Here is a 175,361-nt window from a genome sequence, read left to right on the forward strand (position 1 = left end):
CCGTTGGTGCCGCCTGGGCCTGCGGCGCGGCCGTGGCGGCGGCCGCCATGGCGGGCCCGGCTGCCAGCCTGGCCAGCAGTTTTTTGCCCAGCCAGAATGCCAGCAGCAGCGATAGCGGCAGCACCAGCATGGCGCCGGCCAGGTCGCCCGCTGTCGGCACGCGCGTGCTGGCGCGCCAGTACCAGATGGCGCCGCCCCAGCACAGGGCAAACACGGCCAGCACCAGCAGGCAGCGCCGCAGCCACGCGCGCATCAGCGCTCTTCCTTGTGCAGGCGCGCGCTCATGCCTGGTCCGTGGTGGTCTGCTGGCTGGCGATCAGCACCGCGCCGCAGCTGGTCTTGTCGCCGTGGCGGGCCACGGGGCGGCCATCGACGACCAGGCTCGGGTCGCCGCTGACGATGGGACAGACGCCGTGGCCGGGCAGGGGGCAGGCCACTTTGTCGCCCACCCGCGCGATGCCGATGCCGCCGCTGTCGCTCACGGCCGATGCTTCGAGCACGGTACCGCCGTGCGAGGTTTTATCGCCCAATCTGATTACCGGACCCGCCATATGCGCTCCTCTCAGTTTTTTTTCATCACACCGGGCAAACGCAGCTCGGTATGCCCGAAATCCATCATTTTCCAGCGTCCGCCCCACGTCATGCCCACCGATTCGGCCACTTCGCCATACAATTGATAGCCGCGCATGGCCCACGGATCCTTTTCCGAAATGACCAGCTTGCCGTCGCGTAAAAACGCGCAGTCGGCGGCCAGGCCGTACTGGTGCCAGCTTTGAAACGCGGCCGCGTTGCTCACGCTCGGTCCCATGGCCGCCAGCGTGTTTTGCCGCTCCGGACTGCGATAGCCTTCCAGCAGCGCCATGTCGTAGCCATGCTTTTCTTTCATTATTTTAAAGATAAGCAATAAACGTTGCGCGTATTCCGTATTCAACAGTGTCCAGTTGCGGCTGGCCGAGACCAGCAGGGGCCGCGCCAGCCGTACTTCTTCCGTGGCAAACACGAGCGGCGGGAGGTCGACGGGCGGCACCAGCTGCTCGCCCTGCAGCAGGTTGGCCACCTGGACATTCATTTCGCGCGTCGACACATCGTAGGCACCCAGCATGCGCTTGCTGTCGGCCATGAGGGCAAGGACCGTCGGCAGGCTGATCACGGCCATGCCCGCCAGGCACAGCAGGTAATGGCGTCGCAGGAAAGCGGCCGTGTGGCCGAGTGCGGCAGTCCCGCCCTGGCACACGCTGGCCAGGCCCGCCTGCCGGCTTCTGGCAAGGCGGCGGTAGTACGCGGCGAGGCGCTGTTCCGCGCCATTCATGGCTTGCACGACAAAATCGCGGCCGGCCGGAAACAGCGCCAGCCAACTGATCAGGCATGCCAGTATGAAATACAGTGCCACCGCGAGTAGGAACACGCGCACCTCAATCAAAAGAATGTTTGGCTGCAGAATTTGTGATATCCCCGGCTAATGCCGTTGCGGGGTCACGGATATTGCTCAGGAGTATATCTTACAAAACTGCTAATTAACGGACTGTGCATTTCAATTGTGCGGGGGTGCACACTGTTGATTTTATGGCACGCGTCATGATTTTGTTGAATAGCGTAATCTCTTGCAAATATTACAGGAGCTCACATTTTGCGACCTCACGACGACAGCCCCAGGGCCTCGGTCCGGCCCAGCTTATTGACGCCAGCGCAGCAGGCCGAGGCCGACCGTAACCGTATCCTGACCACGCTGCAAGGCGGCAAGGCGGGGGCTGTCGCCGGCGGCGCACCGGGCGGCCGGCGTGCGGTACGCTATGGAACAGGGGCGGCTGCCGCCCTGTTGCTGCTGGCGGCCGGCGTCTGGCTGGGACAGCGGGGGGCGGATGGCCAGGCGCTGGCGCCGGCCGTCTTGCCGGCCGCCGCCACTGTCCCGCCCGCGCCGCCCGCAGCGGCCCGCATTCACGATGAAGCGCCAGCCGCCATCGACCCGGCGCCGCGGCAGAGCCTGAATGACATGCTGACTGCCGCGCCAGCCCGTCCCCCTGCCGCCACGCCTCCCGCCGATATGCTGAGCAAGGCCCTGGAAACGCCGTCGGCGCCTGCCGCGCGGCCTGCCAGGACGCCCGCTAAAACGCCAGCCAAAAGCATGCCCAAGGCAGCCCACCCGCCGGCCAAAAAACCGGCCGCCAAGGCCGAGGTGGCGGCGTCCACCAGCCGCGAGGAAGAAAGCGATATCGCCTTGCTGGCGGCACTCGTGGCGCACACGCAAGCCGTTCCCGCCCCGCCCGCCAGCCTGCGGTCGCAGCTGCAGCAATGCGCGAGCTTGAAGCGCGCGGCGGCCGACGCATGCCGCGAACGCGTGTGCAAGGGCCGCGGCGCCGGCAATTCCCTATGCAAGGCGGCCAAGTCCGCCGCAAAGGCCGGCGCATGAGCGCTGCGCGCACGGACCAGGCCACGCAGGTCGGCGCATCGCTGGCCGGTTTCAGCAGCGTGACGCGGCTGTATGAACTGGTTCTGGGCGGCGATGGCGGCGATACTGCGGCCGGATTGCTGGTGGAAGCGTTTGCTTCCGACGAGCAGGTGCAAGGCGTGGGCGCGCGCGACATCATCGTGCTGTCCACCGATGCCAACCTGGCGCTGGCGCCGCTGCTGGGTCAGCCAGCTACCTTGCAGGCCAGCCTGGCAGACGGCAGCCGCGCCGCGTTCAGCGGCTATGTCAGCGCGGCGGCCATGCTGGGCAGCGAAGGGGGCCTGGCCCGTTTCCGGCTGCGCCTGACGCCGTGGCTGTGGCTGCTGAGCCAGGCGCGCAACAGCCGCGTGTGGCAAGACAAGAGCGTGACCGAGATTGTGGAAAGCGTCTTCGCCGCCTACGCGCCGCAGGCCGTCTGGCGCTGGAGCGACGACACGGGCCCGTTCATGCAGCAGGCGTCGCCGCGCAGCTATTGCTGCCAGTACCGCGAATCGGACCTGGCTTTCGTCAGCCGCCTGCTGGCCGAAGAGGGGCTGGCATGGCGTTTCGAAGAACAGGAGGGCGGCCACTGCCTGGTGCTGTTTGCCGACAGCAGCACGCTGAGCGCCGTGCCGGAAGACGCCAGCAGTGCCGCCGGCGGCGGCTTGCGTTTCCACGGCGCACGGGCCATGGAGCAGGCCGATGCGATCCAGGCGCTGCGCCGTGGGCGGGCGCTGAGCACCTCGATAGCGACCGTCCTCAGCTACGACTACAAGGCCAAGAAAGCCGTCAGCGCCAGCGTGCCCACGCGCCTGGCGCCCGGCGGCAAGAACGCCATGGTGCTGGAAAGCTACGATGCGCCGGGCCAGTATTTTTATGCCGATGCGGCCCAGGCGGCCCGCTATGCCTTGCTGCAGATGCAGGCGATCGAAGCGCGCAGCGCACGTTGGGAGGCGCGCTCCACCGTGCGCACCTTGCGTGCCGGCACCCGTTTTACCTTGACGCAAGGTCCCTTGCAACAGGAGGGCGACGAGGCACCCGCCCTGGTCGTATTGCGCGTGTGCAGCGTGGGCGTCAACAACCTGCCGGCGCAGGCCCGGCAGGGGCTGGCCGAACTGTTCGGCCCCATTCCCGAATTGCTGCAGGAAGGCTTGATGGACCAGGCGCTGGCGCCGGGCGATATCGCGCATTTCCAGCAAGTGATCGCGCAGGCGGCCGAGAGCGGCTATGCCAACCATATTGAAGCCATCGCGGCCGATACGCCGTGGCGCCCGGCACAAGACGGCGGCGACCTGCGCCATCACCCGAAACCCACGGCCTTCGGCAGTCAGAGCGCCATCGTGGTGGGGCCCGATGGCGGCGCGCGCGCCAGCGGCGGCAGCGAGATCCATTGCGACAGGCTGGGCCGGGTGCGCATCCGCTTTCACTGGCAGCAGGACGGCAATGCCACCTGCTGGGTGCGCGTGGCGCAGCGTTCGGCCGGCGGCGGCATGGGCAGCCAGTTTCTGCCGCGCATCGGCCAGGAAGTGCTGGTGCAATTCCTGGAAAACGATATCGACCGCCCCATCATCGTCGGCGCCCTGTACAACGGACAGGGCGAGGGCGGTGTCGCACCGACCCCGGGCGGCGTGGCCGATCAGCCGTCCGATGCGGGCGTATTCGATCCCGCGCGCGACCATGTCCCGTCGGCGCAAGGCAATGTGGCGGGCGGCAACAGTCCCTTGTGGCATGGCGCGGCCGGCGGCGCCGCCAGCCACCGCAACGGCGCGGCGCAATGGGGCATCCGCAGCAAGGAATTCGGTGGCGCCGGCGCCGGTGCCGGCTACAACCAGCTGCTGTTCGACGACACGGACCAGCAGGGCCGCATCCAGCTCAAGAGCAGCCATGGCGCCAGCGAACTCAATCTTGGCCACCTGGTGCATGCGGCCGACAATTACCGGGGCAGCCTGCGCGGCACGGGCGCCGAGCTGCGCACCGACGATTACGGCGCCGTGCGGGCCGGGGCCGGACTCCTGATTTCCAGTTATCTCGTCAACCATGACGCGCAGGCGCGCGACCCGGCCGGCGACAATGCGCCCGGCATGGTCTTGCTCAAGCAGGCGGCCAAGCTGGGCGCAACCTTCAGCGCCGCCGCCGTCACGCACGAGACCGTGGCGTATGCGGGCCACCTCGGCGCGGCCAAGGCCGATGCCAGCGTGCTCGACGAGAAGGCGGCGCCCTTGGCCGCGTTCCTGACGACTGCCTCGGGCATGCTGAGCCAGGACGATACGGCCGCCGCCAGGCGCGACGCGGCTGCCAAGCCCACCAGTCCCGGCGACGACAAGCTGCCGCACAGCAGCGACGCCATCATCGCCATCGCCGCCCGCGCGGGGCTGGGCGTGCTGGCCGGCAAGGACATCCAGATGGCGAACGGCGAAACGGTTTCGCTGATGAGCGGACTCGATACGCAATTTGTCGGTGGTGGCCAGCTGCGCGTGCACGCGGGCCAGGCCATCGGCACCCTGGGCGGCGTGGTCAAGGCGGGCGAAGACAATATCGGCCTGCAGCTGATCGCCGCCAAACAGGCCATCGACCTGCAGGCGCAGGCGGACGTGCTCAAGGTGCAGGCGCGCGACGACGTCCATGTGGTCAGCGCCACGGCGCACATCGACTGGGCGGCGGCAAAAAGCATCCGCCTGTCGACGGCGGGCGGGGCGAATATCACGATCGAGGGCGGCAATATCACGATCCAGTGCCCGGGCAAGATCACGGTGCATGCCGGCAAGAAGAGTTTTAGCGGGCCGCAGCGCGAAAGCTATCCACTGCCGGTCATGCCGCGCAGTATTTGCATGGAATGTCTGTTAAATGCGGCCAGGAGCGGCTCGCCCTTTGCCGCGAAGGGAGAGTAGCCATGACCGACAACGCGTGCGGCTTGCAGCTGCTGGCGCTGCTCAATAATCCCCCTTTTGACAAGGACATGGCCCTCTGCAGCTTGATTGACGGCGCCAAGTTCGATGGCTTGGCCCGTATCAGCTTGCCCAGCGATCACAGCGTCGAGCTGTATTTTCTGCTGGGCGAATCGGCCAGGCCGGACGCCATGTACGCTGGTCCGATATTGCTGCGGCATATACGGGGCGGGCAATGTCCCTTGCTCGCCAAATTGCTCTGCACGGCCGGCAGCGCCCATTTCATGTCGCTGATTGTTACGGACCAGCCTCTGCCGCCATTGCTGGCGCGGCTGACCTGGCTGACCGACGTGGTGCACGATGACGGGACCGAGTGGATCATGCGCTACTACGATCCCCTGGTCCTGCCGCACTGGCTGGACGTGCTGGAACCGGCGCAGCGCAAGGCGGCGCTCGCAGACATTACAGGATGGCTGTACCTGGACGCACGTGGGCGGCCGCAAACCGTACCCGGTGATCGGCATATGGCGCCCGCACCCGTGAAAAGCGAACCCATGTCCTTGACAGAACATCAATATGTCGAACTGATGAATAGAACACTGCCGTATATGGTGATGAAGCAAATCGAGAACGATGATGCGCAGGCGCTTGATGTCTTGCCGCCTGACCAGCGCTACGACTTTTTTTTCCAGCAGCTGGGCCAGGCGCAAGCCTATGGATTGAGTTCGGCCACGGACTTGAAAAGCTATTGCATGCTGGCGCTCATGTTCGGCGCCGATTTTCATCTGGCCCCGCCCGCCGCCATCGCCCTGCAGGCCGCAGGAACGGCGCAGTCCTTCAGCGACCGTGTCCTGGCCTGGAGTCCCGGGCAATGGGCTGCACTCGAAGACATTTCCGCTACCCGCGCATGAAGGCGATCCAGACATGAAAAAATTGACCTCTATCGTCTTGTGCATCTTTATTCTGGCTGGCTGCAATTCCAAGGAAAAGGAAGAGCGGCTGCAGCAGGCATTAAGCGAGAAAACCTTCACCACCACCTCATACAACTACACGCCCTACGATATTTATTCCATCGCCTTCAAGGGAATTTCACTTCCCTTCAATATCGATGAAGCGCCCAGCGGCGGTTCCATTTTTTTCCGCGACGCGAGCGAAGCGAACATGGACAATGGCGAAAAAGTCAGTTTCAGTAGCGGGAATTGCTGTTTTATCTGGGACGGTCCCGTGGACAAGCCGCTCAGAGTGCGGGTGGTCTGGAGCGTGGTGTTCGATACCAGCTACCACGATGGCAAATCGAGCGCTGATTATGACGAACGCACTTCCAGGCAGAGTTCTCCTGGAAGCCGCTGGTGCCAGGCGACCGTCGACATCCTGCCCGCCAAAGGGCCCGAGCGCCCAAGCATCGTGCTGTTTCACTTTCTGGCCGATGGCACAGTCCAGGCACATCTGGGCACATTCAAGACGCAATCGCCGCTGACTGCAGAGCAGGTGAAACAGCATGCCACGCGCCTTCCCCATGGCCAGTTCTGCAAGCAGGAAATTGAAAATCCGTTTTTTGGCATACCCCGCACACCTCACAGGGAATAGACCATGAGCAAACCAACGATACGCCGGCTTAGCGACGTCACGAAAAGCGAACGGATTGCCCGAGGAATCTATCGCAAGGGACTGGAAAACAGTGCGAAAGCGTCCGATTGCCGAAAGCCCGTCTGGATCAGCTGTTTTTTTGATGGAACTGGCAATAATTTCAAAAAAGATGGCAATGGTTCCCTGGCTGCGTCGAGTGAAAAGTACAGCAATATCGCGAAACTGGGAAAATTTGCCCATAAGGCCGAAGACGATAAAAGCCAGACCTACGCGATCTATGCGCCAGGGGTCGGCACGCCGTTTCCGGAAATTCAAGACAGCGGCGATGGCATCGACAAGGCACTCGGCATGGCGTCCGCCGCAAAGGGGCAGGCCCGGATCAGCTGGATGCTGAAGGAGCTGAAGATGCGGGTGGATAAACACATGCCGCATGTGAATCAGATCAATGTTGCGGTTTTTGGCTTCAGCCGGGGTGCGGCTCAGGCGCGGGGCTTTGTGCGCCAGCTGGCTGCGCAGTGCTACCAGCAAGGCGATGGCCTGATCTGGACCAGAAGTGGCGGCTTTATCCAGCCGCGCCTGGTGATTTACTTCCTCGGCATTTTCGATACGGTGGCATCGGTGGGCTTTGGCGGCAGCCGCCTCGAATCGAATCTCAAATATTATCTGGGACCTGTCTGGGGGGGCGTCATGTATATGGCCGACGAGGGCGGCCATGCGGAATGGGCCTCCGATCTGCGCATTCCGCCTTACGTGCGCTTTTGCGAGCATTATGTGGCCGCACATGAAGTGCGAGAGAAGTTTCCATCGGATTCAGTCCGCATTGATCAAACCACTGATTCGAACTGCCGGGAAACCCTCTATCCGGGGGCGCACTCCGACGTGGGCGGCGGTTATGACGACATGAATCAGGAAGGGCGGTCAAACGAGCTGTCGCGCATTCCGCTATGCAATATGTATCTGTCGGCATTTGCTGCCGGGGTGCCGTTCAAGTCGCCGGAAGAAGTGCTGCGCGATTACGGCTCGCTGTTTAACATCAGCAGCGAATTGCAGGCCTGCTTCGACACCTACATGAAGCACGTCGGCACAGACAAGCAGCTCGAGAAGCAGGTCATCAGCCACATGAACAATTACTATCACTGGCGCTGGGGGCGCACGGAACGCCAGCGCGCGGCACGCAAGGAACGCGAAGCCATCATCGCCAAGGGACAATCCGTTATGTATGCCACGCCGGACAAGTACATGACCACGACGGACAGCGAATGGGAGCGCGACGTGCAGAATATCGCAGAAAAGAAGACAGGCTTTTTCCGTAGTGCGACGGAACCGCTGGAAGATGCGATCTACGATGCCTGGAAAGGCAAGCTCCGAAAGTCGATGCCGGCGGCGGAGCGGACGTTATTCGACAAATTCTTCGATCGTTATGTGCATGATTCCGTTGCGGGTTTCAAGAATCAGATGAGTGACTCCAGTATCGGCTTTGTCGAAGCCAGCCGCTGGTCTCGAAATCGCCAGTATTTCATGGGGAAGCGAGGCAAGAAGTATCTTTACTGGCGATATGAGGGGTCAAAACCGGAATTGGGCGGTGTAAAAGAGGCGATGCGGGTACCGCCGAAAGAGGCGTCGACGGGTGGAGATACCGCGCTAGCTTAGCAGAAACGGGCCTGGCCGCTATCTGGCGCGGGCCGCCGCCCTGGCTTGCTTGTCGCACTCGCGCACGGCCGCTTTGCATGCGGAAAACGCTTCCAGATAGGTTACGGTGGTCTGCCGCTCTTCGACCAGTTCTGCCACCCGCTGCGTGCGCTGCAACGGTGTCGCCGGGGACAGTTTCTCCAGTTTCTTGTTGATGTCTTTGAGGGCACGTTGCTGATGTGCCAGCTCCGCGGCCAGCACGGCCTTGCGCTCGGCAGCGGGCAGGGCCGGATACAGCCTGCCATTGCCGGCCTGGACGCCGCCATCCTCCGTTATCGACTGCGATTCGTGCGGGTCGCGAAATTCCAGCGCCAGCTTGCCATCGGCTTGCACGATGACCTGCAGCTCCCCGGTGGCATTGCCGGCCGGCAGCGGCAGCGTGCGCGTTTCCGGCTTGCCGTGAGGCAACCAGCGGTACTCGATGTTCAGCTGCACCGGCGTGTGCGGCGTGGCCGGCAGGTAGAAACAGCAATTGGCGGCGCTGCTCATGTAAGGGTTCAGGGGATCGGTATCGACGGCATTGGCAGGATTGCCGGCGTCGCTGACGCCGACCTGGATGGGACGGGCGCTGTAGTTCAGGGTGCTGATCGCTATCTTCGCCTCGTCGGCCCCGGGCCGGTAGTCATGCTGGCTGCGCTCGCCGCGTTCCTGGTGGCTTGCCAGCAGCGGCCGGCGCTGCATGGGCTTGATGCCGATGGCAAAGATATGACTCAGGTAGCCGGTATCCGAGCGGCCGTCGCGCGAATAGCTGTCGCCGGGCGTGCGGTACAGGTAGCCGATGTCTGCAATGGCCAGGGTGCGCACCTTGCTGTCCTGCGGAAATAATGCTTCCTCCAGATAGCGATCCCTGGCGCCCATCACCTTCCCGGAGAGCACGCCAGCCCACGCCCGTTTCCCTGCGAAGCGGGGAAAGACGTTGAATTCGCCGTTGATGAACGGTTCGATTTTCAGCACATCCTGCGTCATGCCCGTGACGGGATCGATGACGGAATAAATCCCCGGAAAGGGCGAGTCGGCGGCTTGCGACAGCGTGGGCATGGCGCAGAGGAGGCAGGCTGCGATCACGGCGGGTCTGTGGCGCATGCTGGCGCCAATCGCATACAGGGTGGCTGACGGTGGAATGCCACCAGGTCGGCGGGATAGAATTTGTCATCGCGGTAGCTGCTGTCGTCGATATTGAGCAGGCAGGTGACGGCCGCCGCTTCCCATGACCAGTAGCCTGAAAAGGACGTGTCGCGCGCATGGCTGTCATGGTAGGGTTCGCGGCGGCTGGCGTCATACCATTGCTTCAGGTAATTCTTCATCAGCGCCGGGCGCTGGTTTTTTGCTGCCGCAAATATCTTGAGCGTCTTGACGTAGGGCATGTGGCGCGTGCATTCCTGCCAGTCGGTATCCCTGCCATCGATGGAAAATGCCAGCAGGCGTTCGACCAGCCCATCTTTTTCATGGTTGTTGAAGTCGATGATAGGCGCCAGGCGGGGCAGCAAACTGCCCCAACCCAGGAGAATACCAAGGCAGATCATGCGGTTGACCTGCTCGTAACCATCACCGGGCAGGGCGAAGTGGGGAAATCCCTGTTCCGCGGCGCTGGCCTGCACGTCAAAAGCCCTGTCATAGTTGGCAAACTCTTCCCAGTAGTCGAGTATCGTGGGGTATAGCGCGCGCAGATCGGCAGTCGCATGGCCGGCGCTGTAAGCCAGGCTGAGCAGGTCTATGCCATCCCAGGCCCGCTCGCGCGTGGCTGTCATGAAGTTTTCTGGCGGGATATTTTGCAGTACTTCGGCAGGTTGTTGCAAGCCGGCGGCCACCATGCCGATGCCTACTTCCATACCGTGCTTGCTTTCAAGGTAAATCGAGTAGGACAGCAGCGGTTCCCTGCGCCTGGCCAAGAAAGAGTGTTCGTCCAGAGTCTGCATCCTTACCCCCGAAAATCCGTGTCACGGCAGGACTGTTTGCCTTCGACATGCCCGACATCGCCCGCATCGTTCCTATCTATGCTGGTATAACGGTTTTCCTCGCGTAGTGTGCGTCCATACGCAACGAGATCTGTCGGATAGGCGAAATGATCGATACCGCTGTCATCGAGGTCAAACACAAAGGCCATCGCGCCCGCTTCAAATGCCCAGTAACCGTAATAGGGAGCGTAGCCCTCGTCGCTAATGCGCAGATGGCCGTTGTACCAGCGTGGATGATCCTTCATGGCAGGGTACCACTGCTTCAAATATTTTTTGATGAGCATTTGTGCCGCATCCTCATCGCTTTCATATACCGTCTGCAGCAACGTGTCGTAGGGCTGGCCCAGTACGCAGGTATCGAGGGTCATCTCATCGTCCACATACGCGCCAGTCAGTTGTTCAAACAGGCCGTCCTGTCCTCGGTGACTGCGAAGTATGCGGATGATGCGCATGACCGAGCGCTGATCGCGCAATAATATGGCGATACTTAGTAATTGCAGCGTATCTTCATAATCGGACAGGTCGCCGAAATTCGGCGCTGCCCTGTATCGGTATGGGCCATATTCGGGATATTGCGACAAGATTTCCTCTTGCCGATACTGATCGGCTTCGTTCCATTCCGAAAACCTGTCCACGATATCTGACAGCCGTGGCGCAAGTTTCTCGATTGGCACGCCAGCGGTGTAATCGAGCATCCAGATCCAGAAATTTTCAAGATATAAGAAATGGTGCGCCAAACTGATGTCGTCAGCGAATTCAGCTGATTCCTTGTTTTTCAGCTGAACTTGTAGCAGGGCGCGTGAATTCTCCAGGGTTTTCTCATATAGTTCCTGACAAAGAAATTGTTGGCGGCGACGATCATCAAATGGTGGATTTTTCATTCTATTCGCCGCGTTCTCGTTCGGCCGATGGTTTCATCTCCAAGGCTGGTGTGGCGGCCTGCTTTCCATAACTGTCGCGCATAATCGACCAGGTCTTTGGGGTAGACGAGATGCTCGATCTGGCTGTCGTCCAGGTCGAGTATAAAGACGGTCGCCCCTGCTTCAAATGCCCAGTAGCCGTAATAGGCGGCATTGCCTTCCTCGTTGATGTTGAGATGCTCGTCGTACCAGCGCGGATGATTTCTCATGGCCGGATACCACTGTTTCAGATACTTCTGGAGCAACTTGAGTGTGGTTTTCTCATCATCTTCATAAAATACTTGCAGCAGGGTGTCGTAGGGCTTGCTGATAATGCAGGTGTCGAGGTCTTGACTGTCCTCGACATATGCGCCAATTAATTGCTCGAACAGTCCATCGTGGCCACGGTGGCTACGCAGTACGTGGATGATGCGTCGCACCGAACGCTGATCGCGTAGCAGGATGGCGATGCTGAGTAGTTGAAGCGTGTCTTCATACTCGGAAAGGATGGAAAACTGTGGCGCTCCCTCGTATTCGTATGGCCCGTATTCTGGAAAGTCAAGCGCCGCTTCCTGCTGATAGAGTTGATCGACTTCATTCCATTCTTCAAATTTATCCACGATACCCGCGATGCGGGGCGCCAGTGTCTCGATCGGTTCGCCAGCCGTATAATCGAGCATCCAGATCCAGAACAGTTCCAAAAATAGAAATTGATGAATGACAGTTTTATTTTGTATTGAGTTGGTTATTTTTTTATTGGAAAGTTGACCTTCAATTAATGAGAGTTGATTTATTCGCGTTTTTTTATATGCTTGCTCATAAAGAAATTTTTGCCGACACCGTTCGTGAAAGACACTATTTTTCATAGCGAAATACCATTTTTCCTGTTTAGTGCAGATTTCTGCAAGATGTAGTCGGACATTGCGTTCAACGTAAATGCCTAACATACCTGGCTGTGTGAGATGACATATTGGCTATTGCTCTTCACTCCAGTGCCAGATGGTTTCACCGTATCCCGCATCGTCAAAAACAGGCATGATTTTGCCTTGCTCAAAATGGCTACGGCTGTGTAGCTTTGCTGGGGTTTCCCAGAAGCCGGTTTGGGGGCAGGGTTGGCCGCCGTCGACACGACCGACTTTATTTATTAAGTCAGTATCCATGCTTGTGTAACGGTGTTCGGCGCGTAACTTGCGGCCATAATTGACCAAGTCTTTAGGGTAGACCAGATGATCGATAGCGCTGTCGTCCAGGTCGAGAATAAAGACTGCGGCTCCGGCTTCAAATGCCCAATAGCCATAATAGCCAGCATAGCCCTCTTCGCTGATCCTGAGATGCTCGTCATGCCAGCGAGGATGATCCTTCATTGCCGGATACCATTGTTGCAGATATTTCTTGAGCAAGGAGAGTGTGGCCGTTTCATCTTCTTCATAAAACACACGTAGCAAGGTGTCATAAGGGGAGCCAAGTACACAGGTATCGCGCTCGACGACGTTGTCGACATAAGCACTGATCAATTGCTCGAACAAGCCATCTTGACCGCGATGGCTACGAAGTATGTGAATGATACGTTGGACCGAACGCTGATCGCGCGCCAAAATGGCAATGCTCAGCAGTTGCAGCGTGTCTTCGTAGTCGGAAAGTGTCGAGAAATCGGGCGCGCCCGAATATTTATACGGACCATATTCAGGCAGCTGCAGCGCACACTCCTGTTGATACTTTTGATCCACTTCGTTCCACTCTTCAAATTTGTCCACGATATCGGCGATTCGAGGCGCCAGTTGATCGAGGTCTATGCCTGCCGTGTAGTCAAGCATCCATATCCAGAGTAATTCCAGATACAGGAAATGATGAACGGAGGAACTTTCGCCTCTCGAATATGCATCCTTTCTGTTTTCTCCTCCTCCCCGTATCAAGGAAAGTTGATTTGTTCGTGTTTTTTTATAAAGTTCTTCATAAAGAAAATTTTGCCGACGCCGTTCGTGAAAGACGCTATTTTTCATGGCGAAATACCATTTTTCTTGTTTAGTGCAGATTTCTGCAAGATGTTGTCGGACATTGCGTTCAACGTAAATGCCTAACATACTTGGCTGTGTGAGACGACATATTGGCTATTGCTCTTCACTCCAATACCAGATGGTTTCACCGTATGCCGCATCGTCAAAAACAGGCATGATTTGGCCTTGCGCGAAGTGGCTGCGGCTGTGTAATTTTGCTGGGGTTTCCCAGAAGCCAGTTCGAGGGCAGGGCTGGCCGCCCTCGACGCGCCCCTTGCGCATTAGCGGTTCTGTGTCCAGGCTGGTGTAGCGGCCATCTTTCCGCAGCTGGCGTGCATAATCGACCAAGTCCTTGGGATAGACCAGATGGTCGATCTGGCTGTCGTCCAGGTCAAGTAAAAAAACCGTCGCACCAGCTTCAAATGCCCAGTAACCGTAATAGGGAGCGTAGCCTTCGTCCCTGATTCTCAGATGCCCGTCGTACCAGCGGGGATGATCTTTCATGGCTGGATACCACTGTTTCAGGTATTTCTGGAGCAGTTTGAGTGTGTCTTTTTCATTATTTTCGTAGAAAACCTGGAGTAAAGTATCATAGGGCTTTTCAAGAATGCACGAATCAAGATCTTGCTTATCCTCGACATAAGCGCCAATTAATTGCTCAAATAATCCATCCTGGCCACGGTGACTGCGTAGCACGTAGATGATGCGTAATATCGAATGTTGATCTCGCAGTAATATCGCAATGCCGAGTAGCTGTAGTGTGTTTTCATAATTTGCAAGCGTGGAAAAGTCTGGTGCTCCGTTGTATTCGTACGGCCCATAATCCGGAAACTCAAGCGCAGCTTCCTGTTGACAGAATTGATCGACCTCATTCCATTCTTCAAACTTATCCACGATGCCGGCGATACGTGGTGCCAGTGCATCGATCGGTTCACCCGCTGTGTAGTCCAGCATCCATATCCAGAACGCTTCCAAATACAAAAACTGATGCACTACGGAGTTTTCCAGCGTTGATTCTACTATTTTTTTATTTGCAAGTCGGACTTCAATTAATGCTAATAGATTTTCCCTTGTTTTATTGTAGAGCTCTTCGTAGAGAAATTGCTGGCGGCGACGCTCATGAAATGGTTTATTTTTCATCGCTATTTGTTCCCTGGTTTACTTTTGGACGCTGATTTGCTTGGGTTATTTTTTTTCTCTTGCGATTTTTGTTGGCCGGTCCCTTTTTTTGAAGATATTTTTTTCGCACCTATACGGCTCTTTTCTATGCGATCGATTTCAGTATGGTCGAACGTATCGCTTATGCCATGAGTTTTTTTATGCTTGTCATGTATTTTTATATTGTAATGATCACCTGAAGCGAGTAATTCCAATGTTGCTTCAAGGTGGTCAACAATGCCAGGCGCTGCTGTTAACTTGAGCTTGCCATTTGGCTGGCGCTCTGTCACGAATGGATTGGAAAGCGCGGTGGTACCCAGCATCAAATATATCCAGCGGTTTTTCAAGTTGCCGGGGGCTAGCATTGAGGGGCTATCGACACTGTTGCCTAGCCATTCTCTGCCCATCTGCGTCCCTTTTTTGGGTTCCCCAAGCAAGGTCCATAACATTAGCTGCCTGTCGTTGGACGATGCGGGTGGCGGCGGAATGGTACCTTTTGCCGTATTTTTTTTCAGGCGCGCATGCAGGCTGTACACGCTCTCGCTGAATTTCGCTTCGATGAAGTGGAAAGTAGGGCCATCCGTTTGCCAGATCGTATCGACCCCAGACAGCGTCACCTTGGCGAGGTCTTCCGGCACTAACTCCGTGGGGCGCTTGTGTTTGCTATCGGGGCCGACAATGCGTGGATATTCGCTGCGCCATTTGCCATGGATGTTGCCGTGCGGCCAAGCGCCTGCCTTCTTGAGCACATGATCCATATGGTAGTAGTCGGCCATATGCTCACCGACCAGTCCCCGCGGCCCAAATTTGATTTCAGACAGCAATTCGCGAATCGGCCGCGACGTATTCTTCACCGGCGCGGTGCCGCCGTCGCTGCTCTGGCGGTGCGAGTCGTCCACGGGTTTGTGTTCCTTGCCCTTGCCCGGCGAGTCCCGTTCTTTGTTTTTTGCTTTGGCATCCACGCCTTTGGTTTTTTTATCGGTGTTGATCGTGGGCGATTTGAACTGGGCGTTGGCGCTGTGCGGATGTGTGTTGCCGGGCTTGTGATTGTGCCTGGCTGCCGTATTGGCGCCGGTGCCGGCGGCGACGGCGATTTTTTTTGCCGCCCATAACGCGTCTTCGCCCAGCATGTCCTCGATCAAGTCCTGCAGCGCCTTGGCGCCTTGCGCAATGCCGGCCTTGAGGGGGCCGCGCACCGCTTCGACTTGCGGCTTCATGTCGCGTGCCAAATGCTGCAAGTCCGACGGCAGCCACCAATGGCTGGTCGACAGGTAGCCGAGCAACTCCACGCAGTTATCGAGCGCGCTCATGGCCGTGCTGATCGCCAGCTGGGTGTTTTGCGCCCACTGGAAGGTTTTCAGGAATTTGATCGCGGCGCCCTTGCTCTTGCCCAGCATGGCTTCGATCATGACATTGCCGCCCGCGACCGCAGCGCCGGCTTCCTTGCGGTACTTGCGCAAGGGCTTGATGATGGTCTTGAACAGGCTGCCAACTTCCGGAATGCAGCCGAACGCTGCCAGCGCCATATCGACCCAGTCGTCGCGGGTCGCGCGCGACACGCCTTTCCTGCCGACCCGGTAGATCATGCCCGAGACATCGCGCACGTCCATCACCTGGTCCACCACGGGGATCAGGGAAATGGCGCCGCCGACGATCATGGCGGCCTTGCCCTGGTCATCCTCGAAGTCGCCCAGGATCAGGTCCTTGAAAAACTCTACAATCTCATCGACAAAGTTCTGGCTCATGGTTGGGCATCCGGTTTACTGGTTTTCCTGGCCGCTTCCAGCAATGCGGATGCCTGTTTCAGCTGCTGCCTCGCTTGCTGCAGACGGGGCTCCGCTACCAATGGGGGCGCCACCCAGTCGCGCTGGTCCTCGCCATATTCAATGTGATACGCGCCGGGAGGAATGTTTTCGAGGCGGGCATGGCCCTTGTCGTTGAGCAATCCACTGAGTGACGTGCCATTGGCGAACGTGATTTTGTAGGGGGAGTTAATGACGGGCTCGAGATCGCCATAATGCAGGTTCAGTTCGACTGCCCGGCCCAGGTCGGCCGCATTCGGCATCGCCGGCAAGGTGGGCTGGCTGCTCGCCGGCCCCGTCAATTCCTTCATGCTGGCCTTGAAATCGACCTTGCCGGGACAGTGCAGCATGATATTGCCGCCTTCGAGGCGGATGTAGGCGCCCTGGACCGTCATCAGCACGTGCTGTTTGGCCGCCACGGCCACGCTCTTGGCCGTGCTGGTGACGGTGACGGCCTTGTCCGCCGTGAGCCGCGTTTCATCGGACTGGCTCTGGCTGCTGACCTTGCCGCTGGCCGCATGCAGGCGGATGCCCGTTTCCTGGTTCGGCTTGTCCTTGTTGCTGGCCTTGCCGTAGGTAAACAGGCTGATGCCTTTCCCCAGCGCATACATGCTGTTGCCCTGCGCAGCAAAGTTGATGTCGGCGCCAGCCGTCACGCTGGCGCTGCCGCCCGCCGTGAGCACGGCATTGGCGGGCGTCGTGGCGGCAATGCCTGATGGGCTGGACAATTGCAGATGCGGTTCCGCGTAGGCGCTGACCTGGCCCTGGCCGCCCGATGGCTGCTGGCCCTGTCCCGCATCCGCGGCCTGACCATCGGCCGTGGCGCCCAGGACGGTGGCGCTGTGTTCCATCTGCGCGATGGCGGGCAAGATGGCCGCCTCGGGCGCGGCGTCCGGCTGCGTTGCCGCTGCCGGCTGCCCCACCCCCTCCGGAATGGCCAGCTTGAGCGCCTGATGCTTGTGTGCCGTTTCGGCCAGCGACGTTTGCAATTGCAGGCTTTGCCGGATTTGCTCCAGCGCTTCCTTTGCATCCATCTGGCTGCCCGCGCCGCCATCGCGGCCATGCGCCGACAGCAGCAGGCCCGCGCCCGCGCGCAGGGCAGCGCTGTGTTCCGTTTTCAGCTCGGCGCCGAAACCGGCCGGCGCCAGCCGCTGATTGTCGCTCTGGTGGCGCAGATGGCCCAGGTTCAGCTCGGCCGTGCCCTGGTGCGCGCCCGCATGGCGCTGCAGGGCGACGCGGGCCTGGCCCGGACTGTCGTCGAACACCAGCTGGCTGTAGGCGCCGGCGCCGCTCTGGCTTGCCTGCATGGCTTGGGTCTTGATGCCCGACAGCGCGGCAGGATGGGCGTGGGCGCCCGCCTGGCCGGGAAACCAGGCGGGCGCATTGCCCGTTGCCGCGCCCGCGCCCCGGTTGACCTGGTTGCTTTGCGCATCGGCCTGGCCGCGGCCGTTATACAGGGTGCCGATCACGACGGGGCGGTCGATATTGCCCTCAAGGAAGTCGACGAGCACTTCCTGGCCCACGCGGGGCAGGGCATTGCTGCCCCAGTTGGCCCCGGCGACGGGCGCCAGCGGCGTTGCCACGCGCACCCAGGTGCCGGCGCTGTCGTCGCCGGGCGCGCCCGTGTGGCCGTCGGCGGCCGGATGGGCCAGCCGGCTGTGGCTTTGCGCGCCCCGCTGCCAGTGGAATTGCACCTTGATGCGGTGGTCGCGGTCCGTGTGCAGTTGCGCGCCGGCCGGGCCCACGACGATGGCCGTCTGCTGGCCGAAGACGGTGGGACGCGGATGCAGCAAGTGGCCGTGGCTGTCGGCGCGGCTGCTGCGGTACGGTATCTTGCTGCGGATGGCGTCGATGCGGTTGCGGTAGGGCGCGCGCTCGGCGATCGACTTGCCGGCCGCATGCAGGCTGTCCGTCTGTTCTTCGCCGGTCAGCATGTCCAGCAAGCCCTGGCCAAAGCGCTGCAGCAGTCCGCTTCCCAGTTCCGCGTCCAGGTTGTTGTGCATCAGGTGCACGGTGCGCACCACGAGGAAGCTGCGCTCGTCGTCATTGGCGGCCGCATCGGTTTGCGCCTGGCCCGTGAGCGTGAACGTGGTGCCCGGCGCCAGGGTGCGCACGGTGCCCGCGCCGACGAAGACTTCCTTGCTGGCCGTGAACGCCTGCAGCTGCTGCTCGGCGATGCGCTGGCCCTGTTCGCGCGAGGCATAGGCATAGGCGCCGGGCGCGTCGCGGCTGACCAGCGGCATGCCGTCGCCGGCGGCGCTGCCCACGCTGACGGCGCGCTCGCCGCGCGTGCGGTAATCCCAGCTGGACAGCTCGATGCCGTTGGTTTGCTGGCGCAGATGCATGCGCCAGCGGTCGATACTGTCCTGCGGCATGACGGCGCCCGGCTGGGTAAAGGCGATGCTGGCCTGGGCATTCGGCTTGAAGCTGCCGTTGTGGTCGGCAATCACGAGGGTATGGCTGCCCAGGCTGGCGCTGCCCGCGTCGCCGGCGTGCTCGACATGGTAAAACATGCCTTCCTCGCTCATCAGCCGCTCCGCAAACGCCCAGTCGCTTTCCTGGTACTGGGTGCAGATGCTGCGCTTCGGATAGCGCGCGCGGTCGAGCAGCTCGAAGCGCCAGGCCGGCACCAGCATGCCCTGGCCCTGGTAGCGCTGGAACAGCACTTCGAGGATGTCGGGCACCGCCATGTCCTGGAAGATGCGGCTGTCGCGGCCGTGCGCGAGAAAGGCGCTCCACGGCTGCAGGGTCAGCTTGTAGCGGGCAAAGCCGCCGTTCGCACCGGCCCGTTCGACGGCGGTGATGTGGCCGTGGAACGGGCGCCAGCCGCCATCGGCCATGAGCAATTCCAGCAGGACGGGCTGGCCGATCAGCGACTTGAGCGGAATGGCCGCGTCGAGCGAAAGGGCGGCGATGTGGAACACGCATCCCTGGCTCAAGCCTTCCTCGCCGCGCACGGATTCGGCCAGCAGCTTGTCCGGGCCCAGCGGCGTGCTCAGCTTCAGCAGGCGCGTGGCCTGGCTGTAGCCGTTGGCGGCGGGTGCCGCGCCGGGGGAGGCACGGGATGGCGACGACGCGCTTGCATGAACCAGGTCGGACATTGAGGGGTACTCCGTGTGGCGAAATGAGCGTACTTGCAATTAATTCAATGATTTGCTTATAAGATTACACCTTAGAAATAGTGATTTAACAAGCGCGATTCAATTGAATCGTGCGCCAGCGGCCGTTCTGCGCTGGCCGTGCGGGGCATTTTTTCCCTATCGGGTACAGTGCCCGTCTTGCCAAATCCACCATCAGAAAAAAATAGTGCAAGATTTTATATAAAAGCAACATGATGGCGCGCCGGGCGTGTTTTTCGGCCGCCATCGCCATCCCACGCGAACCGGAGCAAGAATGAATACGATGAAATGCGCGGCCGCGGCCGCCCTGTGCGCCAGCCTGGCGTCCGCCATGGCGGCGGCCCCCGCCGAACCACCGTTCCTCGATGTGCTGGCCTATCAGTACGCCCAGTGCGTCCAGCCTGGCTACCACCAGGCGGACCTGCTGATGCAGGACGGGGCGGGGCGCTACCAGATCGACGTCAAGGGCGAGGCATACACGGTCGAACTGCAGGAGCGCATGGGCTTTTCGCTGCAGGCGGGGAGAGGCGGGCCCGTGGCGGCTGTCGTCAAGCTGGACCGGCCGCCAACGGGGCAGTTCGGCGAGCAGGCGCGCTGGCGCGAACGCTGGCTGCGCGATGTGGCCGAGCGCAGCGGCGTCGCGCTGGAAGAGCGGGCGCTGGCCGGCGGCGCGCGCCTGCTGACCGTAAACAAGGGCGAGATCAAGGGGAAATATGTCGGCCAGTCCCTGCTGATCGATCCGGCGCGGCTGCTGTTCATCGATATGGCGTGGCCGAATACCCTGGACATCTATCGGGGGCCGGACGGCTTGCGGCAGGTGCGGCAAGTGCAGGACGACGTCTGGCGGCGCATGTTGTCCTGCCCGCCCGCCGCCTGATGCGGCCAACCTTGGCATACCCCTACTGCGCACGCGCGCTTACACAAATAATAATGATTCTCATTTATAATCCGGGTCTATGGGGTAGCGATGGGCTGGCGCCATGGCGCCAAGGGTAGTGAAGGAGGGCATGATGGGCAGTATGTATGGCAATGAGGACCCGATCGCGCGCGAGCATCGCGTGCTGATGGGCGAGTATGGACGGGCGCAGGCCCGCTGCAGTGCGCAGCTGGCCGCGCAGGCGGCCCGCATCGCGCAGCTGGAGTCGGAATTGATGCGCGCGCGGGCGCAGGTCGTGATCCGCGATACGAAGCTGGCGCTGGCGCGCGAGGAACTGGCCGAATTGACTGCGGCCGCGCCGGGCTTGCCGACGCGGGCGCGGCTGGCGCGCAAGGTCGAATGGCTCAGCGAGCGGGTACAGGATTTGATGCGCGAATTGCTGCGCCTGCAATGGGTGCCCGCGCCATCGGCCGTGCCCCGCTCCGCGCTGCAAGCGGACTTGCTCGCTGGCGTGCGCGAAAAAGCCGTGCTGTATGTCGGCAACTATTTAAACGAGGAAGCGGGCCAGGATGCGCACGGCGCCAACGTGGCGCAGCAAGCCATCGAGCAGGCGGGCGGGCGCTTCCTGCACCACGCGGGCGGCGATGCCGGTGCCGACGATGCGGCCGCGCTGGAAGCGGGCCTGGTGGCGGCCGACCTGGTGATTTGCCAGACGGGCTGCGTCAGCCACGATGCCTACTGGCGCGTGCACGACCACTGCAAGCGCACGGGCAAGCAGTGCGTGCTGGTGGACCAGCCGCAAGCCATGCATTTCGTGCGCAAGGAAGCGCTGGCCACCTGAGACGGGCGCCGCTTAACGCCGGCTTAATCCGCCTGGGGCACAATGTCCGTCCCTTCGACGTGATAGAGAGCGCCAATGCTGTCCCTGCAAATCGGCCCCCTGGCCCTGCCTACGGGCCTCGTCCTGCTGTTCGTTTCCCTGTGCGTGGCCTACGGCGTCGCGTACTGGCTGCGGCGCTACCGCCAGTTGCCCGATACCGGCCCCCTCGTTTCCGACCTGCTGGTCGCCGGCCTGCTGGCGGCGCGCCTCGCGTTCGTGCTGCGCTGGCACGAACAGTACCTGGCCGCGCCCTGGTCCATCCTGAATATCCGCGACGGCGGCTTTATGGCGCCGGCCGGCATCGCCGCCGCGCTGGCCATCGCCGCGTGGCGCTGCCGGCGTCCCGCCATGGCGGCCATGCGCCGTCCCCTGGCCATCAGCGTGGCGTCCGGCGCGCTGGCCTGGGGCATGCTGAGCGCGGGCCTGTTTCTGGCGTACGGCAAGCCGGCGGCCTTGCCCACCGTGGCGCTGCAGACGGTCAACGGCGCGCCGGCGACCTTGGCGGCGCTGGCCGGAGGCAAGCCGCTGGTGGTCAATTTATGGGCCAGCTGGTGCCCGCCATGCCGGCGCGAGATGCCCGTGCTGGCCGCCGCGCAGCAGGCGCGCGCCGATATCGTCTTCGTTTACGCGAACCAGCGCGAGGATGCGGCGGCCGCCAGCGCTTTCCTGGCGCGAAGCGGCGCGACCCTGCGCAATGTGGTGCTCGACAGCGAGGCGGCGCTGGGCAAGGCGGCCGGCTCCTCGGCCCTGCCGACGACGCTGTTCTATGACGCGCAGGGGCGCCTGGTCGACACCCACCTGGGCGAACTGTCCGATGCCTCGCTGGCCAGCAAGCTGCAGAAGATCGCGCCGGCGCCCTAGCGCATAGTCATCATTTGGCGAGCCGCCCATCCGCGAGGATGCGCGGCTTTTTTTGCGGCTGGCCGCCGCAGGAGGATTTTCCTGATAGTATACCCCCCTATAGTATTTATCAGGATGAAACCATGGGACACACGGCACACAACAAGACCAAGCTGCTCAATCGCGTGAAGCGCATCCGCGGGCAGGTGGAAGGCCTGGAGCGAGGCCTGGAAGAGGGCCGCGACTGCGGCGAAGTGCTGCAGCTGATCGCCGCCGTGCGCGGCGCCGTGAATGGCCTGATGGCCGAAGTGATCGAGGAGCACTTGCGCGAGCACGTGGCCAGTCCCGATCTGGCCGGCGACGAGCGGAGCAAGGGCGCCGACGACATCGCCGCCATCCTGCGCACCTACCTCAAATAATCGGCCGGAGAGACCAGCATGACACCACAACACATCGGGGAAGACCTGTCCGCCTGGCAGCACGATCACGTCTTTGGCGCCGCCAGCGACAAGGCGGAACACCGCGCGCGCATCGTCATGTGGATCACCCTGGCCACCATGGCGCTGGAAATCGTCGCCGGCTGGTGGTACAACTCCATGGCCCTGCTGGCCGATGGCTGGCATATGAGTTCGCACGCGCTGGCCATCGGCCTGGCCGCCTTTGCGTATGCGGCGGCGCGCCGCTATGCGCGCGATCCCCGCTTTGCCTTCGGCACGTGGAAGATTGAAGTATTGGCCGGCTACACGAGCGCCATCCTGCTGCTGGGCGTGGCCGTGCTGATGGTGGCCGCTTCCATCGAACGCCTGTTTTCGCCGCAGCCCATCCATTATCCGCAGGCCATGGCGGTGGCGGCTTTCGGCCTGCTGGTGAACCTGGTGTGCGCGCTGATCCTCGGCGGCCACCACGACCACGGGCATGACCATGGCCACGACCATCACGACCATGATGACCACCACGGCCATCCAGATCACCACGGCCACGGCGAAGACCTGAACATGAAGGCCGCATACGTCCACGTGCTGGCCGATGCCGCCACCTCCGTGCTGGCCATCGTCGCGCTGGCCGGTGCCTGGTTGTACGGCTGGAGCTGGCTCGATCCCGTGATGGGCATCGCGGGCGCCGTGCTGGTGGCGCTGTGGGCGAAAAAGCTGATGCAGGAGACGGGCAAGGTCTTGCTGGACCGCGAGATGGACCACCCCGTGGTGGCTGAAATCCGCGAGGCCGTGGAAGTGGAAACGGGCGGCGACACGCCGCGCATCGTCGACCTGCACGTCTGGCGGGTGGGCAAGCAGTTGTATTCGTGCGCTTTGTCCGTGGTCAGCCGCGACCCCGCGCTGACAGCGGCCCAGCTGCGCGCGCGCATCGGCATCCACGAGGAAATCGTCCACAGCACCATCGAGATTGTGCGCCGGCCTTGATAATGATGGTGAAAAAAGCAAGCTGATACGGGGCGTAGGCAGTATAATGTCGGCTTTTACAGCCAGGCGCTGTTCACCAGACAGAGAGAAGTATGAGCACATTACCACCATGCCCGCAATGCAAATCCGAATTCACGTACGAAGACGGCAGCCAGTTGATCTGCCCTGAATGCGCGCATGAATGGTCGGCCACGGCTGGCGATGCGGCGGAAGAGGGTGCCCGTGTGTACCGCGATGCGGCCGGCAACATCCTGCAGGACGGCGACACGGTCAGCGTCATCAAGGACTTGAAATTGAAGGGCGGCGGCGGTGTCGTCAAGATGGGCACCAAGGTCAAGAACATCCGCCTGGTCGACAGCGACCATGATATCGATTGCAAGATCGACGGCTTCGGTTCCATGAGCCTGAAAACCGAGTTCGTGAAAAAAGTCTAAGCTGTATATTGCCATCCGCGGCGCGCCTCGCATTTTTGCCGGCGCGCCGTTCTTTATCCGGACGCCATGCAAATCGACCATCTCCGCCAGCGCCTGCGCGCGCTGGGCGCCAAGCCCCTGCACGAACAGCGCGTGCTGCGCGACTGGATACAGGCGCAGCCGCACGACCAGGGCCGGCGCCGCGCCGAGGATTTCCTGCCGCTGCCCGTGCGCGAGGTCTTGCCCGCGCTGGACGCCGAATTGCAGGGCATGCTGAAACTGCTCAGCAGCCATCCGGGCGCCGACGGTTCCGCGCGCCTGCTGGTGGGGCTGCACGACGGCCAGACGGTGGAAAGCGTGCTGCTGCCGCGCGACGGCCTGTGCGTGTCCAGCCAGGTGGGCTGCGCCGTGGGCTGCCAGTTCTGCATGACGGGCCGCGACGGCTTGATACGGCAAGTGACCAGCGGCGAGATCGTGGCCCAGGTGGTGCTGGCGCGTACCCTGCGTCCCGTGAAAAAAGTCGTCTTCATGGGCATGGGCGAACCGGCGCATAACCTGAACAATGTGATGGAAGCGATCGACCTGCTGGGCACCGAGGGCAATATCGGCCACAAGAATCTCGTGTTTTCCACCGTGGGCGACCCGCGCGCGTTCGAGCGCCTGCCGCAGGGAAGAGTCAAGCCGGCGCTGGCCCTGTCCCTGCACACGACAAAGCGGGAGCTGCGCGAGCAGCTGCTGCCGCGCGCGCCCAGGCTCACGCCGCGCGAGCTGGTGGACTTCGGCGAGTCGTATGCGCGCCTGACCGGCTACCCGGTGCAGTACCAATGGACCCTGATGGAAGGCGTCAACGATGGCGCGGACGAGATGGATGGCATCGTCGACCTGCTGAAGGGGAAATATGCGGTGCTCAACATGATCCCGTATAACACCATCGACGACTTGCCGTTCCGGCGCCCCAGCTGGGAAAAGGCGCGGGCCATCGCCGCTGCCCTGCACGAACGGGGCGTACTGACCAAGCTGCGCGATTCGGCCGGGCAGGACGTGGAAGGGGGCTGCGGGCAGCTGCGCGCACGCGCAGCGAAGGGCAAGGTCATTGCCATCCGCGCGGCGTAACGGCACCCAGCGTAGAGCCGGGGTCAGACCCCCGGATACGTTGGCACTGAGCTTGACGCTAACGGCGTTGAGGGTCTGTCCTCAGCCCTGGCTTATGCTCCGCCCAGCAAATCGTTTTCATTCAATATCGCAAACGCGATCTCGGGATGCGCGGCCAGGCAGCGCCGCACGGCGGCCGGGATGGCCGCGCGCGTCTTGCGGCACAGGCCCGGCTGTTCCTGCAGGCGGATCTGGAAGCCGCGCACGGTGCGCACTTCGCCGCTGCCCGGCGCGATCTGCAATGCCACGCCCAGGTTGCTCTTCAAGCGCTCTTGCAGTTTCTTTAACTGCGCATAGCTGTCGATCTGCTCGATATGCGCGAGCAGGCGCTTTTCTTCCGTCAGGTTCAGGCGCAGGATGGAAACGTCCGCCTGCGGATCGTGCAGCAGCCGCTCGCGCTCGCAGTCGCACAGCTGCGGCGGGCACTCCTTGCGGACTTCAAAATCGACGATGCGCATGCTGGCGTTCCAGTGGCGGCTGCGGAAAAATCAAGTATCGGCCGGCGCCCGGCGCCTGTCAATCTGCGCCGCAGCATCGCCCCGCGTCATGCGGCATCAGCGCGGGCTGACGATCAGGCGCCAGCGGATCGGGCCCTGCTCGCTGCTGTGCTGATGGTGGTTTTGCGGCGGCATGACGTGGCCTTCCGTCGACACGATCTCGTGCGCGCAGCCATCGCAGCGGTAGATGCCCGAGTACGGCACGGCTTCGCCCGGCGACGTCAGCTCATCGAAGCGCGGGTGCATGGAGCGGGCCACGTAGCTGGGGTTCTTGTAGTCGGCCATGGATTCCTCGGGAAGTGGGCAATGGCCCATTCTGGCACACAATCGCGCACGGCCTTGACCGCGTGTCTTGGCGCGCGCGCCGCCCTGTGTTGTAATGTTGATCATCCCGACTGAACATGCAAGGCCATGAGAACCCGCATCAAGATCTGCTGCATCGCTTCCATCGACGAAGCGCAACTGGCGATTGCCGCCGGCGCCGACGCGCTGGGCCTGGTGGCGGCCATGCCGTCCGGCCCCGGCCCGATCCCCGACGCGCGCATTGCGCAGATCGCCGCCTGGACGCCGCCGCCCGTGGCCACGTTTCTGCTCACTTCAGAGACGACGGCGCAGGCCATCGCCGGGCACGTGCGCGCCACGCAGCCATCGACCGTGCAGATCGTCGGCCATGTCGACCCGGGCGAGGTGGCCGAACTGGCGCGCCTGCTGCCGCACGTGCGGCGCGTGCAGGTGATCCATGTGGAAGGGCCGCAGGCGCTGGACCTGATTCCCGCCTACGCGCCCCACGTCCATGCATTTTTGCTCGACTCTGGCCGCCCCGGCGCGGCCGTGCCTGAACTGGGCGGCACGGGCCGCACGCACGACTGGTCCGTCAGCGCGCGCTTCGTGCGCGCCAGCCCCCGTCCCGTCTTCCTGGCCGGCGGGCTGGATGCGGCCAACGTGATGGAGGCGCTGCGCCAGGTGCGCCCCTACGGCATCGACCTGTGCTCGCGCGTGCGCACGGACGGCAAGCTCGATGTCATGAAGCTGGCCCTGCTGATGGCGGCCGTGCGCGACGCGGATGCGGCGCTGTACGCGGAAGGTTAATCGTCCGGCGGCAGGGCGTTCATCTCGCGCACGAAAGCTTCCGTGAACGCGGCCACCATGCCGCTGGCCGCGCGCGGCGAGATCAGGCCCACGATGGAATGCGATTCCTCGTCCGGCAGCGCGATGAAGCGCACGCCCGGCGGCGCCACCAGGCGCATGCTGTCCGGGACGATGGCGATGCCCATGTTCGCCTCGATCAGGTTCAGCTGCGACGTCTTGCGCGACAGGGCGCGCGCCGCCTTCGGAAAGAAACCCTGCGCCAGGCACAGGCCCGCCACCAGGTAGCTGAGGCCTCCCCGGTCCTTGTGCGGGATCGAGACGAACGCTTCGTTGCGTAGGGCGGCAATCGTCGTGCTGCCCAGTGCCGCCAGCGGCGAGGCCGACGACACGGCCACCACCAGCTTTTCCGCAAACAGTTCGCGCACGACGATGTTGGCGTGCTTGCGCAGGGTGGGCAGGCGCACCAGGCCCAGGTCGGCGCGGCCTTCCTCGATGTCGGCCGCCTGGTTTTCCGATGAGCCTTTTGATATGTCGAGCGAGACGCCGGGGAACTGCGCCAGCAGCCGGTTCAGCACGGCGCCGATGGCGGGCGTGAGGGTCACGGAACTCGAATGCAGCAGGCGGATGATGCCTTGCTCGCCCTGTCCCACGTGGCGCGTCTGGCGCACGGTTTCCTCGATGTCGTCGAGGATGCGCCTGGCCCGCTCATAGAAGACCTGTCCCGCGGGCGTGAGCTCTATATGGCGCGCGTCGCGCGTCAGCAGCAGCGCCTGCACTTCGCCTTCCAACTCCTTGATCTGCCGGCTCAGGGCCGACTGCGCGATGTACAGCTTCTCGGCCGCGCGCGAGTAGCTGCCCGCATCGACAATCTCGACAAAGTACTTGAACTGTTTGAGAGAAATCAATCGTATGCCTTTTCGAGATCGGTGACTGCCGGATTTGATATTAGCCTGGATGCCGCAAGCACGCTACAGTGGACTGGTCTGCTGTCACTGCAAAGGAAAGGCCATGCTGGAATTGATCGGGGTGCTGGGGCTGCTCGTCAGTATTATCGCAAAACTGATTTTCGTCCAGATCGGCGGCGGCCGTACCGGGACCCAGAGTGAGGATTAAAGAGTGTTTCGCATAAACCCAACGGCGAAGATGCCGGGGTCGGACCCTCAGGGTCCGACCCCAGTTGTTTTCCGTGGGATTGCCAGCATCGCGACAAATCCGTCCTCCAAGGCGATGTGCAGTACATTGCAATTCAATGCTATCCCATCCCACTCCATCAATGGCAAACCTGCGCACTTGAGCGCCGCCTCGCGCGCCGTCCACGCCTGGGCCAGGGCCAAAGGACGTTGAGCATCGGGCAACGAAGCCAGCTCCTGCGTCACCTGCGGTCCCAGGTAATCGCGCGCCACTTGCCGCCAGTCGGGAATGTCCTGCACGCGCATCACGTCGATGCCGACGGTCCCATGCAGGTGGACGGCGGCCACCGACCAGCCGTCGTCATGGCTGAACGACAGGCCCGCCGGGCGGCCTGCCAGCAGCAGGCGGGGAGGGGCGCCCGGCGTAGACTCCAGCGAAATCGCATCGATGTCCATCTTCAGCCAGCGCGCCGCCACCTCGCGCACGGCGGCGCGGATGCGCAATCGGGCTTCGGCGCGCGGCATGGCGGCGGCGATGCCGATCGCCAGCACGCCGTCCGCCGACCACAGCACCGTTATATCCATCAGCTGCGCAGCGGCGCCGCCGGGCAGCCGGCCCAGTTGCTGCCGGCAGGGATATGTTCACCCTTCATCACCAGGGTCAAGGGGCCCAGGCGTGCATTGTCGCCCACCTTGGCGCTGTACAGCACGGAGCTGCGCGGGCCCATGTAGACGCGCTGGCCGATTTCCACGTGGTCGATCTTCATCACGCGATCTTCGAACAGATGCGTTTGCGGGCAGGTGAGGGCATTGAGTTCGCTGTAGTCGCCGATGTGCACGCAGTCGAATTCCGTGATGTCCGTCGTGTCCATGTAGACGCCGCGGCCGATCTTGCAGCCGAACAGGCGGAAGGCCAGCGGCAGCCACGGCGTGCCGCGCAGGTAGCGCATGAAATTGGGCACGGCGATGCCTTCGTACAGATTCGTCACGCCTTCCGAGATCCACACGAACGGCGTCCACATGGGCGCCGCGTGCTTGCGGTAGCGTCCCAGCAGCAGCCACTTGAACAGCACGACGACGAGGAAATTGCCGATGCCGTAGGCGATGCCGGCAATCGCCAGGTCGCCCACGACTTCGCCCCAGCGTCCCGCGCCCGCGATGGGCATCACGTCGAGCACCAGGGTGTAGCCGACGGCGATCACCACCGCGTGCGGCGCGACGATGCGGAACGCCTCGATCAGGCTGCGGCCCAGGCGGCGCAGCACGGACGGCTTGAACGTCAGGTGCTCCGCATAGCCGCTGACCTGCTCGCGCGCGGGCAGGTGCATGGGCGGGGAGCCCAGCCACGTGTCGCCGCTGTGCATCTGTTCATTGCGCGGTGCATGCGTGTGCACGCCGATCAGCACGTGCTCGGGCAGCACGGTGCCATCCGGGATATAGCTGCCGTTGCCGACAAAGCTGCGGTGCGAGATGACGGTGGGGCGCATGGTCATCCAGCCGCCGTCGATCTGCTCGTCGCCCAGCATGACGGCGTCGGCGATGAAGGTGTCGTCGCCCAGGGTCAGCATGTCGGGCACCACGCCCAGCGCCGTGGAAATCTCGGCGCCCTTGCCCACCTTGGCGCCCAGCAGGCGGTACCAGTAGGGCGCGTAGACGGTGGCATAGATGCCGTGCAGGACGTTCAGGCTCGATTCCTGGATATGGCTGACCAGCCACTTGGCGCAATAGATATTGCTGTGCACGGGCGAACTGCCCGGCTTCAGGCGGGGCAGCGCGCCCCAGCGGATGGCGGCCGACAGCAGGGCGGTGAGCACGATCAGCACGGCGCTGGCGGGGAAGGCCAGCAGGAAGTAGCGGGCCAGCTGGGTCGTCACGTCGCGGCCCTGCAGCCACGGCATCATTTCGCGCTCGTCGAACCAGTCGATCAGCACGAAGCTGGGGAAGACGGGCATGAAAAACAGCACGGCGATCAGGATCATGCCGAAGCAGAAGAACAGGGTTTCGCCCGTCAGGCGCAGGCGCGAGACGGCGGGGCGCGGCGGCTGGCTGGCCCGGTCGTAGGGGCCGATGTCGCGCGCGGGCGAACCCGTGTACACGCGCCCGGCTGGCACGGCGGCGCCATCGGCCAGCGCTGATTGCCCCTCCAGGTGGCCGAAGGCGCCCACTTGCGTGTTGCCTTCCAAAATCGCGTAGGAGCTGATGCAGGCATCGTCGCCGATGAGGATCTGGCCCAGCAGCAAACGGCCCCGTTCCACCCGCGCGTTTTCAAAGTTGACGGCATTGCCCACGCTGACGTTGTCGCCGATGGCCAGCAAGTCGGGTGCGCGCAGGGTCATCGAGCCGATGACCACTTCCTTGCCTACCTTGGCGCCCAGCGCGCGCAGCCACCAGCTGTTCAGCGACGAGCCGCTGAGCAGGTAGGCGGGCGCCGACTCGACCAGGCGGTCGGCCAGCCACCAGCGGTAATACGTGACGCCCCAGAGCGGATAGCTGCCCGGCTTCAGACGCCCGGCGATCAGCCACTTGCCGCCGATGGCGATGGCAAATTCGGCCAGGGTCGCCAGCAGGAACACGCCGATCGAGGCGGCGATGGCGCGCGGCACCGTGTCGCCCGTATCGCCCGTGAAGAAGTGATAGGTGAAGAACGGCGCCATCCACTGCGCCATGCGCAGGGTGACGAGGCCCGGCACGGCCGCCGCCTGGGCCGCGCCGCAGGTCCAGCGCTTCCAGGCCGATGGCGGCGTCCATTCCGCTTCCGGCGTGGCCAGCGCGGGCGCTTCATTGAGCACGGCGGCGATCTTGCCGATCTGCCGGTTCTGGTAAATGTCGCGCACCGTCATGTGGGCGTAGGCCGGATTGGCGCGCAGGCTCGATGCCAGGCGCGCGGCCAGGAAGGAGTGGCCACCGAGGTCGCTGAAAAAATCCAGCTGGCGCAGGATCGCCTGGCCGGGGAACAGTGCCGCCAGCGCCGCGAACAGGGCTGCTTCGGCCGGCGTTTCCGGCACGTCCGATTCGCCCGCCTCGCCGGCCGGCGGCGCCGACAGGGGCATGGCTTTCAAGGCCTTGCGGTCGATCTTGCCGGAAGTGAGGCGCGGCATCAGCGGCAGCAGCTCGAAGCGGCCCGGCACCATATACGGCGGCAAATGCAGGTTCAGGGCCGCGCGCAGGGTTTTCGCCGCCAGCGCATCGTCGGGCGCATCGTCGCTGCCCACGATGTAGGCCACCAGCTGGTCGATGCCGTCATCCTTGCGCAGCAGGACGGCCACCGTGCCCACGCCGGGCTGTTGCGCCAGCACGGCTTCGATCTCGCCCAGCTCCACGCGGAAGCCGCGGATTTTCACCTGGTCGTCGGCGCGGCCCAGGCACAGCACCTGGCCATCCGCATCGATGCGGGCCAGGTCGCCCGTGCGGTATAGGCGCGCATCGTCGTCGCTGGTCGCCCAGGGATTGGGCAGGAATTTTTCCACCGTCAGGTCGGGCCGGCCCAGGTAGCCCTCGGCCAGGCCGGGGCCGATGATGCACAATTCGCCCGTCTCGCCCCGTGGCAGCAGGGTCAATGGACGGTTTTCTCCCGCTTCGGCCACTTGCAGCACCAGCAAGCCATAGTTGGGCAGCGGCGTGCCGATGGTGACGGGTTCGCCGGGCCGCAATCGCGCCAGGCTGCACGAGACGGTCGCCTCCGTGGGGCCGTAGGTGTTGAACATGGCGCGGCCCGGGCGCGACCAGCGCTCGACCAGCGATTCCGGGCACATCTCGCCGCCCAGGTTGATCAGGCGTAGGCTGGGCACTTCCTCGGCGAACAGGGCCAGCAAGGTCGGCACCGCGTGCAGAACGGTGACCTTGTTTGCGGCCAGGGCGCGGGGCAAGGCTTCCGGGTCGCCCGAAATGTCCTTGGGGCCCAGCCACAGGGTGGCGCCCACCAGGTAGGCGATCCAGATTTCCTCGAACGACATGTCGAAGGCGACGGAAAAGCCCTGGTAGACGGTGTCGTCTTGCGTCACTTCCAGCACGGCGTTTTCGCTGCGCAGGAAGTGGCAGATGCTGCGCTGGGAAATCAATATGCCCTTCGGTTTGCCCGTGGAGCCGGACGTGTAGATCACGTATGCCGGGTGTTCTGGCAGCACGGCGCCGCGCGCGGGCAGCGCTTCGTCCGGCGCGGCGGGGGCCAGCAGGCTTTCCGCCGTCCATACGGGGCGGCCCACGCCGGCCTGCGCCAGGCGCGGCGCGAACTGCGCGCAGCTGACGACGCCCGCGCCGCTGGCGTCATCGAGGCACACCTGCAGGCGCTCGACGGGCGTGTCTTCATCGACGGGCAGCCAGGCGGCACCCGCCTTGGCAATGGCCGCCTGCATCAGCAGCAGGTGGGCGCCGCGCGGCAGCCACAGGCCCACGATGTCGCCAGGCTGGACGCCGGCGGCCACCAGGCGCGACGCGGCCAGGCTTGCCTGCGCATCGAGTTCCGCATACGTGATGCGGCGCTCGCCGTCGATCAGGGCGATCTGCTGCGGGCAGCGGCGGGCGGTCGCCTCGAGCAGGTCGGCCAGCACTTCCTCGCGCAGCAGATCCGGTCGCGGCGGGCCGTACAGGATGTCGGCGTGGGTGGAAGGAATGCCTGGGCTGACTGCGGTGAAATCGTTCATGGATGACGCTTATCTGTAATGCTGTGTGAGGAATCTGACGGGCTGCGCGTGTTGCGCAGCACAGTTGATACATTACAGCACGCAAGACATTTCAGCGTTGCAGAACGGGGAATTTTGCGGGGCTTTCCGAAATTATGTGGCCGCCGGCTTCATTGCCATGGTTACGGAATGTAAAACGGGGAAACATGGCGCCGATTTGCGCCAGGGTCTGCGGTGCCGGATAGCCGTGCAGGGGGCGGCCGGCCAGCGCCGCATCCTGGCAGCCTTCGGCCCGGAACTGCTGCAGCACGTAGTTGCTGACGCCTTTCGCCGCCAGGGTGCTGGCCAGGGCCAGCAACTGTGCGTCGGGCAGCAGGTCCGGGTGGGTAGTGGTGCGGCATTCATGGGCCACGCCGCTGGCGAGGATGGCGTCCAGGCAGGCGCGCGCCGGCTCGCCGCTGCCCGCCACGCGGGTCACAAGACGATAGTCGCTGAACGGCGCCTTGATGTCGAACCCCACCCAATCGACGAGGGGCAGCACTTCCTGCAGGCGCTGCGGATAGATGCAGGCCGTGTGCAGGCCGATGCCGAAGCCCAGCGCCCTGACGTCCTGCATGGCGCGCGCCAGGCCCGGGTCCATGCACGCCTCGCCGCCGCTGAAGACGACGGCGTCGACCAGGCCCACGCGGCGGCGCAGCCAGGTCAGGACGTCGCGCCAGGGCATGGCGCCGTCCGGCGTGCGCGGCTGCAGATGGGGGTTGTGGCAATAGCCGCAACGCCAGGGGCAGCCCTGCACGAAGACGACGGCCGCCAGCTTGCCCGGATAGTCGGTGGCGGAAAAGGGCGTCAGGCCGCCCACCTTCAGTTCAGCCGCCATGGCAGGCGGGCTGGCCGACCCGGGCGCTCGCTTCCGTAAAATACTGGCGCTCGTGGAATTCGCCCTGCTTGCCGATGTTGAACGAGGCGACGGGGCGGTGGTAGCCCATCACGCGGGTCCAGATTTCGCAGCGCTGGCGTTCCGTATCGAGCAGGGTGATGGCGGGAGTGAAGTCGGGACGTGCATTCATGGCGTTTCCTCAAGTGATGGAGCAGGTTGGGCTTGCTTGCGGGCAATGAGCTCCGCGTCGCAGGTGGGGCAGAATTCATGCTTGCCGGCCAGGTAGCCGTGGCGCGGGCAGATGGAAAACGTGGGCGTGACCGTGATGTAGGGCAGCGAAAAGCGGCTCAGCGCGCGTTTCACCAGTTCGCGGCAGGCGTTGGCGTCCGACAGCGCTTCCGTCATGTACAGGTGCAGCACCGTGCCGCCCGTGTATTTGCGCTGCAGCGCGTCCTGCAATTCCAGCGCCTCGAACGGGTCGTCCGTGTGGCCCACGGGCAGCTGCGACGAGTTCGTGTAGTACGGGTTGTCGACGGTGCCTGCCTGCAGGATGGCGGGATAGCGCTTGCGGTCTTCGCGGGCAAAGCGGTAGGTCGTGCCTTCGGCCGGCGTCGCTTCCAGGTTGTACATATGGCCCGTCTCTTCCTGGAATTGCACCATGCGGGCGCGCACGTGGTCGAGCAGGCGCACGGCCAGCGCATGGCCTTCGGGCGCCGTGATGTCGTAGGCGTCGCCGCTGAAATTGCGGATCATCTCGTTGATGCCGTTCACGCCCAGGGTGGAAAAGTGGTTGCGCAGGGTGCCCAGGTAGCGCTTCGTGTAGGGGAACAGGCCTTGCTGCATCAGCTCCTCGATGGTGCGGCGCTTGATTTCCAGGCTGGCCTTGCCCAGCTCCAGCAGGCGGTCCAGGTCGGCCATCAAGGCTGGCTCGTCGCCGCGCCACAGGTGGCCCAGGCGCGCGCAGTTGATCGTCACCACGCCCAGGGAACCCGTCTGCTCGGCGGAACCGAACAGGCCATTGCCCCGTTTCAGCAGTTCGCGCAAGTCCAGCTGCAACCGGCAGCACATGGAGCGGATCATGTTCGGCTTGAGTTCCGAATTGATGAAGTTCTGGAAGTAGGGCAGGCCGTAGCGGGCAGTCATCTCGAACAGGCGTTCGGCATTCTCGCTGTGCCAGTCGAAATCCTCGGTGATGTTATAGGTGGGGATGGGGAAGGTGAAGACGCGGCCCTTGGCGTCGCCCGCCATCATGATCTCGATGTAGGCACGGTTGATCATGTCCATTTCCGCCTGCAGCTCGCCATAGCTGAAGTCCATCTCGCGGCCCGCGATGACGGGAATCTGCTCGCGCAGGTCGTCCGGGCAGACCCAGTCGAAGGTGAGGTTGGTGAACGGCGTCTGCGTGCCCCAGCGCGATGGCACGTTGAGGTTGAAGATCAGTTCCTGCATGTATTGGCGCACGTCTTCGTAGCGCAGGCTGTCCTTGCGGATGTAGGGCGCCATATAGGTGTCGAAGGAGCTGAACGCCTGCGCGCCGGCCCATTCGTTTTGCAGGGTGCCGAGGAAGTTGACGATCTGGCCGATGGCGCTCGACATGTGCTTGGGCGGGCCCGATTCGATCTTGCCCGGCACGCCATTCAAGCCTTCATGCAGCAGGGTGCGCAGCGACCAGCCCGCGCAATAGCCGGCCAGCATGTCGAGGTCGTGGATGTGCAGCGCCGCTTCGCGGTGCGCCGCGCCCACTTCCGGCGGATACACCTGGTCCAGCCAGTAGTTGGCGATGACCTTGCCCGATACATTGAGGATCAGGCCGCCCAGGGAGTAACCCTGGTTGGCGTTGGCGTTGACACGCCAGTCGCGCCGCTCCAGGTATTCGTTGATGGACGCGGCGACATCGACCTGGCCGCGCGGGGTGGAAACTGCATTCGTCGTCATGAAACCTCCAATAAACACAACATGCGGTGTTTTTATGGAGATTAATGACTAAATGTAGTGACGTCAAAGGGCGCGTGCAGTGGCGTGACGAATCCTTGATGCAGGTGAAAAAAGCGCCGCTGTTTACTTTTTCGCGCGCCACTGGCGCAGGATGACGCAGCCCAGGCCGAACCAGGCGGCGCCGCAGACGGCGATGCTGATGACGGAGGCGGGCAGCACGTGCATCCAGATTTCCAGCGGCGAGAAGGTGCTCCAGCTGGCCACGCGCGCGTCGAAGGTGACGTAGTTCGCCAGCAGCCAGTAGGCGGCCAGCAAGCCCGTACAGATGGCGGCCTGGCGCGGGACGGACATGGCGCGGCGCGCGAAGACGGCCAGCAGGAACAGCAGCAATACGCCCGGATACGCGCCCAGCACCTCGGGCGACAGGATGGAGAGCGTCTCGGCGTCATAGCCGTCGGCGGGTGCGGCCCACTGCACCTGCAGCACGGTGAGGAACAGGGTCAGCAGGAAGATCAGCAGCGGTTTGCGGGGCATGGCGGTCAGCGGAATCGGGTAAGGGGACGGGCATTTTACAGCCAGGTCAAGCAAGTCGAACGAGCGCCAGCCATGCATGCATTCCTTCACCTGCGTCAAGGACTGGGCGGCATGGGCGGGGCTATAGTCTGCACCCTGAGCCGATACAGGACTGTGAACATCATGATGCTTGAATCAACCCCCGCCACCCGCGTGGCCGGACCGCTGGAACTGGTCTGTCCCGCCGGCAGCCTGCCTGCCCTGAAAGCGGCCATCGACAATGGCGCCGACACCGTCTATCTGGGCTTTCGCGACGCCACCAATGCGCGCAATTTCGCCGGCCTCAATTTCGATGAAAAGGCCATCGCCGAGGGCGTGCGCTACGCCCACCAGTACGGACGCAAGGTGCTGCTGGCGCTGAACACCTATCCGCAGCCGCACAACTGGGCCGTGTGGCGCAGCGCCATCGACCGCGCCGCCGATGCCGGCATCGACGCCATGATCGTCGCCGATCCGGGCCTGATGGCCTACGCGGCCCAGCACCAGCCGCAGCTGCGCCTGCACCTGTCCGTGCAGGGCTCGGCCACCAACTACGAGGCCATCAATTTTTACCATGAACACTTCGGCATCGCCCGCGCCGTGCTGCCGCGCGTGCTGTCGATGGCGCAGGTGGAGCAGCTGATAGCCAAGACGGAAGTCGAGATCGAGGTGTTCGGCTTCGGCAGCCTGTGCGTGATGGTCGAAGGGCGCTGCGCATTGTCGTCGTATGCGACGGGCGAGGCGCCGAACACCCATGGCGTCTGCTCGCCAGCGAAATCCGTGCGCTGGCTGGAAACGCCGAATGGCCTGGAATCGCGCCTGAACGGCGTGCTGATCGACCGCTACGCGCCCGGCGAAAACGCCAGCTATCCCACCCTGTGCAAGGGGCGTTTCGAAGTCAACGACGAAGAGTATTACGCGATCGAGGAACCGGCCAGCCTGAATACCCTGGCGCTGCTGCCGCAACTGATCGCCATGGGCGTGCGCGCCGTGAAAATCGAGGGGCGCCAGCGCAGTCCCGCCTACGTGGCGCAGGTCACGCGCGTGTGGCGCGAAGCGATCGACGCCTGCCGCGAAGGCAATCCCCGCTATGCCGTCAAGCCGGGCTGGATGGCGGCCATGGACAAGCTGGCCGAGGGCCAGCAGCACACACTGGGCGCTTACCACAGATCTTGGAAATAGAGGATGAACATGCTGAAGCTTTCACTGGGTCCTTTGCTGTATTACTGGCCGCGCGCCACGGTCTTCGAGTTTTACCAGCAGATCGCCGGCACCGCCGTCGATATCGTCTACCTGGGCGAAACCGTCTGCTCGCGCCGGCATGAAGTGCGCCTGGCCGACTGGCTCGATATCGCCGACATGCTGGCCGCTGCCGGCAAGGAAGTGGTGCTGTCGACGCAGGCGCTGATCGAGGCGGGCGCGGAACTGGCGACTTTGCGCCGCATCACGGGTAATGGCCGCTATGGCGTCGAGGCCAACGACATGGGCGCCGTGCACTGCATGGAAAAGGGCGTCGCCTTCGTCGCCGGTCCCCACCTGAACCTGTTCAATGGCCCCAGCCTGCAATTGCTGGCGCGCCTCGGCGCGCGGCGCTGGGTGATGCCGCTGGAAATGGGGCAGGCGGCGCTGGCTGAAATGCAGCGCCAGAAACCGGACGGCCTGGAGACGGAGGTATTCGCCTACGGCCGCATGCCGCTGGCGTTTTCCGCGCGCTGCTTCACGGCGCGCAACCGCAACCTGCCGAAGGACGATTGCGGCTACAGCTGCCTGGAAGAGCCGGACGGCCTGCTGCTGCGCACGCGCGACGAAGTGCCGTTCCTCGTGCTCAATGGCACGCAGACGCAGTCGGCGCTCGTCTACAACCTGGTACGCGAACTCGACGCCATGCGCGACATGGGCGTGGCGGTGGCGCGCATCAGCCCGCAGGCCATGCATACGGAACAAGTCATCGCCATCTTTGACCGCGCCCGCCGCGGCCAGGTCAGCGGCATCGGCGCCCAGGCGCAGCTGGCGGCCTGCCAGCCGGCCGGCGCCTGCGACGGTTACTGGCACGGCCAGCCTGGCATGGAACAGCACGCCGCTCATTGAACGCATCGAAAGGACACACCATGCAAGATCAACTGGAAAGACTGCCTGTCCCGGCCCGGCCCGGCATGAGCAAGCCCGCAGCGTCGTACCGGCTGCCCGAACCGCTGGCCGAATTGCTGTCGAAGCTGCCGCCGTATCCCGCTTCGTGGCTGTTCGTGCAAGGCTTGAACCGTTTGCTGGCGCCGCAGTTGCCCGACGACGTGCGGCGCAGCCTGGAAGGACGCAGTTTGCGCCTGCGCCTGCTCGATGCGGGCATCGCCTTCGATTTCGAGTGGCAGGGCACGGTGTTCGTGGCCGAGCGCTATGCCGACGTGCCGGACCTGTGCATCGCCGCCAGCGTGCATGATTTGATGCTGCTGGCGCGGCGCCAGGAGGATCCGGACACCCTGTTCTTCAGCCGCCGTCTGAGCCTGGAAGGCGATACGGAACTGGGCCTGCTGTTCAAGAATACGCTCGATGCCATCGAGCTGCCGCCGTTCGACCTGCAGGCGCTGGGACCGCGCCGCGTGCTTGCGCATCTGCGCGACCGGGGCGCGCGGGAAGGGTAGGCGGAGCGGGGCAGCGGAGCAGGGCGGCGGCAGACGTTCAGTGGCGGCAGTGGCCGCAGGCGCCGCTGCAGGAGGGCAGTTGTTCCTCGTCGGAGGCTTCGCCCATGAAGCCGGCGTCGTTGACGGCCGCCAGCAGGCGCTCCTGCGTGGCCAGTCGCTCGTCGAATTGCACCGTGGCGCCGTGGCGCGCCAGCGAGACGCATACGGTGGACACGCCCGTGACGGCTTCGAGCGCTCCCGTCAGCCTGTCGGCGCAGCCTTCGTGATCCATACCGATGATATTCAAGCGTGCTGTTTGCATGTATCCCTCTTGTTTTTCAAATAAAAAAACAGCGTAGGCGAGGGCTGCGCATGCCGTCCAGAGCAGCACGCAAGATTTATTTTGTATTTGCGGTTTTATTGATCTGGATTAACTCCCATCTCTCCTGGACGGCCTGAAAGCGATGTTGTTTTATACACAGTTGCCCTATTCCAGTCGACAAGCGCAGCATGCTGCGCGATACTGTCATTCTGATAAGAACGCTGATGAAAGCGCTGGAAAGGAGGGGCCATGCAGCGCCGCCCCCTGCTCATGCTTGCCGGCCTGTGGCCGTTGCGCGCGGCGGCCGCGGGTCTGTCGTCGCCGCAGCTGCTCGTGTATCCGCGCCACCAGGCGCTCAGCGATCCGCAGCAGGCGTATGTGACGGCCCTGCTGCAGCGGGCGCTGGCCCGTTCGGGCCACGCGTATGCCTTGCGCCGTTCCGAACTGCGCATGGTGCAGACGCGCGCCATGCAGGAAATCGCCACGGCGTCGGGCAGCGTCGACGTCGTCTGGGCCATGACGAGCCGCGCGCGCGAGACGCACTTGCTGCCGGTGCGCATCCCCATCGACCGTGGCCTGATCGGCTGGCGCGTGGCCTTGATCCAGGCACGCCAGCCGCAGTTGCTGCGCGACGTGCGCAGCATCGCCGCCCTGGCGCGGCTGTCGGCGGGCCAGATGCGCGACTGGCCCGATTGCGCCATCCTGCAGGCAAACGGCTTGCGCCTCGATACCTCGAGCACCTACGAGGGCCTGTTCCAGCAACTGGCGGCAGGGCGCATCGACTACTTTCCCCGTTCCGTGATCGAAGCGCAAAGCGAGCTGGCCAGCCATGCGCAGCTGCCGCTGGCGCTGGACGCCCACCTGGTCATCCGCTACCCGGCCGCGCTGTACTTTTTTGTCGGCAAGCACCGGCCGGAACTGGCACGCCATATTGAAATCGGACTGGAAACCATGCTGGCCGATGGCAGCTTCGCGCAGCTGTTCCAGCAGCATTTCGGCCGCCTGGCGGATAGCTTGCAGCTGCCCCGGCGCCACGTGCTGGAGCTGGTCAATCCGGACTTGCCGGAGGCCACGCCGCTGACGCGCAAGGCACTGTGGTATCGCCCAAAACATCACTAATGGTTTTGTTGATTTGTGTCAAACAACCGTTTCAATCGTGCGTTCGATGTTTGATAAAACGCAAGGCGTGTTCAACAGAACACCTGTTGACACTTATAAATTTTTCACCGAATATGATTCCTCGTAACAACATTTCCCCAGCACGGGCCGCCATGGCCCATGCTGCGCGGGACCCCGTACGCCCGTTCAACCGCCAGCGTCTGCCAGCCCGGGAACGGGTCACCATCCGTCTCTTTTCGAAGGTTTGTCCATGCTCGATTCGATCGCGTCGGTATTGCACCAGGTTCCGGAATTGGCCTTGTTCCTGGCGCTGGCCCTCGGTTACGCGGTCGGGCAGATACGCTTCGGTCCCATCCAGCTGGGCGGGGTGTGCGGCACCCTGATCGCCGCGCTGCTGATCGGCCAGGTGGGCATCACCCTGGACGCCAGCGTCAAGAATGTCTTCTTCATGCTGTTCATCTTTGCTCTCGGCTATGCGGGCGGTCCCCAGTTCTTTGCCAACCTGAATGCCAAGGGCTTGCGCCTGGGGCTGCTGTGCCTGATCGAAGTGGTGGTGGTGCTGGCGCTGGTGCTGCTGGCCACGCGCTTCCTGGGCCTGGACCAGGGCACGGCGGCCGGCATGATGGCTGGCGCAGCGACGGAATCGGCCGTCGTCGGCACGGCCACGGACGCCATTTCCAAGCTGGCGCTGCCGGCGGCGCGCATCGCCGAGCTGCAGGCCAACGTGGTCACCGCCTATTCCATCACGTACATCTTCGGCCTGATTGCCATCGTCATCGTCACCAGCCAGATCTTTCCGCTGCTGCTGCGTGTCAACCTGCGCGAGGAAGCGGACAAGCTGTGGGAAAAGATGGGCGGCGCGCAGACCGATGGCGACGGGGTGCAGGCGACGCCGGAAATGGTGGGCCGCGCCTACCGCATCAGCCGGGGCGCGGGACGCCGCCTCGATGCCTTGCAGCATATCTTCGCGGGCCGCGCCAGCATCACGCGCGTGCGCCGCCATGGCAAGGTGCTGGCCCTGGAACCGGCACTGCGCCTGCGCAACAATGACGAGGTGCTGGTGATCGGCCACCGTCCCGCGCTGGTGGCGGCCGAAGCCATCCTGGGCGAAGAATTTGCCGACACGACGGGCTTGAACATGGCCGTTTCCGCCGTGGAAGTGGTGCTGCAGCAGGCGGCCCTCGTGGGCCAGCCCTTGCGCCAGCTGGCCTTGCCGGCCGGCGTGCATGTGGCGGCCGTCATCCGCGGCGAGCACAGCATGCCGCCGCTGCCCGATCTTTCCCTGCAGCGCGACGACGTGCTGCGCCTGTACGGCACGACGGAAGGGCGCGAGCTGAACACGGCGCTGGCCGCCATCGGCAAGCGCGTGCCCACGGGCGAGCGCAGCAATATCGTGTATGCCAGCATCGGCATCGTGCTGGGCGTGTATATCGGCGGCTTTACCGCCAAGCTGGGCGGCATTCCCTTTTCGCTGGGTACGGGCGGCGGCGCCTTGCTGACGGGCCTCGTGTTCGGCTGGTACCAGGCGCGAAAACCGGGCATGCCGGGCATTCCCCCCAGCGCGCTGGACATGATGAAAGATATCGGCCTGGCCACCTTCATCGCCTGCGTGGGCCTGGCATCGGGGCCGCAGGCAATCGACCTGATCCGCCAGTACGGCCTGTCGCTCCCCTTGATGGGCATCTTGATCGCCGTCATCCCCGCCTCGCTGTCGCTGCTGGTCGGCCACTTTTTCCTCAAGCTGGAAGCGCCCGTGCTGCTGGGCGCCATTGCTGGTCAGCAATGCAGCACGCCGGCCCTGTCGGCCGTGCAGAACGCGGCCGGCAATTCCACGCCCTTGCTGGGCTACACGATTACGTATGCCATCTCGAACGTGGTGCTGCCTTTGCTGGGGCCCCTCATCGTGGCCCTGGCCGGTTCGGTGCACGCGTAAGCCGTCCGCCACGGCGGACGTAACAAGAATTCCTTCAACATGAAAGGCGGTCAGCATGGAATGGTTGCACGAGTTATTCAAGAAGTCGCCTGAAATTGCCTTGTTTCTCTCCCTGGCAGCGGGTTACTACATCGGCAAGATCAAGTTCGGCTCGTTTCAGCTGGGCGGGGTCGCCGGTTCACTCCTGGTGGCGGTGCTCGTCAGCCAGGTGGGCGTCGCCATCGATCCCGGCGTCAAATCGGTGCTGTTTGCGCTGTTCATCTATGCGGTCGGCTATGAAAGCGGACCGCAGTTCTTCAATTCCCTGGGCCGCCAGTCCGTGCGCGAAATCATCCTGGCCGTCGTGCTGGCCGTGACGGCGTTGCTGACGGTGGTCATCATGGCCAAGATCTTCGGCCTGGACAAGGGCCTGGCGGCAGGCGTGGCGGCGGGCGGCTTGACGCAGTCGGCCATCATCGGCACGGCCGGCGACGCCATCACCAAGCTGGGCCTGGCGGCCGACGAGGTGGCGCGCCTGCAGGGCAACGTGGCCGTCGGCTATGCCGTGACGTATGTGTTCGGTTCGTTTGGCGCCATCATCGTCTGCGTCAACATCTTGCCCAAGCTCATGGGGCGCACTATCCGCGAAGATGCGATCAAGGCGGAAACGGCGCTGCAGGCGGGCGTGCAGGTGCTGGGACCGGGCCAGACGCCGGCCGCGCCCGACCTGATCGGCCGTATCTACGACGTGGGCCCGGGCGCCGGCCGCTCCGTGGCGGACATCGAGAGCGCCCATCCGAACACGGCCATCACCATCGAGCGCGTCAAACGCAATGGCCAGATCATCGACGTCAGCCCCGACCTGGTGCTGGCGGCCGACGACATCGTGCTGCTGGTGGGCCGGCGCGAAGCGATGCTCAGCGTGTCTTCCCAGCTGGGCAAGGAATTGCATGCCGTGGAAGGCATGGAACTGGTCATGCAGCGCCGCGACATGGTGCTGACCAACAAGATTTACCACAACAAGACGGTGGGCGAAATCCGCAGCGCCACGGCGCCGGGCGTGCGTCACGGCATCTTTGTCGTGCAGCTGAGCCGCATGGGCAAGATCCTGCCCATGCAATCGGAAACCGTGGTGCAGACGGGCGACGTGGTGACCATCTATGGCGCCGAGCAGGACGTCAAGCGCGTGGCGGCCGAAGTGGGCTATATGATCGTGCCGAGCGCCAAGACGGACTTCGTCTACATGGGCGCCGGCCTCGTCGTCGGCCTGCTCGTGGGCTTGCTGGTGGCGCGCATCGGCTCGATTCCGCTGACCCTGGGCAGCGGCGGCGGCGTGCTGCTGTCGGGCCTGGTCTTCGGCTGGTTCCGCGCCAAGCGCCAGACGTTCGGCTACATGCCCAGCGGTGCCGTGCAAATCCTCAAAGACCTGGGCCTGGCCGGCTTTGTCGCCGTCGTCGGCCTGACGTCGGGCCTGCAAGCGGTGGAAACCGTGCGCGAACACGGCCTGACCCTGTTTGGCGTGGGCGTCGTCGTGACCATCCTGCCCATGATCCTGACCATGCTGATCGGCCGCTACATCTTGCGCTATGACAACGTTGCCGTGTTTGCCGGCGCCTTGTCCGGTTCGCGCAGCGCCAATCCCGCGTTTGGCGAAGTGCTGAATGCGGCGCAAAACTCGATTCCCACCGTGCCATTTGCCATCACGTATGCGCTGGCCAACGTTTTCCTGACCTTGCTGGGCCCCCTGGTGGTGGCCTTCGTCTGAGTCGGGCGTATCTGCAGGACCCGAGCCGCCTGTGCGGGGCTTTCCCCAAATTGTTAGTTGATAAGGAGTAGCAGAAATGGATTTCAGTAACCCAGCAAAACTCGCGCTGTTGAGCCCATTCGAATTGAAGGATGCGCTGATCCAGACGGCCAAGCAAAGCAACCGCCTGATGCTGAACGCGGGCCGCGGCAACCCGAATTTCCTGGCGACCACGCCACGCCACGGTTTCTTCCAGTTCGGCCAGTTTGCCATGACGGAAGCGGAACGCTCCTATGTCTACATGGAAGACGTGGGCGGCTTCCCCACGCGCGAGGGCATCGAGGCCCGCTTTGAAATCTTCGTGCGCAAGCATGCCGATACGCCCGGCGTGCACTTCATCGAGGCGGCTGTGTCGTATGTGCGCGACCAGCTGGGCCTGAGCGCCGGCGACTTCATCTATGAAATGTGCGAGGCCATCCTCGGCTGCAACTATCCCGTGCCGGACCGCATGCTGCGCCTGTCAGAGAAGATCGTGGGCCAGTATATTCACCGTGAAATGGTGGGCGACCATCCTTTCGTCGGCAACTTCGACATGTACGCCGTCGAAGGCGGCACGGCGGCCATGACGTATCTGTTTTCCAGCCTGAAATCGAACCACATCATCCAGGAAGGCGACACCATCGCCCTGGGCATGCCGATCTTCACGCCGTACATCGAGATTCCCCAGCTGAACGACTACAAGCTGAACACTGTGCACATCGATGCGCCGCAATCGAATAATTGGCAATTCACCAAGAAAGAGCTGGACAAGCTGCTCGATCCGAAAGTGAAGGCCTTCTTCCTCGTCAACCCCAGCAATCCGCCATCCGTCAAGATCGACGACGAGACCCTGGAATACATCGCCAGGATCATCAAGAAGCGTCCGGACCTGATCATCCTCACCGATGACGTGTATGGCACGTTTGCCGACAATTTCGTCTCGCTGTTCGCCATGTGCCCGTACAACACCATCCTCGTGTATTCGTTCTCGAAATACTTCGGCGCGACGGGCTGGCGCATGGGCGTGGTGGCCACGCACGAGAAAAACGTACTGGACGACAAGATTGCCAAGTTGCCGGAAACCATCAAGAAGCAGCTGGACGCGCGCTACCATTCCATCACGACGGAGCCCCGCCAGCTCAAATTCATCGACCGCCTGGTGGCCGACAGCCGCACCGTGGCGCTGAACCACACGGCCGGCCTGTCCACCCCCGTGCAGGCGCAGATGACCTTGTTCTCGCTGTTCTCGCTGATGGATGAAGAGCAGAAGTACAAGCAGTCGATGAAGCGCATCGTGCTGCGCCGCAAGGAAGCGCTGTACCGCGAACTGGGCTTGCCGATGGTGCACGACGCCAATTCCGTGCGTTACTACCACCTGCTGGACATGGAATCGCTGGCCGCGCAGATGCATGGCGAGGAATTCTCGCAGTGGCTGCTGAAAAAGCTGAAACCGAACGAGGCGCTGTTCCGCCTGGCCGAGGAAACGGGCGTCATCCTGTTGCCGGGCCGCGGCTTCGGCACCACGCATCCGTCGGGCCGCGTGTCGCTGGCCAACCTGAACGAATACGACTATGCGAATATCGGCCGCGCCATCCGTGGCATGGCGTCCGAGTTCTTTGCCGTGTTTGAAAAGGAAAAGGCGGGCAAGGGCGCCAAGAAGCCGAAGAAATAAACGGCAAGCGGACGTGCATTGACTGACGCCAACGGGCGCCCCGCAAGAGGCGCCCGTTTTGACGTGTCAGCGGCAGTAAGCAATAGTGCAGGCTGAAATAGACATCCTTGCATATAATTGCTATTGTGAAAGTATAAACATGGCAATCCCGTGCTTTCCCCTCATTCATTGACTGGACGCTACATGGGCAGATTGCAAGCACACATTTCATTATTACTGGCCACCGCCGTGGGCGCGGCCATGCCGGCCCTGGCGCAGCAGCCGGCCGGCGCGCCGCTGAGCTTTAACGAAGCGCTGCAGCAAGCGGCTGCAGCTTCAGGCGCCGTGCAGGGCGCCGCGCTCGACGTGCGCGCGAAGACACTCAAGGCCGAGGCACTGTCGAATATCGACGGGCCGTCCGTGGACTTGACGGCGTTCCGCGGCCGCCTGTCGACGGATTTGAACATCGATACCAGCGGCCTGTCCGGCGTGGTGGGCGGCATCGAATCCGTGCTGCCGCCCATTCCCGGCTTGCCCACGCCGCACATTCCCAATTCCCTGAACCGCGAAGTGGTGACGGACCTGACTTCGTTCGGCTTGCTGGGCATGTGGCCCATCTACACGGGCGGACGCCTGGATGCCGTCAAGGGACTCGCTTCCAGCCTGACCCAGGCCGCGCAGGCCGAGCGCACGGAAGCGGAAGAGCAGCTGGCCACCCTGGTGGCGCAGCGCTATTTTCAATTGCTGCTGGCCAAGCGGGTGGTGGCCGTGCGGGCCGAAGTGACGGCCGGCGTGACGGAACACCAGCGCGACGCGGCCAAGCTGGAAAAGGGCGGCCTGATTTCGCGCGCGGAACGCCTGCGTGCCGACGTGGCCCTGGACGGCGCCCGCAGCGACGAGGCGCAGGCGCGCAGCGATGAGGAAATCGCGCAAGTGGCGCTCGACCGTTTGCTCGCCGTCAATACGCAAGTGCGCCCCAGCACACCCCTGTTCGTCAACAGCTTGCCGGTCGGTACCTTGCAATCGTTTATCAGCACGGGCATGCGAGAAAACGCGAACTGGAAGAAGATCGACAGCAAGCGCGTGCAGGCCGAACAGGCGTTGAAGCTGCACGGCAAGGAATATGCGCCCACTGTGTTTGCCATCGGTAATTACAACTTGAACCGCGGTAACGAAAAGCTCGTACGTTCGAACTGGGCCATCGGCCTCGTCGTGTCCGTGCCGCTCGTGCACCGCATCAATACGGGCAAGATGATCGCCGCCGCCAAGCTGGACCAGGAACGGGTGGAAGTGGTGGCCCGCCAGGCCGAGCGCGACATTCCCACCCTGATCGAAAAGAACTGGCGCGCGCTGGAAAACGCCCGCATCCAGTACCTGTCCACGGCCTCGTCGGTGGAGCTGGCGCGCGAAAATATCCGCCTGCAAACCGTGGCTTTCCAACAAGGGCAAGTGACGTCGCTGGAAGTGGTCGACGCGCGCCTGAACCTGGCCAAGGTGGAAACGCAGCGCGCGCAGACAGCCTATAACTATGTGATGGGGCTGGCGCAATTGCTGGAAGCGACGGGCGAGACGCAGCGCCTGGGCAGCCTGGCGGCAGCGGCCGACATCCAATTACCTGTGGACACCAAATAATGAGCACCTCCAAAAAACCGTTGGCCATAGTCGGCGCCGTCATAGTCCTGGCCTTCGTGGGCTGGGGCCTGTACCAGGCGTTTCAGCCGCAGCGCCTGCCCTTGCAGGGGCAGATGGATGCGCAGGAAGTCAATGTGTCGTCGAAAGTGCCGGGCAGGGTGGGCGAGCTGTATGTCAAGCTGGGCCAGACGGTGCCGAAGGGCCAGGTGCTGTTCCAGCTGACGAGTCCGGAAGTGGACGCAAAGATCGCGCAAGCGACGGCCGCCACGCAGGCGGCCGATGCCGTGGCGAAGAAGGCGGAAGCGGGGGCGCGGCCCGAGGAAATCATGGCCGCGAAAGCCAACTGGGAGCGGGCGCAGACGGGCGCCACCATCGCCCGCACTACCTTTACCCGCGTCAACAATATGTTCGAGCAAGGCGTGATTGCGCGCCAGAAACGTGACGAAGCGGAAGCGCAATGGCGCGCCGCCGACCAGCTGGCGCAAGCTGCCCGCGCGCAATATGACATGGCGCAAAAGGGTGCCCGTCCGGAAGACAAGACGGCCGCGGCCGCCCAGGCGCGCCAGGTGGGCGCCGTGCTGACGGAAGCGCAGATCGCGCTGGCGGAAACGAAGATCGCCGCGCCAGTGGCAGGCCAGGTCAGCAAGATCCAGATACAGCCCGGTGAACTGGCGCCGCAAGGTTTCCCCGTGATTACCCTGGTGAACCTCGACGACGCCTGGGCCGTGCTGCAGGTGCGCGAAGATGAAATGGCCGCGTTTGCCATGGGCAGCACGCATACGGCCAATGTGCCGGCCCTGAAACAGCAGCTCAGTTTCAAGGTCAGCTCCGTGGCCGTGCTGCCCGACTTCGCCACGTGGCGCGCGGCCCGTCCGGGCGGCACGGACTTGCGCACGTTTGAAATCCGCTTGCGTCCCGCCATCAAGGTCGAGGGCTTGCGTCCGGGCATGTCGGTCGTGTTCCCGCCGCTCTGATCGCCGATGAGCGAAGCGGATAAAGAGCCGGTTTCGGCGCTGGCACGCGAGTGGCGGCGGCTGCGCGGCGACTTCTGGGATTTCGGCATGCTCAGCTGGATTCCGGTCGTGCTGTGCGGCATATTGTGGCTGGTGTTTTCCGCCGGTATCGCGCGCGACTTGCCCATCGTCGTCATCGATAACGATAACTCGACCCTGTCGCGCCAGTTGACGCGCTGGCTCGACGCTTCGCCCGGCATCGAGGTCGCGGCCAAGGTGGCCTCCAGCGACGCAGCGCTCCACCAATTGCGCGAGCGTAAGGCTTTCGGCTATCTGCTGATCCCGAACGATTTCGAACAGAAACTGCTGGGCGGGCGCCAAGCCACCGTGCAATGGCTGTATAACGCGCAGTTTTCCTCGCATGCGGGCGCCTTGCTGCGCGACGTGCGCACGGTCAGTACGACCTTGTCGGCCGGCATCGAGATGAGGGCGCGCATGAAAAAAGGCATGTCGGGCGTGCAGGCGGCGGCCCAGTTCGAGCCTATCCGCACCACCTTGAACAGCCTGTACAACGACAACATCAGCTATGAAGCGTTTTTGACCTTGGCCCTGATGCCGGCCATGCTGCAGATTTTCATCGTCGTCGCCGTCGTCACGTCCATCGGACGCGAGTTGCGCGACGGCACCGTACCGCAATGGCTGGCCTCGGCCCGTGGCAGCTGGCTGCGCGCCGTCGGCGCCAAGCTGCTGTTTCCCCTCGTCGCCTACTGCGCGCTGGCGCTGCTGTATCTGCTCTTCTTCAGCCTGGCGCGGGATTGGGCCGTGGCGGGCAGCTTGCCGGCGCTGCTGCTGAGCATGCTGCTGCTGGTGCTCGCGTATTGCGGCCTGGCCACCTTGCTGATCGCCGCCACCCTGTCCCTGCGTTTGGCCCTGTCGGGCGCCGCCTTCATCACGGCGCCGGCCTTCGCGTTTGCGGGCCAGGCCTTTCCCTTGATGGCCATGCCGGCGCCGGCCCGCGCCTGGGCGGAAGCCTTGCCGCTCACGCATTATCTGCAGCTGCAAACGAAATACTGGCTGGCCGGTGCGCCCTGGCGCTATGGCGTGCAGGAAATGCTGATACTGGTCGGCATCGCCATCGGCTGCGGCGCCGTGGGCGTACTGCTGCTGGCGCGCCGCGCGAATGCGCCTGCGGCCTGGGGGCGCACATGATCTGGCCCGCCTTTGTCGCCACCTGGCGCGCCATGCTGACGGACAAGGGAGCGCTGACCTTGCTGTTTATCGGCGGCATCATTTATTCGTTTTTTTATCCGCTGCCGTACTCGACGGAAATCGTCCAGCGCGTGCCCGTGGCCGTCGTCGACCAGGACCGCAGCGCCATGTCGCGCCAGCTGACGCGCTTTGCCATGGCCCATCCGTCGCTGCACGTGGTCGCCGTCACGCCGGACTTGCCCGTCGCACAGGATTTATTGTGGCGCGACCAGGTCATGGGCGTATTGATCATTCCCGACGGCTTGCAGACGGACGTGCTGGCCGGCCGCGCCGCCCATGCGCAGGTGGCGGGCAATGGCTTGTACCTGATGCTGAACAAGGTGGCCTTGAACGGGCTGGCCGAAGTGGTGGGCACGGTGTCGGCGGGCATTGAGCTCAAGCGTTTGGGCGCGGGCACGCCTTCGGCCGTGCAGGCCAACCAGCAGCGCTCGCCCATCGCCTTCGACGCCGTGCCCCTGTTTAACGTCAAGGAAGGCTATGGCGCCTATGTCGTGCCGGGCGTGGCCACCCTGATCGTGCAGCAGACCTTGCTGATCGGCATGACCATGCTGTTCGGCACCTGGTACCAGCGCAAGGCATTCCCCGTGGCGGGCAAGCGCACGGCGGGCGGCTATGCGGGCATGCTGCTGGCGTTTGCCTGCGTGGCCTTCCTCAACTGCTGCTATTTCTTCGGTTTCGTCTTCTGGTTCCAGGATTACCCCCGTGGCGGCAACTTTGGCGGCATGCTCTTGCTGCTGGTGCTGTTCTCGCTGGCGGAAGCGGCGTTCGGCATGTTGCTGGGCATGCTGTTCCGCACGCGCGAGCGGGGCACGCAACTGATGATCGCCACGTCGATGCCCGTGCTGTTCCTGGCGGGCCTGACCTGGCCCGTGTCGTCCATGCCCGTCGTGCTGCAATGGCTGCGCTGGCTGCTGCCATCGACGGCCGGCATCCAGGGCTTTGTCGCGCTCAATCAGATGGGTGCCTCGCTGTATGAAATCCGCCATGAAGTGGCGGGGCTGCTGGCCTTGCTGCTTGCCTGCGTGGCGCTGGGCTGGTGGCGCTGGCGCACGATGGAAGAAGTTGCTGTTGATTTGAACAAGGCGTAACTGGGCCGATATGCAATAATTTCACTTCCGCCACGTTGCCTGTCCATCATGTCAGCCTTTAATCTGTTCCAGCGCCTGTCCCAAGCTCCCACCAAGCCCAAGGCGGCGCCTGCCGCGCGGCAGTTCGACGTGGCGGACCTGTACCAGGGGCCTATCGCGCTGGGAACAGAAGGCGAGGCACAAGCGCGGCCTTTCGATGAAAAGCTGCGCCAGGCATATTTCTGGATCGTCAACCACGCCATCATCAGTCCCCATTACGACATCGAGTACAACGATGGCCCGTCGCAGACGTATGCCGTGGGCGACAGCCGCCGCACCCTGAACCTGCCGTCGGCGCAAAGCTATTCCAGTTTTATTTTGCTGCCCCTGCTGACGTTTGCCACGCGGCGCAAATGCCTGTTCGTGGGCGGACCGGGGCGGGGCAAGACGGCCAGCGCCTTGCTGATGGGCGTGCTGGCCGGTTCCACCGTCAAGGAAGTCAAGCGCGCCATGCAGCATGGCCATCCGCAGATGACGGTGGCCGACTTGCTGGGCAATCCGCTGCCGGCCGACCTCGTGAACGCGCAAAGCATGGACGATATCCGCATCGCCTGGCGCGCCTGGCTGGGCATGCGCGTGAAAATCGTCGATGAATACAACCGCATCCCCACGCGAACGCAAAGCGCGCTGCTCACCGTGATGGGCGACAATTACGCGGAAGTGCTGAACCACATCTACGAATGCCCGGAAGCGGCCTGGTATCTGACGGCCAACGACGACCAGGGCGGCGGAACCTACCAGGTGATCGAAGCGCTGCGCGACCGGGTCGACGTGACGGTGCAGGCGCTGGCCTTCAACCCCCGCTTCCTGAACGAACTGCTGCTGCGCGTGGAAGAAAACGTGCGGCCCGAAGAGCTGGTGCCGCCCGATATCATCTTCACGGAAGCAGAAGTGGATCAGATTGGCAACGATATCCGCCAGGTTGTGGTGCCCGAGGCCGTGCGCCGTCGCCTGGAGTTTTTCGCCAGCCAGTTCGAGCTGTTCGAGACGGCGGGCGGCCAGTTCGAATACATGACCAAGGATACGGCCCGCCTGTCGGGCGCCGACCGTGGCGCCGCGCAGGCGGCCGACAATGGGCGCGACCGCCTGAAGGACCTGGGCTGCCAGACCTTGAATGGCATTTCCGTGCGCACCCTGATGGCACTGCTGATCTACGCCAAGGCCATGAGCTACTTCCGCGGCAATGGCGAGGTGGAACTGGAAGACTTGCGCCAGGTACTGCCGTTCGTCCTGCATAACAAGCTGCAGCCGGACCCGGACGCGCCATTTTTCGCGCTGCCGGAAAACGCGGCCTACCGCAGCGACAGGCTGGGCTGGCTGCGCCGCCTGTTTGACCTGTCGAACGATGAATTCAACCGCCTGGACCTGGACCGCGACGATCCCGTCGGCGTGCTGTCGGCCGAATTCGACCTGGGCCTTGACGGCGTCAGCGAACGCGAAACCCTGGCGCGCCTGAACCGCATCGAAAAGCTGATCGGCGAGCGTACCAAAGGAAGAAAACTGTACGGTCCCCTGTATGACGATCTGCTGAAGCTCAAATATCTGCACCAGCGCTATACGAATTACCGCAGCTGGCTGCGTTCGCAATGAACGACGCACTGAACATCGACCATTGCCGCGGTTTTCTCGACGCGCTGGCCATGTTGAACAGCGAGGCCAGCGACCTGTGCGCGACCTACGAGCTGCAACGGCTGCCCGATGCGCCCGACCTGCTCACGGCGCTGGGCTTGCGCGTGGAAGAGTACGCCCTGCATGTGAGCTCCCCGGCACGCGCGCTGCCTGCGCCCGTGTGGCAGATCACGGTGGCGCCGTGCGGGCGCGCGCACCTGGAGCAGATGTGCCAGCGCTGGTTCTTCTCGTCGGAGCACATGCGGACGGCGCCGCCGGACCGTTTCCGCGCCTGCCTCGTCAACGCCTTCCTCGACGCGCTGGACATGTCGCTGGCCGGATTCACTGCGCACGCGGTGACGATGACCTTGCCGCCTGGCGCCTGGTATGCGATCCACTGGAACGAGATCGCGTTCGAATCGGGGAGCGAACGCTATCTGCTGCATTTTTCGCACAGCGATTGAGGGATGGCGATGATTTCTCCTGCCTTTGCTGCCATCCTTGCCAGCGGCCGCGCCCAGTTCAACGGCCGCGCGGCGGAAGCGCGCCGGCGTTTTCCCTCGCTCGACATGGCTGCCTTCAGCATTTTTTTGCACGACGGCGTCGATCCGCTGGTGGCCGCCGTAGCCGCTGCCGCGCCCGAGCGCGCGGGCAGCGTGACCCTGGCCGCCTACGACATGGCGCTGGAGCTGGTGGGCCACGGCCTGGCGGGGCCGGCCGCGAAGAATCCCTTCCTCAATACCGTCTGGCACGAACTGGCGCCGGCGTTGGCGCCGCTGCTGGCGACGGCCCCCATCGAGGTGCTGGGCATGCTGAGCAACGCCGCCATTCACGTGGGCGGCGTGGCGGGCGCGCGTCCCGCGCAATGGCAGCGCGAGCTGGCCGTCCTGGCGCCGCAGGTCGAGACCTTGGCGCAATTGCGCGCCGTGGGCCAGGTGCTGGCCTGGCGCGCCGGCGTCGCGCATTTCCGCCAGGGCGCGCTGGCCGCCGCCGACACCTTGCCAGCCGCCCTGGCGCTGGCCGCCTTTGGCGAACCGGGTGCGCACTGGCCGCAGGTCCACGCGCAGTTGCTGGACTATCCGTGGCGCGGCAATGCCGAGGGTAGGGAGTTCGGCAGCTTCAGCGGCCTCGGTGGCGACTTCGGCACGCCGCCGCAAGTGCGCGCGACAAAGGATGGCTTTGTCGTGCGCAGCGCGGAGCGCCATTATCTGCTGGTGGCCGACGCCTACGGCGCCGTGCTGCATGGCGCCACGGCGGAAGAATACGCGCTGGCGCAAACCGGCGTGCCAGCATCCGTGCGCGTGGACGGCGCCAGCGTGCATATCGGCGCGCGCAGCATCGCGCTCGACCTGCCTGCCGGCGACATCGCCCTGGCCGCCAATGCGCATACGCTGGCCATCACCTCGCCCTGGACGCACGCGATCCGCCTGCTGCCACTCGCATGAAGAACGATGCCGATACCGCGCTGATCGACGCCTGGCGCGCCGCCTGGCCCGCAGCCCTTGCCGTGTGGAGCAAGTTTACGCGGCTGCGCGATCCCAGCCTGTGCGCCAGCCGCGTCCAGGCCAGCGAGCAGGGCCTGTCCGGCAGTTTCGCCATGATCCGCTTGCTGGACCAGAGCGTGGTGGTGGACCTGGCGCTGGTGGCGGAACTGGGACTGGACGACTATGCGCTGGAAGTGCTCGCGCATGAAATCGGCCACCACATCCTCGCGCCGGGCAGCGCCGGCGACCAGTTCCGCCTGCTGGCGCGCATGCGCCGCGCCTTGCCCACCCTGGAGCAGCACGCGCCCATGGTGGCCAACCTGTACACGGACCTGTTCATCAACGACCGCCTGCAGCGCCAGGCGAACCTGCGCATGGCCGACATCTACCGCAAGCTGCAGCAGGGCAGGGAGGCGGCGGCGGATGGCAAGGCCAAGGCCAGCGGCGGCGTGTGGACCTTGTACATGCGCATCTATGAAAACCTGTGGCAGCTGGAAAAGGGCGAGCTGGCTGGCGACAATCTGGACGAGCGCCTGGACACGGATGCCTGGCTGGGCGCGCGCCTGATACGCGTGTATGCGAACGACTGGATGCTGGCGGCGGGGCGCTTCGCCACCCTGCTGCTGCCTTACCTGGTCGAGGATACGGACGCCCTCGGTGGCAGTCTTGACCCCAGCCGCTATCTGCAGGACACGCGCGACGCGGCGCGCGGCTGCCAGACGTACGGCGCGCAGCAGATCGAGGATGACGAGGAGGACGGCGCCATCCATCCCGTGCACGACAAGCGCATCTCGGGCCTCGATGGCGAAGCGCCACAGGGCGATGCGTCGGCCAGGGCGGCGGGCGGCCAGCTGCGCGAACCGTTCGAACTGGGCGACATCCTGAAGGCCTCGGGCGTGGACCTGAGCGACCATGAAATCGCCATCCGCTACTACCGCGAGCGGGCCTTGCCGCACCTGGTGGCGTTTCCCCGCCGCCCCGTGCCCGAGTCGCAGGAACCGCAGATGGAAGGGCTGGAGCCGTGGGAAACCGGCGATCCCCTGGAAGACATCGACTGGCTGCAATCCGTGATGCAGTCGCCGCGCCCCGTGCCGGGCGTGACCACCGTGCGCCGCGTGTATGGCCGCGAACCGGCGCGCGCCGTCGACGCCATGCCCGTCGACCTGGACATGTACGTGGACAGTTCCGGCTCCATGCCAAACCCGCAGGCGCATACCTCGTTCCTGACCCTGGCGGGCGCCGTCATCGCGCTGTCCGCCCTGCGCGCGGGCGCGAAAGTGCAGGTGACCCTGTGGAGCGGCAAGAACGAGGTGATGCAGACGCCAGGTTTCGTGCGCGATGAAGACATGATCCTGGGCGTGCTGACGGGATTTTTTGGCGGCGGCACCTGTTTCCCCATCCACTGCCTGCGCAAGACCTATGCGGGCAAGCGCGAACGGCCTGCGCACATCCTGATGATTTCGGACGATGGCATCACCACCATGTTCGACGATGATGAACTGGGCAACAGCGGCTGGGAGATTGCGGCGAAAGCGCTGGCCCAGGGCGGCGCGGGCGGCACCATGGCCCTGAACCTCGAGCGCGGCTGGGATGGCGCGGCCAGCCACACGTGGCTGCAGCAGACCTACGACGACCTGAAACGCGCGCGCCGGGAACAGGGCTGGGATATCCATGCCGTCGAGCGCTACGAGGATTTGCTGGACTTTGCGCGGGCGTTCAGCCGCAGGCACTATGTGAAGAGCTAAACAAGATGAATATGCGCAGCAAAATTCCGGGGTCAGACCCGGCGGGTCTGACCCCAGTATTTGCCGTTGGGTTGAGGTAAAGACATCATGATGCAAATCGGACCCCACCTCGAAACCCTGACCCACCGGCTGGCCGACACGCCCGCCGAATTCCTCGCCGAGCCGCACATCTCCGGCGTCGCCAACGCGCAGGCGGTGGCGGTTGCCGCGCTGGTCAACGACATCCTGCTGCTGCATGGCGCCCGCGCGCCGGCCGCGTCCCTGCAGGGCTTTCTCGGCGCGCAGGTGAAGGCGGACCGCAACCGGCTGGCCCTGGCCATGATCGCGTGCTGGCTGCTGGCCGACGCGTGGTTCATCGGCCAGCAGTTGCCGCAGCAGTACCTGCTGCAGGTGCTGGGCGAGGCGGTGCGCGAACTGGCCGCGGCCACGCCCGCGCACCAGTTCACGCAAGACCCCGAGCGGCGCGAGGAGCTGGCGCGCATCGTGCTGGCCCGCCTGGGTTTCCGTCCCGCGGAGGAAAGCGTGGCGCAGGCCACGGACCGCCTGTCCGCCATCAGCGGCACGGAGCGCCGCCGCCTGCTCGAAGCGAGCCGGCTGGCCGAACAGCGCGCGCGGGAAATCCGCGAGGCGCTGGCGAAAAAGGCAGCCGAGGAATCGGCCGACAAGTGGTCGCGCGAATGAGCGTGGATGCCAATCTGCCGGGTGGCGCCTGGGAATCGGACCGCGATTACTGTCCCACCCTGACGCGGGAGGGCGCGCGCATGCTGGAAAAACTGCGCAGCCATCCCGCCGCGCCCCGCTACCGCAACCGCAGCGGCAACAAGCTGCAGGCGGCGGAAGTGGCGGCCCTGCGCGCCTACGAGCAGGAAGTCATGGACGCGGCGATAGACTGGAGCGCGGCCGCGCCGCCGGCCTGGCTGCCCGGTTTTCTCAAGACGGCCTACGCCACGGTGCCGCATTACCGCGCCTGCGGTTCGCCGCCCGCGCGCCTTGCCGACGTGGCGCCCATCAGCCGTGCCGAGCTGGCGCACGATATCGCCGCCTTCGTGCCCGACGATGCGGACTTGGCGCGCATGATCAATTTCCAGACGACGGGCACCACGGGCCACCCGCTGCTGATCGCCTCGCACCCGCTGGTGGCGGGGCGCTACCTGGCTTTCCACAAGCGCGCGCTGCGCCGCTTCGGCGTGACCCTGCGCCATGGCGCGGGCCAGGTGGGCGTGATGCTGCTGGGGCACCAGCGCCGCTGCTTCACCTATGTCTCCGTCACGCCGACGATGCACGAATCGGGCCTGGCGAAGATCAACCTGCACGTGGACGACTGGCGCGACCCGGACGACCGCGCGCGCTACCTAGACGCCATGGCGCCCGAGCTGATCGCGGGCGACCCCATCTCGTTTGCCGAACTGCTGACCTTGCCGATGACGCACAAGCCTGCCGCGCTGCTGTCCGTCTCGATGATGCTGTTGCCGGGCATGCGCGCGCGTCTCGAAGCGAGGTTCGGCTGTCCTGTGCTCGACATCTATTCGCTCAATGAAGTGGGCCCCGTGGCCGTCTACGACGAACAGGCGGGCGGCCACGTGCTGCTGCAGCACCGGCTGTACGTGGAAATCCTCGACGCCGGCGGCCAGCCCGTGCCGACCGGCGCGCGCGGCGAAATCACCGTGACGGGCGGTTTCAATTTCTGCCTGCCCCTGCTGCGCTACCGCACGGGCGACTATGCGTCGCTGGCGCATGGCCCGCATGGTCCCGTGCTGGTGGGACTGGCGGGCCGCAGCCCCTTGCGCTACCGGACGGCCAGCGGCGAGTGGATCAATAATATCGACATCACGCATGCACTAAAGCCGCTGGCCATCGCGGTGTTTGGCATCCACCAGCATGGCGATGGCAGCGTCGTGCTGCGCCTGGCGCCGAACGCCATGCCGCAGGCGGACCGGGCGCGCGCCTTGCTCGCACCGTTTTTCGGCGCCATCACGGTCGAGACTTTGCTGGCGGAAGACAAGATCATTCAATACACCTCGGATTTACGGGAAGCGGCGGCATGACAGGATTGGCATCAAAATACAAGCGCGGCCTCGTGGTCGGCAAATTCTGCCCGCTGCACAAGGGCCACGAACTATTGATCAATCGCGCGCGGGAAGCCAGCGAAGAACTGCTGGTGGTCAGCTACACGAAACCCGAATTTCCCGGGCTGGACCCGGCGCGCAGGGAAGGGTGGCTGCGCGCGCAATTTCCGCAGGCGCACGTCGTGGTGCTCGACGATGCTCGCCTGGGCGTCCTGTGCGCGGCGCGCGGCGTGCCTGCGCGCACGCTGCCGCACAACGACGACGATGGCGACGACCATCGCCACTTCATGGGCTGGCTGTGCTGGACGGTGCTGGACTTGCCCGTCGACGCCGTGTTCAGCAGCGAAGACTATGGCCCCGGCTTTGCGCGCGTGCTGGAGCGGTATTATGCACGCGCGCCGGTGGCGCATGTCAGCGTGGACCAGGCGAGAACGCTGGTGCCCGTGTCCGGCACCCTGGTGCGGCAAGATCCGCAGGCCCACGCCGCCTTCCTGTCGCCCCTGGTGCGCGCCAGTCTCGTCACGCGCGTGTTCGTGCTCGGTGGCGAGTCGAGCGGCAAGACGACTCTGTCGGCCGCGCTGTCGGCCCATTTCGGCTGCCCCTGGGTGGCCGAGTACGGCCGCGAGCTATGGGAAAGCCAGGACGGCATCCTGGTCTACGACGATCTGCTGAAGATCGGCAGGGAACAGCTGCGCCGCGAAGCGCAAGCCGCAATGCAGGCGCAGCGCTGGCTATTTTGCGATACCTCGCCCCTGACCACGTATTTTTACTGCGTCGAGATGTTCGGCAAGGCGGAGGCGGAACTGCTGGACCTGGCTGGCCATGCGTATGACCTGGTCGTGCTGTGCGCGCCCGACTTCCCCTTCATCCAGGATGGCACGCGCCGCGACGACAGCTTCAGGCTGCGCCAGCATGCGTGGTACCAGGCGGAGCTGGCGCGGCGGGGGATCGCCTTTGTCAATGTGTCAGGTTCGGTTGACGAGAGGATCAGGCAGGTGGCGCAGGTGCTGACGGCGTGACCAGCGTGGGTCGGATTACGCGGCTTGCGCCGCTAATCCGACCTACTCTGTAAATGCGGTGCTGACCGCCGCCAGTATCTCGTCCGAAAACGCGGCATCATCGACGGTGCGCGCCAGCGCCACGGCGCCCACCATGGCCGACAGCATGACGATGGCTTCTCGCCGTGGGTTGCGTTTTTTCTGCCATGGAAAATGCGTGGCCAGCTTGCCGATGATGGATTTCAGGTGGAAGGTGAAGGCGGGCAGCACTGCCGGTTGCTTGCGCGCGTCGCCGGCCAGCGCCGCCAGCAGGCAGCCGTTGCCCGGCGCATCGCGGTGGGCCGCGCTCACATAATCGCGCACATACTGGCGCATGGCTTCCGGACTGATGGTTGCCGCATCGAGCGCCGCGCGCGAGTGCTCCGAGCCGTGCAGGGTGCTTTCCGCCATCAGCGCTTCCTTCGAGGCGAAGTGGTTGTAGAAGGGGCCGTGCGTGAGTCCCGTCGCCTTCATGATCTGCCCCACGCTGACGCCGTCAAAACCCTGTTCACGGAACAGCCGCGCCGCTTCCTGCAGGATGCGCTGGTGTTTTTCTGCCGTTTCGGCCGCTGGGTATCGCATGGTGTTCTCCCGGTCATTAAATAATTTCTGTTGACATCATACATTACGTACGTCATGCTTGCGACATTAAGCATGATGATCGTCATGTTTAATGTCGCATTAAAGCATGATGAGTATCATGTTTGGTCCGTCGTGCTGAAAGCCATTCATTCGAATTTACCAACTGCAAAGGAATCATCATGAGTACAGTCAATACACCAGGCACGGCCCTCGTCACTGGCGCATCGTCGGGCCTGGGCGCCGTGTATGCGGACCGCCTGGCCAGCCGCGGCTTCGATCTGATCCTGGTGGCGCGCCGGGTCGAACGCCTGGGCGTGCTGGCCAAGTCGCTGGCGGAAAAGTATGGCGTGTCCGTGCGCGCCATGGCGGCGGACCTGTCCGCAGCGGCCGACCTGCAGCGCGTGGCCGAAGAACTGGCCAGAAATCCGGCCATCACCATGCTGGTGAATAATGCGGGCGCCTCGACCCTGGCGCCCGTCGCCGATACGCCGAAAGCGGGCGTCGCCGCCATGGACAAGGTCAACGTGACGGCCGTGGCCGAGCTCAGCTACGCCGTGCTGCCGCGGTTCAAGCAGCGCAACAGCGGCACCATCATCAATATCGGTTCCGTGCTGTCCTTCCACATCCTGCCCGTCAGCACGATCTACAGCGCCACCAAGGGCTATGTGATGAATTTGACGCGCGGCTTGCAGCAGGAGCTGGCCGGCACGGGCATCGTGGTGCAGCTGGTGCTGCCCGCATCGACGGCGACGGAAATCTGGGAATTGAGCGGCGTGCCGCTGGCGCAGCTGGACCAGGCCACCATCATGCGCGCCGAAGACTGTGTCGATGCGGCGCTGGCTGGCCTGGACCAGGGCGAACTGGTGACCTTGCCCTCCGTGGAAGACACGGAACTGTGGGAGCGTTTTGACGCGGCCCGCCTGGCCCTGTTCGCAGGCGCGATGCGCGGCAAGCCGGCATCGCGCTATGGCATCGCGGGCTGATACACGCTAGAGAGGAAGCTACAGGGGGCGCACGGGGATGCAGATGTTTCGCCCATCCAGGAGGGGAGTTCATGCCGCCGATGATGGCATGAAGTCCCCTCCGGACGGCGTGGAAAAGAGGCTTACGCCGCGTTCAAGGCCTGCTCCAGGTCTTCGCGCAAGTCGTCGATATGCTCTATGCCTACGGACAGGCGCAGCATGTCTTCGGACACGCCCGCCTTGGCCAGTTCCTCGGCATTGAGCTGGCGGTGCGTGGTGGAGGCCGGGTGCGTGGCCAGCGACTTGGCGTCGCCGATGTTGACCAGGCGCGTAAACAGCTGCAGGGCGTCGAGCACGCGGGCGCCGGCCGCGCGGGGATCTTCGCCGCTGGCCAGCTTCAGGCCGAACGACAGAATGCCCGAGGCGCGGCCGCGCATGTATTTTTTCACCAGCGCGTGGTCCGGATGGTCTTCCAGGCCCGCGTAATTGACCCACGCGACCTTCGGATGCTGCTTCAGGTGTTTGGCCAGGGCCAGCGTGTTGTCGCAGATGCGGTCCATGCGCAGGGCCAGGGTCTCGATGCCCTGGATCAGCTGGAAGGCGCTCAAGGGCGAGATGGCCGCGCCCATGTTGCGCAGCGGGACGACGCGTGCGCGGCCGATGAAGGCGGCGGGGCCGAACGCTTCCGTGTAGACGACGCCGTGGTACGACACGTCCGGTTCGTTCAGGCGCTTGAAGCGCTCCTTGTGATCAAACCATGGGAACTTGCCGCTGTCGACGATGGCGCCGCCCACGGTGGTGCCGTGGCCGCCCAGGTATTTGGTCAGCGAATGGACGACGATGTCGGCGCCATGCTCGATGGGACGGAACAGGTAGGGACTCGGTACCGTGTTATCGACGATCAGCGGGATGCCGTGCGCGTGCGCGATCTCGGCCAGCTTCGCCACGTCCGTGACATTGCCCAGCGGGTTGCCGATCGATTCGCAGAAGATGGCCTTGGTGCGCGCGTCGATCAGCGCGGCGAAGGTCTCGGGCTGGCGCGCATCGGCAAAGCGCACTTCGATGCCGATCTGCGGCAGGGTGTGGGCAAACAGGTTGTAGGTGCCGCCATACAGCTGGCTGGCGGAGATGAAATTGTCGCCCGCTTCCGCGATGGTCTGGATCGCGTAGGTGATCGCCGCCATGCCCGACGCGACGGCCAGCGCGGCCACGCCGCCTTCCAGCGCCGCAACCCTTTTTTCCAGCACGTCCTGCGTGGGATTCATGATGCGCGTGTAGATATTGCCGGCCACCTTGAGGTCGAACAGGTCGGCGCCATGCTGGGCATTGTCGAAGGCGTAGGCCACCGTCTGGTAGATGGGGACGGCGGCGGCCTTGGTGGTCGGGTCGGGGGTGTAGCCGGCGTGCACGGCCAGGGTTTCGATTCTCATGTGGTCTCCGGTGTCGATGGTATGCGGTGGTGAAATCCGCAGCCATTGTGCCATGCACCCGTTACCAAGTTATCACGCTTGATAGAATTTTAAGTCATAAGCTAGTGCTGTCTTGATATAAGTCATCGAGCTCCACCCGGCCGATGAAGCGTTCGTGCGTGCCATGCTGGGCGCAGGCAAACGCGCCGCCGATGGCGCCGCGGCGCATGGCCGCGTCGATGCCCGCACCAGCCAGCCAGGCGTGCAGGAAGGCGGCGACGAACGAGTCGCCCGCGCCATTCGTGTCCACCACGGGCAAGTTCAAGCCTGCCGCCGGAGTGTGGCGCACTGTCTCGCTGCCCCGTTCCAGCACGTACGCGCCATCCGCGCCCGCCATGGCGATCACGGCTTGCGCGCGCCCTTCAGCCACGATGGCCCGCATGACGGACTGCGTGCGCTCGCCCAGCGCGGCCGTGCTGAGGAAGACCAGGTCGGCGCGCAGGGCAAAGACCTTGTGGTGCGGATTGACGCCATCCCAGTCGTGCAAATCGGTCGACACGCTGGTGCCGCACACGAGCGCGTCGTCAAACAGCTCGGCCACCCAGCCCATGATGGAAAAGTGCGAATGGCGGGCCGGCCCCAGGTAGGGAAGATAAAAAGCGGCGGGCATGCGCACGTCTTCCGGATGGCGGCCGTCGTACAGCGACAGCCGGCGCCCTTGCGGGTCGACCAGGTTGACGCTGCGCCGCGTGCCCGATGGTTCGACGAGATGGGAAAAATCGAGTTTGGCATCCTTGTAGCGCTGCAGGATGGCCGCGCCCTGCGCATCGTCGCCGATGAAATCGATGAACTTGCAGCGCAGGCCCAGCGCATGGCAGCCCAGCGCCACGCCGTTGCCCGTGTGCGCCACGTAATCGTGGATGGGCGGCACGTGCAGCGAATCGGCCACGGGCAATTGCAGGCCGGGGACGCGCACGATGGTGTCGATGCCGGCGCCGCCGACCACTAAAATGTCATAGCTGCTCATGGTGCTGCCTTTTCTAACAGGACGGTGCCGGCCGCGTTCACCGCGACGGCGCCGTCTTTGACGGTATAGGTTTGATCCGCATAGGCGTCGCGCAGCCGGGTGCCATCGGCGAACACGCCGTGCACTTTCAGCTCGAGCGCGCCTTGCGCTTCGGGCACGGCGATGACGGCATCGCCATCGATCACGCGGGCGAACGCGTACGGCTTGTCGTTGATGAAGCGGTGTTCGCCGCGCGCCAAGGCGGGGTGGCGCAAACGGAACTGGCCCAGCTTGCGCGCATGCGCGAGGGTGGCGCCGTCGATCGAGTTCCAGTTCATGTCGGAGCGGGTGGCTTGCTGCTCGTCGCCGACGGGCGCCGCGCCAGGCGCGCGCGCGCTTTCATCGCCATAGAACAGCTGCACGCCGCCCGGCGCCAGCAGCAGGGCGGACAAGCCATGCCGCAATTGCCCGCGGGGGAACAGGCTCGTGTCGTGCGACGAGATGTACGACAGGATGTCGTAGCGGGGTTCATTGCCCATGCGTTTGCCCAGCAACGTCGCATACTGGCAGTACACGCCGTCGATGCTTTTCCAGTCCGCGCCGGCGCGGCTTTGAAAGTCGAAATTGATCATCGAGTCGAAGCCCGCGTCGTGCCAGCTGCTGCGCTCGGGGCCATGGCCCCACGCTTCGCCCGTCATCCAGAACGCAGAGTCGTCGATTTTCTGCTGCGGGTGACGGGTTTTCCAATCCTTGAGGGCATCGGTGGCGGCCGCGCGCAGGGCCAGCCAGCTGGCCGGCTCCACGTGCTTGACGGTGTCGGCCCTGAAACCGTCGACGCCGAACTCGCGCACCCAGTCGGCCAGCCAGTTGACAAGGTAAGTGCGGACAGTCGCATCGGGCAGGGCCACGGCGCGCGTGTCGCTTTTACGTTGCAGGATGGGCGGCAGGCCCACGGCCTTGCCGCTCTCGGTGCGGAAGTCGGGCAGATAGGCCAGCTGCATGGTGAAATCGTCCTTGCCGCCGTCGAGGTAGCCGGGCAAGCCCGCGCGCACCCAGTCCGGGCCCCACCATTGCTTGAATTCGAAGTTGTTGTAGTCGATGAAGCTGTGATAATCGCGCAAGGTGGCTGTTTCGTGGCCGGGCCACAGCACGGGCACCTTGTATTGCGCCAGGGTGCGCAAGTCCGCGTAACCCGGGTGGTTCAGCACCACGTCGAACAACACGCGGATACCTTGCGCGTGGGCCGTGTCGACCATCTCGCGCAGTTCCTCGCGCGTGCCCATGTTGGCATCCATGGTGGTGTAGTCGAGCGCCCAGTAGCCGTGGTAGGCGTAGTGCCGGAATTGCTGCTTGCCGCCCACCACCCAGCCGTGGATCTGCTCGTACGGCGCCGTGATCCACAGGGCGTTGACGCCCAGGTCGCGGAAATAGCCGGCCTTGAGCTGCTGCGTGATGCCGGCGATGTCGCCGCCGTGGAAGCTGCCGACATCGCCGCCTTGCGGGTCGGCCGCGCGGCCATAACTGTGGTCGTTGCCGGGATTGCCGTTGGCGAAACGGTCCGTCACGGCGAAGTAGACGATGGGGTTGTCTGCGAAGCTGACGCTCCCTGCCTGCGCCGAAGCGCTGAGTAACAGGGCGGCCAGCGTAGTCAGGGCGCTGCGCATGGTCAGCCTTTCACGCCGCCAGCCGTCAGGCCGGAGATCATCCACTTCTGCGCCAGCAGGAACACGGCCGTGATGGGCAGGCCGGACAGGATGGCTGCCGCGGCAAAGTCGCCCCACAGGTATTTTTGCTCGTACAGGAACAGTTTCGAGCCGACGGCCAGGGTCAGGTTGTTCTGCTCATGCAGCAGCACGGAAGCGATCGGGTATTCGATGATGGCGCCGATGAACGACAGCAGGAACACCACCATCAGGATGGGCACCGTCATCGGCAGCAGCACGTAGACAAACGCCTGCCACTGCGTGGCGCCGTCGACCTTGGCCGCTTCCTCGATTTCCACGGGGATGGTTTGATAGTAGCCCTTGATGGTCCAGATATGCAGGGCGATGCCGCCCGTGTAGGCCAGCACCAGGCTGCCGTGGTGGTCGATGCCCAGCCACGGCACATAGCTGCCCAGCACATCGAAGATGGCGTAGATGGCCACCAGGGCCAGCACGGCGGGGAACATCTGCAGCAGCATCAGCGCGGACAGGGTCTGCGACTTGAAGCGGAACTGCATGCGCGCGAACGCATATGCGCAGGTGGTCGACAGCAGCACGGTGACGGTGGCGCTCATGCTGGCCACCTTGATGGAATTCCACAGCCACAGCAGCACTGGGAAGTCCGGTTCGACCAGGGTGCCGTTGGGCGCCTGGTAGGACATGCCCAGCGCCAGGCGCCAGTGCTCGAAGCTGATCTCGGGCGGGATCAGGCTGCCCGAGGCGAAGTTGCCGGGCCGCAGGGAGATCGACAAGATCATCAGGAAGGGAAACATCACCAGCGCGATCAGCGCGATCACGGCGACGTGGGCCGCCAGGATGCGCCAGCGGTTGGAACGGTCGACAACGATAGCCATGGTCGGTCCTTTATGCTTTGTTCATGCGCGTCAGGCGCATGTTGACCAGCGAAATCGCGGCCACGAGGAAGAAGATCAGGGTCGAGATGGCGGCAGCCAGGCCAAAGTTCTGGCCGGAATCCTCGAACGCGATGCGGTAGGTGTAGGACACGAGCAAGTCCGTCGTGCCGGCCGGTAAGGTCGTGTCGAGGAAATCGGGACGCCCGCCCGTCAGCAAGCTGATCAGCACGAAATTATTGAAATTGAAGCCCAGGCTGGCCACCATCAGCGGCGTGAGCGGCTTGATGATCAGGGGCAGGGTGATCTTGAAGAAATTCGTCAGCGGTCCCGCACCGGCCAGGGCCGACGCTTCGTACAGGTCGGACGGAATCGCCTTGATCAAGCCCATGCACACCACCATCATGTAGGGATAGCCCAGCCAGGTGTTGACGATCAAAATCATGGCCTTGGCCAGGGTGGTATCGGAGAACCAGGCAGGCTTGATGCCGAACAGGGCGTCGAGCACGAGGTTGATTTCGCCAAAGTTATTGTTAAACAAGCCTTTGAAGACCAGGATGGAGATAAAACCGGGCACGGCATACGGCAGGAACAGCAGGGTGCGGTACAGGCCGCGGAAGCGCAGCGCATCCCAGTTCAGCAGCACGGCCAGCACCATGCCCAGGCCCGTCGTCGTGGCCACGCTGATCAGGGCGAAAACGATGGTCCAGACGAAAATGCGCAGGAACGGGCCGCGGAACGCTTCATCGGAGAAAATCTTCACGAAGTTGGCGAAACCCACGTTGACCTTGAAGCCCGGCTCCAGTTTCGTGCCGTCCGGCATTTCATAAAAACCCGTCTTGAAGTTCGGTGTCACGAGTTCGCCCGTGGCGATCTTCTTCAGGGTTTTGTCCGGCAACTGCTTGTAGACGTGCGCGACGGGGCCGAATTCGCGCAAGCCCACCATGCGCAGCTCGATCTTGTTCGGCATGACCAGGGTGAGCAGCTTCAAATCCTTTTGCAGGCCGATGATGTCCTTGATGGGCAGCGGCGGGGTCAGCACGGGCGCCTGCACGGGATCGATGGGCGCCACCTCCACGGTCAGGGGTACGGCGCGCTTGAGGGCCAGCGGCTGCGTCAGCAGCACTTCGCCCGTGTCCGGGCTTTCCAGGCGCAAGCGGTATTCCTTGTTGTCGGCATGCACAGTCATCGCATAGCCGGCGCTTTCCACGCGCTGCGTTTCATCCAGCAGGTATTGCGTGGCCCGTTCGTAGGTGAGCAGGTTGCGGGAGCTGAAATTGGTAAAGCCGATCGACACCGTGTACACCATCGGCAGCAGCACGAAGACGATGACCGCCGTGATGCCGGGAAACAGGTAACGGTAGGCATAGGCGCGCGGCGACGTGAAGACAAACGTCGTCAGGGTCAGCAAGCCGAGGAAGACGGCAGCCAGCATGGTCTGGCCGGAAATGTACAACATGAAGAGCAGATACAGACCCAGCGCCATGCTGATGGTCAATACCGTAGGGCCGATAAACTTGCGCACGATGGATACCTGTGAAGATGGAATGATACGAGATGGCGTAGGTCGGATTAGCGGCTATGCCGCGTAATCCGACAACATTGTTGGCTGCTGGTGTCGGATTACGGCCCTTCGGGCCTAATCCGACCTACGCCTTGACCTGCTTAATTGGCGGTCGTAATCCGCTTCGCCGCCGCATCGAGGCCATCCTTGGTGGTCTGGCGGCCTTGCGTGATGTTTTCCAGCGCCGATTGCATCGACGACCAGAAGCGGCCCATTTCCGGATTGTTCGGCATCGGGCGGCCCGCTTGCGCGCTTTCCATCGTGGCCTGGATGTTCGGGTTGGCTTTCAATTCCGCGAACAGCACCTTGTTTGCCGGCGTGCCCAGCGGGACGTCGGCGTTGATGGTTTTCAGGCCGTTGATCTGCAGCATCTGGTTTTCCAGGAATTCCGTCGCCAGGTCCTTGTTCGGGCTGGCCTTGGAAATCATGGCGCCCAGCACACCCACGAATGGCGTGGCCGTCTTGCCTGCCACGGTAGGGATCGTTGCCACGCCGAAATTGATCTTCGATTTGCGCGCATTGTCCCACGACCATGGGCCGTTGATCATCATGGCGATCTTGCCCTGGTTGAAGCCCGCTTCCATCTCGGCGTAGCCGGCGCCCTTCGGCATGGCGCCGCTGTTGATCAGGGTCATCAGCGCATTCACGCCCGCTTGCGAACCGGCATTGTTCACGCCCGTTTTCGCTGCGTCGTAGCGGCCATCGGCCTTGACTTCAAACGGGAAACCGCCGCCCGCGCCCAGCAGCGGCCATGTGAAATAGGTATTCGTGTAATCCCACAGGATGGCTTTCTTGCCCTGGCCAGACAGTTTCTTGTCCAGCGCGGCGATTTCCTCGAAGGTCTTGGGCGGGGTCGGCACCAGGTCCTTGTTGTAGACGAGGGCGACGGCTTCGATGGAGATCGGGTAGCCCCAGGTCTTGCCGCTCACGGTGAAGGCGTTCCACGCCAGCGGCAGGATGGCGGCGCGCGCTTCCTTGCTTGGCGTCAATGGTTGCAGCAAGCCGGCATCGATCCAGGTGCCGATGCGGTCATGCGGCCAGATCCAGATGTCCGGGCCCTTGCCGGCGGCGGCCGCTTGCTGGAATTTGTTCGGCGCATCTTCCGGATGCTCGACGACGACCTTGACGCCCGTCTTCTTGGTGAATTCCTCGCCGACCTTGGCCAAGCCCTTGTAGCCCTTGTCGCCATTGATCCAGATCAAGAGGGTGCCTGCTTCGGCCGCGTTCGCCATGCTGACGGCGGCCAGGTTGCCGATGCCGGCCAGGGCGGCGGCGATCAGCGTGGTTTTGATGAAGTTGCGTTTCGGGTTAGTGAAGGACATGTCAATCTCCAGTGTCTTTTTTTATGCTAAGTTTATGTTGAATATCAAGGCTGAAACGATGCAACCAGGCCAGGCGGCGCCTGTAGCGCCTGGCCCCTAAAGGGGGTAGGTCAGGTACGGGTCTGGCCGTGCTCGTCGAACACGTGGACGCGGGCGGGCGCCACCTGCAGCGCCACGGATTGGCCAATGGCCCAGTCCGTATCGGCATCGGCGCGCACGACCAGCGGCTCGTCGCCGCCTGGCACCTGCACATACAGATAGCTGATGTCGCCCAGTTTTTCCACCGCTTGCACGGTGGCCGTGATGGCGGCCGCGGCACCGGGCGCGCACGCTTGCACGTGCTCGGGGCGCGCGCCGATGGTGACGGGGGTGCCGTTGGCCAGCGGCTGCGTCAGCGCTGCCTGCAGCAGGCCGCCCGCATTGGTGGCGATGGTGGCCACGCCATCCGTGTAGCCGTGGATCTTGCCTTTGAGGAAGTTCATGCGGGGCGAACCGAGGAAGCCGGCCACAAACAGGTTGGCGGGATGGTGGTACAGGGCCAAAGGCGCGCCCACCTGTTCGATGCGGCCCGCGTTGAGCACGACGATGCGGTCGGCCAGGGTCATCGCTTCGACCTGGTCATGCGTGACGTAAATCATGGTCGAGCGCAATTCGCGGTGCAGATTCGCCAGTTCGATGCGCATCTGCACGCGCAGCGAGGCGTCCAGGTTGGACAGCGGTTCGTCGAACAGGAAGACGTCGGGTTTGCGCACGATGGCGCGGCCGATGGCCACGCGCTGGCGCTGGCCGCCCGACAAGTCCTTGGGTTTGCGTTCGAGCAAGGGTTCAATGCGCAGGATCTGCGCGGCGCGCTGCACGGCGTCGGCGATCTGCACCTTGCTCATGCCGGCCAGTTTCAGGCCGAAGGCCATGTTTTGCGCCACGCTCATGTGCGGATACAGGGCGTAGCTCTGGAATACCATGGCGATGCCGCGCTTGGCGGGCGGCACGTCGTTCATGCGGGTCTTGCCGATGAATAAATCGCCGCCGCTGATCTCTTCCAGGCCGCAGATGCTGCGCAGCAAGGTCGATTTGCCGCAACCCGATGGGCCTACGAAGACCATGAATTCGCCGTCGGCAATCTCCAGGTCGATGCCGTGCAGGGTTTGCACGTCGCCATACGCCTTCTTCAGGCCTGTTAACTTCAGTCCAGCCATGTCTGTCGTCCTCATTCTCACTGAATGTGCCTGGCCAAATCTACTGCGCGTCGAACTTGCGGCTGGCGATGCTCACTGTGCTTTCGCACAGCTGCGCTTCTCAGCCACAACTTTCATCCGCTCGCTACGATTTTTCCAAGCACCGATACTCTGTTGTTCGGCCCCGCTGATGCGCGGGGCTCGTTATTGTAATTGGCGGCATGGCCGCCAAAGCCGACGATTTACGCCAGGGTGCCGAACCAGCCGCCATGCGGGGGCAGGCTGATCTGTTGGCCATCCTTGCTGCCCGGCAAACCGTGACCGGCCAGGTCCGTCGCTGGTGCCGCCTCAGGCCAGGCGAACGTGACGGCTTGCGTGCCCAGGTTGAAGGCGGCCAGCACGGATGGCTGTCCGGGCAAGTCGCGGCGCAGGGCCAGCACGGGTTCCGGCGCGTCGAAGAAGACGATGTCGCCGCGCAGCAATTGCGGCAGGGTGCGGCGCCAGGCGAGGATGTTCTGCGCAAACTGCAGCGGCGAGGCGCTATCGCGCTTTTCCACGTCGACGGCGCGCGCCAAATGCTCGGGCGGCACGGGCAACCAGGGTTTGGCAGTGCTGAAGCCGCCGTGCGGCGCATCGGCCACCCATGGCATCGGCGTGCGGCAGCCGTCGCGGCCCTTGAACTGGGGCCAGAACGGGATGCCGTACGGGTCTTGCAATGCCTCGAAAGGAATGTCCGCTTCCGTCAGGGCCAGCTCGTCGCCCTGGTACAGGCACGGCGTGCCTTTCAGCGCCGCCTGCACGGCCAGCACCACCTTGGCCAGCGACGGCGACGGGTTCTCGCCGCCCCAGCGCGTCATGACGCGCACGCTGTCGTGGTTGCCCACGGACCAGGAAGCCCAGCCGTCCGTCACTTTGGCTTCGAATTCTTCCACCTGCGTGCGGATGTGGGCGGCCGAAAACTCCGCCGTCAGCAAGTTGAAGCTGTAAGCCATGTGCAGCTTGTCGCCGCCCGTCGTGTAGGCGGCCATGGTGGCCAGCGCATTGTCGTCGCCCACTTCACCGATGGAAATGGCTTGATATTCGTCAAGTACGGCGCGCACGCGCTGCAGGTAGGCGATGTTTTCCGGCTGCGTCTTGTCGTACACGTGCGCTTGCATGCCGTAGGGATTGATGGCCGACACGCTGCTGGCGTCGCGCTGCGCGGCTGGCGGATTGTCGCGCAGCAACTGGTCGTGGTAGGGGAAGTTGCAGGAATCGAAGCGGAAGCCATCGACGCCCCGTTCCAGCCAGAAACGCAGGTTGTCGAGCTGCGCCTGCTGCACGGCCGGGTTATGGAAATTCAGGTCGGGCTGGCTGGCGAGGAAATCGTGCAGATAGTACTGGCTGCGGCGCGGTTCCCATTGCCAGGCGGAACCGCCAAACACGGACAGCCAATTGTTGGGCGCCGTGCCATCGGGTTTCTGGTCGGCCCACACATACCAGTCGGCCTTGGCATTGTCGCGGCTGGAGCGGCTTTCCACGAACCACGGGTGGTTGTCGGACGAGTGCGACAGTACCTGGTCGATCATCACTTTCAAGCCCAGTTCATGGGCGCGCGCCACCAGGCGGTCGAAATCGGCCAAAGTACCAAACATGGGGTCGACGTCGCAGAAGTCGGCCACGTCGTAGCCGAAGTCTTTCATCGGCGACGTAAAGAAGGGCGAGATCCACACGATGTCGGCGCCCAGGGCGGCGATGTAATCGAGCTTGGAGGTAATGCCAGGCAAGTCACCGATACCGTCGCCATTGCTGTCGAGGAAGCTGCGTGGATAGACCTGGTAGATGACGGCGCTGCGCCACCAGTCGGCGGGCAGGTGGGCGAGATTGTTCTGGATGGTCGGCATGAATGATTTCTTAAAAGTTGCCTGTAGCCTTGGCTATCAGGGCAGCGTTGCTGGTTGGTAGGCTAACGTCTTATTTTAAAATTCAAAGCGCTTTGGGTATGAAATGAGTATAGTTCAAAGCGCTTTGAAAAGTAAAGCGATACACGCTCAGACATACGATTTTTTTATGGGGGTGATTCAGGAGGGCAATACGGCACCGCCGGCCAGGCGGCCGGCGGGGCAGGGGAGGCGGGAAACGCCTAGTTCAGCACCGGTCCGGCCGATTCGCCCGGCAGCAGTTCGCACGGCCACAATTCCTGCAGCTCCGTGACGGGCGTGCCGTCCATCAGGGCCAGCAGCATGCGGATCATCTTTGCGCCGGCGCCGCGCGGGTCGGGCTGGACGACGGTGGTGACGTTGTGGCCGGCCAGGGAATCTTCCATCACGCCCCAGACGATCAGCGACATCTCGCTGCCGATGGCGATGCCCGCGTCGAGCAGGGCGCGCACGGCGCCCACGCCCGACATGTGGTTGTCGACGATGACGGCCGTGGGGCGGGGCGAGCGGGCCAGCAGGCGCTGCATGGCCTGGTAGCCGGCGCGGCGGTCGTGCGCATTGTCGACCAGGTTGTCCGGATCGACGGCCAGGCCGCCCGCCTGCATGGCGTGCTGGAAGCTGTCGACGCGCTGGCGCACGAAGTTCAGGTCCGGCGTGGCGCTGATCAGGCCGATGCGCTGGTGGCCCAGCTGCGCCAGGCGTTCGACGGCCAGGCGCATGCCCGCCTCGTTGTCGTAGTCGAACCAGGCGTGCGGCTGGTTCAGCTGCGTGCGGCCATGGGCGACAAACGGCATGCCCTGTTGCGCCAGGTAGGCGATGCGCTCGTCGAAGGGCTTGGTGCGCCCGACAACGAGGCCATCGATGCGGCGGCCCTTGACCATGCGTTCATAGGTGTGGAATTCGTTGCCGGCCGACGCGGGCGCGATCATCATGTCCATCTGCTGCGCTTCCAGCGCTTCCGACATGCCGCCCACGATCTCGATGAACATGGGGTCGGCCAGGTCGTTCGGCATCAGCGGGTAGATGATGCCGACGATATTCGTGCGTCCCACGGCCAGGCTGCGCGCCATGGGATTGGGGCGGTAGCCGGCTGCCTGCGCGGCGGCCAGCACCCGTTCACGTGTGCGTTCGCTCACTTCCGGATAGCCATTCAAGGCGCGGCTGACGGTGGTTTCGGATATTCCTAGCGTTTTGGCGAGATTTTTGAGGTTCATGGATGCTGCAGTTGGGGTCTATCCTGGGTGGATCTTGCCGCTGCCGGCGTCCTGCCGGTGGGCGGGAGCGGTGCGGTGCAATGCAATGCGATTAAGGGTAGTTTATCTGATAAATGCCGGATTGATCAGGGTAGTGACCAGCGGCGGCGGCGCCCAAAAAAATACGCGGGCAAACCCAGGGGCGCCCGCGCTAAAAGAGGATACTGCTGAAGCACTACAGTGTAGCTGCCGGCCATCGCGTGCAGCGGCGAAATGGTGGGTCCGGATATTACTTGCCCCTGAAAAAGCGAGCGGTGTTGCTGCCACCGGCAAGCGTCCGGGGACGCTTGCCAACGTTTTAAGTAACCCCCAATAAATTATTGTGATTTCTGACTTCCATAACCGGCGCTCTGCGGTGTTGCTCGCTGCTAGCAGTGCTCGCACTGCGTCGCAGTGAGCGCCTTGCATCGCATCCGGTTCTGTTTGTCATAAATTCACACTAATTTCCCGAGGGTTACTTAGATACCGGCGATTACCACCACGACTCGACCTGGAAACCCATCGAGCTGCCATTGGTCTTGCCGCCGAACACGCCCGTTGACGACAGTGCCGTTTCCGCCGCGGCGGCCGACTGGGCTGCCTTGTTCCATTTGGCGTAGGTGTAGAAGGCGCGCAGTACGGGACGCGACCAGAAGCTGTTGCCGGCGGACAATTGCGGGGCAAACGTCAGCTTGGTCAGGTTGCGGCTCTCGCCGCCTTCCGGCTTGACGATGTCGTGGCCCAGTTCCACGGCCAGGCTGTAGTTGTCCGTGAAGTGGTAGACGGGACGCGCGCCGATCGAGGTCCACTTGCTGCTCACGCCTGCCGTCTGCTTGTCTTCGTAGACGAAGGTGCCCATGCCCGACCAGGCGCCTTTGGGCTGGATCATGATCTGTTCCGTCAGGCGCGTGACCTTGTCGTCCTTGTCGGCGCCCAGGCTGAAGCCGCCCGTGTTGGCGGCGCTGCCTTTGCCGAACTGCAAGGCTACCTTGTTGAAGCCGCCCAGCAGGTTGCCTTGCGTATGCATGATGGTCAGCAAGTGGCCGCTGGCGACAGGGGCCGCGCCTTGCGCGTTGCGTTTCTGGTTGAATTGCAGGCCCAGGGTCAGTTCGCCGTCCGGGTTGACCTTGATGCCGGAAAAGCGCAGGTCGTGGGACAGGCCCATGCGCTTGCTGTCGCCGTCGTCGGCCGTGCGCACGATGGCGTAGGCCAGCTTGGCGGCGCCCAGGTCGATGTTTTCCAGGCCGGCGCCGGGGCCGCTGTTATTCCAGAAGTAGTAATCGGTGATGTGCACGTCCTGGCGGTCGTAGTAGCGCTTGCCCACCCAGGCGCGCGCGTCGGCGAAGGCGCCCGAACCGATCTTGTCGGCCACCACGTTCATTTCACGCCACGACGGGTCCGATTGTTCCCAGTCCTGGTTCTGGTTGACGGAAAACGCCACCAGGGTATTGATGCGGAAGGTGGTGCCGTTGGCTGCCTTGAATGCTTCGCCGCCGAATTTCAGCTCGCCGTAGGTTTCGCACTCATTGCCCAGACGATACTTGGACGAGGCGCCGGCCAGGCCGAAACAGGCTTCCTTGCCGCCTTCGCCGCTGGTGCCGAAGCCCGAACGGATGTAGCCGCCGAAGTCGATCGGCAGGGCGGCCTGGGCCGACGCGCTCAAGGCCATCAGCACTGCCGCTGGCAAAGCTTTCAAGAAAAATTTGTTCATTGTGTCTCCAGTGTTTTTATAGGTGTGGGATCGGCGCGCATCACTTTGCGCATCCAAAGCGCTTTAACTATGTTTCAAAGCGCTTTGAGTATAGTTCAAAGCGCTTTGATAAGTAAACTCGTTTTGTTCCCTGAATTCTTCCCGAGCTGGTGAGGTGTTGCAGAGAAACATCAAAGGCGGGCGGCGGCGCGTGGGCGCCGCCCGGGATGGCGGGAAGGACGGCGGAAAAATCGTGCGGCTCAGTTTTGCGTCTTGCAGGCGGGCAGGGCGGCCGCGTCCGTTGCCGCATGGGCCGGGTGGCGCAGGAAGGCCAGGATCAGCAGGGCCGAGACGGTGGTGATGCTGGCCAGCACATACAGCAAGTGGTGAAACGCCGTGCCATACGCCTGCGCCAGCTCGGCGCCTGACGCGTGCGGCAGCAAGGCGCCCGCCTGCTGCAGTTCGCCCAGCGCCAGGAAGGGGCCGGCCAGCGCCGCCTGTTCCACGCCGATGCCGGCAAGGCCGGCGCCGCCCAGCGCCGCGACGGTAAGCGAACCGAGCAGGGCGCTGACGATGGCCAGCGCCAGGCCTTCGCCCGCCACGCGTGTCGTATTGAAGATGCCGGCCGCCATGCCGGCCCGCTCGACGGGCACGACGCTGACGGCCAGGCCATCCATCAAGCCCCAGGGCAGGCTGATGCCGCAGCCGATCAGCAGCAGCGGTCCTATGAAAGCAGCGGGCGCCTGGCCCGGCGCGCACGTGGATAGCCACAGCAAGCCGCCCGCCGCCAGCAGCAGGCCGCTGGCGCAGATGTGCGCGGCGGCAAAGCGCTGCGCCGCCATGCCTGCCAGGATGGGCAGCACCAGCATGGGCGCGGACAGGGCGATCATCATGCGGCCCGCGTCGAAGGCGCCATACCCTTCGACGCCGATGAAGCGGGCCGGCAGCAGCACCAGCAGCACGACGAAGGAAAACGCGGGCGCGGCGGCCAGCAGTTGCACACCGGCAAAGGCGGGCAGGCGGAACAGGGTCAAGTCCAGCATGGGCCGCGCGGCGCGCCGCTCCACGCGGATGAAGACGGCCAGCAGCAAGGCTGCGCCACCGAGCAGCCCCAGGCTGGCGGCGCTGCCCCAGCCGCTGTGCGGCGCCTGCAGCAAACCATATGTAAACAGGGACAGGGCGCCCGTAAACGTCAGGGCGCCGGGCCAGTCCACACCGTGCGCCTGCGGGTCGCGCGATTCGCGCATGGCGCGCGCGGCACCCAGCAGGGCCGCCAGGCCGGCCGCGGCCGTGGCGGCAAAAATGGCGCGCCAGCCCGTATGCGTAATCAAGATGCCGGCCATGAAGGGGCCGAACGCCAGTCCCACGCCGAAGGCGGCGCCGATCAGGCTGAAGGCGCGCGCGCGGGCGGGGCCATCGAATTCCTGCGCCAGCGCCGCCAGTCCGCTGGACAGGGCCATGGCGCAGCCCAGGCCCTGGACGGCGCGCAGCACGTCGAGCCACAGGATGCCGGGCGCGGCCGCCAGGGCCAGTGCGGCGGCGGAAAACACGCCCATGCCCAGCAAGAACACGCGCTTGCGGCCATAGCGGTCGGCCAGGGCGCCGGCCACCATCAGGCAGCCGCCAAAGCTGAGCATGAAGGCATTCGTGATCCATGCCAGCGCCAGCGGCGTGCCGTGCAGGTCGGCGGCGATGGCGGGGATGGCGATGGCCGGCCCCGTAAAACTGAGCGGCATGCACAGCGCGGCCAGGCAGACGGCGGCCAGCACGAAGGCGCGCCGGGCCGGGGAGGCAGGCTTCATACGGTGATTCGTATCCATGGGAATGATTCCAGAAAGAGGGAATTCGATGATAATATGGACGGAATGGATGAAAAAGTGGCTGAAAATCCACTCATAACGGACAAATATTCCCTAATCGACATGGCATGGATAATCTGAACGGCATTGCCGCCTTCGTGCGCGCGGCGGAAACGCGCAGCTATGTGGCGGCCGGGCGCCTGCTCGGCGTGTCGGCGTCGGCCGTGGGCAAGAGCGTGGCAAGGCTGGAAGAAAAGCTGGGCGTGCGCTTGCTCAACCGCAGCACGCGGCGCATCAGCCTGAGCAACGAGGGTGCGCTGTTTTACGAGCGCTGCCAGCGCATCCTGGCCGACCTCGGCGATGCCGAGGCGGAACTGTCGCACCTGGCCGTGGCGCCGCGCGGCAAGCTCAAGGTCAGCCTGCCCGTGATCGGCTACCGCATCATCCTGCCCCTGCTGGCGGACTTTACGCGCCTGTACCCGGAGATCGAGCTCGACCTCGATTTCAACGACCGCCTGGTCGACGTGGTGGCCGAAGGCGTCGACGTGGCCGTGCGCAGCGGCACCTTGACCGATTCGCGGCTGATGGCGCGCGAACTGGGGCCGTTTGCCTTTGCCATCGTGGGCTCTCCCGCGTATTTCGCCCGCCACGGCGTGCCGGCCACGCCGCGCGCGCTGGAAGGGCACGCCTGCGTGCGCTATAAATTTCCTACCACAGGAAAATTGCAGGAGTGGGCGCTGCAGCGGACCGAGGGCGACAGCGGCAGCGAACTGCGCTTGCCGACCGCCTTGACTTGCAACAATATCGAAGCCTTGATCGGCGCCGCCACGCAGGGCGTGGGCCTCGCTTACCTGCCCGACTTTATCGTGCGCGACGCCATCGGACGGGGAGAGCTGCAGGCCGTGCTGGCCGAGCACTTGCTGTACTCAAGCAAGTTCTGGGTGCTGTGGCCGTCGAGCCGCCACCTGTCGCCCAAAATTCGCGTCTTTGTTGACCATTTGTGTACCCACCTGCATTTTTCCCCGCCCCATCCCGACCCCGCATTACTGCGTTGAAGCGCCTGGCCGCCGCACTGGTGGCTGGTTGCGGAATATTCCTACCCCAAAGAGACTATTCCTAACGCCGCCGGATATATATTTGCTGCGCCGCATCACGCTACGCCGCGCCGCATCAGCTTATGCCCTTCCTGAATACCGGTTATGCGTTATCGAAATTGCCATATGGCATTTATTTATGTTAATTTCATATCTGTTTCTGCAACATTGCATCGTTTCGGCGCTTGCGGGGACATGCGCAGGATTAGGCGCACTAAGCGTGTAGTAACCAACAATTAAGGGGTGGTAACCCCGTTCCGTTCAGGGAGTGTGCATGAAGACAGTGATGACGACGCCGCCGAATCCGGTGCCAGCTGCGACAGCGAAACCGGCCCGCAAAACGGGTTTGCTGCTTGGTGGCGGCGCACCAAATTCCACCTTGATCGCTGGCGCCCTGGCCGCTTTCCTCGACGAGGGCATCGAGTTCGACGTCATTTCCGCCTCCGGCGCGGGTGTGTTGATGGGCTTGCTTTACACGACGCCGCACGAGGCCACGCCGCGCCAGGCCTTGCAAAGCTGGGCCGACACGGGCGTGGCCGACAGCATCTACAAGATGATTCCGATCAACTACAAGGTGTTCCAGAAGCCGGGCATGCACGCGAGCACCTTCCGCGACGCCTTCCAGCCGCCGGCCAACAATCCTTTTTTCCAGGCATTCAAGCAAACGTTTGCGGGCGTGCCCACGGCCTGGTCGGACTGGGGCAAGCTGATGGTGTCGTCGCTGTCGCCGTCTGACCTGTCGGCAAAAAGCCTGGGCCTGTGCGCGCACTTGCCTTTCCTGGAAAAGGCCGTGGATTTTTCGGGCGTGGCCCGCATGCGCCCCGATTTCTACATCAATGCCTACAACCTCAGCGAGCATCGCATGCAAATCTGGGGCAAGCACGAGATCGAACCCATCCACGTGCGCGCGGCCCTGTCGTTTCCCTTCCTGTATGCGCCCACGACCATCGCCGGCGACGACTACATCGAAGGCGCGGCCCTCGATACGCTCAATTTCGAGCCATTTATCGAAGGCAAGGGCGAACACCATGACGCCGATACCCTGGTCATCCTCGACATCCTGGGCGACGAGCGCTTGCTGCGCAAGCCGCGCAACCTGTACGACGCCTGGGTGCGTTCCATCATCACGCCGCTGGTAAAGATTTCCAAGAGCGAGCTGCGCCTGTTTGAACTCGAGCACAACACGGACGCGCGCACGGGCCAGCCCAAGCGGCGTCTGTTGAAACTCGATTTGATGGACGGCATTCCGGAGCAGCACTGGCCCGATACCCTGGACTGGTCCAGCTCGAACATGCAGCTGCTGTTCGACGTGGGCCACAAGGCGGGCCTGGCGTTTTGCCGCCAGCATGGCGACTTGCTGCGCCGCACGCCCGATGCTTCCCCGCTGGCGGCCTAGCAACCGATCCCGGCCACCTGATCGGCAGCTATTTATCCTGCCTGGCCTTGCCAGGCCACCTTTTTACTGTGAAACACCATGAATATCACCAAGCAATTAATTTTGACTCTGACCATCGCCTTGCTGGCCCTGCTATTGCTGGGCGCGGGCGGCGCCATCCAGCTGCAGCGGGCGCAGGAGCGTTTTGACACCGTGCAAAACCGCATCATTCCCAGCATCCAGGGTTTGAATGCGGCCAAGGGCTTCCTGGCCGATTCGCGCCTGGCCGGCTACCGCCTGTCCGTATTCTCGAACCTGGCCGACAAGACGGCGCTGGACAAGGCCGTGGCCGACGCCAACACGAATTTCGACAAGGTCATCGCCACCTACCGCGCCGAGCGCCTGTACGACGCCACGGACAGCAAGATGCTGGACGCCGACCAGGCCGCCATGGAAGCGTACCGCCGCGCGCTGGCGCCATTCTTTGCCGCCGCCTACGCGGGCGACATGGACGGCGTGCGCGCCACCTTGCTGGCCGGCACGCCCCTGGCCATCACGGCTGCCGCCGCGAAAAAGAGCATGGATGACCATATCGCCTACAACAACAAGCTGGTCGATGACGTGAAGGCGGAAAGCCTGGCCGCCTACGACACGGCGTTCAACACCATGCTGGCCGTGCTGGGCGTGGCCGTGCTGCTGACGGGTGCGCTGGCCTGGCATATCTACCGCACCATCAGCGGCGGCCTGGGCAATATCGAACACACCCTGGAAAGGGTCAGCGCCTCGCTGGACCTGTCCGCCGCCATGCCCGTCGAGCGCATGGATGAAGTAGGCCGCACGGCCACCGCCTTCAATAAATTCCTCGAGCGCATCGTCGGCGTGATCGCCACCGTGCGCGCCTCGGCCGATACGGTCAGCGTGGCGGCCGCGCAGATTTCCGCCGGCAACGCGGACCTGTCCGTGCGCACGGAGCAGCAGGCGTCGTCGCTGGAAGAAACGGCGTCCAGCCTGGAAGAACTGACCTCGGCCGTGCGCCAGAATACGGACAATGCGCGCCAGGCGAATTCGCTGGCCGTGTCTGCCTCGGACGTGGCCCGCAAGGGCGGCGCCGTGGTGGCGCAAGTGGTGGGCACGATGGGTTCCATCAACGAATCGGCGAAGAAGATCGCCGACATCATCGGTGTGATCGACGGCATTGCTTTCCAAACCAATATTCTGGCGCTGAATGCGGCCGTGGAAGCGGCACGCGCGGGCGAGCAGGGCCGCGGCTTTGCCGTGGTGGCCACCGAAGTGCGCAACCTGGCGCAGCGTTCGGCAGCAGCGGCCAAGGAAATCAAGGGCTTGATCGAAGATTCCGTGGATAAAGTCAACACGGGCAGCGCGCTGGTCGACCAGGCGGGCGCTACGATGGAAGAAATCGTTGCCAGCATCCGCCGCGTGACGGACATCATGGGCGACATCGCCAACGCCAGCCACGAGCAGAGCGCCGGCATCGAACAGGTAAACCAGGCCATTTCGCAAATGGACCAGGTCACCCAGCAAAACGCAGCCCTCGTGGAAGAAGCGGCGGCCGCCGCCTCCTCGCTGCAAGACCGCGCTGTCGAGCTGGTCGACGTGGTGGCCGTGTTCCGCCTGCGCGGCGACGCCCAGGCAAAACCGTTGAAAGTGGCGGGCGGCTTGCCAGCCCCCGCTTCCGCCTCAGCCAGCCGGCGCCTGGCGTTGCCCGCCCGCAGCGCCCGCGGCTAAGCTTAGAAATTACCCCGGTACGCCGGGGTTTTTCTTTGGTGGTGGCGCTGTCGCATGGGGGAGCGTTGATGTTCTGTAGCTGTTGCGGGTATCAGCCAAGTTGTTCGGGCGGGCAGACGGCGGCGGTGCCTGGTGCCGTGGCAGTCAGGGAATCTGCCTGCCTTTCACGCGTGTGAGTCCGCTTTCGCCCCGAAGCGGACGGTGCATGTGGAGCTAATTATCCTCTTGACTGTCCTGACAGATAAGACCGCGGGGATTGGGAAAACGCCGCCGCACGGGACGTGGCCAGAGCAGAAGCTAATGTCGTGCGGTCGGGTTGCAGCAGTGTCCGCGTGGCTGGATCGAAGAGTCGACCATTTAGCTCGCCTACAAAGGAGCAGACAGCATTAAGTTCTCGTTCAGTTGCTGATGCGTCTAAGCGAATGAGAATTTCTACTTTGTCTGAGTCAAAGAGAAGATCAACGCGGGTGCCGACTTCATTCCCGAATACTATCCAGCCTTCCATCATCAGCCATGGATTACCCATCGAGGCAACCAAAGTTCGTTGTGCGTTTAGTGTTGATGCGGCAAGTAGTTGAGGAAGCTCCCAACCGTCATCCTTGGGAAGCGGCAGTGTATTTTCTTCGCCAACTAAGAACATATCAAATTGCCAAATTGCCATTGTAAGGTGATCTCAGTATTTTTCGTATGCGCGCTTTTGGCCAAACTCGGTCGACAGCGCTCGGCATAGCAGCTTGTCCAACTGTAAAAATCACAGACTCTCACTCTCGCCTGAAACCGCCCAAAAGCCGCCTGCCGCGTATCCTTCGAAGCTGACACTGTCCCGCGTGTCAAAATGATCGCAACGCCACATTTTAAGGCCGAACCTGACGGCGCCAATGCACAAGGGCGGCGGCCCTATAACTTCCTTAAAGTGGCAGCTTGAAGACGCCATTCGCTGATGTCACCAGCAAGGCACCGTTGGCGTCGAATGCCAGTCCCATCGGCCGATTCAGGGCACCAGCGAAGGCGCCGAGCGTGTTGCCGGTCAATCCACGCGTGCCAGCCACCGTGGTGACCTCGCCGCTGGTACTAATTCTCCGTACAAGGTTGTTCTCCGTATCGGCGACATATACATTGCCAGCCTTATCAAGTGCGATGCCATGCGGCCCGTTGAAGCTTGCAGCGCTGCCTCTGCCGTCCGCGTCGCCGGCGACGCCAGTTGTTCCGGCCAGCGTGGTCACGACACCGGCTGGCGTGATCTTGCGCACATTGTGATTGAGCGAATCCGTCAGGTACAAATTGCCGCTGGCGTCAAAGGCTATCGCCCTCAGGTAGCCGAAGCGCGCCTGTGCCAAGCTGCCGTCGGCAGTGCCTCCGCTCCCGCCCCCCAGAGTGCCTGTCAGCGTAGTGACGTTGCCGTTGGCATCGACCTTGCGGACGGCTTGATAGTCTGCGACGTATAAAGTAGCGTTGCCATCAATCGCAATCCCGTTGGTGCTGGAGAATCCTGCTTTGGCGCCCTGGCCATCAGTGGGCCGGCTCCTGTTTTCGTAACTACCGGCCAAAGTGGTCACGACTCCGTCATTGCCGACCCTGCGGATGGTGTTACGAAAGGCGTCGGCTATGTAGGCGACGCCATCACTGCCTACAACGATACCGGCGGGCTGTGCAAATGTCGCCTGCGCGCCGGTGCCATCGCCCGAACTCAGGAAGGAGCCATGGCCCGGGTTGCCTGCCAAGGTGCTAGTGACCCCGACAGCGCTGACCCTGCGTATCAACTGATTGCCGGTATCAGCGACAAAGAGGGTGCCGTCGCTGTGCAAAGCGATCGCTTGTGGCCCGGCGAAGCGGGCCTCGCTGGCCAAGCCGTCTGTGACTCCAATGCCAGCGTTGTTGCCGGTGATGGTGGTGACTTCCCCCGCTGGGGTAATCTTACGCACGCCATTGAGCTGCAGGCCGGGATTGGAATCTGACACGTATACATTGCCAGCGCCGTCCACGGCCAGCCCGTATGGCAAGTTGAATCGCGCAGCCGCACCTATGCCATCAGCCACGGCAGGACGCAGTTGTGAGGCGGTGCCTGCCAGCGTCGATACGACGCCTGCCGGGGTGATTTTTCGGATCGTATGATTTCCCTCGTCAGCGACAAACAGATTGCCCTGCTTATCGATGGTTAAGCCGTTCAGGGAGCTGAAGGTGGCCACCGCACCCGCGCCATCGGCGGAGCCGTAGGCGCTGCCGCCAGCCAGCGTAGATACGATCCCGGCGGGGGTCAACTTGCGGATCCGGCTGCCAACGATGCCATTGATATTGCTGCCGGCATCGGCGACATAAATCGCTCCGGCGGTATCCACCGCGATGCCACTGATCCCGCCGAAACGCGCGGACTTGGCATCGCCGTCGGACGTACCATATGTCCGCGAGATGCCAGCCAAGGTGGTGACAGTGCCGTCAGGAGTGATTTTGCGGATGGAGGCCCCTCCGCCCACATAGACACTGCCGCTGGCATCCACAGTAATCGCCAGCATGGAGTCAAAGCTGGCGGCTGTTCCTTTGCCATCTGCCGCGCCGCAGCTGGAACTGCCGGCCAGCGTAGTCAACAGACCTGCGGGGCTGATCTTGTGTATCACGCAGCCTTGGTCGGTCGCGTACATGTTTCCCATGGCATCACGTGTCAGCGAGACCACCTGCGACAGCTGCGCAGTGGCATCACCGGCGGCGGCTGTCAATGTCAGCATGTGTGACACGCCTTGTTGTGTCACCACCCGCAAATGACTGTCGTCTGCTCGGTTGGATAAGTAGATGGCACCATTGTCATCCACAGCGATACCTTTGATGTCGACGTGGCCATTGAAGCTGTTACCTGCTATGGCGCCCGCCAGCAATGACTTGCTTGCCACGGTCAGTTTGGCGGCGGAGCTGGTGATGCTTCCCGCGCTGTTTCGCACGATAACCGTCCACAGGGTGCCATTATCACTCACCTGCACTTGCAGCATGTATTGCGCGGAGGTGGCGCCAACCACGTCGCTACCGTTACGCTGCCATTGGTAACTAAGGGGCGCTGTGCCGGTGGCAGTCACGGAAAAAGTAACACTGCCGCCTTCAGGGGCAGAAATGCTCAATGGCTGGGCAGAAATAGATGGCGCGTTTGACGCCGCGGGGGTATTGGTGGGAGCGGAACCACCGCCGCCGCAGCTGGCAACGGCGGCCAAAAGCAGGAGGGGTATCAGCTTGATGCAGGCCATAGGCAAATTTATTTTTCGCATTTCTGTTTTGAATGTTGGATTGAAGCGGATTGAGGCATCTAGTGGGCCTACTACCACCTTCTTGTAGCTTGGCCCAACGTCAAAAGCCCAGTCACAAGCGTATGAGTGTATTTCTCCATCACGTAACGTCTGGTATTGGCCGATTCCACACCTACGATTTCATCGCCGTTCCGTTGAGCTGGACCATCAATGCATCGAGCTTACGCTCAAGCTTCAAATTAGACGCCCCAATGAAATACCAGATGCAAGCGAAGTTCACGATTGGAATCAACGATAGAACTGTCCAAAGCAGTGCATTCCGTCCTTTATCCTTTGCTAGAAGATAAGCAGAAACTGCCATCATTAGCGACATAAATACTAGCGGAAGAAATGAGACAAGAAAGTTTGGGGCGTTGTTTTCCATTAGTTTTATCTAGGTTGGATGGTTTAAATACGTTGGGAAGTCGACTTAGCGATACGTCCGAGCAACCTACTTTAATGCTCCTGAACGGTTGCTTCTGGACGATAGAGGCACCAGAGCATAACGGATTGCCAAGCAGAAAAACTCACAAATTGTCACGCTACCGCGAATGACCGCTTTTGGCCAATTGTGTTGAAAAAACTCCAGAGCAGAGCAGGGCTCGCAGTCAGTATTTATTTCTAATCGGCTTGAACTATGGTTTTTTGCCAGATCCGTTTGTTATCTTGTTTTAATTTTCCTGGTCATTGCTATCATTGCTTTCTCATGGCCGCTCTTGGCCGAACTCAGTTTTTAATCAAAGACAAGCCGCTGTCCCAGCTCGAATTCATTTTCATGGCAATAAAACAGGATAAACGGCGTGTCGTTCGAATAGATCATCGCATCGTCACGTGAGGGAACAAAAATATCCCGCCAATTCTCGACCAGGAATACGCTGCTGCACAAGAAGCATTCGTCCTCTCCAAACACCACGACGACCTGCTGATTTCCCGGCACACGGGCACGCAGCCAGTTGGTGCCACTGGCCGAGTCATTCCCGAATGCGAGCCGTTCGATTGCGCTGACGGTATTGGCGTCCAGGCCGAGATGTGTCTTCGAATCATGAAGGCCCGCCAAATCATATGCGCGGCGGGCACCCTCGGCGTTAAGCCAGGCGATATCCGCTGAGTAATGGATGAGCTCCTGAACCCTCCAATGTGTTGCGTTCATAATCTCTCAAAATTCAATAGGATCATGGCTATGTCTCTCGAGCCAGGCTGTCATCGTGCCCCTTTTCTGTCGGCGACAAATGCAAGCGTAATCCGCTTATGTTGATATGGCAGACAAATTACAGTGTATCCTGCATCCCCAGCAAGTATTTTTTCTATCGAGAAAAAAAGAATGGCGACGGTGTTTTTTTTTGCCGGAAGAAGATGTTTTGATCGGCGCAATTATCATGGCGATACGGCATGATGAATGCTATTCGTTGGCCAATATCCTGGCACCGCGCGGCGCCGGATGGAAGGTCCCCGTTACTTTCATTGAAATGATATGGAGATTCCCCAATTGATGCATATCGAAGAAAACATCCGCATTGCCGTCCCGCCCGCGGTCATCGACCAGATCTGGAGCGAGGTTGATCGATGGCATTTGTGGGATCCGGATACGAAGCAAGCCCGGCTCAACGGGCCATTCGCCGTGGGAACACATGGCCGGATCGTTCCCAGCAAGGGAATGGGGATTCCGCTGCTGGTCACCGAGCGTACCGCAGGGCGTTCATTCACCGTCGAGGGTTACATCCCCTTGTTCCGCATTCACTTCGAGCACAAGGTCGCTGCCGTCGAGGGCGGGTCGGAAGTCGCGCACCGCGTGTGGTTTACGGGCGCGCTGGCCTTTCTGTTCGGGCCGGGAGTTGCCAGGCAAGTCAGGGAAGGGTTGCCCAGAACGATGTTGTCGCTCAAGGCATATGCGGAGAAACGCAACGAAGCCGTCAATCATGCTGCCTGACAAGCCATCGAGGCGCAGAAGTAAAGCTGCATCGCCTGCAAGATGCAGAGGAGCGACTCGCGGCGGCGTTTCTGCCGCCGCGCTCGTCGTCCATGCCGCGCAAGGCCCATGTCTGCTGCTTCTTTGGGCAGCACTTTGTACTTAGTTTCCCCTCGTCAATTCCTTGCAAAGCACCGTAGCAAATTAACGTGCCGTTCCTGTCATGATGGAATACAATTCCTGCGTGGCAGCCAGCTTGCCTGGCAAGGCCGGGCACGGCGTCACGCTTTGACCTTGGAAAGATGTTTGCTTATGACTCTGCAGTTCCCCCTGCCACAGGTGCCCCGCGCACCTTCCCGTCTGTCCAAGCCATTCGGCTCGCTGTTTGCCCTGACCCTGTTGTTCCTGATTCATGCAGCACCCGTCACGGCGGCCACGCCAGCTAGCAGCAGCGTCATGCTGGAAGAACTGACCAGCACCGAGTTGCGCAGCCGCATAGACCACGGCGCGACCACCGTGCTGGTGCCGATTGGCGGCGTGGAGCAGAGTGGGCCGTATATCGCGCTGGGCAAGCACAATGTGCGCGCCGGGATGCTGGCGCGGCAGATTGCGCAAAAGCTGGGCAATACCATCGTCGCGCCCATCGTTTCCTACGTGCCGGAAGGCAGTATTACCCCGCCGGCCGGCCACATGCGCTTTGCCGGCACGATCTCGATACCGCCAGCCGCCTTCGAAGCCGTGCTGGAAGGGGCAGCCGCCAGCTTGCGCCAGCATGGTTTCCGCGACATCATTTTTCTTGGCGACCATGGCGGCTATCAAAAAAACGAGCAGAATGTGGCCAATAAACTGAATCGCGCCTGGGGCAAGGCTTCCACGGGCAAGGAAGCGCGCGCCTATGCCTTGCTCGATTACTATGACATCACGCAATCGCAATATATTGCCGAACTACAGAAACGCGGCTACAGCAGCGCCGAGATAGGCCTGCACGCAGGCTTGGCGGACGCGGCGCTGATGCTGGCGACGGACCCGTCGCTGGTGCGCAGCGAGGCCATGGCCCGCGGACCCAAGCCCGGCGTGGCGGACGGCGTGCGCGGCGACGCCACGCGTGCCACGGCCGAGCTGGGCCAGATCGGCATCAAGCTGCAGGTGGATACCTCGGTGGCTGCCATTAAGCAGTTGCTGCAACGCAAGTAATTAGCAAGACGAGCATTCGTACGACTGAATTCATAGACCGATTTGATATTCCGCTGGAAGTGTTGAACTTCCGGCTTTTGCAACGAAAAGACGCGAAATCACATGAAAAAATCTCAACGACGCACCATCGTCACCTTGTCTGCTCTGGCTGCCGCACTGGCTGGCCTGGGCGTGGCCAGCCAGGTCATCGGCGCCAGCACGCCGGCACCTGCCGCCGCTGCTCCGGCGGCCGCGTATTCTCCGTTGCCGGGCATGCCGCCGCTGGTCGATCCGAAAAACGTGTATGGCAGCATTGCCAGCAGCAATATGAGTCCCGTCGTCAAGGATCACTTGCGCAGGGTCTACGTGCCCAACCTGCGCTCGAACGATGTCTACGTGATCGACCAGGACAGCCTGAAAGTGGTGGACAAGTTCAAGGTCGGCAGCGGCCCGCAGCACGTGGTGCCGTCGTGGGACTTGCGCACCCTGTGGGTGGCGAACAATGCGGAACGCACGGACAAGGGCAGTCTGACGCCGATCGACCCCTTGAGCGGCAAGCCGGGCAAGGAAGTGCCCGTGGACGACCCTTACAATATGTATTACACGCCGGACGGCAAGTCGGCCATCGTCGTGGCCGAAGCGCGCCACCGCCTCGATTTCCGCGATCCGAAGACCATGGCCGTGCAGTATTCGATCGACACGCCCCAGTGCGGCGGCATCAACCATGCCGATTTCTCGAACGATGGCCGCTACGCCATGTTCACCTGCGAGTTCGACGGCACCATTGCCAAGATCGACCTGGTGGGCCGCAAGGTCGACGGCTATCTGAAATTGCAGATGCCGGCCAAGCGCTTTGCCGAGTCCGGCCCCGTGGGCGGTCCCGCAAATGAGATCTGCAGCGTCAAGAAGGGCATGCCGCAAGACATACGCATCTCGCCGGATGGCAAGAAATTCTTTATCGCCGACATGGACGCCGACGGCGTGCACATCGTCGATGGCGCCACCCTGAAGGAAATCGGCTTCATCCAGACGGGCGTGGGCGCGCATGGCTTGTACCCTAGCCGTGACGGCAAGAAATTGTACGTGGCCAACCGGGGCACGCACCGCATCCATGGCAAGCCGAAGGGCAAGGGCAGCGTCAGCGTGATCGATTTCGCCACCGAAAAAGTGGTGGCGAACTGGCCGATCCCCGGTGGCGGCAGCCCCGACATGGGCAATGTGAGTGCAGATGGCAAGTATCTGTGGCTGTCCGGCCGCTTCGACGATGTGGTGTACCGCATCGATACGAACAGTGGCGACGTTTCCAAAGTGAAAGTCGGCCAGGAGCCGCACGGCCTGACCGTGTGGCCGCAGCCGGGCCGCTATTCGCTGGGCCATACGGGCAACCTGCGCTAGGCAAGGCAGGCGCGTGGCCATCACCCTGGAGCAACTGCGCGCGCATTATCCGCCCGTGCAGGGGCGGGCGCTGAGCAAACAGCTCGACCGCCTCGACCCGCATTGCATCGCCTTCATCGGGCTGTCGCCGTTCGCCGTGCTGGCCACGGGCGGCGCTGGCGGCCAGCTCGACGCCTCGCCGCGCGGCGGGGCGCCCGGTTTCGTGCAGGTGCTCGATCCCCAGACCTTGCTGTTGCCCGATGCCAAGGGCAATAACCGCCTCGACAGCTTCAGCAATATTGCCGAGACGGGCAGGGCGGGGCTGCTGTTCATGATCCCCGGCGTCGATGAAACCTTGCGCGTGAATGGCGAAGCCAGCCTCAGCGACCATCCTGCGCTGCTGGCGCACTTCGCCGGCGAACGCAACCCGCCGCGCCTGGTCATGCGCCTGCGCGTGGCCGAGGCGTATCTGCATTGCGCCAAGGCCCTCATGCGTTCGCGCCTGTGGGACAGCGCGGCCCAGGTGGAACGCAGCGTCCTGCCGACGATGGGTCAGATGATTCAGGACCAGACAGGCGGCAGCGGGCCGCGGGAAACGCAGGAACAGATGGTTGCCCGCTATGCGCCGGACCTGTAGTTTTGCTTGCTGAAAAGGCAATGTTGGCGCATACTGTGCGGCCTGTTCTATCACTTCCAAAGGAGCGCCAGCATGATTCTTGATCACATCGGTTTGAATGTCAGCGATGCACAGGCCAGCAAGGCCTTTTTTTCAGCCGCCCTGGCGCCCTTGGGCGTGTCGGTGGTGATGGAAGTGCAGGGCTGGGTCGGCCTTGGCAAGGATAGCAAGCCTGATTTCTGGTTCGGCGAGGGCGCCGCGCCGCATGCCGGCATGCATCTCGCCTTCACGGCAGACAACCGTGCCCAGGTGGATGCCTTTTACCAGGCCGCGCTGGAAGCGGGCGGCAAGGATAACGGCGCGCCCGGTATCCGCGCCATCTATCACCCGAATTACTACGGAGCTTTCGTGCTGGGGCCCGATGGTCACAATGTCGAAGCCGTCTGCCACCACCCCGAGTCCTGACATCATTTATTCCTTGACGAGAGCAGCATGAAGCACAGCGCCACCCTGTTTGCCGACGATGCGGGCCGCTATGCCTATGTGAAAGCGGGATTCTCCTGGCCGGCGCTGTTGCTGGGCTCGTTCTGGGCCGTGGCCAAGCGCCGCTGGTGGCTGTTGCTGCTGATGCTGGCCATGGATGCCTGCCTGTGGTTTGGCAGCCATCTGGCCAGCGAACTGCGCATCGGCCCGATGATGCTGCTGATGGCCGGCGCGGAACTCAGTTACCTGCTGGCGCGCGGCTGGTACGGCAACCGCTGGCTGGAAGCGTCGCTGCGCAGCCATGGCTACAAGCCCGTCGTGCCGGGCACGGGCGCCACTCGCTGAGCCCGTCTGGCACAAATTTGCTTCTCCGTCACTGACGTTTGCCAAGGGCAAGCCGTCCAGCCAAAACTTTCTACGCAGCCTAGCGTACATTTGATCCAGATCATCCCTCACCTGCGGAGCTCACGTAGCCTTGGGACTCGCGTTGCAAAGCATCTCTCCACCAATCGGATATGTTTTTTCGCGCTTCGTGGCGTAGCCCGGCCGTCTGCCTAGCGGTTCGACAGCTGATCGCGTCGCCACCTGTTTCTGTCCACCCAACCGCTATTTAATGAGGAACTCCATGTATCCATATTCCCGTAGTGTTACCCCCGCCGCCAAAAACCACCTGGAAGCGCAACTGGCTTTTTTCAATGGCCTGTCGAAGTCCCTGTTCCAGTCGGTGCAGCACTTTAACGACCTGAACATGCAACTGGCGCAAGGCTTGCTGGAAGAAAGCACGGTCACCAGCCAGAACCTGCTGACGGTCGAGCGCGCCGAAGATGTGTTCCAGGTGGCTGCCGCAGCGGGCCAGCCAGCCGCCGAGCAACTGCGCAAGTACCAGCAGCAGGTATCGCGCCTGGCCGCCGATACGCAGGTCGAACTGGCCAATGTGGCAGAGCGGCATGTGAATGAAACGAGCCGTACCGCCAAGGCGCTGGCCGAGGAAGTGGCCCGTACGGCTTCGGAAGAAACGGAGAAAAACGTGCGCAAGCAACAGGAAGCCATGCAGCGCATTGCCGAACCGTTCCAGGCCTACCATCAAAACGGCGCCAACCGCGACCAGCAGCGTGGCGCGAGCCGTGACGGCCAAAGCCTGCAAAGCGCCGGCCAGCAGGGCAGCCAGCAGTCGGCCGGCAGCGAAAGCTCGGTCAGCGGCAGCGTATCGCAAGCCGGCTCCGCACAAAGCAAAAGCAGCAGCGCCAGCCGTAAAGAGTAAGCGGGCCGTTGCTGGCGGCTGATCCGCATCCTGGGCGCTGAGCCCCTGGTTAGAGCCTCGCGGTAGAGCCCCGGGTGATAGCCCTGCGATGCGGCTGGCCGTCACGCAGCGTGGTGCTGCTGGTGGCGCCATTCATGCAGCCATCCGTGCTGCCATTCATTGCGTTATTGGTCCGGGCAGAGCGCCCGTCCTTCAGGGGACGGGCGTTTTGTCGTGGGGCGCCTTGTACACCGCCGCAGCCTGGGGGGCGGTGCCTTGCTTCGACGCAGGACTGTGTGCCGTTGCAGGACCTTGTTCCGTTGCAGAAGCATGTTCCGTTGCAGAGCCTTGTACCGTTGCAGGACTTTACTCCGTGACAGCGCTTTGCGGCGTGGCGGGGCTTTTCGGCAAGACCATGGCTTGCGGCGTCAGCGCGGTCTCCACCTTGCTGTTGGCATCGATAAAAGCGCTCACAGCGTCGAGCGTGGGGGCCAGCATGCGCAAGGGGCTGGCCAGCGAGGCGACCAGGGTGGTATGGCTGACCTTGTCGAAATATGTTTCTGTCACGGGCCGTTGCTGCGCCCGCAAAGCCTGGGCCAGGCCACCTGTGTTGCGTTGTGGATTGACCAGCTTGTCCCGGCCAGGCAGGGGCGCGATCAGCAGGGCGGGCGGGGCCTCGGCAGTCACGTGATGGATGGGCTGCGAAGAGGCGGGCGTGTCCGGGTAAAAGAAGACGGGCCGGGTGGTGGTGTTTTCGATGGGCAGGAAATCATAGGGGCCGGCCAGGCCTATCCAGCCGCGCAAGTCGTGCGGGTGCATGCCGTGGCGCGCCAGCAGGCTGGCGTCGAGCGCCACCATCGCCGCATTGTAGGCGCCCGCGCTATGGCCCATCACGAACAGGCGCGCGGGATCGCCGCCATGGCGGCTGGACTCCATCGCGGCCCAGGCCACGGCGCGGGCCGCATCCTGCAAGATTTCGGGGTAGTGCACCTCCGGATACAGCCGGTAGTCGGCGATCACGGCCAGGTAGCCGCGCGCGGCGAGCGCGTGGCCCACGAAGGCGTAGTCGGCGCGTTCACCCGTCGTCCAGTTGCCGCCATAAAAGAACACCACCACGGGCACGGGCCCCGTACGGATCTTGGGGGCGTAGACATCGAGTTTTTGCCGTGGCAAGGGACCGTAGGCCAGGTCCCGCGTCACTTGCGAGGCGCTGCCGGACGACAAGGCATTGATGGCCGTCAAGGGCGAGCAGGCGGCCAGGCCGGCAGCCAGCGGGATGGCTGCCAGCAAGCCGAGCAAGGTGGTGCGCAGGATCGTCATGCCAGCTCCTGATTCTGATGAATGATGTTTGCAGTGTAGGCCAGGCAGGGCAGGGCGCGCACGGGGAAGTTGCAATTTGGCATAGATAACGGTTGCATGCGTCAATTAATCCTGTAACAGCCACTTGCGTGCCGTGGCGATGACGGCATCGGACAAGGTGCGCGTGAGGGGTGTCTGGATATCCCAGGCGTGCCAGGTCAGGGGCACATCGAGTGCCTGTCCGGCCGCCACGTCGACCAGCCTGCCGGCCGCCAGCGCCGTTTCCGCCTGCAGCAGGGGCACCATGCCATAGGCATAGCCCGCTTCGATGAAGCGCACGAAGTCGCGCGCGGAACCGAGCACATGGTGCGGATAGCGGCCCGTGTAGCCGAGGCGGTGCTGCAGGTAGCGCTCGTGCAGCGCATCCTTGCTGCCAAACGTGATGGCGGGCGCCTGGCTGACGGCCTCTACCGTAAAACCCTGGGGAAACCATTGCTGCGCGAACGCGGGCGACGCCACGCACAGGTAGCGCATGCCGCCCAGCGGCGTGGCCGTGGTGCCGGCCACCAGGTCGTTGGCGCTGGTGACGCAGGCAAATACGCGTCCTTCGCGCAGCTGGCTCAGGGTGTGGTCCTGGTCGTCGAGGCGGATATCGAGCAGGCATGACGGCGGCGTCAGCAGCGGCCCCAGCGCTTCCGGAATCCAGGTGGCGGCGCTGTCCGCGTTGACGGCAATGGCCAGCTCCGGCAATTGCGTGGTGGGGCCGGGCTGGGCGTCGAGCGCCGCTTCGAGCAGCTTGACTTGCCGGTAATGGGCGATCAGGCGCTGGCCCGCTTCCGTGGGCAGGGGCGGGTGGCTGCGGATGATCAGCAGGGTGCCTTCCAGGTTTTCCAGGGTGCGGATGCGCTGCGACACGGCCGGCTGGCTGATCGCCAGCGCCTGCGCGGCCTTTTCAAAGCTGCCCAGGCCGATCACGGCGTCGAGGGCGGCCAATCCACGGTAATCGACGACGCGCATAAGAAACTCTTATATATGGTTAGAATCATTCATTATACTTATATTTACTTTTTCTTTACACTGTTGAAATAGGGTAACAACTCCACTCTGCCGCGCGGTCCTGCTGGTACCGCCTCACCCTCCACCTACCTTTTGATGCCTTTGCCGCTAGCGGCAGAGCGTGGGCGGCCGTGCGCGTGATGGAAAGCAATAGAAAGGAATGATGATGGATAGCGCAATTTTCTTGAAAGGCATGGGGCTCGGAGCGAGCCTGATCGTGGCCATCGGCACGCAAAACGCATTCTTGCTCAAACAGGGCTTGAAGCGCCACTACGTGCTCACCTGCATCCTGGTTTGCCTGGTGTGCGACGCCATCCTGATCACGGCCGGCGTGGCCGGCATGGGCACTTTCATTGCCGACAACCCTAATTTCCTGCTGTGGGCCAAGGCCGGCGGTGCCACCTTCCTGATCGCCTATGGCTTGCGTGCGGCCAAGTCCGCCTGGCGCCCCACGGCCATGACGGTGTCGGCGGCCAAGTCGCCCGAAGGCTACTGGGCCGTGATCGGCGCGGCGCTGGCGTTCAGCCTGCTGAACCCGCACGCCTTCCTCGATACGGTCATCCTGCTCGGTTCGATCGGCGGCCAACATGAAGGCGTGGGACGCTTCTACTTTGCCGGCGGCGCCATCATGGCGTCGGCCCTGTGGTTCTTCCTGCTGGGCTTTGGCGCCCGCTACCTGGCGCCCGTGTTTGCCAAGCCCATGGCCTGGCGCGTGCTCGACGGCATCATCGCCCTCGTGATGTGGGCCATCGCCGCCTCGCTGTTCCTGTAAAGCATCAACGCGTGAGGAAGGCCAGCACGCGGCTGGCCAGCTTGCCGTACGGCGGCCACAGCAGTTTTAGCGTGCTGAAGCGGGCCTGGTAGAACACGGGCCGCAGCTTGCTGAAGGTGTGAAAACCTTCGACGCCGTGGTAGTGGCCCATGCCGGACTCGCCCACGCCGCCGAACGGCAAGTCGTGCTGGCCCACGTGGAACAGGGCGTCGTTGACGGACACGCCGCCCGACATCACGCGGTCGATCAGCAACTGCACCGTGCGGGCCTGCTTGCTGAACGGATAAATGGCCAGCGGGCGCGGTCCCGCATTGATGCTGTCGATCACGGTATCCAGGTTCGCATAGCCGCGCAGCGGCAGGATGGGACCGAAGATTTCGCGCGTGAGCAGCAGGCAGTCCTCGGGAGCGTCGAGCACGATGTGCGGCGCGATCTTGCGCGTGGCCCGGTCGTGGCTTGGGCCCGGCAACAGCGAAATCACTTGCGCGCCCCGTGCGCGCGCTTCGTCGAGCGCCTGCAGCAGGCGTTCAAAGGCGGCCTCGTCGATGATGGAAGTGTAGTCGGGCGTGTCCAGCCGCGGGTAGCGCGTGGGCACGATCTGGCGCGCATGCTCGACGAAAGCGGCGATGCCCGCTTCGGGCAGCCAGGCATGGTCGACGCTGGTGCAGATTTGCCCCGCGTTCAGGAACTTGACGAACAAGATGCGTTCGGCAGCCGTGCGCAAGTCGAAATCGGCGCAGACGATGGCCGGCGCCTTGCCGCCCAGTTCCAGGGTGACGGGGCACAGATTGTGCGCGGCGGCCGCCATGACGGCCCGGCCCGTCTGGCCGGACCCTGTAAACAACAGGTGGTCGAACGGCAGTTGCGAAAAAGCGATGCCCACGCCGCCCGTTTCATCAAAAAACTGCAATTTTTCCCGCGGAAAATAAGCGGGCATCCTGTCGATCAGCAGCCGGGCCAGGTGGCGCGAGTTTTCGCTCATCTTGACCATGGCGCGGTTGCCGGCGGCGAAGATGTAGGTCAGAGGCACCAGGCTCAGGTTGACGGGGAAATTCCACGGCACGATGACGCCCACCACGCCCAGCGGCTGCGGAATCACGCGGTTGCGGGCGCCAAGGAAATTGCGCCAGTCCACGCCACGGCGCTGTGGCCGCATCCATTTTTTCAAATGTTTCAGGACGTGGTCGATGCCGTCGATGGCGGGAAAGATCTCTGCCAGCAAGGTTTCGTGCCGGGAACGGTTGCCGTAATCGGCGCTGATCGCCTCGCACAGCGCTTCCTTGTGGTCGCGGATGAAGCGCTGCAAGGTTTGCAGGTCGCGCCTGCGCTCGGCAAGCGTGGGCACGGGATGGGCCAGGTAGGCGGCGCGCTGGCGTGCCAAGGTGGCGTCGAGCGCAGCGTGCGCCGGGGGAGCGGTCATGTGCATGGGTTTCCTTGCGTGGGCTGGCAGTGTCGTCCCGGGCAGGGGACGGCAATCCGATAATGATGCATATTACGCAGTATTTATGGCCAGGCAACAATTATCCGCTGTCAATCGTGCGCGGCGGCCCTGAGGGCACACGAATCGCCGTAGAATGCCTGTTTGCCGACTCAACCTGCTTGCATTCAGGAATGCCATGACCTCGACCACGCCCGATTCCCTGCACATCGTTTGCCCCCATTGCGACGCCGTCAACCGCTTGCCCCATGCCCGGCTGGGCGAGCAGCCCACCTGCGGCAAGTGCCAGAAGGAGCTATTCATGGGGCAGCCCGTGGACCTGGCCAGCGCCCGTTTCCTCAAGCATATCGAACGCAGCGACATTCCCGTGCTGGTGGACTTCTGGGCGCCGTGGTGCGGTCCCTGCCGCAGTATGGCGCCATTCTATGTGCAGGCCGCCAAGATCCTGGAACCGGCGTTTCGCGTCGTGAAGGTGAATACGGAGGCGTCGCCGGACCTGGGCAGCCGTTTCAATATCCGCAGCATTCCCACCCTGGCCCTGTTTCGCAAGGGCGTGGAAGTGGCGCGCCAGCCGGGCGCCATCGATGCGCAAGCCATCGTCGCGTGGGCGAGGGACAAGGCGCGGTTCTAGGCGCATGGGAAAGCCGTTCAGGTTTTCCATTTGACATTCAATATGGTGCCATATTATATTGCGCCATATGATAAAACTCGAACAGAAATACACGGCCCTGCTGGGCGACGTGCAGCGCCGCGCCATCGGCGGGGGCGTGCCCGCAGCCATGGGGCAGTTGCGCCTGTGCTTTGAATTGCTGGGCCTTGCATCCGCCATCGATGGCGATTGCGCCACGCGCCTGGGCCGGCACGGCTTGTCGGAGGGCAAGTTTGTCTTGCTGTTCCTGCTGCGCGACGCGCCCAAGGGACTCTCGCCGCACGAACTGGCCGAGCGGGCCGGCGTGACGCGCGGCACCATCACGGGCTTGCTCGACGGCCTGGAGCGCGACGGCTTCCTGGCCCGCCACGCGGACCAGCTCGACCGGCGCAAGCTGCTGGTACGCCTGAGCGCCAAAGGTGAAGCGGCGGCCGCGACCCTGGTTGATGAACATGCGCAATGGATCGCCAGCCTGTTTGCCGATTTCACGCAGCAAGAAATGCAGTTGCTGAGTTCGCTGCTGGAAAAAGCCTGGCGCAAGACGGACAGCGGCGACACGCAGGGCGCGCCATGAGCGGCGGCATCGCCGACATCGCTCCCGCGCGCCTGGCCCTGCTGAACGGGGGGAGCGTGGCCAGCGCCACCCTGACGGAAGGGCTGGCCATCGATTTCGCCGTGCTGCTGGCCGCCGCGGTGCCCGGTATCGGCGCCGGCCGGCTGGAGCGCATGCATGCGCACGCGGCGGCCGGCATCACGAGGCGCATGGCGCTGGCGGCGCAATTGCTGCTGGAAGCCAACGCCGACCTGGCGCCGCTGCAAACGCACCCGTCCGACACGGTGCGGGGCTGGGTCTGCTTTGCCATCGCAGCCCAAACCGGCTTGACCTTGCCGCAACTGCTGGCGGCCATGCGGCCACTGGCCGACGACGGGCACTTCGGCGTGCGCGAGTGGGCGTGGCTGGCGCTGCGGCCCCGGCTCGCTGCCGAGCTCGCGGATGCCATCGCGCTGCTGGTCCCATGGACGGCGGACCCGTCGGAACGAGTGCGCCGCTTTGCCTGCGAAGCGCTGCGCCCGCGCGGCGTGTGGTGCGCGCATATTGCCCAGCTAAAAGCGCAGCCGCAGCTGGCCTTGCCCCTGTTGCAAGCATTGCGGGTGGACCCGGCCGTTTACGTGCAGGATTCCGTGGCCAACTGGCTCAACGATGCAGCCAAAAGCCAGCCGGACTGGGTGCGTGCCCTGTGCGCGCACTGGCTGCAGGACAGTGCCAGTGCGGCCACGCAGCGCATCTGCAAGCGGGCCCAGCGCTCGCTGGCCTGACGATTGATTACCCAAGGAGCAACCATGCATTATCTGTTGGAACTGTACAGCCCGAAACCCGCCTGGCTGGCCCTCGACGCCGCTGCGCGTCAGGCGTATTTCGATGCGGTGGGCGCCGGCATGGCGGCCTTGTCCGGCATGGGCGCCGAAGCGCTGGCCATGGGCGCGCTCGACGGCGGCAAGCTGCACGGAGCGCCGCAGCAATTCTATGCCGTCTGGCGCTTCCCGGACGAGGCGGCACTGGATGCCTTGCTGGCCGGCATCGCCGCCACGGGCTGGCACGATTACTTCGACACCGTCAATGCGGCGGGACCGGCCGTGGATTTCCCTGCCCACCTGGGCCAGCTGGCAGCGCTCTAGACAAACGGCGCATTTTCGTCGCATCAGGTACAGTTTGCCGTATTGCCATAACGCATCGCTACAATAGCCTGACTGCCATGCCATCCAGACTGCTCTCCACCCTGTTATTCGTCCTGTTGCCGCTGGCGCTGCATGCCGCGCCGGCACCCACCCCGCAAGCCCTCGTCGCCGCGGCCCGCAGCCAGGTGGGCGTGACCCTGCAGTACGACCCGCGCTATGAACGCCTCGCGTATCCGGGCGGCGACGTGCCGCTCGAGCGGGGCGTGTGCACGGACGTGGTCGTGCGCGCCTACCGCCAGCTGGGGCAGGACTTGCAGGTGCTGGTGCACGAGGATATGCGCAAGGCGTGGCAGGTGTACCAGCAACAGGGGCGCTGGCAGATGAAGGCGCCGGACCGCAATATCGACCACCGCCGCGTGCCGAACCTGGGCACCTACTTTGCCCGCCATGGCACCAGCTTGCCGCCAAGCAAGGAAGCGCACGCTTACCGCGCAGGGGACATCGTCACCTGGCGTTTGCCGCGCAACCTCACGCATATCGGCATCGTCAGCGACAAGCAGTCGTGGGGCGGCGTGCCGCTCATCATCCACAACATCGGCGAGGGCGCGCGCGAGGAAAATATCCTGTTCAGCTATCCGATTACGGGACACTATCGCTGGCAGCCCCGCTGAGGGGCAGGGGCGCCATGTCTTGCAGGATCGCCAGCACCTTGGCCAGCGCCGTGTCGATATCGAGCCTGTCGATGGCGCCATAGCCGAGGAACAGGCCTTCATGGCGGGCGGGGCCATGGTAAAAGCTGGACAGCGCATACAGGCTGATGTCGGCCAGGCGGGCGCGGCGCAGCAATTCGGCGATATCGAGCGGCGCCTGCGCCAGGGCCGCCACGTGGAAGCCGGCGCTGGCCGGCACCAGGCGGAACCACGGCGCCAGCGGACCGTTGAACCAGTACTGCAGCCGCTCGCGCCGTCCCGCGTAGATATCGTGGCAGCGGCGTATGTGGCGCAGCAGGTGGCCATCGTGGATGAACTTGGCCAGCGCATGCTGCCCCAGGCTGGCCGTGTGGCAATCGCTCAGGTATTTCACCGTCTGCATGGCGGCCACGATGGCCAGCGGCAGCACCACATAGCCCAGCCGCAGTTCCGGCACCATGATCTTGGAAAAGCTGCCCACGTGGGCCACGACGCCGTAGCGGTCCATGCTTTGCAGGGAATCCTCGGGCCGGCCCTCGTAGCGGAAGGCGCTGTCGTAATCGTCTTCGATGACGATGGCGCCCAGCTGGTGCGCCCGCTCCAGCAAGGCATGGCGGCGCGCCATGCTCATCGGCATGCCGAGCGGGAATTGATGCGCGGGCGTCACATAGATCAGGCGCGTGCCGTCGGGGATCTGCTCCACCATGAGGCCATCCTCGTCCACCTCGACACCCACCACGCGCGCGCCCTGGCTGGCGAACACGGCGCGCGCCACGGGGTAGCCGGGTTCTTCCACGGCAACCGTGTCGCCCGGTTCCAGCAGGGTTTGCGCCAGCAGATGCAAAGCCTGCTGCGCGCCGCTGGTGACGAGTACCTGTTCGTCGGTGCAATGGATGCCGCGGCTGAAGGCGGCATGGCCGGCAATCGCCGCGCGCAAGGCGGGCAAGCCTTCCACGGGGCCGTAGCGGCCGCGCGCCTGGCCGCCCTGGCGCAGCGCATGCAGCATGCAGGCGCGCCATTCATCCTGGGGAAAGTGCGATGGCGTGGCGCGTCCGCCGATGAAGGCGTAGCGCGCGGGCGTTTCCTGGCTGGCCCGGCGCAAGGGCGTGGGCGCCGCTTCCCAGCGGGCGATGCGCTGGGCGCTGGCCAGCGGCGTGCTGGCGTGGCGCCGCTGCGGCGAGGCGTGCGGCGTCTGCACGAAGCTGCCCACGCCGACCTTTCCTACCAGCAGCTTTTCATAGCCGAGCCTGTCATACACGTCGGACACCGTCTTGCGCGACAGGCCCAGCTGGCTGGCCAGCAGGCGCGAGGGGGGCAATTGCTGGCCGTCGGCCAGGCGGCCCGAGCGGATGGCTTCGCTGAGCTGGCGATACAGCTGGCCGCCCAGGTCGCGCGTGCCGTCGATCAGGATATGTAATTCCATGGGGTATCTGTTGGTGGTCTGCCGTTTTTCGGCAGGATTGGCCTGCCGCGCGCGTTGCCCGCGCTTCTACAATAGTGCATCTTTACTTGATCAAGGAATGCATCATGACACAGCAACGACTCGATTTCACACAAGCTTCGCCGGACGCCGTCAAGGCCATGTATGCGCTGGAAGCGGCCATCGCCAAACTGGGCGTGGAACACTCGCTGCTCGAGCTGATCCGCCTGCGCGCCTCTCAGATCAATGGCTGCGCTTTCTGCGTGGACATGCACACGAGCGATGCGCGCAAGGCGGGCGAAACGGAACGCCGTTTGTACGCCGTGTCCGTCTGGCGCGAAACGCCGTTCTTCACGCCGCGCGAGCGGGCCGTGCTGGCCTGGACGGAAGCGCTGACCCTGCTGCCGCAGAACCATGCGTCCGACGCAGACTACGCGGCGCTGGCGGAACAGTTGACGCCGGCCGAGATGGTCAACGTCACCCTGGCCATCGGCTCCATCAATACGTGGAACCGTCTGGCCGTGGGTTTCCGCAAGATGCCCGAGTAAATCCTGTGTTCGTTCGCGAACAGACGCCTGGCTGGTCCCTGCGTAGGCTGCAAGATAATTGATCAGCCAGGGAGCAGCCATGCAAGTACATATCGGGGAAGGCGCCGAAAAGACGCCGGAACAGCTGGAAGAAGCGCGCCGCGCATTCATCGCGGAACTGTGGCGGCGCTTTGAAACCTTGCAGGAATGGGCCGTCAGCCACTGGCCCGACCAGCACAACCCCCTCAGTTCCGCCGACTTCGTGGAGGCGCGCAAGGAGATATTGAGCTTGCGTTCGCCGGCCGGTTCCCTGAACCAGCCAGCCCCGCGCGACGGCGCGGAACCGGAGCAGGGCGGGGCGCAGTATGTCGATGTGACCCCTGCCCCCTGGCCTTGAGGAGCGCCTGAGAAAACGTCCATGACTGCGTTGCCGTGCCTTGCCGTACTAGCGTACTGCCTGCGGCACGGCGCCTTGTCCTGAACGTTTTTCAGGCGCTCCCGACCTGAAAAATCCGCTGTAAAAAGCTACTGCTTGACCGCTTCCGCTTTCCCGCCCTGCGCAAACACCCAGCACAACAAACTCACCAGCAGCCCCGCCATCACCCCATACGCCAGATTCAAGGCGCTGTCGAACAGTAGCGGCGCCACCAGGCCCGACACCAGCGCGAACAGCAGCATCTGGATGAACGACTGCATCGACGACGCCAGGCCGCTGTTGTTGGGGAAGTGGTTGAGCGCCATCAGGGTCATCGGCGGCATGGCGATCGACAGGGCGAACGAGTAGAAGAACAATGGCAGCACGGCCCATGGCACTTCGGCAGCAAAGAAGTAGTTGTAGCCGATGTTGGCCAGCGCGGCCACCAGCATCAGGATGAAACCGGCCCAGATCATCTGGCGCTGGCTGTAGCGGTGGGCGATCTTCGCCGACAGGGCCGAGCCGAACACCATGCCGCTAATCAGGGGAATGAACAGCCAGGCAAATGCCGTTTCCGGCAGGTGCAGGATGTTGATGATGAAGTAGGCGGCCGAACCGATGTACAGGGCGAAGCCGCCAAAGGCGGCGCCGATGGCCGTCGACAGCAGCAGGAACTGGCGGTGGCACAGCACTTTCCAGTAATTGACGGCGATGCCGCCCAAGTGGAAGGCGTGGCGCTGTTCCTTCGGCAAGCTTTCCGGCAGCGCGCGCCAGACGACGACGAACATCAGCACGCCGAAGGCCGTCAGGAACCAGAAGATCCAGCGCCAGCCCAGGCTCACCTGCATCCAGCCGCCCAGTACGGGGGCGATGGCAGGCGCCAGCGCGAACACCATCATGATGTGCGAGAGGATTTTTTGCGCGGCGGCGCCCGAATAGCGGTCTTGCACGATGGCGCGGCCGATCACGGAGCCAGCGCCCGCCGACAGCCCCTGCAGCACGCGCCAGGCCAGCAGCCAGCCCAGCGACGGCGCCAGCGCGGCGCCCACGGAGGCGATCACATACAGCACCAGCGAGACGAGAATCACGGGACGGCGGCCGAACGAGTCGGACAAGGTGCCGTAGAACAGCATCATGAAAGCAAACGTGAACAGGAAAAAGCTCAGGGTTTGCTGCACCAGCAGGGGGCTGGCATTGAAGTCGTGCGCGATGGCAGGGAAAGACGGCAGATAGGTGTCAATTGCAAGCGGTCCGACCATCGCCAGGCCCGCCAAAATCCATGTTAATAATTTAGTCATGTTGAACAGTGTTTTTGTTAGTCCGTCATTTTACGCTAGTGCCCGGAATCGGGTTTGGCGCGGGCGCGGTTTGCCGTTCATATGCGTTTTTCGCATATCAAACCTTGGAATCCTTCGTTTGCTTTGCCTGCCGCCGCCGTTAAGCTGGGGCGACCCGGCTTGTTTGCCGTTTTCTGGAAGTGATACGCCATGCACAGCATTTATCCCGCAGCGCCCGCCGACGACACGGCCCAGTGGAACCTGGGGCCCGTGATCCAGGCCTTGCGCAGCTCGCGCGAAGACAAGCACAAGATCCGCCATAACGGCAGGGTGCGCGAACTGCCGTCGCGCGAGGCGCTCACCACCATCGTCAACGGTTTGTCGGCCGCCCTGTTTCCCACGCATTACGGGCGGCCCAACCTGACGGACGAAAGCATCGATTATTTTGTCGGCGACACGCTCAACACCACCTTGAACCGCCTCAGCGAGCAGGTGCGGCGGGGCCTGCTGTTTTCCGTTCCGGCCGGCGATGAGCACGATGCCGCCAGCGACGATGCGGCGCTGGCGGCAAAGGCGCGCGACATCACGCGCGCGTTCGCCGCCAGCCTGCCTGACATCCGCGCCCTGCTGGTGTCGGACGTGCAGGCAGCCTATGCGGGCGACCCGGCCGCCACCTCGGTGGCCGAGATCATGCTGTGCTATCCGGGCACCATCGCCATCCTGTACCACCGCCTGGCGCACCAGCTGCACGCGCTGGGCGCGCCGTTCCTCGCGCGCCTGGTCGCCGATATCGCGCACACCTTGACGGGCATCGACATCCACCCGGGCGCGCACATCGGCGCGTCCTTCTTCATCGACCACGGCACGGGCGTGGTGATCGGCGAGACGGCCATCATCGGCCAGCGCGTGCGCCTGTACCAGGCCGTCACTCTGGGGGCCAAGCGCTTTCCTGCCGATGCCAGCGGCGCCCTGATCAAGGGTACGCCGCGCCACCCCATCGTCGAGGACGACGTGGTGATTTACGCGGGCGCGACCGTGCTGGGGCGCATCACCATCGGCGCGGGATCGACCATCGGGGGGAATGTGTGGCTGACGCAGAGCGTGCCGCCAGAAAGCAATGTATCGCAGGCGCAGATGCGCAACGACTGAAGAGTGGCCGAGAAAACGTCCATGACGGCGTTGCAGCGCCTTGCCCTGAACGTTTTTCGGGCACTCTTCACATGCGGGAGTGCGGGTTTTACTTCACCGTCAGCGCTTCATAGCGCGCCACGGGCACGCCATCCTTCAGCAGCAGCAATTCCTGGTCGGCGTAGCGGTAGCCGTTGACTTCGCCCAGGGTGGTCAGCAGCAGGCGTTCCAGGTCCATGTCCTGCGGCTGGCACATCATCATGGTGCCGGCCATCTGCCCGAAGGCGAGGGTGCTGACGCCATCGCTGGTGTAGCCGCCCATCATCTGGTTGCAGCCGCTGTGGCCACTGGCGCGGCCTTCGGCCAGCAGCAGGGTCACTTCGCGCTGCTCGGGCGCCTTGCGCACCACTGGCTTGCCCTTCAATTCCTTCAGTTTCCACTGCGTTTCCGTCAGTTTCGGCGCCGGCCTGGCGGGCGAGGTGGCGCCGGGCGCGGCGGCGGCAGCGTCGCTGCGCACGGGCGTTTGCGCGCAGCCGGCGGTGATGGCGACGATGGCGGCGAGGGGGATCAGTCTGGCGAGTGTGAACATGGCATTTCCTTCTTCAAATGAATGGCGCCAGCGTAGCAGATCGGCGCCACGCCAGCGTGCACGGTTGACAAGCGCATTGGCAAGCTTACTGCTGTTTTTCCTGTTCCAGTCGGGAGTCGAGCAGGGTGCGCGCCGCCGCCACGTAGGCGCGGCACGCTTGCGGGTCGACAAAGGCGTCGCTGTCGGCCGTGGCGCTCGCTTCCAGCCGCTCCCATAATTGCGACGCTTCCGGGTGGGCCGAGATCAGCACGTCGCAGGGCAGTTTTTCCAGCGTCTCGAAGCTGTGGCGCAGATCCGCCAGCGCGTTCGGATATTCGCTGCTGGCGCTGAACTTGAAGCCGGGACGCGAGACGGCGTTGATGCTGTCCGCGTACACCATGTTCAGGCAGCGGGGGCCGTCGCACGATTGCCAGGTCCAGCTCAGGCCTCCGGGCGTGTGGCCCGGCGTGGCATGCGCCGTCAGCGTAATGGGGCCCACATTGAAATGGCTGCCGTCGCGCGCCAGGCGCATGTCCTTCACGGGCGGGTACGCGGGCAGCGCGTGGTATTGCGGGTCGTCCGGCCCCACTTCGCCCGACGCCAGGTCCAGCGCGGCCGACGGGCTGGCGGCGACCAGCGCATTGCTGCGCCGCTGCAGTTCGGCCAGTCCGCCCGCATGGTCGATATGGCCATGCGAATTGAGGATCAGCTTGACGTCTTCGATGCGCAGGCCCAGCGCGGCGATATTGGCGATGATCTTCGGCGCCGATTCCGGCAAGCCGCCGTCGATCAGCACATGGCCTTGCGGCGAGGTGATGAGCACGGAACTGAGGCCCTTCACGCCCACATAATAGGTATTGCCGAAGATGCGGAACGGCGGCTGGTCCGCATTCCAGACGGCGCAGACGTCGCAGCCCGGCGTCGGCGGCGTGGCCGGCGCCTGCGCCAATGCCAGGGTGCCGTGGCCTGCCAGCAGCGCCAGTGCCAGCGCGCGTGTAAGAGTGGGGGGCATTGCGATCCTTATCCGTGTTGCCAAGGTGGCGTATGCTGACATGGAACGGGGCCGGACGCAAACGCCTATGGAGCGGCGGGCGGCGTGCCGGCGGCATCCGGCTGGTAGACCAGTTCGATCAGGGTATCGTCCCCGTAGCGGGTGTCGCCGATGGGGGACAGGAAGGCGTGGCCTTCCTTTTCCACCTTCAGGGCGATGCGGCGCTCGCCATCGAGCAAGGTGGCGCTGGCGATGGCCTGGTCGCTGCGGGTGTGCATCTTGAGCTGCTCGGAAGCGCACCAGTCGGTGGTGCGCAGCAGGGTGCCGACCAGGGTGCGTATCCAGAACGGTATCTCTTTCTTGGCGATGGCAACCGTCACCTGGCATTGCAGGCGCAGGTCACCCAGGCGGCGCATGCCGGCCGGCACGCCGTCGCTGTGTATGGACGGCTGCCAGCGGTAATTGCCCTTTTTCTTGTTGGTGACCAGGTCCGCGTCCTCGCTGTCCGCTTGCGCGCTGCGCGGCAGCGTGAAACTGCCGTCGGCGGCCAGGGGCAGCGCAATCGAGGTTTCGTTGCCGGCGATGCGCAAGGCCAGGTCCTGCATGGCGTCCGCCGGCGCGCGGCTGCCCGCGACCAGCTTGAAGCGCACTTCGCGCGCCCCGGGCGCCAGCGCATGGTAGTCATCGAAGGCGTCGAGGCCGGCCGCCATCACGCGGTACGATTTCAGTTCCGGATTGCGGATGCTGTTGATGTGGATGGACTGGCCGGTTTCCGCCGGCGCCTCGGCAGGCGCGTCAGCCTGCGTGGCGGCTTGCGCCGCGGCTTGGCTGCCGCACAGCAGGCCGGCGGCCAGGGCTGCGCAGGAGAACAGGAATACCGGTTTGCATGGAGAGAAAAAGGAATGCACGCGCTTGCCCATGTGTTTTCAACATGGCAAGCTAACATGAATGGCAAGGCTTGTCACTGGCCCGCTGTCAGGCGCTCATGCCGCGGCCAGGGTGGCGCTGCCGGATTCGATGCTGACCTGCCGGCCCGCATGGCTGGCGGGCAGGCGCGGGCCCTGGCCGAAGACCTTGTGGCGCAGGGTGCCTTCCTCGTAGCGGGTGCGGTAGCGGCCGCGCCGCTGCAGTTCCGGCACGATGTAGTGCACGACGTCGGCCATGCTGTCGTGGGCCACGGCGAAGGCGAGATTGAAACCGTCGATGCCCGTTTCATCGAGCCAGCTTTCCAGCTGGTCGGCCACCTGGCGCGCGTCGCCGACGATGACGGGGCCGCGTCCGCCCAGGCCGATGTATTCGGCTGCCTCGCGCACCGTCCATGTGCGGTCCGGGTCGGCCTGGCTGAACGAGGCCAGCGCCGAGCGGCCGGCCGGGGAATCGATGTATTCGATGGTGGCGTCGAGCGGGTAGCGGCTGAAATCGACGCCCGTCCAGCCGGACAGCAGCACCAGCGCCGCCTCGATATTCACGTGGCGCAGGTAGCCGGCGTGTTTGGCGCGCGCTTCTTCTTCCGTGGCGCCCGTGATGACCAGCGCCTGCGCGTAGATCAGCAGCGCGTCGCCATCGCGCCCGCTTTGCCGCACGGCGGTGCGCAAGTCGTCGGCGTAGCATTTCACCACCGTCTTGCTGGGGCCGCTGACAAAGGTGGCTTCCGCATGGCGCGCCGCAAAGCGCGTGCCGCGCGGCGAGGTACCCGCCTGGTACAGCAGGGGCGTGCGCTGCGGCGACGGTTCGCACAAATGGATGCCGGGCACCTGGTAGTGGCGCCCGGCATGGTTGATCGGATGGACGCGGGCCGGATCGGCGTAGATGCCGCGCGCCTTGTCGTTGACGACGGCGTCGTCGTCCCAGCTCTTTTCCCACAGCTTGTAGACGACGTCCAGGTATTCATCGGCCAGGTCGTAGCGTTCGTCGTGGCCCAGCTGCTGGTTCAAGCCCAGGTTGCGCGCCGCGCTATCGAGGTAGCCGGTAACGATATTCCAGCCGATGCGCCCGCCCGTCAGGTGATCGAGCGTGGAGATGCGCCGCGCGAACGTGTACGGGTGCTCATAGGTGAGGGCGCAGGTGACGCCGAAACCCAGGTGCGTGGTGGCCTGCGCCATGATGGGCACGAGGGCAAGCGGGTCGTTCAGCGGCACCTGCACGCCGTGTTCCAGGGCCGCATCGAGGCTGCCCCGGTACACGTCATACACGCCCAGCACGTCGGCCAGGAATACGGCGTCGAACAGGCCCGCTTCCAGCAGCCGCGCCAGTTCCGTCCAGTGGGCGGGATCGGTATAGCGGTGGCTGCGGTCGCGCGCATGCGTCCACAGGCCCGGCGACTGGTGGCCCACGGTATTCATCTGGAAGGCGTTGAAGCGTATCGTCTTGGCCATGGCTTATTTGGCTGCCGTCTGCAAGGCCAGCTGGTAATCGGGTTTCGAGTAGCCGGCAAAGTGTTTATTGGTGATGTCGAGGAATTCGCGCGAGCGGTAGGCGGCCGCCAGGTCCCTGGCGAACTGCTTGTCCTTGTCGGCCGTGCGCACGGCCACCAGATTGATGTAGTTGGGCGAGATCTTCTCGGCCACCAGCGCATCCGTCAGTTTCAGCCCGGACGCCAGCGCGTAATTGCCGTTGATGAAGGAGTAATCGGTGTCGCCCAGCGAGCGTGGCAGCTGCGCCGCTTCCAGCGGCAGCAGCTTGATTTTCTTCGTGTTGACGGCGATATCCTTTTCCGAGGCGCGCACGGGGTCGAAGCTGGGGCGCAGCTTGATCCAGCCGAGCTGGTCGAGCAGCACCAGCGCGCGCGCCTGGTTGGTCGGATCGTTCGGCAAACCCACCGTCGTGCCTTCCTTCACGTCGTCCAGCGTCTTGTGCTTCTTGCTGTAGATGGCGATCGGCGCCGTGGGTATCGTGATCAGGTCCGTCAGCGCCAGCTTGTGCTCCTGCGCGAACTTCTTCAGGTAGACGATGTGCTGGAAGACGTTGGCGTCCAGCGAGCCTTCGGCCAGCGCGAAGTTGGGCTGGATGTAGTCGTTGAATTCCACCAGCTTGACCTTGTAGCCCTGTTTTTCCAGGATAGGCTTGATGCCCAGCTTGATCTGGTCCGCGTACGGCCCGGCGCTGGTGCCGATGGTGATGTCCTTGGGGTCCTTGGCGAGGGCGAAACCGCTGGACAGGGCGAGGGTCAGGGCGGTGAGCAGTACGGTGCGGCGGGCGATGGTCATGGTGGCTCCTTGGTGGGTGGATCAGGAATACGCCGTCGGCTCGGGCACGGTGCCGTTCAGGGCAAAGCGTCCCAGGTCGCGCAGCTTGTAGTCGATGGGGTCGTGCAGGGTGTGCACGCGCACGTTGCGCCAGTAGCGGTCGAAGCCATACTGGGCCGAGGTGGAACGGGCGCCCGTCAGTTCGAACATCTGGCTGCTGATTTCCAGGCCCGCCTTGTGCGCCAGGCACTTGGCTTCGGCCACGGAAACGGCCAGCAAGCCCCGTTCGCGCGCCGTCACCAGCGAGCCTTTGCGGAAAACCTTTTCCAGGTCCTGCGCCGCGCCGTCGGCCAGCACTTGCGCGGGACGCAGCAGCAGCCAGAGCTGGCCGTAGCGGTGCTGCAGCAAGGGGTCGTCCGTTGCCTTGGCCACGCCCGAGGCAAACCAGGCCTTCGCCTGCTCGTCCGTGTAGCGGCGCGCCGCCTCGAACGCGCCTTCGGCGATGCCAAGGTACAGGTTCGCCATGATCAGCTGCGCGATCTGCGAGCGCACGGTGGCTTGCGGCGTGGCGGCTTGCGCAGGCTGCTGCAGCACCAGCTCGCGCGGCAGGGCGACGGCCTGGAAATGCACATTGCCGCTGTCCGTCTGGCGCTGGCCGAAGGCGTCCCAGTCCGCCTGCACGGTCACGCCGTCCTGGCGCGTGGGCAGGGCGGCGATCAGCGCCGTCTGCGTGGGCGCGTGCCAGGCCGAGACGGTCAGCCAGTCCGACCCCACGGAGCCGGAAGAAAAGCTCTTGATGCCGTCGAGGATAAAACCGTCGTCGCTGTCGGCCGCGATGACCCGCTTGTCGAGGGGATTCAGGGCATTGCCCCAGAACAGGCGCTCGTCGACGGTGAGTGTCAGCAGGCGGCGCTGCTGCTGCGCGCTGCCATACAGCTGCAGGCCGGCCAGCTGCAAATGGTGGAAGCCGAAGACGTGCGCGAGCGCGCTGTCGGCCCGCGCCAGGATGCGGATCACCTGGTACACGAGGGGCCACGACGCGCCCTGGCCGCCGAACTCCACGGGAATCGACAAGGTCAGCAGGCCTGACTCGCGCAGCCATTCGCGCTCCTGGGCCGCATGGCCGCCGGCCTGGTCTCGGGCATTGGCCGTTTCGGCCAGGCGCGCGGCCAGCGTGGTGGCAATGCGGATGGCGTCCTGCAGGGGTTCCGGCGCGGGTGCGGCGGGGCGGGTGGCATGGAGAAAAGCGCTAGACATGGGACAGTTCCAGAAAGACGATGCAGCCGATATTGCACCGCCGGGCGCGCGCCGTACACGAAGAAAACCGCACATGGATATGCGAAAAAAGCCAGGCTGCCGCCTGCGCCATGGCGTGCGGGGCGTCAGTGCCGGATAGTCGGAAAACGCATATCGAAGCGCGAAAGCATTCGTTTTGCCGGGCCCCTGATGGCGATAGGCTGCAAGCATCTTGAGTAGTCAAATCAATCGATCACGCACAGGGACGGACATCACATGAGCATCTTGTTATTGGGCGGCAGCCCGCAACTCCCATCGAGTTCCAGCCGTTTGCTCGCGCATATCGGCGAACAGCTGGCGCTGCAAGGCCATCACTACGCCAGGCTGCACGTGCGCGACCTGCCGGCGCGCGCCCTGCTGCTGGCCGACTACGACGACGCGGCGATTGCCCGCGCCGTGCGCGCCGTGGCCGACGCCGACGCCATCGTGATCGCCACGCCCATCTACAAGGCGTCGTATACGGGCTTGCTGAAGGCCTTCCTCGACCTGCTGCCGCAGGATGGCCTGGCGGGCAAGCTGGTGCTGCCGCTGGCCACGGGCGGCGGCCATGCCCACACCCTGGCGCTCGACTATGCGCTGCGCCCCGTGCTGCACGCGCTGGGCGCCAAGCAGGTATTCACCAGCATTTATGCCAATGCGCAGCAGCTGGAGTGGCACGAAGAGCATGGCCTGAGCCTGGATGCGCCGATCGCCGCGCGCGTGCAGGCCGGCATCGAGGAACTGTCCACCGGCCTGTTCGTGCTGCAGGGACAGCGCCCGCCCGTTCCGGCGCCAGCGCATGCTGCGGCCGCGGATGCTTCCGTGCCCGGCCGTTCGCTGCAGGACCAGCCGTACGCGCCCCGATTTCAAGCCGCCTGATTACTCACCGACCAAGGAACTGCCATGACACACCGCCACGCACAACGACTCTCGCGCCGTACCACTTTGGGCTTGCTGTTTGCCGCCGCCGCTGGCGTGATGACGGCCGGCATGCCCGCCGCGGCGCAGGCGCAGGCCAAGGGGGAAGTGCAGGTGCGTATTGGTTATCAGAAGTACGGCACCCTGACCCTGCTCAAGGGGCGCGGCACCCTGGAAAAACGCCTGGCCGAGCAGGGCGTGGGCGTGAAATGGACGGAATTCCCGGCCGGCCCCGTGCTGCTGGAAGGCCTCAACGTGGGCAGCATCGATTTCGGCACCGTGGGCGAGGCGCCCCCCATCTTTGCGCAGGCGGCCGGCGCCAACCTGGTGTATGTCGGCAATGAGCCGGCGTCGCCGGCCAGCGAAGCCATCGTCGTGCCCAAGGGTTCCGGCCTGCGCACCCTGGCCGACTTGAAGGGCAAGAAAATCGCCCTGAACAAGGGCTCGAACGTGCACTACCTGCTGTTGAAGGCGCTGGAAAAGGCGGGTGTCGCGTATGCCGACATCCAGCCCGTGTTCCTGCCGCCGGCCGATGCACGCGCCGCCTTCGAGCGGGGCAGCGTGGATGCCTGGGCCATCTGGGACCCGTTCCTGGCGGCCGCGGAAAAGCAGCTGGGCGCCCGCGTGCTGGCCGATGGCAAGGGCCTGGTGGCGAACTACCAGTTTTATCTCGCTTCGCGCACGTATGCGGAAAAAAATCCCGAGATCCTGCGCATCGTGCTCGACGAGGTGGCCAAGGTCGATGACTGGGGCCGCAACAACCCGGACGAAGTGGCGACGATTCTCGCCGCGCAGACGGGCTTGGGCAAGGATGTCGTGGCGCTGGCCGCCTCGCGCTATGCGTATGGCGTCAAACCCGTGTCGGTCGACGTGATCGCCTCGCAGCAAAGGGTGGCCGATGCGTTTTCCAGCCTGAAGCTGATACCGAAACCGATCGTCGTCAAGGACGCCCTGTTGCCGGCACGCCAGCTGGCCACCAGCACAAAATAAACAGAAAAAGGAAAGCGCACCATGTCATTGAATGTCTTCTGGTTCATCCCTACCCACGGCGACAGCCGCTACCTGGGCACGTCGCAGGGCGCACGCCCCGTCGATGCCGATTACCTGCGCCAGGTGGCCGTGGCCGCCGATACCCTGGGCTACGACGGCGTGCTGCTGCCGACGGGCCGCTCCTGCGAAGATGCGTGGGTGGTGGCCTCGTCCCTGATCAGCGTGACGCAAAAGCTGAAATTCCTCGTGGCCATCCGCCCCGGCCTGTCCACGCCGGGCCTGGCCGTGCGCATGGCCTCCACCTTCGACCGCCTGTCGAACGGGCGCCTGCTGATCAACGTCGTCACGGGCGGCGACCAGGGCGAGCTGGAAGCGGACGGCCTGTTTGCCGACCACGCCAAGCGCTATGAAATCTCCGATGAATTCATCAAGGTGTGGCGTGCCACCCTGGCGGGCGAGGGCGGCGCTGCCGGCTACGATTTCGAGGGCAAGCATATCCAGGTGAAGGGCGCGAAAACCCTGTATCCGCCCGTGCAGAAGCCATACCCGCCCCTGTATTTCGGCGGTTCGTCCGAGCCCGCGCATGAACTGGCGGCCGAGCAGATGGACGTGTACCTGACGTGGGGCGAGCCGCCCGCCGCCGTGGCGGAAAAGATCGCCGACATCCGCGCGCGCGCCGCCAAGCGGGGCCGCACGGTGCGCTTCGGCATCCGCCTGCACGTGATCGTGCGCGAAACGAACGAGGCGGCCTGGCGCGCGGCCGATGAACTGATCAGCCACCTGGACGACGACATCATCGCCAAGGCGCAGGCGGCCTTCGGCAAGATGGATTCCGTGGGCCAGCAGCGCATGGCGGCCCTGCATGGCGGGCGGCGCGACAAGCTCGAAGTGTCGCCCAACCTGTGGGCCGGCGTGGGCCTGGTGCGCGGCGGTGCGGGCACGGCCCTGGTGGGCGACGGCCCGACGGTGGTGGCGCGCATGCAGGAATACGCGGACCTGGGCATCGATACCTTCATCTTCTCCGGCTATCCGCACCTGGAAGAGTCGTACCGCTTTGCCGAACTGGTGTTCCCGCTGCTGGGCAAGGGCAAGGCCGTGGGTGAGCAATCGTTGAGCGGCCCTTTCGGCGAGGTCATGGCCAGCAATATCGTGCCGGCCGCGCCGCAGAAAAAGGCGGCCTGAGATGGCGGCCAGCTCCATACAACGGGCCGGCGCCGCGTCCTGGCGCAATGGGCTGGCGCCGTGGGCCTTGCCCGTGGCGCTGCTGCTGGCCTGGCAGCTGGCGGCGCAGTGGGGCTGGCTGTCGAGCCGCATCCTGCCCGAGCCGTGGGCCGTGGCGAAGGCCTTCTGGCACCTGGCCGCGTCGGGCGAATTGTGGCTGCACCTGAAAACGAGCTTGTGGCGCGCCACCGTCGGTTTCGTCGTCGGCGCGGGACTGGGCTTGCTGCTGGGCCTGCTGACGGGCAGCTTCCGCCATGCGGAAACCCTGCTCGACACGACCTTGCAAATGGTGCGCAACATCCCCGCGCTGGCCCTGATCCCGCTGGTGATCCTGTGGTTCGGCATCGACGAGACGGCCAAATTGTTCCTGCTGGCCGTCGGCGTGTTCTTTCCCGTCTACCTGAACACCTTCCACGGCATCCGTTCGGCCGACCAGGGCTTGATCGAAATGGCGAAAAGCTACGGCCTGTCCGGCTGGCCCCTGTACCGCGACGTGATCCTGCCGGCCGCCATGCCCTCCATTCTGGTGGGCGTGCGCTTCTCGCTGGGTCTCGTGTGGGTACTGCTGATCGTCGCCGAGACCATCTCGGCGCAGGCCGGCATCGGCTACATGACCATGAATGCACGCGAATTCCTGCAAACGGACGTGGTACTGGTGGGGATTTTGCTGTACGCCTTGCTGGGCAAGCTGGCCGATCTGTTCTCGCGGGGGCTGGAGCGCCATTGCCTGCGCTGGAATCCCGCCTACCGATAATGATTGAAGAGGACACCATGCTGCTCGCCCCCATCCAGATCGAAACGGACTTCTTGTCCCACTTCGTGCAGTACGATCCCGCCGGCGCGCCGCCGCAGGCGAAGACGGCGCCCGCTGCTCCCCTGCAGCGCCGCGGCGTGCCGCTGGCCTTGACAAAGCTGAGCAAGTCCTACACCAGCCGCCCCGTGCTGAAAGACGTCGACCTGCAGCTGGAAGCGGGCGAGTTCGTCGCCATCGTGGGGCGCAGCGGCTGCGGCAAGAGCACCTTGCTGCGCTCGATCGCGGGCCTGGAAAGCATCGACGGCGGCAAGATCGCCATCGGCAGCGGCGTGGGCGCGCCCGATATCCGCATCATGTTCCAGGAATCGCGGCTGCTGCCGTGGAAGACGGTGCTCGACAACGTGGCCCTGGGCTTGCCCCGTTCCGTGGGCGCGGCAGCCGCTTCGCTGTGGACGGTAGGGCTGGCCGAACGGGCCGACGACTGGCCGGCGGCCCTGTCGGGCGGACAGAAGCAGCGCGTGGCGCTGGCGCGCGCCCTCGTGCACGAGCCGCAACTGCTGCTGCTCGACGAACCGCTTGGCGCGCTCGACGCCCTCACGCGCATCGAGATGCAGCAGCTGATCGAGTCGCTGTGGCTGGCGCGCGGTTTTACGGCCGTGCTGGTGACGCACGACGTGGCCGAGGCCGTGGCCCTGGCCGACCGGGTGCTGCTGATCGAGGAGGGGCAGATCACGCTGGACCTGCAGGTGGATTTGCCGCGCCCCCGCCAGCGCGGCAGTGCGGCTTTCGCCGCGCTGGAACAGGCTATCTTGTCGCGGGTGCTGCAACCGACTCCGACAGCACGATGAAGCCGTCGCCATCGGCCGTTGCGACGATGCTGTCGTAGCTGTCGATGACGGGGTGGCGCGTGGCCAGCGGGTGCGCATGGGTGGCGGTGACGACGATGACTTTCGCGCCGGCCGCTTCGCCCGCCTCGATGCCGACGGAGGCATCTTCGAACACCAGGCAATCGGCGGGCGCCACGCCCAGTTTTTCCGCCGCCAGCAAATAGCAATCGGGGCGGGGCTTGCCCGCCTTGACGTCTTCCGCCGTCACCATGATGGCCGGTATCGGCATGCCGGCCGCTTTCAGGCGGGCCGTGGCCAGCGCGCGCGGCGCCGACGTGACGATGGCCCATTGCGCGGGCGGCAGCGACTGCAGGAAGCGCAGCGCGCCCGCGATTTCAATGATCCCCTCTACATCGATGATCTCGGCATCCGTGATGCCCTGCGACTCGCGCTGCGCGTCGACGCCGGGCAGGCGCAGCCTGGCGATGGTGTCGACGGAGCGCGCGCCGTGGATGGTGGGTAAAAAGGCCGCCACGTCGAGGCCCTGGCGCTGCGCCCACGTGCCCCAGATGCGTTCGGCGGCGGCGATGGAATTGATGACGGTGCCGTCCATATCGAACAGAAAAGCCCGGTAGCGGCCGGCGGCCGATGGCGGGGGGACTGCGGACGGCGAGGGCAGGGCGGACATGGCTTCCTTCCAAATGATGGGCTGGAAGCCATTGTAACGGCAGTCGATTTTTATTTCACAGGTAGACCGATTCGTACTTGGCCACGGGCTGGCCATCCTTGAGCAGGATCAGGTATTCGCCGTCGAAACGGTAGCCCGTCACGCTGTTCAGATTGGCCAGCACGGCGCTTTCCAGCTGCATCAACGGCGGCGGGCAGGCCATGCGCGTGCCCGCCAGCTGCGTGAAGCGCAGGGCCGTGCCGGCCTGCGTGTAGCCGCCCATGACCTGGTTGCAGCCCGTGAAACCGTGCACCTTGCCATCATCGGTGAGCGTGATGCGCACTTCGCGTTCCTGCTCCGGCGCCATGACGACCGGGGCGCCGTCGAGTTCCGTCAGCTTCCAGTAGGTATTCGTCAGGCTGTAGCTTGGCGTCAGGCCGGTATCCGGCCCGGCGCTGTCGGGCGTGGTGGCGCAGCCGCCAGCCATGGCGATGGCGGCGGCGAGGGACAGGTATTTCAGGCGATGCAGCATGGGGCGCTCCTGTGAGGGGAAATGCCTGCACACTAGCAGATTTTTCGCGCCGGCCGGCGTACGGCAGCGGTGAATGTTTCCATTTTGCCAGTGCTGGCATTACACTCATGCTTTCCGCTGTTTCAACCTTGATCGGGAGCCGGGCCGATGCTGCAAGCGCAAGCGCTGGATAATCGACTGGTCGCCACCAGTGACGACGACGTGCTGGTCGACCGCATCGTGCCGGGCGCACCGCTGGTGATCGCCTTTGGCTTCGTCTCGTGGACGACGCGGCCCGCCTTCGACTTTTACGGGCGCCTGAGAAAGCTGGAACAGGCCAGCGGCCAGCACCTGAACAAGATCCTCGTGCGCGATTCGGGCAATGCCTGGTACCACCGCCGCATCGCTGGCCTGGGCAATCACGTGGATGAAACGGCGCAGACCCTGCGCGAGCTGGTACGCAGCATCGCGCCCAGCCAGGTCAGCACCGTCGGCCAGTCCATGGGCGCGTATGCGGCCGTCATGTTTGGCTTGCTGCTCGAAGCGCGGCAGATCGTCGCCTTCGGGCCGCTCTCCTTCCTCGATGTGCAGCAGGCGCGCCTGTACCACGAGCTGCGCTGGCTGCCCGTGATGGAGTCGCTGGCGCAGGACCCGCCGCCTTCGGGCTATTACGACCTGGCGGCCCTGTGCCGCGCCAGGGCGACGGACGATACGCAGCTGCACCTGGTGTTCGGCACGCGGCCTGACGCGGCCAATGCGGGCGCCAGCGCCAGCGAATCGGTGAACCTCGACGCCATGCATGCGCAGCGCCTGGCCGCCTACGGCCGCTGCACCCTGCACCCGTTTCCCCATTCCGGCCACGCGGTGGTGCAGCACCTGATCGACACGAAGCGCATCAACGGCTTGCTGGCCGCATGCATACTCGGTCTCACGCTGGCGCCCGAGCCGATGCCGGAGATCGGCGCGGCATGGCAGAACTGGGTGGCGGAAAACCTGCGCCTGGGCTGTGCGGACGAGCAGCTGGTGGCGGTGCTGCAGCAGCATGGCTTTTCCCCGGCCAGCAGCATGGCTGCCGTGGCTGCCGCCCGCGCCGCACCGAAAGCGACATGACGCCGCAGTTCGAACTCGACATCCTGAAGATCCGCCTCGCCGCCCCCGCACTGGCGGCGCTCGACCTGCGCGTGCGGGTACAGCGCGCGCTGCGCCAGCTGATACTCGATGGCGTGCTGGCGCCCGGCCTGCGCCTGCCGGCCACGCGCGCGCTGGCGCAGTCGCTGGGCGTGTCGCGCGATACGGTGGAACAGGCGTATGCGCAGCTGCGCCTGGACGGGTATCTCCGGCGGCAGGCGGGATCGGGCAGTTTCGTGTCGCAGACGATAGGCGCCAGCTTGCTGGGCAAGCCGCCGCCGGCATCGCTGCCAGGGTCCGTGCAGCCGGTGGCGCTCAGCGCGCGCGGTGCGCAGATCCTCGCCAGCGGCGGCGTGGCCGACCAGCAGAGCGTGAAGGCATTCGCCACGGGCTTGCCGGAAACGCGCGCGTTTCCCGTCGACGTGTGGGAGCGCCTGCGGCGCCAGGCCGCCGGCGAGCACCGTGCCGGCGTGCTGCTGCACGGCGACCCGCAAGGCGCCGAACCTCTGCGCCAGGCCATCGCCGACTATGTGAACCTGGAGCGGGGCGCGCGCGCCACGGCCGGCCAGGTGCTGGTGCTGAGCAGCACGCGCCAGGCCCTGTACCTGTGCGCGCAGGTGCTGGCCGACGCGCACGGCCCCATCCTGATGGAGGACCCCGGCTATTTCGGCGCGCGCAAGGCGTTCGAAATGGCGCAGCTGCGCGTAGTGCCCGTGCCCGTCGATGCGCAGGGCCTGTCCATCGAGCACCTGCGCGCGGACCGCAGCGGGGCCAATACGGTGTACGTGACGCCGTCGCATCAATACCCGACGGGCGCCACCCTGGCGCTCGAGCGCCGCCTGGCCCTGACTGCCTGGGCTGCCGAGCGCCAGGGCTGGATCATCGAGGACGATTACGACAGCCAGTTCCACTACGCGGGCTTGCCGACGGCTTGCGTGCAGGGGCTCGACACGCAGCAGCGCACGATTTACCTGGGCACCTTCGCCAAGTCGCTGTACCCGGGCCTGCGCATCGGCTACATGGTGCTGCCGCCCGCGCTGGTCAAGCCGATGACGCATGCGCGCAGCATCCTCGATGGCCATACGCCGCAGCTGGACCAGCTGACGCTGGCCCGTTTCATCGCCGACGGCCATTTCGCGGCCCATGTGCGCGCCATGCGCAAGGTCTACGCCGTGCGCCGCGATGCGATGGCGCAGGCCGTGCAGCGGCATCTGCCGCACGTGGTCGCGGCGCAGCTGCCGCCGGGCGGCTTGCAGATGCCGTGTCTGCTGCACGGGGGCAGGGACGAGCTGGACACGATACGCCTGGCGGCGCAGGCGGGCATCGTGCTGCCGGGCCTGAGCCGGCTGTATGCGACGCCGCCGGAGCGGGGCGGCTGGCTGCTGGGCTTTGCCGCGCTCACGCCGCACGAGATCGACAGCGGCATCGTCCGCCTGGCCCGCGCGCTGGGCTGAACGCCAAAGTGGTCTGTTGAGTGCGTAGTAATTGGCCTGCTTCGGCAGTCCATCTGAAGATTAAGATGCCCCCTTTCGACTCTCAGGGAAGGGCATACGCATGCAGACCAGCTCCACATCCTCGGCGGTAAACGGCGACAGGCGCCAGGCGCGCTGGCGCGACCTGGCCGCCCCCATCACGGCGGCTTTCATTTCCGTCCTCGTCAACTATGGCGGCACTTTCGTGCTGGTGTTCCAGGCGGCCCAGCTGGCCCAGCTCAGCGCGGCGCAGACGGCGTCCTGGGTCTGGTCGCTGAGCATCGGCGTGGGCGTGACGGGCATCTGGCTCAGCTACCGCTACCGCGCACCCGTCATCACGGCCTGGTCCACGCCGGGCGTGGCCTTCCTGGCCACCGTGATGCCGCATACGCCGTATGCCGAGGTGATCGGCGCCTATATCGTGTCCGCCATCGCCTTCATCTTGCTGGGCATGTCCGGCGCCTTCGAGCGCCTGGTGCGGCTGATACCGGGCGGCATCGCCGCCGGCTTGCTGGCCGGTATCCTGCTGCAGTTTGGCGTGAATGCGTTTGGCGGCGCCAGCGCCGATCCGCTGCTGGTGGCGGTCCTGCTGCTGTCGTACGCCGTGCTGCGCCGCTTCACCGCGCGCTTTGCCGTGGTGGGCATCATGCTGATCGGCCTGGCCCTGCTGCTGGCGCAGGGGCGCATCGATGGGCAAGGCATAGCGCTGGCCCTGGCCGCGCCCGTGTTCGAGATGCCGCGCTTTTCCGTAGCGTCCCTGCTGGGCGTGGCGCTGCCCCTGTTCCTGATCACCCTGACGGGGCAATACATGCCCGGCATGCTGGTGCTGCGCAACGACGGCTACCAGGTCAGCGCCAATCCCATCCTGACGGTGACGGGGCTCGGTTCGCTGCTCATGGCGCCGTTCGGCGCGCATGCGTTCAACGTCGCCGCCATTACGGCTGCCATCTGCACGGGCAAGGATGCGCATGCGGACCCGTCGAAACGCTATGTCGCGGGGCTGGCCTGCGGCGTGCTGTACATTCTGGTGGGCATCTTCGGCGTCACCCTGGCCAGCCTGTTCATGGTCTTGCCGCGCCCCTTCATCACGGCGCTGGCGGGCCTGGCCCTGCTGGGCGCCATCGGCAACAGCCTGGCGCAGGCGATGGCGGACGTGCGCATGCGCGAAACGGCGCTGATCACTTTCCTGGCGACGGCCGCGAACGTGACCCTGCTGGGCGTGGGCGGCGCGCTGTGGGGGCTGGCGGCCGGGCTGGCGACGCATGGGCTGATGCATGGCTGGCGCAAGCCGGTGGCGCCCTGAGCGGAGAAATCGGCGATTTTTTGCCCATTTTGCCGGCCGCCGCATACAATTGCTGCCGCCCGTGCCCGTTGGCACCTTTTACCGGACGATCGGAACGATGGCCGAGCTCACTTCCCTGGCGCAGTATCTGCTGGCGATCACGCCCGCCTTCCTCGTCTGTGCTGCCTTGCTGCTGGCCGTTCCCCGGACGGTGCCGCTGCTGCGCGTGCTCGTGCATATCCTGTTTTTCGTGCTGGCGCGCGATGCGATGACGGCGCACGGCTACTGGCAGGTGGCGGCGGGCGGCTTGCGCTTCACGGCGCCGCCGCCGGTCTTGCTGGCGCTGGGCGCCATGTCGCTGGCCCTGATGGCAAGCACGTGCTGGCTGGAAAGCGAGGCGCGCCGCCAGATCCGCTGGTTCGGCACGCGGCCGCTCCTGTCCGTGCTGCTGGGCGTGGCGGGCGCCGTGCTGGTCGTCGCGCTGGCCACGGGCTTGAAAGCCCTGTCCGGCTTGCCGTCGCTGGCGCCCGTCGCGCCCTCGATGCTGCCCTTGCTGCTGGGTTTTGCGCTGGCGGCCAACTGTTATGAAGAATTGCTGTTCCGGGGTTTGCTGCAGCAGCAATTGCGCGCCTGGCTGCCGGCCTGGCGCGCGGCGCTGGTGTCGGGCCTGCTGTTTGGCCTGTGCCATGCTTTTCTCGCCACCACCGTCACGCAGGTGGGCGCGCCCATCCTCGTGTTTACCGTGATCGAGGGCGTGGTGGCGGGGCTGGTATATTGCCGTGCCGGTTTGCTGGGCGCGTCCCTGGCCCATGGCCTGGCGATTTTTGCGCTGGCCGCCGGCTGGGTATGATGCCTGTGGATTAATTTGATGAAGTGAAAGTGAAAATACCATGCCTGTCAGTTCCTACCTGAATACCCGTCCCGTGCTGGGCGAGCGCGTCTACCTGCATGACACGGCGCAAGTGATTGGCGATGTGCAGATCGGCGACGACTGTTCCATCTGGTGCAACAGCGTGCTGCGCGGCGACGTCAACCGCATCGTCATCGGCGAGGGCAGCAATATCCAGGACTTTTCCATGGGCCATGTGTCGCACAAGAATGCGGCCAAGCCCGACGGTTCGCCCTTGACCATCGGCAAGTACGTGACCATCGGCCATTCCGTGATCTTGCACGGCTGCACCATCGGCGACGAATGCCTGATCGGCATGGGCAGCATCGTCATGGATGACGTGGTGGTGGAAAAACACGTGATGCTGGGCGCGGGCAGCCTGGTGTCGCCGGGCAAGGTGCTGGAAAGCGGCCATCTGTACGTGGGCCGCCCGGCCGCCAAGGTGCGCGCGCTGACGCAGGCCGAGATCGCCTACCTGCGCTATTCGGCCGAGCACTATGTGCGCGTGAAGAACAATTACCTGGCGGGCCGCGACGACGCCTGATCGGGGGAGACGTCGAGCCGGCGCAGTTCCGGCCGCGGCGCCAGGTCGTGCGGCAGGCGCAGGCCGGAGACGAGGCCCAGGCGCCGCAACAGCAGCAGCACCCACCAGCCCGGGTCCCATTCGCCCGGCAGCAGGCCCAGCCTGGCCGAGCCCGGATAGGCGTGATGGTTGTTGTGCCAGCATTCGCCCATGGTCAGTAGCGAGGCCAGGCGGATATTGCGGCCCTGCACGGCGGCGCCATCGACGTGAAAGTGCATTTGCCCATGGTTGTGGGCGAAGTAGCCGATCAGCCAATGACCGAGCACGCCGGCGCTGACGCGCGCGCAGACGCCCCAGCACACCAGGCCCCAGCCGCCCCAGGCAAAGCACAGCACGGCCCACGGCAGTTGCTGCAGCATCCACGTGGCTTCCAGAAAACGGTAAAAGCCGTCGTGCGCGATGCGCGGCTCGATGGCGATGTGTGGCGGATGGGCGAGGTGCAGGCGGCAGTGGAGTTGCCACCAGGCATCACGCCAGAAGCCGGCGCCGTGGCGCAGATAGGGATGGCAGTCGGGCAGGCGCTGCGCATAGTCGCGCAGTTCGTGCTGGCGCAGCAGGCCCAGCGGACCGTTGAGGCCCACCAGCACGCCCAGGTAGACGAGCAGGTATGCCAGCCACTGCGGGCATTGAAAGCTGTCGTGGATCAGCTTGCGGTGGCTGCCCAGCGAATGGCCGAACAGCAGGACGATGGCCGTGCTGACGAGAAACAGCGCCACGCCCGTCCAGCTGAAGGCGAACAGGGCGCCGGCAAGGGCGCCGGCCAGCATGGCCGCCAGCCACAGCGATGGCAACGGCGCGTAGCGCACCGTGCCGTCCAGCACCGCGCCGGCGTGGCGGGCGCGGACGCGGTGGCTGTCCAGGCTGGCCGTCGGCATCAGCCCTTGGGGGCTGACGACGGTTGCGTGTACTTGTCGAAGTTGGTGATGTAATCGTTGAAGTTGTCGGTCAGCATGCGCTTGTACTGTTCCGTGAAGAACGCCACGGCGCCTTCCTTCTCTGCCTGCATCTTGGCCACGTCGTTGCTCTTGCTGGCGACGAGGAAGGCGTTGAAGCGGGCGGCCGCGTACAGCAGCGAGGTGGCCACTTCATTGCCGCCGCTGTGCATGCATTGCTCATTGGCCAGGGCGATGACCTGGTCGGCCCGTTCCCAGAATTCCGGGCCCGGTGCTGGTTTTGTCGTTGGTGTGCTCATAAAAATCCCTCATGAAAGTGCGCGCCAGTCTACACAGGGGGCCGCGGGCTGTCCAGCCGCGCGCCGCCCGTCAGGGCGCCTGCAGGATCTGTTCCAGCAAAACGGCCATCGGCTGGCGGATATCGAGCACGATGCCGGCCTCGTCTGCCTGCAGCGGCTGCAGGGTGCGCAGCTGGCTGTCCAGCAGGCTGGGCGGCATGAAATGGCCGGGCCGCTGCATGCGGCGTTCCAGCACCTCGCGGGGACCGTCCAGGTGGACAAAGCGCAGGGCCGGGTCGCCATCGCGCAGCACGTCGCGGTAGGCGCGTTTCAGGGCGGAACAGGACACCACGAGGCCGCCGCCTTGCGCGCGGGCCGTGGCGATGCGCTGGCGCAGGGCAGCCAGCCAGCCGGCCCGGTCGGCATCGTCGAGCGCCATGCCGGCCGCCATCTTGGCCACGTTTTCCGGGGAGTGCACGTCGTCGCCCTCCACGTAGGGCACGCCCAGCGCGGCGGCCAGCAGGGTGCCGACGGCGCTCTTGCCGCAGCCGGACACGCCCATCACGACCCAGCGCACGGCGGGCGCGCCCACGCTCATGGCGCCGAGACGATGACGGTGACGCGGCGGTTTTCCGCCTTGCCCGTCTTGCTGGCGTTCGAGGCCACGGGCTTGCTCATGCCCAGGCCCTTGACGATGATGTTGTCGCGTGGAATGCCCGAGGCGCTCATGGCGTCGGCCACCACGTTGGCGCGCGCCAGCGACAGCTTGTTGTTGTACGCTTCCGTGCCTTCGTTATCCGTATGGCCTTCCACGCGCATGTGGGTAATGCCCACTTTCAGCAGGGCCGCGCTGATTTTCTGGATGGCGGTGCGGCTGGGCGGCGTCAGCTTGGCCGCGTCGAATTCAAACAGCAGCTTGTCGGTAAAGCTCAGTTCCCAGCCTTCGTCCGTCTGGTTGAAGCCCTGTTCCTTCAAGGTGGCGACTTGCTCGGCGTTGAACAGCGGTTTTTTCTCGGGCGTGCTCTGGCAGGCGGCCAGCAGGCCCAGCATGAACAGACCGAGGAAGCCGAGGCGTAATTGCTTGTAGAGGAATTGCATGGTGTTGCTCCTTGGGGGTCAGGGGTGAGTGTGGGGTTGCGGCAGGCGCGCCACCTGGCGCGTGCCGCGCTGCGCCTGCTTGGCGCGGTACATGGCTTCGTCCGCCGCGCCCACCAGCGAGGCGGCGTCGACGGCGTGATCGGGGAAGACGGCCACGCCGATCGTGAGCGAGCTGACGATGCTGTTGCCGGTAGGCAGTTCAATGGCTTGCGCCATGGCGGCGATGATGTTGTCGGCGATGTGCATGGCGTCGCTGCTGTTGCGCAGCGGCTTGAGCAGGATGGCGAATTCGTCGCCGCCCAGGCGCGCCACCAGGTCGCCTTCGCGCAATTGCTGCTTGATGCGCGCCGCGATCGTCACCAGCACGCGGTCGCCCGAGGCATGGCCGAAGGTATCGTTGATGTACTTGAAGCGGTCGCTGTCGAGGAACAGCACGGCCACCTTGCCATTGCCGATGCGCGCTTCGAGGATGGCGCGCTCCAGCTCTGCTTCCATGAAGGCGCGGTTCGACAAGCCCGTCAGGCTGTCGTGGTTGGCGCGGTGCGACAGCGAGGCGTTTTCCTTCTGCAGATGGCTTTGCCACGCTTCCAGTTCGTCGAGCAGGGCGTTGAAGTCGTCATTGAGCTGGTTCAGTTCGGCGATATTGGCCGGCGGCACGCGCAATTCGAACGAGCGGTCGCGCCGCACGCGGTGGGCCGTTTCCGCCAGGTGGCGCAGGGGCGAGGTGATTTCCGTTTCCATGCGGCGCGACAGGCGCACGGCCACGGCTAGGCTCAGCAGCAGGCAAGCCAGCAGGCAGGTCAGCCCGCTGAGCAGGAAGGGCAGCAGGCTGCGGCTGTGCGGCACCAGCTTGATGCTGCCGATGACCTGTTCGTCGTGGGCAATGGGGAAGGTCAGCGACTCGGGCAGCATCCAGCCCGTCAGCGCGCGTTCGATGTAGTAGCGGGTGCCGTGTTCGCCCCGCTCCCAGCGGGCCAGCACCTTGCCGGCCTTGTCGCTGACCTGCGCCCGGTCGATGTCTTCATTGACGCCGATCAGGGCCAGCGCTTCGCGGGCGGCCTGGGAGTCGCCAAAGACGACGGCCGCTTCCACCGTGTAGCTCATCGAACGGGCCACCAGGCGCAGGTTCTGGTCCGAATACACGCGCAGGGCCAGCAGCGCCACGGCCGTCAGGGTCAGGCCGGCCGCCAGCACGGCGATCAGCGATACGCTCAGGTGGGCGCGCCGCAGCACGCTGTCGAGCGTGGGGCGGGGCTTGCGCGCCAGCTGGCGGGGCAGGCTGGCGCTCATGGCGGCGGTCCCTTGCGACGTGCAATTTGCAAGGCGTTCGGATGCACGCGCAGGCCGCTGCGGGCGATGGCGTCGAGGTTGACGTCAAAGCCGATCTGCGCCTCGGACAGGCGCAGGCAGAACATGGTGCCCACGGTGCAGGACGTGCCCGGTTCGGCAACCGATAAAATCGGCTTGCCGATGACTTGCGCCAGCAGGTGCTCGCGTTCGCCCTCGGGCAGGCTGCCCAGGTAGACGACGTCGCATTCGCCGGCCGCGGCCGTTGCCGCCGGGATCTTCACGCGGATGCGCTGGCCCAGGCTGGACGCGGGCGTATCGACGATGGCCGCCCCGTAGCGGGGCGTGCCGAGCATGCAGACGCGCACTTCGGGGCGCGCCACGGGCCAGCGCACATAGCTGATGATGCCGAACAGGACCTGGGCCACCTCGGCCGGCCGCCGGGCGTCGGCCGCCGCGCCCGCCTGCGCCCCTGCCTGCGCCCATGCGGCGGCCGGCGCCAGTGCCGTACCGGCGAGCAGCGCGGCCAGCAGCACAGGGGCGAGCAGGACTGGCAGCGCGGTGCGCTGCCGGTGGCGGGGGGAGGAGGGCACGGCGTCGGGTGTCTTTATTCGGGTCGGGTGGCTAGTCAAATTGTTACTCTTCAGTACAGACTCTACGGAAGTCCATGCTGAAAGTAAATCACGGCGCTACGCCATACAACCTTGCATTATAAACACGAATGTTAAAACTTGCATTCCTTACCATGAGAATTACTTATCAACACTGCCGCGGCGGGCCAGAGTGTTGCTATTCTTCCAGTGTCGCCTCCAGCAAATCGATTTCGCGCAGCAGGCGCAAATGGATGGTGTCGTCCAGTTCGCCCGAGATGCGGCGGCGGAACAGTTCATCGCGCTCCGCATTGAGCGCTTCCAGGCGCAGCGCCCGCTCGGTGCGGGCCAGTTCCTGCAGCCGCATCGCCTCGTCGTTGCTGCTTTCGCCATACGCGAGGCGGCGCCGGTAGGCTTCGATCAGGCGGTTGGCCGCCTCGGTGACGACTTGCTGCTTGTCATTCTTGTCGATGCCCTCGCAGACTTTTTCCAGCCGCGCGATGGCCGCCTCGGCCGCAGAGGCGCGGGCATTGCGCTCTTCCGTCGAGCGGCGCGCGGGCGGCGAGAACACCAGGCCCTTGGTCAGCAGGGGCAGGGTGACGCTGGCCAGTATCAGCGACAGCAGAATCACGCCCATGGCCAGGAAGATGACGAGGTCGCGCGCGGGGAAACGATTGCCGTCAGGCAAAAACAAGGGCAGGGTCAGGATGCCGGCCAGGGTCAGCGCGCCGCGCACGCCCGCAAACGAGGCCACCAGCAGCAACCGCAGGCTGGGGCGCGCCAGCAGGGCCGCATCCTTCGGTTCGCCCGCCATTTTCTTGTGGTGCTTGAACAGGGTGAGCTTCATGGAGATGAAGACCCAGATGAAGCGCATGAAGGTCAGGCCCACCGTGATGGCGACGACGAACAGGGGCAGTTTCCAGGCGCTGCCGGCGCCCACTTCCATCGAGGCGGCGGGCAAGCCGGCAACGGTGGCGGGCAGCTGCGCGCCCAGCATGACGAAGATCACGCCGTTCAGGACCAGTTGCACGGTATCCCAGACGGCCTTGCGCTGGGTGCGCGTGGCGGCCAGCGGCCGGCCGATCAGGTCGGCGTAATGCATGGACACGCCCGCCGTGGCGGCGGCCAGGATGCCCGAGCCGTGGATTTGCTCGGCGCCCAGGTAGGCGGCAAACGGAATCAGGATGCTGATCAGGATCTGCAGGCCCGGCTCTTCGCCGACCTTGCTCACCAGCCATTTATTCGCCAGGCCCACGCCCCACGAGATGGCCAGGCCGATGACGATGCCGCCGCCCGCTTCCTGCAGGAAACTCAGCGAGGCGGCGCCGATGGAAAAGCCGCCCGTCATCATGGCGCCCACGGCAAACGTGAAGCAGACGAGGCCCGAAGCGTCGTTGAGCAGCGATTCGCCTTCGAGGATGTGCATCAGGCGCGGCGGGATCGGGTTGCCGGCCGCAATCGCCGACACGGCCACGGGGTCCGTGGGCGACAGGATGGCGCCCAGCGCGAAGGCGACGGCCAGCGGCACGCTGGGAATCAGCCAGTCGATGAAGAAACCCATGCCCAGCACGGTAAACAGCACGAGGCCGATGGCCAGCATCAGGATCGAGCGCGCATCGGAAAAGAAGGCGCCCTTGGGAATGCGCCAGCCATCGAGAAACAGCAGCGGCGGAATGAAGAGCAGGAAGAAGATGTCGGGATCGAGCGGCACTTGCACGCCAAACACGGCCAACCCCGTGCCGCCGGCGATCTGGATCAGGGGCAGCGGCAGCTTGACCCAGCGCGAGCGGGCGATGAAGCCGCACAGGACGACGGTCAGGACGAGGATGAGGATAATGGTAACGGTATGCATGAAGAGAGCGGCGGCGTGCTGAAACGCTGATTATAAGGCGCAGCCCGTTCGCGGCGTTGCCTGCGTGTCATTGCGTACATACAACAAGTCACAATCGCGGTAAGATTGTCACAATCTGCGCTACCGCCGCCGTCCGTGCGCGGCAGGCGCGTGCCCAGCCTTTTACCGGACTCCTGCTTTGCTCAAGAAAATCTTCACCGGCCTGCTGCTGTTGCTGGCACTGCTCATCGTGGCGGCGCTGGCTGCCTACCTGTATTACTGGCGTCCCGCGCTGGCACCCGTCAACCCGCCTGCCGCCACGGCATTCTCCCCGCAAGTGGTGGAGCGGGGGCGCATCCTGGCCGGCATGGGCAATTGCGCCGCCTGCCATACGGCCACGGGCGGCGCCGACTACGCGGGCGGCCACGGCCTGGCCACGCCGTTCGGCACGATCTATGCAACGAATATCACGCCCGACGCGCAAACGGGCATCGGCCGCTGGTCGCTGGCCGCGTTCCAGCGGGCCATGCGCGAAGGTGTGGGCCGCGATGGCGCCCACCTGTATCCCGTCTTTCCGTACACCCATTTCAATCTCGTCTCGGAGACGGACCTGACGGCCCTGTACGCATATTTCATGACGCGCCCGCCCGTGTATGCGGTTGCGCCCGCCAATACCGTGCCGTTTCCCTTGAATCTGCGTCCCTTGCAGGCGGGCTGGAAGTTGCTGTTCTTCAAGCCAGCGACATTCCAGCTTGATCCTGCGCAAGGCCTGGACTGGAACCGGGGCCGCTATCTGGCCGAAGGCCTGGCCCATTGCGCCGCCTGCCACACGCCGCGCAATGCGCTGGGCGCCGAGATCGCCGCTTCGTCCTACCTGGGCGCGTCCATCGATCGCTGGTATGCGCCGGCCTTGACCAGCGCCAACACGGCACCGCTGCCATGGACGCAGGATGAGCTGTATGCCTTCCTGCGCACGGGGGCGACGGCCCTGCACGGCGTGGCGGCCGGGCCCATGTCGGCCGTCGTGCACGAAGGCATGGGCGCGTCGCCCGATAGCGATATCCGCGCGCTGTCCGTGTATTTTGCCGGCGTTGCCGGCGCTGCCGGGCGCAAGGTGGATATCGACGCCGTGATCGAGGCGGGCATCGCCCGTTCGCAGCGGGTCAGCCTCGTCGACAACGACCGCGGCGCCAGCCTGTACGTGGCCGCCTGCGCGTCGTGCCATTCGAACAGCGACGGCCGGCCCGTGGCCCTGCGTCCGGAACTGAGCCTGAACAGCGCCGTCAGCGCACCCGATCCCGCCAACCTGATCCAGGTGATATTGCACGGCATCAGCAAGGACGCGGCCATGCCCGGCGTGCTGATGCCCGGTTTTGCCGCCTCGCTGACGGACAACGACGTGGCCCAGCTGGCCGCCTATCTGCGCCGCAGCCGCAGCCACCAGCCCGCCTGGACGAACCTGGAAGGGGCCGTGGCGCGCGCGCGTGCCGCCGTCCGTGCGGCACCTGGTGCCGCCAAGTAATTACTGAAAGACATCATGCATACGATTATCGTCAATGGCCAGCCCTTCAGCACGGAAGCGGATGCCGAAACCCCGCTGCTGTGGGTGCTGCGCGACGAAGCCCATTTGACAGGCACCAAGTTTGGCTGCGGCATCGGCATGTGCGGCGCCTGCACCGTGCATGTGGATGGCCGCGCCATGCGCTCGTGCATCACCCCCATTTCCGCCGTGACGGGCTGCGCCATTACCACCATCGAAGGCTTGTCGCCGGACGGCACGCACGCGCTGCAGCGGGCGTGGGTCGCCACGCAGGCGCCCCAGTGCGGCTATTGCCAGTCGGGCCAGATCATGCAGGCCGCGACCTTGCTGCGCGACTATCCGCAGCCGACGGATGCGAATATCGATGCCGTCATGAGCGGCAACCTGTGCCGCTGCATGGCGTATGTGCGCATTCGCAAGGCCATCAAGCTGGCGGCCGGCATGCAGGAGGCGCCTGGTGTTTAAGTTACCGAAAGAAAATTCTGCTGCCCGTCCCAGCTCGCTGGGCCGGCGCGGTTTCCTGATCGCCGCCGCCGGCACGGGGTTTACCTTGGCTTTCCTGCGCGCCGACAGTTCCCTGGCCGACAGCAAGGTGGCGCGCGTGCCGCCTGCCAGGCTCGCCGCGCCCGTGTTCGACCCCAGTATCTGGTTCGAGATCGGCGGCGACGGCATCGTCACCGTGAATATCGCCAAGGCGGAAATGGGCCAGCACATCGGCACGGCCCTGGCGCGCATCGTGGCCGAGGAATTGGAAGCGGACTGGAGCAAGGTGCGCCTGCATTACGTGGATACGGACCCGAAATGGGGCTTGATGGTGACGGGCGGCAGCTGGTCCGTCTGGCAGAATTTCGACCCGCTCAGCCGTGCCGGCGCGGCCGGCCGCATCGCGCTGGTCGAGGAGGGCGCGCGCCTGCTGCGCGTGCCCGTGTCCGCCTGTCACGCCAGGCTGGGCGCCGTGCATGGCCGGGGACGGTCGATCGGCTATGGCGAGATCGTGCGCCGTGGCAAGCTGGCGCGCCAGTACACACCGGAACAATTGAAAGCCATCGTGCTGAAGACGCCGCAGCAGCGCAGCCTGATCGGCCAGAATGTGCAGGCGCTCGACATTCCCGCGAAAACGAATGGCACGGCCGTGTACGGCATCGATGCGCACGTCGAGGGCATGTTGTATGCGCGTCCGAAGATCCCGCCCACGCGCTACGGCTCAAAAGTGGTGTCCATCGATGACACGGCCGCGAAAAAGGTCAAGGGCTACCTGCGTTCGGTGGCCTTGCAGGACCCCAGCGGCACGGTGCCCGGCTGGGTCATGGTGGTGGCCGACACGTATGCGGCCGCCATGCGCGCGGCCGACCTGGTGCAGGTGAAATGGCGGGCCGGCGCGGCTGCCCACGTGTCGGAGCAGGATATCGTCAACTACGCCGCCAAGCAGCTGGCCGATGCGACGCTGGGCGCCCGCGTGGTCGACGACGACGGCGTGGAGCAGGCGTTCAAGGAGGCCAGTCTGCAACTGGAACGCCATTACACGACCAGCACCGTGCTGCATTTCCAGCTGGAACCCGTGAATGCCGTGGCGCAGGAAGTCGACGGTGTCTGGCACATCCATGCGGGCAACCAGTGGCAATCGCTGATCCTGCCCGTGCTGGCGCAGGCCCTGAAGGTGCCGGAAAGCCAGGTAGTGCTGCATACCTATCTGCTGGGCGGCGGTTTCGGGCGGCGCCTCAATGGCGATTACTGCGTGCCGGCCGCGCTGGCCGCGCAAGCCGTGGGGCGTCCCGTCAAGATGATCTGCACGCGCTCCGACGACGCCCGTTTCGATTCGCCCCGTTCGCCGTCCGTGCAGCATGTGCGCATGGCGTTCGACGACGCGGGCAAGGTGTCGGCGATGGTGCACGAGGCCAGCGCGGGCTGGCCCACGCAAGCGATGATACCGGCCTTGCTGGCCAAGGATAAGCAGGGCCATCCCTATGATCCGTTTGCCATCGCCGGCGCCGACCACTGGTACACGGTGGGCGCGCAGCGCGTGCGGGCCGTGTCGAACGACCTGGCCAACAGCAGTTTCCGTCCCGGCTGGCTGCGCTCCGTGGGGCCCGGCTGGACGAATTGGGCGGTGGAAAGTTTCATGGATGAGGCGGCGCAGGCGGCCAAGGTCGATCCGCTGGCATTCCGCTTGTCCCTGCTGCAGACGACGGGCCGCAATGCGGGCAGCGCGCCGAATGCCGTCGGCGGCGCCGCGCGCCTGGCCCACGTGCTGCAGCGGGTGGCGGACAAGGCCGGCTGGGGCACGGCCATGCCGCCCGACACGGGTCTGGGCATCGCCGCCACGTTCGGCCAGGAGCGCGACATGCCCACCTGGACGGCGTGCGTTGCCAGAGTGAAAGTGGACCGCAGCACTTGCATGGTGAAAGTCGAAAAGCTGTTCATGGTCATCGACGCGGGCAGCATCGTCGATCCCGATGGGGCGCTGGCCCAGGCGGAAGGGGGCGCCCTGTGGGGCGTGAGCATGGCCTTGCATGAAGGCACGGCTTTCCTCAATGGCGAAGTGAAGGATACCAACCTGAATACCTACACGCCCCTGCGCATGGCCGACGTGCCCGAGCTCGATATTGAATTTGTTGCCAGCACGCAAACGGCGACGGGCATGGGCGAGCCGCCGACGACGGCCGTGGCGCCCGCCATCGGCAACGCCATCTTTGCCGCCGTGGCGTCGCGCGTGCGGCATTTGCCGATCCGCCCGGAAGCCGTGCTGAAGGGGCTGGACCGGCACGGCGCCGTCTGATGCCGGCGCGCGGCAAATTTGCCGTACGCCGCGCGTGAACGGACGCAGGCTGGTACACTGAGGCTTGCCGCTCAAGGCGCGCAGGCGGCGCCCGGTCCGGCAAAATCAGCGCGACAGCAGTGTGATTTCAGCTTGAATTCAGCTTGATGTGAGCTTGATCCCAGCTCGATAGCGGAGGCAGCCATGCAAGAACAATTTGTCAGCATCACAGCCGATGAACTTCAAATGGACGGCGTGCTTGAAATGCCCGAACGCCCGGTCGGCATCGTCCTGTTTGCCCACGGCGCGGGCGCCGATAGCGATTACCTGGGCGCCTCCAGCCACGCCACTTCCCAGGATTTCCTGCGAGCGGGCATCGCCACCTTGCGCTTCGACCAGGGCGGCGTCGAGCCTGGCGGCGGCAGCAATGGCCACGCGTATTTCGTGCGCAGCGATATCGTGCTGCTGGCGCGCCAGCTGGAAAAAGCCCTGGGCTGGCTGCAGATGGACCCGTCCACGCGGCGCCTGCCCTGCGGCCTGTATGGCTATGGCACCAGCGCAGCCGTCGTGATGCAACTGGCGGCCTGGCGCAGCGGGGAAATCGCCGCGCTGGCCGTCTGCGATGGCCAGGTGGAAATGGCCGGCAAGGCGGCGCTTGAAAACGTGCGCGTGCCATCGTTGCTGATCGTGGGCGGGCGCGACCCCGACGTGGCGGGCCTGAACCGCATGGCGTTCGCCGCCTTGCGCTGCGACAAACAACTGGAACAGATCGCCGCGCCGGGCGGCCCCGACACGCGGCACCAGGCCGCCCTGCTGGCCACGGACTGGTACACGCGCCATTTCAACGGGCATACCAGCACCACGCAATAGGGCGGTCAGGCAAGGGCGCGCAGATTCCTCGCATGGAAGCGCACGTGCTCTTCCATGAAGCTGGCGATGAAGTAATAGCCATGGTCATAGCCGGCATGGCGGCGCAGCTGCAATGGCTGGCCGGCGTCGCGGCACGCCGCCTCGAACACGTCCGGATACAGTTGCTCGGGCAGGAATTTGTCGGCCAGGCCCTGGTCGATCAAGATGCCTTCGGGAAATAGTGCGGGCTTGTCCTGCCGGCCGCGCATCAGCGCGCTGGCGTCGTATTGCTGCCAGCTGGCCGCGTCGCTGCCCAGGTAGCCCGTGAACGCCTTCTTGCCCCATGGACACTGGCTCGGTGCGGCGATGGGCGCGAAGGCCGAGACGGAACGGAACAGTTCCGGGTTGCGCAAGGCCAGCACCAGCGCGCCGTGGCCGCCCATCGAGTGGCCGAAAATGCCCGTGCGCTGCGCGTCGATGGCCAGTTCCTGCTCCAGCAGGGCGCGCAATTCCAGGATGTAGCTGTACATGCGGTAGTGGCTGTTCCATGGCGCCTCGGTGGCGTCCACGTAGAAGCCGGCGCCCATGCCGAAATCCCACGCGTCGCTCTCGCCCGCGATGTTTGCGCCACGGGGGCTGGTGTCGGGCGCGATCAGGATCAGGCCTTCCTCGGCCGCCACGCGCTGGGCGCCGCCCTTGATCATGAAAGTTTCTTCCGTGCAGGTCAGGCCCGCCAGGTAAAACAGGGCGGGGCGTTTGGTGCTGGCCGTGGCGCCTGGCGCCGTGTCCGGAATGAAGGCCGAGAAACGCATGGGCAAGCCGATGGCTTGCGCATCGTGGCGATAAAAGCGTTGTACGCCGCCAAAACAGGCGTGTTCACTCAACAGTTCCAGCATGAATTCTCCTCGTCAATCCCATAGTATAGCGAGAGTGACGCCGCGCTGAGCCGGGATCAGTCCAGCATGGCCGTTAATGCAGGCAAGATGTCCTGTGCCGGCGCTTCCGTCTTGAATGCCAGCAAATGGTCGGCGCGCGTCTTGCCCAGGTTGATGGCGGCCACGGGCTTGCCCGTTTCGGCCGCCATGCGGCACAGGCGAAAGCTGGAATACACCATGACGGACGAGCCGACCACCAGCAGGGCGCTGGCGCCGCGCATCTTGTTCTCGGCCTCGGCCGCGCAGGCGGCGGGCACGCCATCGCCGAAAAACACCACGTCGGGCTGCAGGGTACCACCGCAGCGGGGACAGGCGGGCACGTGGAAGGCGGCCAGTTGCGACGGCTCCAGCAAGGCATCGCCGTCGGGTGCCGGCGTGGCCGTGGCGCCCAGCATCTGCGGATTGTCCCGTTCGAGCTGATCCTGGATCAGGCGGCGCGTGTGGCGGGTGCGGCAATCGAGGCAGACCACGCCATGTATGCTGCCGTGCAGTTCCGTGACGGCGGCGCTGCCTGCCTGCTGATGCAGGCCATCCACGTTTTGCGTGACCAGGCCGCCGATGCGCTGGCGCTGGCCCAGTTGCGCGATGGCCAGGTGGCCCGGATTCGGCACGGCGCGCGCCAGGGCCGGCCAGCCCACCATGCTGCGCGCCCAGTAGCGGCGGCGCACGGCTTCCTGGCGGCGAAAATCGGGGCCTTGCACGGGAGCGTTGCCATGCCGCACGCCTTCCGTGTCGCGGTAAGCCGGAATGCCGGACGCCGTGCTGATGCCGGCGCCCGTCAGCAGCAGCACGTCGGGATGGCGGTGCAGGAACTGCGCCAGCTGCTTGAGGGCGGGCGTGTCGCTGGCGTGAAGCTGGCTGGCGGTGGGAAAGTTTTGCATGATGCGCCATGCTAACCGAAAAGCACGGCACCGTTGCAGGGGAGCTGTTTATTCCAGCTTCATGCCGAAACGCTGCAGCCGCGGCTGCCAATGCTCCTCGATGTTGGCCGAGACGAGGATGCGTTCGGCCTTGCCGATCAGCAGATTGCGGGGCACAAAGCCGAAATAGCGCGAGTCGGCGCTGTTGTCGCGGTTATCGCCCAGCATGAGGAAATGGTCGGCCGGCACCGTCACGGGAGCAAAGCTGCGCGCGGCGCCTGCGATCTGCGGCAAGACCTGGATGCGGTGCTGTTCGGTCTGGTTGCGCTCGCGGATGCGCCGGGCCGTCAGCTGGCCTACGTGGGCGATGGTTTCAGGCGCCGTATCGAGCGCCGTGTATTGGGCGGGCTGGCCGTTGATGACCAGCTGTTCCTCGCGCATTTCCACCGTGTCGCCGGGCAGGGCGATGATGCGCTTGATCAGCCGCGTGCCGTCTTTCGGCGAGGAAAAGGTGACGATGTCGCCTCGCTGCGGTTCGCCCAGGCGCTGCAGCACGATGTCGGTCAGCGGCACTTTCAGGTTGAAGGCCAGGCGGTTGACGAAGACCACGTCGCCTTCGAGCAGGTTGGGGCGCATGGATGCCGAGGGAATGGGATTCCAGTCCGCCACGGCCGTGCGGAACACGCCGAACAGCAGGAGAAACATCAAAAAACCTTTGTTTGCGCGCATCCATGTGCTCATAGCGGTTCTTTCGCCGGGCGGTACCCGTGATGGTGAAGGGAGGCGCCATTGCCGCTGGCGCCCTATCACGATGCACGGCAAGACTGAAGCGAGTCTTAAATGAGGGCAACGGGGAGGCCCATGCGCAGGCAAATGGCAGCGACGGCGTGCGCGATGGCGTGCCGCTGTTGCGTGCACGCATCATCCTGTCCTAGCGATGCTGGCACGGTGTATGCGTGTCGTCGTTGCCATTTGGCAGGCGCTTGCTGTGCATGTCATCCCACAGCTCGCCGAGCGCCATCAGCAGGCCGCCGGCCACGAAGGGGATCGCCACCAGCCATGGAATGGTGTCGAGCCAGGGACCGAGCAGGATGGCCGAGGCCACGGCGATGACGATGGCGCTGTACCAGAAGCGGCGCGGATGCTGGAGCGTGAACAGGTAGTGAAGGTCGTTCATAAATCCTCCTTGGTGAGTATGCGGAACAGCCGGGCGGCCAGAATGCTGCTGACGGCGATGACGATGCAGCCGTCCAGGAAAAACAGCACCTTGCCAACTAGGTGCATGCCCTGTATGAGGTAGGTGGGCAGTTCCCGCGCTTCCGCCCACTGTGTCATGCGTGCCAGCACGATGGCGGCGGCAAAGATAACGACGGCCAATGCCAGCACCAGCAGCACGTGTTCGAACAGGCGTAGCCGCAATTTCATGTTGGATGTGTCAAGGTGTGGAAGATTCCTGGACCTTGACGTTATCAGTCCAATATCACGCTGCTTTGCGTTGTGACAAAGTCGCAAGCGATAGCCTGAAAACTGCGTTGACGCCGGAACATGCGGCTATTGGAACGCCTTGATGACGGCGTCCAGCTTGACCTTCAGCGACTTGTCGTGCGCGTGGATGGGCGGCACTTCGCGTGGCACGCCCAGCAGCTGGTAGACGGCGGTCTGCGCCGCGCGCACCGAGTATTCCACGGTGAACACGACATCGTCGGCGATTTCCACGAACTGGCTGACGAAGGCCAGGTTGACGGAGCCGGCCGGCACGGGCAGGGGACGGTCGCCTTTCGCGCGGGGCATGAACATGCTGGTGATGTAAGGCATGCGGCAGGGAATGCAGTTGGCCGTGGCCATGATGTCGAGGTCGAAGTTCAGGTGGCCGCACAGCTCGCGCAGGATGTCTGCGCCGCTGCAGTCGGACATGGGCTTGGCGACGAAGTTGCCGATGCGGTCAGGGTGCAGCGCATAGCCCCAGAACACGTGCACGCCCGCGGGCTGGCCGGCGAAGTGGGGCTGGTGCGCCAGCACGATGGACATGAGCCAGTTGCTGTCCTTGAAAGTGACGAGGCCGCCCGTGCCCGCGCTGTTGCCCGTAAATTGCTCCATCCGCTCGAAGAAGGCGCCGTCCTTCAGGGTGACCGTGTACGAGGCCCAGTACGATTCGGGGATGCTGCTGTTGAAGGCGGCCGGACGGCCCAGTGCCGGCCGGCCCTCGGCCAGCTTTTCCCACAGGCGCCAGCCTTGGCTGTCGTTCTTCGTGCGCCGGGCCGGGGCGACGTGCATGCTGCCATAGCTCGAGGCATCCGTCATCGAGGCGTTCTGGAAAAAGACCAGGTCGCTGTCGGCGACAGGAATCACGTCGGCCAGGCCGCGGCGCTGGCAGGCGATGGCGGTGGCGCTCAGGCGGCCGTCGCATTCCTGTACGGCGATATCGGTCACCGTGCAATCCATGATCAGGTTCACGCCCTGCTCCTGCAGCCACGCGACCAGCGGGCGCACCAGCGAATCGTACTGGTTGTAGACGGTGCGCTTGACGCCGGCCAGGGTGTCGATGCGCGAAAACTCCAGCATGAAGCGGTGCAGGTAGCGCTTGAACTCGACGGCGCTGTGCCAGGGCTGGAAGGCAAACGTGGTGGCCCACATATACCAGAACGGGGTGTCGAAGAATGCGGGCGAGAGCCAGTCCGTGATGGCGCTGCTGCCCAGCGTGTCTTCGTCCGCTTCCGCCAGTTTCAGCAACTCCAGCCTGTCCTGCATGGAAAAGCCCATGCTGCTGACATCGACCTTGAAACGGTTGCGGTCGACCAGGCGCGCGCGCGAGTGGGGCAGGTGCCGTTCATTGAAGGCGATGGTTTCGTCGTAGACGCTCTGGCCCGCATGCTCGAGCGAGGGGATGCTCTTGAACAAGTCCCACGTGCATTCGTAGTTGTCGGTGGTCAGCATGCGCCCGCCGCGCAAGGTGTAGCCATCGTCGGCATTGCCGCCGCCATCGAGGCTGCCGCCGGTCACGGGCGAGGCTTCGAAGATGGTGATGTTGCTGCCTTGCATACCCCCGTCGCGTATCATGAACGCGGCCGCGGCCAGCGCGCCGATGCCGCCGCCGACGAGGTAGGCTTTTTTGTCTGTAGTGCGCATGGTGTTCCCTGAGTGTGAGTGCATCCGCGTGCGCGAAAAGCGGGCAGGCGGCATGGCCGGTGCCGCGCCATATTTGCCTATTTTACAACATCAGGGGAGGGGAGTCCGTTCGATCGAGCAATTGCTCGGTTTTTAGCGGGTGCCGGCGTCGTCCTTGCGCCGTTCAAAGTACAGCAAATCCGACCACGCATCCTGGAAGAACATGGCTTTTTCCGAGCGGCCATACTGGTGAAAGCCGTTGCGCTGCATGACGGCGACCGAGCCCAGGTTTTGCGGCCGCGCCGTCGCTTCCAGGCGCCACAGGTCCAGTGGACCGAACGCTTCTTCCAGCAGCAGAGCGACCACGCGCGTGGCGTAGCCGCGTCCACCGAACCGTTCGCCGATGCGATAGCCGAGTACTGCCTTGTTGAAGTACGGGCGCGTGACGGCCGTCAGGTTGACCCTGCCGATGATCTGCCCGTCCAGCTTGGCGAGGTACTGGTAAGCCTGGTCTTGCTGGCGCTCGCGCTGCGCCTGCTCGATGGCGGCGGCGATGGCTTCCTTTCCGTAATAGGACGGTGCGCGCGCCGTGACCCAGTTTTCAAAATAGGCGCGGTTTTCCAGTTCGAAGGCCAGCAAGGCGGGCAGGTCGGCGCTGGAGGGGGGAAGCAGCTGAAGGCGTGTCAGGTCTGGCATGGGATCGTGTGGGAAAGCGATGCGCCATTATAATCAGCTTGCGCATTTTGCCGCACATGCATGAATTCATGAAGGAGCAGCATGCTGTCCCATATTTGCCTCGGCACCAACGACTTTCCCCGCGCTTACGCGTTCTACACGGCCCTGCTGGGAGAGCTGGGCTTGATCGAAAAATTCCATGACCGGGACAAGCCCTGGGCGGGCTGGATGGCGCAGGATGCGCCGCGGCCCCTGTTCGTGCTGACGGCGCCGCACGACGGCTTGCCGGCCGCTCCCGGCAATGGCCAGATGACGGCCTTGCTGGCGGCCAGCCGCGCGCAGGTGGACCGCTGCCACCAGGCCGCGCTGGCGCTGGGCGCCGTGTGCGAAGGGCCGCCCGGCCTGCGGCCCCATTACCACGCCCATTACTATGGCGCCTACTTCCGCGACCTCGATGGCAACAAGCTGTGCGTGTGCTGCCACGCGGGGGAATAAGTCAGCGCGGCCCCCACACGTCGGCTTCCGTCCAGCCCAGTTCCGCAAAATCCTGCGCCCGCTCGTCCGCTTCGCCGGCGCAATAGAATTCATCGAGCTGGGGCGGCGCGATGCGCGTGCCGGCCAGCATGGCGTGCACCTGCCCCCGGTGGTGGATCTGGTGCTGGAACACATGCGCGAGCATGCGCAGGCGCGTCTCCACTTGCGGCGTGTCGCGCAGTATCGTCACGGGCCGCGCCAGGTCCGCGTCGCACAGGCTGCGGCAATGGGCGATCAGGCGCAGGTCCGACGCGCGCTGCGCCGCCTGCAGCGCGGCGCAATCGCTAAACGGTTCGTCCTGTTCGAAGAATACATAGCAGTCGGCATGGGGCGCCTCGCCGCGCAGCTCGCGTTCCAGTGCGTCGAGATAAAACCAGTCGCACGTCAGGATGTGGTTCAGGGTGAACTGGATGGTGGGAAAAAAGCTGACGCGCGTGGCCTGGAACTCGGCCTGGGTCAGCTGGGCGCATGCCTTCAGCAGGCGGTGGTTGGCCCAGGCGTTGTTATACGCCTGGCTGGTGACGTACTGGGCCAGCATATTGTTCATGATTTGCCTTGCAAAGCAGGGGAAGCTGCGGGAGTGCTACTGTAGCAGCTTGCGGCGGCTGGACAAGGCGGGCCACGCCCGCCGCACCGGCGTTGCCGTCATCAAGTAAAATCGCGGCGCGGATGTCGCGATAGTGATGCATATGGGGCTGGATAGCAAAATGGGTTGGATAGGAAAATTACTGAACGGCGGCGATGAAAAAAGCAAGCCTGCGTCCGTCACGGCAGCGGCGGCGCCCGAGATGACGGGGCCGCCAGCGACCATCGCCGAGATCGATGCCATCTATTACCGCTGGCTGGCGGCCGCAGGGTCGGCGCAGGCGTCAAAGCAGTCCGAACAGCAAATCCTGGACGAATTGACGCGGCTGGCCCGTGAACCGATCGCCGGCGCTGCGCTGGTGCCGCGCATTCCCGCCATCATTCCGCAGTTGATGCGGACCTTGCAAAATGAAAACATGAGCGCGGCCGAGCTGTCGCGCCAGCTGGCCCAGGACGTGCTGCTGGTCGCCGAGGTGTTCCGCGAAGCGAACCGGCCCTGCTACCATTCGCGCTACAACGCCAGCCCGTCGATCAACAACATGGAAGGCGCCATCATGCTGCTGGGGCAAAACGGCATGCGCATGCTGCTGGCCCGTGTCGCCTTCCGTCCCATCGTCAGCATGCAAAGCGGCGGGCTGACCATCCGCACGGCGCCGCTGATCTGGCGCCAGTCCGAGAAATGCGCGCTGGCGGCCAACCTGCTCGCGCCTGCGCTGCAGGCAAACGCCTTCGACGCCTATCTGGCGGGGCTGATGGCCAATGTCGGCCTGGTAGTGGCGTTCCGGCTGATCGACCAGATGCATGCGCCCGACGCGTTTCCTCAATCGGACGCCTTCATCGCCCAGGTATTTGCGCAAGCGCGCATCTTGTCCGTAAAGATCGCCGAATTGTGGGAGTTCCCCGAGTCCGTGACCCACGCGATCGGGCAGGCCGGTGCCGAGGCCCACGCCGACGCCGATCCGCAGGCGCAAGCGCTGGCGCAGGGCGACCGCTTGAGCAAGCTGCGCATGCTGGTCGACACGGGCCGCTTTCCTGCCGACGATCCCTTCGTGATGGCCGGACTCGGCAAGGCTGACTTGCAGGTGTTCGACAAACTGGCCGACGACGAGGAGTGACGGCCGCAGGCCGCTCAAGCCTCGCGCCGATCGTGTCACTCAGCGCGCGAAATACAGTGCGTGCAGATGCTCCAGGTCGACATCAAGCGCCGGCTGCGACAGCGCCACCTTGCCGCTTTGCATCAGGTAGACGTGGTCGGCCACGCCCACGGCGCGCGCCGTGTTCTGCTCCACTAAAATGATGGTGCGCCGGCCGTCGTTCAGGCGCGCGAGGATCTCGAACAGTTCGTTGACCACCAGCGGCGCCAGGCCCAGCGACGGCTCGTCGATGATCAGCAGCGACGGGTCCGACATCAGCCCGCGCGCCATGGCCAGCATCTGCGCTTCGCCGCCGGACAGTGAGCCGGCCAGCTGCTTGCGCCGCTCGTGCAGGCGGGGGAACATGGCGTAGGCTTCGGCCAGGCGGGCCGGCATGTGGCTGCGGTGCTCCTTGGGGAAGGCGCCCATGATCAGGTTTTCTTCCACGCTCATGTCGCGAAACGTCATGCGGCCCTCGGGGATCATGGTGACCCTGGCGTCGCTCATCTTCCAGGTGGGCGTGCCGTTGATGGCGTGGCCGTCCAGCGCGATGCTGCCCGCGCCCACGGGCAGCAGGCCCATGATGGCGCGCAGCAGGGTGGTCTTGCCGGCCCCGTTCGGGCCGATGATGGTGGTCAGCTTGCCCTTCTGGATGGACAGCGACACGTCCCACAGCACGTTGATGGCGCCGTAGCCGGCGCGCAGTTCTGTTATTTCAAGCATGCGCGGCTCCTGTATAGCTTTCGATGACGGCCGGGTCGCGGAACACGCAATCGGGCGTGCCGTCGGCGATCAGCTGGCCAAAATTGAGCACGGCCACGCGCTGGCACAGATTGCTGATGGTTTCGATATCGTGCTCGATCATGACGATGCCCACGCCAAAGGCGGCATGCAAGTCCTTCAGCATGCCCATGAAACGGCGCTTGCCGTTCGTTTCCAGCCCGGCCAGCACTTCGTCGAGCAGCAGCAGCTTCGGGTTCGTCGCCAGCGCCTTGGCCACTTCCAGCGCCTTCAATTCCGTCAGCGCCAGTTCGCTGGCCGCATCGCGCTGCGCCTTGTCCGCCAGGCTCGTGAAATCGAGGATTTCATCGATCTTGCGCTGGTCCACCTTGCCCGTGCCGAAACGCTGCGCCACGACGAGGTTTTCGCGCACCGTCAATTCATGCATGGGCTGCGGGATCTGGAAGGTGCGGCCCAGCCCCAGGCGCGCGCGCTGGTACATGGGCGTGGCCATGATGTCGCGTCCCTCGAAGCGGATGCTGCCGCCCGTGGGGCGCACCAGGCCGGAAATCGCGTTGAACAGGGTGGTCTTGCCGGCGCCGTTCGCGCCCACCAGGCCGATCACGTCGTGGCTGCCCACTTTTAAGGTGACGGAATCGACGGCCGTCAGGCCGCCGAAACGCACGGACACATTATCGAGTTCAAGCATGTTGTTTCTCCTTCGCTGTGAACGCGTTTTTCAGCCATTTTTGCAGCAGCGGCAGCAGGCCGTTCGGACTGAAGACGATCATCGCCACCAGCAGCACGCCCAGCACCAGCTGGTGGCCCGTGGGGATCAGCGACTTGAAAATGAGCTGGTCGACCAGGTAGACCACCACGGCACCCAGCACGGGGCCGAGTATCGTGCGGTAGCCGCCGAAGATGGCTGCCACGATGGGTAACGTCACCCACAGGCTGTTGAACGCGTAGTCCGGTTCCAGGAAGTTGATGTAGTGGGCGTTGAAGGCGCCGAACAGGCCCGCCATGAAGGCCGACACCAGCAGCATGGCGCCTTTCAGCAAGGTGCTGTTGACGCCGACGACGCGCGTGGCGTCCTCGCTGTCGTGCATGGCGCGCAGGGCGATGCCGTAATGGCTGGCGCGGATGCGGCTATAGGCGAAGGCGCAGCACACCACCAGGGTCAGCACCACTAGGTAGGCGCCCGTCTTGCTGGCCAGGTCGAAGCCGAGGACGGTGGGCAGTGCGGGGATATTGTTGATGCCGCCGGCGCCGCCCGTGACGGAACTCCATTCCGTGGCCAGGATGCGGAAGATGTGGGCGTAGGCGAGGATGGCCAGCGCAAAGTATGGTCCCCGCAGGCGCAGCACGGGCAGCATGATGACGGCGGCGACGGCTGCGCCCGCGCCGCCGAGCAGCATGGCGGCAAACACGGGCAGGCCCAGTTTCACGCTGGCCAGCGCGGACACATACGCGCCCACGCCGAAGAACGCCGCATGGCCGAAGCTGACCATGCCGCCCAGATTGCCCAGCAGGGCCCAGGACATGGCCACGCCGCCGATGATCAGGGCCGCCACCACCATGCTCATCACGTACTGGTTGCCGCCCAGCGCCAGCGGCACGGCGAGATAGGCGGCCAGCAGCAGGCCCGCCGTGGAGATCAGTGTCGAGCGCTTCATCCGCGCCTCCGTTGTGCGCCGAACAGGCCGTTCGGCATGATGAACAGCACCAGCAGGAACAGCACCATGCCGGACAATTCCTGCAGCGCGGAGCTGGCCAGGGTGACGGTCAGCGCTTCGGCCACGCCCAGCAGCACGGCGGCCAGCAGCACGCCGGGGATGGAGCCGATGCCGGCCAGTACCGTGATAATGAAGGCCTTCACCGTCAGCGCGCCGCCGTAGGCAGGCTGGATCACGCCATAGCTGAACAGGGCGACGCCCGCGAAGGCGGCCAGGATGCCGGCGACGAGGAAGGAGACGAGCTCCGTGCGGCCCGGGTCGATGCCCATCAGCTTGGCCGCGTCGCGGTTGCTGGAGACGGCGCGCACGGCGCGGCCATACCAGCTGGTGGCCAGCCAGCGCCACAGGGCCGCCATCAGCACCAGGCTGACGCCGAAGAAGATCACTTCGCTGCGCATGCTGAAAAACGGGCCGATCTCGATGCCTTCCTGCAGCCAGGTCGACGACGTCGAGCGGATGTCGGCCTTCCATACCAGCAGGATGAAATTGGTGAGGATGACGCCGATGCCGTAGGTGAGGATCAGCGAATTGATTTCGCGGTCTTTCTTGATGCGGCTGACGATCAGGTAGACGCCCACGGAAGTCAGGCTGACGATCACCAGCGCGATGGGGATGGCGAACATGGGCCCCAGGCCCAGGCCCGATTCCACGCTGTAGGCGATGTAGGCGGCCAGCAGCACCAGCTCGCCGTGCGCCAGGTTGATCACTTTCATGGTGCCGAAGACCAGCGCCAGTCCCAGTGCGATCAGGGCGTAGGAGCCGCCCTGCAGCAGGCCCGAATACAGGGCCTGCAAGATTAATTCTGTCATGTCGTCGTCCCGTCAGGCAGCCTGGCGCAGCGCGAAGATGCGCCAGGGCTGCCGTTCATCGGTGCACGCCCGGCGGGCATGCGCGTGTGCAGGGGAGGCTGCCGCTTACCAGGGCAGGGCCGGATAGGCCAGCTTGCCCGTCGCGTGTTCCTTCGGCCAGACGATGACCACCTTCTTGTCCTGGTGCTGCGCCATGCGGTGCACGAAGTTCTGGTTGTCGCCGTTGGCGGCAAACTGCACGCGGCCGATCAGGGTTTCGCGGTCCGTCTTGCGCATTTCCTCGGCCACGCCGCCTTTCTTGATGGTGCCCTTGTCGGCCGCGCGCGCGATCGCCTCGAACAGCAGCATCGACTGCACGTAGCCGAACTGGCCCAGGTAGTCCGGCTCCTTCTTGTACAGCTGCTTGTAGGCGTCGCTGAAGGCCTTGCCGTCGGCTGTCTTGAATTCCGTGGGGAAGGGCAGCAGGGCCGTGCCGAAGACATTCGGCATCAGGTCGGGAAAGTCGGCCGCCATCTTCGGCGTGGCCAGCGACCACACGCCCACCATGGCCTTGATCTTCGGCTTCAGTACCCGGGCGGCGCGGATGATGCCCACATAGTCGTTTTCATAGCCGACCATGGCCACCACTTCCGATTTGTCCTGCAGCTTGATCTTGTTGATAATGGGCTTGAAGTCGGTAATGGCCGGGTCGAACGAGTGCGTCGTCACTTTCACGCCCTTGGCGGCCAGGGCTTTTTCCACGTCCTTCGCCAGTCCCGTGGTGGCGTCCTTGGTCGAGTACACGATGGAGACGGATTTGGCGCCCACGTCGGCAAGCAGTCCCAGCATGGCTTTTTCGTAGCCGGCCGTGTTATTGATGCGGAAAAAATTCTTGCGTCCGCTCGATACCAGGCTGTCGTCCACGCCGCCCGAGGTGATGTAGACGAGGCCCAGCTTGTTGGCCGTATCCGAGGCGGGCGAGATATTGTTCGAACCGTAGCCGCCCGTGATGGCCACCACGCCCTGGCTGGCCAGCTTTTCCACGGCGGCGATGGCCTTGGCGGGCGCCGATTCGTCGTCGACGGTGACGATCTTGACGGTGTGCTTGCCGTTGGTCTTGTTGAACACTTCGGCCGCCACCATGATCCCTTCCTGCATGCCGGCGCCGACCCTGGCCAGGTTGCCCGTCAGGGGGATTTCCGCGCCGACCAGGAATTCGTCGGCGGTGGCGTGTGCCATCCAGGCGCTGGCAACCAGCGCTGCCATGGCGATGCGTGTGTATGTGCGTTTCATCGTGTCTCCTCCGGTGATGTGACTTGGTTTGCCTGCGCCAGGATCGGCGCCGGCAAAGCTACCCGCCTGGGTTTTATTGTCGGGTGTATTGAAACCAACTGCAATGGTGAATTTACGGCCTGTTCTGCGCCATCTGGCGCAGCTGCCCCTTTAAAATCTTGCCCGTGGCGGCCGCCGGCAGCGCTTCCATGACGATGATGGCCGACGGGCATTTGTAGGGCGACAGGGTCTGCGCCAGATAGTCCTGCAAGGCCTGCACCGTCACCGGGTGCTGCGCATCCAGCTCCACATAGGCGATGACGTCTTCGTTGCCATCGTCCAGTGTGCGTCCCACCACGGCCGACTGCACCACGGAAGCGTGGGCGTTCAGGGCCGTTTCCACTTCCAGCGGATACACATTGAAGCCGGAGCGGATGATCAGTTCCTTGGTGCGTCCCACGATGAACAGGGCGCCATCGGGATCCTGGCGCGCCATGTCGCCCGTATTGAGCCAGCCGCCGTCGCGCATGGTGGCTGCCGTCATGGCCGGTTCGCGGTAATAGCCGGCCATGACGTTCGGTCCGCGTATCCACAGTTCGCCCGCCTCGCCCGGCGCCACGTCCGTGCCCGCCACGTCCACCACGCGCACTTCCACGCCGGGAATCGGCGTGCCGACGGAGCTGTCATGGCGCGGCGCGTCGAGCCGCGTCTGGCTGATGGTGGGCGCGCTTTCCGTCATGCCGTAGCCATTGTGCAGCGCGGTACCCAGCAGCTTTTCCACCTCGTGCTTGAGCGACGGCGCCAGCGGCGAGCCGCCCGCATACGCAAAGCGCAGCCGGGTGGGCAGCGGCGTCCCGGCGCCGCCCAGCGTTTGCAGCAGTTTCGCGTACATGGCGGGCACGCCCTGCACGATGGTCAGTTCGTCGTCCTTCAGGGCCGAGAGCAGGCCGTCGACGGAAAAGCGCGGCACCAGGTACAGCGCGGCGCCCGCATACAGGGTGCCGAGGGCAACGGATGCCAGGCCATACACGTGCGAAATGGGCAGCACGCCGTAGGCGCGGTCGCTGCGCGTCAATCCCCGCAAGGTGCTGGAGACGGCGGCGATGAACAGCAGGTTGCGGTGCGTGAGCATCACGCCTTTCGACTGGCCCGTGGTGCCCGTCGTGTAGATCAGCGCGGCCACCTGTTCGTTGCCTGGCACGCAGGCTTCCGCGATGGCGGCATCGTTCAATGCGCCCGCCAGCAGCTCGCCCATGCCGTCGACGGTGACGGCGCTGGCCGCGCCCAGGCGTGCCGCATGCGCGGCCGCTTCCGGCGAGGCGCCGGCCAGGAACAGCAGCCGCCGCGCGCCGGAATGCTCGGCGATGGTGTCGATCTCGCGCGCCGACAGGCGTGCATTGACGTTGACGATCCACGCGTCGATGCTGGCCGCCGCGAAGATCAGCGCCACCTGCAGCGCGCCGTTTTCGCCCACCACCATCAGGCGGTCGCCGGCGCGCACCTGCAAATCGCGCAGCAGCTGCGCGGCGCTCTCCACGCTGTGCTGCAGCTGCGCATAGGTCCAGCTGCGGCCACCTTCATGCAGCGCGGGCGCGTCCGGCGCGCGCGCCGCCCAGTGGGCCGGGATGGCCGACAGGCGCGCCGGCAAGCCGGCCAGCAGGGCGGGAATGTCCATCGCGGCCTCCTTCACTTTTGTGCTGCCTTGATCATGTTGCGGGCGATGACGATCTGCTGGATCTGCGTCGTGCCTTCGTAGATGCGGAACAGGCGCACGTCGCGGTAGAAGCGCTCGGCCGCGTATTCGCTGATGTAGCCGGCGCCGCCGTGGATCTGCACGGAGCGGTCGGCCACGCGGCCGCACATTTCGGAGGCGAACAGCTTGCAGCACGACGCTTCCGTCGAAATGTCTTCCTTGTTGTCGCGCCGGCGCGCAGCGTCGAGCACCATGCTGCGCGCCGCGTAGATCTCGGCCTTGCTGTCGGCCAGCATGGCCTGGATCAGCTGGAATTCGGCGATGGGCTGGCCGAACTGCTGGCGTTCCATCGCATACGCGAGGGCATCGGCCAGCATGCGCTCGGCCGCGCCCACGCAGACGGCGGCGATGTGCAGCCGGCCCTTGTCGAGCACCTTCATGGCCGTCTTGAAACCCACGCCTTCCTTGCCGCCGATGAGGTTTGCGGCAGGGACGCGGCAATTCTCGAAGAGCACGTCGCAGGTATGCGCGCCTTGCTGGCCCATCTTCTTGTCGATCTTGCCCAGCGAGAGGCCGGGCGTGTCCTTTTCCACGATGAAGGCGGAGATGGCCGAGGCGCCCCGCTTGACGGGGTCCGTGCGCGCCATCACGGTAAAAATGCTCGCTTCGGGCGCGTTGGTGATGTAGCGCTTGCTGCCGTTGAGGATATAGAAGTCGCCGTCGCGCACGGCCGTCGTGCGCAGCGACGCCGCGTCGGAGCCGGAGCCCGCTTCCGTCAGCGCGAACGAGCCGATGATCTCGCCGGCCGCCAGCTTGGGCAGATAGTATTGTTTTTGCGCTTCCGTGCCGTCGATGACGATGCCCTGCGAGCCGATGCCGTTGTTCGTGCCGATCAGCGAGCGGAAGGCGGGCGAGGTGCGGGCGATTTCAAACGCCACGCGCACTTCTTCTTCCATGCTCAGCTCCAGGCCGCCGTAGGCTTCCGGGATGGACAGGCCAAACAGGCCCAGTTCGCGCATCTGCGCCACGATGGCGGGCGGGATGGTGTCCGTTTCGGCCACCAGCGCCTCGTTCGGCACCAGCACTTCGCGCACGAAACGGGCGATGCTGTCGAGCAGGATGTTCAGGGTTTCTTCGTCGCGTATCATCGGGGTCCTCGGAGCTGTCATTGTGAGGGGGCGCGCATTCTAACCGCGTCCCAGGTTTTTTTCTACTGTCTTGACCAGGGCGACCAGGCGCGGTCCCAGGTCGCCTTCGAGTTTTTCGCGCGACAGCAGGAAGGCGGGGCCGCCGCAATTGAAGGCCATCACCTGTTCGCCATCGGCACCGAGCATGGGCACGCCCACCGCGTGCACGTCGTTCTGCCACTCGCCGGCCGAGATGCAAAAGCCCCGGTCCTGGTAATCCTTGAAGCCTTGCTCGATGCCGGCCTTGATGCGCGGCCAGCGCTCCGTCTCGTGCACGCGCGCATGGTCCATCAGGTAGTCGCGTTCGGCCTGCGGCAGGATGCACAGCAGGGCCTTGCCCATGGCCGTCGTCATCAGCGGGATGCGCGAACCGACGTCGAGGCGCAGGGTGACGTTGGCGCTGCTGCGGCACGTTTCCACGTACACCATGCTGAGGCGGTCGCGCGTGCCCAGCGAAACGGACGCCTGCGCATGTTCGGCCAGTTCTTCCATCAGGGGGCGCGCCATCTTGCGCACGTCGAGGTTCGACAGCATGCGGTAGCCGAGGGCCAGCACGCCGGCGCCCAGCTGGTACTTGCCCAGGCTGTCCGAGTAATTGAGGTAGCCCAGCTTGGTGAGGGTATAGGTGAGGCGCGAAATCGTCGGTTTCGGAATGCCCGTGCGCTTGGCCATGTCCGCATTCGACAGGAATACTTCGCCAGGGCGGAAGCAGCGCAGCACTTCCAGGCCCCGCGCCAGCGCGTTGACGAACTGGCGGTCCTTGCCTTCGTCGTCATCGCTGAAGACGATGAGTTCCGGATCTGCTGCGGTCTGAATATTTGTCATATTTGCATTCATTTTCAGGCTCCCTGGAAATCAGTTTGCCTAGCCGGCTCCCGCATGTCAACCGTTTTGTGAAACATTCGTTCGCACAGCGAAATGTTGCGGTGCATGAAACAATGCATGAAACAATGCATGAAATTTGCCTCGAAAATTGACTTGCGCAGGGGTTTCCCGCCTTGTCGCTTGAGCATCGCTATATACGTCTGTATATTGCGCTGTTGGGTGACGGCCGCCGCAGGGATGGCCGCTTTTTTGAGTATCGCTATATAAGACGATATATAACGAGAGTGGAAAGATTTAGACGATGTTGAAACAGGTAATGGCAGGCGCCGTGATGCTGGCGCTGGCGCAGATGGCGCAGGCGCAGCAAACGGCGGGCAACGATGGCGTGGATGCGGCGGCGCCGTTCGTGCTGGGCACGGTGACGGTGATCGGCCAGCGCGAGCAGGCAGGCCAGGCGGAACAGCAGGTGGGCGCGCAAGTGAGCCGCGCCGAGATGCGCCGCTTTAACCGCGACAACGTGGGCGACGCCCTCAATTTGCTGTCCGGCGTATCGCTGTCGACCAACTCGCGCAACGAAAAAACCGTCGCCATCCGGGGCTTCGATGCGCGCCAGGTGCCGCTGTATATCGACGGCATTCCCGTCTACGTGCCGTATGACGGCTACGTCGATTTCAACCGCTTCACGACCAGCGACCTGGCCGCCATCCAGGTGGCCAAGGGCTTCAGTTCCGTGGCCTATGGCGCCAATACCCTGGGCGGCGCCATCAACCTGGTGTCGCGCAAACCCGTGGCGCGCCTGGAAGGCGACACTTCCGTCGGTTTCGGCTCGGGCAGCGAGCGCCAGGTGGCGGCCAACGTGGGCACTAACCAGGGCCTGTGGTATCTGCAGGCGGGCGTGTCGTACATCGACAGCGACGGTTTTCCCCTGTCGTCGGACTTCCGCCCGACCGCGACGGAAGACGGCGGCATGCGCAACAATTCGTATCGCAAGGACCATAAACTGTCGTTCAAGGTGGGCTACACGCCCGATGGCGCGCAGGCGGGCGATGAATACGCGCTCAGCTACTACAAGCAGCATGGCGAAAAAGGCCAGCCGCCATCGGTCAATCCCGTCGGCGCGCGCTACTGGCAATGGCCGTACTGGAACAAGGAAAGCGTGTATTTCGTCTCGCAGACGCGCCTGGGCGAAGCCGAGCGCCTGAAACTGCGGCTGTACCACGACAGCTACGACAATGAAATCACGTCCTACACGAACGGCAGCTACACGACCCTGAAAACCAGCGGCCAGGGCAGCGTCAGCGGCGGGCGCAGCATCTATAACGACCGCACGAACGGCGGCGCGGTGGAACTCGAATCGTTCCGCCTGGCCGCGCACAGCCTGCGTTTCGTGGCCAGCTACAAGGCCGACGAACACCAGGAACTCGATGCCAAGGGCGTGCGCACCACCTGGTACAAGGATGCCCTGTGGACCCTGGGCGCGGAAGACAGCATCGCCCTGAACGGGGCCACGGAACTGTCGCTGGGCGTCTCGCGCAACGAGTTGCGCCCGGACACCGTCTACAGCGCCGGCAATGCCTATACCCTGCCCGAGAATCAATCGGCCACCGACCTGCAGGCGGGCTTGTTCCGCAAGGTCGGCGCCGGTGCGCGCGTGTACGCCACCGTGGCGCGCAAGTCGCGCCTGCCGACCCTGAAGGACCGCTACTCGCAGCGCCTGGGCACGTATATCGAAAACCCGGCCTTGCGCGCGGAAGAGGCGATCAATTATGAGCTGGGGTATCAAGGAAACTCGCAGGGCGTGGCGCTGGAAGCGGCGCTGTTCTACAGCGACGTGAAGGACAAGATCCAGAGCGTGGCGAACGTCTCGGGTGTGCGCGCGCAGATGCAGAACGCGGGCAGGGCGCACATCAGCGGCGTGGAGCTGGGCTTGCGCGGCAGCGCCGGCGCCTGGCTGGATTTCGGCGGCAACTACACCTACACGGAAATGAAGAACGTCAGCGACCGCGCCATCCGCCTGACGGACGTGCCGCGCCACAAGCTGACGGCGCACGCCGTGCTGCATGCGGCGCGCCAGGTCGACGTGGTGGCCATCGCCGAATCGAACAGCGGACGCTGGGTGTCGAACACCCTGGAACTCGGCGGCTTTACGACCGTGAACCTGAAGGCTGTGTACCGTCCCTTGCCGGCCTTGAGCCTGGAAGCGGGCGTGGCGAACTTGGGCGACCGCAATTACGCGCTGTCCGACGGTTTCCCCAGCGCGGGACGCACCTGGCTGGCCAATGCGCAGTACCAGTTCTGATTGTTTGACTGTTCAATGAAAGGACACAGCATGTTCAAGAAAATAGCCGCCGGTTTCGCTTCGGCCGCGCTGCTGGCCGCAGCACCCGCGTGGTCTGCCGCGCCTGCGCCGGCGCGCGACAACATGAGCCACGCGCTGGCCGTGACGGGCATGGTGGAAACGCCATTGACCCTGAAGGTGGCCGACCTGCGCCAGCTGCCGCCGGCCAACGGCGGGGAAATCGCCGTCACGCGCCATAACGGCGAGAAGGCCGAAACCATCACCAGCTATCGCGGCGTGCGCCTGCGCGACATTCTCGACAAGGCGGTGCTTGATGCGCCGGGCCACAACGACGTCAAGAAGCTCGCCATCATCGCCACGGCCACCGACGGCTATGCCGTGGTGTTTTCCTGGGGCGAGCTGTATAACGCACCGGCCGGCGAGGGCGTGATCGTCTACTACGAAAAAAACGGCAAGGCCCTCGACGACAACGATGGCGAGATCGCCCTCATTTCGGCAAAGGACATCCGCACGGGCCCGCGCCACGTGAAGTGGCTGAACGGCATCGAAGTGCGCAAGCTGGTGGAATGACGCGCAGCTGATGAAAAAAAACGCGCCGTGGAGCCATCCCCGGCGCGTTTTTTTATGCCCCCAGCGCTTGCCGCATGGCCTTGCCCGCCACGTCGAACAGGCCGCGCGCCGCAGGCGTCAAGCCCAGCATGTGCATCGACGCATGGATCATGCCGTCGAGCTGCACGCATTGCGCCGCCACGCCGTCGTCGCGCAAGTACCGCGCATAGGCCTCGCCTTCGTCGTGCAGCGGGTCGTATTCGCATACCAGTACGGTCGCCGGCGGCAAGTCCTTGAGCGACGTTGACCGCAGGGGCGCCGCGTAGGGCTGCGCGCCGTCAGCCGGCTCGTTCAGGTAGGCCGACCAGCAAAAGCGCATGGCTTCCCGCGTCAGCGAATGGCCTTCCGCATAGCGCTGGTAGGACGGCGTGTCGAAGGCGAAATCGAGCGCCGGGTACAGCAGCAGCTGGTGCGCCAGCGCGGGACCGGCCTGGTCGCGCGCCATCAGGGCCGCTGCCGCCGCCAGGTTGCCGCCCGCGCTGTCGCCGCCCACGGCCAGCCGGTTCACGTCGATGCCCAGCGCCGCCCCATGCTGGGCGACCCAGCACAGCGCCGAGTAAAAGTCGTTCAGCGGCACGGGGAACTTGTGCTCGGGCGCCAGCCGGTAGTCGACGGAAAAGATCACGCAGCCGGTGGCGTTGGCCAGCGCGCGGCATGGATTGTCGTACAGGTCCAGCGAGCACAGGCACCAGCCGCCCCCATGCGCAAAGACGATGGCCGGCAGGGGCTTGCCTGTGTCCGCGCCGGCGGGCACGTAGGCGCGCACGGTCAGCGCATGCTCGCCAGGCAGCACGTAATCCCTGATCGAGGCGACGTCCTCCAGCGGCCCGTGCAACTGGCGCAGGCCCGTTTCCGTGGCGGCGCGCAGGTCCGCCAGCGAGGCGGGCGGCGGCGCATCGTTTGCCAGCGCCAGGAAGGCCGCTACTTGCGGATCGAGGCTCATGCGGCGTCTCCGGCCAGGAACGGCAGCAGGTGGGCGATGAACGCTTCCGGCTGTTCTTCCATGATGAAGTGGCCGCATTCGGCGACGATGGCGCCTTTCAGGATGTCCGCCTTGCCCTGCATGGTCAGCAGGGGCGCGTCATTTGTCGCATGGTCGGCGCCGATGGCCAGCACGGGCATGGCCAGGCTCTTTTTCGCCCGCTCCAGGTTTTGCCGGATGGTTTCCGGAATGGCGCGGTAGTAGGCGAAGCCCGCGCGCAGGGCGCCCGGCGTGGCATAGGCGTCCGCATATACGTCGACGGCGACCTTGTCGCGGCGGTACGACCAGCGGTCCAGGATGAAGCGGATGTATTCGCGCTCCTTGCCGGCCGTGAGCATCTCCGGCAAGTCCAGCACCTGGTTGAACATGAAGTGCCACAGGAAGATGTTGTCGGACGGCGCGACAAAAATCGGCGGCGCCGGCGCCAGGCCCGGGATCACGGCTTCCGTCAGCGCCAGTTTCGTCACAGCCTGCGGGAAGTCGCTGGCCAGCGCATAGCCGACCCACATGCCGATGTCGTGGCCCACCACGTCGTACTGCGCATGGCCCAGGGCCAGCATGGCGCGGTGCAGGGTGGCGGCAACGGCGCCCGTGTCGTAGCCGCCGGCCGGACGTTCCGAGTGGCCGCTGCCGGGCGGATCGATGGCGATCGCCTGGTAGCCCTGGGCGGCCAGCGCCGCCATCACGTGGCGCCAGGCGTACCAGGTTTGCGGCCAGCCGGGGATCAGCAGCACGGGTTTGCCTTCGCCGGCCGTGACGCAATGCAGGCGCTGGCCGTCGATGCGCACGTAGTCGTGGGTGTAGCTGTCTTCATTCTGATGCATGGCAAGTCCTTGTATTGATTCAGTTAATTGGTTGTTTAGTTGTGCGTGATGCCGAGCAGGGTATTGATCTGCTGCGCGCTGACGGGGGCGCCGGCAAAGTCGTCGAAGATCTTGTCGGTCACGGGAATGATGTGGGCGTTGATGAACGCCACGCCTTCACGCGCACCCACCTCCTGGTCCTTCAGGCAGCATTCCCATTCCAGCGTGGCCCAGCCCGCGTAGTTGTTCTGTGCCATCTTCGAGAAGATGGCCTTGAAATCGACCTGGCCGTCGCCCAGCGAACGGAAGCGCCCGGCGCGGTTTTCCCACGACTGGTAGCCGCCGTAGATGCCTTGCCGTCCCGTCGGATTGAATTCCGCATCCTTCACATGGAACATGCGGATATGGTCCTTGTAGATGTCGATGAATTCCAGGTAGTTCAGCTGCTGCAGCACGAAGTGGCTGGGGTCGAACAGCATCTTGCAGCGCGGGTGGCGGCCCACGCGCTCGTAGAACATCTCGAAGCTGATACCGTCATGCAGGTCTTCGCTCGGGTGGATTTCGTAGCACAGGTTGACGCCCTGTTCTTCGCACACGTCGAGGATGGGCAGCCAGCGGCGCGCCAGTTCGTCGAAGGCCGCTTCGATCAGGCCGGGCGGGCGTTGCGGGAACGGGAAAAGGTAAGGCCAGGCGAACGAGCCGGAGAACGTGCCCATTTCCGTCAGGCCCAGACGCTTCGAGGCCATGGCCGCCAGCTTGACCTGTTCGATGGCCCACTCGGTGCGCGCTGCAGGCTGGCCGTGCAGGTGTGCCGGCGCAAAGCTGTCGCACAGCGCGTCGTAGGCCGGATGCACGGCCACCAGCTGGCCGAGGATGTGCGTCGTCAGTTCGCTGATGACGAGGCCATGGCTGGCCAGCATGGCAACGAGGTCGTCGCAGTACTGTTGGCTGTGCGCCGCTTGCGCCACGTCGAACAGGCGCGCATCCCAGGCGGGGATCTGCAGGGCCTTGAAGCCCATGCCGGCCGCCCACTCGGCGATGGCAGGCAAGGTGTTGAAGGGCGCCGTATCGGCGGCGAATTGTGCCAGGTGCAGGCTTGGTCCTTGGATGGTTTTCATATCGGCTCCTATTGTTTGTCGATCGACAAAGAATAGGCGAAATTTGCAGCGCGGTCAAGCCCGTGATGCAAAATAAATGCGGAATCGGTATGGCGTGCAGGCGTTATACTGGCCGCCAGTTTGCAAGCAGAGGATAAAAATGGCAGGAAGACCGAGGGAATTTGACCGCGCGCTGGCGCTGGCAAAAGCGCGCGACGCGTTCTGGACGCGCGGCTACGAAGGCGTATCGATGGCCGACCTGGTGGCGGCGCTGGGCATCGCTTCGGCGCGCATCTATGCGGCGTTCGGCTCGAAGGAACAGCTGTTCCGCGAAGCCGTGGAACTATATGAAACGGGCGAGGGCGCGTTTGCCGTGCACGCGCTGGCGGCCAGCCTGAATGCGCGCGACGCCGTGGCGCGCATGCTGGAAGAGGCCGTGCTGCTGTATACGCGCAGCGGGCAGCCGCAAGGCTGCATGGTGGTCACGGCCGCCACGAATACGAGCGCGGACAACGCGGGCATCGCCGACTGGCTGGCGCAGCACCGCCGCGCGCGCACGCAGGCCGTCATCGAGCGCCTGCGCGCGGCGCAGCTGGCGGGAGAATTGAAAGAGGAGGCGGACGTGCAGGCGCTGGGCGACTATTATGCGGCGCTGCTGCATGGCCTGTCGGTGCAGGCGCGCGACGGCATTCCCGCCGAACGGCTGCTGGCGCTGATCACGCCGGCCATGGCGCCGCTGGCGCTGGAAATGAAAAACTAGACTATTGTTTCGATAGCCGCAGTCGTCAAGTCTTGACGTCGATCAGGCTGCCCAGGGCCTGGTCGGCTGCCTTGACGACATTTGCCGACAGGTTGAAACCGGCCTTGTAGACGAGGTTATCCGTCAGCTCGGAAGCGAGGCCCACGCCGTTGGGCCGGCTTTCGGCCGCCTTGGCCGCATTTGCATTGGCGCCGCTGACGCTTTCGCCGGCGGCCAGCTTGCGTCCTTCGACAGACAGGGTGACGCCCGTGCCCGCGGGGCTGGCTTCCTGGAACTCGGCCGTTTGGGGCTGGAAGCCCTGGGTATTCGCATTGGCGATATTGTTGGCGGCCACATCCAGCGCGCGCTGGTTGGCGGTCAGCCCAGAGGTACCGGTGGTGAGGGCGGATATGGACATGGCAACTCCTTCAGAAGGCCTTGAGTTTACTCCCGTCTGTGGAGAAAATGGTTGGTGCAAGGCAACAATTTTTCGCGCAGGTGCTTGCCGCAAAAAATATATCCATCACGTAATTTTTTTATATTGTTCCGTGGTATTTCACTGCCTAGACTGGCAGGGATGCCATCCACGGAGTCCGTCATTTTCCACCTGCTGCGCCGTATGCTCCTGGGTTTTCTGCTCGGCCTGCCCTGCATGCCCTTGAACGCCCAGCTTGCCCACGCGCCACTGCCGCTCGATGCGCGCCTGAACGAACAGGTCATCATGGTGCCGGCCGGCGACGGCTTGCGCGACGTGCTGGAAACCACCGTGTTCCGCCCCGCCGGCCCCGGCCCGTTTCCCCTGCTGCTGATGAATCATGGCAAGCAGGCTGGACCGGCGAGACTGCAGGCGCGCGAGCGCTTTATCTACATGGCCACCGAATTCGTGCGCCGCGGCTATGCGGTGATGCTGCCCATGCGCGCCGGGTATGCCCGCTCGACGGGCCCGTACCGCGATTTCGGCTGCGACATGCTGGGCAACGCCCAGGGCCAGGCGCGCGACGTGCTTGCCGCGCTCGCGTATGCGCGGCGCCAGCGCTGGGTCGACCCCGAGCGCATCGTCGTCGCGGGCCAGTCGTATGGCGGCATGGCGGCGCTGGCGCTCGCGACCCGGGTGCTGCCCGGCGTGCGCGGCGTGCTCAATTTCGCCGGCGGGCTGCGCATCGACATGCCCGGCTGCGACTGGCAAGGGGCGCTGGCCAAGACTTTCGCCACCCTGGGCGCCTACAACCACATTCCCAGCCTGTGGCTGTATGGCGCCAACGACTCGTATTTTTCGCCGGCGCTGGCGCGGCGGCTGTTCAATTCATTTACCGGTTCCGGCGGCCGGGCGCAACTGCTGGCGTATGGCCCGTTCAAGCGCGACGCCCACCTGACCCTGGGCAGCCGCGACGGCGTGGCCGTGTGGCTGCCCGCCACGGAGCGCTTCCTGCAGCAGATCGGCATGCCGGTGCGGCAGGTCTACCGCGTGGCCGATGCGCCGCCGCCGCCCGCCACGCATTTCGCGCCGCAGGACGACATCGCCGCCGTGCCCTACCTGGAAGAACAGGGGCGCGCCGCCTACCGCGTCTTCCTGGAAAAAACGGCGCCGCGCGCCTTTGCCCTGTCGGCCAGCGGCGCCTGGGGCTGGGCCGAGGAGGGCGAAAGCCCCGATGTGCGCGCGCTGGCCTCGTGCCAGCAGCGCAGCAGCCTGCCGTGCCAGCTGTATTCGGTCGATGAAAGCGTCGTTTGGCCCGTCGCCGGCGCCAGCGCGAGGGCGGCCGGCGGCGCCCAATAGGCGGCCGCGCACGATAGTTGTCGCCGAAACGGGGGGCGGGCGAATATACTAGGGGAAAAGGGAGGCGTTGCGCTTCCCGTCCGCCCTTATCATCCAGCGAGAATTCACCCTTATGGCGTCATCCCCAGAAAACCTCAGCATGGCCGTGTTTTGCGACTTCGAGAACGTCGCGCTCGGCGTGCGAGATGCAAATTACGAAAAATTCGATATCAAGCCCATCCTGGAACGCTTGCTGCTCAAGGGCAGCATCGTTGTCAAGAAGGCATATTGCGACTGGGACCGTTATAAGAGTTTCAAGGGCACTATGCATGAGGCGAACTTCGAGCTGATCGAAATTCCCCACGTGCGCCAGTCGGGCAAGAATTCGGCCGACATCCGCCTGGTGGTCGATGCGCTGGACCTGTGCTACACCAAGGCCCACGTCAACACCTTCGTCATCATCAGCGGCGATTCCGATTTTTCGCCGCTCGTGTCGAAGTTGCGCGAAAACGCCAAGCAGGTGATCGGCGTGGGCGTCAAGCAGTCGACGTCGGACCTGCTGGTGGCGAACTGCGATGAATTCATTTTCTACGACGACCTGGTGCGCGAAAGCCGCCGCACGGCCGCCAAGCGCGACGCGCGCGACACGCCGGCAGCCAAGCGCTCGCCCGACGAAGAAGTGCGCCGCAAGGAAAAATACGAGTCGCGCAAGACGGAAGCGATCGAGATGGCCGTCGAAACCTTCGACGCGCTGGTGTCCGAGCGTGGCGATAGCGGCAAGATCTGGGCTTCGATGCTGAAAGAGGCGATCAAGCGCCGCAAGCCCGATTTCAGCGAGTCCTACTACGGTTTCCGTACCTTCGGCAACCTGCTGGAAGAAGCGCAGACGCGCGGCTTGCTGGAATTTGGCCGCGATGAGAAATCGGGCGCCTATGTCTACCGCAGCAGCGGCCTGGTGGCCGTGCCTGCCGCCGCGAGCGGGGACGCCGCCAGCGAGGCCATCGCCAGCGGCGAGACCGGCGCGGCAGCGGAAGAAGGCAATCAGCGCGAAGGCGGCAGCCGCCGCGATTCGCGCCGCAATGGCCGTGGCGGCCGCAAGCAGAACGAGCATCGCCGCGGCGAAGCGCCACAGGCTTTCGTGCCCGTGGCCGACGCGGAAACGGTCGTCGTCGAGCAGTATGCGCCGGCGCCGCAGCCGGAAGTGCTGCATGAAGTGGCCGAGGCGGCAGCCGAGGTGGTGGCCGAAGAAGGCAACGCCAAGCGCGGTTCGCGCCGCAACGGCCGTGGCGGCCGCAAGAATGGCGACGGTGCCCGCGAAGCGCGCGCCGAAGCCGTCGAGGCAGCGCCGGTGGCGGAAGCCGTGCCTGTGCCTGTGCCATTACCTGAGCCTGAGCCGGCAGCGGAAGCGGTAGTGGAGGTAGTGGAGGCGGTCGCCGAAGCCAAACCGAAAGCCAAGCCGCGCACGCCGGCCCGCAAGGCGGCAGCGGCGAAAAAGCCGGCCAAGAAGGCGGCGGAAGCTGTTGTTGAAGCGGCGCCTGTCGTCGAAGCGGCACCGGTGGAAGTGACTGTCGTCGCCGAAGACAAGCCGGCCAAGGCGCCGCGCAAGACGCCGGCGCGCCGTCCTGCGCGCAAGAAGGCCGAAGTTGATTGATTGACGCCCCAAAGCAAGAACTGGGGTCAGACGGGGACGCCGAGTCCCGTCGGGTCTGACCCCGGAACTTTGCTGCGTATCAATACGTTCGGTGCATGCGCACCACCACCATTCCCCCAAGCGTGTACGATGAGCCTGTTTTTAACGGGGCGGGCGGTCAAGCATGTACCACGGTGAACGGTTCAACAGCATTTCCCATACGGTGGGCGCCGCGCTGGCGGCCATCGGCGGCGTCATCCTGATCGTCGCGGCGGCCCGCACGGGCGACCCCTGGAAAATCGTCAGCTGCAGCGTGTATGCGGCCATGCTGCTGACCCTGTACCTCACGTCCACCCTCTACCACAGCGTGCGCGGCAAGGCCAAGGCCGTGCTGCAGCGGCTCGACCATTGCGCCATCTACCTGCTCATCGCGGGCACCTACACGCCCTTCATGCTGGTGACCCTGCGGGGGCCGTGGGGCTGGTCGCTGTTCGGCGTCGTCTGGGGCCTGGCCTTGCTTGGCATCGTGCAGGAATACGTGTACGCGAAAGGCGCGCGCATCCTGTCGCTGGTGATTTACGTGGCCATGGGCTGGCTGATCGTCATCGGCATCAAGCCGCTGCTGGCGGCGCTCGAATGGAATGGCTTTTTGTGGCTGGTGGCAGGCGGTCTGTGCTACACGGGCGGCATCGCTTTCTACGCCACCGACCACAAGCTGCGCCATGGCCACGGCATCTGGCACCTGTTCGTGCTGGCCGGCAGTAGCTGCCATTTTATCGCCATTTTGTTCTACGTTGCCTGACGTTGCCTACCGCCATCACTGTTGCCGCCATTCCATTATAATGGCGCGATATGTGAAATGTGGGCAACAATGAGCAAGGCAAGCATGGATATCAATTCGGACGACCTGAAAATCTTCGTCACCGTCATCGACAGCGGCACCCTGAGCGCGGCCGCCGTACACCTGGGACAAACTACCTCCGGCGTCAGCCGCGCCCTGTCGCGCCTGGAAGACAAGCTGGCCACGTCGCTGCTGACGCGCACCACGCGGCGCATGGAGCTGACGGAAGAGGGGCAGCTGTTTCTCGACAAGGCGCGTGCCATCCTCGCCTCGATGGAAGACGTGGAAGAGTCGATCCGCATCCGCCGCCAGAAGCCGGCCGGCCGCCTGTCCGTCGATGCCGCCTCGCCCTTCATGCTCCATTGCGTGGTGCCCCACGTGGCGGAGTTTCGCGCCATGTACCCGGACATCCGCCTGGAGCTGACCAGCAACGACCAGATCGCCGACCTGCTCGAACACCGCACCGATATCGCCATCCGCATCGGCGCGCTGGTCGACTCGACCCTGCATGCGCGTCCGCTCAGTGCCAGCCCCCTGCACGTGCTGGCCACGCCCGCCTATCTGGCGCGCCACGGCACGCCAGATACGCCGGAAGCGCTGTCCGGCCATGCGCTGCTGGGCTTTGCGCAGTATGAACTGGGCAATAGCTGGCCGCTGCGCCACGCCGCCGGCAACAGCCTGCAGATCGTGCCCGCGCTGGCCGCTTCCAGCGGCGAAACCCTGCGCCAGCTGGCCCTGCACGACCAGGGCATCGTCTGCCTGTCCGACTTCATGACGAAGGACGACATCGCGGCCGGCCGCCTGGTGAAGGTGCTGCAGCCGTTTTATACGGGCTACCGGCAGCAGATCCACGCCGTGTACTACCGCAATACGCAGCTGGCGCAGCGCATCAGCTGCTTCCTCGAATTCCTGCAACAGAAACTGTAAGGCCCGGACATGCGCGCACATGGCATGCAATGCCCCACCTGCGACAAATATGGCGACCTGGTGCACGCCACGGTCCGCAAGACGGGCCAGCAGGTGATCGTCTGCACGGAATGCGATTTCGTGTGGCCGCATCCGCAGCAGGACATTCATCCGGCGCATGCCACGGATGTGGCCTCCCTGCTGGCGCAATCCGGCCTGGACGACGACTGGGACGAGCTCGAACTCGGGGCAAGGGTGCCGCCGTCGTCTACAGCATGACGTGCGTTTCTTCCGCCCGCAGCAGGGCTTCCACTTCATGGGCGGGCAGCGGCCGGCTGAAATAAAAGCCCTGCGCCTCGTCGCAGCCGTGGCGGCGCAGGTAGTCGAGCTGTTCGGCCGTTTCCACGCCTTCGGCCACCACGCGCAGTTTCAAATTGTGCGCCAGCGCGATGATGGAGACGACGATGGCCGCATCGTCCGCGTCGCGCGCCACGTCGCCCACGAAACTGCGGTCGATCTTCAGCACGTCGATGGGGAAGGTGCGCAGGTAGGCGAAGCTGGAATAGCCGGTGCCGAAGTCGTCGATCGACAGCTGCACCCCCAGCGCCTTCATGTCGTGCAGCTGGCTGACGGCCAGCGCCACGTCGTGCATGAACAGGCTTTCCGTCAGCTCCAGCTCCAGGCAGGCGGGCGCCAGTCCCGTTTCCTGCAGCACGTCGGCGATCGAGGCGACCAGGTTCGGCTCGTTGAACTGGCGCGCCGACAGGTTCACGGCCAGGCGCAGCTGGCCCAGGCCGGCCGCATGCCAGGCCTGCATCTGCGCGCACGCCTGGCGCATGACCCAGGCGCCGATCGGCACGATCAGGCCCGTATCCTCGGCCAGCGCGATGAAGCGCTGCGGCGCCACCATGCCCAGGTCCGGGTGCTGCCAGCGCAGCAGCGCTTCCACGCCCACGATGCGCCCGCTGGCCAGGTCCAGCTGCGGCTGATAATGCAGCACGAACTGCTCGCGCTCCAGCGCGTTGCGCAGCGCCGTCTCGATGCGCAGGCGCTCCAGGGTGGCCTGGTTCATGGCCGTCGTGTAGAACTTGATGTTGTTGCGGCCCTGTTTCTTGGCGCAGTACATGGCGATGTCGGCCTGCTCGATCAGGTTCTGCGTCTCGCCATTCAAGGTCACGTCGCCGGGCGCGTCGTAGCGCGACGTGTCGTAGACGGCCACGCCGATGCTGCAGGTGACGAAAAATTCCTTGCCATCCAATAGCACCGGCTGCGCCACGGCATCCATCACGCGCTGCACGATGGCGCCGCTGAGCACTTCATCCGCCTGCTCGCACAGGATGGCGACGAATTCATCGCCGGACAGGCGCGCCACCGTATCGCTTTCGCGCAGGCTGGACTGCAGGCGCGTGGCGATGGTTTTCAGCAGCAGGTCGCCCGCCTTGTGTCCCAGGCTGTCGTTGACGAACTTGAAGCGGTCGAGGTCGATCAACAGCACCCACAGCGCGCGGTTCTTGCGGCGCGACAGGGCCATCGCCTGCGCCAGGCGGTCGCGCAGCAGGGCGCGGTTGGGCAGGCCCGTCAGCACGTCGTGGTGGGCGATGTGCTGGATTTGCTGCTCGGCCAGCTTGCGTTCCGTGATTTCGGAGCCCGTGCCCCGGTAGCCGCGAAATTCGCCCAGCTCGTTGAACAGCGGTTCGCCATTGATGCTGAACCAGCGCAGCTGGCCATCGCGGTCCTTCATCGCATATTCGAGGTTGGAAAAGGGCAGGTGGGCTTCCAGGTTGGCGATATGCTGCTTGCCCCAGCGCGAATTGCGCATTTCCGGGTTGTTGTCCCAGCGCGTCATGCCGATGAAGCGTTCCAGCGGCATGTTCGACTTGTCCGTGAAGCCGCTGGTGATGTGGGTGAAGCAGTAATTGGCATCCTGTTCCCAGTACCAGTCCGAGGACAGGGCCAGCAGGCGGCGGAAGCGCTTTTCGCTTTCCTGCAAGGCGCGCTCCGTGCGCTGGCGCGCCCGCACGTCGGCGCTGAGCAGTTCATTGCTGCGCTTGAGGTCGGCCGTGCGCTGTTCCACCAGCAATTGCACGCGGCGCGAGCGCTGCGTCAGTGTCTGCACGAAGGCGGCCGTCAGCACGCTGAACAGCAAACCCGTGATCAGGGTGAACAGGGAGCCCAGGTGGTCGGCCAGGAAGGGGCGCGGATGGGCCACCACGCGCACATGCCAGGGCCGGCCGGCGGAAGTGAAGGCCCGGTCATAATGGCTGTGGTAGGCAAACTGCAGCCAGCGGGGCAGCGACTCCCAGGCGCCGCCCGGTTCGTCGGCAGGCGCCTGGCCATGTTGGAAGATCCGCTGGCGCGGGTCGGCGCCCGCATCGGCGTAGACGCTGAGTTCGAGCTGCGGGTCGCCCAGCAGGTCGGCGCCGGCGAGGATTTTCTGCACCAGTTCCCCCGCGCGGATGATGGCGGCCGTATCGCCGATCAGCGCCGCGCGCCGCTGCTGCACCGTTTGCAGGGGCAGGCCGTGACGGTACACGGGGCGCAGGATGACGAAGCCCTGCTGCGGCCCCTGCGCCAGGGCCAGCAGGCCGGTGGCGGTGGTCTGGCCGCTGACGATGGCCTGTTCCAGCGCATTCGCCAGCAAGCCGTTCGGGCTGACGTTCAGGCCGAAGGCGGGGCGGTTGCCCTGCAAGGGAACGAGGTAGTCCACCACCAGGTAGCTGGCGCGCGTCGTTGCGGGTACGACGACGCCATCGCGCATTTCCGTCATCGCGTAATCGGGCACGATGCGGCGCAGCTCCGTCTCGAACGCGGCGCGCTGCGCATGCGGCACGATGCGGTGGAAATTGAAGGCCTGGATGAACGGGTGGCGCTGCAGCAGCGGCGTGGTGAAGTCGTGGAACTGCTCGCGCGTGACGGGCACGACGGCGCTAAACAGTTGGTTCGTCGTGGTCAGCACCTCGACCGCGTCGTCGAGTCCCTGCTCGATGGCGGCGACCCTGGCGCCGGCGCGCTGCTGCAGGCTCAGGCTCATCTTGTCGTATTCGAGCTGGCTGATGGCGGCGAACAGCATGGCTGTGATGCTGACGCCGCAGGCAAAGGTCAGCGCGGCCGCGGCAGAAATCGACAATGGCAGGCGGCCACGCAGCATGGTTTTTCCTATCTCACTTCATGGACACTTGGGTTCGGCGGCGCCTGCCGGCCCCACGCAGGCCGTAGTTTGTCATAAACCACATCCATCATGCTGATTTTGCACCAAAGTACTGCTAATAAGCAACAATATCGATGGCCGGGGAGGCGGCGTTCAGCCGCCGTCCGCGCCCGACTGCCGGCGCAAACGCCACAATTGCCATGCCGGCAGCAGGCGGTTCAGGAACGCCAGGCCGCACGCCTGGCGCCAGCGCACCAGGCGCACCACGCGCATGGCGCGGCCGGGGACGTGCTGCTGCGGCTTGGCGGCAAAGATGATGCGGTTGTTGCCGGCGATGTCATCGAAGTGGCATACGGCGCCGCGGAAGGTCAGCATCAGGCGCGCCAGCATGGCGGGATAGTGCTCGTCATAGCTGAACAGGTTGGCGACCAGCACGCCGCCGGGCAGCAGGGAGCGCAGGCAGTCCGCATAGAAACGCGCGCTGCCCAGTGCGGGCGGCAGGCCCGTTTCGTCGTAGCCGTCGAGCAGCAGCACGTCGGCGCAGCCAGGATGCTGGCGGATGTAGCTGACGGCGTCCGTCTCGATGATGCGCAGGCGCGCATCGTCGGGCGGCAGTATGAATTGCTCGCGCAGGGCGATCACGTCGGCGCGCAATTCCAGCACCGTGATGCGCGCGTCGGGCAGGTGGCGGTGGCAGAATTTGAGCAGCGAGCCGCCGCCCAGGCCCACCATCAGGATGTGGCGGGGACGGGGCACGAACAGGGTAAAGCACATCATGGCGCGCGCATAGCGCAGCAGCAGGTGGTCGGGGCGCGACAGCAGCATTTCGCTCTGGATCATGCCGGGCTGGAATTCCAGGCGGCGCCGGTCGCCGCAGGTATGCACCTGCGGGGCCTGTGGGGTGGTGCTTCTGTTTTCCGGCATGGGACGACTTCGCTGAGTGGACTGGGGACGATGTTTTGTTGCATTCAGAGAAATCTGATAAGCTCCCGTGAGCATACCCGATTAATCCGCACAGAGCGTCCGCATGGAGCGGCGGCGGGCTCGCCTGTTGCCGTTCGGCGCACAGCGCGGAGCGCGGCGCCAGGCAGCGTACGGCGCGTAGCGGCAAGGCCGCGCAGTCGGGCACCATGGAGACAAGCATGTTTTTGGATCACCCCATCATTACGGCGACGAACAGTTTTACGGAGCCTGACCGCATCGAGCGGCTGACGCGCGTGTATGGCTACGCGGCGGCGCTGGCCGACCAGGCCGCCAATTTCGGTTTCATTGAAAAAGTAGCGCAGATCCACGACCACAAGGGCACCCTCATCGTTTTCTGGCATGAGGCGCCCAGCGAAGCGGAGAAGCAGTATTTCGTGCAGGCGTGGGCCAGCAAGGTCGGCGACGGCAGCACCAATGTCGAACACGAAATCTGACCTGGCGTGCCACGCTGGCGCGGCAATGGCGTAACCCATGGATATCAAGACCCTGGTACTGGCGCTGGCGCTCGGCAACCTGAGCCTGTGCGCGGCCCTGTTCTTCTTCGAGTACGAGCGCAAGAAGTCGCTCAGCCTGTCCACCTGGGCGGTGGCCAAGCAATGCCAGGCCGTGGCCTGGTGTCTGCTGTACTTCCGCGGCGTGCTGCCCGACGTGCTGTCCATCTTGCTGGGCAACAGCCTGCTGTTTGCCGGCATGGCGCTCGACGCGGGCGCGCTGTGGCAGGCGGCGGGGCGCAGCAACTGGCGCCGCTATGTATTGCCGGCGCTGGGCGTGTCGGTGGCGCTGTTTGCCGCCTGCTACCTGTTCGACGTGGCGCCGCTGCTGCGCAGCGCCGGCGGTTCGCTGATCGTGGCGGGCTTTTTCCTCGCCGGCGTGGCCGCCCTGTGCCTGAAGTGGCGCGAGGCGAGCATGCTGCGCCGCTTCCTCGTCGTCAGCATGGGCATCCTGTCGCTGCTGATTGCCGCGCGCGGCGTGCTGGCCGCCACCATTCCCGATTTCGATGCGGAACTGATGCAGCTGGCCGGCTTCGGCGCCCTGTACCTGATGATGCTGACGAACGCCTTCGGCTACCTGCTGCTGTCGCGCGAAAAGCTGGGCGGCGAACTGGCGCGCCTGGAAGTGCTCGACGGGGCCACGGGCGTGCCGAACCGCCGCGGCTTTTACCAGGCGCTGGCGCCGTGGATGGCGCTGGCGCGCCGGCCCGGTTTGCCGACGGCGCTGGTGGTGCTCAATATCGACCATTTCAAGCGCGTCAACGACAGCTATGGCCATCCGGTGGGCGACGCGGTGCTGAAAGCCATCGTCGACACCTGCCGCCAGCAGCTGCGCGACAGCGACCTGATGGGCCGCCTGGGCGGCGCCGAATTCGCCATCCAGCTGCCGCGCACGACCCTGGCCGATGCGCTGATGGTGGCCGAGCGCATCCGCGCCGCCGTCGAAGCGCTGCCCGTCAAAACGGAGCGCGCCGTGCTGCAGCTGACGGCCAGCCTGGGCGTGACCACCATCCGCGCCGAAGACAGCACCGTCAGCCTGTTCAAGCGGGCCGACGAGGCGCTGCAGGCAGCCAAGCAGGCGGGCCGCAACCGGGTGGTCGAGGCGCAGGGCGCCAGCCCCCTCGATATGTAAATCCGTTTAGTCTTACTTCTTGCGCGAACCCAGCCAGCTGGGTTCCTTGCCGCATTCCTTGCTCAAAAATAAGGCGTCGAGGCCGGGATCGCAGCGATGGTCGGGCGCCTTCATCGGCTCCACGCTCAGCCATTCACTGCGGGGCAGGATCTTTTCTTCGCGCGGCGCCACGGGCGGCGCCGGTGGCAGGCTGTCTTGCCACCTGGCGGCGGCCGAGGGCGCCGGCGTGGTGGCCCAGTTCGCATCGACCTGCGCTTCGCGTGCCGCTGACGTGCCTGCGTCCGCGTCCTCGCGTGGTGCCTGCGTGGCGGCCTGTGCGGCGGCGCACAGCAGGCTGCTGGCGAAAACGACGGTGCGCATGGCGCTGCTGTTTACTGAAATCATGGTCTGTCCCTGGTCGGTGCCGGAAAGGCGTGCCCTCCAGTATGGCGCCATCGGCAGACTAAAAGACAAGGAAATTGCAACGGCATGTTACCAAAGGGACTATAGTTAATGGTAGCAAGCAGGTGCACAGCAGCAAGGAGACGGCGGCGCGGGGCGCCCGTGGCCAAACGTGTGCTTTCCCTAACTTTCATTTAAGCTAAGCAAGTTATGCTATGGGGTGCACGTCATGCTCCCCTTTGCCGTCCGCACCGCAGTTCCCCTTTTTTACTCTTGCCAGGCCCATAATGAAAATTCTTAAATCCCTGCCTGTATGGCCGCTTGCCGCCCCGCTTGCCGGCTGGCTGTTCCTGTTCGGTTCCACATTCAACTTCGGCGGCGCCTACCAGATATTGCTGGTCGTCGGCCTGATCGGCAGCGTGCTGGCCGCCGTGTACCACGCGGAAGTGGTGGCGCACCGCATCGGCGAACCGTATGGCACCCTGGTGCTGGCGCTGGCCGTGACCCTGATCGAGGTGGCGCTGATCGTCTCGCTGATGCTGGCCGGCGGGCCGGAAACGACAGGCCTGGCGCGCGACACCGTGTTTGCCGCCATCATGATCATTTTGAACGGCATCGTCGGCATCTGCCTGCTGCTGGGCGCCGGCCGCCACAAGGAGCAGACCTTCGGCCTGCTGGGGGTGAGCGCTTCGCTGGCCACCCTGGCGGCCATCGCCATCCTGACGCTGGTGCTGCCGAACTACACGTCGAGCGCCGCCGGCCCGTACTACAATTCGAGCCAGCTCATTTTCATCGCCGTCATCTCGCTGGTCCTGTACGGTACCTTCGTGCTGGTGCAGACGGTGCGCCACCGCGATTACTTCCTGCCCAAGGAAGCCGTCGGCGACGAGGAAGTGCATGCGGCGCCGCCATCGGCCAGCGTCGCCTGGATCAGCGCCGGCGCCTTGCTCGTGTGCCTGGGCGCCGTGGTGTTGCTGGCCAAGTCGCTGGCGCCCGCGCTGGAGACGGCGATTGCCGCCATGGGTGCGCCGAAAACCCTGGTCGGCATCGTCATCGCCGCCATCGTGCTGCTGCCCGAAGGCCTGGCCGCCGTGCGCGCCGCGCGCGCCAACCGTTTGCAAACGAGCTTGAACCTGGCGCTGGGCTCCGCGCTGGCCAGCATCGGCCTGACGATTCCCGCCGTGGTGGTGGTGTCGCTGGCCACGGGCCTGACGATTACGCTGGGACTCGACATCAAGTCGACGGTGCTGCTGTTGCTGTCGCTGATGGTGGCCACCCTGTCGCTGGGCACGGGCCGCACCACGGTCATGCAGGGCACGGTGCACCTGGTGATTTTTGCCGTTTATCTGTTCACGACCATCGTACCGTAGAACACCTGTCAAAACCTACTGCGCGTCGGAATTTGTGGTCTGCGATGCTCACTGTACCTTCGTACAGTTGCGCTTCTTAACCACAACTTCCTTCCGCTCGCTACGGTTTTGTCAGGGTTCTTAAGCGTTACTACTACGCGACTTCTTGTCACAATCCTGTCACGCCGCTGTCATACGATGAGGGTAGTGTGGTAGGATTTTTAAATCGTTTAAATGATTTATATAGTTTAGCAACTGAGTTTGCCAACTTTTTTCGCGGTTGGTACAGCAATGACAAGACAAGAGGCCAGTATGTATGCAGCGGTGGACCTGGGGTCCAACAGTTTTCGTTTACACGTCGGCAAGCATGATGGCGACACCATACGCGTGGTCAAGAGCGTGCGCGATCCGATACGCCTGGCCGCCGGCCTGGACGCCAATGGCGACCTGACCGAGGCGGCCATGCAGGGGGCGCTGGCCTGCCTGCAGCGCTTTCGCGCCATCCTGGCCGGTTTCGAGCTCGAAGCCGTGCGCGTGGTGGCCACGTCGGCCATGCGCGTGGCGCGCAACGGCGCCGTCTTCCTGCCGCTGGCCGAACAGGCCATCGGCTACCCGATCGAAATCATCTCGGGCGAGGAAGAGGGGCGACTGATCTACATGGGCGTGGCCAATGCGCTGGCCATCCCGGGCGAACGCCGGCTGGTGATGGATATCGGCGGCGGCTCGACTGAACTGATACTGGGGCGCGGCAACGATATCGAGCGCGTCGAGTCCTTCAGCCTGGGCACCGTCAAGCAAAGCCTGTCGTTTTTCATCGGCGGGCGCATCGACGCGCCGTCGTTCGAGGCCGCCATCCTGTCGGCGCGCAGCCATTTCGAGGATGCCGCGCCGCCTTACCTTCCGCAGCACTGGAAGACGGCCTACGGCTCTTCCGGCACCATCCGCACGATCGCCGACATCATCGCCCGCAACAAGCTTGGCGATGGATTGCTGACGGGCGCCAGCCTCGATGCGCTGGCGCGCCGCTTCATCGAACTGGGCCACACCAGCCGCATCGACATGCCCGGCTTGCGCCCCGACCGCGCCAGCACCATCGTCGGCGGCCTGGCCATCTTGATCGGCCTGTTCCGCGAACTGGCCATTCCCGCCATGACGCCGATCGAGGCGGGCCTGCGCATGGGCGTGATGTGGGATTTGTACCTGCGCTCGACCAAGCGCGACCGCCGCGAGCAGTCGGTGCAGGGCTGTATGGACAAATTCCATATCGACCAGCAGCGCGCCGGGCGCGTGGCGCAGCAGGCGCTGGCCATGTACGCGCAGCTCAAGCCCACGTCCGACGCCCTGGTGAAATGCCTGCGCTGGAGCAGCCTGCTGCACGAAGTGGGACTGGCCGTCTCGCAGACGGGCTACCACAAGCATGCATCGTACATCGTGGAAAACGCGGACTTGCCCGGTTTTACCACGCGCGAACAGAAGACCATGAGCCGTCTGATCCTGGCGCAGAAGGGCAACTTGCGCAAGATCGGCGAAGTGCTGTCCGATCCCGATTTCGCCAAGGCCGTGCTGGCGCTGCGCCTGTCGATTCTGCTCATGCATGCGCGCATCGAGGCCGATTTCAGCGAGCTGCGCCTGCGCATGAAGAGCCGTATCGAGCTCGATATCAAGCGCGGCTGGGTGGCGCACCATCCCACCGTGTCGTTCTGGATCGAGAAGGAGCAGGAATTCTGGGATGAGGTCGGAGTTGATTTCACCATCCGCGCCAGCGCCTAGTGGGTCATGCCGTGCGCATGACTTGATATGCAGCAAGCAAGGTTTCAAAAAACAGTATATATTGTTTATATTATTTGTTAGATTGGAGAATCCATGACTAAACCCGTCCCAGCAAAAAAAGCCGACAGCGCGCCCGTATCGATGTTCCCCACCAGCGCTTCGATCAACGCGGCAGCGGCCAAGGCCGCACCCGTGGCAAAAGCTGCCGCGAAGCCTGCGGCCAAGCCGGTAGCCAAGGCAGCGGCCAAGCCCGCGGCTAAAGCCGCCGTCAAGCCGGTGGCCGCGAAGCCGGCCGTTGCGAAGCCGGCAGCGGCGAAACCTGCCGCCGCCAAGCCTGCCGCAGCCAAGGCCGTCGTGGCCAAGCCTGTGGCCAAACCGGCCGCCAAGCCAGCCGTCAAGGCGCAGGTGAAAGCCGTTGCCAAGCCGGCGGCCAAGGTTGCAGCAAAACCTGCTGCCAAGGCCGCCGCCAAGCCGGCAGCGAAAGCCGCCGTCAAACCGGTAGCCAAAGCGGCGGCCAAGCCTGCGCCAGCGAAAAAGGCGCCCGTCGCCAAGGTAGCCGTCGTCAAGGAAAAAGCCCGCAAGCCGAAACTGGTGCGCGACAGCTTCACCATGCCGGAAGCGGAATACGAAGTCCTGGGCCAGGTCAAGAAAGCCTGCCTGAAGGCCGGTTTCGAGATCAAGAAAAGCGAATTGCTGCGCATCGGCGTGGCGCTGATCAGCCAGATCGACCTGGCGACCCTGCAAAACGTGCTGGCCGGCCTGCCGCAGCTGAAAACGGGCCGTCCGAAGAAGGATTGATGGCGATGGCAGGGCAGTCCCGCGCGGACTGCCGCCTGCCTGTCCATTCTGGTTTACCATGGGGGCTGTGATAGTTCCCCCATGGTTGCCATGTCAGAAGAAACCCCTGTTGAACGCGCCGGCTTTGTCGAGCGCGCCATTGTCCGCCACCGCGCGGGCGAGTCCCTTGCCGCCATCGACCACGTCGCCGAGGAAATCCCCGTGGCGCTGGTCTTCAACGGCATTTCCCACGTTGTCATGATGGCCACCCCGCGCGACCTGGAAGCGTTCGCCTATGGCTTCGCGCTGACGGAAGGCGTGGTCGCATCCGCCGCCGCCATCTTCGACTGCGAAGTGTTCCTGCGTCCCGACTCCGCCGAAGTGGCGCTGACCATCGCCCAGGAAGATTTCGTGCGCCTCAAGGACCGGCGCCGCGCGCTGACGGGCCGCAGCGGCTGCGGCGTGTGCGGCATCGACAGCATCGACATGCTCGACCTGCGGCCGGAAGCGCTGCCGCCGGCCCTGATCCAGGTCGACCTGCCCGCCGCGCTGGCGCGCGCATCCGCCGGCTTGCGCGCGCACCAGGCGCTGATGCAGGAAACGGGCGGGGTGCACGCGGCCGCCTGGTGCACGCCCGACGGCGAAATCGTGCAGGTGTTCGAGGATATCGGCCGGCATAACGGCCTCGATAAACTGATCGGCCATCTCGCGCTGCACGCTATCGACATGCGCCTCGGCTTTGTCTTCCTGTCCAGCCGCGGCAGCTACGAGCTGGCGCGCAAGGCGGCGCGCATGCGCATCCCGCTGCTGGCGACCATTTCCGCTCCCAGTTCGCTGGCCATTTCCATCGCCACGCAGGCGGGCATGAAGCTGGTGGGTTTCTGCCGCCAGGATGCCTGGGTCGACTACACGCCCGATATCGGCATCTGAACCTTGGCCGCCTGCAGCAGCACGGGCACGGACTTCGACGTCGGCGTGCCCGCGCCGTCGGCCGTGCTGGCCAGCGGCACCAGCGCATTCGTCTCCGGGTAATACGCGCCCAGGCAGCCGCGCGGGATGTCGTAGGCCACCAGTCTGAAACCGTTGGCGCGGCGCGCCACGCCATCGTCCCAGGCGCCGATCAGGTCCACCAGGTCGCCATCGGCAAAGCCCAGCATGGCGATATCGTCCCGATTGGCGAAGACCACCCTGCGCGTGCCGTACACGCCCCGGTAGCGGTCATCCATGCCGTAGATGGTGGTGTTGTACTGGTCGTGCGAGCGGGTGCTCATCAATACCATCAGGCGTTCGCCATGGCGGGCGCGGGCGCGGTGCAGCGGCGTATCGAGGTCCAGCGGGGCGACGAGGAAGCTGGCCTTGCCGCTGGCCGTCTTCCACACGCGCTCGCGCGAGGCCACCGTCAAATGAAAGCCGCCCGGAACGGCCACCCTGGCGTTGTAGTCGCGGAAATCGTCGAACACCTTTTCGATGTCGTCGCGGATGCGCGCATAGTCGGCCGCGTATGCGCGCCAGTCCACCAGGGCGCTGCCCACCGCCGCTTCGGCCATGCCGGCCACGATGGCCACTTCCGAGCGCAGCTGCGGCGACGCTGGCGCATTGCGGCCGTACGAGATATGCACCATGCTCATCGAGTCTTCCACCGTCACGCCCTGCGGCACGCCGCCCTGCAGGTCGATCTCCGTGCGCCCCAGGGTGGGCAGCAGCAAGGCTTCCTTGCCGATGACCAGGTGGCTGCGATTGAGCTTGGTGGCCACCTGCACCGTCAGCGCGCACTGGCGCAGCGCGGCAAAGGTCAGCGGTGTGTCGGGCGTGGCGGCGGCGAAGTTGCCGCCCAGGGCGATGAACACCTTGACGTCGCCGCGCCGCATGGCTTCGATGGTGGCCACCACGTCGTGGCCATGCTTGCGCGGCGGCTCGAAGCCGTAGACCTGGCCCAGGCGGTCGAGGAAGGCGCCGGTGGGCTTTTCCTCGATGCCCACCGTGCGGTCTCCCTGCACGTTGGAGTGCCCGCGCACGGGGCACAGTCCCGCGCCGGGCTGGCCGATCTGGCCGCGCAACATCATCAGGTTCGACAGCATGCGGATGGCCGCCACGCTGTGCTTGTGCTGCGTCAGTCCCATGCCCCAGGTGGCGATGATGCGCCGGCCCTTGACGAAGATGTCCGTCAAGGCCTCGACCTGTTCGCGCGCCACGCCCGACTCCCGCAGCAGCAGCTCCCAGCTTTCCATGCGCAGGTCGTCGCGGAAGGCGTCGAAGCCGCTGCAGTGTTCCAGGATGAAGGCGTGGTCGATGACGGCGGGCGCGCCGGCCGCCTGCGCCGCATCGTCATGTTCGACGACGCGCTTGGCGACGGCCTTGATCAGGGCGAAGTCGCCGCCCAAAGTGGGCTGGACGAACAGGCCGGCCAGGCGCGTGCTGCCCAGGGTCGCCATTTCCAGCGCGCTTTGCGGGTCCATGAAGCGCTGCAAGCCCCGCTCGCGCAGGGGATTGATGGAAACGATGCTGCCGCCGCGGCGCGCGCACTCGCGCAGTTCGCCCAGCATGCGCGGGTGGTTGGTGGCGGGATTCTGGCCGAAGATGAGGATGGTGTCGGCCAGTTCGAAGTCGTCCAGGGTCACCGTGCCCTTGCCGATGCCCACGGTGGCGGGCAGGCCGCGGCTGGTCGCCTCGTGGCACATGTTCGAGCAGTCGGGGAAGTTGTTGGTGCCGTACAGGCGCGCCATCAGCTGGTACAAAAAGGCCGCCTCGTTGCTGGCGCGCCCCGACGTGTAGAACGCGGCCTGGTCCGGGTCGGGCAGGGCGCGCAGGTGGCGCCCCACGAGCGCGTAGGCGTCTTCCCAGGCGATGGGCACGTAGCGGTCGCTGGCCGCGTCGTAGACCAGCGGTTCCGTCAGGCGGCCATGCTGTTCGAGCGCGTAGTCCGACTGTTCCAGCAGCTGCGCGACGGTGTGGCTGGCAAACAGTGCGGGGCCGGCGCGGCGGCTGGTCGCTTCCGCGGCGACGGCCTTGGCGCCGTTTTCGCAAAAGGCAAACGTGGAGGCGTGGTTGCGGTCCGGCCAGGCGCAGCCGGGGCAATCGAAGCCGTCCGGCTGGTTTTGCGACAGCAGCGCTTTCAGGTTGCCGGGCGCGACCCGTTCCTGGCGCAGGCTGATGGCCACGTGTTTTAGCGCGTCCCAGCCGGCGGCGGGCCGCGTGTAGGGCGTGATGTGCGGTGCGTCCTGGTCTTTCATGCTGTCTTCCTGCTGGGCGAGTGTGGTAATTATGCACGATCCCCGCATGACATTGTCTTGCGTCATGGAAATGACATTCGGCTGTCATTTTCCTGACATATTAGACAAGTACGCTGGAGTCGTCTTGATCACAGGGGATGAAACCATGCAAAATATCAGCGCGTCAAACGAAGCCAAGGCCAGGCCGGTTCAACTGGTGCTGAGCCAGGCCACTACAGCGGCGGAATTGCGCGAAGTACAGCGTTTGCGTTACAAGGTGTTTATCGAGACCATGGGCCTGACGTCGCTGGCCAATGCCGATGGCCTCGACAGCGATGAATTCGACGCGCACTGCGATCACCTGATCGTGCGCGACGCCGATACCCTGAAAGTGGTGGGCACCTACCGCGTGCTGAGCGCAGCCAAGGCAGCCAAGATCGGCCGCCTGTATTCGGAAAACGAGTTCGACCTGAGCCGCCTGAAGAATCTGCGCGGACGCATGGTCGAAGCGGGCCGCGCCTGCATCCACCCGAAATACCGGGGCGGCAGCGTGATCATGCTGCTGTGGTCCGGCCTGGCCGAATACATGCGCCGCGAGCGCTGCGACTATCTGGTGGGCTGCGCCAGCATCAGCCTGGCCGATGGCGGCCATAACGCCGTCGCCGTGTACCAGGCGCTGGCCGAAAAGCACATGGCGCCCGCCGAATACCGCGTCACGCCGCACCTGCCTTTCCCCATCCACAAGGTGGAAGCGGCGCACAAGCCGCAAGTGCCGCCGCTGATCAAGGGCTATCTGCGTTCGGGCGCCTGGATTTGCGGCGAACCGGCCTGGGACCCCGATTTCGAAAGCGCCGACATGTTCATGATGATGCCGCTGGCGAATCTGGACGAGCGCTATGCGCGCCACTACGGAGTGGTGCCTGGCTAAGGTTGCCCAGGTGAGTGCCGGGCAGTGAGGCCTGCAGCTGGCTGGCCAGCGCCTGCACGGCGCTGCGCAAGCCGGTTTCCGCGCTGTCGGGCGGCAGCAGTTCGAGCAGGAAGCGCAGGGGCACGGTGATCGCTTCGGGTTCGCCGATGCTGCCGTGGCGCCGCACGGCGTCGTGGTACAGCGCCAGGAAGGCGGCGCGCGCGGACGCGTCGAAGGGCTGGCCGTCCGGTACCTGCCACAGGGCCGCCAGCAGGGCGGCGCGCACGGGGGCGCCCGCGTCGATGGCGCGGTGTTCGTCCGCGTGGCGCTGGCGCGCATAGGCAATGGCGTCGTGCAGCAGCTCGCCCAGCTGCGCATCGAGCGCGCGCCAGGCGCCGCTGTCGCCATGGGCTTTCAGCAGCAGGGCGCCCGCCAGCGCCTGGAAAATGAGGTCGCAGTCGGCCACGCCGCTGCGCAGCCGCGCTTCTTCCAGCGCGGCCAGGCAGGCTTCCGTCATGGCGCGCAGGGCCGGCGTGCCGGAGCCGCCCCCCGCGCAGGACAGGCGTGCCTGCAGGGCCCAGTAGCGTCCCAGCAGGGCCAGGCGCTGCGCCGTGGGCGACAGCGCCACCAGCAGGTCGATATGCCGGCGTCCATCGTGCAGCAGCTGCCGTCCCTGTACCGGGTCGGGCACGGCCGGCACGTCGATGCCGGCGCCCGCATCGATGCCGCACAGGGCCGCGCCCTGGCGTATCTCCAGTTCCGCCCAGTGCGCCAGCGCGCGCAAGCCCACCTTGCCGTCGGCCGCGCTGTGCGCCGCCCGGTAGTGTTCGATGGCGCGCAGCGTGTTGTCCAGGCCACCGAGGCCGGCCCGCGTGGCGGCCATGTTTTCGCGGATGTCGGCGCAGCCGAAGAAGCGTGCGCGCACGGCTTTCTCGATGCTGCCCAGCTTTTCCTCGATGGCCGCGCGGCGCGCAGGATCGGCGCCCGCCAGGCGTGCATGCAGGGTTTCCAGATCGGCCAGCAGGTGGCCGTGGTAGTGGTAGTCGGGCGCCTGCCAGGGCCGGCTCTGCGTGTTAGGAAAGCGGTAGCGGTCGTCGCCATACGCCTGGTAGGCGCCCCAGGTATTCGAGGCGGGAAACTGCAGATAGGCCGCTTCGCGCGCCAGCCGCACGGCGTCGCCGAAGTATTCGCCGCTCAGCATGGCGTGATAGAAGCTGTGCGCGAAGATGCTGGCCGCCTGGTCGTCGATGCGCCAGCCGGCCGCGATCACCGCCTGCGAGCCCATTTCAATGAAGGCCGTGGCCAGGCTGGCGGCCAGCTTCGACCACGGCGCGATGGCGTCCGGGCGCATGTCGCCCAGGTGGCAGCAATTGATGAAGACGAATTGCGGCACGCGTTTGAGCTTGCCCACCTGCGCCGCCGTCAGCCGCGTCTTCGGTCCCAGCACCAGGCCCGTATGGGCGATGCCGGGGCCCGCCACTTCGCCGTGGCCGGCCAGGTGGATGGCGAAATAGCGCTCGTCGAACAGGTGCACCAGCACCCGCTGCGCCTGCGGGCGCAGCAGCTCGCGCACCTGGTAGCCATAGGCGCCGAACATGCGCGCCACGTCCTGTGCTTCGGCCTGCGCGGCGGGCAGCTCGGGCAGGCCGGAATCGGTATCGCCGATCACCAGCACGCTGTTGCTGGGCGGGCTGACGGCGGGCGGCTGCTCGCGCAGGCTGGCCAGCTGGCGCACCATGCCGATGCGCGTCGACAGCGGGCTTTCCTCGCTGCCCGCCTCGTCGCGCATCAATTCCCACGGATAGATGGCGGCGCTCTGGTCGACGGCCAGGATCAGGCCGCGCATCTCGGGGATGGCCGCCTTCAGGCCATTGGGCAGCATCAGTTCGTACAGGGCGCGCGACAGGCCCGGCTGGTCGGTGGTGTTGTCGGTGGCGTCCATGATCAGGCCATCGACGGCTTGCCGCTGGTTCGGCTCCTCGTCGACGCTGTTGTGGGCGCGGTCCGTCAGCACGGTGAAGCGCAGGGCGCCCGAGAGATCCGCGGCGACGATCTGCACGCGGCGCCAGCCGTTGTCGCCGCTCAGGCTGGGCAGGATGCGCCGGTAGCCGCCCGGGCTGTGGCGGATGCGCTGCTCGAACGTGAAGCTGCCCTGGTAGCGCGCCTCGGCCATGATCTGCTCGATGGCCACGGCGGCGGCGATGGCGCGCGCCTCGGACTGTTCGTAGATGGCGATATGGCCGATGCGGCAAGCCATGCCCGCGTCTTCCAGGCGCCGGTTGGCGCTGCGCGCGCCGTCGATCAGGGCGCGCGCGCACAGGGCGATGCTCAAGCCGCCATAGCCGGAGCCGGACAGCAGGCTGGCCACGCGCAAGCCGTGTTCGCCCGTCGGCGGCGCAGGCACGTGGCCGGCGGCGCGCACCTGCAGGCAGACGCACGCGTATTCGAGCAGGCCGCCGGCAAACGCGCGCGCCAGTTCGCCCGGGGTCAGCTCTCCCAGCGCGCCCAGGCCGATGACGATGGCGCCGCCGGGCCGGCGCGCCGCATCGGGCTGCAGTACTACCAGGGCCGCGTCGGGGCGCTGGGGAAAGCGTCCCAGCGCGTGGATTTCCTGCAGCTTGCCGGCCAGCAGACGGTCCAGGAAGCTCATGCTGCCGCGCAGCGATTCATACGCATAGCAGCCGCTCATGACGGGCGCGTCGGCCGACGCCATGCTGCCGTGGATGATGGACAGGCTCAGCTGCGGCGTGCAGATCTCGGGCGCGCTGGCGGGGCCGGCGGCGCCGATGGCGGCGTCGAGCAGTTCCTGCGGCTGCGGGTACAGCGGCTGCGCATCGGGCGCGTACGGGCGGAAGCGGGGCGGAATGCCGCCGGGTGCGTGCGGCGGGCGCCGGGACAGGCCCGCGCCCTGGCCGTTGTCGAGCAGTTGCGCGATGGCCGGGTAGTAGTCTTTTTGCAGCAGCAGGTCGCCATGCGCCACGGGCAGGTAGCAGGCTTCCACGCCGGCCGGCACGGCGCCTTGCCAGGCCGTGCGTCCATCGCCGTCCGGCGACCAGGCTGTCTCGATGCTGCCGCCGCGCAGGCGCAGCGCCACCGGCGTGTCGGCGCAGCCGGCCAGGTAGCTGCAATGGCGGGCGTCGAGCGGGGCCGCTTCCAGCAGGGCCACGGTGGCGCG

The 175,361-nt window shown here is 64.6% G+C and carries 162 protein-coding genes and 1 pseudogene; 82 read left to right on the forward strand and 81 right to left on the reverse strand.

Annotated elements, in window-relative coordinates:
- From GCN75_RS11575 to GCN75_RS11585, 3 genes and pseudogenes are all read right to left on the reverse strand, one after another.
- Positions 1-253 (reverse strand): annotated as a pseudogene (locus tag GCN75_RS11575) (hypothetical protein); the annotation flags it as partial.
- Between the two features lie 28 nt (positions 254-281).
- A complete protein-coding gene (locus GCN75_RS11580; RefSeq protein ID WP_152282650.1) occupies positions 282-551 on the reverse strand; it encodes a PAAR domain-containing protein in 270 nt (89 codons plus the stop codon).
- An 11-nt stretch (positions 552-562) separates the two neighbouring features.
- Positions 563-1,405, reverse strand: coding sequence for a M15 family metallopeptidase (locus tag GCN75_RS11585; protein ID WP_193317469.1), 843 nt, complete (start codon positions 1,403-1,405; stop codon positions 563-565).
- 222 nt (positions 1,406-1,627) lie between these two features.
- On the opposite strand from GCN75_RS11585, the gene GCN75_RS11590 reads away from it, so the two are divergent.
- Genes GCN75_RS11590 through GCN75_RS11610 form a run of 5 tightly spaced genes read left to right on the forward strand, consistent with a single transcriptional unit; the run spans position 1,628 to position 8,547 of the window.
- A complete protein-coding gene (locus GCN75_RS11590; RefSeq protein WP_152282651.1) occupies positions 1,628-2,407 on the forward strand; it encodes a hypothetical protein in 780 nt (259 codons plus the stop codon).
- A complete protein-coding gene (locus GCN75_RS11595; RefSeq protein WP_152282652.1) occupies positions 2,404-5,313 on the forward strand; it encodes a type VI secretion system Vgr family protein in 2,910 nt (969 codons plus the stop codon). The genes GCN75_RS11590 and GCN75_RS11595 overlap by 4 nt, the downstream gene beginning before the upstream one ends.
- Positions 5,314-5,315: 2 nt before the next feature.
- On the forward strand, positions 5,316-6,221 hold the full coding sequence (locus GCN75_RS11600) for a DUF4123 domain-containing protein (RefSeq protein WP_193317470.1): 906 nt from the start codon (positions 5,316-5,318) through the stop codon (positions 6,219-6,221).
- A 13-nt stretch (positions 6,222-6,234) separates the two neighbouring features.
- A complete protein-coding gene (locus GCN75_RS11605; protein WP_152282654.1) occupies positions 6,235-6,897 on the forward strand; it encodes a DUF3304 domain-containing protein in 663 nt (220 codons plus the stop codon).
- A 3-nt stretch (positions 6,898-6,900) separates the two neighbouring features.
- Positions 6,901-8,547, forward strand: coding sequence for a T6SS phospholipase effector Tle1-like catalytic domain-containing protein (locus tag GCN75_RS11610; RefSeq protein WP_152282655.1), 1,647 nt, complete (start codon positions 6,901-6,903; stop codon positions 8,545-8,547).
- Between the two features lie 18 nt (positions 8,548-8,565).
- Here GCN75_RS11610 and GCN75_RS11615 read toward each other — a convergent pair whose 3' ends face one another.
- From GCN75_RS11615 to GCN75_RS11650, 8 genes are all read right to left on the reverse strand, one after another.
- Positions 8,566-9,669 (reverse strand): hypothetical protein, encoded by a 1,104-nt coding sequence (locus tag GCN75_RS11615; RefSeq protein WP_152282656.1) that lies wholly within the window; start codon positions 9,667-9,669, stop codon positions 8,566-8,568.
- Entirely contained in the window at positions 9,648-10,415 is a 768-nt protein-coding gene (locus tag GCN75_RS11620; protein WP_193317471.1) for a PoNe immunity protein domain-containing protein, read from the reverse strand. Before GCN75_RS11620 ends, GCN75_RS11615 begins: the two co-directional genes overlap by 22 nt.
- An 89-nt stretch (positions 10,416-10,504) precedes the next feature.
- Positions 10,505-11,422: a PoNe immunity protein domain-containing protein gene (locus GCN75_RS11625; RefSeq protein WP_152282658.1), complete on the reverse strand. Its 918-nt coding sequence runs from the start codon at positions 11,420-11,422 to the stop codon at positions 10,505-10,507.
- Positions 11,419-12,306, reverse strand: coding sequence for a PoNe immunity protein domain-containing protein (locus GCN75_RS11630; RefSeq protein WP_193317472.1), 888 nt, complete (start codon positions 12,304-12,306; stop codon positions 11,419-11,421). The genes GCN75_RS11625 and GCN75_RS11630 overlap by 4 nt, the downstream gene beginning before the upstream one ends.
- A 108-nt stretch (positions 12,307-12,414) precedes the next feature.
- The gene (locus tag GCN75_RS11635) at positions 12,415-13,440 is read right to left on the reverse strand and encodes a PoNe immunity protein domain-containing protein (RefSeq protein WP_193317473.1); all 1,026 of its coding nucleotides are present in this window, start codon (positions 13,438-13,440) and stop codon (positions 12,415-12,417) included.
- 108 nt (positions 13,441-13,548) lie between these two features.
- Positions 13,549-14,574, reverse strand: a complete 1,026-nt coding sequence (locus tag GCN75_RS11640; protein WP_152282661.1) for a PoNe immunity protein domain-containing protein — start codon at positions 14,572-14,574, stop codon at positions 13,549-13,551.
- Positions 14,575-14,576: 2 nt separating this feature from the next.
- Positions 14,577-16,337, reverse strand: coding sequence for a hypothetical protein (locus GCN75_RS11645; RefSeq protein ID WP_152282662.1), 1,761 nt, complete (start codon positions 16,335-16,337; stop codon positions 14,577-14,579).
- Positions 16,334-19,495, reverse strand: coding sequence for a type VI secretion system Vgr family protein (locus tag GCN75_RS11650; protein WP_152282663.1), 3,162 nt, complete (start codon positions 19,493-19,495; stop codon positions 16,334-16,336). Before GCN75_RS11650 ends, GCN75_RS11645 begins: the two co-directional genes overlap by 4 nt.
- Before the next feature lie 292 nt (positions 19,496-19,787).
- Between GCN75_RS11650 and GCN75_RS11655 the strand changes: the two genes are divergently transcribed.
- From GCN75_RS11655 to GCN75_RS11685, 7 genes are all read left to right on the forward strand, one after another.
- Positions 19,788-20,390, forward strand: a complete 603-nt coding sequence (locus GCN75_RS11655; protein WP_152282664.1) for a hypothetical protein — start codon at positions 19,788-19,790, stop codon at positions 20,388-20,390.
- A gap of 130 nt (positions 20,391-20,520) precedes the next feature.
- On the forward strand, positions 20,521-21,231 hold the full coding sequence (locus GCN75_RS11660) for a DUF2325 domain-containing protein (protein ID WP_226941308.1): 711 nt from the start codon (positions 20,521-20,523) through the stop codon (positions 21,229-21,231).
- Positions 21,232-21,306: 75 nt separating this feature from the next.
- On the forward strand, positions 21,307-22,131 hold the full coding sequence (locus GCN75_RS11665; RefSeq protein WP_152282665.1) for a TlpA disulfide reductase family protein: 825 nt from the start codon (positions 21,307-21,309) through the stop codon (positions 22,129-22,131).
- 122 nt (positions 22,132-22,253) lie between these two features.
- The gene (locus GCN75_RS11670) at positions 22,254-22,529 is read left to right on the forward strand and encodes a metal/formaldehyde-sensitive transcriptional repressor (protein WP_152256104.1); all 276 of its coding nucleotides are present in this window, start codon (positions 22,254-22,256) and stop codon (positions 22,527-22,529) included.
- An 18-nt stretch (positions 22,530-22,547) separates the two neighbouring features.
- On the forward strand, positions 22,548-23,528 hold the full coding sequence (gene dmeF, locus GCN75_RS11675; protein WP_152282666.1) for a CDF family Co(II)/Ni(II) efflux transporter DmeF: 981 nt from the start codon (positions 22,548-22,550) through the stop codon (positions 23,526-23,528).
- A 92-nt stretch (positions 23,529-23,620) separates the two neighbouring features.
- Positions 23,621-23,962 (forward strand): zinc ribbon domain-containing protein YjdM, encoded by a 342-nt coding sequence (locus GCN75_RS11680; protein ID WP_152256102.1) that lies wholly within the window; start codon positions 23,621-23,623, stop codon positions 23,960-23,962.
- A 66-nt stretch (positions 23,963-24,028) separates the two neighbouring features.
- On the forward strand, positions 24,029-25,054 hold the full coding sequence (locus GCN75_RS11685) for an RNA methyltransferase (RefSeq protein WP_152282667.1): 1,026 nt from the start codon (positions 24,029-24,031) through the stop codon (positions 25,052-25,054).
- 92 nt (positions 25,055-25,146) lie between these two features.
- Here the strand turns inward: GCN75_RS11685 and GCN75_RS11690 are convergent, their stop codons facing one another.
- Together GCN75_RS11690 and GCN75_RS11695 are read right to left on the reverse strand one after the other, a co-directional pair.
- Entirely contained in the window at positions 25,147-25,551 is a 405-nt protein-coding gene (locus GCN75_RS11690) for a hypothetical protein (protein WP_152282668.1), read from the reverse strand.
- A 96-nt stretch (positions 25,552-25,647) separates the two neighbouring features.
- On the reverse strand, positions 25,648-25,875 hold the full coding sequence (locus tag GCN75_RS11695) for a hypothetical protein (RefSeq protein WP_077402374.1): 228 nt from the start codon (positions 25,873-25,875) through the stop codon (positions 25,648-25,650).
- Between the two features lie 126 nt (positions 25,876-26,001).
- Between GCN75_RS11695 and GCN75_RS11700 the strand changes: the two genes are divergently transcribed.
- The gene (locus tag GCN75_RS11700; RefSeq protein WP_152282669.1) at positions 26,002-26,679 is read left to right on the forward strand and encodes a phosphoribosylanthranilate isomerase; all 678 of its coding nucleotides are present in this window, start codon (positions 26,002-26,004) and stop codon (positions 26,677-26,679) included.
- On the opposite strand, the gene GCN75_RS11705 is transcribed toward GCN75_RS11700, so the two are convergent.
- The 7 genes from GCN75_RS11705 to GCN75_RS11735 all read right to left on the reverse strand — a co-directional run bounded on the left by GCN75_RS11705 (position 26,676) and on the right by GCN75_RS11735 (position 35,852).
- On the reverse strand, positions 26,676-27,584 hold the full coding sequence (locus tag GCN75_RS11705) for a LysR family transcriptional regulator (RefSeq protein WP_152282670.1): 909 nt from the start codon (positions 27,582-27,584) through the stop codon (positions 26,676-26,678). The genes GCN75_RS11700 and GCN75_RS11705 overlap by 4 nt on opposite strands.
- Positions 27,585-27,839: 255 nt before the next feature.
- Positions 27,840-28,394, reverse strand: coding sequence for a 4'-phosphopantetheinyl transferase family protein (locus GCN75_RS11710; RefSeq protein WP_152282671.1), 555 nt, complete (start codon positions 28,392-28,394; stop codon positions 27,840-27,842).
- Complete coding sequence (locus GCN75_RS11715) at positions 28,394-32,449, reverse strand: Pls/PosA family non-ribosomal peptide synthetase (RefSeq protein WP_152282672.1); 4,056 nt, start codon at positions 32,447-32,449, stop codon at positions 28,394-28,396. Before GCN75_RS11715 ends, GCN75_RS11710 begins: the two co-directional genes overlap by 1 nt.
- A gap of 91 nt (positions 32,450-32,540) precedes the next feature.
- A complete protein-coding gene (locus GCN75_RS11720; protein WP_152282673.1) occupies positions 32,541-33,305 on the reverse strand; it encodes an anaerobic ribonucleoside-triphosphate reductase activating protein in 765 nt (254 codons plus the stop codon).
- Positions 33,295-33,495 (reverse strand): anaerobic ribonucleoside-triphosphate reductase, encoded by a 201-nt coding sequence (gene nrdD, locus GCN75_RS29835; RefSeq protein WP_092712624.1) that lies wholly within the window; start codon positions 33,493-33,495, stop codon positions 33,295-33,297. Before nrdD ends, GCN75_RS11720 begins: the two co-directional genes overlap by 11 nt.
- On the reverse strand, positions 33,492-35,240 hold the full coding sequence (locus GCN75_RS11730) for a ribonucleoside triphosphate reductase (protein WP_152282674.1): 1,749 nt from the start codon (positions 35,238-35,240) through the stop codon (positions 33,492-33,494). Before GCN75_RS11730 ends, nrdD begins: the two co-directional genes overlap by 4 nt.
- Before the next feature lie 123 nt (positions 35,241-35,363).
- A complete protein-coding gene (locus GCN75_RS11735) occupies positions 35,364-35,852 on the reverse strand; it encodes a hypothetical protein (RefSeq protein ID WP_152282675.1) in 489 nt (162 codons plus the stop codon).
- Positions 35,853-35,936: 84 nt separating this feature from the next.
- On the opposite strand from GCN75_RS11735, the gene ubiU reads away from it, so the two are divergent.
- Genes ubiU through ubiT form a run of 3 tightly spaced genes read left to right on the forward strand, consistent with a single transcriptional unit; the run spans position 35,937 to position 38,428 of the window.
- Positions 35,937-36,974, forward strand: coding sequence for a ubiquinone anaerobic biosynthesis protein UbiU (gene ubiU / locus GCN75_RS11740; protein ID WP_413541530.1), 1,038 nt, complete (start codon positions 35,937-35,939; stop codon positions 36,972-36,974).
- A 9-nt stretch (positions 36,975-36,983) separates the two neighbouring features.
- Positions 36,984-37,880 carry a ubiquinone anaerobic biosynthesis protein UbiV gene (ubiV, locus tag GCN75_RS11745; protein WP_152256092.1) on the forward strand — a complete coding sequence of 299 codons (897 nt, stop codon included), beginning with the start codon at positions 36,984-36,986 and terminating at the stop codon, positions 37,878-37,880.
- A gap of 20 nt (positions 37,881-37,900) precedes the next feature.
- On the forward strand, positions 37,901-38,428 hold the full coding sequence (gene ubiT, locus GCN75_RS11750) for a ubiquinone anaerobic biosynthesis accessory factor UbiT (protein ID WP_152282676.1): 528 nt from the start codon (positions 37,901-37,903) through the stop codon (positions 38,426-38,428).
- A 37-nt stretch (positions 38,429-38,465) separates the two neighbouring features.
- Here ubiT and GCN75_RS11755 read toward each other — a convergent pair whose 3' ends face one another.
- Complete coding sequence (locus tag GCN75_RS11755; protein WP_152282677.1) at positions 38,466-38,729, reverse strand: heavy-metal-associated domain-containing protein; 264 nt, start codon at positions 38,727-38,729, stop codon at positions 38,466-38,468.
- 249 nt (positions 38,730-38,978) lie between these two features.
- On the opposite strand from GCN75_RS11755, the gene GCN75_RS11760 reads away from it, so the two are divergent.
- From GCN75_RS11760 to GCN75_RS11830, 15 genes are all read left to right on the forward strand, one after another.
- The gene (locus GCN75_RS11760; RefSeq protein ID WP_226941310.1) at positions 38,979-39,848 is read left to right on the forward strand and encodes a type 2 periplasmic-binding domain-containing protein; all 870 of its coding nucleotides are present in this window, start codon (positions 38,979-38,981) and stop codon (positions 39,846-39,848) included.
- A gap of 250 nt (positions 39,849-40,098) precedes the next feature.
- Positions 40,099-41,781 carry an aspartate-alanine antiporter gene (aspT, locus tag GCN75_RS11765; RefSeq protein WP_152282678.1) on the forward strand — a complete coding sequence of 561 codons (1,683 nt, stop codon included), beginning with the start codon at positions 40,099-40,101 and terminating at the stop codon, positions 41,779-41,781.
- A gap of 55 nt (positions 41,782-41,836) precedes the next feature.
- Entirely contained in the window at positions 41,837-43,525 is a 1,689-nt protein-coding gene (aspT, locus tag GCN75_RS11770; protein ID WP_152282679.1) for an aspartate-alanine antiporter, read from the forward strand.
- 76 nt (positions 43,526-43,601) lie between these two features.
- Positions 43,602-45,215, forward strand: a complete 1,614-nt coding sequence (locus tag GCN75_RS11775; protein WP_152282680.1) for a bifunctional aspartate transaminase/aspartate 4-decarboxylase — start codon at positions 43,602-43,604, stop codon at positions 45,213-45,215.
- Positions 45,216-45,398: 183 nt separating this feature from the next.
- A complete protein-coding gene (locus tag GCN75_RS11780; protein WP_152282681.1) occupies positions 45,399-46,826 on the forward strand; it encodes a TolC family protein in 1,428 nt (475 codons plus the stop codon).
- Positions 46,826-47,800: an HlyD family secretion protein gene (locus GCN75_RS11785; protein ID WP_152282682.1), complete on the forward strand. Its 975-nt coding sequence runs from the start codon at positions 46,826-46,828 to the stop codon at positions 47,798-47,800. The genes GCN75_RS11780 and GCN75_RS11785 overlap by 1 nt, the downstream gene beginning before the upstream one ends.
- Positions 47,801-47,806: 6 nt before the next feature.
- Complete coding sequence (locus GCN75_RS11790; protein ID WP_152282683.1) at positions 47,807-48,988, forward strand: ABC transporter permease; 1,182 nt, start codon at positions 47,807-47,809, stop codon at positions 48,986-48,988.
- Positions 48,985-50,136 (forward strand): ABC transporter permease, encoded by a 1,152-nt coding sequence (locus GCN75_RS11795; protein WP_152282684.1) that lies wholly within the window; start codon positions 48,985-48,987, stop codon positions 50,134-50,136. The genes GCN75_RS11790 and GCN75_RS11795 overlap by 4 nt, the downstream gene beginning before the upstream one ends.
- A 48-nt stretch (positions 50,137-50,184) precedes the next feature.
- The gene (locus GCN75_RS11800) at positions 50,185-51,765 is read left to right on the forward strand and encodes an AAA family ATPase (RefSeq protein ID WP_152282685.1); all 1,581 of its coding nucleotides are present in this window, start codon (positions 50,185-50,187) and stop codon (positions 51,763-51,765) included.
- On the forward strand, positions 51,762-52,247 hold the full coding sequence (locus tag GCN75_RS11805) for a hypothetical protein (protein WP_152282686.1): 486 nt from the start codon (positions 51,762-51,764) through the stop codon (positions 52,245-52,247). Before GCN75_RS11800 ends, GCN75_RS11805 begins: the two co-directional genes overlap by 4 nt.
- A 9-nt stretch (positions 52,248-52,256) precedes the next feature.
- Positions 52,257-53,228 (forward strand): hypothetical protein, encoded by a 972-nt coding sequence (locus tag GCN75_RS11810; protein WP_152282687.1) that lies wholly within the window; start codon positions 52,257-52,259, stop codon positions 53,226-53,228.
- The gene (locus GCN75_RS11815; protein WP_152282688.1) at positions 53,225-55,012 is read left to right on the forward strand and encodes a VWA domain-containing protein; all 1,788 of its coding nucleotides are present in this window, start codon (positions 53,225-53,227) and stop codon (positions 55,010-55,012) included. Before GCN75_RS11810 ends, GCN75_RS11815 begins: the two co-directional genes overlap by 4 nt.
- An 87-nt stretch (positions 55,013-55,099) precedes the next feature.
- A complete protein-coding gene (locus tag GCN75_RS11820) occupies positions 55,100-55,693 on the forward strand; it encodes a hypothetical protein (protein WP_226941311.1) in 594 nt (197 codons plus the stop codon).
- A gap of 2 nt (positions 55,694-55,695) precedes the next feature.
- Positions 55,696-57,057: a phenylacetate--CoA ligase family protein gene (locus GCN75_RS11825; RefSeq protein ID WP_226941312.1), complete on the forward strand. Its 1,362-nt coding sequence runs from the start codon at positions 55,696-55,698 to the stop codon at positions 57,055-57,057.
- Positions 57,054-58,097 carry an AAA family ATPase gene (locus GCN75_RS11830; RefSeq protein WP_152282691.1) on the forward strand — a complete coding sequence of 348 codons (1,044 nt, stop codon included), beginning with the start codon at positions 57,054-57,056 and terminating at the stop codon, positions 58,095-58,097. Before GCN75_RS11825 ends, GCN75_RS11830 begins: the two co-directional genes overlap by 4 nt.
- 42 nt (positions 58,098-58,139) lie before the next feature.
- On the opposite strand, the gene GCN75_RS11835 is transcribed toward GCN75_RS11830, so the two are convergent.
- Positions 58,140-58,697: a TetR/AcrR family transcriptional regulator gene (locus GCN75_RS11835; RefSeq protein ID WP_152282692.1), complete on the reverse strand. Its 558-nt coding sequence runs from the start codon at positions 58,695-58,697 to the stop codon at positions 58,140-58,142.
- A gap of 179 nt (positions 58,698-58,876) precedes the next feature.
- Here GCN75_RS11835 and GCN75_RS11840 point away from each other — a divergent pair, with 179 nt between their 5' ends.
- The gene (locus GCN75_RS11840) at positions 58,877-59,680 is read left to right on the forward strand and encodes an SDR family NAD(P)-dependent oxidoreductase (RefSeq protein WP_152282693.1); all 804 of its coding nucleotides are present in this window, start codon (positions 58,877-58,879) and stop codon (positions 59,678-59,680) included.
- A 122-nt stretch (positions 59,681-59,802) separates the two neighbouring features.
- Here GCN75_RS11840 and GCN75_RS11845 read toward each other — a convergent pair whose 3' ends face one another.
- From GCN75_RS11845 to GCN75_RS11895, 11 genes are all read right to left on the reverse strand, one after another.
- Positions 59,803-61,089 (reverse strand): O-acetylhomoserine aminocarboxypropyltransferase/cysteine synthase family protein, encoded by a 1,287-nt coding sequence (locus tag GCN75_RS11845; RefSeq protein ID WP_152282694.1) that lies wholly within the window; start codon positions 61,087-61,089, stop codon positions 59,803-59,805.
- A 94-nt stretch (positions 61,090-61,183) separates the two neighbouring features.
- The gene (locus GCN75_RS11850; RefSeq protein ID WP_152282695.1) at positions 61,184-62,095 is read right to left on the reverse strand and encodes a carbohydrate kinase family protein; all 912 of its coding nucleotides are present in this window, start codon (positions 62,093-62,095) and stop codon (positions 61,184-61,186) included.
- On the reverse strand, positions 62,092-63,738 hold the full coding sequence (locus GCN75_RS11855; RefSeq protein ID WP_152282696.1) for an alpha-amylase family glycosyl hydrolase: 1,647 nt from the start codon (positions 63,736-63,738) through the stop codon (positions 62,092-62,094). Before GCN75_RS11855 ends, GCN75_RS11850 begins: the two co-directional genes overlap by 4 nt.
- Before the next feature lie 2 nt (positions 63,739-63,740).
- The gene (gene malG / locus GCN75_RS11860; protein WP_131377298.1) at positions 63,741-64,631 is read right to left on the reverse strand and encodes a maltose ABC transporter permease MalG; all 891 of its coding nucleotides are present in this window, start codon (positions 64,629-64,631) and stop codon (positions 63,741-63,743) included.
- 10 nt (positions 64,632-64,641) lie between these two features.
- Positions 64,642-66,153 (reverse strand): maltose ABC transporter permease MalF, encoded by a 1,512-nt coding sequence (gene malF, locus GCN75_RS11865; protein ID WP_152282697.1) that lies wholly within the window; start codon positions 66,151-66,153, stop codon positions 64,642-64,644.
- 140 nt (positions 66,154-66,293) lie between these two features.
- Positions 66,294-67,514 (reverse strand): maltose/maltodextrin ABC transporter substrate-binding protein MalE, encoded by a 1,221-nt coding sequence (gene malE, locus GCN75_RS11870; RefSeq protein ID WP_193317474.1) that lies wholly within the window; start codon positions 67,512-67,514, stop codon positions 66,294-66,296.
- 110 nt (positions 67,515-67,624) lie between these two features.
- Positions 67,625-68,710, reverse strand: a complete 1,086-nt coding sequence (locus GCN75_RS11875) for an ABC transporter ATP-binding protein (RefSeq protein WP_152256070.1) — start codon at positions 68,708-68,710, stop codon at positions 67,625-67,627.
- Positions 68,711-68,931: 221 nt separating this feature from the next.
- Positions 68,932-70,572, reverse strand: a complete 1,641-nt coding sequence (locus GCN75_RS11880; protein ID WP_152282698.1) for an alpha-amylase family glycosyl hydrolase — start codon at positions 70,570-70,572, stop codon at positions 68,932-68,934.
- A 239-nt stretch (positions 70,573-70,811) separates the two neighbouring features.
- Entirely contained in the window at positions 70,812-71,822 is a 1,011-nt protein-coding gene (locus tag GCN75_RS11885) for a substrate-binding domain-containing protein (RefSeq protein ID WP_152282699.1), read from the reverse strand.
- 511 nt (positions 71,823-72,333) lie between these two features.
- Positions 72,334-73,551 (reverse strand): maltoporin, encoded by a 1,218-nt coding sequence (locus tag GCN75_RS11890; RefSeq protein ID WP_152282700.1) that lies wholly within the window; start codon positions 73,549-73,551, stop codon positions 72,334-72,336.
- Between the two features lie 239 nt (positions 73,552-73,790).
- Entirely contained in the window at positions 73,791-75,332 is a 1,542-nt protein-coding gene (locus GCN75_RS11895) for an MFS transporter (RefSeq protein WP_226941316.1), read from the reverse strand.
- Positions 75,333-75,457: 125 nt separating this feature from the next.
- On the opposite strand from GCN75_RS11895, the gene GCN75_RS11900 reads away from it, so the two are divergent.
- The 3 genes from GCN75_RS11900 (at position 75,458) to GCN75_RS11910 (ending at position 79,544) form a co-directional block, all read left to right on the forward strand.
- Positions 75,458-76,384, forward strand: a complete 927-nt coding sequence (locus GCN75_RS11900) for a LysR family transcriptional regulator (protein ID WP_152282702.1) — start codon at positions 75,458-75,460, stop codon at positions 76,382-76,384.
- 313 nt (positions 76,385-76,697) lie between these two features.
- Entirely contained in the window at positions 76,698-77,819 is a 1,122-nt protein-coding gene (locus GCN75_RS11905; RefSeq protein WP_405002804.1) for a patatin-like phospholipase family protein, read from the forward strand.
- A 78-nt stretch (positions 77,820-77,897) separates the two neighbouring features.
- Positions 77,898-79,544 (forward strand): methyl-accepting chemotaxis protein, encoded by a 1,647-nt coding sequence (locus GCN75_RS11910; protein ID WP_152282703.1) that lies wholly within the window; start codon positions 77,898-77,900, stop codon positions 79,542-79,544.
- Positions 79,545-79,761: 217 nt separating this feature from the next.
- On the opposite strand, the gene GCN75_RS11915 is transcribed toward GCN75_RS11910, so the two are convergent.
- The 3 genes from GCN75_RS11915 to GCN75_RS11925 form a co-directional block, all read right to left on the reverse strand.
- Positions 79,762-80,205: a hypothetical protein gene (locus GCN75_RS11915; RefSeq protein ID WP_152282704.1), complete on the reverse strand. Its 444-nt coding sequence runs from the start codon at positions 80,203-80,205 to the stop codon at positions 79,762-79,764.
- A gap of 247 nt (positions 80,206-80,452) precedes the next feature.
- On the reverse strand, positions 80,453-82,771 hold the full coding sequence (locus GCN75_RS11920; RefSeq protein ID WP_193317475.1) for an NHL domain-containing protein: 2,319 nt from the start codon (positions 82,769-82,771) through the stop codon (positions 80,453-80,455).
- Positions 82,772-83,543: 772 nt separating this feature from the next.
- On the reverse strand, positions 83,544-83,960 hold the full coding sequence (locus GCN75_RS11925; protein ID WP_152282706.1) for a hypothetical protein: 417 nt from the start codon (positions 83,958-83,960) through the stop codon (positions 83,544-83,546).
- Positions 83,961-84,281: 321 nt separating this feature from the next.
- Here GCN75_RS11925 and GCN75_RS11930 point away from each other — a divergent pair, with 321 nt between their 5' ends.
- The 7 genes from GCN75_RS11930 (at position 84,282) to GCN75_RS11960 (ending at position 89,623) form a co-directional block, all read left to right on the forward strand.
- Positions 84,282-84,737, forward strand: a complete 456-nt coding sequence (locus GCN75_RS11930; protein WP_226941317.1) for an SRPBCC family protein — start codon at positions 84,282-84,284, stop codon at positions 84,735-84,737.
- A gap of 291 nt (positions 84,738-85,028) precedes the next feature.
- A complete protein-coding gene (locus tag GCN75_RS11935; RefSeq protein WP_152282786.1) occupies positions 85,029-85,910 on the forward strand; it encodes a creatininase family protein in 882 nt (293 codons plus the stop codon).
- Between the two features lie 102 nt (positions 85,911-86,012).
- Positions 86,013-87,284, forward strand: coding sequence for a YVTN family beta-propeller repeat protein (locus tag GCN75_RS11940; protein ID WP_152282707.1), 1,272 nt, complete (start codon positions 86,013-86,015; stop codon positions 87,282-87,284).
- Between the two features lie 13 nt (positions 87,285-87,297).
- Complete coding sequence (locus GCN75_RS11945; protein WP_152282708.1) at positions 87,298-87,900, forward strand: pyridoxamine 5'-phosphate oxidase family protein; 603 nt, start codon at positions 87,298-87,300, stop codon at positions 87,898-87,900.
- 72 nt (positions 87,901-87,972) lie between these two features.
- A complete protein-coding gene (locus GCN75_RS11950) occupies positions 87,973-88,344 on the forward strand; it encodes a VOC family protein (protein WP_152282709.1) in 372 nt (123 codons plus the stop codon).
- Between the two features lie 27 nt (positions 88,345-88,371).
- Positions 88,372-88,707 (forward strand): hypothetical protein, encoded by a 336-nt coding sequence (locus GCN75_RS11955; protein WP_152282710.1) that lies wholly within the window; start codon positions 88,372-88,374, stop codon positions 88,705-88,707.
- Between the two features lie 280 nt (positions 88,708-88,987).
- A complete protein-coding gene (locus GCN75_RS11960; RefSeq protein WP_152282711.1) occupies positions 88,988-89,623 on the forward strand; it encodes a phasin family protein in 636 nt (211 codons plus the stop codon).
- A 345-nt stretch (positions 89,624-89,968) separates the two neighbouring features.
- On the opposite strand, the gene GCN75_RS11965 is transcribed toward GCN75_RS11960, so the two are convergent.
- Together GCN75_RS11965 and GCN75_RS11970 are read right to left on the reverse strand one after the other, a co-directional pair.
- Positions 89,969-90,922 (reverse strand): alpha/beta hydrolase, encoded by a 954-nt coding sequence (locus GCN75_RS11965; protein ID WP_152282712.1) that lies wholly within the window; start codon positions 90,920-90,922, stop codon positions 89,969-89,971.
- A gap of 105 nt (positions 90,923-91,027) precedes the next feature.
- Positions 91,028-91,918: a LysR family transcriptional regulator ArgP gene (locus tag GCN75_RS11970; protein ID WP_152256054.1), complete on the reverse strand. Its 891-nt coding sequence runs from the start codon at positions 91,916-91,918 to the stop codon at positions 91,028-91,030.
- Positions 91,919-92,123: 205 nt separating this feature from the next.
- Here GCN75_RS11970 and GCN75_RS11975 point away from each other — a divergent pair, with 205 nt between their 5' ends.
- Complete coding sequence (locus GCN75_RS11975) at positions 92,124-92,729, forward strand: LysE/ArgO family amino acid transporter (RefSeq protein WP_152282713.1); 606 nt, start codon at positions 92,124-92,126, stop codon at positions 92,727-92,729.
- Between the two features lie 4 nt (positions 92,730-92,733).
- Here GCN75_RS11975 and GCN75_RS11980 read toward each other — a convergent pair whose 3' ends face one another.
- Positions 92,734-94,149 carry a coniferyl aldehyde dehydrogenase gene (locus GCN75_RS11980; protein ID WP_226941319.1) on the reverse strand — a complete coding sequence of 472 codons (1,416 nt, stop codon included), beginning with the start codon at positions 94,147-94,149 and terminating at the stop codon, positions 92,734-92,736.
- Positions 94,150-94,345: 196 nt separating this feature from the next.
- Between GCN75_RS11980 and trxC the strand changes: the two genes are divergently transcribed.
- From trxC to GCN75_RS12005, 5 genes are all read left to right on the forward strand, one after another.
- Positions 94,346-94,798 carry a thioredoxin TrxC gene (trxC, locus tag GCN75_RS11985; RefSeq protein WP_152282715.1) on the forward strand — a complete coding sequence of 151 codons (453 nt, stop codon included), beginning with the start codon at positions 94,346-94,348 and terminating at the stop codon, positions 94,796-94,798.
- A gap of 70 nt (positions 94,799-94,868) precedes the next feature.
- Positions 94,869-95,390 carry a MarR family winged helix-turn-helix transcriptional regulator gene (locus tag GCN75_RS11990; RefSeq protein WP_405002806.1) on the forward strand — a complete coding sequence of 174 codons (522 nt, stop codon included), beginning with the start codon at positions 94,869-94,871 and terminating at the stop codon, positions 95,388-95,390.
- Entirely contained in the window at positions 95,387-96,133 is a 747-nt protein-coding gene (locus tag GCN75_RS11995) for a HEAT repeat domain-containing protein (RefSeq protein ID WP_152282717.1), read from the forward strand. Before GCN75_RS11990 ends, GCN75_RS11995 begins: the two co-directional genes overlap by 4 nt.
- A gap of 24 nt (positions 96,134-96,157) precedes the next feature.
- Positions 96,158-96,493 carry a DUF6616 family protein gene (locus GCN75_RS12000; protein ID WP_152282718.1) on the forward strand — a complete coding sequence of 112 codons (336 nt, stop codon included), beginning with the start codon at positions 96,158-96,160 and terminating at the stop codon, positions 96,491-96,493.
- A gap of 77 nt (positions 96,494-96,570) precedes the next feature.
- A complete protein-coding gene (locus tag GCN75_RS12005) occupies positions 96,571-97,164 on the forward strand; it encodes a DUF1287 domain-containing protein (protein WP_152282719.1) in 594 nt (197 codons plus the stop codon).
- Here GCN75_RS12005 and pdxR (GCN75_RS12010) read toward each other — a convergent pair.
- Complete coding sequence (gene pdxR / locus GCN75_RS12010) at positions 97,133-98,605, reverse strand: MocR-like pyridoxine biosynthesis transcription factor PdxR (RefSeq protein WP_152282720.1); 1,473 nt, start codon at positions 98,603-98,605, stop codon at positions 97,133-97,135. The genes GCN75_RS12005 and pdxR (GCN75_RS12010) overlap by 32 nt on opposite strands.
- A 104-nt stretch (positions 98,606-98,709) precedes the next feature.
- Here pdxR (GCN75_RS12010) and GCN75_RS12015 point away from each other — a divergent pair, with 104 nt between their 5' ends.
- Both GCN75_RS12015 and GCN75_RS12020 read left to right on the forward strand, forming a co-directional pair.
- Positions 98,710-99,150 carry a carboxymuconolactone decarboxylase family protein gene (locus GCN75_RS12015; RefSeq protein ID WP_086138404.1) on the forward strand — a complete coding sequence of 147 codons (441 nt, stop codon included), beginning with the start codon at positions 98,710-98,712 and terminating at the stop codon, positions 99,148-99,150.
- Between the two features lie 79 nt (positions 99,151-99,229).
- Positions 99,230-99,526, forward strand: coding sequence for a hypothetical protein (locus GCN75_RS12020; RefSeq protein WP_152282721.1), 297 nt, complete (start codon positions 99,230-99,232; stop codon positions 99,524-99,526).
- 128 nt (positions 99,527-99,654) lie between these two features.
- Here the strand turns inward: GCN75_RS12020 and GCN75_RS12025 are convergent, their stop codons facing one another.
- On the reverse strand, positions 99,655-100,842 hold the full coding sequence (locus GCN75_RS12025) for a multidrug effflux MFS transporter (protein ID WP_152282722.1): 1,188 nt from the start codon (positions 100,840-100,842) through the stop codon (positions 99,655-99,657).
- A gap of 189 nt (positions 100,843-101,031) precedes the next feature.
- Between GCN75_RS12025 and epsC the strand changes: the two genes are divergently transcribed.
- Positions 101,032-101,970 (forward strand): serine O-acetyltransferase EpsC, encoded by a 939-nt coding sequence (gene epsC / locus GCN75_RS12030; protein WP_152282723.1) that lies wholly within the window; start codon positions 101,032-101,034, stop codon positions 101,968-101,970.
- 88 nt (positions 101,971-102,058) lie between these two features.
- On the opposite strand, the gene GCN75_RS12035 is transcribed toward epsC, so the two are convergent.
- The 6 genes from GCN75_RS12035 to GCN75_RS12060 form a co-directional block, all read right to left on the reverse strand.
- Positions 102,059-102,538, reverse strand: a complete 480-nt coding sequence (locus GCN75_RS12035; RefSeq protein ID WP_226941320.1) for an META domain-containing protein — start codon at positions 102,536-102,538, stop codon at positions 102,059-102,061.
- Between the two features lie 85 nt (positions 102,539-102,623).
- Complete coding sequence (gene bla / locus GCN75_RS12040) at positions 102,624-103,529, reverse strand: subclass B3 metallo-beta-lactamase (RefSeq protein ID WP_152282724.1); 906 nt, start codon at positions 103,527-103,529, stop codon at positions 102,624-102,626.
- Between the two features lie 65 nt (positions 103,530-103,594).
- Positions 103,595-104,428 (reverse strand): hypothetical protein, encoded by an 834-nt coding sequence (locus GCN75_RS12045; protein WP_226941321.1) that lies wholly within the window; start codon positions 104,426-104,428, stop codon positions 103,595-103,597.
- A gap of 63 nt (positions 104,429-104,491) precedes the next feature.
- On the reverse strand, positions 104,492-105,883 hold the full coding sequence (locus GCN75_RS12050; protein ID WP_152282725.1) for an LLM class flavin-dependent oxidoreductase: 1,392 nt from the start codon (positions 105,881-105,883) through the stop codon (positions 104,492-104,494).
- Positions 105,884-105,886: 3 nt separating this feature from the next.
- Entirely contained in the window at positions 105,887-106,714 is an 828-nt protein-coding gene (locus tag GCN75_RS12055) for a MetQ/NlpA family ABC transporter substrate-binding protein (protein WP_152282726.1), read from the reverse strand.
- A 21-nt stretch (positions 106,715-106,735) separates the two neighbouring features.
- Positions 106,736-107,950, reverse strand: coding sequence for an acyl-CoA dehydrogenase family protein (locus GCN75_RS12060; RefSeq protein ID WP_152282727.1), 1,215 nt, complete (start codon positions 107,948-107,950; stop codon positions 106,736-106,738).
- 255 nt (positions 107,951-108,205) lie between these two features.
- On the opposite strand from GCN75_RS12060, the gene ssuE reads away from it, so the two are divergent.
- The 5 genes from ssuE to GCN75_RS12085 are packed head-to-tail and all read left to right on the forward strand — an operon-like array spanning position 108,206 to position 112,699.
- Entirely contained in the window at positions 108,206-108,847 is a 642-nt protein-coding gene (gene ssuE / locus GCN75_RS12065; protein WP_152282728.1) for an NADPH-dependent FMN reductase, read from the forward strand.
- A 24-nt stretch (positions 108,848-108,871) separates the two neighbouring features.
- Entirely contained in the window at positions 108,872-109,876 is a 1,005-nt protein-coding gene (locus GCN75_RS12070) for a sulfonate ABC transporter substrate-binding protein (RefSeq protein WP_193317477.1), read from the forward strand.
- A gap of 21 nt (positions 109,877-109,897) precedes the next feature.
- Positions 109,898-111,058, forward strand: a complete 1,161-nt coding sequence (ssuD, locus tag GCN75_RS12075; RefSeq protein WP_152256036.1) for an FMNH2-dependent alkanesulfonate monooxygenase — start codon at positions 109,898-109,900, stop codon at positions 111,056-111,058.
- Between the two features lies 1 nt (position 111,059).
- Positions 111,060-111,851 carry an aliphatic sulfonate ABC transporter permease SsuC gene (gene ssuC / locus GCN75_RS12080; protein ID WP_152282729.1) on the forward strand — a complete coding sequence of 264 codons (792 nt, stop codon included), beginning with the start codon at positions 111,060-111,062 and terminating at the stop codon, positions 111,849-111,851.
- 17 nt (positions 111,852-111,868) lie between these two features.
- On the forward strand, positions 111,869-112,699 hold the full coding sequence (locus tag GCN75_RS12085; RefSeq protein WP_152282730.1) for an ATP-binding cassette domain-containing protein: 831 nt from the start codon (positions 111,869-111,871) through the stop codon (positions 112,697-112,699).
- On the opposite strand, the gene GCN75_RS12090 is transcribed toward GCN75_RS12085, so the two are convergent.
- Positions 112,656-113,366: an HAD-IA family hydrolase gene (locus tag GCN75_RS12090; protein ID WP_152282731.1), complete on the reverse strand. Its 711-nt coding sequence runs from the start codon at positions 113,364-113,366 to the stop codon at positions 112,656-112,658. The genes GCN75_RS12085 and GCN75_RS12090 overlap by 44 nt on opposite strands.
- A 55-nt stretch (positions 113,367-113,421) precedes the next feature.
- On the reverse strand, positions 113,422-113,877 hold the full coding sequence (locus tag GCN75_RS12095; protein WP_152282732.1) for an META domain-containing protein: 456 nt from the start codon (positions 113,875-113,877) through the stop codon (positions 113,422-113,424).
- A 147-nt stretch (positions 113,878-114,024) separates the two neighbouring features.
- Here GCN75_RS12095 and GCN75_RS12100 point away from each other — a divergent pair, with 147 nt between their 5' ends.
- The 5 genes from GCN75_RS12100 to GCN75_RS12120 all read left to right on the forward strand — a co-directional run bounded on the left by GCN75_RS12100 (position 114,025) and on the right by GCN75_RS12120 (position 119,171).
- Entirely contained in the window at positions 114,025-114,966 is a 942-nt protein-coding gene (locus GCN75_RS12100; RefSeq protein ID WP_152282733.1) for a hypothetical protein, read from the forward strand.
- A complete protein-coding gene (gene pdxR / locus GCN75_RS12105; protein WP_152282734.1) occupies positions 114,963-116,438 on the forward strand; it encodes a MocR-like pyridoxine biosynthesis transcription factor PdxR in 1,476 nt (491 codons plus the stop codon). The genes GCN75_RS12100 and pdxR (GCN75_RS12105) overlap by 4 nt, the downstream gene beginning before the upstream one ends.
- A 100-nt stretch (positions 116,439-116,538) precedes the next feature.
- Positions 116,539-117,759: a benzoate/H(+) symporter BenE family transporter gene (locus GCN75_RS12110; RefSeq protein WP_152282735.1), complete on the forward strand. Its 1,221-nt coding sequence runs from the start codon at positions 116,539-116,541 to the stop codon at positions 117,757-117,759.
- A gap of 97 nt (positions 117,760-117,856) precedes the next feature.
- Positions 117,857-118,588: a CPBP family intramembrane glutamic endopeptidase gene (locus GCN75_RS12115; protein WP_193317478.1), complete on the forward strand. Its 732-nt coding sequence runs from the start codon at positions 117,857-117,859 to the stop codon at positions 118,586-118,588.
- Between the two features lie 40 nt (positions 118,589-118,628).
- Entirely contained in the window at positions 118,629-119,171 is a 543-nt protein-coding gene (locus GCN75_RS12120; protein ID WP_152256027.1) for a gamma carbonic anhydrase family protein, read from the forward strand.
- Here the strand turns inward: GCN75_RS12120 and GCN75_RS12125 are convergent.
- From GCN75_RS12125 to GCN75_RS12155, 7 genes are all read right to left on the reverse strand, one after another.
- Positions 119,144-120,085 (reverse strand): acyl-CoA desaturase, encoded by a 942-nt coding sequence (locus GCN75_RS12125; protein WP_226941322.1) that lies wholly within the window; start codon positions 120,083-120,085, stop codon positions 119,144-119,146. The genes GCN75_RS12120 and GCN75_RS12125 overlap by 28 nt on opposite strands.
- Positions 120,085-120,402, reverse strand: a complete 318-nt coding sequence (locus GCN75_RS12130; protein WP_092712778.1) for a DUF3144 domain-containing protein — start codon at positions 120,400-120,402, stop codon at positions 120,085-120,087. Before GCN75_RS12130 ends, GCN75_RS12125 begins: the two co-directional genes overlap by 1 nt.
- A 70-nt stretch (positions 120,403-120,472) precedes the next feature.
- On the reverse strand, positions 120,473-120,979 hold the full coding sequence (locus GCN75_RS12135; protein WP_226941324.1) for a gluconokinase: 507 nt from the start codon (positions 120,977-120,979) through the stop codon (positions 120,473-120,475).
- Entirely contained in the window at positions 120,976-121,479 is a 504-nt protein-coding gene (locus GCN75_RS12140) for an OmpA family protein (protein WP_152282738.1), read from the reverse strand. Before GCN75_RS12140 ends, GCN75_RS12135 begins: the two co-directional genes overlap by 4 nt.
- A gap of 18 nt (positions 121,480-121,497) precedes the next feature.
- On the reverse strand, positions 121,498-122,769 hold the full coding sequence (locus tag GCN75_RS12145; protein WP_152282739.1) for a diguanylate cyclase domain-containing protein: 1,272 nt from the start codon (positions 122,767-122,769) through the stop codon (positions 121,498-121,500).
- Positions 122,766-123,359 carry a YfiR family protein gene (locus GCN75_RS12150; RefSeq protein ID WP_226941325.1) on the reverse strand — a complete coding sequence of 198 codons (594 nt, stop codon included), beginning with the start codon at positions 123,357-123,359 and terminating at the stop codon, positions 122,766-122,768. The genes GCN75_RS12145 and GCN75_RS12150 overlap by 4 nt, the downstream gene beginning before the upstream one ends.
- Before the next feature lie 196 nt (positions 123,360-123,555).
- Positions 123,556-125,208, reverse strand: a complete 1,653-nt coding sequence (locus GCN75_RS12155; RefSeq protein WP_152282740.1) for a Na+/H+ antiporter — start codon at positions 125,206-125,208, stop codon at positions 123,556-123,558.
- A gap of 178 nt (positions 125,209-125,386) precedes the next feature.
- On the opposite strand from GCN75_RS12155, the gene GCN75_RS12160 reads away from it, so the two are divergent.
- The 4 genes from GCN75_RS12160 to GCN75_RS12175 all read left to right on the forward strand — a co-directional run bounded on the left by GCN75_RS12160 (position 125,387) and on the right by GCN75_RS12175 (position 130,352).
- Positions 125,387-126,709 (forward strand): cytochrome c, encoded by a 1,323-nt coding sequence (locus GCN75_RS12160; RefSeq protein ID WP_152282741.1) that lies wholly within the window; start codon positions 125,387-125,389, stop codon positions 126,707-126,709.
- A 15-nt stretch (positions 126,710-126,724) separates the two neighbouring features.
- The gene (locus tag GCN75_RS12165) at positions 126,725-127,192 is read left to right on the forward strand and encodes a (2Fe-2S)-binding protein (protein WP_152282742.1); all 468 of its coding nucleotides are present in this window, start codon (positions 126,725-126,727) and stop codon (positions 127,190-127,192) included.
- Positions 127,185-129,503 (forward strand): xanthine dehydrogenase family protein molybdopterin-binding subunit, encoded by a 2,319-nt coding sequence (locus tag GCN75_RS12170; protein ID WP_152282743.1) that lies wholly within the window; start codon positions 127,185-127,187, stop codon positions 129,501-129,503. Before GCN75_RS12165 ends, GCN75_RS12170 begins: the two co-directional genes overlap by 8 nt.
- 183 nt (positions 129,504-129,686) lie before the next feature.
- Entirely contained in the window at positions 129,687-130,352 is a 666-nt protein-coding gene (locus GCN75_RS12175; protein WP_152282744.1) for a dienelactone hydrolase family protein, read from the forward strand.
- A gap of 5 nt (positions 130,353-130,357) precedes the next feature.
- Here GCN75_RS12175 and fghA read toward each other — a convergent pair whose 3' ends face one another.
- The 7 genes from fghA to GCN75_RS12210 form a co-directional block, all read right to left on the reverse strand.
- Positions 130,358-131,227 carry an S-formylglutathione hydrolase gene (gene fghA, locus GCN75_RS12180; RefSeq protein WP_319633287.1) on the reverse strand — a complete coding sequence of 290 codons (870 nt, stop codon included), beginning with the start codon at positions 131,225-131,227 and terminating at the stop codon, positions 130,358-130,360.
- A 56-nt stretch (positions 131,228-131,283) separates the two neighbouring features.
- A complete protein-coding gene (locus tag GCN75_RS12185; protein WP_152282745.1) occupies positions 131,284-132,147 on the reverse strand; it encodes an NAD-dependent protein deacetylase in 864 nt (287 codons plus the stop codon).
- A 48-nt stretch (positions 132,148-132,195) separates the two neighbouring features.
- Positions 132,196-132,867, reverse strand: a complete 672-nt coding sequence (lepB, locus tag GCN75_RS12190; protein WP_152282746.1) for a signal peptidase I — start codon at positions 132,865-132,867, stop codon at positions 132,196-132,198.
- Between the two features lie 190 nt (positions 132,868-133,057).
- The gene (locus tag GCN75_RS12195; protein ID WP_152282747.1) at positions 133,058-133,303 is read right to left on the reverse strand and encodes a hypothetical protein; all 246 of its coding nucleotides are present in this window, start codon (positions 133,301-133,303) and stop codon (positions 133,058-133,060) included.
- Positions 133,300-133,551, reverse strand: a complete 252-nt coding sequence (locus GCN75_RS12200; RefSeq protein WP_152282748.1) for a hypothetical protein — start codon at positions 133,549-133,551, stop codon at positions 133,300-133,302. Before GCN75_RS12200 ends, GCN75_RS12195 begins: the two co-directional genes overlap by 4 nt.
- Before the next feature lie 126 nt (positions 133,552-133,677).
- Positions 133,678-135,306 carry an oleate hydratase gene (locus GCN75_RS12205; RefSeq protein WP_319633288.1) on the reverse strand — a complete coding sequence of 543 codons (1,629 nt, stop codon included), beginning with the start codon at positions 135,304-135,306 and terminating at the stop codon, positions 133,678-133,680.
- Between the two features lie 78 nt (positions 135,307-135,384).
- Entirely contained in the window at positions 135,385-135,927 is a 543-nt protein-coding gene (locus tag GCN75_RS12210) for a GNAT family N-acetyltransferase (protein ID WP_152282750.1), read from the reverse strand.
- A gap of 81 nt (positions 135,928-136,008) precedes the next feature.
- Between GCN75_RS12210 and GCN75_RS12215 the strand changes: the two genes are divergently transcribed.
- Complete coding sequence (locus GCN75_RS12215; protein WP_152282751.1) at positions 136,009-136,401, forward strand: VOC family protein; 393 nt, start codon at positions 136,009-136,011, stop codon at positions 136,399-136,401.
- Between the two features lies 1 nt (position 136,402).
- On the opposite strand, the gene GCN75_RS12220 is transcribed toward GCN75_RS12215, so the two are convergent.
- A complete protein-coding gene (locus tag GCN75_RS12220; protein ID WP_152282752.1) occupies positions 136,403-136,987 on the reverse strand; it encodes a DinB family protein in 585 nt (194 codons plus the stop codon).
- A gap of 160 nt (positions 136,988-137,147) precedes the next feature.
- Between GCN75_RS12220 and GCN75_RS12225 the strand changes: the two genes are divergently transcribed.
- A complete protein-coding gene (locus GCN75_RS12225) occupies positions 137,148-138,140 on the forward strand; it encodes an HDOD domain-containing protein (RefSeq protein ID WP_193317479.1) in 993 nt (330 codons plus the stop codon).
- 39 nt (positions 138,141-138,179) lie between these two features.
- On the opposite strand, the gene GCN75_RS12230 is transcribed toward GCN75_RS12225, so the two are convergent.
- The 8 genes from GCN75_RS12230 to GCN75_RS12265 form a co-directional block, all read right to left on the reverse strand.
- Complete coding sequence (locus GCN75_RS12230; protein WP_152282754.1) at positions 138,180-138,881, reverse strand: ABC transporter ATP-binding protein; 702 nt, start codon at positions 138,879-138,881, stop codon at positions 138,180-138,182.
- A complete protein-coding gene (locus tag GCN75_RS12235) occupies positions 138,874-139,587 on the reverse strand; it encodes an ABC transporter ATP-binding protein (protein ID WP_070311461.1) in 714 nt (237 codons plus the stop codon). Before GCN75_RS12235 ends, GCN75_RS12230 begins: the two co-directional genes overlap by 8 nt.
- Positions 139,580-140,554 carry a branched-chain amino acid ABC transporter permease gene (locus GCN75_RS12240; RefSeq protein ID WP_152282755.1) on the reverse strand — a complete coding sequence of 325 codons (975 nt, stop codon included), beginning with the start codon at positions 140,552-140,554 and terminating at the stop codon, positions 139,580-139,582. Before GCN75_RS12240 ends, GCN75_RS12235 begins: the two co-directional genes overlap by 8 nt.
- Positions 140,551-141,423 (reverse strand): branched-chain amino acid ABC transporter permease, encoded by an 873-nt coding sequence (locus tag GCN75_RS12245; RefSeq protein ID WP_141168659.1) that lies wholly within the window; start codon positions 141,421-141,423, stop codon positions 140,551-140,553. The genes GCN75_RS12240 and GCN75_RS12245 overlap by 4 nt, the downstream gene beginning before the upstream one ends.
- A 105-nt stretch (positions 141,424-141,528) precedes the next feature.
- Positions 141,529-142,695 (reverse strand): ABC transporter substrate-binding protein, encoded by a 1,167-nt coding sequence (locus GCN75_RS12250; protein ID WP_152282756.1) that lies wholly within the window; start codon positions 142,693-142,695, stop codon positions 141,529-141,531.
- 112 nt (positions 142,696-142,807) lie between these two features.
- Complete coding sequence (locus GCN75_RS12255) at positions 142,808-144,349, reverse strand: class I adenylate-forming enzyme family protein (RefSeq protein ID WP_193317480.1); 1,542 nt, start codon at positions 144,347-144,349, stop codon at positions 142,808-142,810.
- A gap of 11 nt (positions 144,350-144,360) precedes the next feature.
- Positions 144,361-145,515, reverse strand: a complete 1,155-nt coding sequence (locus GCN75_RS12260; protein WP_152282758.1) for an acyl-CoA dehydrogenase family protein — start codon at positions 145,513-145,515, stop codon at positions 144,361-144,363.
- A gap of 39 nt (positions 145,516-145,554) precedes the next feature.
- On the reverse strand, positions 145,555-146,379 hold the full coding sequence (locus GCN75_RS12265) for an IclR family transcriptional regulator (protein ID WP_152282759.1): 825 nt from the start codon (positions 146,377-146,379) through the stop codon (positions 145,555-145,557).
- Between the two features lie 301 nt (positions 146,380-146,680).
- On the opposite strand from GCN75_RS12265, the gene GCN75_RS12270 reads away from it, so the two are divergent.
- The gene (locus GCN75_RS12270; RefSeq protein ID WP_152282760.1) at positions 146,681-148,678 is read left to right on the forward strand and encodes a TonB-dependent receptor plug domain-containing protein; all 1,998 of its coding nucleotides are present in this window, start codon (positions 146,681-146,683) and stop codon (positions 148,676-148,678) included.
- A gap of 30 nt (positions 148,679-148,708) precedes the next feature.
- Positions 148,709-149,248 carry a molybdopterin-dependent oxidoreductase gene (locus GCN75_RS12275; protein ID WP_152282761.1) on the forward strand — a complete coding sequence of 180 codons (540 nt, stop codon included), beginning with the start codon at positions 148,709-148,711 and terminating at the stop codon, positions 149,246-149,248.
- A gap of 52 nt (positions 149,249-149,300) precedes the next feature.
- Here the strand turns inward: GCN75_RS12275 and GCN75_RS12280 are convergent, their stop codons facing one another.
- Genes GCN75_RS12280 through GCN75_RS12290 form a run of 3 tightly spaced genes read right to left on the reverse strand, consistent with a single transcriptional unit; the run spans position 149,301 to position 152,190 of the window.
- Positions 149,301-150,230, reverse strand: coding sequence for an alpha/beta hydrolase (locus tag GCN75_RS12280; protein ID WP_152282762.1), 930 nt, complete (start codon positions 150,228-150,230; stop codon positions 149,301-149,303).
- The gene (locus GCN75_RS12285; protein WP_152282763.1) at positions 150,227-151,093 is read right to left on the reverse strand and encodes an alpha/beta fold hydrolase; all 867 of its coding nucleotides are present in this window, start codon (positions 151,091-151,093) and stop codon (positions 150,227-150,229) included. Before GCN75_RS12285 ends, GCN75_RS12280 begins: the two co-directional genes overlap by 4 nt.
- A 35-nt stretch (positions 151,094-151,128) precedes the next feature.
- Complete coding sequence (locus GCN75_RS12290) at positions 151,129-152,190, reverse strand: sugar phosphate isomerase/epimerase family protein (RefSeq protein WP_152282764.1); 1,062 nt, start codon at positions 152,188-152,190, stop codon at positions 151,129-151,131.
- Between the two features lie 139 nt (positions 152,191-152,329).
- Between GCN75_RS12290 and GCN75_RS12295 the strand changes: the two genes are divergently transcribed.
- Positions 152,330-152,929, forward strand: coding sequence for a TetR/AcrR family transcriptional regulator (locus tag GCN75_RS12295; protein WP_152255998.1), 600 nt, complete (start codon positions 152,330-152,332; stop codon positions 152,927-152,929).
- A 25-nt stretch (positions 152,930-152,954) separates the two neighbouring features.
- Here the strand turns inward: GCN75_RS12295 and GCN75_RS12300 are convergent, their stop codons facing one another.
- Positions 152,955-153,326 (reverse strand): flagellar basal body protein, encoded by a 372-nt coding sequence (locus GCN75_RS12300; RefSeq protein WP_152282765.1) that lies wholly within the window; start codon positions 153,324-153,326, stop codon positions 152,955-152,957.
- A 159-nt stretch (positions 153,327-153,485) separates the two neighbouring features.
- Between GCN75_RS12300 and GCN75_RS12305 the strand changes: the two genes are divergently transcribed.
- From GCN75_RS12305 to GCN75_RS12325, 5 genes are all read left to right on the forward strand, one after another.
- Positions 153,486-154,682: an alpha/beta hydrolase family protein gene (locus GCN75_RS12305; protein WP_226941334.1), complete on the forward strand. Its 1,197-nt coding sequence runs from the start codon at positions 153,486-153,488 to the stop codon at positions 154,680-154,682.
- A gap of 112 nt (positions 154,683-154,794) precedes the next feature.
- Positions 154,795-156,312 (forward strand): NYN domain-containing protein, encoded by a 1,518-nt coding sequence (locus tag GCN75_RS12310; RefSeq protein WP_152282766.1) that lies wholly within the window; start codon positions 154,795-154,797, stop codon positions 156,310-156,312.
- 163 nt (positions 156,313-156,475) lie between these two features.
- Positions 156,476-157,093 carry a PAQR family membrane homeostasis protein TrhA gene (trhA, locus tag GCN75_RS12315; protein ID WP_152282767.1) on the forward strand — a complete coding sequence of 206 codons (618 nt, stop codon included), beginning with the start codon at positions 156,476-156,478 and terminating at the stop codon, positions 157,091-157,093.
- 84 nt (positions 157,094-157,177) lie between these two features.
- A complete protein-coding gene (locus GCN75_RS12320; protein WP_152282768.1) occupies positions 157,178-158,059 on the forward strand; it encodes a LysR family transcriptional regulator in 882 nt (293 codons plus the stop codon).
- Positions 158,060-158,068: 9 nt separating this feature from the next.
- Positions 158,069-158,317 carry a hypothetical protein gene (locus GCN75_RS12325; RefSeq protein WP_152282769.1) on the forward strand — a complete coding sequence of 83 codons (249 nt, stop codon included), beginning with the start codon at positions 158,069-158,071 and terminating at the stop codon, positions 158,315-158,317.
- On the opposite strand, the gene GCN75_RS12330 is transcribed toward GCN75_RS12325, so the two are convergent.
- Both GCN75_RS12330 and GCN75_RS12335 read right to left on the reverse strand, forming a co-directional pair.
- The gene (locus GCN75_RS12330) at positions 158,307-161,186 is read right to left on the reverse strand and encodes a bifunctional diguanylate cyclase/phosphodiesterase (RefSeq protein WP_152282770.1); all 2,880 of its coding nucleotides are present in this window, start codon (positions 161,184-161,186) and stop codon (positions 158,307-158,309) included. The genes GCN75_RS12325 and GCN75_RS12330 overlap by 11 nt on opposite strands.
- A gap of 153 nt (positions 161,187-161,339) precedes the next feature.
- Complete coding sequence (locus tag GCN75_RS12335) at positions 161,340-162,110, reverse strand: spermine/spermidine synthase domain-containing protein (protein ID WP_152282771.1); 771 nt, start codon at positions 162,108-162,110, stop codon at positions 161,340-161,342.
- A 218-nt stretch (positions 162,111-162,328) separates the two neighbouring features.
- On the opposite strand from GCN75_RS12335, the gene GCN75_RS12340 reads away from it, so the two are divergent.
- Both GCN75_RS12340 and GCN75_RS12345 read left to right on the forward strand, forming a co-directional pair.
- Complete coding sequence (locus GCN75_RS12340) at positions 162,329-162,604, forward strand: hypothetical protein (protein ID WP_076570163.1); 276 nt, start codon at positions 162,329-162,331, stop codon at positions 162,602-162,604.
- 37 nt (positions 162,605-162,641) lie between these two features.
- Positions 162,642-163,793: a GGDEF domain-containing protein gene (locus GCN75_RS12345; RefSeq protein ID WP_152282772.1), complete on the forward strand. Its 1,152-nt coding sequence runs from the start codon at positions 162,642-162,644 to the stop codon at positions 163,791-163,793.
- A 12-nt stretch (positions 163,794-163,805) separates the two neighbouring features.
- On the opposite strand, the gene GCN75_RS12350 is transcribed toward GCN75_RS12345, so the two are convergent.
- Positions 163,806-164,177, reverse strand: a complete 372-nt coding sequence (locus GCN75_RS12350) for a hypothetical protein (protein WP_152282773.1) — start codon at positions 164,175-164,177, stop codon at positions 163,806-163,808.
- Positions 164,178-164,461: 284 nt separating this feature from the next.
- Between GCN75_RS12350 and GCN75_RS12355 the strand changes: the two genes are divergently transcribed.
- From GCN75_RS12355 to fdhD, 4 genes are all read left to right on the forward strand, one after another.
- Entirely contained in the window at positions 164,462-165,544 is a 1,083-nt protein-coding gene (locus GCN75_RS12355) for a calcium:proton antiporter (RefSeq protein WP_152282774.1), read from the forward strand.
- 291 nt (positions 165,545-165,835) lie between these two features.
- The gene (locus GCN75_RS12360) at positions 165,836-167,293 is read left to right on the forward strand and encodes a Ppx/GppA phosphatase family protein (protein ID WP_152282775.1); all 1,458 of its coding nucleotides are present in this window, start codon (positions 165,836-165,838) and stop codon (positions 167,291-167,293) included.
- A 93-nt stretch (positions 167,294-167,386) separates the two neighbouring features.
- Entirely contained in the window at positions 167,387-168,091 is a 705-nt protein-coding gene (locus GCN75_RS12365; protein ID WP_152282776.1) for a hypothetical protein, read from the forward strand.
- Positions 168,092-168,181: 90 nt separating this feature from the next.
- Entirely contained in the window at positions 168,182-169,000 is an 819-nt protein-coding gene (gene fdhD, locus GCN75_RS12370) for a formate dehydrogenase accessory sulfurtransferase FdhD (RefSeq protein ID WP_405002805.1), read from the forward strand.
- On the opposite strand, the gene GCN75_RS12375 is transcribed toward fdhD, so the two are convergent.
- On the reverse strand, positions 168,976-171,300 hold the full coding sequence (locus GCN75_RS12375; protein ID WP_152282778.1) for an FdhF/YdeP family oxidoreductase: 2,325 nt from the start codon (positions 171,298-171,300) through the stop codon (positions 168,976-168,978). The genes fdhD and GCN75_RS12375 overlap by 25 nt on opposite strands.
- A 145-nt stretch (positions 171,301-171,445) precedes the next feature.
- Between GCN75_RS12375 and GCN75_RS12380 the strand changes: the two genes are divergently transcribed.
- Entirely contained in the window at positions 171,446-172,207 is a 762-nt protein-coding gene (locus GCN75_RS12380) for a GNAT family N-acetyltransferase (protein ID WP_152255983.1), read from the forward strand.
- Here the strand turns inward: GCN75_RS12380 and GCN75_RS12385 are convergent.
- Positions 172,140-175,361: CHAT domain-containing protein (locus GCN75_RS12385; protein ID WP_152282779.1), on the reverse strand; the 3,222-nt coding region annotated here is incomplete at its 5' end. The two genes, GCN75_RS12380 and GCN75_RS12385, sit on opposite strands and share 68 nt — an antisense overlap.

The organism is Janthinobacterium violaceinigrum, assembly GCF_009208555.1.
In the GTDB taxonomy this organism is placed as follows: domain Bacteria; phylum Pseudomonadota; class Gammaproteobacteria; order Burkholderiales; family Burkholderiaceae_D; genus Janthinobacterium; species Janthinobacterium violaceinigrum.

Coding starts and splice junctions, on each gene's coding strand:
- GCN75_RS12210 (WP_152282750.1), bottom strand. CDS start 135,927: ATGCCAGACCTGACACGCCTTCAGCTGCTTCCCCCCTCCAGCGCCGAC.
- GCN75_RS11920 (WP_193317475.1), bottom strand. CDS start 82,771: ATGGCCTGCATCAAGCTGATACCCCTCCTGCTTTTGGCCGCCGTTGCC.
- GCN75_RS11720 (WP_152282673.1), bottom strand. CDS start 33,305: ATGGCGGCTGAACTGAAGGTGGGCGGCCTGACGCCCTTTTCCGCCACC.
- GCN75_RS11595 (WP_152282652.1), top strand. CDS start 2,404: ATGAGCGCTGCGCGCACGGACCAGGCCACGCAGGTCGGCGCATCGCTG.
- aspT (WP_152282678.1), top strand. CDS start 40,099: ATGCTCGATTCGATCGCGTCGGTATTGCACCAGGTTCCGGAATTGGCC.
- nrdD (WP_092712624.1), bottom strand. CDS start 33,495: ATGAATGCACGTCCCGACTTCACTCCCGCCATCACCCTGCTCGATACG.
- GCN75_RS11820 (WP_226941311.1), top strand. CDS start 55,100: ATGATGCAAATCGGACCCCACCTCGAAACCCTGACCCACCGGCTGGCC.
- GCN75_RS11755 (WP_152282677.1), bottom strand. CDS start 38,729: ATGCAAACAGCACGCTTGAATATCATCGGTATGGATCACGAAGGCTGC.
- GCN75_RS12100 (WP_152282733.1), top strand. CDS start 114,025: ATGCTGCAAGCGCAAGCGCTGGATAATCGACTGGTCGCCACCAGTGAC.
- GCN75_RS11665 (WP_152282665.1), top strand. CDS start 21,307: ATGCTGTCCCTGCAAATCGGCCCCCTGGCCCTGCCTACGGGCCTCGTC.
- GCN75_RS11655 (WP_152282664.1), top strand. CDS start 19,788: ATGAATACGATGAAATGCGCGGCCGCGGCCGCCCTGTGCGCCAGCCTG.
- GCN75_RS12305 (WP_226941334.1), top strand. CDS start 153,486: ATGCCATCCACGGAGTCCGTCATTTTCCACCTGCTGCGCCGTATGCTC.
- GCN75_RS11780 (WP_152282681.1), top strand. CDS start 45,399: ATGGGCAGATTGCAAGCACACATTTCATTATTACTGGCCACCGCCGTG.
- GCN75_RS11700 (WP_152282669.1), top strand. CDS start 26,002: ATGAGAACCCGCATCAAGATCTGCTGCATCGCTTCCATCGACGAAGCG.
- GCN75_RS11970 (WP_152256054.1), bottom strand. CDS start 91,918: ATGCGCGTCGTCGATTACCGTGGATTGGCCGCCCTCGACGCCGTGATC.
- GCN75_RS11915 (WP_152282704.1), bottom strand. CDS start 80,205: ATGGCAATTTGGCAATTTGATATGTTCTTAGTTGGCGAAGAAAATACA.
- GCN75_RS12365 (WP_152282776.1), top strand. CDS start 167,387: ATGACTAAACCCGTCCCAGCAAAAAAAGCCGACAGCGCGCCCGTATCG.
- GCN75_RS12275 (WP_152282761.1), top strand. CDS start 148,709: ATGTTCAAGAAAATAGCCGCCGGTTTCGCTTCGGCCGCGCTGCTGGCC.
- malG (WP_131377298.1), bottom strand. CDS start 64,631: ATGGCTATCGTTGTCGACCGTTCCAACCGCTGGCGCATCCTGGCGGCC.
- GCN75_RS12325 (WP_152282769.1), top strand. CDS start 158,069: ATGCGCGCACATGGCATGCAATGCCCCACCTGCGACAAATATGGCGAC.
- GCN75_RS11730 (WP_152282674.1), bottom strand. CDS start 35,240: ATGACGACGAATGCAGTTTCCACCCCGCGCGGCCAGGTCGATGTCGCC.
- GCN75_RS12235 (WP_070311461.1), bottom strand. CDS start 139,587: ATGCTTGAACTCGATAATGTGTCCGTGCGTTTCGGCGGCCTGACGGCC.
- GCN75_RS11840 (WP_152282693.1), top strand. CDS start 58,877: ATGAGTACAGTCAATACACCAGGCACGGCCCTCGTCACTGGCGCATCG.
- GCN75_RS12320 (WP_152282768.1), top strand. CDS start 157,178: ATGGATATCAATTCGGACGACCTGAAAATCTTCGTCACCGTCATCGAC.
- GCN75_RS12335 (WP_152282771.1), bottom strand. CDS start 162,110: ATGCCGGAAAACAGAAGCACCACCCCACAGGCCCCGCAGGTGCATACC.
- GCN75_RS12265 (WP_152282759.1), bottom strand. CDS start 146,379: ATGACAAATATTCAGACCGCAGCAGATCCGGAACTCATCGTCTTCAGC.
- GCN75_RS12330 (WP_152282770.1), bottom strand. CDS start 161,186: ATGCTGCGTGGCCGCCTGCCATTGTCGATTTCTGCCGCGGCCGCGCTG.
- GCN75_RS12000 (WP_152282718.1), top strand. CDS start 96,158: ATGCATTATCTGTTGGAACTGTACAGCCCGAAACCCGCCTGGCTGGCC.
- GCN75_RS11855 (WP_152282696.1), bottom strand. CDS start 63,738: ATGCGCAGCGCCCTGACTACGCTGGCCGCCCTGTTACTCAGCGCTTCG.
- GCN75_RS11615 (WP_152282656.1), bottom strand. CDS start 9,669: ATGCGCCACAGACCCGCCGTGATCGCAGCCTGCCTCCTCTGCGCCATG.
- GCN75_RS12060 (WP_152282727.1), bottom strand. CDS start 107,950: ATGTCTAGCGCTTTTCTCCATGCCACCCGCCCCGCCGCACCCGCGCCG.
- GCN75_RS12285 (WP_152282763.1), bottom strand. CDS start 151,093: ATGCATCAGAATGAAGACAGCTACACCCACGACTACGTGCGCATCGAC.
- GCN75_RS12200 (WP_152282748.1), bottom strand. CDS start 133,551: ATGAAATTGCGGCTACGCCTGTTCGAACACGTGCTGCTGGTGCTGGCA.
- fghA (WP_319633287.1), bottom strand. CDS start 131,227: ATGCTGGAACTGTTGAGTGAACACGCCTGTTTTGGCGGCGTACAACGC.
- GCN75_RS12340 (WP_076570163.1), top strand. CDS start 162,329: ATGTTTTTGGATCACCCCATCATTACGGCGACGAACAGTTTTACGGAG.
- GCN75_RS12295 (WP_152255998.1), top strand. CDS start 152,330: ATGGCAGGAAGACCGAGGGAATTTGACCGCGCGCTGGCGCTGGCAAAA.
- malE (WP_193317474.1), bottom strand. CDS start 67,514: ATGTCCTTCACTAACCCGAAACGCAACTTCATCAAAACCACGCTGATC.
- GCN75_RS12175 (WP_152282744.1), top strand. CDS start 129,687: ATGCAAGAACAATTTGTCAGCATCACAGCCGATGAACTTCAAATGGAC.
- GCN75_RS12350 (WP_152282773.1), bottom strand. CDS start 164,177: ATGATTTCAGTAAACAGCAGCGCCATGCGCACCGTCGTTTTCGCCAGC.
- GCN75_RS11710 (WP_152282671.1), bottom strand. CDS start 28,394: ATGGATATAACGGTGCTGTGGTCGGCGGACGGCGTGCTGGCGATCGGC.
- GCN75_RS12215 (WP_152282751.1), top strand. CDS start 136,009: ATGCTGTCCCATATTTGCCTCGGCACCAACGACTTTCCCCGCGCTTAC.
- GCN75_RS12145 (WP_152282739.1), bottom strand. CDS start 122,769: ATGAGCGCCAGCCTGCCCCGCCAGCTGGCGCGCAAGCCCCGCCCCACG.
- GCN75_RS12240 (WP_152282755.1), bottom strand. CDS start 140,554: ATGAAGCGCTCGACACTGATCTCCACGGCGGGCCTGCTGCTGGCCGCC.
- pdxR (WP_152282734.1), top strand. CDS start 114,963: ATGACGCCGCAGTTCGAACTCGACATCCTGAAGATCCGCCTCGCCGCC.
- GCN75_RS11960 (WP_152282711.1), top strand. CDS start 88,988: ATGTATCCATATTCCCGTAGTGTTACCCCCGCCGCCAAAAACCACCTG.
- GCN75_RS12005 (WP_152282719.1), top strand. CDS start 96,571: ATGCCATCCAGACTGCTCTCCACCCTGTTATTCGTCCTGTTGCCGCTG.
- GCN75_RS11635 (WP_193317473.1), bottom strand. CDS start 13,440: ATGAAAAATAGCGTCTTTCACGAACGGCGTCGGCAAAATTTTCTTTAT.
- GCN75_RS11760 (WP_226941310.1), top strand. CDS start 38,979: ATGCAGCGCCGCCCCCTGCTCATGCTTGCCGGCCTGTGGCCGTTGCGC.
- bla (WP_152282724.1), bottom strand. CDS start 103,529: ATGCCCCCCACTCTTACACGCGCGCTGGCACTGGCGCTGCTGGCAGGC.
- GCN75_RS11875 (WP_152256070.1), bottom strand. CDS start 68,710: ATGGCTGGACTGAAGTTAACAGGCCTGAAGAAGGCGTATGGCGACGTG.
- GCN75_RS11620 (WP_193317471.1), bottom strand. CDS start 10,415: ATGGAAGTAGGCATCGGCATGGTGGCCGCCGGCTTGCAACAACCTGCC.
- epsC (WP_152282723.1), top strand. CDS start 101,032: ATGCACAGCATTTATCCCGCAGCGCCCGCCGACGACACGGCCCAGTGG.
- GCN75_RS11815 (WP_152282688.1), top strand. CDS start 53,225: ATGAAGAACGATGCCGATACCGCGCTGATCGACGCCTGGCGCGCCGCC.
- GCN75_RS11775 (WP_152282680.1), top strand. CDS start 43,602: ATGGATTTCAGTAACCCAGCAAAACTCGCGCTGTTGAGCCCATTCGAA.
- GCN75_RS11625 (WP_152282658.1), bottom strand. CDS start 11,422: ATGAAAAATCCACCATTTGATGATCGTCGCCGCCAACAATTTCTTTGT.
- GCN75_RS11800 (WP_152282685.1), top strand. CDS start 50,185: ATGTCAGCCTTTAATCTGTTCCAGCGCCTGTCCCAAGCTCCCACCAAG.
- GCN75_RS12220 (WP_152282752.1), bottom strand. CDS start 136,987: ATGAACAATATGCTGGCCCAGTACGTCACCAGCCAGGCGTATAACAAC.
- GCN75_RS11795 (WP_152282684.1), top strand. CDS start 48,985: ATGATCTGGCCCGCCTTTGTCGCCACCTGGCGCGCCATGCTGACGGAC.
- GCN75_RS12250 (WP_152282756.1), bottom strand. CDS start 142,695: ATGAAACGCACATACACACGCATCGCCATGGCAGCGCTGGTTGCCAGC.
- GCN75_RS11925 (WP_152282706.1), bottom strand. CDS start 83,960: ATGAACGCAACACATTGGAGGGTTCAGGAGCTCATCCATTACTCAGCG.
- GCN75_RS12355 (WP_152282774.1), top strand. CDS start 164,462: ATGAAAATTCTTAAATCCCTGCCTGTATGGCCGCTTGCCGCCCCGCTT.
- GCN75_RS12260 (WP_152282758.1), bottom strand. CDS start 145,515: ATGATACGCGACGAAGAAACCCTGAACATCCTGCTCGACAGCATCGCC.
- GCN75_RS11735 (WP_152282675.1), bottom strand. CDS start 35,852: ATGCATGGCTGGCGCTCGTTCGACTTGCTTGACCTGGCTGTAAAATGC.
- GCN75_RS11630 (WP_193317472.1), bottom strand. CDS start 12,306: ATGAAAAATAGTGTCTTTCACGAACGGTGTCGGCAAAAATTTCTTTAT.
- GCN75_RS11715 (WP_152282672.1), bottom strand. CDS start 32,449: ATGAACGATTTCACCGCAGTCAGCCCAGGCATTCCTTCCACCCACGCC.
- GCN75_RS12165 (WP_152282742.1), top strand. CDS start 126,725: ATGCATACGATTATCGTCAATGGCCAGCCCTTCAGCACGGAAGCGGAT.
- GCN75_RS11910 (WP_152282703.1), top strand. CDS start 77,898: ATGAATATCACCAAGCAATTAATTTTGACTCTGACCATCGCCTTGCTG.
- GCN75_RS11600 (WP_193317470.1), top strand. CDS start 5,316: ATGACCGACAACGCGTGCGGCTTGCAGCTGCTGGCGCTGCTCAATAAT.
- GCN75_RS11680 (WP_152256102.1), top strand. CDS start 23,621: ATGAGCACATTACCACCATGCCCGCAATGCAAATCCGAATTCACGTAC.
- GCN75_RS12025 (WP_152282722.1), bottom strand. CDS start 100,842: ATGACTAAATTATTAACATGGATTTTGGCGGGCCTGGCGATGGTCGGA.
- GCN75_RS11670 (WP_152256104.1), top strand. CDS start 22,254: ATGGGACACACGGCACACAACAAGACCAAGCTGCTCAATCGCGTGAAG.
- GCN75_RS12020 (WP_152282721.1), top strand. CDS start 99,230: ATGCAAGTACATATCGGGGAAGGCGCCGAAAAGACGCCGGAACAGCTG.
- GCN75_RS12225 (WP_193317479.1), top strand. CDS start 137,148: ATGGGTTGGATAGGAAAATTACTGAACGGCGGCGATGAAAAAAGCAAG.
- GCN75_RS12115 (WP_193317478.1), top strand. CDS start 117,857: ATGGCCGAGCTCACTTCCCTGGCGCAGTATCTGCTGGCGATCACGCCC.
- GCN75_RS11950 (WP_152282709.1), top strand. CDS start 87,973: ATGATTCTTGATCACATCGGTTTGAATGTCAGCGATGCACAGGCCAGC.
- GCN75_RS12195 (WP_152282747.1), bottom strand. CDS start 133,303: ATGAACGACCTTCACTACCTGTTCACGCTCCAGCATCCGCGCCGCTTC.
- ubiV (WP_152256092.1), top strand. CDS start 36,984: ATGCTGAAGCTTTCACTGGGTCCTTTGCTGTATTACTGGCCGCGCGCC.
- GCN75_RS12140 (WP_152282738.1), bottom strand. CDS start 121,479: ATGCAATTCCTCTACAAGCAATTACGCCTCGGCTTCCTCGGTCTGTTC.
- GCN75_RS12380 (WP_152255983.1), top strand. CDS start 171,446: ATGCAAAATATCAGCGCGTCAAACGAAGCCAAGGCCAGGCCGGTTCAA.
- GCN75_RS11605 (WP_152282654.1), top strand. CDS start 6,235: ATGAAAAAATTGACCTCTATCGTCTTGTGCATCTTTATTCTGGCTGGC.
- GCN75_RS11835 (WP_152282692.1), bottom strand. CDS start 58,697: ATGCGATACCCAGCGGCCGAAACGGCAGAAAAACACCAGCGCATCCTG.
- GCN75_RS12045 (WP_226941321.1), bottom strand. CDS start 104,428: ATGGGCAAGCGCGTGCATTCCTTTTTCTCTCCATGCAAACCGGTATTC.
- GCN75_RS11900 (WP_152282702.1), top strand. CDS start 75,458: ATGGATAATCTGAACGGCATTGCCGCCTTCGTGCGCGCGGCGGAAACG.
- GCN75_RS12270 (WP_152282760.1), top strand. CDS start 146,681: ATGTTGAAACAGGTAATGGCAGGCGCCGTGATGCTGGCGCTGGCGCAG.
- GCN75_RS12230 (WP_152282754.1), bottom strand. CDS start 138,881: ATGCTTGAAATAACAGAACTGCGCGCCGGCTACGGCGCCATCAACGTG.
- GCN75_RS11610 (WP_152282655.1), top strand. CDS start 6,901: ATGAGCAAACCAACGATACGCCGGCTTAGCGACGTCACGAAAAGCGAA.
- GCN75_RS12280 (WP_152282762.1), bottom strand. CDS start 150,230: ATGAGCCTCGATCCGCAAGTAGCGGCCTTCCTGGCGCTGGCAAACGAT.
- GCN75_RS11785 (WP_152282682.1), top strand. CDS start 46,826: ATGAGCACCTCCAAAAAACCGTTGGCCATAGTCGGCGCCGTCATAGTC.
- GCN75_RS11880 (WP_152282698.1), bottom strand. CDS start 70,572: ATGCCGACCATCCAGAACAATCTCGCCCACCTGCCCGCCGACTGGTGG.
- GCN75_RS12345 (WP_152282772.1), top strand. CDS start 162,642: ATGGATATCAAGACCCTGGTACTGGCGCTGGCGCTCGGCAACCTGAGC.
- GCN75_RS12245 (WP_141168659.1), bottom strand. CDS start 141,423: ATGACAGAATTAATCTTGCAGGCCCTGTATTCGGGCCTGCTGCAGGGC.
- GCN75_RS12035 (WP_226941320.1), bottom strand. CDS start 102,538: ATGTTCACACTCGCCAGACTGATCCCCCTCGCCGCCATCGTCGCCATC.
- GCN75_RS12360 (WP_152282775.1), top strand. CDS start 165,836: ATGTATGCAGCGGTGGACCTGGGGTCCAACAGTTTTCGTTTACACGTC.
- GCN75_RS12130 (WP_092712778.1), bottom strand. CDS start 120,402: ATGAGCACACCAACGACAAAACCAGCACCGGGCCCGGAATTCTGGGAA.
- GCN75_RS11955 (WP_152282710.1), top strand. CDS start 88,372: ATGAAGCACAGCGCCACCCTGTTTGCCGACGATGCGGGCCGCTATGCC.
- GCN75_RS12095 (WP_152282732.1), bottom strand. CDS start 113,877: ATGCTGCATCGCCTGAAATACCTGTCCCTCGCCGCCGCCATCGCCATG.
- GCN75_RS12055 (WP_152282726.1), bottom strand. CDS start 106,714: ATGACCATCGCCCGCCGCACCGTACTGCTCACCGCCCTGACCCTCGCC.
- GCN75_RS11905 (WP_405002804.1), top strand. CDS start 76,698: ATGAAGACAGTGATGACGACGCCGCCGAATCCGGTGCCAGCTGCGACA.
- GCN75_RS12255 (WP_193317480.1), bottom strand. CDS start 144,349: ATGGACATTCCCGCCCTGCTGGCCGGCTTGCCGGCGCGCCTGTCGGCC.
- dmeF (WP_152282666.1), top strand. CDS start 22,548: ATGACACCACAACACATCGGGGAAGACCTGTCCGCCTGGCAGCACGAT.
- GCN75_RS11995 (WP_152282717.1), top strand. CDS start 95,387: ATGAGCGGCGGCATCGCCGACATCGCTCCCGCGCGCCTGGCCCTGCTG.
- GCN75_RS11645 (WP_152282662.1), bottom strand. CDS start 16,337: ATGAGCCAGAACTTTGTCGATGAGATTGTAGAGTTTTTCAAGGACCTG.
- GCN75_RS11850 (WP_152282695.1), bottom strand. CDS start 62,095: ATGAGCAGCTATGACATTTTAGTGGTCGGCGGCGCCGGCATCGACACC.
- GCN75_RS11935 (WP_152282786.1), top strand. CDS start 85,029: ATGACTCTGCAGTTCCCCCTGCCACAGGTGCCCCGCGCACCTTCCCGT.
- GCN75_RS11790 (WP_152282683.1), top strand. CDS start 47,807: ATGAGCGAAGCGGATAAAGAGCCGGTTTCGGCGCTGGCACGCGAGTGG.
- GCN75_RS12155 (WP_152282740.1), bottom strand. CDS start 125,208: ATGCATACCGTTACCATTATCCTCATCCTCGTCCTGACCGTCGTCCTG.
- GCN75_RS11885 (WP_152282699.1), bottom strand. CDS start 71,822: ATGAACCTCAAAAATCTCGCCAAAACGCTAGGAATATCCGAAACCACC.
- GCN75_RS11650 (WP_152282663.1), bottom strand. CDS start 19,495: ATGTCCGACCTGGTTCATGCAAGCGCGTCGTCGCCATCCCGTGCCTCC.
- GCN75_RS11580 (WP_152282650.1), bottom strand. CDS start 551: ATGGCGGGTCCGGTAATCAGATTGGGCGATAAAACCTCGCACGGCGGT.
- GCN75_RS12090 (WP_152282731.1), bottom strand. CDS start 113,366: ATGTCCGCCCTGCCCTCGCCGTCCGCAGTCCCCCCGCCATCGGCCGCC.
- GCN75_RS12185 (WP_152282745.1), bottom strand. CDS start 132,147: ATGCAAAACTTTCCCACCGCCAGCCAGCTTCACGCCAGCGACACGCCC.
- GCN75_RS12110 (WP_152282735.1), top strand. CDS start 116,539: ATGCAGACCAGCTCCACATCCTCGGCGGTAAACGGCGACAGGCGCCAG.
- GCN75_RS11980 (WP_226941319.1), bottom strand. CDS start 94,149: ATGACCGCTCCCCCGGCGCACGCTGCGCTCGACGCCACCTTGGCACGC.
- GCN75_RS11640 (WP_152282661.1), bottom strand. CDS start 14,574: ATGAAAAATAAACCATTTCATGAGCGTCGCCGCCAGCAATTTCTCTAC.
- GCN75_RS11890 (WP_152282700.1), bottom strand. CDS start 73,551: ATGAACAAATTTTTCTTGAAAGCTTTGCCAGCGGCAGTGCTGATGGCC.
- GCN75_RS12015 (WP_086138404.1), top strand. CDS start 98,710: ATGACACAGCAACGACTCGATTTCACACAAGCTTCGCCGGACGCCGTC.
- GCN75_RS11940 (WP_152282707.1), top strand. CDS start 86,013: ATGAAAAAATCTCAACGACGCACCATCGTCACCTTGTCTGCTCTGGCT.
- GCN75_RS11895 (WP_226941316.1), bottom strand. CDS start 75,332: ATGAAGCCTGCCTCCCCGGCCCGGCGCGCCTTCGTGCTGGCCGCCGTC.
- fdhD (WP_405002805.1), top strand. CDS start 168,182: ATGTCAGAAGAAACCCCTGTTGAACGCGCCGGCTTTGTCGAGCGCGCC.
- GCN75_RS11685 (WP_152282667.1), top strand. CDS start 24,029: ATGCAAATCGACCATCTCCGCCAGCGCCTGCGCGCGCTGGGCGCCAAG.
- GCN75_RS11845 (WP_152282694.1), bottom strand. CDS start 61,089: ATGAGAATCGAAACCCTGGCCGTGCACGCCGGCTACACCCCCGACCCG.
- GCN75_RS12300 (WP_152282765.1), bottom strand. CDS start 153,326: ATGTCCATATCCGCCCTCACCACCGGTACCTCTGGGCTGACCGCCAAC.
- GCN75_RS12290 (WP_152282764.1), bottom strand. CDS start 152,190: ATGAAAACCATCCAAGGACCAAGCCTGCACCTGGCACAATTCGCCGCC.
- GCN75_RS12135 (WP_226941324.1), bottom strand. CDS start 120,979: ATGAGCGTGGGCGCGCCCGCCGTGCGCTGGGTCGTGATGGGCGTGTCC.
- GCN75_RS11975 (WP_152282713.1), top strand. CDS start 92,124: ATGGATAGCGCAATTTTCTTGAAAGGCATGGGGCTCGGAGCGAGCCTG.
- GCN75_RS12085 (WP_152282730.1), top strand. CDS start 111,869: ATGCTGCTCGCCCCCATCCAGATCGAAACGGACTTCTTGTCCCACTTC.
- ubiU (WP_413541530.1), top strand. CDS start 35,937: ATGATGCTTGAATCAACCCCCGCCACCCGCGTGGCCGGACCGCTGGAA.
- GCN75_RS12070 (WP_193317477.1), top strand. CDS start 108,872: ATGACACACCGCCACGCACAACGACTCTCGCGCCGTACCACTTTGGGC.
- GCN75_RS11930 (WP_226941317.1), top strand. CDS start 84,282: ATGGAGATTCCCCAATTGATGCATATCGAAGAAAACATCCGCATTGCC.
- GCN75_RS11965 (WP_152282712.1), bottom strand. CDS start 90,922: ATGACGATCCTGCGCACCACCTTGCTCGGCTTGCTGGCAGCCATCCCG.
- GCN75_RS11695 (WP_077402374.1), bottom strand. CDS start 25,875: ATGGCCGACTACAAGAACCCCAGCTACGTGGCCCGCTCCATGCACCCG.
- GCN75_RS12205 (WP_319633288.1), bottom strand. CDS start 135,306: ATGCCGCCTGCCCGCTTTTCGCGCACGCGGATGCACTCACACTCAGGG.
- aspT (WP_152282679.1), top strand. CDS start 41,837: ATGGAATGGTTGCACGAGTTATTCAAGAAGTCGCCTGAAATTGCCTTG.
- GCN75_RS11690 (WP_152282668.1), bottom strand. CDS start 25,551: ATGCGCATCGTCGATTTTGAAGTCCGCAAGGAGTGCCCGCCGCAGCTG.
- lepB (WP_152282746.1), bottom strand. CDS start 132,867: ATGAGCACATGGATGCGCGCAAACAAAGGTTTTTTGATGTTTCTCCTG.
- GCN75_RS11805 (WP_152282686.1), top strand. CDS start 51,762: ATGAACGACGCACTGAACATCGACCATTGCCGCGGTTTTCTCGACGCG.
- GCN75_RS12375 (WP_152282778.1), bottom strand. CDS start 171,300: ATGAAAGACCAGGACGCACCGCACATCACGCCCTACACGCGGCCCGCC.
- trhA (WP_152282767.1), top strand. CDS start 156,476: ATGTACCACGGTGAACGGTTCAACAGCATTTCCCATACGGTGGGCGCC.
- GCN75_RS11810 (WP_152282687.1), top strand. CDS start 52,257: ATGATTTCTCCTGCCTTTGCTGCCATCCTTGCCAGCGGCCGCGCCCAG.
- trxC (WP_152282715.1), top strand. CDS start 94,346: ATGACCTCGACCACGCCCGATTCCCTGCACATCGTTTGCCCCCATTGC.
- ssuC (WP_152282729.1), top strand. CDS start 111,060: ATGGCGGCCAGCTCCATACAACGGGCCGGCGCCGCGTCCTGGCGCAAT.
- GCN75_RS12125 (WP_226941322.1), bottom strand. CDS start 120,085: ATGCCGACGGCCAGCCTGGACAGCCACCGCGTCCGCGCCCGCCACGCC.
- GCN75_RS12050 (WP_152282725.1), bottom strand. CDS start 105,883: ATGGCCAAGACGATACGCTTCAACGCCTTCCAGATGAATACCGTGGGC.
- GCN75_RS12310 (WP_152282766.1), top strand. CDS start 154,795: ATGGCGTCATCCCCAGAAAACCTCAGCATGGCCGTGTTTTGCGACTTC.
- GCN75_RS11660 (WP_226941308.1), top strand. CDS start 20,521: ATGATGGGCAGTATGTATGGCAATGAGGACCCGATCGCGCGCGAGCAT.
- ssuE (WP_152282728.1), top strand. CDS start 108,206: ATGAGCATCTTGTTATTGGGCGGCAGCCCGCAACTCCCATCGAGTTCC.
- pdxR (WP_152282720.1), bottom strand. CDS start 98,605: ATGGAATTACATATCCTGATCGACGGCACGCGCGACCTGGGCGGCCAG.
- GCN75_RS11830 (WP_152282691.1), top strand. CDS start 57,054: ATGACAGGATTGGCATCAAAATACAAGCGCGGCCTCGTGGTCGGCAAA.
- ssuD (WP_152256036.1), top strand. CDS start 109,898: ATGTCATTGAATGTCTTCTGGTTCATCCCTACCCACGGCGACAGCCGC.
- ubiT (WP_152282676.1), top strand. CDS start 37,901: ATGCAAGATCAACTGGAAAGACTGCCTGTCCCGGCCCGGCCCGGCATG.
- GCN75_RS12120 (WP_152256027.1), top strand. CDS start 118,629: ATGCCTGTCAGTTCCTACCTGAATACCCGTCCCGTGCTGGGCGAGCGC.